Origin of the sequence: Nonomuraea sp. NPDC049269 (assembly GCF_043197155.1) — a bacterium.
Taxonomy (GTDB): domain Bacteria; phylum Actinomycetota; class Actinomycetes; order Streptosporangiales; family Streptosporangiaceae; genus Nonomuraea.
The window spans coordinates 613909-800807 of record NZ_JBICSO010000008.1 but is presented as its reverse complement, the minus strand read 5'-3'; the positions used below and the strand labels follow the sequence as shown (position 1 = coordinate 800807).

149 protein-coding genes and 1 tRNA gene (1 of these 150 running past the window's edge) are annotated in these 186899 nt (G+C 69.0%); 88 read left to right on the top strand and 62 right to left on the bottom strand.

Annotation, left to right across the window (positions count from 1 at the left end):
• Positions 1-251: 251 nt before the first annotated feature.
• Complete coding sequence (locus ACGFNP_RS43170) at positions 252-1166, bottom strand: cyclase family protein (RefSeq protein WP_393328704.1); 915 nt, start codon at positions 1164-1166, stop codon at positions 252-254.
• Entirely contained in the window at positions 1163-2053 is an 891-nt protein-coding gene (locus ACGFNP_RS43165) for an LLM class flavin-dependent oxidoreductase (RefSeq protein WP_393328702.1), read from the bottom strand. Before ACGFNP_RS43165 ends, ACGFNP_RS43170 begins: the two co-directional genes overlap by 4 nt.
• A 183-nt stretch (positions 2054-2236) precedes the next feature.
• Between ACGFNP_RS43165 and ACGFNP_RS43160 the strand changes: the two genes are divergently transcribed.
• The 13 genes from ACGFNP_RS43160 (at position 2237) to ACGFNP_RS43100 (ending at position 14789) form a co-directional block, all read left to right on the top strand.
• Complete coding sequence (locus ACGFNP_RS43160; protein WP_393328700.1) at positions 2237-3865, top strand: ABC transporter substrate-binding protein; 1629 nt, start codon at positions 2237-2239, stop codon at positions 3863-3865.
• A 5-nt stretch (positions 3866-3870) separates the two neighbouring features.
• On the top strand, positions 3871-4824 hold the full coding sequence (locus ACGFNP_RS43155; protein ID WP_393328698.1) for an ABC transporter permease: 954 nt from the start codon (positions 3871-3873) through the stop codon (positions 4822-4824).
• Positions 4821-5690 carry an ABC transporter permease gene (locus ACGFNP_RS43150; protein ID WP_393328697.1) on the top strand — a complete coding sequence of 290 codons (870 nt, stop codon included), beginning with the start codon at positions 4821-4823 and terminating at the stop codon, positions 5688-5690. The genes ACGFNP_RS43155 and ACGFNP_RS43150 overlap by 4 nt, the downstream gene beginning before the upstream one ends.
• A complete protein-coding gene (locus ACGFNP_RS43145) occupies positions 5687-6694 on the top strand; it encodes an ABC transporter ATP-binding protein (RefSeq protein WP_393328695.1) in 1008 nt (335 codons plus the stop codon). The genes ACGFNP_RS43150 and ACGFNP_RS43145 overlap by 4 nt, the downstream gene beginning before the upstream one ends.
• Positions 6687-7559: an ABC transporter ATP-binding protein gene (locus ACGFNP_RS43140; protein ID WP_393328693.1), complete on the top strand. Its 873-nt coding sequence runs from the start codon at positions 6687-6689 to the stop codon at positions 7557-7559. Before ACGFNP_RS43145 ends, ACGFNP_RS43140 begins: the two co-directional genes overlap by 8 nt.
• Before the next feature lie 65 nt (positions 7560-7624).
• A complete protein-coding gene (locus ACGFNP_RS43135; protein ID WP_393328691.1) occupies positions 7625-9724 on the top strand; it encodes a hydantoinase/oxoprolinase family protein in 2100 nt (699 codons plus the stop codon).
• A 23-nt stretch (positions 9725-9747) separates the two neighbouring features.
• Entirely contained in the window at positions 9748-11535 is a 1788-nt protein-coding gene (locus tag ACGFNP_RS43130; RefSeq protein WP_393328689.1) for a hydantoinase B/oxoprolinase family protein, read from the top strand.
• A 14-nt stretch (positions 11536-11549) separates the two neighbouring features.
• A complete protein-coding gene (locus ACGFNP_RS43125; RefSeq protein ID WP_393328687.1) occupies positions 11550-12359 on the top strand; it encodes an IclR family transcriptional regulator in 810 nt (269 codons plus the stop codon).
• 243 nt (positions 12360-12602) lie between these two features.
• Positions 12603-12872: a hypothetical protein gene (locus ACGFNP_RS43120; RefSeq protein WP_393328685.1), complete on the top strand. Its 270-nt coding sequence runs from the start codon at positions 12603-12605 to the stop codon at positions 12870-12872.
• Between the two features lie 193 nt (positions 12873-13065).
• Positions 13066-13542: an integrase core domain-containing protein gene (locus tag ACGFNP_RS43115; protein WP_358322233.1), complete on the top strand. Its 477-nt coding sequence runs from the start codon at positions 13066-13068 to the stop codon at positions 13540-13542.
• A 406-nt stretch (positions 13543-13948) separates the two neighbouring features.
• A complete protein-coding gene (locus ACGFNP_RS43110; RefSeq protein ID WP_393328683.1) occupies positions 13949-14209 on the top strand; it encodes a hypothetical protein in 261 nt (86 codons plus the stop codon).
• Positions 14196-14519 carry an integrase core domain-containing protein gene (locus tag ACGFNP_RS43105; protein ID WP_358322238.1) on the top strand — a complete coding sequence of 108 codons (324 nt, stop codon included), beginning with the start codon at positions 14196-14198 and terminating at the stop codon, positions 14517-14519. The genes ACGFNP_RS43110 and ACGFNP_RS43105 overlap by 14 nt, the downstream gene beginning before the upstream one ends.
• Before the next feature lie 15 nt (positions 14520-14534).
• A complete protein-coding gene (locus ACGFNP_RS43100; RefSeq protein ID WP_358322241.1) occupies positions 14535-14789 on the top strand; it encodes a hypothetical protein in 255 nt (84 codons plus the stop codon).
• Between the two features lie 96 nt (positions 14790-14885).
• Here ACGFNP_RS43100 and ACGFNP_RS43095 read toward each other — a convergent pair whose 3' ends face one another.
• Positions 14886-15878 carry a serine hydrolase domain-containing protein gene (locus ACGFNP_RS43095; RefSeq protein ID WP_358322243.1) on the bottom strand — a complete coding sequence of 331 codons (993 nt, stop codon included), beginning with the start codon at positions 15876-15878 and terminating at the stop codon, positions 14886-14888.
• 768 nt (positions 15879-16646) lie between these two features.
• Between ACGFNP_RS43095 and ACGFNP_RS43090 the strand changes: the two genes are divergently transcribed.
• Genes ACGFNP_RS43090 through ACGFNP_RS43050 form a run of 9 tightly spaced genes read left to right on the top strand, consistent with a single transcriptional unit; the run spans position 16647 to position 42468 of the window.
• Positions 16647-18098 (top strand): thioesterase domain-containing protein, encoded by a 1452-nt coding sequence (locus tag ACGFNP_RS43090; protein WP_393328680.1) that lies wholly within the window; start codon positions 16647-16649, stop codon positions 18096-18098.
• Positions 18095-22723: an amino acid adenylation domain-containing protein gene (locus tag ACGFNP_RS43085; RefSeq protein ID WP_393328678.1), complete on the top strand. Its 4629-nt coding sequence runs from the start codon at positions 18095-18097 to the stop codon at positions 22721-22723. The genes ACGFNP_RS43090 and ACGFNP_RS43085 overlap by 4 nt, the downstream gene beginning before the upstream one ends.
• Positions 22720-28137 carry an SDR family NAD(P)-dependent oxidoreductase gene (locus ACGFNP_RS43080; protein WP_358322251.1) on the top strand — a complete coding sequence of 1806 codons (5418 nt, stop codon included), beginning with the start codon at positions 22720-22722 and terminating at the stop codon, positions 28135-28137. Before ACGFNP_RS43085 ends, ACGFNP_RS43080 begins: the two co-directional genes overlap by 4 nt.
• Entirely contained in the window at positions 28134-28325 is a 192-nt protein-coding gene (locus tag ACGFNP_RS43075; RefSeq protein ID WP_358322254.1) for an MbtH family NRPS accessory protein, read from the top strand. The genes ACGFNP_RS43080 and ACGFNP_RS43075 overlap by 4 nt, the downstream gene beginning before the upstream one ends.
• Positions 28318-31458 carry an amino acid adenylation domain-containing protein gene (locus ACGFNP_RS43070; RefSeq protein ID WP_393328676.1) on the top strand — a complete coding sequence of 1047 codons (3141 nt, stop codon included), beginning with the start codon at positions 28318-28320 and terminating at the stop codon, positions 31456-31458. The genes ACGFNP_RS43075 and ACGFNP_RS43070 overlap by 8 nt, the downstream gene beginning before the upstream one ends.
• The gene (locus ACGFNP_RS43065; protein ID WP_393328674.1) at positions 31455-34577 is read left to right on the top strand and encodes an amino acid adenylation domain-containing protein; all 3123 of its coding nucleotides are present in this window, start codon (positions 31455-31457) and stop codon (positions 34575-34577) included. Before ACGFNP_RS43070 ends, ACGFNP_RS43065 begins: the two co-directional genes overlap by 4 nt.
• On the top strand, positions 34570-37602 hold the full coding sequence (locus ACGFNP_RS43060) for an amino acid adenylation domain-containing protein (RefSeq protein ID WP_393328672.1): 3033 nt from the start codon (positions 34570-34572) through the stop codon (positions 37600-37602). The genes ACGFNP_RS43065 and ACGFNP_RS43060 overlap by 8 nt, the downstream gene beginning before the upstream one ends.
• Complete coding sequence (locus tag ACGFNP_RS43055; RefSeq protein ID WP_393328670.1) at positions 37599-41219, top strand: amino acid adenylation domain-containing protein; 3621 nt, start codon at positions 37599-37601, stop codon at positions 41217-41219. Before ACGFNP_RS43060 ends, ACGFNP_RS43055 begins: the two co-directional genes overlap by 4 nt.
• Positions 41200-42468 (top strand): MFS transporter, encoded by a 1269-nt coding sequence (locus tag ACGFNP_RS43050; protein WP_358322268.1) that lies wholly within the window; start codon positions 41200-41202, stop codon positions 42466-42468. The genes ACGFNP_RS43055 and ACGFNP_RS43050 overlap by 20 nt, the downstream gene beginning before the upstream one ends.
• On the opposite strand, the gene ACGFNP_RS43045 is transcribed toward ACGFNP_RS43050, so the two are convergent.
• The 4 genes from ACGFNP_RS43045 to ACGFNP_RS43030 are packed head-to-tail and all read right to left on the bottom strand — an operon-like array spanning position 42437 to position 48427.
• Positions 42437-43456: an LLM class F420-dependent oxidoreductase gene (locus ACGFNP_RS43045; RefSeq protein WP_358322270.1), complete on the bottom strand. Its 1020-nt coding sequence runs from the start codon at positions 43454-43456 to the stop codon at positions 42437-42439. The two genes, ACGFNP_RS43050 and ACGFNP_RS43045, sit on opposite strands and share 32 nt — an antisense overlap.
• Entirely contained in the window at positions 43435-44169 is a 735-nt protein-coding gene (locus ACGFNP_RS43040; protein WP_358322273.1) for a thioesterase domain-containing protein, read from the bottom strand. Before ACGFNP_RS43040 ends, ACGFNP_RS43045 begins: the two co-directional genes overlap by 22 nt.
• Positions 44166-48125, bottom strand: coding sequence for an amino acid adenylation domain-containing protein (locus tag ACGFNP_RS43035; protein WP_393328667.1), 3960 nt, complete (start codon positions 48123-48125; stop codon positions 44166-44168). Before ACGFNP_RS43035 ends, ACGFNP_RS43040 begins: the two co-directional genes overlap by 4 nt.
• The gene (locus ACGFNP_RS43030) at positions 48122-48427 is read right to left on the bottom strand and encodes an acyl carrier protein (RefSeq protein ID WP_358322279.1); all 306 of its coding nucleotides are present in this window, start codon (positions 48425-48427) and stop codon (positions 48122-48124) included. Before ACGFNP_RS43030 ends, ACGFNP_RS43035 begins: the two co-directional genes overlap by 4 nt.
• A gap of 856 nt (positions 48428-49283) precedes the next feature.
• Between ACGFNP_RS43030 and ACGFNP_RS43025 the strand changes: the two genes are divergently transcribed.
• The gene (locus ACGFNP_RS43025; RefSeq protein WP_393328665.1) at positions 49284-51065 is read left to right on the top strand and encodes a hypothetical protein; all 1782 of its coding nucleotides are present in this window, start codon (positions 49284-49286) and stop codon (positions 51063-51065) included.
• 163 nt (positions 51066-51228) lie between these two features.
• Here the strand turns inward: ACGFNP_RS43025 and ACGFNP_RS43020 are convergent, their stop codons facing one another.
• A complete protein-coding gene (locus ACGFNP_RS43020; protein WP_393328663.1) occupies positions 51229-51675 on the bottom strand; it encodes a GntR family transcriptional regulator in 447 nt (148 codons plus the stop codon).
• Positions 51676-51813: 138 nt separating this feature from the next.
• Here ACGFNP_RS43020 and ACGFNP_RS43015 point away from each other — a divergent pair, with 138 nt between their 5' ends.
• The 3 genes from ACGFNP_RS43015 to ACGFNP_RS43005 all read left to right on the top strand — a co-directional run bounded on the left by ACGFNP_RS43015 (position 51814) and on the right by ACGFNP_RS43005 (position 54216).
• Positions 51814-52083 carry a hypothetical protein gene (locus ACGFNP_RS43015; protein WP_393328661.1) on the top strand — a complete coding sequence of 90 codons (270 nt, stop codon included), beginning with the start codon at positions 51814-51816 and terminating at the stop codon, positions 52081-52083.
• Between the two features lie 535 nt (positions 52084-52618).
• Positions 52619-53308 carry a GntR family transcriptional regulator gene (locus tag ACGFNP_RS43010; RefSeq protein ID WP_393328659.1) on the top strand — a complete coding sequence of 230 codons (690 nt, stop codon included), beginning with the start codon at positions 52619-52621 and terminating at the stop codon, positions 53306-53308.
• Positions 53308-54216 carry a phosphotransferase gene (locus ACGFNP_RS43005; protein WP_393328657.1) on the top strand — a complete coding sequence of 303 codons (909 nt, stop codon included), beginning with the start codon at positions 53308-53310 and terminating at the stop codon, positions 54214-54216. Before ACGFNP_RS43010 ends, ACGFNP_RS43005 begins: the two co-directional genes overlap by 1 nt.
• On the opposite strand, the gene ACGFNP_RS43000 is transcribed toward ACGFNP_RS43005, so the two are convergent.
• Positions 54213-54605: a GNAT family N-acetyltransferase gene (locus ACGFNP_RS43000; protein ID WP_393328723.1), complete on the bottom strand. Its 393-nt coding sequence runs from the start codon at positions 54603-54605 to the stop codon at positions 54213-54215. The genes ACGFNP_RS43005 and ACGFNP_RS43000 overlap by 4 nt on opposite strands.
• Before the next feature lie 263 nt (positions 54606-54868).
• On the opposite strand from ACGFNP_RS43000, the gene ACGFNP_RS42995 reads away from it, so the two are divergent.
• Entirely contained in the window at positions 54869-55798 is a 930-nt protein-coding gene (locus tag ACGFNP_RS42995) for a hypothetical protein (RefSeq protein ID WP_393328655.1), read from the top strand.
• 216 nt (positions 55799-56014) lie between these two features.
• Positions 56015-56470, top strand: a complete 456-nt coding sequence (locus ACGFNP_RS42990) for a hypothetical protein (RefSeq protein ID WP_393328653.1) — start codon at positions 56015-56017, stop codon at positions 56468-56470.
• A 1003-nt stretch (positions 56471-57473) separates the two neighbouring features.
• Here ACGFNP_RS42990 and ACGFNP_RS42985 read toward each other — a convergent pair.
• A complete protein-coding gene (locus tag ACGFNP_RS42985) occupies positions 57474-58721 on the bottom strand; it encodes a hypothetical protein (RefSeq protein WP_393328651.1) in 1248 nt (415 codons plus the stop codon).
• Positions 58722-59170: 449 nt separating this feature from the next.
• Here ACGFNP_RS42985 and ACGFNP_RS42980 point away from each other — a divergent pair, with 449 nt between their 5' ends.
• The 13 genes from ACGFNP_RS42980 (at position 59171) to ACGFNP_RS42920 (ending at position 68782) form a co-directional block, all read left to right on the top strand.
• Complete coding sequence (locus tag ACGFNP_RS42980; RefSeq protein WP_225302636.1) at positions 59171-59338, top strand: hypothetical protein; 168 nt, start codon at positions 59171-59173, stop codon at positions 59336-59338.
• Positions 59339-59360: 22 nt separating this feature from the next.
• Positions 59361-59690, top strand: a complete 330-nt coding sequence (locus ACGFNP_RS42975; RefSeq protein WP_393328649.1) for a WhiB family transcriptional regulator — start codon at positions 59361-59363, stop codon at positions 59688-59690.
• Positions 59690-60073, top strand: a complete 384-nt coding sequence (locus tag ACGFNP_RS42970; protein WP_393328647.1) for an RRQRL motif-containing zinc-binding protein — start codon at positions 59690-59692, stop codon at positions 60071-60073. The genes ACGFNP_RS42975 and ACGFNP_RS42970 overlap by 1 nt, the downstream gene beginning before the upstream one ends.
• Positions 60070-61077, top strand: a complete 1008-nt coding sequence (locus tag ACGFNP_RS42965) for a DUF2637 domain-containing protein (RefSeq protein WP_393328646.1) — start codon at positions 60070-60072, stop codon at positions 61075-61077. Before ACGFNP_RS42970 ends, ACGFNP_RS42965 begins: the two co-directional genes overlap by 4 nt.
• Complete coding sequence (locus ACGFNP_RS42960; RefSeq protein WP_393328644.1) at positions 61077-61481, top strand: hypothetical protein; 405 nt, start codon at positions 61077-61079, stop codon at positions 61479-61481. Before ACGFNP_RS42965 ends, ACGFNP_RS42960 begins: the two co-directional genes overlap by 1 nt.
• On the top strand, positions 61478-63742 hold the full coding sequence (locus ACGFNP_RS42955) for a cell division protein FtsK (protein ID WP_393328642.1): 2265 nt from the start codon (positions 61478-61480) through the stop codon (positions 63740-63742). The genes ACGFNP_RS42960 and ACGFNP_RS42955 overlap by 4 nt, the downstream gene beginning before the upstream one ends.
• 139 nt (positions 63743-63881) lie before the next feature.
• Positions 63882-64100 (top strand): hypothetical protein, encoded by a 219-nt coding sequence (locus ACGFNP_RS42950; protein WP_393328640.1) that lies wholly within the window; start codon positions 63882-63884, stop codon positions 64098-64100.
• Positions 64101-64126: 26 nt separating this feature from the next.
• Positions 64127-64573, top strand: a complete 447-nt coding sequence (locus tag ACGFNP_RS42945; RefSeq protein ID WP_393328639.1) for a single-stranded DNA-binding protein — start codon at positions 64127-64129, stop codon at positions 64571-64573.
• Between the two features lie 98 nt (positions 64574-64671).
• Positions 64672-64878, top strand: coding sequence for a hypothetical protein (locus ACGFNP_RS42940; RefSeq protein ID WP_393328637.1), 207 nt, complete (start codon positions 64672-64674; stop codon positions 64876-64878).
• A complete protein-coding gene (locus ACGFNP_RS42935; protein ID WP_393328635.1) occupies positions 64865-65791 on the top strand; it encodes a bifunctional DNA primase/polymerase in 927 nt (308 codons plus the stop codon). Before ACGFNP_RS42940 ends, ACGFNP_RS42935 begins: the two co-directional genes overlap by 14 nt.
• 23 nt (positions 65792-65814) lie before the next feature.
• A complete protein-coding gene (locus tag ACGFNP_RS42930) occupies positions 65815-66993 on the top strand; it encodes a DUF3631 domain-containing protein (RefSeq protein WP_393328633.1) in 1179 nt (392 codons plus the stop codon).
• A gap of 173 nt (positions 66994-67166) precedes the next feature.
• Complete coding sequence (locus ACGFNP_RS42925; protein ID WP_393328631.1) at positions 67167-67364, top strand: helix-turn-helix transcriptional regulator; 198 nt, start codon at positions 67167-67169, stop codon at positions 67362-67364.
• A complete protein-coding gene (locus ACGFNP_RS42920) occupies positions 67364-68782 on the top strand; it encodes a tyrosine-type recombinase/integrase (RefSeq protein ID WP_393328629.1) in 1419 nt (472 codons plus the stop codon). The genes ACGFNP_RS42925 and ACGFNP_RS42920 overlap by 1 nt, the downstream gene beginning before the upstream one ends.
• 587 nt (positions 68783-69369) lie before the next feature.
• Here ACGFNP_RS42920 and ACGFNP_RS42915 read toward each other — a convergent pair.
• From ACGFNP_RS42915 to ACGFNP_RS42900, 4 genes are all read right to left on the bottom strand, one after another.
• Positions 69370-70512: a hypothetical protein gene (locus ACGFNP_RS42915; protein WP_393328628.1), complete on the bottom strand. Its 1143-nt coding sequence runs from the start codon at positions 70510-70512 to the stop codon at positions 69370-69372.
• 40 nt (positions 70513-70552) lie between these two features.
• Positions 70553-72739, bottom strand: a complete 2187-nt coding sequence (locus tag ACGFNP_RS42910) for a P-loop NTPase fold protein (protein ID WP_393328626.1) — start codon at positions 72737-72739, stop codon at positions 70553-70555.
• A gap of 370 nt (positions 72740-73109) precedes the next feature.
• Positions 73110-73463 (bottom strand): hypothetical protein, encoded by a 354-nt coding sequence (locus tag ACGFNP_RS42905; RefSeq protein ID WP_393328624.1) that lies wholly within the window; start codon positions 73461-73463, stop codon positions 73110-73112.
• 930 nt (positions 73464-74393) lie between these two features.
• Positions 74394-74467, bottom strand: a tRNA-Arg gene (locus ACGFNP_RS42900).
• 93 nt (positions 74468-74560) lie between these two features.
• Between ACGFNP_RS42900 and ACGFNP_RS42895 the strand changes: the two genes are divergently transcribed.
• Positions 74561-75526 carry a tyrosine-type recombinase/integrase gene (locus ACGFNP_RS42895; RefSeq protein WP_393328622.1) on the top strand — a complete coding sequence of 322 codons (966 nt, stop codon included), beginning with the start codon at positions 74561-74563 and terminating at the stop codon, positions 75524-75526.
• Between the two features lie 6 nt (positions 75527-75532).
• On the opposite strand, the gene ACGFNP_RS42890 is transcribed toward ACGFNP_RS42895, so the two are convergent.
• On the bottom strand, positions 75533-76267 hold the full coding sequence (locus ACGFNP_RS42890; protein WP_358322285.1) for a ZIP family metal transporter: 735 nt from the start codon (positions 76265-76267) through the stop codon (positions 75533-75535).
• A 95-nt stretch (positions 76268-76362) separates the two neighbouring features.
• Between ACGFNP_RS42890 and ACGFNP_RS42885 the strand changes: the two genes are divergently transcribed.
• The gene (locus ACGFNP_RS42885) at positions 76363-77148 is read left to right on the top strand and encodes an aminoglycoside phosphotransferase family protein (protein WP_358322288.1); all 786 of its coding nucleotides are present in this window, start codon (positions 76363-76365) and stop codon (positions 77146-77148) included.
• Positions 77129-78073, top strand: a complete 945-nt coding sequence (locus tag ACGFNP_RS42880; protein WP_393328620.1) for a cobalamin biosynthesis protein — start codon at positions 77129-77131, stop codon at positions 78071-78073. Before ACGFNP_RS42885 ends, ACGFNP_RS42880 begins: the two co-directional genes overlap by 20 nt.
• 4 nt (positions 78074-78077) lie before the next feature.
• Here ACGFNP_RS42880 and ACGFNP_RS42875 read toward each other — a convergent pair whose 3' ends face one another.
• From ACGFNP_RS42875 to ACGFNP_RS42860, 4 genes are all read right to left on the bottom strand, one after another.
• Positions 78078-78272, bottom strand: coding sequence for a hypothetical protein (locus tag ACGFNP_RS42875; protein ID WP_393328619.1), 195 nt, complete (start codon positions 78270-78272; stop codon positions 78078-78080).
• 129 nt (positions 78273-78401) lie between these two features.
• Positions 78402-79580 (bottom strand): MFS transporter, encoded by a 1179-nt coding sequence (locus tag ACGFNP_RS42870; RefSeq protein WP_393328617.1) that lies wholly within the window; start codon positions 79578-79580, stop codon positions 78402-78404.
• Positions 79577-81157, bottom strand: coding sequence for a DNA-3-methyladenine glycosylase 2 family protein (locus tag ACGFNP_RS42865; RefSeq protein ID WP_393328721.1), 1581 nt, complete (start codon positions 81155-81157; stop codon positions 79577-79579). Before ACGFNP_RS42865 ends, ACGFNP_RS42870 begins: the two co-directional genes overlap by 4 nt.
• Positions 81158-81225: 68 nt before the next feature.
• Positions 81226-83841, bottom strand: coding sequence for an ATP-binding protein (locus tag ACGFNP_RS42860; RefSeq protein WP_393328616.1), 2616 nt, complete (start codon positions 83839-83841; stop codon positions 81226-81228).
• A 90-nt stretch (positions 83842-83931) separates the two neighbouring features.
• Between ACGFNP_RS42860 and ACGFNP_RS42855 the strand changes: the two genes are divergently transcribed.
• Positions 83932-85074: an MFS transporter gene (locus ACGFNP_RS42855; RefSeq protein ID WP_358322303.1), complete on the top strand. Its 1143-nt coding sequence runs from the start codon at positions 83932-83934 to the stop codon at positions 85072-85074.
• Positions 85075-85081: 7 nt separating this feature from the next.
• Here the strand turns inward: ACGFNP_RS42855 and ACGFNP_RS42850 are convergent, their stop codons facing one another.
• Positions 85082-85708, bottom strand: coding sequence for a hypothetical protein (locus ACGFNP_RS42850; protein WP_358323547.1), 627 nt, complete (start codon positions 85706-85708; stop codon positions 85082-85084).
• A gap of 20 nt (positions 85709-85728) precedes the next feature.
• On the opposite strand from ACGFNP_RS42850, the gene ACGFNP_RS42845 reads away from it, so the two are divergent.
• Positions 85729-85905, top strand: coding sequence for a hypothetical protein (locus ACGFNP_RS42845; RefSeq protein ID WP_358323609.1), 177 nt, complete (start codon positions 85729-85731; stop codon positions 85903-85905).
• Between the two features lie 77 nt (positions 85906-85982).
• On the opposite strand, the gene ACGFNP_RS42840 is transcribed toward ACGFNP_RS42845, so the two are convergent.
• Positions 85983-87548: an ABC transporter substrate-binding protein gene (locus tag ACGFNP_RS42840; protein WP_393328614.1), complete on the bottom strand. Its 1566-nt coding sequence runs from the start codon at positions 87546-87548 to the stop codon at positions 85983-85985.
• 161 nt (positions 87549-87709) lie between these two features.
• On the opposite strand from ACGFNP_RS42840, the gene ACGFNP_RS42835 reads away from it, so the two are divergent.
• Entirely contained in the window at positions 87710-89611 is a 1902-nt protein-coding gene (locus ACGFNP_RS42835; protein WP_358322309.1) for a nitrate- and nitrite sensing domain-containing protein, read from the top strand.
• A complete protein-coding gene (locus tag ACGFNP_RS42830) occupies positions 89604-89960 on the top strand; it encodes a DUF742 domain-containing protein (RefSeq protein ID WP_358322312.1) in 357 nt (118 codons plus the stop codon). The genes ACGFNP_RS42835 and ACGFNP_RS42830 overlap by 8 nt, the downstream gene beginning before the upstream one ends.
• A gap of 39 nt (positions 89961-89999) precedes the next feature.
• Here the strand turns inward: ACGFNP_RS42830 and ACGFNP_RS42825 are convergent, their stop codons facing one another.
• Entirely contained in the window at positions 90000-91391 is a 1392-nt protein-coding gene (locus ACGFNP_RS42825) for an MFS transporter (RefSeq protein WP_393328612.1), read from the bottom strand.
• 73 nt (positions 91392-91464) lie between these two features.
• On the opposite strand from ACGFNP_RS42825, the gene ACGFNP_RS42820 reads away from it, so the two are divergent.
• Positions 91465-91941 carry a MarR family transcriptional regulator gene (locus tag ACGFNP_RS42820; protein ID WP_358322318.1) on the top strand — a complete coding sequence of 159 codons (477 nt, stop codon included), beginning with the start codon at positions 91465-91467 and terminating at the stop codon, positions 91939-91941.
• A gap of 23 nt (positions 91942-91964) precedes the next feature.
• Here the strand turns inward: ACGFNP_RS42820 and ACGFNP_RS42815 are convergent, their stop codons facing one another.
• Genes ACGFNP_RS42815 through ACGFNP_RS42785 form a run of 7 tightly spaced genes read right to left on the bottom strand, consistent with a single transcriptional unit; the run spans position 91965 to position 99728 of the window.
• Positions 91965-92828 carry an oligopeptide/dipeptide ABC transporter ATP-binding protein gene (locus tag ACGFNP_RS42815; protein WP_358323550.1) on the bottom strand — a complete coding sequence of 288 codons (864 nt, stop codon included), beginning with the start codon at positions 92826-92828 and terminating at the stop codon, positions 91965-91967.
• 2 nt (positions 92829-92830) lie between these two features.
• The gene (locus tag ACGFNP_RS42810; protein ID WP_358322321.1) at positions 92831-93565 is read right to left on the bottom strand and encodes an ABC transporter ATP-binding protein; all 735 of its coding nucleotides are present in this window, start codon (positions 93563-93565) and stop codon (positions 92831-92833) included.
• On the bottom strand, positions 93562-94428 hold the full coding sequence (locus ACGFNP_RS42805) for an ABC transporter permease (RefSeq protein ID WP_393328609.1): 867 nt from the start codon (positions 94426-94428) through the stop codon (positions 93562-93564). Before ACGFNP_RS42805 ends, ACGFNP_RS42810 begins: the two co-directional genes overlap by 4 nt.
• Positions 94425-95441, bottom strand: coding sequence for an ABC transporter permease (locus ACGFNP_RS42800; protein WP_393328607.1), 1017 nt, complete (start codon positions 95439-95441; stop codon positions 94425-94427). Before ACGFNP_RS42800 ends, ACGFNP_RS42805 begins: the two co-directional genes overlap by 4 nt.
• A gap of 3 nt (positions 95442-95444) precedes the next feature.
• Positions 95445-97064 carry an ABC transporter substrate-binding protein gene (locus tag ACGFNP_RS42795; RefSeq protein ID WP_358322330.1) on the bottom strand — a complete coding sequence of 540 codons (1620 nt, stop codon included), beginning with the start codon at positions 97062-97064 and terminating at the stop codon, positions 95445-95447.
• Positions 97065-97087: 23 nt separating this feature from the next.
• Complete coding sequence (locus ACGFNP_RS42790) at positions 97088-98656, bottom strand: hydantoinase/oxoprolinase N-terminal domain-containing protein (RefSeq protein WP_393328605.1); 1569 nt, start codon at positions 98654-98656, stop codon at positions 97088-97090.
• The gene (locus ACGFNP_RS42785; protein WP_393328603.1) at positions 98649-99728 is read right to left on the bottom strand and encodes a DUF917 domain-containing protein; all 1080 of its coding nucleotides are present in this window, start codon (positions 99726-99728) and stop codon (positions 98649-98651) included. Before ACGFNP_RS42785 ends, ACGFNP_RS42790 begins: the two co-directional genes overlap by 8 nt.
• Positions 99729-99851: 123 nt before the next feature.
• On the opposite strand from ACGFNP_RS42785, the gene ACGFNP_RS42780 reads away from it, so the two are divergent.
• From ACGFNP_RS42780 to ACGFNP_RS42765, 4 genes are all read left to right on the top strand, one after another.
• Positions 99852-100286, top strand: coding sequence for an RpiB/LacA/LacB family sugar-phosphate isomerase (locus tag ACGFNP_RS42780; RefSeq protein ID WP_393328601.1), 435 nt, complete (start codon positions 99852-99854; stop codon positions 100284-100286).
• A gap of 76 nt (positions 100287-100362) precedes the next feature.
• Positions 100363-101526, top strand: a complete 1164-nt coding sequence (locus ACGFNP_RS42775; protein WP_393328599.1) for an amidohydrolase — start codon at positions 100363-100365, stop codon at positions 101524-101526.
• 27 nt (positions 101527-101553) lie between these two features.
• Positions 101554-104271 carry a Tex family protein gene (locus ACGFNP_RS42770; protein WP_358322343.1) on the top strand — a complete coding sequence of 906 codons (2718 nt, stop codon included), beginning with the start codon at positions 101554-101556 and terminating at the stop codon, positions 104269-104271.
• Between the two features lie 146 nt (positions 104272-104417).
• Positions 104418-105569: a hypothetical protein gene (locus ACGFNP_RS42765; RefSeq protein WP_358322346.1), complete on the top strand. Its 1152-nt coding sequence runs from the start codon at positions 104418-104420 to the stop codon at positions 105567-105569.
• Positions 105570-105940: 371 nt separating this feature from the next.
• Here ACGFNP_RS42765 and ACGFNP_RS42760 read toward each other — a convergent pair whose 3' ends face one another.
• Together ACGFNP_RS42760 and ACGFNP_RS42755 are read right to left on the bottom strand one after the other, a co-directional pair.
• Positions 105941-106552: an SMI1/KNR4 family protein gene (locus tag ACGFNP_RS42760; RefSeq protein ID WP_393328597.1), complete on the bottom strand. Its 612-nt coding sequence runs from the start codon at positions 106550-106552 to the stop codon at positions 105941-105943.
• A gap of 123 nt (positions 106553-106675) precedes the next feature.
• Positions 106676-107491, bottom strand: coding sequence for an aminotransferase class IV family protein (locus tag ACGFNP_RS42755; protein WP_358322352.1), 816 nt, complete (start codon positions 107489-107491; stop codon positions 106676-106678).
• A 186-nt stretch (positions 107492-107677) separates the two neighbouring features.
• Here ACGFNP_RS42755 and ACGFNP_RS42750 point away from each other — a divergent pair, with 186 nt between their 5' ends.
• Complete coding sequence (locus ACGFNP_RS42750) at positions 107678-108583, top strand: helix-turn-helix transcriptional regulator (protein WP_393328595.1); 906 nt, start codon at positions 107678-107680, stop codon at positions 108581-108583.
• Between the two features lie 326 nt (positions 108584-108909).
• Here ACGFNP_RS42750 and ACGFNP_RS42745 read toward each other — a convergent pair whose 3' ends face one another.
• The 7 genes from ACGFNP_RS42745 to ACGFNP_RS42715 all read right to left on the bottom strand — a co-directional run bounded on the left by ACGFNP_RS42745 (position 108910) and on the right by ACGFNP_RS42715 (position 115567).
• Positions 108910-109380 (bottom strand): hypothetical protein, encoded by a 471-nt coding sequence (locus tag ACGFNP_RS42745; RefSeq protein ID WP_358322357.1) that lies wholly within the window; start codon positions 109378-109380, stop codon positions 108910-108912.
• 133 nt (positions 109381-109513) lie between these two features.
• Positions 109514-110407, bottom strand: coding sequence for a sigma-70 family RNA polymerase sigma factor (locus ACGFNP_RS42740; RefSeq protein ID WP_358322360.1), 894 nt, complete (start codon positions 110405-110407; stop codon positions 109514-109516).
• Positions 110408-110417: 10 nt separating this feature from the next.
• Positions 110418-110804 (bottom strand): STAS domain-containing protein, encoded by a 387-nt coding sequence (locus ACGFNP_RS42735; protein WP_219530398.1) that lies wholly within the window; start codon positions 110802-110804, stop codon positions 110418-110420.
• A 41-nt stretch (positions 110805-110845) separates the two neighbouring features.
• On the bottom strand, positions 110846-111823 hold the full coding sequence (locus ACGFNP_RS42730) for a phosphotriesterase-related protein (protein ID WP_358322363.1): 978 nt from the start codon (positions 111821-111823) through the stop codon (positions 110846-110848).
• A 57-nt stretch (positions 111824-111880) separates the two neighbouring features.
• Positions 111881-113311, bottom strand: a complete 1431-nt coding sequence (locus tag ACGFNP_RS42725; protein WP_393328593.1) for a methionine--tRNA ligase — start codon at positions 113309-113311, stop codon at positions 111881-111883.
• Positions 113312-113581: 270 nt separating this feature from the next.
• Entirely contained in the window at positions 113582-114988 is a 1407-nt protein-coding gene (locus ACGFNP_RS42720; protein WP_393328591.1) for an APC family permease, read from the bottom strand.
• 96 nt (positions 114989-115084) lie between these two features.
• Positions 115085-115567 (bottom strand): universal stress protein, encoded by a 483-nt coding sequence (locus tag ACGFNP_RS42715; RefSeq protein WP_358322371.1) that lies wholly within the window; start codon positions 115565-115567, stop codon positions 115085-115087.
• A gap of 58 nt (positions 115568-115625) precedes the next feature.
• Between ACGFNP_RS42715 and ACGFNP_RS42710 the strand changes: the two genes are divergently transcribed.
• A complete protein-coding gene (locus ACGFNP_RS42710; protein ID WP_393328590.1) occupies positions 115626-115991 on the top strand; it encodes a hypothetical protein in 366 nt (121 codons plus the stop codon).
• Here ACGFNP_RS42710 and ACGFNP_RS42705 read toward each other — a convergent pair.
• On the bottom strand, positions 115952-116581 hold the full coding sequence (locus ACGFNP_RS42705; protein ID WP_358322377.1) for a DUF998 domain-containing protein: 630 nt from the start codon (positions 116579-116581) through the stop codon (positions 115952-115954). The genes ACGFNP_RS42710 and ACGFNP_RS42705 overlap by 40 nt on opposite strands.
• Before the next feature lie 245 nt (positions 116582-116826).
• On the opposite strand from ACGFNP_RS42705, the gene ACGFNP_RS42700 reads away from it, so the two are divergent.
• Entirely contained in the window at positions 116827-117801 is a 975-nt protein-coding gene (locus ACGFNP_RS42700; protein ID WP_358322379.1) for an aldo/keto reductase, read from the top strand.
• Positions 117802-117841: 40 nt separating this feature from the next.
• Here ACGFNP_RS42700 and ACGFNP_RS42695 read toward each other — a convergent pair whose 3' ends face one another.
• A complete protein-coding gene (locus ACGFNP_RS42695) occupies positions 117842-118780 on the bottom strand; it encodes an anti-sigma factor RsbA family regulatory protein (protein ID WP_393328589.1) in 939 nt (312 codons plus the stop codon).
• A gap of 180 nt (positions 118781-118960) precedes the next feature.
• Here ACGFNP_RS42695 and ACGFNP_RS42690 point away from each other — a divergent pair, with 180 nt between their 5' ends.
• The 3 genes from ACGFNP_RS42690 to ACGFNP_RS42680 all read left to right on the top strand — a co-directional run bounded on the left by ACGFNP_RS42690 (position 118961) and on the right by ACGFNP_RS42680 (position 121575).
• Entirely contained in the window at positions 118961-119515 is a 555-nt protein-coding gene (locus ACGFNP_RS42690; RefSeq protein WP_393328587.1) for a DUF1707 domain-containing protein, read from the top strand.
• A 131-nt stretch (positions 119516-119646) separates the two neighbouring features.
• A complete protein-coding gene (locus ACGFNP_RS42685) occupies positions 119647-120027 on the top strand; it encodes a hypothetical protein (RefSeq protein WP_393328586.1) in 381 nt (126 codons plus the stop codon).
• A 90-nt stretch (positions 120028-120117) separates the two neighbouring features.
• A complete protein-coding gene (locus ACGFNP_RS42680; RefSeq protein WP_393328584.1) occupies positions 120118-121575 on the top strand; it encodes a DUF2079 domain-containing protein in 1458 nt (485 codons plus the stop codon).
• Here the strand turns inward: ACGFNP_RS42680 and ACGFNP_RS42675 are convergent.
• The gene (locus ACGFNP_RS42675) at positions 121561-122667 is read right to left on the bottom strand and encodes a glycosyltransferase (protein WP_393328582.1); all 1107 of its coding nucleotides are present in this window, start codon (positions 122665-122667) and stop codon (positions 121561-121563) included. The genes ACGFNP_RS42680 and ACGFNP_RS42675 overlap by 15 nt on opposite strands.
• A 39-nt stretch (positions 122668-122706) precedes the next feature.
• On the opposite strand from ACGFNP_RS42675, the gene ACGFNP_RS42670 reads away from it, so the two are divergent.
• The 3 genes from ACGFNP_RS42670 to ACGFNP_RS42660 all read left to right on the top strand — a co-directional run bounded on the left by ACGFNP_RS42670 (position 122707) and on the right by ACGFNP_RS42660 (position 128083).
• Positions 122707-123525 (top strand): PIG-L family deacetylase, encoded by an 819-nt coding sequence (locus tag ACGFNP_RS42670; RefSeq protein ID WP_358322393.1) that lies wholly within the window; start codon positions 122707-122709, stop codon positions 123523-123525.
• Between the two features lie 49 nt (positions 123526-123574).
• The gene (locus tag ACGFNP_RS42665; protein WP_358322396.1) at positions 123575-124636 is read left to right on the top strand and encodes a lysylphosphatidylglycerol synthase domain-containing protein; all 1062 of its coding nucleotides are present in this window, start codon (positions 123575-123577) and stop codon (positions 124634-124636) included.
• A gap of 78 nt (positions 124637-124714) precedes the next feature.
• Positions 124715-128083 (top strand): BTAD domain-containing putative transcriptional regulator, encoded by a 3369-nt coding sequence (locus ACGFNP_RS42660; protein WP_393328580.1) that lies wholly within the window; start codon positions 124715-124717, stop codon positions 128081-128083.
• Here the strand turns inward: ACGFNP_RS42660 and ACGFNP_RS42655 are convergent.
• A complete protein-coding gene (locus ACGFNP_RS42655) occupies positions 128052-128570 on the bottom strand; it encodes a hypothetical protein (protein WP_393328578.1) in 519 nt (172 codons plus the stop codon). The two genes, ACGFNP_RS42660 and ACGFNP_RS42655, sit on opposite strands and share 32 nt — an antisense overlap.
• Before the next feature lie 149 nt (positions 128571-128719).
• Between ACGFNP_RS42655 and ACGFNP_RS42650 the strand changes: the two genes are divergently transcribed.
• The 3 genes from ACGFNP_RS42650 to ACGFNP_RS42640 all read left to right on the top strand — a co-directional run bounded on the left by ACGFNP_RS42650 (position 128720) and on the right by ACGFNP_RS42640 (position 131576).
• A complete protein-coding gene (locus ACGFNP_RS42650; protein WP_393328576.1) occupies positions 128720-129214 on the top strand; it encodes a DedA family protein in 495 nt (164 codons plus the stop codon).
• A 70-nt stretch (positions 129215-129284) separates the two neighbouring features.
• Positions 129285-130130 carry a D-alanyl-D-alanine carboxypeptidase family protein gene (locus ACGFNP_RS42645; protein WP_393328574.1) on the top strand — a complete coding sequence of 282 codons (846 nt, stop codon included), beginning with the start codon at positions 129285-129287 and terminating at the stop codon, positions 130128-130130.
• Positions 130131-130505: 375 nt separating this feature from the next.
• The gene (locus ACGFNP_RS42640) at positions 130506-131576 is read left to right on the top strand and encodes a LacI family DNA-binding transcriptional regulator (RefSeq protein WP_358322413.1); all 1071 of its coding nucleotides are present in this window, start codon (positions 130506-130508) and stop codon (positions 131574-131576) included.
• Between the two features lie 33 nt (positions 131577-131609).
• On the opposite strand, the gene ACGFNP_RS42635 is transcribed toward ACGFNP_RS42640, so the two are convergent.
• From ACGFNP_RS42635 to ACGFNP_RS42625, 3 genes are all read right to left on the bottom strand, one after another.
• Positions 131610-133193 carry a flavin-containing monooxygenase gene (locus ACGFNP_RS42635; RefSeq protein WP_393328571.1) on the bottom strand — a complete coding sequence of 528 codons (1584 nt, stop codon included), beginning with the start codon at positions 133191-133193 and terminating at the stop codon, positions 131610-131612.
• Positions 133194-133634: 441 nt separating this feature from the next.
• Positions 133635-134387 carry a hypothetical protein gene (locus tag ACGFNP_RS42630; protein WP_358322419.1) on the bottom strand — a complete coding sequence of 251 codons (753 nt, stop codon included), beginning with the start codon at positions 134385-134387 and terminating at the stop codon, positions 133635-133637.
• A 153-nt stretch (positions 134388-134540) separates the two neighbouring features.
• Positions 134541-135131 (bottom strand): DUF6461 domain-containing protein, encoded by a 591-nt coding sequence (locus tag ACGFNP_RS42625; RefSeq protein ID WP_393328569.1) that lies wholly within the window; start codon positions 135129-135131, stop codon positions 134541-134543.
• A gap of 101 nt (positions 135132-135232) precedes the next feature.
• Between ACGFNP_RS42625 and ACGFNP_RS42620 the strand changes: the two genes are divergently transcribed.
• On the top strand, positions 135233-135895 hold the full coding sequence (locus ACGFNP_RS42620; protein ID WP_393328566.1) for a rhomboid family intramembrane serine protease: 663 nt from the start codon (positions 135233-135235) through the stop codon (positions 135893-135895).
• A gap of 8 nt (positions 135896-135903) precedes the next feature.
• On the opposite strand, the gene ACGFNP_RS42615 is transcribed toward ACGFNP_RS42620, so the two are convergent.
• Together ACGFNP_RS42615 and ACGFNP_RS42610 are read right to left on the bottom strand one after the other, a co-directional pair.
• On the bottom strand, positions 135904-137493 hold the full coding sequence (locus ACGFNP_RS42615; RefSeq protein ID WP_393328563.1) for an ABC transporter substrate-binding protein: 1590 nt from the start codon (positions 137491-137493) through the stop codon (positions 135904-135906).
• Positions 137494-137542: 49 nt separating this feature from the next.
• A complete protein-coding gene (locus tag ACGFNP_RS42610) occupies positions 137543-139432 on the bottom strand; it encodes a hypothetical protein (protein WP_358322430.1) in 1890 nt (629 codons plus the stop codon).
• 401 nt (positions 139433-139833) lie between these two features.
• Here ACGFNP_RS42610 and ACGFNP_RS42605 point away from each other — a divergent pair, with 401 nt between their 5' ends.
• The gene (locus ACGFNP_RS42605; protein WP_393328560.1) at positions 139834-142716 is read left to right on the top strand and encodes an ATP-binding protein; all 2883 of its coding nucleotides are present in this window, start codon (positions 139834-139836) and stop codon (positions 142714-142716) included.
• Between the two features lie 45 nt (positions 142717-142761).
• Here the strand turns inward: ACGFNP_RS42605 and ACGFNP_RS42600 are convergent, their stop codons facing one another.
• The 3 genes from ACGFNP_RS42600 to ACGFNP_RS42590 all read right to left on the bottom strand — a co-directional run bounded on the left by ACGFNP_RS42600 (position 142762) and on the right by ACGFNP_RS42590 (position 147134).
• Positions 142762-145308 (bottom strand): M4 family metallopeptidase, encoded by a 2547-nt coding sequence (locus tag ACGFNP_RS42600; protein WP_393328557.1) that lies wholly within the window; start codon positions 145306-145308, stop codon positions 142762-142764.
• A 247-nt stretch (positions 145309-145555) separates the two neighbouring features.
• Positions 145556-146368 (bottom strand): TrmH family RNA methyltransferase, encoded by an 813-nt coding sequence (locus ACGFNP_RS42595; RefSeq protein ID WP_393328555.1) that lies wholly within the window; start codon positions 146366-146368, stop codon positions 145556-145558.
• Positions 146361-147134 carry a DUF4184 family protein gene (locus ACGFNP_RS42590; protein WP_358322442.1) on the bottom strand — a complete coding sequence of 258 codons (774 nt, stop codon included), beginning with the start codon at positions 147132-147134 and terminating at the stop codon, positions 146361-146363. Before ACGFNP_RS42590 ends, ACGFNP_RS42595 begins: the two co-directional genes overlap by 8 nt.
• 212 nt (positions 147135-147346) lie before the next feature.
• Here ACGFNP_RS42590 and ACGFNP_RS42585 point away from each other — a divergent pair, with 212 nt between their 5' ends.
• The 11 genes from ACGFNP_RS42585 to ACGFNP_RS42535 all read left to right on the top strand — a co-directional run bounded on the left by ACGFNP_RS42585 (position 147347) and on the right by ACGFNP_RS42535 (position 161831).
• On the top strand, positions 147347-147919 hold the full coding sequence (locus tag ACGFNP_RS42585) for a cation transporter (protein ID WP_358322444.1): 573 nt from the start codon (positions 147347-147349) through the stop codon (positions 147917-147919).
• A gap of 134 nt (positions 147920-148053) precedes the next feature.
• Positions 148054-149829 carry a substrate-binding domain-containing protein gene (locus ACGFNP_RS42580; protein ID WP_358322447.1) on the top strand — a complete coding sequence of 592 codons (1776 nt, stop codon included), beginning with the start codon at positions 148054-148056 and terminating at the stop codon, positions 149827-149829.
• A gap of 349 nt (positions 149830-150178) precedes the next feature.
• Positions 150179-151708 carry a sigma-70 family RNA polymerase sigma factor gene (locus ACGFNP_RS42575; protein ID WP_393328550.1) on the top strand — a complete coding sequence of 510 codons (1530 nt, stop codon included), beginning with the start codon at positions 150179-150181 and terminating at the stop codon, positions 151706-151708.
• Between the two features lie 418 nt (positions 151709-152126).
• Positions 152127-152495, top strand: coding sequence for a hypothetical protein (locus ACGFNP_RS42570; RefSeq protein ID WP_214637201.1), 369 nt, complete (start codon positions 152127-152129; stop codon positions 152493-152495).
• On the top strand, positions 152492-153619 hold the full coding sequence (locus ACGFNP_RS42565) for a GNAT family N-acetyltransferase (RefSeq protein ID WP_358322453.1): 1128 nt from the start codon (positions 152492-152494) through the stop codon (positions 153617-153619). Before ACGFNP_RS42570 ends, ACGFNP_RS42565 begins: the two co-directional genes overlap by 4 nt.
• 147 nt (positions 153620-153766) lie before the next feature.
• The gene (locus ACGFNP_RS42560; protein WP_358322456.1) at positions 153767-154597 is read left to right on the top strand and encodes a glycosyltransferase family 2 protein; all 831 of its coding nucleotides are present in this window, start codon (positions 153767-153769) and stop codon (positions 154595-154597) included.
• An 11-nt stretch (positions 154598-154608) separates the two neighbouring features.
• Positions 154609-155550 (top strand): glycosyltransferase, encoded by a 942-nt coding sequence (locus ACGFNP_RS42555; RefSeq protein ID WP_358322458.1) that lies wholly within the window; start codon positions 154609-154611, stop codon positions 155548-155550.
• Entirely contained in the window at positions 155547-156350 is an 804-nt protein-coding gene (locus ACGFNP_RS42550) for a polysaccharide deacetylase family protein (RefSeq protein ID WP_219530358.1), read from the top strand. Before ACGFNP_RS42555 ends, ACGFNP_RS42550 begins: the two co-directional genes overlap by 4 nt.
• On the top strand, positions 156343-157659 hold the full coding sequence (locus ACGFNP_RS42545) for a hypothetical protein (RefSeq protein ID WP_358322461.1): 1317 nt from the start codon (positions 156343-156345) through the stop codon (positions 157657-157659). The genes ACGFNP_RS42550 and ACGFNP_RS42545 overlap by 8 nt, the downstream gene beginning before the upstream one ends.
• A gap of 104 nt (positions 157660-157763) precedes the next feature.
• Entirely contained in the window at positions 157764-160571 is a 2808-nt protein-coding gene (locus ACGFNP_RS42540; protein ID WP_393328544.1) for a hypothetical protein, read from the top strand.
• Between the two features lie 78 nt (positions 160572-160649).
• Positions 160650-161831 (top strand): DUF418 domain-containing protein, encoded by a 1182-nt coding sequence (locus ACGFNP_RS42535; RefSeq protein ID WP_393328541.1) that lies wholly within the window; start codon positions 160650-160652, stop codon positions 161829-161831.
• Here ACGFNP_RS42535 and ACGFNP_RS42530 read toward each other — a convergent pair.
• Complete coding sequence (locus ACGFNP_RS42530; protein ID WP_358322468.1) at positions 161810-162265, bottom strand: Lrp/AsnC family transcriptional regulator; 456 nt, start codon at positions 162263-162265, stop codon at positions 161810-161812. The two genes, ACGFNP_RS42535 and ACGFNP_RS42530, sit on opposite strands and share 22 nt — an antisense overlap.
• Positions 162266-162358: 93 nt before the next feature.
• On the opposite strand from ACGFNP_RS42530, the gene ACGFNP_RS42525 reads away from it, so the two are divergent.
• From ACGFNP_RS42525 to ACGFNP_RS42515, 3 genes are all read left to right on the top strand, one after another.
• Positions 162359-163213, top strand: a complete 855-nt coding sequence (locus ACGFNP_RS42525) for an LLM class flavin-dependent oxidoreductase (RefSeq protein WP_358322470.1) — start codon at positions 162359-162361, stop codon at positions 163211-163213.
• 12 nt (positions 163214-163225) lie between these two features.
• Entirely contained in the window at positions 163226-163651 is a 426-nt protein-coding gene (locus ACGFNP_RS42520; protein ID WP_393328538.1) for a nucleoside deaminase, read from the top strand.
• A 107-nt stretch (positions 163652-163758) separates the two neighbouring features.
• Positions 163759-165381 carry an alpha/beta hydrolase gene (locus ACGFNP_RS42515; protein WP_393328535.1) on the top strand — a complete coding sequence of 541 codons (1623 nt, stop codon included), beginning with the start codon at positions 163759-163761 and terminating at the stop codon, positions 165379-165381.
• Positions 165382-165438: 57 nt separating this feature from the next.
• Here ACGFNP_RS42515 and ACGFNP_RS42510 read toward each other — a convergent pair whose 3' ends face one another.
• From ACGFNP_RS42510 to ACGFNP_RS42470, 9 genes are all read right to left on the bottom strand, one after another.
• Positions 165439-166659, bottom strand: a complete 1221-nt coding sequence (locus ACGFNP_RS42510) for a cytochrome P450 (RefSeq protein WP_358322478.1) — start codon at positions 166657-166659, stop codon at positions 165439-165441.
• Complete coding sequence (locus tag ACGFNP_RS42505) at positions 166656-167213, bottom strand: ATP/GTP-binding protein (RefSeq protein WP_358322481.1); 558 nt, start codon at positions 167211-167213, stop codon at positions 166656-166658. Before ACGFNP_RS42505 ends, ACGFNP_RS42510 begins: the two co-directional genes overlap by 4 nt.
• Before the next feature lie 31 nt (positions 167214-167244).
• Positions 167245-167604 carry a DUF742 domain-containing protein gene (locus ACGFNP_RS42500; RefSeq protein ID WP_358322484.1) on the bottom strand — a complete coding sequence of 120 codons (360 nt, stop codon included), beginning with the start codon at positions 167602-167604 and terminating at the stop codon, positions 167245-167247.
• A complete protein-coding gene (locus ACGFNP_RS42495) occupies positions 167601-168020 on the bottom strand; it encodes a roadblock/LC7 domain-containing protein (RefSeq protein ID WP_214637186.1) in 420 nt (139 codons plus the stop codon). Before ACGFNP_RS42495 ends, ACGFNP_RS42500 begins: the two co-directional genes overlap by 4 nt.
• Before the next feature lie 68 nt (positions 168021-168088).
• Positions 168089-169501 (bottom strand): sensor histidine kinase, encoded by a 1413-nt coding sequence (locus ACGFNP_RS42490; protein ID WP_393328530.1) that lies wholly within the window; start codon positions 169499-169501, stop codon positions 168089-168091.
• Between the two features lie 124 nt (positions 169502-169625).
• On the bottom strand, positions 169626-171518 hold the full coding sequence (locus ACGFNP_RS42485; RefSeq protein WP_393328527.1) for an ABC transporter ATP-binding protein: 1893 nt from the start codon (positions 171516-171518) through the stop codon (positions 169626-169628).
• Between the two features lie 455 nt (positions 171519-171973).
• Positions 171974-173275 (bottom strand): xylan 1,4-beta-xylosidase, encoded by a 1302-nt coding sequence (locus tag ACGFNP_RS42480; RefSeq protein WP_393328525.1) that lies wholly within the window; start codon positions 173273-173275, stop codon positions 171974-171976.
• 178 nt (positions 173276-173453) lie between these two features.
• A complete protein-coding gene (locus tag ACGFNP_RS42475) occupies positions 173454-174203 on the bottom strand; it encodes an SDR family NAD(P)-dependent oxidoreductase (RefSeq protein ID WP_358322495.1) in 750 nt (249 codons plus the stop codon).
• Between the two features lie 9 nt (positions 174204-174212).
• Positions 174213-175244 carry a phosphotransferase family protein gene (locus tag ACGFNP_RS42470; RefSeq protein WP_358322497.1) on the bottom strand — a complete coding sequence of 344 codons (1032 nt, stop codon included), beginning with the start codon at positions 175242-175244 and terminating at the stop codon, positions 174213-174215.
• A gap of 154 nt (positions 175245-175398) precedes the next feature.
• Between ACGFNP_RS42470 and ACGFNP_RS42465 the strand changes: the two genes are divergently transcribed.
• Complete coding sequence (locus tag ACGFNP_RS42465) at positions 175399-176481, top strand: GNAT family N-acetyltransferase (protein WP_393328522.1); 1083 nt, start codon at positions 175399-175401, stop codon at positions 176479-176481.
• The gene (locus ACGFNP_RS42460; protein ID WP_393328519.1) at positions 176478-177614 is read left to right on the top strand and encodes a DegT/DnrJ/EryC1/StrS family aminotransferase; all 1137 of its coding nucleotides are present in this window, start codon (positions 176478-176480) and stop codon (positions 177612-177614) included. Before ACGFNP_RS42465 ends, ACGFNP_RS42460 begins: the two co-directional genes overlap by 4 nt.
• A 5-nt stretch (positions 177615-177619) precedes the next feature.
• Here the strand turns inward: ACGFNP_RS42460 and ACGFNP_RS42455 are convergent, their stop codons facing one another.
• Positions 177620-178336, bottom strand: a complete 717-nt coding sequence (locus ACGFNP_RS42455; protein WP_393328517.1) for a hypothetical protein — start codon at positions 178334-178336, stop codon at positions 177620-177622.
• A 45-nt stretch (positions 178337-178381) separates the two neighbouring features.
• Entirely contained in the window at positions 178382-179803 is a 1422-nt protein-coding gene (locus ACGFNP_RS42450; protein ID WP_393328514.1) for a PLP-dependent aminotransferase family protein, read from the bottom strand.
• A gap of 35 nt (positions 179804-179838) precedes the next feature.
• Between ACGFNP_RS42450 and ACGFNP_RS42445 the strand changes: the two genes are divergently transcribed.
• From ACGFNP_RS42445 to ACGFNP_RS42425, 5 genes are all read left to right on the top strand, one after another.
• On the top strand, positions 179839-180477 hold the full coding sequence (locus ACGFNP_RS42445) for a pyridoxamine 5'-phosphate oxidase family protein (RefSeq protein WP_393328511.1): 639 nt from the start codon (positions 179839-179841) through the stop codon (positions 180475-180477).
• Between the two features lie 86 nt (positions 180478-180563).
• The gene (locus ACGFNP_RS42440) at positions 180564-182966 is read left to right on the top strand and encodes a serine/threonine-protein kinase (RefSeq protein WP_393328508.1); all 2403 of its coding nucleotides are present in this window, start codon (positions 180564-180566) and stop codon (positions 182964-182966) included.
• Positions 182967-183077: 111 nt separating this feature from the next.
• Positions 183078-184700 carry a serine/threonine-protein kinase gene (locus ACGFNP_RS42435; protein ID WP_393328505.1) on the top strand — a complete coding sequence of 541 codons (1623 nt, stop codon included), beginning with the start codon at positions 183078-183080 and terminating at the stop codon, positions 184698-184700.
• 39 nt (positions 184701-184739) lie between these two features.
• On the top strand, positions 184740-186086 hold the full coding sequence (locus ACGFNP_RS42430; RefSeq protein ID WP_358322521.1) for a hypothetical protein: 1347 nt from the start codon (positions 184740-184742) through the stop codon (positions 186084-186086).
• A 49-nt stretch (positions 186087-186135) separates the two neighbouring features.
• Positions 186136-186899 carry the 5' portion of a DUF2510 domain-containing protein gene (locus tag ACGFNP_RS42425; protein ID WP_358322524.1) on the top strand. It continues 352 nt past the right edge of the window, so only the first 764 of its 1116 coding nucleotides appear in the window; the start codon lies at positions 186136-186138; its stop codon lies beyond the right edge, outside the window.

Below are 186899 nucleotides of genomic sequence, written 5' to 3'. Positions count from 1 at the left end.
GGCGTCCGACTCGACACCCGAAACGGCCGCCGCCTAAGATCAACCCGCGGCACCTACCTCGTTGAGCCTTTTACACCGCTCCGAGGACGCGACCGAGACGACGGCCATGATGACACCGACGGCATCTGCACGCAGGACGAGCATGAGGACATGGATGCCGACGCAACTCAGGGCGACCAATCGGACCACGACGAACCACAATGCAGCGTCGCGTTTGAGGGTGTCGGGACTGCTTGGCATGAGAGGAATCCTCAGAAGACACAGATCGGGTTGACCGCGGCGCCTGTCCCCCGCGGCAGTCGAACCGGGGCGACGGTGAGGAGGAACTCCCAGCGCTCGTGGCGCTCACATGCCGCCTTGAGTCCCTCGACCTCCGGCCAGTCGAGAAGACACAGGCCCATGAACGGCATGCCGATGTGGTGCAGCGGCATGCGGATGATCTCGCTGGGGTACGGCATCAGTTCGACGCAGTCGCCGCCGTAGACCGCGACTTCCCGGCGATGCATCCACTCGACGCAGCGGGCGCCGAGGCCCGCGCGTTCGTCGTAGGGCTGCCCGGCTCGCGCCGCTTCCAGCCTGCGCCTGCCGGTCCGGACGAGAAGGGCGTCACCCGTTCCCACGCGGATGCCGGCGAGATCCTCCGCACGCTCGAGTTCGTCGACTGTGATCAGGTGATCGGGCTCAAGGAAGTCGACGTCGAGCGCCGCCGCGACGTCAAGTAGGACCCCACGCGTGAAGATCCCCTCACGCATCGCGTGAATCGACCCGAAGGCCAGTCCGTCGTGGCGGAGGACGTCTCGAACTTCGCGGCCGTTGTACAAGGCGCCGTTCCAGGTGGAATGGCAGATGGCGTCCAGGTGCGTGACCGAGAATCCGTGCGGAGCGATGCCCAGGAAGTCGTAGGCCGCGTCGTGGCCGGGAACGGAGAACAGTACTTTGTGGTCGATCGCCTCGTTGGTCTGCGGTTCGGGCGACGTGCTGAGATCGCGCGCGATGGAGATGCTCTCGCCGTTCCGCACGAGCGCGGCCGCCTCCCGGCGTTTGGACGGCGTGATGTAGTTCAGCGTGCCCAACTCGTCGGCGTCTCCCCAGCGGCCGACGTTTGACACGCGCTTGGCTAGTGAAAGCAAATCGTCGTCTGACATCTCAGGCCTGAGCACGTTCATGCCTTTCCACCCTCCCCGCCGGCGAGCCGGCTTAATGCACCACTTGCTGCGAGGACTTCCATCTGCCTGCGTTCGTCGATCCCCACGAACTGGAGGATCAGCTCGTCAGCTCCAGCATCCTTGAGTCTCCGCAACTGGACTTCGACAGCATCGGCTGAACCCCGTAAGAGGATGCCGCCGCCTGGTGCTTCGCTGCCGGACGCAGCGTGGAACCACGACTCCACGTCATGCGCGCGTTGCTCGATGGCGACGTAACAGCGCTTGATGTACCGGAACTCGGTCGCATCGCAACCGCTTGCCTGGCGCTCCGCATCGACGACCGCTCGCTGCGCGACGAAGCCGTCGATGTCCGCCCACGCGGAGCAGACCCATCCGTCGCCGACGCGTGCGGCACGTCGCAGCGCCCGCCCTGCTCGTGCGCCGATCACCATCGGAATCGAGCCGCCCACGGCGTGAACGCCGATACGTGGCCTGCCAGGATCAGGGGATCCGTGGCCCCAGGCGTGGCGTAGGTCGCCGACGAGATGCTCGAACCGATCGGCACGCTGCGACAACGGTTCGGAGGCCTCCACTGCCGGTTCTCCGACGCCGATACCGAGCGTCAGCCGCCCTCCAGCGAGCACGTCGATGCTTGCCACCGCTCGTGCGAACAGGACCGGAGGATAGTTCAGCGGCACGAGAACGGCCGTGCCGAGGCGCAGCCGCGTCGACCGAGTCGCCGCCACGGCGAGCGCGGCGAAGGGGTCCAGGGACGGCTGGGTCCACGGCGCCTCAGCAACCCAGACAGAGTCGAAGCCGACCTGTTCTGCGGTACTCACAAAGGTTGTGAGCTCGGCGGCGCGTACGGGCAAATCGTCGCGAATTTGAGGCAGGCCAATACCGATCACGGCGCTACTCAAGCGCGTCCTGTCGAGCCGCCAAAGCGTCATTCCGCAATGCGGAGAGTCAGTGACGAGCTCATTGCCAACGGGGGCCGACGGCAAGAACCATGTGTCCTCCGCCACACGACGGTGCTGGATCGAGTCACGGGGGACGCCGCGCCGGTTCCCGAGTGATCGAGAGGTACGAGAATGATTGCGAAACGCGGACTTGTCGCCGCCTGTGCGGCAGTTTCATTGACGCTGCTCGCCGCGTGCAGCAGCAGCGACGGCAGCACCAAGAACGATCGCGGCCCGACTGACCTGGTCGAGTCGCTCCCAGCCGCGACGAAGCCAGTGGATCTGGTGAAGTGGGCGCTCCCGTTCGGTGAGCCCCTGTCGCTCGACCCTGTACGTGCCTTCGGTGAATCCGAGGAAACCGTCGTCTCGAATCTGTGCGAGAGCCTGCTCCGCATGGGACCGGACTACTCGGTCAACCAGGGATTGGCGACATCGGCCGACTGGACCGACGCCACCACCTTCGTGATCGACCTTCGAAAGGGCGTCTCCTTCTGGGATGGCCGGCCGATGACCGCAGATGACGTCGCCTACTCCCTCAGCCGGAACCTCGACCCCAAGCTCAGCGCGTACGGTTACGTCTACACCTACGTGGACAAGATCAAGAAGACCGGCCCGTTCCAGGTCACGATCACATTCAAGTCCCACGACGCCCAGTTCCGCTACGCGATGGCCTCCTTCGGAGGCACCATCATGCAGAGGGCATTCAGCGTGGCGGCCGGCGACAAGCTCGGCACCCTCAGCGGTGGGCTCATGTGCACTGGCCCGTACAAGCTCGACAAATGGTCGCCGGGCGAAGCCATCACCGTTCTCAAGAACGGGACCTACTGGGGTGGTTCGCCCCTGGTGAGCAAGCTTGACTTCCGATTCATCACCGACAGCGCGACTCTGACGAGCGCGCTGCTCGCGGGCGAGATCGACGGTACCTTCAACGCGCCGGTCGGCAGCGTCGAAGCATTCAGGAATTCCAAGACCGGCAGCCTTTACACGGGGCCGTCGAGCATGTTCATGGGCTTCTTCCCCGTCACGGCCAAGGGCCCCGCCGCTGATCCCAGGATTCGAGAAGCACTCGATCTGAGCATCGACAAGAAGGCGTTCGTCAGGGACGTGCTTCGTGGGTACGGCGAGCCGCTGAAGACCATGACCCCGCCGATCGTCTTTGAAGGCATCCCCGGATCGGAGCATCTGAGGAAGGCCTACAACGCGCTCCCGGACAAAACGCAGGACCTGAAGAAGGCCAAGGAGCTCGTCGAGCAGGTGAAGCCGACGCAGAAGTCTCTCACCTTCGTGTTCAAGGCAGGGGACGCGATGACGCTCCAGGCCGCGAACATCGTGCAGGCGGCCGCGACAAAGCTGGGCTTCGACACCAAGCTCAAGCCTCTCCAGCCCACCGACTTCGACGCCTTTTTCTTCGACGAGGCTCTCCGTGCGGGCGTGGATTTCGTGCTCACGCCGGGCTGGATAGAGGTGCCGGGAACGCTCTACTACGCCCCGACGTACGTGCTGCCCGGAGGGTTCTTCAATTACTCCGGCTACCAGAACGCCGAAGTGACCCGCTTGCTGGAGGAGTCTCGCGCGGCGGTCGAACCCGAGAAGTCGGCACGTCTGTTCGCCGAGGCGCAAGCGATCTTCGCCTCGGATCGCCCGATGGTGATGCTCGCCGGCCAATATGTGCGCACTTTCCTGCGCAACGACTTGACCGGTGTGACGACGTCATCGGCGTTCCTTAGCTCGCCCTGGGCTGCGCGCCTGGGCGGTAAGTAGCAGCAATGACCGTCCTCGTCTTCACGCTCCGGCGACTCGCCGGCGTGGCCATCACTTTGCTTGCCTCCAGCGTGCTGATATTCGCCGCGCTCGCCCTCGCGCCCGGCGATCCGGCGGCGGGACTGGCCGGCGGCGGTCATCCTGACCCCGCTGTGCTCGACGCGATCCGAGCCGAGTACCACTTGAACGACCCGTTCTGGGTGCAGTACTGGCATTGGCTGTCGAACCTCTTGACCGGCGACCTGGGCAGGTCGGTGGTCTACCGCAGCGACGTTGCCGCTCTACTGGCCGGCCGAGCCACCAACACGGTGCTCCTGGTGGCCTACTCCAGCATCATCGTCATCGGTGTCGGGGTCGCCCTCGGCATCGTCGCGGGCCTGCGTCGTGGCAGAACGAGCACCATCATTACCATGGCGACCACGATCGCCATGGGGATCCCGTCGTTCGTCATGTCGATCGTGCTGATCTGGATCTTCGCGACGCGCTTGTCGTGGTTCCCGATCTACGGCTCAGGCGACGGGTTCATCGACAAGCTTCACCACCTGACCCTCCCGGCTCTGGCCATCAGCTTCGGCTTCATCGCGTACATCGCGCGCACGACCGGGTCTGCCGTGGCCAGTGAGATCGATTCGGAACATGTCGACACCGCACGGAGCAGGGGACTGTCCACGGCCTACATCACGCGCCACCACGTGCTACGCAACGCGTCGGGACCGATCCTGGCCATCTCAGGGACGATGGTCGCCACTCTGGTCGCGGGAACCGCTGTCGTCGAATCCGCCTTCGGCGTGAGCGGGCTTGGATCTCTGCTCGTCCAGGCGGCGCAGCGCCAGGACATCGCGGTCGTTCAGATCCTGGCGATGTTCATGGTGACCGTGTTCGTCGTCGCCAACACCGTTGTCGACGTGGTCAACGTCGCCCTGGATCCGGGCCTGGCCAGAAAGGAAGCGCGTTCATGAGCGTGGCGCAACTGATGTTGGACAAACGCCGAGGCTCAGCCCTGCGACGCGTGGCATCGCTCGGACCGGTCACCGTTGTCGCGGCCTCGCTGTGCGTCCTGTTCGTCCTCGTTGCGATCTTCGGACCCTGGATCGCACCACATGATCCTGTCGAGATCGGCACGGCCGGCCCTTACGCCCCGCCGTCGCCGCAGCACTGGCTCGGCACCGACGACTCGGGCCGCGACCTCCTCTCGCGCCTGTTCGTCGGCGCACGCGTCAGCCTGGCGGGGCCTGCGCTGGTCATCCTCCTGGCGGCCGTCCTTGCGACCGCACTCGCGATCGCCGCCGCCTGGCACGGTGGCTGGATCGACAGCCTGATCTCCCGCGTCATCGAGGTCACCTTCTCGTTCCCGGGTCTGGTGCTCGCCGTTGTTGCCGCCGCCATCTTCGGCGCCGGCTTCCTCGCGCCAGTCCTGGCGCTGTCGGTCGCGTACGTTCCTGTGCTGGCCCGAGTACTACGGGCGTCAGCGCTCAAGGAACGCAGCCTTCCGTACATCGAAGCGCTGCAAGTCCAGGGAGCTTCCGCATGGTCGATCTGCATCCGGCACCTGCTGCCCAACCTGATGCCTCTCATCGCGGTTCAGTGCGCCGTCGGCTTCGGCTATGCACTGCTGGACCTCGCCGCGATCTCGTACCTCGGACTGGGAACACAGCCGCCGGCGCCCGACTGGGGCGTCATGGTCGCGAACGGTCAGCCCTCCATTGTCAGTGGCTATCCGCAGCAGTCACTGTTCGCCGTCGTCGTCGTGGTCGTCTCGGTCGTGAGTTTCAACCTCGTGGGTGAGGCGCTCGCCCGTCGTTTCGGACATGAGGACCGCACATGACGACCAGCAAACCGCTTCTCAAGGTCACTGACCTTCGTCTGGACCTCCGGGTCGGAGGGGAGACTCGGACCGCCATTCACGGGGTGGACCTCCAGATCGACGCCGGCGAGTCGGTCGGGCTCGTCGGCGAGTCGGGCTCAGGCAAGTCTCTGACGGCACGTTCGATCATGCGATTGTTGCCGCGAGGCGCTCAACTCTCGGGTGAAATCCGAGTGGGCGGCGTCTCTGTCACCGCGCTTGATGCCGCCGGCCTTCGCAAGTTGCGCGCGAGTGAGCTCGCGCTGATCTTCCAGGACCCCAGGGCGCACATCAATGCGGTGCACACGATCGGCGACTTCCTCACCGAGGGCTTGGTCCGCAACCGCGGCCTTGCCCGCAAGGACGCGGACCGCAAGGTCGTGGACCTGTTGCGCGAGGTGGGGATCACCGATGCCGAGCGTCGCCTGCACCAGCATCCATGGCAGCTCTCGGGCGGCCTCCTGCAACGAGTGATGATCGCGTCCGTGCTCGCGGCAGAGCCCCGCCTGATCCTCGCGGACGAGCCGACAACCGCCCTGGACGTGACGACGCAGGAAGAGGTCATGGCAATCCTCGATGAGCAACGGCGCGAACGCGATCTGGGCATGCTCTTCATCACGCATGACCTGGAGCTCGCCAGTGCCGTCTGCGATCGGATCGTAGTCATGTACGCCGGCCGAGTCGTGGAGGAGCTGCCGGCTGAGCACCTGCGGGACAGATCCACGCATCCCTACACGATCGCGCTTCTCGGCGCGCGGCCCAGAATCGATCAGCACCCAGGTGAGCGCCTCCTCACAGTTCCGGGTCGGCCGATCTCGGCCTTCGAGGCCGGCGACGGGTGCGCGTTCGCCCCCAGGTGCCCACTCGCCGTCGACCGATGTTTCGCCGAGCGACCGCAGCCGCGGCAGGTCGGACCCTCAGTGGTCGCATGCCACTTCGCCGAGCAGGCGCTCGCTGAGGGAGAAGAAGGGAAAGCACATGCCTGAGCCGGTGCTGGAGGTACGTGGCCTCACCAAGACTTTTCGGGTTCGACGCGCCGACGCGGTGGGGCGCGAAGAGTTCGTCGCTGTCGACGACGTGTCGTTCGCGCTTGCTGCGGCAGGCTCATTGGCCGTCGTCGGGGAGTCCGGGTCGGGGAAGTCGACGACCGCCAGAATGATCGTGGGGCTCGAGCGTCCGACATCTGGAGAACTCGTGGTCAACGGTCAGGTATGGCCGACTGCGCGAGTGAGCCAGCGCGAACGGCGCCGCCGCGGCGGCGTCGTACAGATGGTGTTCCAGGATCCGTACCAGTCTCTGGATCGGCGCCAGCGAGGGCGTGATGCCGTCGATGAAACGCTCAGGCTGCACGCGCCCACCCTGGATCGAGCGGCCCGGAAAACTCGGGTCGACGAACTCTTCGACATGGTCGGCCTTGATGCCCGGCAGACCGACGCCCTACCTCGCGCGCTCTCCGGCGGGCAGCGCCAACGCGTCGCGATCGCCCGCGCACTCGCCGCGAATCCGCACGTGTTGATTCTTGACGAGGCGGTGGCGGCCTTGGACGTGTCGATCCAGGCGCAGGTCCTGAATCTGCTTGCCGACATTCGCGAGCGAACCGGTGTCGCCTATCTCTTTATCTCACACGACCTTGCCGTGGTGCGGCAGCTGTGTGATTCCGTGGTCGTTCTTCATCGCGGTCGCGTCGTCGAGCGAGGCGAGGTCGGCCGCGTGCTCAGCGATCCTCAGGACGACTACACGCGCCGGCTGATCTCGTCGATTCCGCGTCCTGGCTGGCGGCCGCGACGTCGGATGTCTTCGACGTCCGATTCGTTGGCGCCCGAGACCTTTCCATCCGCATCGCGGAGCTGAGCCCAGGTCGCGATTGCCGCGACGTTCGGAGCGTTCGAGCATGAACGCAGTCGAAAGGAAGCACGTTGTCGTTCAAGATCACAGTTGACGCCGGAGGCACCTTCACCGACGTCGTCGTCGCCGGAGAAGACGGCCGCCTCGTGCTCGGCAAGAGTCCGACGACCTACCACCGGATCTTCGATGGCTTGAAGGCGGGTTTGGAGATGGCCGCGGAACACATCGGCCTTCCAGTTTCGACGATTCTCGAGCGGTGTGACTTGTTCGTGTACGCCACCACACATGCGACGAACGCGATGCTCACCGGCAATGTTGCAACGACGGCCTTCCTGACCACCAAGGGCTTTCCGGACACCCTCGTCCTTCGTCAGGGCGGAAAGCACAGCGCATACGACTTCGGCGAGGTGTACCCCGAGCCGTACATACCTCGGCGACTGACGTTCGAGATCGACGAGCGCATCGACGCGCAGGGCGATGTCGTGAGACCGCTCAATGAGGAGTCGGTCCGCTCGACGCTCGGCAAGCTCAGGGATCGCCACGTGGAGGCGGTCGCGGTCTCGTTGATCAACGCCGTGGCCAACCCCGCACACGAGCAGGCGATCGGGCGAATGATCGAGGACAGTCTCCCCGACGTTCCGTACACCTTGTCGAGCGACCTCAATCCGATCACCGGCGAGTACCCACGATCATCGTCCGCGGCGATCGATGCGTCCGTAAAGCCGCTCATGCAGCGTCACCTTCGCGATGTCCGCGATGACCTCCTGGCTGCGGGGTTCAAGGGTGAGCTGCTCGGCGCGTCCTCGTTCGGTGGAACCTCCCATATCGAAGACCTCGTTGCGCGTCCGATCTACACACTGAAGTCGGGACCGTCTCTCGCCCCCGTCGCGGCGCGCGAGTACGGCACGAGCGAGACCGATGCGGCGGACTTCATCGTGGCCGACACCGGAGGCACCAGCTTCGACGTCAGCCTCCTGCGCGGCGGTCGGATCAAGTTCACCCGCGACACGTGGCTCGGGCCCAAGTTCACCGGAAACCTGACCGGGCTCGCCTCGGTCGACATCCGCAGTGTCGGCGCGGGCGGAGGATCCATCGCGTGGATCGACGCGGGGGGACTCTTGCGGGTCGGTCCTCAGAGTGCCGGCTCAGAGCCTGGTCCGGCCTGCTACGGACGAGGCGGCACACAACCTACGGTGACCGATGCGGCCGTCGTTCTCGGATACATCGACCCGGCGTACTTCCTCGGCGGCCGGATGCGCATCGACGTCGACGCGGCGCGCAGAGCTCTCCAGCCGCTGGCCGACCAGCTCGGCGAGTCTCTGGAGCGCACGGCGGCCGGGGTCATCACCGTGGCCAGCGAGCGGATGGTCATGGCAGTCCACGACATTACGATCAGCGAGGGCGTCGACCCTCGTGAAAGCGTGATCGTCGCCGGAGGCGGCGCGGCCGGCTTGAACATCGGACCGATCGCGGGCGAGCTCGGCTGCCGCCAGGTCCTCATCCCCCGGACTTCCGGAGCGTTCAGTGCCTGCGGTGGACAGTTCTCGGACATCGTCTCCGAGACGTGGCGAAGCCGCCTGTTCGCCTCAGCCGATGGGCCCAGCGACTATGTCAACGAGGTGCTCGCCGACATCGACGCCGAACTCGACGTTCAGGAAAGGCGCCTGCGTGATCGTGGCTTCGAGAAGTTCGAGCGCCACTACCTCGTGGAGGCTCGCTACCCGGGCCAGGTCTGGGACTTGGAGGTGGAGCTTCCGTTCTCCCGGATCCGCACCGACGAGGATGTCGAGATCCTGCGTCGATCGGTGAGTGAGGCCCACGAGCGTGTCTTCTCCGTGGCCGGAGTCGGCGACGTCGAAGTACTTGTCTGGCGCGGGCGCCTCACTGCCGATGCTCAGCGCCCTCGGCCGGCCACGAGCGTCATCGGGGGAGAAGCGAGCGACGGCCCGGAGCCGCACCACACGCGGCACGCCTACTTCACCGAGGGCGGTTCGTTCGACGTGCCGGTCTATCTGGGCGATGCGCTGCGGCCGGGTCACCACGTCAACGGGCCGGCACTCATCCTCGAACCCACGACGACGATCGTCGTCTACCCGGACGCGGACGTCAACCTGACTCCGTCAGGTCACTACCTCATGACGATCTCCACCGGATCCGGCTCAGGACATTGATCACTTCAAGAAAGGAGAAACCGGTGACCGAGACTGTGGAACAAGACGCTCGCTCGATCGATCCCATTCTGCTCTCCGTGCTCGCCAACCGCTTCGAGGCGGTCGTACGCGAGATGTCGCACACGCTGCAGAAGGCGGCCTTCTCACCGTTGATCAGCGTCTCCCGAGATTTTTCGTGCGCCATCGTGACCGCGGACAACCAGTTGCTCGCCTCCGCTGAGGGCCTCCCCGTGCAGAACTACGGGGCCGACATGCAGACCGCCCAAATGGTCGATAACCACCCCGACCTGGCGCCCGGCGACGCCTTTCTCCACAACGACCCCTACAGTGGCGCGCCGCACGTCCCTGACCTCGGCGTCCTCGTACCGATCTTCGTGGATGGCCGGCACGTCTTCACCGCCATCGCCAAGGGCCATGTTGTCGATTCCGGCGGCCCGTACCCGGGCAGCGAGGCGATCGACGCGGTGGATGTCCACGCCGAGGGATCGTTGGCGTTCCCGGCAACCCGGGTCGAGCGGAACTACCGCGAGATCGAGGACATCACCCGTCTGGTGCGGCGGCATGTTCGCTTCCCCGACCAGTGGTACGGCGACTACCGCGCCATGCTCGGAGCGGGCCGGACCGCAGAGCGTCGCATCGCCGACCTGGTAGCGAAGTACGGCGTCGAACTGGTCGAGCAGGCAGCGACCGAGTGGCTCGACTACTCGGAGCGCATGATGATCACCGAGATCCAGCAGCTGCCCGCCGGCCGCATCATGGCGGAGAACCGACTCGACCCGATGCCAGTCGCCCCGGCCGGCATCCCGCTGAAGGCCGAGGTCACCGTCGACCCCGACAGTGGTTACATCGACGTCGACCTTCGCGACAACATCGACTGCCTCCCCGCCGGCATCAACGCGTCCGTCGCCTGCACCATCAGCGCGGTGATGCAGGGCGTCTTCGGATCGGTCGACCCGGGCGTTCCGCACAACGCAGGCTCATTCCGCCGCGTGCGCATCCATCTGCGGGAGAACTGCATCATCGGCATTCCCCGGTTCCCCGCATCACTGGCGATGTCGACGTCGGTTCCCACGAGTCGCGTGATCAACCTCGTGCAGGCTGCCTTCGCCCAGCTCGGAGAGGGCTGGGGAGTCGCCGAGGGCGGCGTGGACCTAGGTGTCTCGTATCCGGAGATCCACGGCTACGACCCTCGTAAGGGCCAGGACTACTTGGCGTTCTTTCCCGTGGGCAACAACGGCGGGCCCGCTTCGGCCCTGTCGGACGGCTGGCTGACCTACACCGTTCCCTGCGTAGCCGGTCTGCTCTACCGCAACAGCATCGAGGTGGATGAACAGCGATTCCCCGTCCGATTCGAGATGTTGCGCATCGTTCCTTCAAGCGGAGGCCATGGACGCCACCGGGGTGCCCCGACGCTCGAGGTCGGGTTCGGCCCGACTCACGCTCCGATGACCGTCGCCTCGGCCTCGGACGGCTACGAGACGCCTGCCCGAGGCGTCTGCGGCGGCCTCGACGGCAACCTTACGGCCGGCTACCGGGTCGACCACGAGGGAACCTGGCATCCACTCACGCCCACGTTCTCGGTCGACCTCTCGCCAGGGGAGCACGTGGTAGGCTACGGAGCAGGCGGTGGTGGCTATGGGCGCCCTCTTGAACGGGAGGCGGAAGCCGTCCGCCGTGACGCGGAAGAAGGCTGGATCCGGTTCGAAGACGCACAGGGCGTGTATGGCGTCGTACTCGTCCCCATCGGGCTCGACCGCTACGAGGTCGAGGTCGAAGCGACATCCGAGCTGCGCAACAGCCGCAAGAGGTAAATCGCGAGGGCACCATGACGCGCGAGACTTCCCCCAATGAAGAACTCGGTGTCGACGATGGCCGGGATCGGAACTCGGTTGCGTCGGTTGAAAAGGCGATGGCCCTGCTCAGCGCGCTCGCCCGTGCCAGTCGCCCGATGACGCCCGCCCAGCTCGCCAACGCTCTGGCGATGAGCCAGACAGGCGTCTACCGCCTGCTTCGCGCGCTTGCGAAGTCCAAGGCAGTTGAGCGTCTGCCTCGAGGCTCCTATGTTCTGGGAAGCCTTGCTCAGGAGCTGGCCAGTGCTTTCGACGCACGGAGCCGGATGAAGCAGGCAGCGGCGGAGGCCATGATCGGGCTCCGCGAGTTGTGCGGCGGAGAGACGGTCGGTCTGTACACGCAGATCAACTTTGGCCAGTTCGTCTGCATCGAGACGCTCCCCGGATTTGCGCGCAACCGCTACCTGGAACATCTCAATCGTCCCATCCCGATCGCCCGCGGCACTACCAGCCTTGTTCTGCTCGCGGACATGTGGTCCCACTACGGCTCCGGGTTCGTCGAGCGCTATCTCCGTGGCGTGCAACCGCACAACCCGACTCAACCCATCGGGCAGCACCTGGAGCAGGTTGAGAAGGCGCACCTGCAGCGGTACGCCGTGTCCCATGGCACGCGCCTGCCCGGCCTGAGCGCAATTGCGGCGCCCATCGAGAACGAGTTGGGCCACATGGTCGGAATCGTCACCCTGTCGGCGCCCTCTGCCAGGCTCAACGGCCACGCAATCAGTGCTTGGCGGCCTCGTGTGACAGCTGCCGCGCAGACGATATCGTCCGCGCTCGCTTCGTGACTGCTGCGTTGTCCAAGTCGGAGTCACCAGGCGCGTAGGTGGAAGGCGGCAGTCTCGGGACGGCGGTCGCGCGAGTGCGGATCTGGGACGGCAGCACACCCTGGATCATCACCCGTCACGCCCACCAGCGGGCCCTGCTCACCGACCCTCGCGTCAGCATCGACGAGAAGCGGCCTGGGTTCCCCCTGTGCGGTGCCATAACTCGTACACGACGTCTGACCTGGCCTTCTATGCTCAGCGCTCGTGTTTCTACGCCTCCTTTACCTGTTGATGGCCCGGTTGTTCGGCTGGTTGAACCTCCTCGTGCAAAGCGATGCCGCCAAGGATGTTGAGATTTTGGTGCTGCGGCATGAGGTCGCCGTCCTACGTCGTCAGGTCGCCAGGCCGCGACCGGACTGGGCCGACCAGGCGCTGCTGGCGGCGCTGGCACGGCAATTGCCCAAGCGACTTCGGCTCCATCGGACCGTGACGCCGGGCACCTGTCGGCCTGGCACCGCCGGCTGGTCACCATGAGAACCGGACTCTAGCCATCCGAGCCTTCTGTGCGACACCGAATATCGCCTGCGGTTTCTCGCCGGCCTTGGCAGACAACGAGTAACCGAACGCCTTCAGCTACCCAACCGAAACGGAAGGATCACGACGACTCTGTGCCTGCCGATAATGTCATCCGCGCAGGTCATCCAGCTTGCCCAACAGGCGGATCCGCGTGCTCGGTACCACCCCTCACCCGACCGCGGCCTGGGTCAGTCAGGTGTTCAAGAATCTCGTGATGGACCTACAGGACGCCGGCTGCCGGGCGCACTATCTGATCCGAGACCAGGACGGGAAGTTTCCGGCCCTGATGGAGGAGATCCTCGCTGACGCTGGTATCCACACGGTTCTCACCGGCGTCCGCGTGCCGCGCATGAACGCGCTCATGGAGCGATGGGTACAGTCCTGCCACCGCGAACTCCTGGACCGCTGCCTGCTCTGGAACGAACGCTACCTGCGGCATGCCCTACACGAGTACGAACACTTCTACAACGAGCACCGAGCCCATCAGGCCTTGGCTCAGGCAGCACCGCTACGTCCTGTCCCGCTCGAAAACACGATTTCGTACTGTGAGCTGGGCTTTCGCTGCGCGATCAGGGCAGCGGCTGCGACCATCTCAAGGTGGTGTTGTCGCTTGTCTACCGGTTGGTGAAGGGCTTGTTCGGCCTGCTGGCGGTGTTGGTCCGCTCGGACCTGTCCAAGGACATTGAACTGCTAGTGCTCCGTCACGAGAACCAGGTGCTGCGCCGTCAACTCGGTGACCGGCCGCGGTGGGATCACGCCGACAAGGTCTGGCTTGCGGCGTTGTCAGGATTGGTCCACCGCCGCCGGTGGGCGGAGGTATTCACGGTCACCCCGGCGACAATCTTGCGCTGGCATCGCAACCTCGCAGCACGCAAATGGACCAGCACCAACCGGCAGCGTCCGGGACGGCCCGGCACCCGTCGGCCGATCAGAGGACTGATCGTGCGAATGGCGCGGGAGAATCCGACCTGGGGGCATAGGAGAATCCAAGGCGAGTTGGCCCGCCTGGGCTACAACATCGCGGCCTCCACCGTGTGGGAGATCCTGCACACGTCAGGTATCGATCCGGCGCCCCGCCGGCCGGCCCGAGCTGGCGGCAGTTCCTGGCCGCTCAAGCCCACGCGATCATCGCGTGCGACTTCCTGGTGGTCGAGACCGTGCTGCTCAAACGGCTGTATGTGCTGGTCTTCATCGAGCACGGCACTCGGCGACTGCACCTGGCCGGAGTGACCGCGCACCCGACCGGGGCATGGACGGCGCAGCAGGCCCGCAAACCTCGCCATGGACCTGAGTGACCGCATCGCCGAGCTGCGGTTCTTGAACCACGATCGGGATCCGCTCTCCACCTCCGCCTTCAGGGCGGTCTTCGAAACCGAAAGACTACGGATCATCACCACGCTGCCGCGGACGCCGAGGATGAACGCCATCTGCGAGCGCGTCATCGGCACCCTGCGGCGTGAGTGCCTCGACCATCTCCTCATCTACGGAGAGCGGCACCTCCGGCACGTGCCGGCATGCTACGAGCCTCACTACAACCATCACCGACCGCACCGCGCTCGCGAACCAAGGCCGCCACTGCATGACTCTCAGAGGTGGTCGACCTGAGGGCCCGCCGCGCGCATGCTCGCCCACGACGCCGACCTCCTCGTCATCGACGACCTCTCAGCCGCTCTCGACATCACCACAGAAACCCTCCTGTGGCAGCGCATCCTCGACCACGAGCCTGACCGCACCGCCCTTGTCGTCTCCAACCGCCGATCCCTCCTGCGCCGCGCGGACCACGTCATCGTCATGGATGATGGCCGTATCGCCGCACAAGGCCCGTACGAAGAGCTCTTCGCTTCTTCTGACGACGTCACGAACCTGTGGAAATAGCCCGGATGTCGTCGCTGGTGAAAATCCAGAGACATGGGTGGCGACGACCGGTAAGTTCCGGGACCGGTTCGCGCACGAACTCGAACAGGCTCTGTGCTATTCAGTGCACATGAGCCGTTCGGCTGCGGCGATGGCGTCGGCCGGTTGGCCGGAAGCCAGCTGGACGACCACCTCCGTCTCGCCGTCCGCACTGCTCATCGCCATCCCGCTGTAGCCGAAGATCCACCCGGAATGGCTGAACACGCGCCGCCCGCAGCCGAGCGTCTCGGCGAAGATTCCGAACCCGCCGGTCTGCAGTTGCCTGCCCACCCCCTGAGTGAACACCCAGTGGTAGAAGCTCGACACGTCGGCCGCGGTCGAGATCAGCCCGCCCGCGGTCCAGAAGATCGACGAGTCTAGCTCGGCGTTGTCCACTCCGTCGGTGTGGTTTCCGTGCGCGAGATCCTTGGGCAGGTCGTCGGTGGGCAGCTCGGTCGCGGTCAAGCCCTGCGGGCCCGTGATGCGCTCGCTCAGCAGCTCCCTGTACGACTTGCGGGACACCTTCTCCAGAATCATGCCGAGCAGGATGAAGTTGGTGTTGGAATAACCCTGCGCCTCTTTATCCGCATATTTCAGCAGTTCTCGGGGTGGCCAGTGCCGGAGGTGGGCGCCGTTGCCTAAGTCCTTGACGAAACGCTCGTCGCGCAGGTAGTCGGAGATGCCGCTGGTGTGCCTGAGCAGGTCCGCCACGGTCGCCTTCGTCTTGATGACACCGGGCAGCAGTTTGTCCACCCGGTCGGTGAGCGCCAGCCGCCCCTCCTCGACCTGCTGCAGAACGAGCGTCGCGGTGAACGTCTTGGTGATGCTCGCGATCCTGAACCGATGATCCGTCCGCATCGGCACCCCGGTGTCCGCCTGCCCTGCCGCCGCTTGCCACGTCTGATCCCCCTTCCTGACGTGCACCACCGCGCCCGACGATCCGGCCTCGACCAGCCGCGTGGCCTCCGCCTGCACCCCTGGCGCCGGGGAGGGCCGTACGGACGGCGTCCGGGGGACGGGAGAGCTGCACGCGACCGCGCAGAGCAGGGCGAGGATGGCTGTGATCCGCATGACTTCATAATGATGTTCGAGCTCTTCGGGGGAAGGCCGGCACGGTCATCGTCTCCCGGCAAGGGAACGGGGCTTGAGGGTCCCCGCCCCCTCGGCCGTCGGGTACTGCGCTATTACCACCGGGACCCTCGATCAGGCACCGCCACCCCCGCCCCGCACCGGACGCGGAAGGATCCCTGACATGCGCTTCTACGAGGGAGCGTGCCTCACTTGTCCCCAGAATAGGGCAGCGCTTGGCGCAGCAGAGGTGCTCATTCTTGAGCATCTGATCAGGCCACATCTCGACCCCTCGCATGGGCGGACCGGCGGCTGTCAACATCCCGCAAGGCAACTGCCAGCAAGATCACCGATTGTCTGACCGATATGCCGGATAAAACTCGACTCAATCAGTCAATGCGGTCGGACGTCGCATGACGCAAAGACCGAAACACTGATTACGGACATTCCGCAAATGAACAAGATCCTCACGCAGCGTGACAGGCGCCCCTGACGCAGGGGTGGGGTAGAGATCATCCGCCCAGCCTGAGAGGTTCACCTCCCACCGACGCGCCCGCAGGCAGCGAAATTTCCCGATAGCCGAAACCTCCATTCCGTCATAGATTGAAATTTCGCCACTTGACTGGCTTTCGGACAACCCAATAGGAATGGCGTGGCTTTAACCGGTCCTCGCCAGGACGAACCCCTGACGAGCGGTCCATACTTCCTGCTGCCCGCGCGACGACCTCGCACGGCGCGGCGGACCTGTCTGGGGGGTGACTTGGCGTAGCAATGCGAGACGAACACGTGCTGGCCGAGACACCGTTCACCTCGCTGAGGCGATACCCGCCCGGCGTTCCGCTCCTCTTCTGCCTCCCCTACGCCGGTGGAGACGTCTCCGCCTTCTGGCCATGGAGGCAGGCGTTCGACGGAGTCTTCGACGTACGGGTGGTGATGCTCCCCGGTCGTGAAGGCCGGGTTGCTGAACCCGGGGCCCTCTCCCCGGAGCTGATCGCACGGTCCATCGCCGCCCACCACCGCACGCCGTACTCGATCTATGGGCACAGCATGGGCGGCCGGGTCGCCTTCGAGGTGGTGCGCGAGCTGCGGCGGCTGGGCGTGCGAGCGCCCGAATGCCTCTACGTCGGCGCCGCGCACCCGCCGGAGCGCCAGGAGACGCTGGGGCGGTGGACGGGCCTGGGTGACGAGGACCTGATCGAAGAGCTGATCCACCGGCTGGGCGCGCCCGCGGAGTTACGGACGCAGCCCGAGGTCAAGGCTGTGCTCATCCCCGCCCTGCGGACGGACATGGAGTGGCTGCGCCGTTACCGCTTCGCCAGGCAGGAGCCGCTCGACGTCCCCATCGTCGCCTTCGCCGGCGCTCATGACCGAGAGGTCACCCATCCCGCCATGCTCGGCTGGGCCCGCCACACCTCCTCGACCTTCCGCCTGCACACGCTCGACGCCGGGCACCTCTTCCTCGCCACGCACGGCGATCAGGTGGCGCGGACGATCGCAGCGGGCCCTCAGCAGCGCCTAGCCTCGGACGAGGTGCACGTGTGGCTGGCCAACCTCGAGGAACTGCCCGAGATGTGCGCGGCCGTCGACGAGCTGTCGCCCAGGGAGGTGGCACGAGCGGCCAGGTTCCGGCAGGAGGACCACCGGCGCTGGTTCGTCGGCGGGTCGGTGCTGCGGCGGCGGCTGCTCAGGGAGTACGGGGTCGAGCCGGGCGTCGACGAGCTGCCGACCCGGCCCGGCGGCAAGCCGTACACCGGGACCGAGCTCACCTACAGCCTCAGCCAATCGGGCGGGCTCGTGCTGGTCGCGCTGGCGACGGGCCGGGAGGTGGGCGCCGACCTCGAGCGCTTCCGCCCGCCGGCCGACGAGCAGGCCTTCTTCGAGGGCGTGCTGGACGAGCGGGAGCGCGATGAGTTCGCCGCGCTGCCCGAGGAGCTGCGGTTGCACAGCGCGCTGCGCACGTGGACGGCGAAGGAAGCGGTGCTGAAGGGTGACGGGCTGCGGGTGGATCCGGCGCTGTTCGGGTTCGCCGGGCAGCGACCGGGCACGACCTGGGCGCCCGAGGCGGCGCCTGAGGCGGCGCGGCTGGCGGAGTGGCGGGTGACGCACCTGCCGCTGGGCCGGGCGATCGCCGCGATCGCCGTCCGCGCGCCGCGCTTCCTGCTGCGTTTCGAGACGGTACGGCAAGGCCGGCTGGTACGGCAGAGCGTGGAGGCCGGAGGATGACGCTCCTCAGCAGTCTGATCACGGCCCAGGCCGCGAAGACCCCGGATGCCCCGGCGGTCCGGCAATGGGAGAACGTGCTGACCTACGCCCAGCTGGTCGAGCAAGCCGGGGCGCTGGCGGGCCGGCTCCGCGAGCTCGGCGTCGGGCCGGAGACGCGGGTGGGCCTGTGCGCCCGCCGTACCCCGCTGATGCCGGTGGCGGTGCTGGGGATCATGCTCGCCGGCGGTGCCTACGTGCCGCTGGATCCCGGTCATCCGCGCAAGCGCCTGGAGGAGGTGCTGGAGGACGCCGGGATCGCGGTGGCGGTCGTGGACGGGCGCGGCCGTGAGCTCCTGGACGGCTGCGGCCGTACCCTCGTCCCGGCTTCGGCCGGCACCGCGGCACCTCAGGAGAGCGACGCCGTGCCGGGCAATGCCGCCTACGTCATCTACACCTCGGGCTCCACCGGCCGTCCCAAGGGCGTGGTGGTCAGCCATCGCAGCGCGGTCGCCTTCGTCACCTCAACGGCCGCGCACTTCGGCCTGGACGCGAGCTGCCGCTCGGTCGCCTTCTCCGCGCTGGGCTTCGACGTTTCGGTGCTGGACATGCTGGCCCCGCTGACCACCGGTGGCTGCGTGCAACTGGTACCGGACGAGGACCGGGTGGATCCGGCCCGGTTGCAGCGCTTCCTGGAGGAGCACGACGTCACCTGGGGATTCATCCCGCCTGCGTTGCTGCCGCTGGTGGATCCGGCGCGTCTGCCGTACCTGAAGGACGTGGTGACGGCGGGCGAGCCACCCGGGCCCGAGCAGGTGGCGCGGTGGTCAGCGCACGCGCGCTTCCACAACTGGTACGGGCCGACCGAGTCGACCGTCTGCGTGGTGGGCGGCGAGTTCGACGGCGTGTGGGAGCGGCCGCTGCCGATCGGGCGGCCGCTGCTCGGCTGTCGGGCGCACATCCTCGACGAGGAACTGAACGAGTGCCCGCCCGGTGTGCCCGGTGAGCTGTTCATCGGTGGGCCGCAGGTAAGCCGCGGGTACCTGGGCCGGCCCGGGCTGACGGCCGAGCGTTTCGTGCCCGACCCGTTCGCGGCGGAGCCGGGCGCGCGGTTGTACCGGACCGGCGATCACGTGGTGTGGGAGGAGGACGGCCAGATCTCGTTCATGGGCCGCCTCGACCGCCAGGTGAAGGTCCAGGGGCAGCGGGTGGAGATCGGCGAGGTGGAGTCGGCGCTGCGCGCGCATCCCAGGGTGCTGCAGGCGGTGGTGGACTTCGCGGGCGAGCTGGTGGCCTACGTGACGCCCGAGGACGCGCCCGACCTGGCCGAGCTGCGCAAGGAACTGGCCGTGCGGCTGCCGACGTACATGCTGCCGAGCAGGCTGGTACGGCTGGCCATCCTCCCGCTGAACGCCTCGGGCAAGGTCGACCTCGCCACGCTCCGGGCGCAGTCCCAGCCGGAGCGGGGAAGCGGCACAGGACTGGCCGGGATCTGGGCGCGGGTGCTGGAGGCGCCCGCCCCGGACGACGGAGACGACTTCTTCCAGCGCGGCGGGCACTCGCTGCGGGCGATGCGGCTGGTGGCCGCGGTACGCGCGGAGCTGGGCCGGGCGGTGTCGGTCGAGGACGTGTACGCGGCCAGGACCTTCGGCGAGCTGCGTGCGCTGGTGGAGCGCGCGCCGCGGGAGACCGCTGCGGCGCCGCCTACCGGGAGCCCTGCCGCGCTCTCCCCCGCCCAGCGCCGGATGTGGTTCGTCGAGCAGCTGGCGCCGGCGTCCACCGCGCACAACATCGCGATGGCCGAGCGGATCCGCGGCCCACTCGACACCGCCGCACTCCAGCGCGCGCTCACGGCCGTGGTGGTGGTCCACGAGGCGTTGCGCTGGCAGGTGGGCACGCGCGCAGGGGTCCCCGAGGTGACGGTCGCGCCGCCGGGCGAGGTGCCGCTGCCGATCGACGACCGCTCCCCTGAGGAACTGGCCGAGGCGTTGCAGGCGGAGGCGCGGGCGCGTTTCGACCTGGCCGCCGGACCGCTGTTCCGGGCGCGGCTCATCCGGCTCGGCCCGGACGAGCACGTGCTCTGCCTGACCGCGCACCATCTGGTGTTCGACGGCTGGTCGCAGGATGTGCTCTACCGGGACCTGGCCGTCGCCTACCGCGGCGAGCAGGTCGAAGCGCCAGGGCACGGGTTCGCCGACTATGTGCGCTGGCTGCGCGGGCACGGCGACGGCCAGGCGCTGAGCTGGTGGCGAGAGCACCTGCGCGATGCCCCGCTGGTGCTGGATCTGCCGAGGGATGGGGCCAGGCCGCCCGCGCAGACCTTCCACGGCGCCTCCTGCGGGGGTGTGCTGGATGCGACGCTCGCCAAGCGGGTGGCCGAGCTGGCTGCGAGACTGGGGGCCACGCCGTACGCGGTGCTGCTGGCGGCCTTCGGCCGGCAGCTGTCCAGGCTGTCGGGGCGGGACGACCTGGTGATGGGAGCGGCGTACGCGGACCGGCCGAACGTGGCGTTCGAGTCGTTGGTGGGGATGTGCGTGCAGGTCCTGCCGCTGCGGCTACGCCCTCAGGGGGACTTCGCGGAGCAGGTGACGGCGTGCGCGGCCGAGCTGGGTGCGGCGATCAGGCACCGGGACGTGCCGCTCGGGCAACTGTTGGAATCGCTGCGGCAGCCGCGCGACCTGAGCCGCAACCCGATCACGCAGGTCATGTTCAACATGTACAACTTCGCGCAGGCCCGGCTGGAGCTGGCCGGTTGCGCGAGCGAGCCGTTGCGGCCCGGGCTGCCGGGGGCGCTGTTCGACCTGACCATGTACGTGAGCGAGCAGCGCGACGGTTACGCGCTGGAGCTGGTCTACAACCCCGACCTCTATACGGCCGAGCGCATGGCGGCTCTGGTAGACGGCTACGTCGAGCTGCTCGATGAGCTGCTGACGGGGCGGGTGGGACACGACTCCCCCGACGTGGAGCTCCCGGGCTGGGCCGGGCCCGGACTGCTGGAGCTGGTCGGCGACGCGCATGCGGGCGCGCGGCGGCGGACCGAAGCGGCGCTTCGGAAGGCGGGTGTCGAGCCGGGAGCCGTGGTGGCCGTCGTCGCCTCTCGGGTGCCCGAGCTGCCGGGGATCCTGCTCGGCGTGCTGGCGGCGGGGGCGCGGTGGGTGGTGATCGACTCGGCTTATCCTCCTGCCGTACAGGAGAGGCAGATCACCGCCGCGGGAGCCCGGGCGGTCCTCCGGGACCACGAGATCGAGCTGCGCGAGGGCAGCGCTGATCTGCCGGGGCCCGGTTATCTCTCGATGACCTCAGGCACCACAGGGGATCCCAAGCCGGTTGTCACCGCCGAGAGGCCACTGGCTCATTTCATCTCCTGGTATGTCCGCACCTTTGCCATCGAGCCGCACGATCGGTTCGCACTCCTGTCCGGGCTGGCCCACGATCCGGCGCTGCGCGACATGTTCGTCCCGGCCGCGGCGGGCGCCGAGCTGTTCGTGCCCGAGCAGGAGCTGACCCGCGATCCCGCCAAGCTCGTCACCTGGCTGCGCGAGCATGCGATCACCGTCCTCCACCTGACGCCACAGCTCGCGGCGATGCTGGCGGGCACCGGCGCCACGCTGCCCGACGTGCGGCTGGCCGGCGTTGGTGGCGACCGCTTCACCGGTGCCGAGGCGGGCAGGCTGCGCACGCTCGTGCCCCATGCCCGGCTCGTCGCGTTCTACGGCACGACCGAGACGCCACAGGTGCACGCGTGGCACGAGCTCGCGGAGCCGTATCCGGAGATCGTGCCGATCGGGCGGCCCGTCGAGGGCAGCGAGATCATCGTGGTGGCGCCGGACGGCAGGCGGGCCGGTGTGGGCGAGCTCGGCGAGGTGGTCGTCCGCAGCCGCCACCTGGCTACAGGCTACCTGGATCCGGCGCTGACCAGCCGGCGCTTCGCCGGCGACCGCTTCCGCACCGGGGACCTCGGCCGGCGCAACCCCGACGGCACGATCACCCCGGCGGGGCGCGCCGACGACCAGGTGAAGGTGCGCGGGTTCCGGGTCGAATTGGGCGAGGTGGAAGCGGCGCTCGCCGCCTGCCGGGACGTGCGTGCCGCCGCGGCCAGGGTCGAGGGCACCATGCTCATCGGCTACGTGGTGCCCGCCCGACCGGGGCTGGCGGCGCATCGAATCCTGGAGGAACTGCGCCGCGTGCTGCCCGAGCACGCTGTACCCACCGAGGTGGTGGCGCTGCCCGCGCTGCCGCTGACGCCCAACGGCAAGGTGGACCGCGCCGCGCTGCGCGGACGGCCGTTCGAGCAGCCGAAGGCCAACGGCCGCCTCGGCGGTCCCACGCAGAAGGTCGACGGTCCCACGCAGAAGACGGTCGCCCAGGTGTGGCACGCCGTGCTGGGCCTGCCGCGGCTCGGCCCCGACGACAACTTCTTCGAGATCGGCGGCCACTCGCTGGCCATGGCCGCCGTGCAGGCGCGGCTGAAGGCGGCGACCGGCCGCGAGATCCCGATCATGGAGCTGTTCAAGCACCCCACGATCCGGACACTCGCCGCGCATCTCGATGGCGCGGGCGGCAGTCCGGGGCTGGACCGGGCGGCGCGCCGCCTGGCCGTACGACGAGACAGGTTGAGGAACCGCAACGAGAAGGGGACTGCCCCATGACGGACGAGCCCACGGCTGAGCCGATCGCGATCATCGGCTTGTCGTGCCGGGTCCCGGGAGCAGGTGACGCGCAGCAGTTCTGGCGCAACCTCGCCGACGGCGTGGAGTCGCTGACCACCTACACCCTGGAGGAGCAACGGACGCTGGGCGTCGCGGAAGGCATGCTGGCCGACCCGAATTTCGTGCCGGCCGCCATGGTGCTGGAAGACCATGAGGACTTCGACGCGGCGTTCTTCGGCATGTCGATCAGGGAAGCAGAGGTCCGCGATCCACAACATCGGTTGTTCCTCGAGTTGTCGCACACGGCGTTGGAGGATGCGGGCTACGACCCGTTCCGCTATCCGGGCGAGATCGGGGTCTACGCCGGGACCGGGACGGACGCCTACCAGTGGCGGAACATTCGCAGTAACGCCCAGGCCCACAAGAACGCCGGCTGGCTGGCGGTCATGGTGGGCAACCACGTCGACTACTGCGCGACCCTCACCTCCTACAAGCTCGACCTGCGCGGTCCCAGCTACACCGTGCACACCGCGTGCTCGAGCGCGCTGGTGGCGTTCCACATCGCGTGCGAGGCGCTGCGCAACGGCGAATGCGACATGGCGCTGGCCGGCGCGGCCATGCTGGACCTGCCGCAGGGCGAGGGGTACGTCTACGACCAGGACGGCATCGTCTCGCCCGACGGGCACACCCGCTCCTTCGACGCCGACGCCGGCGGCACGATCTGGGGCAGCGGCGGCGGCGTCCTCGTGCTGAAGCGGCTGTCCGAGGCGATCGAGGACCGCGACAACATCCGCGCGGTGGTCCTGGGCAACGCGATCAACAACGACGGCGCGAGCAAGGTGGGCTTCTCCGCGCCGAGCCTGGACGGGCAGGCCGCAGTGATCGCGCAGGCGCTGGGTGTGGGCGGCGTGGATCCTCGTACGGTCACCTACGTCGAGGCGCACGGCACCGGCACGGGGCTCGGCGACCCGATCGAGGTGGCCGCGCTGTCCAGCGTGTTCGCGGAGCATACGACCGACACCCAGTGGTGCGGCATCGGCTCGGTCAAGAGCAACATCGGCCACCTCGGACAGTCGGCTGGCATTCCCAGCGTGATCAAGACAGTGCTGGCGCTGGAGAACAAGCTGATCCCGCCGACGCTGCACTACACGAGTCCCAACCCGAAGATCGACTTCCCGGCGAGCCCGTTCTACGTCGTCTCCTCGCCGACGAAGTGGGAGCGCGACAGCTTCCCGCGCCGCGCCGGGGTCAGCTCGTTCGGTATCGGCGGCACGAACGCGCATGCCGTGCTGGAAGAGGCGCCGCCGCGCCCGCCCCTTCCCCGCGAGCAGCCCGCGCACCTGTTGAAGCTGTCGGCCAGGACGGAGTCGGCGCTGGCCGCCGCGCGGGAACGCCTGGCGGCGCACCTGGCCGCGCACCCCGAGACGGACCTGGCCGACGTGGCCTTCACGCTGCGCGTGGGCCGCCGCGAGCTCAAGCACCGGGCCGCCGTCGTCACCACGTCACCGGCCGACGCGGTGGCCGCGCTGGCCGACCCCAAGCGGATCGTCGCCGGTGCCAAGCCGAAGCGACCTCCGCAGGTGGCCTTCCTCTTCTCCGGTCAGGGCTCTCAGTACGGCGGCATGGCCGCGGAGCTGTACCGGAACGAGCCGGTCTTCCGCGAGGCGATCGACGAGTGCGCGGCCATCCTGGACGTGCGTGAGCAGATCTTCGCCACCGGCGAGGAGGCGGACGAGGCGCTGAGGCAGACCTCACTCACCCAGCCCGCCCTCTTCACGGTCGAGTACGCGCTGGCCAGGCTCTGGCTCTCGCTGGGCGTCGAACCGGCCGCGATGATCGGCCACAGCATCGGCGAGTACGCAGCGGCCACCATCGCCGGCGTCTTCACACTGCCCGACGCATTGCGGCTGGTCGCGGCGCGCGGGCGGCTGATACAGGGCATGCCGCCGGGCTCCATGCTGGCCGTGCAGCTCATGCCCGACGAGATCGCGCCGATGCTGCCCGACGACGTCTCCGTGGCCACCATCAACGGCCCCGGCACGTGCGTCGTGTCCGGTCCGTCCGAGTCGATCAGGGAACTGGCCGAGATGCTGGAGGAGGAGGGCATCGGCTGCACCCCGCTGCGCACCTCGCACGCCTTCCACTCGGCGATGATGGAGCCGATGCTCGGCGAGTTCCGCGAACTGGTCGCGGCCACCGAGCCGGCTGCCCCGAGCCTGCCGTTCCTGTCCAACGTGACCGGCACCTGGATCACCGCCGCGGAGGCCACCGACCCGTCCTACTGGGCCAGGCACGTGCGCGAACCGGTCCGCTTCGGCGACTGCGTCTCGACGCTCCTGGCCGACGGCGAATGGATCATGATCGAGTGCGGGCCGGGACGGCAACTGTCCGGCCTGGCAGGCACCCAACTGCCGGCCAGTGCGATCGCCCCGCTGCCGTCGCTGCCCGGCCCGCGCGATCGGGCCGGTGACGTCGCGGTCTTCTCGCAGGCCGTGGGCACGCTCTGGGTCCACGGCATCGAGCTGGACGACTTCGGCGGCCCCGGCTTCCGCGTGTCGCTGCCGGGTTACCCGTGGGAGCGGCAGCGCGCCTGGATCGAACCCGACCCGCAGGGCGCCTTCGTCGGCGGCGTCGCCCGCCCGCAGCAGGCCGACGGGCCCCTGCCGCCCGAGCAGTGGTACGGCGTGCCCGTCTGGCGCCAGGCACCCGCCCGTCCGGCCCAGGCGACGGCGGGGCCGTCGCCGATCACGCGCTGCCTGGCCTTCGTGGACGAGGACTCGGCCGCGCTGGCTGACGCACTGCGCGCTTCCGGGGCCGAGGTTCTGGAGGTACGGCCGGGCACGGCGTTTGACACCGCGTCCGGCGCTTCCGACGGATATTTCACCGTACGGCCGGCCGTACGGGAGGACTACGACGCGCTGCTCGAAGCGGTCGGCGAGATTCCCGAGCGGATCGTGCACGCCTGGGCCCTCACCGGCGGCGAGCAGACGTGGGCGGCACAGGACCGCGGCTTCTTCGGTGTCCTGGGTCTCGTTCAAGCGCTGTCGGCGGCCCAGCCTCCGGGGGGTGTGCAGCTCGATCTGGTGACCGCGGGCACGATGGACGTCGTCGGCGACGATCTGACCAGGCCGGAGCACGCGACGCTGGCCGCCTTCGCCCGGGTCGTCCCCCTGGAGACGCCGTGGCTGCGGGTCCGCCACATCGACGCGCCGGATCGGGATGCGGTGCGTGGCGTCGCCGCCGAGCTGGGCCGCGAGGCGGAGCCCGGCGAAGCCGGGCTGCTGGCCCCGGTCGCCCTGCGCGGCGGGAAGCGGTGGCTGCTCGGATACGAGCAGGTGGAGGTGGCGAGCGAGCCGGGTGAGCCGCGCGACGGCCAGGTGTATGTGATCACCGGCGGTCTGGGCGGCATCGGCATCTCGCTGGCCGAGGATCTGGCGGCGCGTGCCCGCGTCAACCTCGTCCTGTTGTCCAGGACCGGGCTGCCCGACGGCCCGCCGCGGTCGGCCCGCGAGGCGCGCGCCGTCGAGGCGATCCGCCGGATGGAGGCCGCCGGGGCGCGGGTGCTGACCCTCGCCGCCGACGTGACGGATCCGGCGGACATGCGCCGGGTCAGGGACGAAACGCTCGCCGCCTTCGGCCGGGTGGACATGCTCGTGCACGCGGCCGGCCTGCCCGGCGGCGGCATGGCCCAGATCAAGGAGAGGGAGGCGGCGGAGGCCGTGCTCCGCCCCAAGGTGCTCGGCACGCTGGCGCTCCAGGAGGCCTTCGGCGACCTGGAGCTGGAGGCCGTGGTGCTCTGCTCGTCGATCACCGCGGTGGCCGGCGGGTTCGGGCAGATCGACTACTGCGCGGCCAACAACTTCCTCGATGCGCACGCCCGCGCCGGACGAGGCTGGAACGCGGCCCAGATCGTCAGCGTCAACTGGGGCAGGTGGCTGGAAGTCGGCATGGCGGCGGAGACCGCGGCGCCCGCCGGATTCGTCGCGTTGCAGCGCGGCGACCGGATCAAGGCGATCGACCACCCGGTCCTCAACGCGCGGCACGCCGGGGAGGGAGGCAACGGACTCGACTGGTGCAGCGGCACGCTCTCGCCGAGCACGCACTGGGTTCTGGACGAACACCGCATCGCCGACGTACCGGTGCTGCCGGGCACCGGTCACCTCGAGCTGGCCAGGACGGCGGCTGAGGCGGTGCTGCCCGGCAGCGGGCTCGTCGAGCTGCGGGACGTGGTGTTCGTCGAACCGCTGTCGGTGGCCGACGGGGCGACCGCCGAGGTACGGGTGATCTTCACACCGGAGGCGGACGGCGCGGAGTTCCAGGTGCAGAGCATCATCGGCGGGTCACACCGCACCCATGCCAGAGGCATCGCGGCCAAGGTGAACCCGCCGCCTGCTGACCGCGTGGACCTACGCGCGGTCATGGATCGCTGCGTGCCTTCGGCGGATGGGCAGGGCGGCGTCCCGCTGTCGGGTCTGCTCACGCTGGGCGGGCATTGGAGCAGGACCCTGACCGCCACGCATATCGGCCAGCAGGAGGCGCTCGGGCTGTTCGAGGCCAACGACGTGATGCTGGTCGATCTCGACCGCTGGGGGCTGCACCCGGCCCTCCTCGACGCCGCCACCACCTTCAGCTGGGTCCAGGTCGAGGGTCACTACCTGCCGCTCGGCTACGGCCGCATCACCGTGCGCGGGAGCCTGCCCGAGGCGTTCTGGAGCCACCTGCGTATCACCAGCACCGACACCGACGAAGTGCTGGTCGTCGACGTCACGTTGATCGCGCCCGATGGCACTGTGCTGGTGCAGGTCTCCGACTACGTCCTCCGGAGGATCGACACCGATGCCGTGGTGTCCGGGGTCGTCGCCAGCGCCGACTCTCAGCGCGCCGCCACGGCCCCGTCGGCCGACGACGCGGCCGGCATCAGGCCGGCCGACGGGGCCGTGTCCCTGCGCCGGCTGCTCGCCGCCCCGCTCGGCCCTCAGGTCGTGGTGGCAGCCAGTACGGTGGCCGAGCTCGTCGCCGGCGTCGGCTCGCTGACCCAGGAGACCGTCGAGACCGAACTCGATCCGGCAGCGATCGCCGACCGGCAGGACAAGGCGCCTGCCGAGGGTTACGTCGCTCCGCGCAACGACGCCGAGGCCACGATCGCCCGCCTGTGGGGCGAGGTGCTCGGCGGCGACCACATCGGCATCGACGATGACTTCTTCGAGCTGGGCGGCAACTCGCTCATCGCGGTCCAGCTCATCGCCCTCGTCCGCAAGGAACTGGGGGTGCGGCTGCCGATGCGCAGCCTCTTCGAGGAGCCGACCGTGGCCGGGGTCGCAGCCCTGATCGACGCCGCCGCTCAGCCCACTCCTGGGCCCACCCCTGGGCCCGCCGCCCAGACCATCCCCCGCCTTCCCCGGAGTTCCGCATGAGCGCAGATACCAAGGTCGTTCTCAACGACGAGGAGCAGTACTCCATCTGGCCCGCCGACCGGGACAACCCCTCCGGCTGGTACGACGCCGGCTTCTCCGGCACCAAGGACGAATGTCTGGAACACATCGAGCAGGCGTGGACCGACATGCGGCCGAAGAGCCTGCGAGAGGCGATGAACAGTGAGTGATGCCTTTCCCGCATCCTCCGGCCAGGAGCGGATGTGGTTTCTTTCGCGCTTCGAGCCCGACCTGGCCGTCTACAACATCGGGATGCTCATGCCGATGGCGGCCAGGCAGCCGGTGGACCCGCGCCAGCTGGAGCGGGCGATCGATCTGGTGGTGCGGCGCCATGAGGCGTTGCGCACCACGTTCGAGTTCCGGGACGGGCAGGTGGTGCAGATCGTCAGCCCCGACGCGCCGCCCACGGCGCTGACGGAGACAGACCTGACCCACCTTCCGCGGGCCGGCGCCGAGGCGGAGCTGGCCCGCCTGGCCAGGACGGACGCGGTCCTGCCTTTCGACATGGAGCGGGCGCCGCTGTACCGTGCCAGGCAGGTCAAGCTGGCCGAGGACGATCTGCGGCTGATCATCGTCTTCGATCACACGGTCTTCGACGGCGTCTCCTCCATGATCTTCATGGACGAGGTGGGGGAGTGTTACGACGCGCTCGGCGAGGACCGGGTGCCGAAGCTGCCTGAACTGCCGATCCAGTTCGCCGACTTCTCCGTGTGGCAGCGCGGCAGGTTGTCCGGCGAGTTCCTGGAGACCGAGCTGGCGCACTGGCGCAAACGGCTGGCCGGGGTGCCCGCCGACCTCGCTCTGCCGGGCGATCGGCCGCGGCCGGCTCGCCGTACCTATCGGGGCGAGATGCGGCTCGGCGTCTACTCCCCCGAGCTGTCGGCGGGCGTGGAGCGGCTGGCCAAGGACCTCAACACGACGTTGTTCACGGTGATGCTCACCGCGTACGCGGCCGTGCTGTCGCGCTGGTCCGGAATCGACGACATCGTGGTGGGCACGCCGATCGCGGGACGGCTGCTGCCCGAGACCGAGCCGGTCATCGGCATGTTCGTCAACGCGGTGCCGCTGCGCGTGGATCTGTCGGGCGCGCCCAGCTTCCGCGAGGCCGCCGCCCGCGTGCGGGCGACGGTGGCCGAGGCGCTGGACCATCAGGAGCTGCCGTTCGAGCGGCTCGTGGAGGACCTGCAGCCGACCCGGGATCTGAGCGTGCCGCCTCTCTATCAGGTGATGTTCAACCTGGCCGTACTCACCAACGAGGGGCAGATCGCCAACGGCACCGCGAAGGTGGACATCCAGCTCGACCTCAACATGCGCGACGGGCAGCTGCACACCCGGCTGGAGTACGCCACCGACCTGTTCGATCCGGAGACGATCGAACGCTTCGAGACGAACCTGCGGACGCTGGTCGAGTCGGCCGTCGCCGACCCCGACCGGACGGTTTCCGCGCTTCCGGTGCTCGCGGGGGAAGAGCGTGAGCAGGTGTTGGCCCTCGGGGCCGGTGCGCCCCAGGATGCGCCCGGGACCCTGCACGCGTTGATCGAGGCCCAGGCCGCCGCGACTCCCGACGCTCCCGCGGTGCTCTTCGGCGATGTCACGCTCACCTACGCCGAGCTCAACGGCCGCGCCAACCGGCTCGCCCGGTGGTTGCGGCACATCGGCGTCGAACGTGGCCGACCCGTCGCGGTCTGCGCGGAACGCTCGCCCGAGCTGGTCGTCGCGCTTCTCGCCGTCCTCAAGGCGGGCGCGGCGTACGTGCCGCTGGATCCCGACTACCCGCGGGACCGGCTGGAGTTCATGCTCTCCGACTGCGGCGCACGGGTGCTGCTCACCCAGCGCCACCTGCTGCCCGGCGGGTCGATCAAGGCGGTGCTGCTGGAGGACGACTACGACCTCGACTCCGGTGATCTCGAGCCGGTGACCGGACCGGACGACGCCGCGTATCTGATCTATACCTCGGGCTCGACCGGCCGGCCGAAAGCCGTGGTCAACACGCACCGCGGCATCGTCAACCGCCTCGCCTGGATGCAGGAGACGTTCGGCCTGACGGCCGGCGACGTGGTGATGCAGAAGACCCCGACCAGCTTCGACGTGTCGGTGTGGGAGTTCTTCTGGCCGCTGCTGCAGGGGGCCTGCCTCGTCCCGGTACGGCCGGGCGGCCACCGCGACCCCAGCCACCAGCGCGACCTGATCAAGCGGCACGGGGTCACCACGATGCACTTCGTGCCGTCGATGCTCGCCCTCTTCCTGGAGGAGGCGAACATCGAGTCGTGCACGTCCCTGCGGCGCGTGGTGTGCAGCGGCGAGGAGCTGCCGCCCAGGATGGTGGCCCGCTTCTTCGACCGCCTACCCGGCGTGGAGCTGCACAACCTCTATGGCCCCACCGAGGCGGCCGTCGACGTCTCCTGGCACGCCTGCCGGCCGGGCGAGACGGTGATCCCCATCGGCCGCCCGATGCCCGGCTGCCGCCTGCACGTCCTCGACGAGCACCTGGAGCCGATGCCCGTCGGCGTACCCGGTCACCTGCACATCGGCGGCGTCCAGGTGGCCCGCGGCTACGCAGGACAGCCGGGGCTGACGGCCGAGCGCTTCGTCCCCGACCCGTACGGCCCGCCGGGCGCGCGCCTGTACGCCACCGGCGACCTGGCCAGGCTGCGCGCCGACGGGGAGCTGGAGTTCCTCGGCCGCATCGACGACCAGGTGAAGGTGCACGGCTGGCGAGTCGAGCTAGGCGAGATCGAGGCGGCGATCGCCGAGGACACCCGGGTGCGCAGGGCCGTCGTGGCCCTGCGCGATGACGCACCGGGCGGCCGCGGGCTGGTGGCCTACGTGGACTGGACGGGCGAGGCGAACCAGCTGTCGCACGAGATGCGGACCGGGCTGGCGCGCAAGTTGCCGCCGGCGCTGGTGCCGCAGGCGTTCGTGCAGGTCACCGAGTTCCCCCTGGGCCCGAGCGGGAAGCTCGACCGCGCCGCGCTGCCGCCGCCCACCGGGCCCGGCCGCAGCGATCTGGGCACCACATACGTCGCGCCGGAGACGCCGCTGGAGGAGGAGCTGTGCGCGCTCTGGGGCGAGCTGCTCGGCCGTGACCGGGTGGGCATCGAGGACGACTTCTTCGCGCTCGGCGGGCACTCCCTGCTGGCCGTCCTGCTGATCACCAGGTACCGGGAGGCGTACGGGATCGAGATGGACCTGCGGGTCTGCTTCGAGCTCACCACGGTGGCCGAGCACGCGCTGGCCGTACTGGAACTCCAGCTCGGCGACGTCGAGCTGGACGATCTCCTGGCGGAGGACGCGGACGGATGAGTGAGGTGAGAGGGCGGCTGGCCCGGCTCAGCCCGGAACAGCGTGCGGCGCTGGAGCGCAAGCTCCTGCGGCAGCCGAAGGCGCGGCCCACCGGCATTCCCGCGCGCAGCGATCCGAACGCGCCGGCGCCGCTCTCCTACGGACAGGAGCGGCTCTGGTTCCTGCAACGGCTCGACCCTGCCGATACCTCCTACAACATGTACATGGTGCAGCGGCTGCGCGGTGAGTTGTCCACCCAGGACCTCGCCAGGGCGCTGACCGCCGTGGCGGCGCGACACCCGATGTTGCGGGCCCGCTTCCCCGCCGTAGAAGGCAGTCCGGTCCAGGTCGTCGAGCCGGAGCTGAGGCTCGATCCGGTGCTGGTGGACCTCGCGGACCTGCCTGCGTCCGAACGCGAGGCGCGCGCCACGGCGATCGTGGCCGAGCTGACCAATACGCCGTTCGACCTGGCCACGGGCCCGCTGGTGCGGGTGCACCTGATCACGCTGTCGGCAACCGATCATGTGCTCTGCCTGGTCCTGCATCACCTGGTGGCCGACGGCTGGTCCCTTAAGATCATCTTTTCCGAGCTGGCCGCCTGCTACGCCGGGAACGCGGCCGGGCTGAGCGCTCCCTCGGTCGACTACCGCGACTATGCGGCCTGGCAGCGTGGCCGCGAGCCGTCGCTGGCGTCTCTGGACTACTGGCGCGCCCAGCTCGACGGCGTGGAGCCGCTCGACCTGCCTACGGATCGGCCGCGGCCGGCCGTACGCCGACCCAGTGGCGACTACTGCGCGCGCCGCATCGGCCCCGAGCTGACGGCCCGCCTGGAGCAGCTGGCCAGGGAAGAGCGCGGCACGCTCTTCATGGTCCTGCTGGCCGCCTACCAGCTCCTGCTGGCGGCGCACTGCGGCACGAACGACCTCACGGTCGGCTCGGTCATCGCCGGGCGCGATCGCCCGGAACTCCAGGACGTCGTCGGCTTCTTCCCCGAGACGCTCGTGCTGCGCGGTGATCTGTCCGGCGACCCGTCCTTCCGCACGCTGCTCGCGCGGACCAGGGCAACGGTCCTGGACGCCTTCGCGCACCAGGACATCCCCTTCGAACGCCTGCTCAACGACCTCGGCATCCGCCGCGACCTGAGCACGACGCCGCTGTTCCAGGCGATGCTCGTGATCCAGGACAAGGAGGCCTCCGCCCTTCCGCTGCCCGGCATCGAAGTGGAGATGTTCGACCCGGGGGCGACACAGGTGAAGTTCGACCTGATGCTGGACATCACCCAGTTCGACGGCTCCCTCTGGGCGATGCTGTCCTACGCCGGCGACCTGTTCGAGGAGGAGACCGCGACGCGGTTGCTGCGGCGGTGGGAGCGGGTGCTGGAGACGGTCGCGGGCGACCCGGGCGCGCCGCTGTCCGCGCTGCGCGCGGCGATGATGCTGCCCGAGGACAGGCTGCCGGTCCTCGACACCCCGCAGCCGCCCGCGCGCGACGTGCTCGACCTTTTCCAGGAGCACGTACGACTGACGCCCGGCGCGCCGGCGGTGAGCCACGGCACCCGCCGGGTCACCTACGCCGAGCTGGACGCCATGGCCACCGCGCTGGCGGGGCGCCTGTCCGAGGCCGGAGTCGGCCCGGACACGGTCGTGGGCCTGCGCGCCAAGCGCTCGGTGGAGCTGATCGCCGGGATGCTCGCCGTCGGCAAGGCAGGCGGCGCCTACCTGCCGCTCGACCCGGCCTACCCGCCGGAGCGGCTGCGGTGGATGGCGGCGGACGCGGGCGCGGCCCTGGTGCTGGACGAGGACGATCTACGCGAGTCGGGAAAATCGCTCAATGGCACAGCGCCGGGCTCGCTGGCCTACGTGATCTACACCTCGGGTTCGACCGGGCGCCCCAAGGGCGTGGAGGTGCCGCGCGAAGCACTCGCGTCGCGGGTGAGCTGGATGCGGAAGCACTACGAGCTCGGGCCGGGCGACCGCGTCCTGCAGTTCGCCTCGCCGAGCTTCGACACGCACGCCGAGGAGATCTACCCGGCGCTGGCCGCCGGCGCCGAGCTCGTCCTGTGCCCGGACGACCCGCTGCCCGACTTCCTGAAGACTCCGGAGGGTTCCGCGCTCACCGTGCTGGACCTGCCCACGTCGTACTGGCAGGAACTGGTGGCCATGGGCGTCGCCTGGCCGCCCGGTCTCCGGCTGCTCATCCTGGGCGCCGACCCGCTGCCCGGCCCCGCCCTGGCCACCTGGTACGAGTCCGGGCCCCCGGGCGTTCGCCTGATCAACAGCTATGGCCCCACCGAGACCACGATCATCGCCGCCACCGCCGAGATGGACCCCGCCGAGGCGCTGCGCCGCCCGACCGTGGGCGTCGCCCTGCCTGGCACCACGCTCCAGGTGCTGGCCCCCGACGGGCTGCCGGTTCCGCCCGGTGTCGCAGGCGAGCTCCACATCGGCGGCAGCGGCCTGGCTCGCGGTTACCGGGGCGCACCCGCCCTCACTGCCGAGCGCTTCGTCCCCGGCCCTGACGGCTCGCGCCGCTACCGCAGCGGCGATCGGGCCCGCTTCCGCCTGGACGGCAGGCTGGAGATCCTCGGCCGCCTGGACCGGCAGGTGAAGGTGCGCGGTTACCGCGTGGAGCCGGGCGAGGTGGAATCCGTGTTGCTCGCCCACCCGTCAGTACGGCAGGCCACCGTGGTGGTCCGCGACGACCGCCTGATCGCCTACGCCGTCCACGACGCCGGAGACGCGTTACGCGATCACCTCGCCGCCGAGCTCCCCCCGCACATGGTGCCCAGCGCGATCGTCTCGCTCGATCGCATCCCGCTGACCCCCGGCGGCAAGGTCGACCAGGATGCCCTGCCCGCACCGGGCCAGCCGCAGAGCGCGACGTACGAGCCGCCGGCCAGCGCGGCCGAGGAGCTCGTCTGCATGGTCTGGTCCGAGGTGCTGAGGCTGGAGCGGGTGGGCGTGCTGGACGATTTCTTCCAGCTCGGCGGCCACTCGCTGCTGGCCACCAGGACCACGGCCCGCATCGCCGCGGCCACCGAGCTGGAGGTGCCGCTCAAGCTGGCCTTCACCCACCCGACGCCACGCCTGCTGGCCGCGGCGCTGGAGCACCTGGCCGAGGAGGCCGACGAGCGTGGATGAGCGGCGTGCGCGCATGGAGGCCCGCTTCCGCAAGGCGGTGGCGGGCTTGGGCGCTGCGGAGGAGATCCCGCGACGTACCGAGGGCAGCGATCCACCGCTGTCGTTCGCGCAGGAGCGGCTGTGGTTCATGGAGCAGTTCGCCCCCGGGACGAGCGCCTACGTGCTACCCGTGTCGGCCAGGCTCCGAGGCCCGCTCGACACCGAACGGCTGCAGCAGTCGCTCGACACCGTGGTCGCCCGGCACGAGAGCCTGCGCATGACCTTCCCCGCCGGCCCCGATGGGCGGCCGGAGGTGCAGGTGGCGGATCGGGTGCATGTCCCGCTGCGCGTCGTGGACGTGACGACGGAGGCGGCGGCCAGACAGGTGCTCAGCACCGACGCCGCGCTCCCTTTCGAGCTGGCGACCGGTCCGCTGCTGCGCGCCACCCTGGTACGGCTGGCGCCCGACGACCACGCGCTGCTCGTCGCCGTCCATCACATCGTCGCCGACGGCTGGTCGGCCGACCTCATCCTCCGCGAACTCCTGGCGCCACCGGAGAGCGGACCGCGGCTGGGTTTCGGCGACTACGCGTTGTGGCAGCGTGAGCGGCTGAGCGGTGCGCGTTTGGCCGATGACCTGGCGTTCTGGCGCGGCGAGCTGGACGGGTTGCAGGTGCTTGAGCTGCCCCTGGATCGGCCACGCCCGCCTCGGCAGGGCTTCCGGGGCGGCTGGCACGACCTCGAGCTGGACGTGGCGGCGTTCCGCGAGCTGTGCCGGGCCGAGGGGGCAACGCTCTACATGGGGCTGCTCGCCGCCTTCCAGGTGCTGCTGGCCCGCTGGTCCGGCATGACCGGCTTCGCGGTGGGGTCGCCGGTGGCCGGGCGGACCAGGCCGGAGTTCGAGGAGATGGTGGGGCTGTTCGTCAACCTGCTTCCGCTGCGGGCGCGGCTGGCGGGCGATCCCGGATTCGCCGAGTTGCTTCGCCGGACGCGGGATGGGGCGCTCGAGGTCTACGACCACCAGGAGTTGCCCTTCGAGAAGCTGGTCGCCGAGCTGGACCCCGAACGCGATGTCAGCCGCTCGCCGCTGGTACAGGTGCTGTTCGCGCTGCAGAGCTATCGCGAGGGCGGCGAGGGCTTCGAGCCGGACAGCACGACCACCCGGTTCGACCTGGAGCTCTACGCCGCCGAGCGGGGTGAGCTGCTGGAGGGGCGCTTCGTCTACAACAGCGAGTTGTTCCAGCCGGAGACGATCGAGCGGCTGGCGCGGCGGTTCGCCGCACTCCTGCGTGCGGTGGTGGCGGCGCCCGACGTGCCAATGGGGCGCCTGGACATCCTGCCGGCCGAAGAGCGAGAGCAGATCTCGCGGTGGAACGCCACTGCCCAGGAGCATCCGGGCGTGACCCTGCACGAGCTGGTCTTCGAGCAGGCAGAGCGGACACCGGAAGCGACGGCGCTGGTCTTCGAGGGCGACCGGCTGACCTACCGCGAGCTGGCCGAGCGGGCCCGCGAAGTGGCGGCGAGGCTGGGTCCTCGGGTGGACCAGCCGGTCGGCGTGTGCATGGAACGGTGCCTGGACCTCCCGGTTGTGCTCCTCGGGGTGCTGGCGGCCGGTGGCGCCTACCTGCCGCTCGATCCGGGCCACCCGGCGGAGCGGACGCGCGGCATGCTGGCCGACGTGGGGGCCGACCTGGTGCTCACGGCAGCGGACGTGCATGCGGCCCCGGCACCCGTCGTGCGGGTGCACGAGGACAACCTGGCCTACGTCATCTTCACCTCCGGCTCCACCGGACGGCCCAAAGGAGTGGGCGTCTCCCACCGGGCGATCGTCAACCGGCTGCGCTGGATGCAGGACACCTTCCAGCTCACCCCCGAAGACCGCGTCCTGCACAAGACACCCACCACCTTCGACGTCTCGGTCTGGGAACTCTTCTGGCCACTCATCACCGGCGCCACCATGATCATCGCCCGGCCCGGCGGCCACCGCGACACCGCCTACCTCCGCGACCTCATCAAGACCGAGCAAGTCACCACCGCGCACTTCGTCCCCTCCATGCTCCAAGCCTTCCTAGAGGAAGAAGACATCCAGCCCCCGCCACGGATCATCTGCTCCGGCGAAGCCCTCCCACCCGGCCTCGACCTACCCGGGCTGCACAATCTCTACGGCCCCACAGAGGCGGCCGTCGACGTCTCCTGGCACCCCTGCCAGCCGGAAGAGACCGTGGTCCCCATCGGCAGACCGGTGGACAACACCACCCTCCACGTCCTCGACCGGCACCTCCGCGAAGTCCCCATCGGCACACCCGGTGAGCTCTACATCGGCGGCGTCCAACTCGCCCGCGGCTACCTCAACCGGCCCGGCCTGACCGCTGAGCGATTCCTGCCCGCGCCCGGAGGCGGGCGGCTCTACCGGACCGGTGACCTGGCCCGATGGCTGCCCTCGGGCGAGCTCGAATACCTCGGCCGCACCGACCACCAGGTCAAGATCCGCGGCATGCGCGTGGAGCTCGGCGAGATCGAAGCCGTCCTGCGCGGACAGCCCGGCGTCACGGGAGCGGCGGCCAAGCTCGTGGACGGCCGCCTGGTCGGATACATCGTCGGCGACATCCCCGATTTATCCGATTTGCTGCCAGATTTCATGATCCCGACGGCGTGGGTGCGGCTGGACCGCCTGCCCATCACCCCCAACGGCAAGCTCGACCGCGCCGCCCTCCCCGCCCCCCACCGCCCGGCCGACCTGCCGTGGGAGCCGCCATGCGGCGAAGCGGAACGCGCCGTCGCGCGGGTCTGGCAGGAGGTTCTCGACCTCGACCGGGTCGGCAGGAACGACACCTTCTTCGCCGTGGGCGGCGACTCGATCAGCAGCCTCAAGGTCGTGGCCCGGCTGCGCGCCATGGGCTACGGCGTGGAACTGCAGCACCTGTTCACCCACCAGGCGGTCGCCGAACTGGCCACCGTCCTGCGGCCGCGGCAGGCCGTACCGGAACCCACGGCGGGAGCCTTCGACCTGCTCAGCCCGGCGGACAGAGAGAGGCTCACACGATGATCATCGACGCCTACCCGCTCAGCGCCCTCCAGGCCGGGATGCTGTACCACAGCGAGCTGGACGGCGTGACCTTCCATGACCACACCACGCTCACCCTGCGCGGCACGTTCGATGAAGTGGCGCTGGTCAGGGCGCTGGGCGAGCTGTCGGCTCGGCACGAGGTCCTGCGGACCTCCTTCGACCTGACCGGGTTCAGCGAGCCCGTCCAGCTCGTGCACGACCGCGCGGAAATCCCGCTGACCGTTTCCGACGGCGAGCCGGAGTACGGGCCGTTCGACTGGACGCAGGCTCCCCTGCTTCGCGTCCATGTGCGGTCCGAAGCCGACAGGTTCGCGCTGACCGTCTACTTCCACCACGCGATCCTCGACGGGTGGAGCGTCGCGACGCTGGTCAGCGAACTGCTGGCGCGCTATGCGACACCGGGGCTGCCGGTGGAACCGCCGGGGGCGCGCTTCCGCGACCTGGTGGCGGCCGAGAAGGCCGTGCTCGCCCGGCCGGAGGCGGCGGAGTTCTGGCGGGAGGCGATCGACGAGGCGCCGGAAGGCCGGCTGCCCCGGATGCCCGGCTACCCCACCGGCGGACCGCGCAAGGTCGAGGTCCTCGCCACGGCACTCCCCGACGACCTGGCGAAAGCGCTGGCGGAGGAGGCGGCCGCCGACCGGGTGCCCTTGCGCTCGGTGCTGCTCGCGGCGCACGTGCGCGTCATGGCACTGCTGACCGGCGACCCGGACGTCCTCACAGGGATGCTCACGCACAGCCGCCCGGAGAGCGAGGCGGGCGACGAGGTGCTCGGCCTGTTCCTCAACACCGTCCCGCTGCGCGTGCGCGCCGACGCTCCCGAACTAGTCCAGCGGGTTTTCCAGGCGGAAGTGGCGGCGCTGCCGTACCGGCACTTCCCGCTCTTCGAGATCCAGCGGGCCAGCGGTCGCGCGCGCCTGCTGGACACGCACGTCGACTTCCGCGACTTCCACGTGTACGGCGACGCCGCCACGCCCATCGAGGGCCAGGACTTCTTCGAGCAGACCGACTTCGCGTTCAGCGCGGCCTTCGTCCGGACTCCCGGCCAGGGACTGACGCTGACCATCTCCTACGACACCACGCAGTTCCCCACCGACCAGATCGCGGCGATCCGGGATCACTACCTCCGCGCATTGTCAGGAAATATTGGCATCTCGCCGGAGAACGCGGCTCTGCTCGCGCTCTGGAACTCCACCGCGTGCGACCACCCGGGCGGGATGCTGCACGAGTTGGTCTTCGAGCAGGCAGAGCGGACACCGGAAGCGACGGCGCTGGTCTTCGAGGGCGACCGGCTGACCTACCGGGAACTGGCCGAACGGGCTCGCGACGTGGCGGCCGGGCTGGACGTGCGGGTGGACCAACCGGTCGGCGTCTGCATGGAACGCGGGCTGGACCTCCCGGTCGTGCTCCTCGGGGTGCTGGCGGCCGGTGGCGCCTACCTGCCCCTCGATCCGGCCGACCCCGAGGAACGGCGCCGCGGCATGCTCGCCGACGCCGGAGCCGAGATCGTCCTCACCGCCGCGGGTTCCGGGGGTTGCTTCACTCGGCCGCTGGTGCACGAGGACAACCTGGCCTACGTCATCTTCACCTCCGGCTCCACCGGACGGCCCAAAGGAGTGGGCGTCTCCCACCGGGCGATCGTCAACCGGCTGCGCTGGATGCAGGACACCTTCCAGCTCACCCCCGAAGACCGCGTCCTGCACAAGACACCCACCACCTTCGACGTCTCGGTCTGGGAACTCTTCTGGCCACTCATCACCGGCGCCACCATGATCATCGCCCGGCCCGGCGGCCACCGCGACACCGCCTACCTCCGCGACCTCATCAAGACCGAGCAAGTCACCACCGCGCACTTCGTCCCCTCCATGCTCCAAGCCTTCCTAGAGGAAGAAGACATCCAGCCCCCGCCACGGATCATCTGCTCCGGCGAAGCCCTCCCACCCGGCCTCGACCTACCCGGGCTGCACAATCTCTACGGCCCCACAGAGGCGGCCGTCGACGTCTCCTGGCACCCCTGCCAGCCGGAAGAGACCGTGGTCCCCATCGGCAGACCGGTGGACAACACCACCCTCCACGTCCTCGACCGGCACCTCCGCGAAGTCCCCATCGGCACACCCGGTGAGCTCTACATCGGCGGCGTCCAACTCGCCCGCGGCTACCTGGGCAAACCGGCGCTCACCGCCGAACGATTCCTCCCCGCACCCAACGGTCAACGCCTCTACAAGACCGGCGACCTCGCCCGCTGGCTCCCCACCGGCGAACTCGAATACCTCGGCCGCACCGACCACCAGGTCAAGATCCGCGGCATGCGCGTCGAAACCGGAGAGGTCGAGGCCGCCCTGCGCGCGCAGCCGGGAGTCCGCGACGCGGCCGTCACGGCGTACGAGCACAGCCTGGTCGGCTACATCGTGGGCGATGTACCCGACCTCCGCGACGTCCTGCCCGCCTACATGATCCCGCGCCGGTGGGTGCACCTGGACGCCCTCCCCCTCACCCGCAGCGGCAAGCTCGACCGGGCCGCGTTGCCCCCGCCGGAGACAGCGAGCGGCCGGCCGTACGTGCCGCCTCGTGATGAGGTGGAAGCGCGCCTTGCCACGCTCTACGAAGAGGTGTTGAAGGTGCCCGCGGCCGGGATCCTTGACGACTTCTTCGAACTCGGCGGCCACTCGCTGAGCGCCCTGCGGCTGGCTGCCCGCATCCGCCAGGAGCTGGGGCGGAGCCTGCCTGTCGCCACCGTCCTGACCGCGCCGACGATCAGTGCGCTGGCCAGGGTGCTCCGCCAGCCCGAAGACCTCGCGCCACCGAGCCACGTCGTGCCGCTCAACCCGGACGGTGACCGTACGCCGATCTTCTTCATTCACGCGCTCGGCGGCCAGGTCTTCCGCTACCACCCGCTGGCCCGCCGCCTCGGCCCCGACCAGCCGGTGTACGCCATCGCCGCGCGCGGGCTCGTACCCGGCGAGGAGCCGCACGCCACGCTCGCCGAGATGGCCGACGCCTACGTGGCCGACCTGCTGGAGGTACGGCCGGCGGGGCCGTACGTGCTGGGCGGATTCTGCATCGGCGGGAACATCGCTCTGGAGGTGGCCAGGCGCCTGCGCGAGCGCGGCGAGCAGGTGCCACTCGTGGTGCTCTTCTACGCCAACGCCGAAGAGCCCGTGGCCAGCGCGTCGCTGGAGGACGACACTGTCCTGCTGTTCCATGCGCTGGCCGGCGGACCCGAGGAGACCCTCGGGCTGGACCCGGCCGAACTCGCCGCCCGGCCACCGGAGGAGCGGCTGCTGGCGGTCATGGGCGCCGCCTCGGCCGCAGACCGGCTGGCCCCCGACACCACCGAGGTCGAGCAAGCGCGCCGCTACCTGGCCGTGTTCCGGGCCAACGCGCACGCGGTCGGCGGCTACCGGCACGAGCCCTACGACGGCGACGTCGCGCTCTTCGCGCCCAAGCGCGAGGACGGCAGCTGGTCCTCCGTCGCCAAGGGGCGGTTCGCTCACGTCCCGATCCCCGAGGAACGCGTCCCGATCCTGTACGAACCCCTGGTCGCGGGAGCGGCCACCGAGATCAGAAGATGGATGGATCATGGCATCCCCGACCAGTGAACAAACCAGCCTGTGGCGCAACGCCGACTTCATGCGCCTGTGGTCCGGGCAGAGCCTGTCGCAGTTCGGCTCGGCGATCACCTACTTCGCGATCCCCGTCATCGCGGTCACCGTCCTGCACGCCTCCGAGGAGGAGATGGGCGTCGTCGGCTTCCTGCTCCGGGTTCCGATGGTGCTCTTCCTGCTCTTCGGCGTGCTGGCCGACCGGGTGCGCAAGCGGCCCATCCTGATCTGGACGGACGTGGCGCGCTTCGTGCTGCTGATGTTGATCCCCGTCGCGTGGTTCGCCGACATGCTCACGCTGGCCTGGATCTACGGCGTCATCTTCGGTATCGGGCTGCTCAGCACGCTCTTCCAGACGGCCTACCGCAGCTACTTCCCGTTCCTGGTGCGGCCCGAGAACTTCCTGGAGGGCAACTCCAAGCTGCAGCTGACCGAGTCGGTCGCCCAGACGTTCGGCCCCGGCCTGGCCGCGGCGCTGCTGAAGGTGCTCGCCGCGCCCGCGCTGCTGGTCATCGACGCGATGTCGTACCTGGCCTCCGCGATAGCGGTGGCGCTGATCAAGCGGCCGGAAGCGCAGCCGGAGCCGGATGACACCACCGCCGGGCAGGTGCACAAGGCGATCTGGCAGGGCATGGGCTGGGTGTTGCGGCACGAGCTGATCCGGCCGCTGGCCATCTCGTCGGCCGTGTACTCGCTGTTCATCCTGGGCTCGATGAACTCGATCTACGCCCTGTACGTGATCCGCGACCTGGGCGTGCCCGCAGCGTGGTTCGGCAGCATCCTGGCCGGTGGCGGCGTGGGCTCGATCATCGGGGCGTTGCTGGCCGTAAAGGTGATGCGGCGCTTCGCGATCGGCAAGGTGCTGCTGTGGTCGATCGTGTACGGCAACCTCGCCCTCTTCCTCATCCCGCTGGCCACCGGGCCGGTCTGGGTCTCGGTGACCATGCTGGTCGCCGCGCAGCTGATCAGCGGTATCACCTCGCAGATCTTCTTCGTCACCAACACCACGCTGGTGCAGACGGTCACCCCGCCGCAGTTGCAGGGCCGCGTGGTGGCGTCGATCTACTCGCTGGGCCTGATCCCCGCCCCGCTGGGTGCCCTGGGCGCGGGCCTGCTGGCCGGCGCCCTGGGGACGCGTACGACGCTGTGGGTGGTCGTCACCATCGGCGCGCTCGTGCCGATGGCGGCGATGGCCTGGTCGCCGCTGGCCAAGCTCAAGGAGATGCCGGAGCCAGGCCGGCAATGAGCCGCAGCTGGCGGCTGCGCAGCCGCCGGGTGGGCGTGACCAGGCCAACGATCAGCGTGGTCGCGCCCGCCTCCTGGTAGGCCGCCATCCGCTCGCGCACCTTGCCCGCGGGGCCGCACATGGTCATCGCGTCGACGAGCGCGTCGGGCAGCATCGCCATGGCCTCGCCCTGCCGCCCGTCCAGGAAGGCTTCCTGCATGCGGGCGGCCTCCTGCTCGAAGCCGAGCGTGGTGGCCAGGCGGTTGTAGAAGTTGGTACGGCGCGAGCCCATGCCGCCGAGGTAGAGGGCGAGCATGGGCCGCATCATGTCGTAGGCCAGCTCCTGGTCCTCCTCGACGTGCGTGAGCACCATGGGCGCGATGTCGAGGTCGCCGCGGTTCAGGTGCGTGGCCATCTTGGCCAGGTGATCGGGCGGGAAGTGGATGGCCAGCCAGCCGTCGGCGAGCTCGCCGGCCAGCGCGACGGTCCTGGGTCCCATCGCGGCCAGGTAGACCGGCAGCCGTTCCTGCACCGGCGAGACGGCCAGCGTCAGCTCCTTGCCCTCGCTGCCGGGCAGGGGCAGCGTCATCGTGGCTCCGTCGTGCTGCACCGGCTCGCTCCGCAGCGCCTTGCGCACCACCTGGAGGTAGTCACGAGCGCGGGCCAGCGGCCGGTCGAAGCGCTCGCCGTGCCAGCCCTCGACCACCTGCGGGCCGGACAGGCCCACGCCCAGCCGGGCGCGGCCGCCGGAGAGCTGGTCGATGGTGGCCGCCGTCATCGCGGCGACCACGGGTTTGCGTCCCGACATCTGGAGCACGCCGGTGCCCAGCGCGATGCGCTCGGTCTGGCCCGCGATCCAGGCCAGCAGGCTCGCCGGGTCGGTCCCGTAGGTCTCGGCCGCCCACACGGACGAATAGCCCAGAGCCTCCGCTTCTCGTACCAGCGCCAGGTGGTCGGCCGGGCCGAGGCCCGCGCCGCCCCAGTAGCTCATGCTGTAACCGAGGCGCATCCCATCTCCTCAACGATCGCGGCTGCCAGGGCGTCCGGAGTCTCCTCGGCCAGCCAGTGAGTGGAGTCGAGCCCCTTCAACGCGGGCCTGTGCACACTCTGCCGCCGCCAGCCCAGCAGGCCGCCCCTGGTCAGCGAGGCGTCCCGGATGCCGTACAGGACAGAGACAGGCACCGGCAGCGGTAGCCCGGGCCGGTGGTGATATTCGGCCAGTAGCCCGAAGTCGGCGCGGAGCGCCGGTTCCAGCACCGGCCAGAGCGCCTCCCGATCGGCCAGTTCCGGCGGGACACCGCCGAGAGCGATCAGCTGCTCCCAGAACAGCCACGACGGCAGCGACGGCAGGCGGCGCAGCAGCAAGGTCACATCCGGCGCGGCGAACGAGCCCACGATCAGCCGTTCAGGCCGCCCGCCCAGCTCGACCACGCGACGGCAGACGAGGAAAGCCAGCAACGCCCCGCTGCAGTAGCCGAACAGCGTGTACGGCTCGCGCCACCCGGCAAGGTCGCGCGCCAGGTCCTCGACCAGCCCGTCGAGGTCAGTCCGTGGTTCTTCGGCGAGCCTGGCCTGACGCCCCGGCAGGTTGACCGACCACAAACCCACCTCGGGCGGGAAGTGTCCGGCGAGCTCACCGAGCGAAGCCGGACCGCCACCCGCGTGCGGGAAGGTGACCAGCGCCCGCTCCCCCTCCTTGACCTGAACGAACCACGGCGTCATCGGGCGTCCCCCAGGTGTTGGGCCAGTTCGGCCGGCGTCGGATGGTCGAACACGGCCCGTACCGAGACGGCACGCCCCGCCAGCTCCTCCAGTGGACGGATCAGCCGGACGGCCAGCACGGAGTGGCCGCCGTTGAGGAAGAAGTTGTCGTGCGGCCCCAGCCCAGGCCGCTTCAGCGCGTCGCGCCACAGCGCCACCACCTGCTGGACCAGCCCGTCGCCCACCTCCTGCGCCGGGGCGCCACCCTCGTCAGGCACCACCAGCTCGCGATAGGCGATCTTCCCGTTGGCGGTGGTGGGGAGCCTGTCGGTGACGATGTAGCGGGTGGGGACGGCGTAGTCGGGCAGCCGCGTCCTGGCGAAGCGCCACAGCTCCCCATCAGCGGCTTGGTCGGTGACCTCGAGAAAGGCGACGAGCCGTCCGTCGGTCTGCGGGTCGCCGTCGAGGATCACCGCGGCCGTCCGTACCGCCTCGTGCTCGTGCAGCGCCGCCTCGACCTCGCCGAGCTCGATGCGGTGGCCGCGTAGCTTGATCTGCCTGTCGTCGCGGCCGAGAAGCTCGAGCGTGCCGTCGTGGCGGATCCGCGCGCGGTCGCCGGTCCGGTAGAACCTGCCGTACCGGTCGTGGCGCCCGAAGCGCTCCGCCGTCAGCTCGGGCCGGTTGAGGTAGCCCGCACTCACCCCCGCACCGGCGACGCACAGCTCACCCGGCACGCCCGGCGGCAGCTCGCGGCCCGCGGCGTCGGTGACGAAGATCTGGGTATTGACCAGCGGCTCCCCTGCGGGGACCGGATCGAGCGGTGGCTCGCGCAGCTCGGCGGCGGTGGACCAGATGGTGGTCTCCGTCGGGCCGTAGACGTTGAACACCCGGCAGCCCAGCTCCAGCAGGTCCCGGGCCAAGGCGGCGGGCATCGGCTCGCCGCCGCACAACACCGTGCGTCCGGCCAGCTCCGGCCCGGCTTCCGGCGCGATCAGCCGCCACGCGGTCGGCGTAGCCTGCACGACCTGGATGTCGGCCGCGGCGATCAAGTCCAGGAACTTGCCCGGCTGCAACTGGTCCTCGTCCGAGGCCACGACCACGGTGCCTCCAGAGGCCAGCGGCAACAGCAATTCCAGCCAGGAGATGTCGAAAGAGGTGGTGGTGGACCACAGAACGCTCGTGGGCGCACCGAGCCGGTCGGTGAAGTCGAGCACCAGGTTCGTCAGGTTTCCGTGCGTGACCTGCACACCCTTGGGCCGCCCGGTGGAGCCGGAAGTGTAGATGACATAAGCGATATTTCCGCACTCGGGTGGTACGGGTTCCCCCAGCGTGCTGGGCATCGGCGCGACCGGCGTTTCACCCGCCCACTGCGGCGTGCCCGCCGCGACGACCAGCCGCGCACCCGAGTCGGCCACCTGGTAGGCGAGACGCGACTCCGGTTGCCGCACGTCCAGCGGTAGAAACGCCGCTCCCGCCTGCCACACTCCCAGCACCGCCGCCACCAGGTCCGCCGAACGATCCAGGGCCAGGGCGACGACGTCGCCGTGCCGTACCCCTCGCTCGTGCAGCAGGTCGCGGACCGCGGCCGCGCGCCCCAGCAGTTCGTCATAGCTGACCTCGCGCCCGCCCTCCCGCACGGCCACGGCCGGCCCTGGCACGATGCGCTCGACCAGCGTGCCGGGCCAGGTGCGGCGCGTGTCGTTGACCCGGTCGAGCAACTCCCGGTCCGCCGGCGAGAGCACGTCCAGCACCCTGCCGCGCGCCGCCTGCCGCACCACCGCGCACATCCTGGCCGCGAACGCCGCGATCTCGTCCTCGTCGTGCACCTCGGTGCTGTGCCCCATGCGGATGGTGAGCCGATCCGGCTCCTGGATGACATTGCACTGCATGTCCAGGCGGCTGCGGTCGATGAGGTTCTCGACGTACCCGGGCACCTCACCCTGGATGTGTACCTTCTCGTCGCTCCAGGGCCGGTAGTTGAACATGTGCCGGAACAGCGGGACCCGCCAGTCGTCCGTGCCGTGCCCGCGGCGGGTCAGCACCGCCTCCACCGAGGCGTCGGCGTGCTCGATCCCCTCCGCGAAAGCCTCCTCCACGCGCCTGGCGACCTGCTCGAAGTCGTCGTCCAGCTCGACGTGGACGCGCAGCGGCAGCGTGCTCACGGCGTAGCCGACGTGCTTGCGCTCCTCACCCGTCCTGGTGCTGACCGGCATGCCGATCACCAAGTCCGGGCCGGCACCGTGCCCGCGCAGCGTCAGCAGGAAGGCGGTGGCCAGCACGATGTTGCCGGTGGTGCGCAGACTGGCCCGCAGCTCGTCCAGGGCCGCCACCGTCTCGGCGTCGACCCGCCACGAGCAGGTGTGGCCGGCGAACGTCGGATGGGGCGGCGAGTGCCTGCTCCCCGGCAGCACCATGGCGGCGGGGTCGACGCCGTCGAGCCGGTCCAGCCAGTAGCCGATCGACTCATCTGACGGCTCCCCCGCCTCCAGCACCGGCGCGGGCCCCGCCAACTCGGGCGGCAGCGTGCCGTGCCCGGTCTGGCTGTCGTAGAAGCGGCCCAGTTCCTCCACCAGGAGCTGCAGGGAGGCACCGTCGATGATGATGTGGTGGCCGACCAGGCACACCACGGTCCCGGCGCCGTCGGGCAGGGTGAAGTGTCCCACCCTGATGAGGAGGTCGCGGCCCAGGTCGAAGGGCTCGTCCAGAAAGGACTGCAGGTCTGCGACCAGCGTCTCCTCCGTCGTGGCCCGCGTCTCGACCTTCAACTGGGCTTCCTGGGGCGCGACCAGGTGCCTGACGGGCGCCCTGCCCACCACGGGGAACCGCAGGCGCAAGGCCGGATGCCGCTTGACCAGCCGGCTCACCGCGATCTGCAGCGGCAGCCTGCGCAGCGGTGTCTCGAACCTGAGCGCCACCGCCAGGTTCGACACGCCGCTTTCCGGCGCGAGCTGCTCCAGAACCCAGAAGGAGTACGGCACCGCCGACAGCGGATGCGGCTCCTCCACGGAGGCGGGCAGCTCCGGCTGCGGCCTCGGGATGGGGATGCGTTGCAGCGGGTGATCGGGATCGAGCGCGGCCCAGTCCACCCGGCCGCCGCCCGTCCAGAACCTGGCCACGGCGGCCAGCAGCCCCGCGAGATCGTCACCCACCCGGACCTCGGCTCCGGCCGTTTCTTGCGTGAGGCCGGCGAGCGCCTCCTTCAGCGGAGGGTCACTCGCGAGGAGGGCCGGGTCCGGTGCTTCCGCGCGGATGCCCCAGGCGGCGAGGGTGGCGGCCAGCCCGTAGGCGGTGGCGAAGGCGGGTGGCACCTCGACGCCGCGCGCTTCGAAGGCCTCTTCGCACACGTCCACGGCCTCGGTGAACACGCGCTCCACGCCGTACAGACCGGCCGCCTCATCGGGGAAGGACAGGCGGACCGGCCCCTGCTCGTAGATGTGCTCGCGGCCCAGCGCGAGAGCGGCTTCTGCGGCGCTCCGGCAGACCAACGCACCTCTCACGGGGTGGTGGACGCGTCCCTGCTGCAGGGTGCCCGCCGCGTCGGCATAGCGATCCTCCGACAGTCCGGCGAAGAAACCGGCCAGGCTCCTCCGTGCTGACTCGGCCTCTTCGTGGGTGCGGCCGGACCACACCACCACGCGCGGGCGGCCGTCACCCAGAGCGTGCACTGGCGGATAGCCCTCCTCCACCTCGAGGTCGTCGGGCCAGATCACCCGGTGTACCAGGTCGCCGTCGAGCAACGCCCGGTCGAGGAGCCGCAGGACCAGGGTGCCACGCAGCGTACCCGGTGGCAGCTCGCCAGCGTCGGTCACGGCCAGCTCGCACTCCCCGGCCAGCAGCGCCGCGCAGGCCTTGCCCACTCCGCCGTACAACCGGACGACCTGCGTTCCAGGATCGTGTCCGGCCTCCTCGGCCGCCCCCACCTCCTGCGGGAAGCGCCCTATCGCGATCACAGCGATGGGCTGTTCGTGAGGGGTCACCGACCGTCCTTACGGATCCTGGCACGCACGTCGCGGCGGCTGCCGCCCAGCGGACGGCGACGGGCGCCGTCCTGCCTGGCGGGCGCCTGGGCCTGCGTGATCAGGTGCGAGAGGGCACGCAGGTTCGGGTGGGTGAACATCGCGGTGGCCGGCAAGCTCAGGCCCAGCACGCTGGTGATCTCCTCGTGCAGCTCGACCAGGGCAAGCGAATCGAGACCGGCTTCGAAGAAGTTGAGATCGGGATCGAGAGCGCGGCCTAACCTTCGCTCCACGAGAGATGCAACCGCGTCGGCCTGGGTCATCCGCGTCCTTTGTCTAGCCTGCGATTGGACGGGATCGCCGTCCGCCTCCCAGCATCCTTGCCGAGCGCCGTAATCCACCACAAGCCCGTATTTTTCGGGCTTCCGGAGCCACGCGCATGGCTCCGCAGTCCGGTGGGCTACTGCCTGGTAGCGCCCGAGGGCTTGCGGTAGGAGCATTATGTACTTCGTGGGATGAGGTGGCGCTGGTGCAGCCCAAGTCCAAGGTCGCACTCACCGCCTCCTCGCGGCGAGGCGGGGCCGCTGCTCTTCCTGCAGAACCGCAGGTCAGGCCATGATCAAAGCGCGCCCTGCAGGATTCGAACCTGCGACCGTCGGATTAGAAGACCATCCGGTGTGCCAACCACACGACACCTCTGAGCTGCAGACATGGCTCCAACCTCGACCGTTCAGAACCCAATTGGGCGTCCATTGGGCAAGGTCCGCCGCCAGACGAAAGCTAGAGACAGTTCCCCTACCCTCCTGGCTGGCCCCGCTCACCAGACTCCAGCGTGACCGAACCTCGCAAACTTCAGGGTGAGGGCGCTGCGCTGCTCCCCCTTCGACAAGGCACAGGAGACGAGGCGGCGCTAAGCGTCCAACGAGCTCCGACTGCCTTGCCATCAAACTCGTGGACGCAGCGTGCCACCGCACGAGAAAATCCAGGAGACCGAGAGTCGCTCACAGAGGGTGCAGGATGGGGCGGGCAAGTCGTCGCAAGGGACAGCGGAACAACGACAACAACCTCGACAAGCGCAGCCAACATAGGAGGGCTGCTTTAGCGAATAGGCGTGGGCGCTATGTTCCACCGACGGTCGCGTCTTTTGAGGCTGCAGCGGCCAGAGGCGTGGATGCCATCATGAAGATTCTGATAGCCCGCGCCACGCTGCGCATGGAAAGGCTCGCACGACCGAGCAATGTGGGACATGGGCTAATCCGCTCCACAGTAGCCCCTCTCCCAATAGTCGACATATGGCTACGGAAGCTTGGGGCAGACAAGGATCGCCCTCCTATATCATATGGCGAAACCTGGGCTGATCACCTTGCATGGGGCGTCAGTAGCATCATCTCAATCACGCGCTTCATTTATGCCGGACAATATGTAGGGGCCGCGCTACTGGCCAGAACACAATTGGAGCGCTGGACCGGAAACCTAGCTTTCAATGCCAGCCTAGATCAGTACCCCGGCGAATCCACTGCCGCCTTCATCGGGCGCGTATGGGCAGCAGAGGCTAACCTCAGGGTGTCGGACAGGGAACGCATGGGGTCGGCAATCAAGGATCTTCCTGCTCCGAGCAGTGAGATCCGCACCACTACATGCCTCGATATGGGGACGCGAGAGAACGATCCACGATACTTGCGTACCACGACAACACTTCCCAAGGACATCGCCCAAATGATGCACCATCTTGGACAGGAAAGCGAGGCAGAACAATCGATTGACGCACATGCTATTTATGTGACCCTCAGCGAGCTACTACACGCGCGTGGGAATATGACCGAAGTGGCGCATTGGGAGTCTTGCGAGCTGCTGGATCCTTACGAACGTCCAGAACCAGAACTTATCATATTGCAGCAAACTCTCGCCGATGCATTGACTTTGATCATTAGTCGTCTAAAGGCCGGTGTCGCTTCGCTCCTTGCCGAACGAGGCCAGTACGAATCTGCAGCAAGCGTGGTATCGCTTCCGCCGCGCTTCCCCGCTGGACATAACGCCTCTGCAGAACCTGCGCTCTGGCCCCTTCTACCGAGCACTGGACTTCAAGAAGACCTCGTAGCTGAGCTTATCTCCACCTCCAGGGCATACGAAGCTGTGACGCAAGGAAAGCGTCCCATAGGACGGCTCTTTAGAGACGACGAGCTTCTCGATATAATGTTTATCTCACATCGCGCGCAATCAGCGCAGCTAGCGGTTGCTTTTTTTGAAGAAGAGCGTCAACGCTTTGGTTCAGCATTCTCCTTCGGTCCTATCGATGATCGTTCGGTTTACATGACGACGGTCACGGAGGCGTGCAGCCTTATTTCAGCGTGGTCCAAGGGAACACCGCTGGGGGATGCTGCATCAGTTGCTGCGACAGCGCTACGCAGCGCTTTTTGGCTCTGGCTAGAAGATGATGACAGAGCGATGGCGCTGTTGCGCATCGCACTTGAGCAGATAGCACGAATGCGTGCTTGGCGCACAAAGCCAGACGCTAGCCGGCGCCTAGAAGAATCGCCCAAGACCACCCCCAGAGATTGGCTCGAAGCCGCTAGCTTGCGTAGGCTCAGCGCCCTAAACAGAGCGGTCGGCGAATTTGCTCATGTTCGGACTGGCTCGCGATGGCTTGGCGCGAGGGACCTGATCATCGACTTGCAACCTCGCCCAGAGGGAGAGGAAGCAGAAGTACAAACAGGCAGAGGCATGGCGTTGGCTGGAGTCACGCAACTTCTCGCCCGCGAGGTCGCGTTGGCCGCAGAGACGCATTCCATCGCTATTGCAGCAGCCTTTCGAGTCGCGTTGGGTTACGACAGCGATTCCGAACGCGAAATAGACGAGTGGCTTGAGCACATCTGGAGCCGTCGCAGCTCTTCACTCGGCGAATCTACTTTTGGCGGGCCTGCAGTAGAGCGTGCACGAGCCCGCAAGAGCCAAACATCCTAGTCGCTGCCAACTGTCTAGCAAGGCCCGCCGCAAGCTTCTGAGTGGCTGCAGCGAAGGGGAAACGTTGTAGTTGCAGTCCTACACTCTGTAGACCGCTCGAACTGAAGCGGCAAGAGGCCTTCAGCGAGCACGGGGAAGGTGAGGCCCTTCGTTGCCTCGCGGCTCACGATGGCCCGTCGATGATGAGTTCCACATAATCGCCGCGTAGCACCTTTCGGTGCTTTCGTGCCCCAGGGATGACCTCAAAGACAGGCACCCCCTCAGGCATCCCGCCGAACTCGCGCAGTTCTGCGGAAGTGGCAAGATCGCGCCGCTCATCCGGGGTAGGCATGCGGCTGATCACTCGGGCCCCGGGCGAGACGGGGTACGGCTCTCGGATTGGCTCAGCAGCCACCATTGATCCCCGCTTGCGTACCGTGGTGATCATTCCCTCGGCCCTCAGGTAGGCCAAGGCCTCGCGAACGGTGTCGCGGCCCACTTCGTACATCTGCGCCAGCTGGGCCTCTGAGGGCAACCACGCTCCTGGTCGGTAGCGGCCGGCAGTGATGTCGTCGCGGATCGCGTTGGCGACCTGCCGATACACCGGCACCCCAGAGCTGTAGTCGATCACAACACACAAGTGTCACGTGGCTATGTTGCCATGAGCCTTGTGGCCATGAGGCCCTAGAGTTAACGTGGGCAAACGTCAGTCGGCGAGGATTTTTGACTGACTTCCGTGCCCAACGCAACACGGGGAGATCAATCCCGCATGACTTCCATACTTGGTGTCTCGCCTCACGACCTGCGCGGCGCATTCAGACGCTTCTACGTGTGGCGCGACCAGCTCGGCGTCTGGCGAGCGAGGCCGCTGCCCAAACTGGCCGCCGACGAGATCGCCTATGGCATCAAGCCGCAGCTCGAAGCCGACACGCTCCTAGAGCTCGCCTTCGCATGCGCATGGCAGCGGTGCCGCCGCAATGTCTTTCGCTACCTGCAGGAGTACGCCGCAGAAGGGCCGAGCGGTCGTGTCGGCTCCTAACGTGCCCGTACTGCGCTGGGAACCCTATCTGCGTCCTCGGACGGACCACATTCGGATCACTGAGACATCATGCTGTGGAGTGTTCGAGTGGGCGAGCCAGGGTGGCCAGTTCCTCGTTCTCCGTGCTGCGTATCCGGAGGGCCACGAGGAGGCTGGCAGGGGACGCTACGAGCATGCGCGTGAGGTCTGGATGATGCTCATCGCCGAATTCGAGAGGGAGCACAAATGTAGAGACCCGGACGATGTCGCCATCGAGGCCGGGTGGTGCGGCCACACAAAACTCGCCAGGCACCCGAGGCCTAAACGGTCGCGTACATCTACCGTAGGCGTTGCTCCAGGGGAGCGTAGAGCGTCGCAGACCTCATGCTCCGCGCTCAGAGACCTCGACTGAGACTTGTTGACCAACCTGGCGCCACATCGCGTCCATGGCTCCAACGAGGGGAAGACTCTAGAGGAGGCGTGGAGCCGCGATACTCCGCAGGTCCTGGCCTGTCCGCCCTACCCTAGAGACCATGTGCCTCGGCGAGGGAGCGCGATGAGCAAGGCGAAGAATAGCCCCACCTACGTTCGGATAGCCGAGGATATCCATCGTCGCATTCGCGAGGGAGATCCACCTGCCGGCGGCATGCTGCCCTCCGAGGCGATCCTTGCCCGCACCTACGGCGTGGCACGAGGAACCGTACGCCAAGCTGTCGCCGAGTTGGAGCGTACGGGACTGGTAGCCAGCGAGGCAGGCCGCGGACGTCGCGTGGTGGGAGAAGTGCCGTCAGGCGGCCGCCGTGCGGCCTCGACCCAGTACGAAGCAATCGCCGAGGCGATGCGCAAGCGCATCGAGAGCGGCGAACTCGCGGCCGGCCAACAGCTACCGGGTGAGGCAGCGACCGCGAACGAGTATGGCGTCTCGAAGGGGACTGTCCGGCAGGCGTTCCAGTTGCTTGCCTCTGAGCAGCTGATCGCCTCCGTCCATGGGAAGGGGTGGTTCGTCGGAGGACCTGATCATGCGCATACGCGAGCTGACGACGTCGCTACTTCCCTACGACAGGACATAGCTAGCGGCCAGTTCGCCATAGGTGCCGTGCTCCCCGGAGAGAATGCACTGGCCCAGGAGCGAGGCGTTGGTCGTATCACTGTCAGACGAGCATTCGCGCTGCTAGAAGCAGAGGGGATAGTCGAGAAGCGCGCCGGAAGAGGTCGCGTGGTCAAGACGCAACCAAAGGGCTCCTAGTGACCGTGTTCCAGTCAGCCGCAGTCCCCTTCACATCTCAGGAAGCACATACGACCCTTCGTGATGCCTGTCGGGCCGCCGGCCTTGCGAGCGACGACGCGCGGTTGATCCGCCTTGGGGAGAACGCTCTGTTCGTTCTGGCCGCCGAACGCGTCGTTGTGCGGATCGCCCGGAGCGTGGACGTTCTTGATGATGCCCGCAAGGAGGTAGCCGTGTCGGCCTGGCTCCATGAGGCGGGGCTGCCAGCGGCACGGACGACTCACCACGCCCAGCCACTCATCATCAGAGACAGACCCGTAACTTTCTGGGACTTCATCGAGAACGGTGGGGGTCCCGCGGCTTTGATCGACCTAGCCGAGGTCTTGCGCGCTCTCCATCAGATGTCCGTTCCTGCAAATCTGGCGCTCCCGCAGCTCGACATCCTTGGGCGCGTGGCAGAGCGTATCTCCTCAACAGATGTCCTCTCGGATAAGGAACGCCAGTTCCTGTCGAGGAAGGAGCAGGAGTTGCGGGCAGCGTACGAAGCCCTGAGCTTTCCCCTCGCTGCCTGTGCTGTCCACGGTGACGCTCACTCCGACAACCTCATCAAGGCCACCGACGGCACCATGGTGCTGATCGACCTTGAGCGTTTCGCGTTCGGCCCTCCCGAGACCGATCTTGCCGTCACAGCCATCGAACACAGCCTGGGATGGGGCACCCGTGCTGAATACGATCAGTTCGCTGAGCGGTACGGATTCGATGTCCTGACGTGGGAGGGCTATCCCGTGCTCAGGGACATCAACGAGTTGAAGATGACGACCTGGCTGATGCAGAACGTCAGCGAAGACGAGGCCATCGCTCGCGAGTTCCGCAACCGTCTCTTCTGCCTGCAAAACCCGGATGCGCCGCGGCGGTGGCGAGCCTTCTAAACGCCTCGGATGCAGGCGTGCAGGTGCATGTCGTGTCGGCCGTCGTCATGCACGGCGGCGCTCCGCTTGGTGCCTTCCAGGGGGTAGCCGCACTTCGTGGCAACTCTGCAGGAGGCCGTGTTGCGCGTCGAGTGGTCCAACTCCAGGCGGTGGAAGCCAATCTCGTCCAGGGCCCAGGTGGTGAGCGCCGTGAGGGCGCGGGAGGCCACGCCGGTGCCGCGAGCTGCTGGAAGCACCCAGTATGCGACTCCTGCTATGCCGTCGTCGAAGTCCAGGCCGCAGAGTGCGATCCGGCCAAGCACCTCGCTGCCGTCGCGGGTGATCGCCCAGTGGCCACCCTTCTCTCGTTCTCTGTCCTGGTGATAGGTGTCGAACCAGGATCTTGCGATGTTGATCAGTTCATGCTGGTTCGCGCGCGAGGCAGGACCGGTCGAAAGGGTTCAGTTTCGTTCGTGTTTGTTCATTGCCTGTGGCTCCCGGGGTGGATCCCCTTGAAGCTCCTAGCCAATCACGCCGAAATTCGACCGTATTCCCGAACGTCAGTTCGCTGGAGACGGGCATCGTGGGCGATCCGGTCAACGCGGTTGGACGCCGTCGCTGCTGCCGGCAGTTACGCCTTCAGGGTGTCGGTAGCGTCGTGCACAATCGAGGCATGTCTCTGAATCCCCCCGCCTCCGGTGATCGAGGGTATGCCGTCATCTGGGCAACCGAGTTTGGTTACGACATCGGCGATGAGGCCGCTCCCGACATTGCCGACAGCGTGCACCGAGTCATCGGCCTAGCAGTTCGCCTGTGCTGGAGGGGGGATCACGACATCGAGGACTACAGGGGGCATGAGGACGATGTGCGGCAGGTTGCAGTGGCGTTGAGCCAGGTAGCCAAGGTGGCACTAAGTCGCGACAAGGACGCTTGGGGTGGCGGCGAGCGCATCACGTGGGAGTTGTGGTTTCGCCAGTCAGAGCACGTCCTGGTGAGCGAGCATGACTACTTGGTTAGTCAAGTGCTTACCAACGCAGCGGGCAGGCTGTGGCCCAATCGGCATCATCACGCGGATTACTTCGCCTTCAACAACGCCATGATTAGGAAGCTCAACGAGCCGGAGGATGTGTCGCTTGACTGGCATCTGCGCTTCGCCGAGTTCCTCCAGGCTCAAGGGGGGAACCAGGCCAGGATTCCTCGGGTCAAGCAGCAGGCTCTTGGATCTGGCGCACCCTCCTTGCCGTCTGAGGATAACTTGATCTTCACCAACATCGGGGAGTTGAAGCTGTACAGGGCTCTGAAGCAGCGTCAGCAGAAGTACGATCAACTGGAGACGATCGGGATCTTCCCCCTGCCCGGCATGCACATTCCTGGGCACACCTTCGAGCCTGATGTCCTAGTCACTCTCAAGGGTCGGGCCGGAGTCATTGAGATCGACGGCCCCCACCACATCAAGCGGTGGGCCTTCGACAAGTCCAAGGACTACCTGCTGGAGAACGCGGGAGTTGCTCTCATCAGTCGCATCGGGCCCGAAGACATCGACAACCCCAAGGAGTTGGAAGCCTTCCTGGACCGGTTCCTGCGCAAACTTGGTGGTGAATGAACGGCTGAGGGACTTATGCGGCGAATGAGAGCGTCGACTGTTTCGATGTGAAGCAACGGCGACAAGGGCCTGCCGTGGTGTTTGCTCTGATCAGAGACCTGCTGGGCGTGCATGGAGGTGTGGGGTGGGCACCTATCGCTGGAGACCAGCCTTCCTTAACATCACGATCTGGCGTCTGTTATCTTCTCGGGTCGATCGAGGCACGAAGATGAGTAGATGACGGAGTGGACAAAACTGATTGAAGCGATTGCAAGCCTTGCGGGTGCGCTGGCGTGGCCCATAGCGGTTGTTGTGGCGGTGCGGCTTATTATGAAACATCATCGTATGGCGTTTGGACGTTTGATTGATCGCGTGAAGTCGTTTAGCTTTCCGGGCGGACAGGTCGACTTGGGCGAAATTGAAGCCGCACAAGAAGAGCAAGTAGAAAAGCTCGTTGAACATGCCGCAGATCCGAACGTCAGCGAAGAAGCGCGCCGTGATATTATTAGCACTCTCACTAAAGAAGCAGAGCAGCTTGGCAGGATTCGCACAGCTAGCGGATACGTTAGGATAATTTGCTCGAATTGTGGTTTAATCTTTGCGACAAGAATAAGGTCGAAAGTTAAATGCCCCTCGTGTTTGTGCGTGATTTCTGGGGATTATTTGAGTCAGCAAGCGCATACCGGCGAGTGAAAGTTTTCCTGCCTTCCCGTCTGCCCGTCGTCCCACCCGCAGGGGAAGCGGGCCAGGGGCCGGCGGGGTCGAGGTGGAGCGACGGGTAGACGGGAAGGCAGGCTTCCAGCCCAGCCACTCACGTACGGGAACGCGCGTCCGTGCCATCCCGGAGTCCTGAGCGCCCCCGCCGGAGGCATGCAGTAAGGGTCGCCCTCGTGCCGCGCACGCGTGCGCTGGCAGCTCGCTCCCGTGACCCGAGAAGTGCGCCCCCCTGTGATCAGGTCTGTAATGTCGGGCCTGGCGGCCCGTCGACTCGTCCGCGCCAGCCGTCCGGCGGTGCTCTTAGCCGTCCGCCGGGAGCGCCAGTGGGAGGCGGCGGCGTGCCGTGACGCGGCGCGTGCGGCCTGCTTGCGGGCCGCCTTGAGTATGAGAAGAAAGTTCTCACAGGGAATGGATCGCCGGATGCGACAGCCGGAGCGGCGAGCTCAGCGGAGGGATCGCAGCAGTTCGCGAAACTCTTCGGTCTCAGGTTCGTCCGGGAAGCGCTGCTCAAGTACAGCGTCTAGTTCCCCGGCGACCATGAGAAGAGAAGGAATGGATTTCCTGCCGGACTCCGTTGCTTCCCGCCCCAGCGAGATTGCTTCTTCGAGGTTCCCGTCTCGCGCAGCCGCTACACCTAGAGTGAGTTTGGCTTCAGCCATACGCATTGGAGCGCGGATGGTTCCGTCTGGTGCTACTGAGCTTGCCAGTACTTCATTCGCATGCATGACGCAAGAGAGTCTTCGCCTGCGAGCCGATAAGCATACATGGCGTGGAAGTCCCACTTGGCGGGATCTACAATGAAATGATTGTACGGAGCCGGCGAAGGAGCCGGAGGGAATGACGGGCGGCGTCGACAGAGCGCGAGTCATGCACCATGATCGCCCGACGGCGACCACGAGCGTCAAGGTCGCAGACGCAACTCGTCACGAGTGACCGGTCCGTCGAACCGACAGAAGTGATCGGTCGGACACAGCCTCAATTAAGCGCCGAGTGACGGGTACTTCTCGGCAACCAGGGTGTTGAACGCCTGAACCGAAGCTTCGCACTCGTAGCCCACGAGATCGGTTCTGAGGTCTCGGATGTATCGCAGGTAGCGCTCGGACTTGAGTGGCCCGGCCAGATTGATGGCTTCAAGCGCGACCATGGCGGCCCTCGTCGGCTGTCCCATGTGGCCGTAGCTCGCCGCCTGCACCAGGCGGTCGAAAGCGAGCGTCCGCACGTACATCGGGTCGCAGAGATCGACGGCCTGGCCTACGAACTCCATGGCCTGTGACGGGATCCTGAGGTCGCGGTAACAGTGCGCTCCCTCGCTGGCCAGTTCCGCCGCGTCGAAGTATCGAGACCACGGCGGGTCGTCGTCCACGCTGCGCTTGCTGAAGAACTTCTCTGCCTGGAGCAGGGCGCGGGCGCACTGAGCCTCGTCGCCATTGCCTGCGTGCGCTCGCGCTTCCATCGCGTAGAACAACGCCATGGGTGTGGCGGTGGCTACGTCCTTGCAGCCTTCCTGAGCGGCGCGGGCGAGCTGGATGGCCTGGTTGTACCGGCCGAGGTAGTTCGCTTGATGGCTCATGTCGGCGAGCAGCAGGCCGCCCATCATGCGGTCGCCCGAAGCCTGTGCGAGGCGCAACCCCTGGAGGAAGTACCGCTGCGCAAGGCCATGCCGTCCGAGGTCATATGCCGTCCAGGCAACCAGTTCGGTGATCTCCGCAGCCGCCTCGTACAGCGAGCGTCCTACGGACTCGCTGAACTTGCCATCGAGCATTGGTACGACTTCGCGGTTGTAATACTGGATAAGAGCAGTTCGGGCGTGCCCTCCGCCGAACTGGAAACCCATGTTGGCGAAAATATCGGTGGTCGCACGGATTGCGTGCACGTCCCACTCGCCGACAGATAGCCGAGCATTCTCTCTTCCCTGGAGAGGCTCAGGACGCGACAACAACCACGCGATAAGGGACTCTCCCCAAGCGTCCGGTACGACGACGGATTGCAGGGCAACAGGATCGTCAGCTAGGTCTCGTCGAGTAAGGCCGAGCAGCAGACTTCCGACCTCAGAGATGCCACCACCATGGGCGAGTGTGGCCTCAAGCGTCTCCGGGGTGACGACGCCGGCCAAGCCGACATCGTCCAACGAGAACGTCACGCCAGCCTTCCGGCTGAGGGCCTCGGCGATGAACCGTGCAGTGGCCGGCCGTGGCTGCACACCATCAAGCCAGCGCTTGACGTCCACATGTGTACAACTCACGCTTATGCCGTCTTCGTCGGCAATTTGTCGTACTCGTGAGGCAAGTCCCGAATTTGAGCAATCTGCGCGCCGCATAGCCTGTGCCAGCGCCACATTGGGCATTCGGGACACTTTCACCTCCGCATATCCGAGCCTTCGCAATCATGGCGTGGACGGGGCTTCCGCGGCGCGAATTCCATAAATCTGCGTTGCGCGTTTCTCCAGGTCGGGGGCCAGATCACCCCCGTAAAGCACCCCCTGTGCATTCAGTCCCGGGGGCGATCACGGTGTTGCCGAAGCGCGCCGCGAGGAAGGCTTGAGTCAGCAGGAACGAGCGAGGCGAGACCCGCAGGAACCCAAGACAGTCGGTGCCTAGGACTTGACTCTCCGTGACTGTACATGTTCTATGTCTCTTAGAACCTGCTCGCATGGTTCTTGAACCGAGAGGGCTCAACATGCTTGTCCGTCCGCGAAAGGTGCTCCCCACCGTCCTCACGATCTGCGCCGCCCTCTACGCCCTGAAGGACCCCGAGGGCGCGGCGACCATCGTCAAGGCGGCGGCACACCTGGTCATGAGCGCTTCCGAGTCGTTCGCACGGTTCGTCCAGACCGTCAGCAACTAACCGCAGGAAGAGAGACCCACCAGTGGCACACAACACCAACCGCCCGATCCACCCGGCGCGCATGTCGCTCGCCGAAGTCGAAGCAACCTGGCGCGTGGACGGCGAAACGCCGCTTCCCGAATGCACCTACGACCCCGAACTGCACACCGGCCCTCGACTCACGATCGAGACCACCGAGGAACGCGCCGCCCGCGAGGCCGTCGCTCGCGAGGTCTGCGCCATCTGCCCGGCCCTGCTGTTCTGCGAGCTCTACGCGCTGGAGACGCGCCCGACCTCGGGCATCTGGGCGGGTCGGACGCCTGCAGAGGTAGCCGAGCACGCCGCCGAGCTGGAAGACCTGGAGGTGGCCTGATGACAAGCCGCATCCGCGCCCGCTTCTGGGACCCGACCGGCGACCGGTACAGCATCCCCACCTACCCGTGGAAGATGGCCCCGCCTCACCTGCTCACCCTTCGCCAGCTCACCGCCGAGGGGCTGCGCCCTGGCGGCCAGGGAGTCCAGGCCCAAGTGCTTTGGTGCTCCCGCCGCTACGGTGCGCCCGGCGTCCGCGCCGCCTACCTGTACGACGTCCGGTTCGCCCTGCCCAAGCGCACCGCAACCCTACGCCAGCGCATCGCCCTGTCGAAGGCGAACGCCGCCCGCCGTACCTGCCCGGAGTGCCTGACGGATGTCGGGTACGTGCTGCCGCGCCACCTCGGCACCTGCCTCGACTGCGCGGAGGAGGTAGCCGCATGAACGTCTGCCACACCGCACCCCGCCCCCTCACCGAGGGCGAGCGGACAGCCGTAGCCGTCACCGCCGTCGTCACCGGCGCGCTCGGCCTACTCGGGTTCATCAACAGCTTCGAACGCGTCGCACACGTCGCCGGCCCTTCGTTCGGCTGGTTCGCCTGGACGGTCCCGCTCGGCATTGACCTGGGCATCGCCGTGTTCTCGGCACTCGATATCGTGCTGGCCCGCCTCGGCATGCGGGTGAGCTGGCTCCGGTTCATCCCATGGGCACTGACCGGCGCGACGGTCTACCTCAACGTGGCCGCATACCTCAACGTCCCCGGTCGTACCGACTGGTTCGCGGTCGTCGCCCACGCACTACTCCCCCTGTTGTGGGTCATCGCCATTGAGGTCGGTGCCCACGTCATCCGTAAGCGCGCCGACCTGGCCAAGCCCGATCACATGGACGGGATCCGCCGCTCACGCTGGCTGCTCGCGCCGATGGCGACCATCGCACTCTGGCGCCGCATGGTGCTCTGGGAGATCTGCAGCTACCCCGAGGCCCTCGGACGCGAGCGCGAACGCATCCTCGCCAAGACAGAGCTACAGGACCGGTACGGCCTGCTCTGGCGCTGGAAGGCCACCCGCCGCGAGCGAGCCCTGTACTACCTCGGCGAACTCACACCCAAGAACATCCCGATGAAAGCGGAAGCCGTACGTATCGATCAGAAGAACGTCCCCCCGGCCTTGCCACCCGCGCCGCGAAAGCGCCCCGTCCCCAACCGCACCCGTGCCAAGAAGACCCCGCCGCCGACACCGAACGTGGGCGATCTTGTCCCTCTCGGACGCCGCGTAGCCGCTGACCTCAAGGCACAAGGCGAACCCCTGACCCGTGACCGCCTCCGAGACGCCATCCGCCGCCAAGGACAAAGCATCTCGACCGACCGTGCCGGAGCGCTCCTCTCGCGCCTGAAGACGGAGGGCCCCGCGGACCAGACGCCGCCTGTACGCGAAGACGAGGCCGCCTGATGACCCTGAGCATCACCGACACACACATGACCTCGGACGGCTGCCCGAACGTGGCCGAACTTAGCGGCCGCCGCTGGAGCGTCACCGGCTACCCCGGACGAACCTTCGACCGCAACCAAGCCATCACCGCCATGCTGCTGGCCGAACTACTGACCCAGCGCCAGTTCCCGGAGGACCGTACCGAGCTGCTCGCCGCCAGTTGGCGCGCCGAACTCGGCATCACCGAAGCAGACGGACCGCACACCCCGACCGCCACCAACAAGCCCGCAGACCGACCGGACGAGCAGCGGTCCGACCGCCCATCGTCCCTGACCGCCACATGGGGCGCGGCCTCATCCGCCAAGACAACGACCGCGCCCCAGGACCCCGCGACCAGCAAGTCAAACGAGGTGCACACATCATGACCCACCAGCAGGACAACCCCAACCACGAGGACAACAAGGACCCGGACCGGTCCGCCGCCCCGGACCACGAGAACGGCAAGGACGCCGACATCGTCCACCTGGACGCCGCCCGCGCCGAACGCCAGCCGCAGAAGCCCGCCGACCGGTCCGAGCCGAACGCCGAGGGCAGCCCCGCGAAGGCGGACGGACCGGTCCTGGAAGGCGCGGTCGTCCGCGTCGACCAGTCCGGTCCGACCGCAGCGGACTGGCGGACCGCGCTGGAGGCCAAGGCCCGCAGCCGACAGCCGATCGTCCCGCTGTGGTTGCGCTCCCGGACGGAGGCCGTCGAGACCGTCAAGTGGATCGGCCTCCACTACCTGCACGTGGCCGGCTACCAGGTCTGCCGCGTACCGCTCTACGGCGGACGCTTGACCGCACGTGCCCCGCGAGGGTTCCTGCGACTGGTGGGCGGCGTCATCAAATGGACCTTCGACCTGGAGGGCGAGCCGGTACGACTGGCCGCCGTCCAGAAGGCCGACCCCGAGGCGTACCTGAAGCTCAGCAGGCAACGTGACTCCCGCGTACGCCTACGCACCCTGATCTCCATCGCCGCCCTCGTCACGCTGCTGATCGCAGGCCTCATCGTGACCGATCAGACGAACCCCGTGCAGTGGATGGCGCTCGCAGCCGCCATCGCCACACTCGGCATCCTCGGCAAACCCGCTGACCGCCCGCTGATCAACCGCGCAGTCGTGTCATCCACGGTGGAGAAGCTCACCAGCGACATTGTCATCCGCTCTCTGACCGTGCTCGGTATAGCCGGCATTAACCAGGCCATCGCCAAGAACCCCAAGGACGCCATCCGGTTCGTCGCCCCGATCACCCGCGACGGCCCCGGCTGGCGAGCGGACATTGACCTGCCGTACGGCGTGACCGTGGCCGACGTAATGGACAAGCGCGACCGCATGGCCTCGGCGCTACGCCGCCCGCTGGGCTGCATCTGGCCCGAGGGCGACTCGACCATCCACGAGGGACGGCTGATCCTTTGGGTGGGAGACAAGGACCTGTCCAAGACCGTCGTCAAGTCTCCGCTGCTCAAGGCCAGCTCTCACGACGTCTTCAAGGGCATCCCGTTCGGCTGCGACCCGCGAGGCCGCGCCATCGTCATACCAGTCGTTGAGCAGAACATCCTGATCGGCTCACAGCCCGGCCAGGGCAAGACCGCCTCAGTTCGAGTGCTGGCCTCCGGCGCGGCCCTCGACCCGAGCGCCGAACTGTGGATCCACGAACTCAAAGGCACCGGTGACCTCGACCCGCACGAACAGAACTGCCACCGTTACGTCTCCGGCATCGAGGACGAGGCCATCGGCTACGCCGCCGACTCTCTGACGCTGCTCCGCAAGGAGGTGATGCGCCGCGCCGCCGCTCTCAAGGCCCTGCCTGCGGACCTGTGCCCGGACAAGAAGGTCACCCGGCAGATCGCCGACAAACGCTCACTGGGACTGCATCCGCTGGTCGCCATCTTCGACGAATGCCAGAACCTGTTCGCCCACGCCGAGTACGGCGACAAGGCGGGCGAGGACGCCGAGTTCATCATCAAGCTAGGCCGCGCTCTCGGCGTGATCCTGGTGCTGGCCACCCAGCGCCCGGACAAGGACAGCCTGCCCACCGGCATCAGCGCGAACGTCACCATCCGGTTCTGCCTGCGAGTCGCCGGCCAGCTCGAAAACGACATGATCCTCGGCACCTCCGCGTACAAGAACGGCATCCGCGCCACCGTCTTCCAACCCAAGATGGACGCCGGTATCGGCTACCTACTCGGCGCAACCCCGATGCCCAAGGTCGTGCGCACCGCCTACCTGGACACGCCCGCCACGCAACGCATCGCCGACCGCGCCCGCGCGCTACGGGCCAGCACGGGAGCACTGAGCGGGCATGCCCTCGGCGAGACGCCCGAACAGCACGCGCCCACCTTCGACCTGCTCGCCGACATCCTGGCCGTGGTCCCGCCGTCCGAGGCCAAGGTGTGGAACGAGGCGATCGTGGATCGCCTCGCCGAGCTGCGGCCCGACATCTACGGCCCGTGGGCGCGCCTGGAGGGCGGTGCCAAGACGGCCCAGCTCACGACCGCGCTCAAGCCCCACGCCATCAAGACCATGCAGGTGTGGGGCACGTCCGAGAGCGGCGGCAAGGGCGCGAACCGCATCGGCGTAGCCCGAGACGACATCACCACCGCCATCACACACCGTGATCGCGGTAGAAGGTCCAGCGCCGCTTCCTAAGGCCTCGATCGCCTCTAGACCTAGAGGCAGACCCCTCTAGGTCTAGAGGCCCGCCTAGAGCCCAAAACGGCACTCGAACTGTGCTCTAGCACCTAGACCCTGACCTGCGAGAACCCTGAAAACGGCCCTGGAGGCCCACATGGCCACTGCCATCACACTTCTAGCAGTCTGCCTACCGTCGATCACTCTCAGTTACATCATCATCTGCCTGGCGTGGCCCTGGGGCCGCTGCATCCGATGCCGCCCCGGCGGCAAGAACCGCAACTGCCGCGCCTGCAACGGCACCGGCATGCGACCCCGCCTCGGCTGGCAGCTCTACGTCTACCTCCGCCGCCTGTACCGCGACGGCACTCACTGACCCGGTCCCAAGGAAGGAAAGCCGCCATGTCCGGCGAGACCACCATCACGATCATCGGCAACCTAACCAACGACCCCGAACTGCGCTTCACCCAGACCGGTACGGCCATCGCCACCTTCACCATCGCCTCAAGTCCGCGTACCTACAACAAGCAGCTTGAGCAGTGGGAAGACGGCGAGGCCCTGTTCATGCGCTGCTCGGCCTGGCGCGACCTCGGCGAGCATGTCTGCGAGTCGCTCACCCGAGGCACCCGCGTCATCGCCTCTGGCCAGCTCCGGATGCGCACCTACGAGGCCCACGAGGGCGAACACCGCACCGCCTTCGAAATGACCGTGGACGAGATCGGCCCGTCCCTGCGCTTCGCCACCGCCAAGCCCGCCAGAGCGGCCCGCAAGGCCCCTACCAGCCACAACAGCAACGCACCCGATACGTGGGCCAACACCGCCCTGACAGGAGACAAGCCACCGTTCTAGCCACGCTCACGCATCACCGGGATACAGCCTCGGCGACCAGCCGCCAAGCACAACCGCCGAGGCCACCCACCCCGATCACGAGGAAAGGCACTGCCAGCATGGCATCGACCAGCACCCGTTCCCACCGCTACACCCGGACGATCGCACCGCGCCCACACCTGGAGGACCTCAACCACTTCGGCCGGGGTCGGCTCACGCTCGACGAGCACGCCGCCACCCCATTGGACGCACTCATGCACGTCCCTGCCGAGGGCTACCGCCTCCGGCTTCTTGGGGTCGAGGAGGCGTCCAATGGGGTGGCCTGACCTGACCCGTGCCGCCCTGCAGGCCGCCGCCCGTGGCTGGTGCGTCTTCCCGCTCACCCCGCGCGGCAAGAAGCCGTTGCGCGGCTTCACCGGCTGGGAGCGCCACGCCACCACCGACACCGACCGGATCGCCGCCTTCTGGCCGCACCAGCCGTACAACATTGGCATCGCCTGCGGCCCGTCCCGGCTGGTCGTGATCGACCTCGACCAGCCCAAGCCCGGCGACCGCCCGCCCGCCGGCCTCGCCCAGCATCACCCGCAGAACGGAGAGCACGTCTTCCGCCTGCTGTGCGCTGAGCACGACCAGCCATACCCCGACGACACCTTTGCCGTCCGCACTCGGCGCGGTGGCACGCATCTCTACTTCACCCCGCCTGAGGGTCTACGGCTGAGCAACAGCGCAGGTCACAAGGGCGGGCTCGGCTGGCTGATCGACACTCGGGCCTGCGGTGGCTACGTCGTCGGCCCTGGGAGCCACGTCACTCAGCCGGACGGCACCGGCCCTTACGAGATCATTCACGACCTACCGCCCGCGCCGCTCCCGGCTTGGCTCGCCAAGGCGCTCGCACCCGCCGCGCCGCCCTCGCTCAGCGCTGCTGATCTGCTGGCCAGCCTGCCCAGCCACCGCCTGAATCGGTACGGCGACGCCGCGCTACGCAGCGAGATCGAACGCGTGGCCACGGCCCAACGCGGCACCCGCAACCGCACGCTCAACACTGCCGCCTTCAACCTTGGCCAACTCGTCACGCGCGGTGTGCTGCCCGCCGAAGTGGTCATCACCGCCCTCCAGGCAGCCGCCGAGACCGCGAACGCCGAAGGCGACCCGAACCCGCCCCGCGAAATTGCCGCCGTCATCGCCTCGGGCTTGTCCGCAGGCATGAAAGCCCAGCCACGCCGTTGCAGGGCCGCATGAACACCACGCAAGGAGCACTGCCCATGAACGACCGCACACCTAACGGCGCCGCTCTGCTCGACCGACTACGCGCCGCACTCACCCGCTACGTCATCCTGCCGAGTCCCGAGGCCTCCGACGCCGTCACCCTCTGGATCGCCGCCACCCACGCCCAGCCCGCATGGGCGCACGCACCACGTCTGGTCATCCGAGGCCCGGAGAAGCGCTGCGGCAAGTCCCGGCTCCTGGACGTGGTGGAGGCCACCTGCCACGAGCCGTTCATCACCGTCAACTCCTCCAGCGCCGCCGTCTACCGCTCCATTACCGAGGACCCGCCGACCATGCTGGTGGATGAGGCCGACACCATTTTCGGCCCCAAGGCAGATGGCAATGAAGACCTCCGCGGCCTGCTGAATGCCGGACATCAGCGCAACCGTCCTGCCAAGCGCTACGACGCCGCCACCAACCGCGTCGAGAGCATTCCGACCTTCGCCATGGCCGCACTCGCCGGCATCGGAGCGATGCCGGACACCATCGAAGACCGCGCCGTCGTCATCCGCATGCGCCGCCGCGCCCCCGGCGAGAACGCCGCTCCCTACCGGCACCGCCGTGACCGGCCAGCACTGCGTGATCTGGCCGCCGCTTTGAACCTGTGGCTCCGCGCTGACCTATCCGCCTTGGAAGCGGCAGAACCCAGCATGCCTGTAGAAGACCGCGCCGCCGACACCTGGGAACCCCTCGTCATCGTCGCGGACCACGCGGGGGAGAACTGGCCGGATCGCGCCCGCGCCGCCACGTTGACGCTCACCACCGAGGCCGATGACAACGGGCAGACCTCGGCCCGGGTGCGACTACTGGCCGCCTGCCGTACCGCATTCGGCCCCGACACCGCCCTACCTACCGCCCTCTTGCTGGAGCGCCTCAAGAGCGATTCTGAAAGCGAATGGGCTGATCACGGCCCTGCCGGACTGACCGCGATGAAGCTCGGCACGATGCTGCGCGAGTACGACATCCGCTCGGGCAACATCCGCTTCCCCAACGGCCAGCAGGCCAAGGGCTACCAGCGGGCCGACTTCGCCGACTCCTGGTCGCGCTACTGCCCGGCCCTCGCCCCTATCCCAGAGGCCGATGTCGTGCCGATCGAGAGGGAGGGCCGTCCCAGCCGTCCCAGCCTCGTCACCGCAGGTCAGAGCGGGACGGCTCCAATCGCTGGGACGGCATGACCCGTCCCATCAAAACAAGCCGTCCCAGGCTTGACCTGCAGAAATGACCCTGGGACGGCTGGGACGGCTCACCCCTGCACAACCACCCGCGAGCACCCTCGGCGACCAACCGCCAAGCACAACCGCCGTGGCATCGACCCGCACCGATCACATGCCCGGAAGGAACGCGCTCCATGGCCACCATCACCCGCCTCCGCGCGATGCTCACCGTCCCGGAGGTCTGCGCCGAACTCCAGATTTCCCGGTCCACCTTCTATGACTGGCGGCAGAAGGGCCGTGCCCCGCGCTGCGTCACCCTCCCCAACGGCTCACTCCGCATCCGCCTCGCCGACCTTGACAACTGGCTCAACGCCCGAGAGGACGCCGCCTGATGAAGAACACCACCTACGAAGTGCGCTTCTATAAGACCGAGGTCCGCAAGAACACGTCGGGCAAGGTCACGTCCTACCGCGTCCGCTGGTCCACCGCCGGAAAGGAATGGAAGAAGACCTTCCAGAAGAGCGCCCAGGCAGACGCCTACCGCAGCAGCCTCGTCACCGCCGCCCGCGAGGGAGAAGCGTTCGACCTGGTCACAGGCGAACCCGCGAAGTGGGGGCGTACTCAGCAACCGGAAATGACCTGGTACGAGTTCGCCTGTAAGTTCGCCGATTTCAAGTGGAAGGCGGCCTCGGCGAAGTACCGACAAGACATAGCCCGCGCGCTTACCGCCGCCTCACCCGCGATGCTCGCCGGCAACAAGGGCAAGCCCAGTGACCTCGCGCTCCGCACCGCCATGCGCCGATGGGCGTTCAACACCAAACAGCGCGCCGAGGCTTCCGAGGAGACAGCTCAGGTACTTGCCTGGCTTGCCAAGAACACCCTGCCCGTTTCCGCGCTCACAGAGCCCGCCACAGTGCGCGCCGTTCTCGATGTGGCGAATACCCGCTTGGATGGCAAGCCTGCCGCCACGAGTACGATCCGCAGGAACAAGACCATCCTGCAGAACGCCCTGGACTACGCCATAGAGCTGGAGCTGCTCACCACCAACCCGATCAAGTCGCTGAAATGGAAGCCGCCCAAGGTCACGTACGAGGTGGACAAGCGCAGCGTGATCAACCACGCACAGGCGCGCCACCTGCTCGCCGAGGTCGGAAAGCAGCAGCCGAGCGGGCAGCGACTGGTGGCGTTCTTCGCGGTGATGTACTACACCGCTCTACGCCCCGAGGAAGCCGTCAACCTCAGAGGGGACAACGTGCTCATCCCCGATCTCATCAGAAACGAGGAGACCGGCGAGATGGAAGAACCCGCCGACGATTGGGGAGAACTACATCTTGCCAACGCCGCACCGTTCGTCGGCCGGGAATGGACCGACGACGGCAGTCTGCGCGAGGAACGCGCGCTCAAGCACCGCGCCAAAGGCCAGACTCGGACGATCCCGTGTCCGCCCGCCCTTACCAAGCTCCTCCGCGCCCATCTCGCCGAGTTCGACACCGGCCCCGAAGGACGGCTCTTCACCGGCGTACGAGGAGGAGAACTGCCGAGCATCACCTACTGCCGAGCCTGGCGTAGAACCCGCGAGAACGCCCTGACGCCGCGAGAGGCACGCTCACCGCTGGCCAAGCGCGTCTACGATCTCCGCCACGCCTGCGTCTCCACCTGGCTCAACGCAGGTGTCCCTGCCACCCAAGTAGCCGAGTGGGCAGGCCACAGCGTCGAAGTCCTGCTCAGGATCTACGCCAAGTGCATCGTCGGCCAGGAAGAGGCCGCCAAGCGGCGCATCGCCGAGGCCCTCAAAGACGACGAGCCATGACCGGCCCACACGCGGAAGTGTGGGCAAGCGTTGAAGGTGGACGCCCGCGATCGATCAGCGAGAGCCGTAGACAACCGGACATGTGAAGAGAGCCTCTGGCCTGTGTCTGCGCATTTCAGAGGCTCCTACAGGGGATCGTTCCATATATGTTCGAGATCACGGAACGTGCAGCCCGTGTGCGCACACCTCGACGCGAATGCCCGAACCGCATTAGCAGCTAGGGGTGTGGTCGTTTCGCTCGGTTCCATGTGGACCAACGCGGCAGAGCAACTGTCCTGGAACGAGCTGGAACGCGGGTGAACTGCAACCCAAACTGCAATTCACGCGACTTGTGTTCCACGCCAGCGAGTGCTTCGTACGCTTGATCATCCGTTCTCTTTCCACCCCGAAGGGGAAGCGGGCCAGGGTCGCGAGGACAAGGCGGGCGCCCCAGAGGATGAGTGACTTCCCGTAGCCTTGGCCTGCTCGGTTTGGCCAGGCCAGCAATAGCGGGCGAGGTGATCAGGGCTTCCGCCTTAGCCATCTACGAATCCGTAGGCACGTCAGTGCTACGGAGTGCCTTTGCCAGAGGCCGGGTCGCCCCTGGGCTATAGCCCTATCTTAGACGCCGACTTTCTTTTGCGACAATCCACGGCAACGGCAGAAATTGAGTACGAAGGGTCTCCCTGTTCCCTTACGAGAATATTCAACTGCTGCTCTGTTAGATCGGGGTCTCGCTCATGGCACATCACCAGGTATGTACCGAACTCAGCATTCGCGGACCGCATATATTGCGGTAGTTGGACCAGGATGCCATGACGAAGCTTTCGCAGCTCTCGATCCTTTTTAAACTCGATCACGCATGTTGTTCCATTTAAGGCAAGGGTAAGATCAGTGGGCCCGCTTCCGTGATCGGCGTTGGGATGAACTTCTATGCCAAGTGCATCGAAAGCTAGGCTTGCAAATAGTCGGTATAGTGCTTGGTGCCGCGATTCGTGCTCCGGATTTCCTGCAGAATCGTAGAGATGTTTCCATGCACCGCGATCTCGGACGGCAACCTTAAATTGATCTGCGGTGTCATTAACGGCGGCCATCAGGGCATCTTTATTGGAGAAGTCTTCGTACTCAAGCCTGGGGAGGTAATGTTGGCGCCCACCATTGCTGACCAACGTATCGCGCCTGTTCGTCAGGTCAATCACTCGACCCTCGCGTCCCGTTAGCTTATGCATAATCTCGCGAACGCCTGCTATAACAAGATCGAATTTGCTGGAGGAAATCATTCGCCCAACAACAAGAGAAATGTCGTCTACGTCGTACATATTTACGCTGGCCGTAGTGGTAATCTCACAGTCGCGTCGAGTCGTTCCTCTAATAAGGGAGCCGTCCCTTAGTCGAATCTCGGCAGTCTTTGTCTCATTGTTCAATGGGACGTACGTGGTCTCCCCGCAGTGGATAAACCAGTCGCCCACCTTGGGGTCAAAGTGTGCAACATCCTCAATGGCGCACGCGCGTATGAGATCGCTAGCTAATCCGCCAATTAGATGACTTCGATAGAGTTCCTTCATTTCGCGGGATTCTCCAACGCGCCAAAGATTTGCAAGGATGTCGCGGCTGAATGGTCCCATGAGGCTGCCTAGGATGTTCAGGCGCGCGTAATATGCCTGGATCAGGAGGTCGGGGTCGTCTTTTGCTGGTATCTCGTTCCATGCCATTTTTGTTCCAAACGCTTCGCTTGTGAGGATGTCTCGCATTACGCAGACCCGCTTGGCCACAGAGTCTTCCGTTGATTGCCTAGTCTGGCAACGGCGCGGCATGGTCGCTGCCGTCCTCAGGAGAGGGTCCTTCAACTGAAGCTGCGCCAGCGCGTTCACGGTGATCCCGAAGCGCATCCAGGATTCGTTGTCTGCGCCTCTCTGGGTTGTCGGGCACGTGGAACGGAGACGGAACATGCGGACCCGCGCCGTCAATCTGATCGGCGAGTTTGCTCAGGATGAACTCCAGGCCCACGAGGACGTCGAAGCTCTCCAGGCTAATCTCGCCCACTATGCGTGACTCGCCCGTCCCCCCGATGACTCGAGCAGCCGGGGTGAGTTGCATGAGCAAGTCGAGAAGATCCCATCCCGATCGGAGCCGCTCGTGGATCCATGTCATTGGGCGCTCCGAACCCAGGAACCTCCATGTCAGAAGGAGATCGATCTGAATGTCCGAGAGGTCGGCAGGGGCTGAGCCAGCATCCTGCAGATGCTGTTCGATGCCAGTTTCGACAGATTCTCGGCAGCGCTGAACCCACTCCGGCTCTGGACCCGACAAGTCACCGCTCTGAGTTCGGTCCTCGAGCCTCAGGAGGGACACGGTTGCCAGGTGCGCCCCGGCCGGTGTCCGACTCATTCGGGTCAAGACCACTGCTCGGGAGTCGTCGGGGGTATTGGCCAACAGGTCAGTAGCCAGAGAGCGGAGGGCAGAATCCGGCGTGAGCAGCCCGAGCGTTTCTGCGGGAGCATCAAGATCTCCTGCAGCATCAGCAAGGACGCCCAAGAGGGAAAAGTTAGGCGACGAAACGGCAGTTGGATGCCGGCGGATGCGCCGTGTGATGCGATGAGTGTCCGTGCGCAGCCGCTTCAGCAACTCCTCTCTTTCGTGCCCCGGAGCGTCCGCGAGGATCTGGTTGATCGCTGTCGCAAAGTCGGCCTCCGGCAAGTCATCGCCCGGAACCGCGAAAGTAACATACCGGTCAAAATAGTCGGCACTGCAGACGCTGCAGGGTCGATTAGCGTCGTTCACAGCGAGGCGTGTCAATTCCGCGATGGCAGGAAACAGCAAGCTTAGGATAGTAAGGATGCCCTCGCGATTTCCGGGCGATACACCAGCATCTGTGAGACGGTCCTGCCATATCGGCAACTGCTTGTCACGCTCGGCTCTTGGAAGGTAATCAGTACCGGTGAGCTGAGCTCGGTGCCGCCTGAGCAAGTTGTAAGCGCCAGGCTCCATTGTGCGCAGGAATGTTACGAGCAAGAAGTCGACCAGGTCGATATTGCCAGCCATGGACGCCAGGCCAGCATTTACCTGCCCAAAGTAGCGCTTGATTGACCTGGGAGTGGTAAGTCGATCCTTAAGGTGCACGTCGTATGCGTGACCCAGCCGTTCCATGGACTTTGGGTCGAGCGTCATGCCGTGCGCAGCGAGGAGGTCACGAATCCCTTGGTCAACTATGGCAACCGCATCACGTTCGCGGAATGCGGGCAGATCGAGTCGCACCTGAACAATTTTCTCCAGAAATTCCTGAGCACGAGTCTCATCATTCCCAACGAGATCGGTCCGTCTCAAGACGTCCAGCAGAGTGCGCTCGTCGTAGCAAAGCAAGTAGTAAATGTTGGGCAGTCGCCCTACGAGTCGGACGAGCTTAAATACAACAAGCAACTCGCTGGGGGTAACCCTATCAAGATCATCTATAAGTATCAGTATGGGTCTGTTGGCAGCACGTAGGGCGTCTTCGACTTGCTTCTTGACTGCGCTAGGGCTCTCATCGCCCGCAATAGCGTCAGATACGCTTTCCAAAGCTCCGGAGGCATCGATTCCGGCCAGCGAAGCGATTTTGCTAAATGAGGCGACAGTGCGACCAAATCCAGCGATTTTACTTCGAGTGTCCGACCACTGCTCGCCCTTCGGGAGCGCTGCACGGATCTCGCTAAACAGCGCGAGGGTGAGGGAGTCGACATCAGAGTACATCCATGGGTTGAGCTCACGGACCGCCCAACGGCTGTCGGTCTGTCTCGTAAGCTGCCGGGTGATCATCCCCAGGAGCGACGACTTCCCTGAACCCCACGGCCCGATGAGGGCGAGTACGCCCGAAGGGCTCTGCGCGCGGACGTGTTCTAACAACGTGACCGCGTTACGGGCGTAAGTATCCCGCCCCAGCAAATCCGGTGCAGATTCGCTGCCATCGATGGGGTCATCGTTGAAGTAGCCCAGTGTGCCCATAGTGACCATTGTGCCGGGATAATTGAGGACGGCATGCCTCTCCCGGAGGGGGTGCGCAATCCCACAGTCCTGACGTCGCTCTATGCCGCAGGCCGAATCGCTCTGTGGACCTGTAGCCCTCATACATGGCGCCTTCGACCTGGCGCTTCTCGCGCAACGCGCGCACCCCGGCCGCCTGATCAGCCCGTCTGCCGTCGACCCGCCCGAAGGGGAAGCGGGCCAGGGCCACGGGTACCAAATGGAGCGCCCCACCGGACAAGCGATCTGGTATCCGTGGCCCTGGTCTGCTCGGCTTGTCCCGGGTCGATGGCGGGCGAGATGATCAGGCTTCCACCTTAGCCATCAACGGCCCCGGCAGACGGCACGGCGATCATCCCGGAGCCGGGGCGCCCCCGCCGGAGGCATTTCTCCCAGATGCAGAGCCGTACTTTCGCTGAGCGGCTTGGGCGCTAACTCCAAGCGCCTCTCCGATTTCCTTCCAGGTGTGGAGCCTTCCGGGCGGTTCACTTTCCAACACTTCGTGTAGCAGCGCAGCTTCACGACTGTCGACACCATGAAGGATGAGCAAGCGGAGCTGAGTCTCCAACACTCCAATCAGGTGCTTGGACACCCGAATCTTCGCGAGGACATCGTCCTCGTCTTGTCCCTGGAGCGCCACGAGCTTGGCGACCAACTTCCTGGTGATCCGCGAGGCGAAGGCGTCGAAGTCTTCAGTGATCTCCACATCAACATATGTTGATGCATTCACTCATGAGCTTTCGCCGTTCTCGTAAATACCCAGCTCAGGCGCTTCTACTGAATCGAGACGCAAGCCTTGGAAACCAGTACCTTCCTACGCGTGGTTGGACCGGGTCGTTCTCAGATGGACGGCCCACCGGTAGCGCGGAGGGCCGCCCACACCGTCAACTCTGTTGCGAGAGAAGGTGCACTGATGACGGTGTCACGTCGTACCCGTCGATGGCGAGCCGTGACTGTCGCGGGCGTCCTGCTTTTAGTGGTTGCCTCGTTCGCTTGGCCCGCACTGGCCCAGGGGACGAGCACCGCTGCCGCGGTTCTTTCGCTCGCGCTCGCCTGGCAAGAGAGGAACGCGAAGCGCACCGACAAGCGCGGTAACTAGCTTCGCGTCGATCGCCCGCATCGGGCCGTGCCTGGATAAGGCGCGGCCCGAGCACGGTCGTGGCGAGAACGGCCTCCAGGCCGCACGCGCAGCGTGCGGCCTGGAGGCCGCGAGCGGCGCGTAGCGCCGCCTTGATCCTCACAAGAACGATTCAGCGGGTATCGCATACGCCTGCCATTGAGCAGGGAACTGGTTTGGGGTAGACGTTGGCCAGGGCCGATCGAGCTCCCGTCCATCAGTTCTAAGCCCCCACAGACTGCTTCGTGAGCACGAGGACCGAACGGCACACCGGCGCGACACTGATGCACCCCAAGGCGGGAGGTGAGGACTTCGTCGGTCATGAGAGGAGGCCGAGCGACGCGTCGCCGAGGTTCTCAAGGACGGCCCTGGCCGAAACCGTGCATGGGGTCGTGGGCAAGCATTGGGCGTGGACACCCGCAAACGATCAGTGGGAGCCGTGGACAGCCGGACATGCGAATAGAGCCTTCGCCTCGTTTTACCGGAGGTCAGAGGCCCTTCTGTACTGGTGGAGAGTTGCGCGCCCTGCAGGATTCGAACCTGCGACCGTCGGATTAGAAGTCCGATGCTCTATCCAGCTGAGCTAAGGGCGCTCGAATTCGGCGTCTGACCAGCACGTCAGCCGACCAGGTGAGACGGTAGCATAATCATACACCGATCGAACAGTATCGGATTTGGAGAGGCCCATGGCGCGATCCCGAAGACAGCTGCCCCCTTCGCCTCCCCTGCTCGACATGGTCCCCTCCTGGGAATTGTCCCTTCAGGCGGCTGACAAGTCACCCGGAACGATCCGCAGTTACCTCGACAGCGTACGCGTCCTGGCCCGGTTTCTCTCCGAGCGCGGGCTGCCCGTGGAGGTGGAGGCGGTCGAGGCCGCGAACGTGCGGGCGTTTCTCGATGCCAGTTCGGCCACGACCAGTCCGGGGAACGCGCACAAGCATTTCCGGAACCTGCGGGTGTTCTTCAACTGGCTGATCGCGGAGGAGGAGCGGACCGCGGGGACGCCGATGGCCGGGATCGATCCGCCCAAGGTGGCCAGTCGTACGGTCGAACTGCTGGCTGATCGGGAGCTTGAGGCGTTGCTGGAGGTGTGTTCCGGGGGGTCTTGGGTGGATCGTCGGGATACCGCGATCGTGCGGGTGCTCATGGACAACGGAATGCGACTGTCTTGGCTGGCCGGGCTTCGGCACAGTGCCGACGTCAGCGACGAGGGCGGGGACGTGTGGTTGGATCGGCGGCTGCTGCGGATCGTCCGTAAGGGGGAAGACGCGCATCTGGTGCCGATCGGTCCGAAGACCGCCGCGGCGATCGATCGGTATCTGCGCGCCCGCGCGCGGCATCCGCACGCGGCCTCGCCCTGGCTCTGGCTTCCGGTACGCGGCATCACGGCCGAAGGTGGGGAGCGGCGGCTGACCGCCACGGGGATCCAGCAGATGCTGGAACGGCGGGGACGGCAGGCGGGGATCTCGGGGCGGCTGCATCCGCACCGGTTCCGGCAGACGATGGCCGACGACTATCTGGGCAAGGGCGGCGATCCGCTCGATCTGATGCGGATCACCGGGTGGAAGAGTGTGGAGATAGTGCGCCGGTACCTCGAAGCTGGGGCAGGCGTGCGGGCACAAACTGACGTCGCCCTCGGCGACCGCCTCTGACCGAAGTCAGTCCGTCAGCGCGATCACCACCCACATGAACGCCGTCCCCGCCAGCGTGGCCAGCAGCGTCGGAGCGGCGGCACGGCTCGTGGTGTGGGCCTCGGGCAGGATGTCGGACGTCGCCAGATACAACAGGAACCCGGCGAACATCCCCAGGTACGCCCCCAGTATCCCGGCCGGAATCGCGATCAGGGACGTCAAAGTCGCCCCGGTCACCGGTGCGAGCGCATCCAGACCCAGCAGAAGCACCGCCCGGCGGCGCGCGTTCCCGTACAGGGAAGTGATCGTGTACGTGTTGAACCCGTCCGTGAAGTCGTGCGCGATGACGCCGATCGCGACGGCGACGGCGAGCGTGGTGTCGGTCTGGAAGGCGGCGCCGATCGCGGCACCGTCGAGGAAGCTGTGGACGACGAGCCCGGTGCCGGCGACGAGGCCGACGCCCGCGTGCGAGTGGCGGTGTGAGGCGTAGTCGCCTTCGTGGGCGTCGTGCATGCCCATCGAGCGTTCGACGGCGTGGATGCCGAGGAACGCCAGCGCGAACATGAGCATCGGCACCGGCACCCCGCCGAGCTTGGCCGGTTCGCGCGAGAGCGCCTCAGGCAGCAGGTCGAACGCCACCACGCCGAGCATGACGCCGGCGGCGGCGCCGAGGACGAGGTGACGGCGTTCCTTGACCCGATGCGCGACCAGCCCGCCGAGCAGCGTCATCAAGAATGCCGCGAACGACAGCAGGATCGGCATGACGCTCCAGGCTAGGGGGCGCGTGTGCGCCGCAGTGTCTCGACACGCTAAAACGCCAGGCGGGAGGGTTATAAAAGGGTCTAAGCTCTCTTGGCATGGTCGCGACGCTCCTGCACGAGATCCCCTTGCAGGGCGGGGATGTGACAGACGGGGTGGTCCGGGTCGGTGACACCGTGCGCAGGCCGGTGCGCCCGTCGACGCCCGCCGTGCACGCCCTGCTCCGGCACCTGGAAGCCGCCGGGTTCGACGGCGCGCCGCGCGTGGTGGGCGTGGACGGGCTCGGGCGGGAGATCCTCACCTATGTTCCGGGTACGACCGGGCTCGGCCTGGTGACGGTCACCGACGAGGCTCTGGTACGCCTGGCCGAGCTGCTGCGCGACTTCCACGACGCGACGGAGGGCTTCCCGCTGACCCGCGGCGGCTGGGAGGGCGGTTCGAACGACGACGCCGCCCCCGAGGTCATCGGTCACTGCGATATAACCCCCCAAAACGTGATATTTCGTGATGGAAGACCGCGGGCGTTGATCGACTTCGATCTGGCCCGGCCGACGACCCGGCTGTTCGACGTCGTCACGACGCTCAGGCACTGGGCTCCCATCGCCGACCCCGTCGACCTGGCTCCGCTCCAGCGCGGGCTGGACGTGGGGGCGCGGCTCCGCTTGTTCTGCGACGCGTACGGAGTGCCGCCCCGTGATCGCCGACGGCTGCTGGAGCTGGCCAGGCTCCGGTTCCAGCGCTCGTACACGGTCATGCGTGGCCGGGCGGCGGCGGGCGGGAGCTGGGCCAGGATGTGGGCGGGCGGCGCGGGCGAGCGCATCCGCCGGGCGGCCGCCTGGCTGGACAAGCACGAAGATAAGCTCCATGCGCATTTGGTCAGCTAAGTCCCACCCAACCAGGCCGCTGGGCATCGCGTTGGGGGTCGTGCTCGACGCCGTTGTCGGCGATCCGCGCACGGGCCACCCCGTCGCGCTGTTCGGCCGCGCCGCCACCAGGCTGGAACAGGCCCTGTACGGCGATGCCAGGCCGAACGGTGTCGCCCACGTCGTCGTCTGCGCGGGCACGGCCGCGGGCCTCGGCGTGCTGGCCGAGCGGGTGGCGAACCCGGTCGTCCGTACGGCGTTGACGGCCGTCGCCACCTGGGCGGTGCTCGGCGGCACCACGCTGGCCCGCGAGGGCGCCTACCTGGCCGAGGCGCTGGAGGACGACGACCTGACCAGGGCACGCGCCCGGCTGCCGCACCTGTGCGGGCGCGACCCGGCCCGGCTGGAGGCGCCCGAGATCGCCAGGGCCACCGTCGAGTCGCTGGCCGAGAACGCCTCCGACGCCGTCGTGGCCCCTCTCTTCTGGGGCGCTGTGGCGGGCGTCCCCGGGCTGCTGGCCTACCGGGCGATCAACACGCTCGACGCGATGATCGGCCACCACTCGCCGCGTTATGAGCGTTTCGGGTGGGCGGCGGCCAGGCTCGACGACGTGGCCAACTACCTGCCGGCTCGGCTGACGGGTCTGATCACCGTACTGGTGGCCCCGAACCGGGCGCGGGCGCTGACCGTACTGCGCAGGGACGGCCACCGCCATCCCAGCCCGAACGCGGGCAGGTGCGAGGCCGCGTTCGCCGGGGCGCTCGACCTCACGCTGGGCGGCACGAACGTCTACGGCGGCCGGACCGAGCACCGCCCGACCATGGGCGACGGCCCCAAGCCCGAGGCCGGGGACATCCGGCGCGCGGTACGCCTCACCCGAGCGGTGAGCCTGACCGCCGCCGGCATCGCGGTGCTGGCCGCCTGGGGCCTGCGCCGCCGAGGATGAGGTGCTACGTCAGGCTCTGCCGGTTCGTCACGAACCAGAACGCGATCACCACGACCACGCCCAGCCCGAGCATCACCTTGACCGAGCTGCCCGTGGACTGCCGCCTGATCGGTACGGCCCGCATGGAGTGCCGCCAGGCCTGCCGGGCCGAGACCATCGACTGGAAGCGGCGTCCCGCGACGAACAGGGCTAATGCCACGATAATGAATAAGACGACAACGCGGCTGTCGGACGTGTCCATAGAGCCGCTCCTCCGTAAGTCAAGGAGATGTGCCCCCGCACAAGCTGAAAGCCCCAGAATACTCAGCTGTGCCGCTTTGTGAAGTTGTCAATTCCGAGGGTGCAAGAGCAGGAGAAGGGCGGGCAACCCGGCCAGTGCGGCCATGAGGACGGCGGTCAGCGTCAGGTTCCCGGCCGCCAGGAGCGGGGCGACGGCCGCGGCGCCGAGGGGCGGCGTGGCCTGCATGAGCGTACGGAGCACACTGAACGCGCGGCCGCGCAGGGCGGGCGGGATGAGCTCCATGCGCAGCGACTGGGCCCAGACGGTCATCACCACCCCCGCCGCCCCGATCAGCAGGAAGCCCGCCGCCAGCACCCACCGGTCGGGTACGGCCAGCACCGCCAGGAATCCGGCCGCGGCGACGAGCTGCGCCAGCCCGATGGCCCGCATCCGGCCGGTGTTCGGCTTCCATGATCCAGCCAGGAACCCGCCCGCCAGCTCGCCCACCGACAGGGCGCTCAGCAGCAGCGCCAGCGTGGCCGGTCCGCCGGGCAGCCGGTCCTTGGCCAGCCACGGCCCGGCGACCAGCACCAGGGCGCCCTCAGCGATGTTGAACGCCATGAACGCCAGCGTCGTGCGTACCAGCGCCCGGTCCCGCAGCAGGTGGGCCAGTCGCGGCCGACCCGTCTCCGCCGTCACGTGCGGCCGCAGCGGGGTGCGGACCAGCAGCGCGGCCACGGCGAAGCACAGGTAGCTGACCGCGTCGAGCGCGAGCACGTTCACCGCGCCGATGGCGTCGATCAACGTTCCGGCCAGGGCGTAGCCCACGATGCCGGACACGGCGTACGCCAGGGACTCCAGCGCGTTGGCCTTGTCGAGCTCGTCCGGCTCGACGAGGTCCGGGATGGCCGCGGGTACACCGGCCATGGGCACCATCTTGAGCAGGCCGTGCAGGGCGGCCACCACGAACGGCAGCCAGCCCGGCATCCCGCCACCCAGCACCGCCGTCAGCGGCACGGTGGCCACCGCGACCCCTCTGACCAGGCTGTCGGCGGCCAGCACGTGCCGCTTGTCGAAGCGGTCGAGCAGCGGGCCCACGGCCAGCCCGCCGGCCAACACCGGGGCGGTGTAGCAGGCGGCCAGCAGGCTCAGCGCGGCGACGCCGCCGGGGCCGTTGAGCACCAGCCAGGACAGGGCCACCAGCGTCATGCCGTCGCCGACCAGCGAGATGGACGAGCCGATCCACAGCCGGCGGAAGTCCCGCGTGGCCAGAACGGTGAGCGTCATGCCGCGGCCCACAGGTGGTGCAGGGCGTAAGAGCGCCAGGGGCGCCAGCTCGCGGGCGCCTGCCGTACCTGCCGGGTGGGCAGGAAGACGTCGGGGTCGGCGAGCGCGCGCATGCGGATGTAGGCGGCGGTCCGCTCGTCCACACCGGGCACGGTACGCAACTGCCGCTCGGCCGCGTCCCGGTCGGCGCCCGGATCGAGCGTGAGCCGCCCGGTGATCAGCGCCTCGGCGATCGGGGCGACCTTGGCCAGCGCCGCCGCGAGCGGAGCGACCTCGGTCAGCGCCGCCACCGGCGGGGCGGCCTCGGCCAGCGCCTTCGCGAGCGGGGCGGCCTTGGCCAGCGCCGTCACCGGCGGGAACAGCCGGGTGACGCCACCCGCTGGGCTGCCGAGCGGCTCGCCGAAGCGTTCGACCAGCTCCGCCAGTTCGTCGCCCGGCCCGCACACCGCGCGCACGGCCAGCTCGGCGGGGTCCACGTGGCCGGGCGCGCGCAGCCCCGGACGGGCCGCGACCAGCGGGGCGAGCATCGGGTCCGCGCCGAGCACCTCCGCGATCTCGCGCGGGTCGGCGTCCAGGTCGAGCAGCACCCGGCACCGCCGTACGGCGACCGCCAGGTCCCTGACGTCCGCCAGCAGCAGCTCGCACCGCATGTGATCGCCGCCGTCCGTCACGTCCACCACGCCGGTCCCGTACGGCAGGCGCAGCGACCTGCGGTAGAACCCGGCCCCACCCTCCTCAACGCCAGGCACGGCCCGCGCGGCCAGATAGCCCAACAGCGCGTCCGCGTCCAGCGGCGGCCGATAGGCCAGCCGCACCTGGACCCGCACCGCCCGCGAACTCGGCACTCCCGCCGAGCCCAGCACTCTCGGTGAGCCTGACGCGGCCTCCGGGCCCAGCGCGGTCGCTGAGCCCAGCTCAGTCTCCGAGCCCAACGCGGTCGCTAAGCCCAGCGCGGTCGCTGAACCCGGCACAGTCGCTAAGCCCGGCACGGTCGCAGAGCCCGGCCGGTTCCCGCCCTTTCCTGGGACGCGGGACCGCAGCTCGGTCGGGGTCAGACCGTACAGCTGCCTGATCGTCTGGTTGAACTGCCTGATGCTCGCGAACCCGGCCGCGAACGCCACCTCCCCCGCCCCCAGCCCCGTCGACTCCAGCAGGATCCGCGCGGTCTGCGCCCGCTGCGCCCGAGCCAGCGCCTGCGGCCCGGCGCCGAGCTCGGCCAGCAGGAGCCGGTGCAGCTGCCGCTCGCTGTAGCCGAGCCGGGCGGCCAGCCCCGAGACGCCCTCCCTGTCCACCAGCCCGTCGGCGATCAACCGCATCGCCCGCCCGGCCACGTCGGCCCGCAGGTTCCACTCGGGCGAGCCGGGCGCCGCGTCGGGACGGCAGCGCTTGCAGGCCCGATGTCCCGCCTGCTGGGCGGCCGCCGCCGAGGGGTAGAGGCGTAGGTTCTCCGGTTTGGGCATGGCCGCCGGGCAGCTCGGCCGGCAGTAGACGCCCGTGGTGGCCACCCCGACGAAGAACCGCCCGTCGAAGCGCCGGTCGCGGCTCCTGAGCACCGCGTACAGGTTGTCAGCATCCATCACCCGACCCACTGTGACGTGCGCCGGGGCGCGGCGGCTAGCCACGATCGGACGCCAACGGCAACGCCCTACAGGAGCCCGGTACGGCGGGCCAGGGCCGCCGCCTCGACCCGCGAGCCCACGCCGAGCTTGGCCATGATGTTGGACACATGGACCCCCGAGGTCCTGGCCGAGATGAACAGCCGCTCGGCGATCTGCTTGTTGCTCAGCCCCTCGGCCACCAGCTCCAGCACCTCCAGTTCCCGCGCCGACAGCCCGGGATCGGCCGTCAGGCTCACCCTGCCGCTGGCCGCCGCGGCCTCGACCTCGCGCCGCAGCGGCTCCGAACCCAGCCGCCCGGCGATGGCCGCGGCCTCACGCAGCAGTTCGCGCGCCGCCTCGGTGTCCTGTTCGGCCGCTCTGACCAGGGCCTGCCCCAGCGCGTACGGCTGACCGACCGACCGCCACGCGGCCACGGCGGCCGGCCACGAGCCCCCGCACTCGGCCTCGAAGGTCGCCCGGTACGCCTCCTGGACCCGGCCCGTCGTCTCCATGCCAGGAGGCGCCTGCCGTACCCGGCCCGTACGCGCGGCGATCACCAGCAGCGGCCAGGCATAGCGGCGGCTGAGCGTCACGTCGTGCGCGGACAGCACGTGGTCGGCCAGCCGCCCGGCCCGCTCCACATCACCGGCGGCGACGGCGAGCCTGCCTTCGAGCAGGTCAGGCTCCAGGCACGAGTCATAACCGCGCGAACGCCCGCGCATCAGCGGCCTGGCCCGATCCAGCACGCCGGCCGCCTCCTCCAGCGAACCCTCCCAGACCGCCACCGTGCCGAGCACCATCAGCAGCCAGGCTCGGTGGATCGGCGGCGGCTCCAGCGCCAAGGCCGCGTCGATGACCTCGCGCGCCTCCTTCCAGCGACCGAGGGAGGCCAGGGGCTCGGCCAGGTTCGCGGCGATGTGGGCGCCGCGCGAACGGGCCATGCCCATGCGCCTGGCCTGCGCCATGCCCCGGCGCGCGATCGCCTCCGCCCTGATGTGCTCCCCCGCCGCCTCCAGTACATCGGCCTCGCCGGCGTACGCGACCAGCACCGTGTCGTCGTCGGGAGCGGCGGCCCGCGCCTCGGCGTGCAACCTCGACGCGGTCGCCAGGTCGCCTTCGAGCGCGGTGAGCGCGGCCAGGGTGACGAGGGACCTGGCGTCGCCGAGCGCCAGCGCGTCCTCGGCGCGGGCACGGGCCTCGGCGTCCTGGCCGTTCCAGGCGAGCGTGTTGGCGAGGGCGCCGATCAGCCGGGCCTCACGCGGCGCCAGCCGTACCGCTTCGCGCAGATCCGCCAGGCCGTCCTCGCCGAGCAGGTCACGGATCGCCACCCGCAGCTCCAGCAGATGCGCGGCCCGCAGCGGATCGCCGCCCACCTCGTCGAGCGCCAGACTCGCCAGCTCCTCGGCCCGCTCGGCGTCACCCACGTGCAGCGCGTCCTTGGCCGCCAACTCCAGCACCGCGGCGTGATCCATGCCCTCGCCGCCGTGGTGCCCTTCGGGGTCGGCGTGGTCCCACAGTTCCAGTACGCGGTCCCAGCGGTGTGCCCGCCAGGCCGCCTGGAAGGCGCGGCGTCTGTCGCCCGCCGCGTACCAGTGGTCGGCGGCCAGTTCGGGCCGCGCCTCGGCGCAGCGGATGTGCAGGCGGATGCGCTCGCCCGGCAGCAGGTCGTCATAGACGGCGTCCCGGATCAGCGTGTGCCTGAACACGTAGCCGTCACCATCCACCAGCAGCAGCCGAGCCCGGACGACCGGCCGCAACGCCTCGTCGAGTGCCAGGTCGTCCAGCCCGGCCACGGACCGCAGCACCTCGTGCGGCGTCCTGCTCCCCTCGTACAGCGCCGAACGCGACACCGAAGACGACACGGCGGCGATCCGCAGCACGTCCAGGCTGGCCCGGCCGAGCCGCTCCGCACCGGCGAGCAACAACTCGCGCAGCGAGGCGGGCGTGGTCGGCGTGGCGGTGCCCGCGTCGGCCAGCGCCTCAGCGAACAGCGGATTGCCCTCACTACGCGCCACGATCCGCTCGATGTCGGTACGGGCAAGCCCAGGCACTTGATCGCCGTCGGTGCCGCCCAGCATGCGCGCCACCTCATCGCGACCCAGTGGCGGGACCTTGAGGACCTCGGCCACAGGCAGACGCAGCGGCTCACGCGAGGTCGCGATCACCAGCACGCCGGGCCGCGTCAAGTTACGCAACAGGAACACCAGCAGGTCGCGAGTGGCCTGATCGGCCCAGTGCAGATCCTCCAGCACGAGCACGACGGGCCGCCGCTCCGCCACCCGCTCGACCAGCAGCAGCACCTCTTCGAACAGCCTGGCCCGCCCCAGCTCCGGGTGTTCCTCCAGTTCGCCGAGCTCGGGCAGCAGCCGCGCCAGCCCCATCCGGCCACCGCTGGGGATGAGCTCGGCACCGTACTCCCGGACCAGGCGGCGCAACACCGGCACGAACGGCGCATACGGCATCACACTCGGACCAGCCATCGGCTGAACAGCCGTTCCCGGGTCGGCGCCGCCCTCGGCCACCAGCGCGTCGACGCCGCGCGTGAACTCGCGTACCAGCGACGATTTGCCGATCCCCGCCTCGCCGACGACGAGCACCGCACCTGGCGTCCGCTCCAGGGCGGCCGCCAGCGCGGCAAGCTGCTTCTCACGTCCGACGAACACATTCCCACACTATGAAGAGGTGGCTACGCATCATGCCCGATGTGCCTGAGGCGAGCCTCCGGCACTGTCGGAATTATGCTGACTCACCCAATGTCGTCACCTTCTGGTTCGCTGCTCACCCGCCCGCTGCTCCTGGCCATGGCCGCCGCGGCCAGTGGGCTGCTGGGGTTCTATCTGCTGTTCGCGACCATGCCGCTGTACGCCGCGTGGGGTGGCGCGGGCGAGACCGGCGTGGGCCTGACGACCGGCGCCATGATGCTGTCCACGGTCCTGCTGGAGCTGGCCGTCCCGTGGCTGCTGTCGAGATACGGCTACCGTGCCGTGCTGGCGCTCGGGCTGGTGCTGCTCGGTCTGCCCGCCTTGCTGCTGCCCCTGTCCGCGGGGTTGCCGCTGGTCTTGGGGGTGGCGCTGCTGCGTGGCGGCGGGCTCGGCATCCTGGTCGTCGCGGGCACCGCGCTGGCCGCCGAGCTGGTGCCGGCCGAACGGCGTGGCGAGGGAATGGGCCTGTACGGCGTGGCGGTGGGGGTTCCGTCCGTCATCGGGCTGCCGCTGGGCCTGTGGGCGGCCGGAGCGCTCGGCTTCACCCCGGTGCTCGTCGTGGGCGGCCTGATCCCGCTGGCCGGACTGGTCACGGTGCTCGCGCTGCCTGCCATAGCACCCAACACCGGAAGGACCGGAAACACGGAAAATGCTGGGACGTTCGAGCTGCGTGTCCAGGTGCGGCCCACGCTGATCTTCGCCGCCGTCACGCTGGCCGTCGGCGTGCTGGTGACGTTCCTGCCGTTGGCCGGGTCGCCGGGGCTGGCCTCGGCGGCGCTGCTCGCCCAGTCGCTCGGCACGCCGCTGGCCCGCTGGTGGGCGGGGCGGATCGGGGACGGGCACGGCTCGGAGCGGCTGCTGGTGCCCGGCGTTCTCGTCACCGCCGCCGGGGTCGCGCTCCAGGTCTGGGCCGGCGAGCCGGTCGCGGTGGTGGCGGGGATGGCGTTGTTCGGGGTCGGGTTCGGGGTGCTGCAGAACGCCACGCTGGCGCTGATGCTCGAACGCGGTCCTTCTGGCCCGGTCAGCGCCCTGTGGAACCTCGCCTATGACGCGGGGATGGGCGTGGGCGCGATGGGGTTCGGGCTGTTCATCGGCCACACCGGCTACCCCGTGGGCTTCGCCGTGACCGCCGCGCTGGTCGCCGCCACCCTGCCGCTGGCCCTGAAGCGCACCCGGCCCATGGCGCACCGCTGAACGCGGGTCAGCCGGCCCGCTCGACGCCCACCGTGATCTCGTTGCCCAGCTTGTGCCGGCCCACGAGGTCGAGATCGTCGCCGCTCCAGAACCTGCCCGGGTCGTACCAGTTGGGCCGGCGCCCGCCGGGCAGCAGCCCCATCTCCTCGTACGTGACCGCGACGATCTCGGCGCAGTAGGCGCTCTCCAGCGTGCGCTCCCCCATCCGGCGCCGCAGTTGCGGGACCCGTCCCCTGGCCCAGCGGGCCGCCAGCCGCGCTGTGGAGGGGAACGGTGTGCCGTCGAGCCGGGCCACCGCGCGCAGGGCGGCGTCCTCCATCTCGGGCGTCGCCTCGGGTTCGAGCTGGCGGAGCCAGGCCCGCTGACCGTACCTGTTGGCCCAGACAGTGACCGCGTCGCGCAGGTCGTGGAGTTGCACCCCGCGCTGGTGGGTGCCCGACCAGAGATCGGGCAGCGACCTGCCGAGCTCGGCGTGCCACATCATGGGCGGCAGGTCCTCGACCACGATCGCCATGCCGACATGGTTGATCGGGCTGTTGGTCATCGTCTGGATGGCGCGGTCCGGCACCGAGCGCCCGCGGAAGACCCACACATCGCCGGTCCTGGTCAGGCTCACGGCCTCGTCGAGAGTCAGCACACCGCTAGCCTAGGCACATGCGCTGGTGGAAGATAATCGGACTGGCCGGGGTCGCGGGAGTCGCGGCCACCGGGGTGGCGATCGCGCGGGCCGAACGCCGCCGCCGCGCCTACACCCCGGAGGAAATCAAGGAACGGCTGCGCGACCGCGTCGAGGGAGCGCCGACGTCTGGAGGAGGAGCGACGGGAGCGTAGCGACCAGAGCGACGGGGGAAGACGGCGGCATCAGGCGACCGAGACCGCCTCACGAAGTGAGGCCGTGAACACGAAGGTCAGCCAGCGGGTCGCAAGTCGTAGACGAAGACCACGTCGGGATAGGCCGGGTTGTCGTCGTAGCCCTGGATGCCGCCGAGGTAGGCGCGCTGGTAGTTGACCACCCAGGGCAGCGCGCCGGCCACCCGCTGGTCCAGCACCCGGCTCGTGGCCTGGGCGAAGGCGCGCTGGGCGGCGGCCTTGTCGGTCACCGTGAGCTCGGGCAGCGTGTCGAGCAGCGCGTCCGTCCGCTTGTCCTTCAGGTAGGCCAGGTTGAAGACCGGCGGCTCGGCGCTGTGGAAGACGTTGCCGAACCACGAGTAGCCGTCGGCGTAGTCGGGCCACCAGTACATGACGAAGATGTCCTGGCCGCGCTTCTTGCCGAGCTCCCATTGGGCGTTCCACGGCATCGCCCGCGCCTCCAGCGTGACGTTGAGCGCCTTGAGCGTGGCCTGCAGCCTGGTGACGAGCAGCCGCTCGTCGTTGTCGCCCTCGGCGTAGGTGAGCCGCAGCCGCAGGGGCTTGAGGCCAGGACCGTAGCCCGCGAGCTGGAGCTGCCGCGCGGCCTCCACGAGGTCCTGCTTCGGTACGCGCCCAGGGGTGTGGCCGGGCAGCCCCTCCGGCACGATGCCGCTGGCCGGTGAGGCCGCGCCCTTGAGCGCCCGGATGATGCCCTCGTAGTCGACGGCCTTCTGCACCGCGCGCCGTACCCGCACGTCGGCCATCGGGCCCGCGGCCGTGTTGAACAGCAGCATCGCCGTCTGGAACGACGCCCGGGCGGACGTACGCAGGCCCGGTGTGACCGACGCCCTGGCGAACAGCCGCGGGTTGAGCCGGTCCACGAAGCTCACGTCACCGCGGAGCAGCAGCTTCCAGGCCCGGTCGGCGTCGGGCACGACGCGGTACTCGACCGTGCGGTAGTGAGGCTGGCTCCAGCCGCCCCAGTAGCCGTCGTACGACTTGAGCGTGAGCTCCTTCTCCTTGCCCTTGCGCCAGCTCGCGACCGTGTACGGGCCCGAGCCCGCGTCCCTGCCCGCCTGGAACCACTTGCCGAGGTCGGGAGCGGCCTGGGTGTCGTAGATGTAGGCCGCGTAGCCGGAGGAGGCGACCAGGTCCAGCGGGACCGGGTACTTGAGGGTGAACGTCACGGTCTCCATGTCGTCGGCCCGGATGGCGGACACCGCGTCCCAGATGTACGACGCCCCGGCCTTGGTCTTGATCGTCCGCTCGATCGACGCCTTCACCGCCGCGGCGTCCAGGGCCCTGCCGGTGTGGAAGGTGACGCCGGACCTGAGGGTGAACGTCCACGTCTTGCCGTCGGCCGACGAGCGCCAGGAGGTGGCCAGCCGGGGGCTGGACTTCTTGGTCACCGGGTTCCAGACGGTCAGCGTCTCGTAGATGTTCTGCAGGGCGATGATCTCGTTGGAGTACGAGTGGCTGGGATCCCAGTCGGAGATCACGTCCAGATTCTGAACGTAGACGAACGGCGACTCGCCGGCCGGTGCCTGCCGTACCACCTCTGAAGGGGTCGAACACGCAGCGATGGAGAGCACCAGCGCGGCGACCGCGGCGATACGACGGCGCAACGCATCTCCCTCTGTGACGGATGTACGCCGAAACTTACTGCACGATGCCTGTCAAAAGTCCAAAAGTCCCGAAAAATTAGCCATTCCAGAGATCGAATTGCTATCCTCTGGGCTTGTCCCGTCCGGGGTTGCCAGCAGGGGACCGACCGGAATGAGGTGCCATGGGTCGTAGCCGAACGATCCGCATGAAGATCATCGGTCTACTGCTGGTTCCGCTTGCCTCGATGGTGGTGCTCTGGGGAGTCATCACCGCCGTCACCGCGAGCGAGAGCCTGGAGCTGCGCCAGTACAAGACGCTCTGGACCAACCTGCGACTGCCCGCGTACAAGCTCATCAACCAGATCCAGCTCGAACGCCTCGCCTCGGTGAAGCTGCTGCGTACGAAGAGCCCGGCCGACCGGTCGGCCACCGCCGCGCAGCGCACCAAGACGGACGCGGCCGACGCGGACTTCAAGAAGCTCTCCAGCACGTCCATGAACGCGTCGGAGACGATCCGGACGCAGGTGGACGCGGTGCTCACGCAGATGGACCGGCTGGACGCGGTCAGGGCCGAGATCGACGCGGGCCTGTCCGACCGGCTGCGCGCGGTCGAGTCCTACAACGCGATGACCGACGCGCTGTTCGGCCTGCACCGGCGGGTGGCGTTCATCGACGACATCCCGATCTATGAGCAGTCGCGCATCGTCATCGACATGGGCTATGCCAAGGAGCTGCTCACCAGGGAGCAGGCCATCGCGGTCGGGCCGACCACGGACGCCGAGCGCAGGCTGTTCACCCAGTGGGTCGGCAACCGGCGCTTCATCATCGACCAGGCGCTCGGCGAGCTCGACCCGCGCCTGCGCGACACGCAGGTGTCGCTGATCACCTCGCCCGCCTACCAGCGGATGCGGCTCATGGAAGACCAGATCATCGCGGGCGCCGCCCCGAAGTCCTGGCTGACCACGGCCGACACGCTGGCCAAGTCGTTCCAGGAAGCCCAGATGCAGGCGAGCACGATGCTCTCCGTGCGGGCGGAACCGGTGGCCGACTCGGTGCTCAACCGGGCGTTCCTGCTGGCCGGGACCTGTTTCATCCTGGTGATCGTGTCGATCGCGTTCTCGCTGCGGATGGGCACGCGGCTGTCCAAGGAGCTGGGCGCGCTCCGGCTGGCCGCGCTCGAAGTGGCCCGGGAGCGGCTGCCGCAGGTCGTGGCCAAGCTGCGCAAGGGCGAGACGGTCGAGGTGCCGGAGCTGTCGGTGGCGAGCACGACCGCCGAGATCGCCGACGTCGGCCAGGCGTTCTCCATCGTCCAGCAGACGGCCGTGGAGGCCGCGGTCGGGCAGTCGCAGCTCCGCGACGGTGTCGGCTACGTCTTCCGCAACCTGGCCAGGCGCAGCCAGACGCTGCTGCACCGCCAGCGGATCCAGCTTGAGGGCATGCAGCACCGTACGACCGACACCGACGCCCTCGACGACCTGTTCCGCCTCGACCACCTGACCACGCGCATGCGCCGCCACGCCGAGGGCCTGATCATCCTGTCGGGCGCCACCCCGGGCCGCGGCTGGAGCAAGCCCGTGCCGCTGCTCGACGTGGCGCGCGGCGCGGCGGCCGAGGTCGAGGACTACCAGCGGGTCACCGTCGAGCCGATGCCCGGGCAGCGCCTGGCCGGGCCGGTCGTCGGCGACGTGATCCACCTGATCGCCGAGCTCATCGAGAACGCCACCGTCAACTCCCCACCGCACACCACGGTCATCGTGCGCGGCGAGGCGGCGGCCCGCGGCTTCGTCTTCGAGGTGGAGGACCGCGGTCTCGGGATGAGCGAAGAGGAGCTGGCCGACTTCAACGAGCGGCTGGCCAGCCCCCCGGAGTTCGACCTGGCCGACAGTGACCGGCTCGGCCTTTTCGTCGTCTCCCGCCTGGCCGCCAGGCATGACATCCGCGTGACATTACGCGGTTCACCATATGGAGGGACCACCGCGATCGTGTTGATCCCGGCAGAACACGTGAGCGACCCGCCGGCCGAGCCGGAGGACCGCGCCCAGGAGCCCGCCCCTCGCACCATGCGGGTGGTGCCAAGTGAATGACGAGCGGTGGCTGGATGAGGACGCGGGTCCCATCGTCCCCGCCTACCTGCTGACCCGGGGCCGTACCGTCCCCGCGAGCGAGGCCATCGACCTCATCGCGGTGATCATCACGGCCGGTGGCCTGGCGCCGCCCGCCGGGCTCGGCCCCGAGCACCTGATCATCATGCAGAAGTGCACGAAGCCGACCCGGCTGGTCGACGTGGCCGCCGAGCTGAACCTGCCCATCGGTGTGGTCAGGGTCCTCTGCGGCGACCTGCACGCGCAGCAGCTCATCCAGGTCGAGCCGCCGCGCGCCGCGCCGGACGCCACGGTGCTGCTGGAGGTGATCAGCGGCCTGAAGGCGCTCTGAGGCGCCTTCAGGCCGCTGATCACGCTCCTGAGCGCCGCCTTACGGCGTCGCGATGGCGACGCGCCGGTTGAGCAGGCCGAACACGGCCGCGAACACCGCGGCCACCGCGCCCGCGACGGCCGCGACACCGAAGACCCACTGGTACCCGAGCACGCCCGGCTGGGCGGCCAGGAGCGCGGCGATGACGGCGCCCGCGGTGCTGCCGCCCACGATGCGCACCAGTGCGTTGACCCCGGCGGCCAGCGCCGTCTTGTCCGGGCTGACGTGCTCGACCGCCATGGTGCCGAGCGCCGCGTAGCCCACGCCGAGCCCGATGCCCAGCAGGGACGTCGCCACGTAGATGTCGCCGCCGGTCCGATGGGCGAAGACCAGCCAGAGCGCCGCGAGCCCGACGACGACGCCACCGGCCGCCACCATCGACGAGGCCGAGAACCGGCGCATGAACCGCCCGGCGAACAGCGAGATCACCAGCATGAACAGCGTGCTGGGCAGCAGGTAGAACCCCACCTGCAAGGTCGAGGCCCTCAGACCCGAGGCCGGCGCCTGGGTGAACCCGGACACGCCGGTCATGACCGTGAAGAAGGCGAACCCGAGCAGCATCGAGGCCACCGTCGCGCCGATCGTGCCCCGCTGGACCAGCATCGACATCTGCACCAGCGGCTCGGTCACCCGCCGCTCGACGGCCACCCAGGCCACCGCGCCCACCACCGTGACCGCGAACAGCCCGAGCACCCCCGGCGAGCCCCAGCCCCACGAGCCGCCCTCGCTGATGGCCAGCAGCAACGCGACGAGCCACACGGTCAGCAGGAACGCCCCGGCCAGGTCGGGACGCCCGCCGCCGCCCGGAACCAGGTCGCGCACCAGGAAGGCGACGATCACCGCGGCGACCACCGTGATCGCGGCGGTGATCCAGAACACCGCGTGGTAGTCACCCGAGGCGAGCCCCGCGAGGATCATCCCGCCACCGCTGCCGAAGCCCATCGTGGCGCTGACCACCCCGATCCCGGTGGCCAGCTGCTCCCTGGGCAGCAGGTCACGGACCACACCGATCGACAGTGGCACCAACGCCGCCACGAACCCCTGCAAAACCCGGGCCACCAGCAACATCGGCAGCGAGGTGGCGAGCCCGGCCATGACGGAGCCGATCACCAGGAGCGCCAGCGCGCCGAGGATGATCGCCCGTCTGCCGTACATGTCGCCGAACCTCGACAACAGCGGCGTGGACACCGCGCCGACCAGCAGGCTGAGTGTGAGCGTCCAGCTCACGGCCGAGAGCGAGGTATGCAGCTCGCGCTGGAGCACGGGAAGCAAGGGAACCACCGCGGTGTTCTGCAAAGCGGCGATGGAGGCCGCGATCGCGAGCGCGACCACCGCGGGCCACGGGCTCTTGTTCGAGGTCTCGTGCCTTGGAGAAGCGACTACTGTCGCCATGACCGCTCCTTTAGATAACTTGGGTAAGTAACCGAGAGACGATAATACATACGTAAGTTAGGTAAGCAAAGCGATGGGCGAAGACCTCAACAAGACCGTGGCGGCCTTCAGACGGTTGGTGACCACTCTCAACCGCGCCAAGACGCACGAGCGGCTGACCGAGGCGGCCGGTGTCCGGCTCGACCGGCCCGACGTGCAGATCCTCGTCTATCTGCTCGACTCGGGCGAGCCGCGCAGGGTGGGCGCGATCGCCGAAGGCCTGCAGGTGGAGAGCCCGCACGTGACCCGGCACGTCTCGTCACTGGAGCAGCGCGGGCTGCTTTCCCGGGTCAAGGACCCCGACGACGGCCGGGCCTGGCGGATCGCGCTCACCGATGAGGGCGCCGCGGCGGCCGCCAGCTGCCGCCGCATCACCACGGAGTGGTTCGACGCCGCGATCTCCGACTGGCCCGATGCCGAGCGGGCCGAGCTGGGGCGGCTGCTGTCCAAACTCTCCGACGACCTGTGCACGCACCTCAATGACCGCTTCGCCGACACCGCCGCCAAGTGACCGTCAGCTGAGCGACATGACGGTCAGCCCAGCACGTCCTCGGCGCGGTGGCAGGCCACCTGACGACCGCCCACGTCCCTGAGCGCGGGCGCCTCCGCGCACTCCGGCGCCGCCAGCGGGCAGCGCAGCCGGAACGGGCAGCCCGTTTCGGCGGGCCGCGCCTCGGTCCTGCCCGTGGTCACGGGCGGCTCGCCCCCGAGCTTCGGTACGGCGTCACGCAGCGCCAGCGTGTACGGGTGCGCGGGCCTGTCCAGGAGGTCGGCCGTCGGGCCCGACTCCACGACGCGGCCCGCGAACAGGACGTGCGAGGTGCGGCAGAGCCGGCCGACCACGGCCAGGTTGTGGGTGATGAGCAGGCGTTCGGTGTCGAGGCCGGCCAACAGGTCGAGGATCCTGGCCTGGACGGTCACGTCGAGCGCGCTGGTGGGCTCGTCGAGGATGAGCAGCCGGGGACCGACCGCGAGCGCCCTGGCGATGACCACGCGCTGCCGCTGGCCTCCCGAGAGCTGGTGCGGGCGCCTGGTGGCCAGTTCCGGGGAGAGGCCGACCTGTTCCAGGAGTTCGGGGACGCGGTGCCTGGCGTTCCTCGGCAGGGCTTCGGCTATGGAGCCGCCGACGCGCATCCGGGGGTCGAGGGCTTCGGCTTGGAAGACCGGTTGAACGTCCCTGCGAAACGCCCTCATATCCGCATTTTTCAGGGTTTGCTTGCCGTACCAGATATTTCCGGATGTGGGGGTGAGCAGGCCGAGGAAGGCCCGCGCCAGCGTGGTCTTGCCCGAGCCGCTCTCGCCGATCAGGCCGACGCCGCCCTCGACGAGGTCGAGCGTGACGTCGTGCACGACGGGTGTCCGGCCGTACCCGAGCGTCACCCCCTCCGCCCTGAGCATCGTCACGGCAGCGCCTCCAGCAGCTCACGGGTGTACGGATGGGACGGCGCGGCGAGCACCTCGGCGGCCGGGCCGCTCTCCACGACGGCGCCGTCCTTCATGACCAGCACCCGGTCGGCGATCGTGGAGACCAGGGCCAGGTCGTGGGAGACCAGCAGCAGGGCCAGGCCGCGTTCCGCGCGCAGCCGCCGCAGCACGCCGACGACCTCGGCCTGCACGGTCACGTCGAGCGCGCTGGTTGGCTCGTCGGCCAGGATCACCTCGGCGCCGAGCGCGATGGCCAGCGCGATCGCGAACCGCTGCGCCTGGCCGCCCGAGATCTCGTGCGGATAGCGGCGCAGGATGCCCGGGTCGAGCATGACCGCCTCGACGGCCTCCACCATGACCCGGTCGGCGCTCAGGCCGTGCAGCTTCAGCGCGCGGCGCATCAGGGTGCCCAGACGGGTCGTGGGGCTCAGCGCGGCCTGGGGTGACTGCATCACGAGCGCCACCCGGGCGCCCCGGATCTCGCGGAGCCGCCGTTCCGGCGCTTGGAGCACCTCGACTCCACAGACCCGGATATTTCCGGATACGTGGGCGCCTTCGGTGAGGCCCAGCAGCGAGAGCAGCGTGGTCGACTTGCCCGACCCGCTCTCCCCCACGATCGCCACGCACTCCCCTTCACGCACGTCCAGCTCGGGCACGTCGGCGACCAGCCGCTCGCCGTACCGCACCTGAAGATCCCTGACCTCGATCACTTCACGACCCTTCGTGGGTCGAGGGCGTTGCGCAGCCCCTCCCCCAGTACGTTGAAGGCGAAGGCCGTGACCAGGATCGCCAGCCCGGGGAAGGTCACGACCCACCAGTTCGTGGTGAACAGCGTCTGCCCCTGCTCCACCATCAGCCCCCACTCCGCCGTCGGCTCCTGCGCGCCGAGGCCCAGGTACGACAGCGCGGCGGCGGTGAGGATCACCCCGCCCGCGTCGAGGGAGATCTGGACCAGGACGGGGGTGAGCGAGTTCGGCAGGACGTGCCTCAGGATGATCATGGGCGCGGGCACGCCCAGGCAGCGGGCGGCGTCCACGTAGCTCCGGGTGGAGATGGAGGCCGCCACGGAGGCGGCCAGCCGGGCGTACCAGGGCCACCAGGTCACCGCGATGGCCACGATCGCGGTCGTCACGCTGGGCTCCAGCACCACGGCCAGGGCCAGCGACAGCAGCAGGGCGGGGAAGGCCAGAAAGACGTCGGTGACACGCATGATGACGTCCCGCAGCCAGCCGCCCGCGTAGCCCGCCACCACACCCAGCGTGACGCCCACGGCCGCCGACATCGCCAGCACGGCCACGGCGATGGTCAGCGAGGTCCGCCCGCCGTACAGGACCTGGGTGAGCACGTCGCGCCCGACCTTGTCGGTCCCGAACCAGTGCGCGCCGCTCGGCGGGAGCAGGCTGTGGACGGGATCGAGCCGGTCCACGGGGTACGGCGCGAGCCACGGCGCCAGGACCGCGGCCAGCAGGATGAGCACGATGAGCACCGCCCCGGCGGCGGCGAACCGGTCGGTGACCTTCGGCAGCGTACGGCGCAGCCGCACCGGCTCCTCGGCCACCCGCGTCTCGGTCATCGGGCCCTCGCTCTCGGGTCGACCACGCCCTGGAGGAGGTCCACGACCAGGTTGGCCAGCACGTAGACCATGGCGACCAGCAGCGTGACGCCCGCGATGGCCGGGGTGTCACGGCTGGAGATCGACTGGACGGCGTAGCGGCCCAGCCCCGGCCAGTTGAACACCGCCTCGACCAGGAACCCGTTCACGATCGCGTACGCGAAGACCAGGGCGATCAGGGACAGCACCGGGTTCAGCGCGGGCCGCAGGGCGAACCTGGTCAGGATCGACGTCTCCCCGAAGCCGAGCGCCCGCTCCAGCCGGGCGTGGTCCTGACCGGACTCCTCGATGAGCGCAGCCCTGGTCATCTGCGCGATCACGCCCGTCGGGTAGGCCGCCACGACCAGGGCGGGCAGCACCAGGTGTTCGAGCGTGCTGGTGAGGATCGGCCAGTTGCCGGTGATGAGCGCGTCGACGAGGGTGATGTTGGTCCAGAGCGTCAGGGGGCTGGTGGTGTCTAGCGTGGAGTCGTACTCGCCGGCGATCGGGAACCAGCCGAGGTTGCTGGCGAACACCGTCTGCATGGCCAGGCCCAGCCAGAACACCGGCACCGAGACCGCCAGCATGCTGGTGATCCGCACCCCAAAGTCCGGAAATTTCGTCTTATAGCGGGCGGCGAGCACGCCGACCGGAATGCCCACTGCGATCGCGATGAGCAGCGCCGTGCCGACCAGCTCCAGCGAGGCGGGGAAGGCGAGCAGCAGATCGTCGCGGACCGGCTGCCGGGTACGCAGGCTGGTGCCCCAGTCGCCCGTCACCAGGTCCCTGACGTAGTTCCAGAGCTGCACCGGGATCGCGTCGTCCAGCCCGAACCGCAGCCGGGCCGCCGCGAGCTCCTCGGGAGTCGCCTTCGGCCCGGCGAACGCGACCGCCGGATCGCCGGGCACCAGCCGCATGACGGCGAACGTGAGCACGATCACGCCGGCCACGACCAGGACGGCCTGGCCGAGGCGGCGGACCAGATAGCGCGGCATGGGTCAGCTTGCGGGCTTGAGATCGTAGAAGAAGACCACGTTGGGATAGGCCGGGTTGTCGACGTACCCCTGCACGTCCGCCGTCAGCGCGCGCTGGTAGGTCTGCACGTACGGCACCGCCACCGCGGCCTGATCCTGGATGATCTGCTTCTGCAGGGTCGCGTACGACTGCTCGGCGGCGAACCTGTCGGTGGCCGTGAGCTGCGGCAGCGCGTCGATCTCCTTGTCGATCTCGGCGTTCTTCAGATAGGAGAGGTTGAACTGCGGCTTGTCCGCGCTCCTGAACACGTTGAGGAACCACGAGTACGCGTCGGCGTAGTCGGGATACCAGTACATGACGAAGATGTCCTGACCCTGCTTCTTGCCCTGGTCCCACTGCGCGTTCCAGGCCATCGGCTTGGCCTCCAGACGCACGTTGAGCTCCTTCAGCGCCGAGCTGAGCAGCGTGACCAGCAGCTTCTGGTCCTCGTCACCCTGGGCGTAGGTCATCTTCAGCTTCAGCTCGGGCAGGTCGCGGCCGTAGCCCGCCTCGGCGAGCAGTTCCTGCGCCTTGGGCAGGTCCTGCTTGGGCTCCAGGTTGGCGGTGTAGCCGATGAGGCCCTGCGGCACCAGGCCGGTGCTCTTCCTGCCCGCGCCCTTCAGCGCCGCGATGAGGCCGTCGTAGTCGAGCGCGAGCTGGAGCGCCTGCCGGATCCTGACGTCCTTCATCGGACCCGTGGCGGTGTTGAACAGCAGCAGGAGGTTCTGGAAGGACGGTGTCTGCGAGGTCCGCACGCTCTGGGTCGTGCCCGCCTGCTCGAAGAGCTGCGGGTTGAGGCGCTCGACGAAGTTCACCTCGCCCTTCTGCAGCAACTGCCAGGCGGTGGTGATCTCGGGGGTGACCCGGAAGGCGATCTTCTTGTACTGCTCGGGCTTCCAGCCGCCCCAGTAGTCCTCGTACGCCTTCAGCGTGAGCTCGGTCTCCTTGCCCTTCTGCCAGCTGTCGATGGTGTACGGGCCGGTGCCGGCGTCGGTCTTGCCGTCCTTGAGCTTGTCGGCGGCGGCCGTGTCATAGATGTAGGCGGCGTAGCCGGAGGAGGCGATCAGGTCGAGCGGCGCCGCGTACTTGAGGGTGAACTTCAGCGTCGCCGGGTCGGGCGTCTCGATCGTCTTGACCGAGCCCCAGATGTAGGCGGCGCCCGCGTTCATCTTGATCGTGCGCTCGATGGCCTTCTTGGCCGCCTCGGCGTCCACGCTGGCGCCGGTGTGGAACTTCACGCCCTGGCGCAGCTTGAACGTCCACTGCTTGCCGCCCTCGGCCGACGTCCACTCGGTGGCCAGACGCGGCTCGGGCTTCTGCGACTGGGTGTTGTACCTGGTCAAGCCCTCGTAGATGTTGGACATGGCGATGATCTCGTTGGAGTACGAGGTCGCCGGGTCCCAGTCCGTCACCACGTCGAGGTTGGGCGCGTAGACGAAGGTGGCGTCGTTGGCCTTGGCGGCGGGGACGGCGGAGTCGCTCGTCGTGGCGCTCGGCTTCGGGCTTCGATCCGCACCGCGCACCTGGCCGCCCGCGCACGCGGATGCGGTCATGGCCACGGCACCGGCGACCCCGGCGACGAGCAGACGCTTGTGCCAGCGCATGGGTGGGGAGTCCTTTCGATCTGTCACCGGGAGAGAGGTCCGGCGGCTTTGACGTGTACCCGCACCGCGGGCTCGGAGAGGTAGCTCAGCGGCACCTCGAGCAGGTCGACGATCTCCACTCCGGCCGGATCCGCGCCTGCGGCCACGGCACGAGCCGCCGCTTCCTCCTTGGCTCTTTCGATCGCCTTTGACCGGCTTTCGCCCGCCGGCAAGATCGTATCCACTCTGCCGCTCGCGAGGGCGATCGCTGCGCCGACGGCGTTGGCCACCTCGGCGTGTTCCGGGCGGACGACGCGGCTCACGCCGGGGATCTCGGCGGGCAGCAGGAACGCGCCGCCACCCACCGCCACCAGCGGACGGTCGGCCCGGCCGAGCGCCATCCGGTCCACGGCGTCGATCACCGTCGCGTCGGCGACGGCCAGTGCCCTTTGCAGAGTGTCGCCGAAAGTTTCCGACATGTTCGCCGCGGCCGCTTCCAGCCGTTCGCGCCAGCCGGCCGCGTCCGCCGGGACACGGCCGCCCGCCACGGCGGCGTCGGTGAGCGTCGTCGTGGAGCCGCCGAACACCAGCGCCTCCTCCGCGATCCGGTAGCCCACCGAGTCCGGCCCCACCGTCCCACCGGCGGCCCGGATCACGGTGCCGCCGCCCAGTGCGATGGCCAGGATGTCCGGCATCCGGAAGTTCGTCAGCACCCCGCCGATCTCCACCGCCGCCGCCGACTCCCTCGGGAACCCACCGGCCAGCACGCCCAGGTCCGTGGAGGTGCCGCCCACGTCGGCCACGATCGCGTCGCGCACCCCTGACAGGAAGGCGGCCCCGCGCAGCGAGTTCGCCGGTCCTGAGCCGATCGTGGACACCGGCAGCCGCGCGGCGTGCGCCACCGTCATCAGCGTGCCGTCGTTCTGGGCGAGGTACGGCCGCGCGCCCAGCCCCCGTTCGGCCAGCGCCGCCACCAGGGCGTCGGTCACGTGCGCCGCCACGCCGTACAGGGCGGCGTTGAGCACGGTCGCGTTCTCCCGCTCCAGCAGCCCGAGGGAGCCGATCTCGTGGCTCACCGAGACGGGCAGCCCGTACTCGTTCCCGACCAGCTCCTCGACGACCCGCTCCTGGTCGGCGCTGGCCGGGCTGAACACGCCGGTCACCGCCACGGCGTCGGCCCGCACGCCGTCCAGGAACCGGCGGATCGCGCCGAGGTCGAGCGGGCTGATCTCGCGGCCGTCGACGTAGTGGCCGCCGGGCACGATGGCCTCGCCCGCGGACACGGCCTTGCGCAGGTCGTCCGGCCAGTCGGAGAGCGGGGGCACCGAGGTGGTCGCGGGCGCGCCGAGCCGCAGCACCGCCACCCGGCCGAGGTTCCTGCGCTCCAGGATCGCGTTGGTCGCGTGCGTGGTGCCCAGCATGACCCGGGTGATCCGGTCCCACGCGGCCACCTCGGCGAGCACCGCGTCCAGCGCCGCCCGCAGCCCCGCGGTCACGTCCGGCGTCGTCGGCCGCTTGGCCTTGGCGACCACCCGGTCGGCGGCGTCCAGGACGACGGCGTCCGTGTTCGTGCCGCCGACGTCGATCCCGATCCGCAACGCGCCCTCAGCCACGCGGCTCCCCCTTCACCAGTTCCTCGATGGGCACGTACTCCAGGTCGTAGCCGAACGCGCGCGGCCCCGCCGTCTCCAGCCCCTTGGGCGTCCGCCAGAGCGGGTCGCACGGCCAGGCGAGCACCGTGACGCGCTGGCCGTACCGCAGGCCCTCGGTCTGGACGGCGGCGGCCGTCTCGGTGTCGACCACGGTGATCAGGTCCGGCACCATGGCTCTGGGCCGGCCGTTCTCGACGGCGACGAGGTTCTCGTTCTGGAGCTCCAGCGTGAGCATGCGGCCCCGGTCGTCGCCGGTGCCCTCGATCGTGGCCGTGCCCCTGACGAACCCGCCGGTCGTACGTCGTTCGACGTCCGCCAGCTTGCCGGTGATCAGGCGGGCCGCGCCGAGCCGTTCCGCCAGTGCGCGCAGCGGCTCCGCCGCGCCCTCGGTGGCGCGGCCGATGGCCAGCGCGCGGGTGACCGTACCCTCGATGACCGCGCCGCGCGCCTGCGCGGCGGTGAGCACGTAGTCGGCCATCAGGGCGGTCGAGCCCGCCGCCACGCAGACGGCGCGGGCCAGCCGCTCCGACCAGAGGCCGTCGACGGGGCGGATCGTCACGACGTTCCCCACGACGTCGGACATGACGACGAGGTCGGCGGGCAGCCCCGCCACGTACATCGACACCATCTGCACTTCGGGGAACGCCCGGCCCATGGCGTCGGCGTCCAGCAGCGGCAGGCCGAGCTGGGCGGCCCAGGCGACGGGCGCGACACCGTTCGACCCGCCGATCTCCGACGACATGACCGCGGCCGGCGGGCGGCCGAAGATCCGCTCGATCTCCTCCGCGATCCGCTTGGCCTCGTCCTCACTGTGGATCATCTCGTGGCTGACGGTCGGCGCGCCGATGCCGGACAGCGGCACGACCAGCGCGTCACCGGGCAGCTCCGCCAGCTCCACGAGCGGCACCGGCCCGTACGTCTGGATCGCCCGGATCGCCGCCAGCGACCCGGTCCGCACGTCTCCTCCGCCTCCGGTGCCCAGCACGGCACATCCCCGGGCGAGGGCGGGAATGTCGCTGATGTCGATACTCATATGGCGACACAACCAAGCACATAGCCACCCGTTGCGCCAGTCAGGCCTGTCAGGTCCGCGCGGCGAGGCTCGTGTGGGGGCATGCTTCGGTGTACCGGCGGATACGGAAAGGTGAGCGTGAGCATGCGGATTTCGGTGGCGGCCGACAGCCTGGACGGCGTGGCCGAGCGCGTCGTGCAACTCCTGCGCACGCGCGGCCACGAGGTGGTCACGCACGGCGCGCTCAACGCCGAGGAGCGCGCCGACTGGGCGTGGGCGTCCGAACTCGCCGCGCGCGACGTGAGCGAGGGACGCGCCGACCAGGCCGTCGTGTGCTGCTGGACCGGCACGGGCGCCTCGATCGCGGCGAACAAGGTGCCGGGCGTACGGGCGGCGCTCTGCGTCGACGCCTACACGGCCGGCGGGGCGCGTAAATGGAACGACGCCAACATCCTGGCGCTGAGCCTGCGACTGACGTCCGAGGTGGTGCTGGAGGAGATCCTCGACGCCTGGCTGGCCGGCGCGCCGAGCACGGACGCCGTCGACCAGGCGAACGTCTCCCACCTCGACGCCATCTGACGACGAGACCGCCGTCCGGGAAATGACCTTGGACGGAAGCTCGGAAACGTCGGTGCCGCCGTTTAGGGTGCTGGGCATGACCGACGTGCTTCTCCACGGCGGGCAGCTGTGGGGTCTCAGGATGCCTACCGACATCCTCGTACGGGACGGCCGGATCGAGCGGGTCGCGGCCACGATCGACGCGCCCGCGGCGCGCTCGTTCGACATCACCGGCCAGCTCGTGCTGCCCGGCCTCGTCGAGGCGCACTGCCACCTCGACAAGACCCTCTACGGCGGGCCCTGGGTCCCTCACTCCGCCGACGACACGCTGGCCGGCCGCATCGGCAACGACCTGGGCCGCCGCGCCGAGCTCGGCGTGCCGAGCGTCGAACGCGTCGCCGCGCTGCTGGCCCGGATGAGCGCGTACGGCACCACTCACGTCCGCACCCACACCGACATCGACCCGCTGGTCGGCCTGCGCGGCGTGGAGGCCGTCCGGGAGGCGGCGGCGGGCTCCCCCATCGACGTGCGCCAGGTCGCCTTCCCCCAGCACGGCGTGCTCACCAACCCCGGCACGGCCGACCTGCTCGAAGCGGCGCTCAAGAGCGGTGTCGAGGCGATCGGCGGACTCGACCCGGCGGGCATCGACCGCGACCCGGTGCGCCACCTCGACGTCATCTTCGGGCTGGCGGCGCGCTATGGCACGCATCTCGACATCCACCTCCACGACGGCGGCTCACTCGGCGCCTGGGAGCTGGAGCTCATCACCGAGCGCACCAAGGTGCTCGGCCTGGCGGGCAGGGTGGCGGTCAGTCACGCCTACGCGCTCGGCCAGCTCGACGACGCCTACCAGGACCGCCTGATCCAGGGCTTCGCCGAGGCCGGCGTGGCGCTGGTGACGGCCGCCGTCTACAGCTTCCCCGTGCCCCCGATCAAGAAGCTGCGGGCGGCGGGCGTCACGGTCGCGTGCGGCCACGACGGCATCCGCGACCTGTGGGGCCCCTACGGCAGCGGCGACATGCTCGAACGCGCCATGCACGTCGCTTACCGCAGCACGTTCCGCGGAGACGAGGACATCGAGCTCGCGCTGGAGGCGGCGACCGTCGGCGGTGCCCGCATGCTCGGCCTCGACGACTACGGCCTGGCTCCCGGCGACCGGGCCGACCTCGTCGTCGTCCCCGCGAGCGGCCCGGCCGAGGCCGTGGTCGTTCACCCAGCGCGCACTCTGGTCATGAAAGACGGCGCAGTCCTGCACAATTGACCGGCGGGACCATCGAAAGGCAGGCAAGTGCTCTCTATTCACCAGCGGATCGCGGAAGAGCTCGGCGTACGCGACGGGCAGGTGCTGTCGGCTGTCGAGCTGCTCGACGGCGGCGCGACGGTGCCGTTCATCGCCCGCTACCGCAAGGAGGTCACCGGCGCCCTCGACGACGCCCAGCTGCGCACGCTCGAAGAGCGGCTGCGCTACCTGCGCGAGCTGGAGGAGCGCAGGGCGGCGATCCTGGAGTCGATCGAGTCCCAGGGCAAGCTCGACGACGACCTGCGCGCCCAGATCATGGCGGCCGACACCAAGGCCCGCCTGGAGGACATCTACCTCCCCTACAAGCCCAAGCGGCGCACCAAGGCGCAGATCGCCCGCGAGCTGGGCCTGGAGCCGCTGGCCGACCAGCTGCTCGCCGATCCCTCGCACGACCCGGCCGCTCTGGCCGAGACGTTCCTCACCGAGGGCGTCGCCGACGCGGCGGCCGCCCTGGAGGGCGCGCGGGCGATCCTCATCGAGCGCTTCGCCGAGGACGCCGACCTCATCGGCGGGCTGCGCGAGCAGCTCTGGGGCCGTGGCCGGCTGCTCTCCACGGTCCGTGAGGGCAAGGAGGAGGCGGGGGCGAAGTTCTCCGACTACTTCGAGTTCGGGGAGCCGTTCACCAAGCTGCCCTCGCACCGGATCCTGGCCATGTTCAGGGGCGAGAAGGAGGAGATCCTCTCCGTCACGCTGGAGCCCGACGACAGCCCCGAGTACGAGATGCGCATCGCCTCCCGCTTCGGCGTCTCCGACCAGGGACGCCCGGCCGACCGCTGGCTCAACGAGACCGTGCGCTGGGCCTGGCGCACCCGCATCCTCGTGCACCTGGGCATCGACATCCGCATGCGGCTCTGGCAGGCGGCCGAGGACGAGGCCGTGCGGGTGTTCGCCACCAACCTGCGCGACCTGCTGCTGGCCGCGCCCGCCGGCACCCGCACGACCATGGGCCTCGACCCCGGGCTGCGCACCGGCGTGAAGGTGGCCGTGGTCGACGCCACCGGCAAGGTCGTCGACACCGCCACCATCTACCCGCACGAGCCCAAGCGGCAGTGGGACCAGTCGCTGGCCGTCCTGGGCGCGCTCGCGCAGAAGCACGGCGTCGAGCTGATCGCGATCGGCAACGGCACCGCCTCCCGCGAGACCGACAAGCTGGCCGGCGAGCTGGTCCAGCACATGCCGTCGGTGACCAAGATCGTGGTGTCGGAGGCGGGCGCGTCCGTCTACTCCGCCTCGGCCTACGCCTCAGCGGAGCTGCCCGACCTCGATGTGTCGATCCGTGGCGCGGTCTCCATCGCGCGCCGCCTCCAGGACCCGCTGGCCGAGCTGGTCAAGATCGACCCCAAGTCGATCGGCGTCGGCCAATACCAGCACGACCTCGCCGAGACCAAGCTGTCCCGCTCCCTCGACGCGGTGGTCGAAGACTGCGTCAACGCCGTGGGCGTCGACGTCAACACCGCCTCCCCGCCGCTGCTCACGCGCGTGTCGGGCATCGGCGCCACGCTGGCCGAGAGCATCGTGCGCCACCGCGACACCAACGGCCCCTTCAAGACCCGCTCGGCCCTGAAGGACGTGGCCCGCCTCGGGCCCAAGGCGTTCGAACAGTGCGCGGGCTTCCTGCGCATCGCGGGCGGCGACGACCCACTCGACGCCTCCAGCGTGCACCCCGAGGCCTACCCGGTGGTCCGGCGCATCCTCGGCTCGGTCCAGACCGACCTCAAGACGCTGATCGGCAACACGGCGACGCTGCGGGCGATCAAGCCGCAGGAGTTCACGGACGACAAGTTCGGCCTGCCGACAGTCACCGACATCCTGCGCGAGCTGGAGAAGCCCGGCCGTGACCCACGGCCCGCGTTCAAGACCGCGACCTTCAAGGAGGGCGTGGAGAAGATCTCCGATCTGCTGCCCGGCATGATCCTTGAGGGCGTGGTGACGAACGTGGCGGCGTTCGGCGCGTTCGTGGATGTCGGCGTACACCAGGACGGCCTGGTCCACGTCTCCGCCATGTCCCGAAATTACGTGACAAATCCCCGCGACGTCGCCAAGCCCGGTGACATCGTCCGCGTCAAGGTCCTCGAGATCGACATCCCCCGCAAGCGCATCTCCCTGACCATGCGCCTGGACGACGAGACCACCCCCGAAGGCCGCCCCTCCCGCGGCTCCGGCGGCGCCGGCCGCGGCCCGGCCGACGGCAACCGCGGCCCGGGCGGCGGTCGTGGTCCGGGTGGCGGCGGCCGTGGCCCGACCGGAGACGGCAACCGCGGCGCGGGTGGCGGCGGTCGCAGCACGGCCGGAGACGGCAACCGCAGCACGGCCGGAGCTGGAGACGGTAGCCGCGGCGCAGCGGGCCGTGGAGCGACTGGTGCTGGAGACGGCGGTCGCGGATCCGGCGGTCGCGCCGACGCGACCCGCGGAGGCGGCGCCCCCGGAGCCGGCACCTCTGGCGGCGGCGCACGCGGTGACGGTCGCGGAGACAGCGGTCGCGGCGCCAGTGGACGTGGAGACGGCGGCCGTGGGGACGGCGCACGAGGCGGTTCCGGCGGTCGCGGCGACGGCGCACGAGGTGGCGGCGGCGCTCAGCGCGGCGACGGTGGTCAGCGGGGTCGCGGAGACGGCGGCCAGCGCGGCGGCGGTGCCCGCCGCCCGGCCCCCTCGGGCGCCATGGCCGAAGCCCTCCGCAAGGCCGGCCTGACCGGAGACGACCAGTAACTCCCGGCTGTCGGCCGGCGCGCTGGGCAACCAACGCGCTGGCCGACGGTCGGCTTCACCCGGCGAACTCGCCCACCGCCGGGTGGTCCGCTGCGGGCGGAATCTCGGCGAGTCAGCCGTGCCCGCCGGAGCGATACGGTCGGAGGGTGAGCACTACTGCGTTTACCACGGCGATCACCCAGGCCCGCGACCTGCTCAGGTGGCGCTCACCACTGCGCACAGAGCTCTGGGCGGCCCGGCTCACGGCGACACTGCGCCCAACAGAGGTCCGCCCGCTCGTACGAGAGCTGACCGAAGCCGGCACTCCAGAGGCACGCCTCACCCTCGCCGCCCTGGCCGTCGTGGAAACCGCAGCTCTGAACGACGACGAGGCGCACTACGACGACACCAACGCCGAAGCAGCGGCCACACCCCCAACCGAGGCGGCAGCCGACGACGACACTCAGGCACCGGGCGACACCGTAGCCAGCGGCACCAGCCCGTACGCGGGCACGGATCCGCAGACCGGACACCCGACCACGCAGGAGCCAGGAGGCAAGAGCCTTCAAGAGGTTCTGCGCGAAGCCGGGCAGGAGGCCGTGCGAGGGCTGCCCGAGTGGGCCGGGCGGATGGGGCAGGTGGTGTGTGAGCAGGCGTGGTACGGCAAGGCCGACCGCTACGGCGAGCAGGCCCTGGCCGCTCTGCGGTTCCGCTACCCCGACGGCAAGGAGCCGCACGTCCTGATCGTGGGCATCGACCAGGTCAACGGCGGCCTGGCGGTCGATGCGACGGTCGAGGAGCCGAAGTTCCTCGACGACCTGGACCTGCGTTCGGCGGATCCGGCTGTGGTAGCGGGGCGGGTGCTGGACGCGTTCGAGATGACGGACCTCGTCATGGGGGCGCCGATCGCCGAGAGCCTGCCCGCCGTCCGCCCGCTGGCCCTCGCCCGCGCGCGGACCGTCCCCGATCCGGTACGGCAGGCGCCCGACGACACCATGTCCCGGTTCCTGGATCTGCCGGATCTGCCCGGAGCGCAGGAGGCGTTCGGGAAACTTGTCGAGTTCGTGGGCGATCGGCCCCTGTGGTGGAGTCCGGCCCGGGTCTCGCGGTTCCTCACCTCATGGTTGCCGCGCGAGGCGATCCTGACCGAGGCGGCCATCTCGGCCATGCCCGACGTGGTCCGCGCCTGGAGCCGCTTCCACGGCGGCGACCCTGAGGTGCTCCGGCAGATCGAGGCCGATGCGCCGCGCCTGCCCGCGCTGATGGCGGACGAGTCGCTCGCGGGCCTCCGCAAGCGCATGACCCAGAACGGCCACTGACGCCAGGCCTATGACTCGCACGCCTGCCGTCCCACCACCTGCCGTCCCGCCGCCTGGCGGGCACGCCGACGCGCCGCACGGCACTGTTCGGACCTACCTTGCGGAATCGACGGCCAGAGGTGTCAGTGCGAGATCACGAGACGCAGGCCGCGGGCATCGTGTGAAGGTTGCGCTCTGAAGGTGAGACCGGATCTCCGCAGTCGATGAAGGTGCCGGCCGAAGCCACCTCAAGGTGATGTCCGACCGCGGCTACTTGGCTACGGCCGATGAGCCCGAACTGCTCACTCGCGACTTGATCGTCTTTCTTCGGCGCCTGGCCTGACCGCGCACCAGCATTCCGGCGCCTCTACCGGATAGCGACGTGCGCCATGTCAGGGAGTTGGGACAAAACGCCTGGCACCTGCGAGCACAACCTCCGGATTTTCGGTGTTCCACCACAGCTCGCCGTCGACCGTCAGGTACGGCAACCAGTAGCGCACCGGAGCACCTGCGGCGAGCGCGTCGGCCACCTCGGTGAGATAGGTGCCGAGCGTGGGCCAGGCAGCATCGAAGTCGCCGAGGCCGTCGTGCGCGGTAAGGCCGACCCGCCCGTACCCGGGCCCGGGCCGCAGGTCGATCACCTGCGCATCACCGTCCAGGGCGGCGAACGGCACCCATCGCTCGTGCCACCACGGCTCGGCGCCCGGCCGGTGCGGGGTGAGCCCGTCGAAGCTCGGGGCGACGTCCATGCACGCGCGCCAGTGGTCGACGATGCCGACGGCCGACAGCGGCGGCCCTTCGGGCAGGATGTTCGCCCAGATGCGCTGGCCGTCGTGGCGGCGCAGCGACTCGACAAGCTCAGGCGGGAAGGCGAGCCCCAGCACGGCCTCGGCGGCGGCGATGTCGGCCGGGTCGGCGGGTGGGGCCAGGGCGGCCGCGCTGGCCGGGGTATGCCGCGCCAGCCACTCCTCGATCCGCGCCCACGCTTGCGTCACCACGCCCACGCACACACCCTAGCCCCGCTTGGGTGGCAAGGCTTGCCACCGAAGTCCCGACCAGCAGCGACAGGATCGGCAACTTCGCTGATCATGGAGCAGCGCCGACTGCCCCAGCCCTATGAGCGGCCTTCAGGGCGAAGTGAGCGGTTCGGCCTGGTAGGCCCGGTGAAGCAGCTCCAAGAAGGACGGCGCCTCAGGCAAAGGCACAGAGCCGATCCGGCGTACCGCCACACCCGGCGTCCATGAGTTCATGACCACGCCCCCGGCCAACGCAGGCAGGTCGGCGAGCGTGATCTCCTGGACGCGCTGGGGGACGCCGAGGCGGCTCAGTTGGCGGCGGACAATGCTCATCGTGGTTCCGCCCAGCATCTCGGCCGCGGGCCACACCACCGCGGCGCCGTCCCAAAAGGCCAGATTCCAGATCGACCCCTCGCTGAGCCGACCCCGACGGTCGATGAAGGCGGCGTCGTCGAAGCCTTGCCCAACGGCCTGACGGAGGAAATACGTCTTGGCCACCTCGCCGACATGCTTCACGCCCGGCAGGACCCGCTCGTACTCGACCGTCGCCAGCGTCAGCGGGCCCTCCGGACCAGACGCGGCCGGCCCGGTACGGACCAGTACCTCGGGCTCCACATCAGTCCCGGCCACGGTGAACTCGCCCGCCGGCGAATACACCGTGGCCATCAGCGAGAGGTCAGCCGGACCGGCCTCCAGACCCGCCCGCAGACAGGACCGCACCCGATTCTCGGGCAACGCTCGGCCGAACAACTCCACCGAGGCAGACCGCAGCCGTTCCAGATGGAGGTCGAGGCCCCGGACCTGGCCCCCACGCACCTGCATGGCAGTGAAGTGGGCATAGCCGGCGAAGGCGAGCGGCGCCAGTTCCTCGCCGGTCGCCGCCCGGCCATTACGTTGAACAACAAAAGAGGCAGCAGCGGTACTCATCGCAGGTCTCTCCCCAGATCATGGTGATGCGCCCCGCCGACATCTCTATCGCGGGGCTGAGGATCAGCCTGCCCTGGTGAACCGCGGTCTCCCAGAGCCCTGTTCTGCTGACGACCAGTGGTCCTACTACTGCCAGGGTCAGTCTCGTCCGCGGTCGCGTGCGTACAGCCAGCGATAATGGGCGATATGGGAGATCAGCTTGGTACGGAGGAGGCGGCGGATCCCGGCGGCGAGCGGCCGTTCGATCCGCGCGCTGAGCTCGGCAAGTTCCTGCGCAGCCGCCGGGCCCGGCTGAGGCCGGAGGATGTCGGGTTGCCGGCCTTTGGACGGTACCGGCGGGTGCCGGGACTGCGCCGCGAGGAGCTGGCCCAACTCGCCGGCGTGTCGGTCGCCTACCTCACCCGGCTTGAGCAGGGCAGAGGCTCCAACGTGTCAGCCGAGGTGCTCGACGCGATCGCGCGTGCCCTGCGACTGACGGACGCCGAGCACGAACACCTCACGCATCTGGTCAAGTGCCAGCACCGGAAGAAGCACTCGCCGCCGCGCCAGGAGCAGGTACGCGCCACGCTCCGGGAGATGCTGGCCTCCTTGGAGGGGGTGCCCGCGTACGTGACGGGACCGCGCTCGGACATCCAGGCCTGGAATCCGATGGCGGCGGCCCTGTTCGGCGACTGGGATCGATTGCCCTCCCGGGAGCGCAACTGGGCTCGGCTGGTGTTCCTTCAGCCCGACTATCGCCGGCTGTTCGTGGACTGGGAGTCGAAGGCAGCCAACATCGTCGGAGCCATGCGCCTGTACGCGGGCTGCTATCCGGACGACCCTCAGCTGTCGGCGCTCGTGGGCGAGCTGTCGGTGAAGAGCGAGGCGTTCCGCCGCCTGTGGGCCAGGCACGACGTCAAGGAGAAGAACCACGGCGCCCAGCGCCTGCATCATCCGCTGGTGGGCGACCTCACCCTTTCCTTCGAGTCGTTCCGGCTGCCCGACGATCCCGAGCAGTCCCTGACCGTCTACAACGCCCCGCCCGGCTCCACCGCGGCGGAGAGCCTGCGGCTGCTGGCCAGCTGGGGCGCGGATGCGATCGCCACGGGGTAGGCCGCCGAAGGCCAAACGAAGACGGCCCGCGGCGCCGCCGAAAGTGGCTGAACGCAGGCAGTGCGGCGACCGAAGACGGGCGAAGGCGGCCAACCGAGCAGCCAGGAAATGGGCCGGAGTCGTGGGTGGGGGCGGCTATGCTGCGCAATGAACGTTTTACCGCCGCCCCCGCACGGGCGTCTCAAGGGAGATCTACGCAATGTACAAGGAGTTCGCCGCCGAGGCCGTGGTCTGGCTAGTCCCGGTTGTGGTCCTCATCGGCCTCGCCCTGATGGTCACCTCCTGACGGCCGGGGGCCGGACCGGGCGCGGCCCCTGGCGGCCTAGTCAGCGGTAATACTCGTAGTGGACGACCGTGTTGACGTCACGGTCGAAGCGGATCTCGCCGTCGAGCCACCGGTTCCACATGTTCGAGAGCGTACGAGTCCTGACGGTGCATCCTCCCCAACGGGAGTGCTTGGCCCGGATGGTGCCGACGTAGTCGTAGCACGACCCGACCTTCTTGCCGTTGACCTTGAGCCGGGCGTTCAGGCTGACGGCGTAGAGGGTCGTGCGGGAGATGTTGGTGATCCGCACCTTGACGCGGCAGGTGTCCTTGCAGCGGCCCCAGTGGATCTTGTACTTGATCAGATGCGCATTGGCGGTGCTGGAGAGGGTGGTTGGCGCGTTCGCGGCCACCACCGCGAGAGCGGGAGACGGAGCCGCGGCGTTCGCGGCGGACGGCGCCGCGACCACGGCCCCTACCACCGCCACTGCCGAGGTGACGGATAAGAGCGTGCCGACGAGACCCTTGACCATGTTGCCCCCATAAGCAACGACGTGCTGCCGCTTCCCCCTGTTGAAAGCGACGTCAGGCTCCCGATTAACCGTCAGGGAAACGGCCGAGTCAATTGGTTGTCCGACCACATCCCTATTACCCGGTTATGCGGCTTTAGGAAGCCCAGGAGAGCAAGCGACTCCCCTGCCGCAGGCGTTTCAACGCCTGTTTCTCCAGTTGCCTGATGCGCTCTCTGGTGAGCCCGAGGCGTTCCGCGATTTCGGTGTAGGTCCACGTTTCCTGGCCGGCCAGGCCGTACCTGAGCCTGAGAATGAAAGCCTCTCGCGGTGGGAGCGAGGTGAGCACCTGATGCAGGTCGGCGTTGAGCGCGCGGCGCTCCATGACCTCCTGCGCCTGGAGACCGTCCTCATCGGCGATCATGTCGCCGATGTTGCCCTCGCCGTTCTCCCCGACGGGCACGTCCAGGCTGACCGTCTCCTGGGCGAGTCGCCGCAGCACGGCGACGTGGCCGAGTGAGCGTTCCGCGGCCTTGGCGAGCTCGCCGTCGCGTGGTTCGCGTCCCAGGTCGACGGTGAGTTGCCGGGCGATCCTGGTCAGCCGCGACAGCTCTTCGGCGACGTGCGTGGGCAGCCGTACGGTGCGGCTCTTGTCGTGGATGCCGCGTTCGATGGCCTGGCGGATCCACCACATCCCGTAGGTGGAGAACTTGTAACCCCGTTTGTAGTCGAACTTCTCCACAGCCCTGATCAACCCGAGATTGCCCTCCTGGATGACGTCGAGAAGCGGAAGCCCACGGAAGGCGTAGCGTCTGGCGGCGGCCACCACCAGCCGGAGATTGGACCTGATGAGCAGGTCCTTGGCGCGCTGCCCCTCGCGGCGGACGCATTCGAGCTCCGGAGTGCCCTGGCCACGGCTGATCAGGTAGCCCGAGTAGAGCCCCGCCTCGATCCGCCGTGCCAGGTCCACCTCGTCCGCGGCGGAGAGCAAAGGTGTCTTTCCGATCTGCTCCAGGTACATGCCGAGCAGGTCGGGCTCTTCGGCCGACATACCACGGCGACTACCCGGTAAACGGCGGCGAACTCCCCGGTTCGTTGAGTTCTGCTATGGCGAGTTCGGCGGTGGTGCGGATATCGAAGAACTTGTCGAGGGCGGTGATGGCGAACAGATGCTTACACCTGCCGTTAAGCCCGGAAAGGAGCAACCGGCCGCCGGACGCGGTCACCGCCTTGTGCAGATAAACGAGCACGGAAAGGCCCGAAGAATCGCAGACGCTGACCGCCTGCATGTCGATGACGAGTAGTGGTGGCTGGGTCAGATCCAACGCCTTGGTGACGCGATCACGCACCTCGGCCGCGGAGCCGAAGTCGAAATCCCCCGTAAGCCTGGCGATGACACACGGTCCCTGGAGCCCGAGGCTGATCGACAAGGCTTGCTCCGAAGTCACCCAGTTCCACCTACCCGCATTGCTTATCCGATGTCACCACTTTACGAGAAGTAGCGTCTCGGGTTGGACACCAGCATCTGCTCGATCTGATCGCCGGTCACACCCGAGTCAAGGAGTGCGGCCAAGACCTCGTCGTGGATGTGATCGTAGCGCCAGTTGGGCGCCATCGTGCTCAGCGCGTCATCCCAAGCTGCCCCAAAGTAGTCATAAAAGCACCCAGCATCGTGGCTGAGGACCATGCGATCAGCGTATCCCCGCTGGCAGAGGGCGGCGATGGTGGCCACTCGCTCGGAGGTCGGATTGTAGACATCCAGCCCGAATCTATCCATACCCAGCGTGGCGCCCGTGTCGGCCAGACGCATCAGGTAGTCGAGATCGTTGGTGTCGCCCGCGTGCCCGACGACGACCTTCGTCAGGTCCACGCCCTCCTTGGCGAAGAAGTCGAGCGCTGTCAGCCCGCTCTGCGTGAAGGAGTTCGTGTGGACGGTGATCGGCGCGCCGGTGCGTACGTGGGCCTGCGCGACGGCCCGGCAGATCCGCTCGACCCCGGGCGTCAGGCCCTTCTGCTCGACCACGCACTTGAGGAACGCCGCCTTGACCCCGGTGTCGGCGATGCCCTCGGTGATGTCCCGCACGAAATCGTCGATCATCGGATCGGGTATGTCCAGGAGCAGGCCGGGACCGCGGAACTCGTACTGGTGCGGCAGCTCGTCGAAGCTGTACATGCCGGTCGCGGCGATGATGTGCAGGTCCGGCACTTCGGCGGCGATGCGCTGGATGCGGGGGATGTACCGGCCGATCCCCCACACCGTCGGGTCCACGATCGTCCGCACGCCCTTCGCCGCCGCCGCGTTGAGCTTCGTGATCGCGTCCGCGACCCGGAACTCCTCGTCCCACCAGGCACCTTTGCCGTAGTTGTCCACATACTCGGTGGAGAGGACGAAGACGTGTTCGTGCATCAGGGTCTGACCGAGCTCATCGACGTCGACGGGGCCGCGAACGGTGTTGACGGTGGGCATGCACGCCTCCATACCGGCTGGTCGGTGCCGCCAACCTAGGCCGCCGCATACCCACCGTCAATGGGCCAGCCGCGGGAACAACGGCTCGGGCTCGGGCAGCCGTTCCCCGCGCACCGCCGCCGCCACGCGAGCCGCCCCTGTGGGCAGGAACGGCGCCAGTTGTACGGCCAGCACCTGGCACGCGTACACGAGCGTCGACAGCGAGGTCTCCCGGTCCCCGGGCTCCTGCCGCCACGGCTTGACCCGTTCGACGTACTTGTTCGCTTCCTCGACGATCGTCCAGACCGCGGCGGCGGCGCGGCGGAAGTCGAACTCCTCCAGCGCCTCGTGCACCCGCCCCGGCGCGCTCTCACAGGCCTCGACGAGGGTACGTCCGGCGACCGCGTCAACGGCGACCGCGGGGACCTCGCCGTCCCGGAACCGGTGCACCATGGTGACGACCCGGTTGACCAGGTTGCCGACACCGTTGGCCAGATCCTCGTCGGCCCTGGCGACCAGCCGTTCCACGGTGAAGTCGGCGTCGCCGACCCGCGGCACCTCGCGCAGCAACCACCACCGCACCGCGTCGGCGCCATAGGCCCGCGCGATCACCTCGGCGTCCGCGGACGTTCCCGATGATTTGCTGATCTTGCGCCCGCCGACGGTCAGGTAGTCGTGGACGAAGATCTCGGCAGGCAGCGGCAGGCCCGCCGCGAGTAGCATCGCCGGCCAGTAGACCGCGTGGAAGCGGATCACGCCCTTGCCCATCAGGTGAACCTTGCGCGGCTCCGCCACCCACCAGCGGTCGTAATCGCCGCCGTCCAGCGCGGTGACGTAGTTGGCCAGAGCGTCCCACCACACGTACACCACCTGGGAAGGGTCCCCCGGCACCGGTATGCCCCAGCCGCGGGCCCGGTCCGCGGAGCGCGAGACGCTGATGTCGGCCAGCCCGGCCTCGATGAACGCCAGCACCTCGTTCCGCCGCGCGGCCGGCTCGATCCTGAGCCGCCCGCCGCGGATGAGATCCAGCAACGCGTCCTGGTAACGCGAGAGGCGGAAGAACCAGTTCCGCTCCGAGACCCGCTGCAACGGCGCCTCGTGCTCGGGGCAGGGCCCCTCGCTGTAGAACTGCTCGCAGCCGACACAGTAGAGCCCCTCGTAGTGCCGCTGGTAGAGGTCGCCGTCGATCGCCCGCCAGATCCGCTCGACTCCCGGGCGATGCCCCGGATGATGGCTCGTCCGGATGAACGAGTCGAAGGTCAGGTCGTACGACTCGCGCAGGGCCTCGAAGGCGGCCGCGTTCCGATCGACGAGCTCACGCACCGGGACGCCCTCCGCTTCGGCGGCCAGCACGTTCTTCAGCGAGTTGTCGTCGGTGCCGGTCTGGAAGCGTACGGGCTCGCCCCGCCGCCGGTAGTGCCGAGCCAGTACATCACCCTGCACGATCTCCAGGGCGTGCCCCAGATGCGGGCGGGCGTTGACATAAGGGATGGTGGTCGTGATGTACATCGTGTGTCTCCCGAGGGCCCCGGACACGACGAGAGGCCCCGGTCGCAGGGCCTCGAACAAGACGTCGTCGGTGGAAGCCCCTACGGGGCCATCATCACCAGTCGCGTCGTCATGCGCTCATCGTAGCGTTCCGGCTGAAACCGGCGCACTCGTAAATCACCCGCCCCCGGGACGGAGCCCGCGAGCTCGCGGAGCACCCGGCGTCACGGAACCCCAGCGTCACGAAGGCCCCAGCGTCACGGAGGCTCCGGCGTCACGGAGGCTCCGGCGTCACGGAGGCTCCGGCGTCACGGAGGCTCCGCGATGGCGGACCTTCCAGATGATCAGGCCGACCGCGAAGACGGCGAGGCCCGCGAGCACGGACGTCAGCGGCAGGGTCGCCGCCAGCAGCAGGCAGAGGGCCAGCCCGAGCGCCGGTACGGCCTTGGGCGGGGCGCCCTCGTCCGGCCCGAGGGTGAGCGCGCAGGCGTTGGCGATGGCGTAATAGACCAGGACGCCGAACGACGAGAAGCCGATCGCCCCACGCAGGTCCGCCACCAGCAGCAGCCCGACCACCACCACGCCCACGGCCAGCTCGGCCCGGCGGGGGACCTCGGTCGCGGAATGGACCTCGGCCAGGAGCCCGGGGAGATCGCGCCGCCGGGCCATGGCGAGGACGGTGCGAGAGACACCGAGAAGGAGGGCCAGCAGCGCCCCCAGCGCCGCCACCGCCGCGCCCGCGCTGACCACCGGCCCCAACCAGGCCGCGCCGGACGCGGTGGCCACGTCGGCGAGCGGGGCGTCGGACGCGCCGAGCGACATCGGGCCCAGCACGGACAGCGCGGTGACGGCGACCAGGGCGTAGACCACCAGCGTGACGGCCAGGGCGGCGGTGATGGCGCGGGGGATGGTGCGTGCCGGGTCGCGGACCTCCTCGCCGAGCGTGGCGATCCTGGCATACCCGGCGAAGGCGAAGAACAGCAGGCCCGCGCCCTGGAGAACATCCCACACGGTGGGGTGGTACGCCTCCTCGACCTGCACCGCGATCGCGTAGAACCGGGCGTACACGTCGTTCTTGGGGATGGGTGTGGCGGTCTCCTCGGGAGAGAGGTCGATCCTCTGGTCCTTGTCGACGATGCGCGCGTTCGACGGCAGACCGTCCGCCGAGAGGGCACCGTCCCCGGAGCCGGTGGCAGAGGAGGCGTCAGGGCCGTTCAGCAGCCCGATGGCGACCACCGCGACCAGGACCGCCAGCACGAACGCCACCATCACCCGCGCCGCCATGGCCGAGCGCTGGACGCCGAACAGGTTGAGCGCGGTCAGCGCCACCACGGCGGCGATGGCGAGGGGCCGGGCCAGGCCGGGCGCCACGTACGAGCCGAAGGTCAGCGCCATCGCCGCGCAGGAGGCGGTCTTGCCGACGGTGAAGCCCCAGCCCGCGAGGTAGCCCCAGACCGGGCCGAGCCGCCGCCTGCCGTAGACGTAGGTGCCGCCCGACTCGGGATAGAGGGCGGCGAGGCGAGCGGAGGAGGTCGCGTTGCAGTAGGCGACGACGGCGGCGAGGGCTAGGGCGAGGAGCAGCCACGCACCCGCGGCCGCCGCGGCGGGCGCGAAGGCGGCGAACACCCCGGCACCGATCATCGCGCTCAGCCCCACGACCACCGCGTCGGCGGTGCCGAGACGCCGTGACAGCTCCACCCCGCCCTCCTCGTTCAACCGGCTGGCAGCCACTATGCACCACACCGCCGACAAAAGAACCACGGGCGAAAGGCCGCCCGGCGAACGGCACCCCGGCTAATCCGGCGCGTCCGGCTTGTCCGGTGCGGGCACCACCAGCACCGGCCGGTGCGCGTGGTGCAGCACCCGGTCGGAGGTGCTCCCGAGCAGCAGCGACTTCACCCCGCCCAGCCCCCGAGTCCCGGTGACGATCAACGTGGCCCCGACCTCGTCCGCCACCTCCACAATGGCCGACCACACGGCGAGCGCGTCCGGCTCACAACGCGGCGTAGCGTCGAACCCCGCCTTCCTGGCCAGCTCCGTGCCCTGTTCGGCGAGCTGCCTCATGGCCTGTCCGACGGCCTCGTCCTCGACGGGCGAATCATCGATGGGCATCATCAACCCGGCCGACGCCCGCACCGAGGCCATCCCCAGGCGTTCCCACACGGTCAGCACAACAGCGCGCCGACCGGCCAGCAGCGTGCCCGCGAAGGCGATCGCCGCCTTGGCGTCGTCCGAGCCGTCGTACGCGATCAGAATGGTCGTTTCAGCTGCTTCCATAGCCGAGCTCTTTCCCGAGCGGGCCGTTTCACGCCCACGAGCTGGGTAGCCAGCGGATATGACAGTCACTCGATTCAAGGATCTGCCTCTGGCCGACCGTGACCGCGAGTGGGACGCGGCGGCGGCCGACAAACGCGTGCGCAAGTGGGCGGGCGCCGAGGACGGTCCGGACGAGAAGTACCGCCAGGCCTTTCTCTGGTACGACGGCGACAACGCCGACGAGTTCGGCGGCTACAAGCTGCCGATCGCCGACGTCGTGGGCGGTGAGCTGAAGGTCGTCCCGCGGGCCGTGATCTCCGCCGCCGGGGTCGTCGACGGTGCCAGGGGCGGAGTCGACGTGCCGAAGGGCGACCTCGATCGGATCAAGTCGCACCTGGCCAAGTACTACGCCAAGATGGGCGACACGCCGCCCTGGGAGCGCTGAATCGACGGCTTGAGCAGCGACAACCCGGCCAGGGCGAGCACCCCGATCTCGGTGACGACCACGAGGCGCTGGGTGAGCCCGGCGGGGATCTCGTCGTTGGACAGCGGGATGCCGAACATCCGCACGACGTAGGGGACCACGACGAGCAGCAGCGCGCCCAGCGCCACCGCGCTCAGGACCCGTACGGCCCTGGCGTACCGGACCCGCGCGTTGGCCAGCAGCATCCCCGCGACCGGCATCACCAGGAAAGCGGCGAAGGCGGCATACCTATGGATGCCTCCCGACAGCGAAAGCGGCACGCCCGGGCGGTCCGTGGGAAAGGCACCGATCAGGAACATGCTCCCGCCCCACGCCAGCAGCAGCAGGACGACCCACACGCTCGCTCCGGCCCGGCGCAGCGACTCGGCGATCAGTGCCGAGCCGAACGCGAAGAGCGTCAGCGAGGTCGGCAGCAGCCACCCGAGGGGCTGAAAGGCGTACTCGCTGATCACGCTGTGCAGCGGGTCGAGACCCGACTCGGCGTGCAAGGTGAGCATGGCGCCGGCCCCGGTGCCGATGGCCGCGAATCCGCTGAGAAGCAATGCCTTCATGCTTCAAAGCTCGTGGAATACGGGCTTCCGGAGTATCGGAGATCGACCCGAACGAGCCCTGAACGACCCCTTAATACCTTGGTCGTAGCAGTTCGGGCGGATGCCCGCTGACCTGCGGGAAACCACCCCTGGGTGGGGTAGGCCCCCTCAGGGTAGGTACCGTCGGCGGTAGCCGATTTGACTTAGAGCGCGCTCTAAGGGCCAGTCTGTAGCTCTACCCGGAAAGAAGCCTACAGAGGATGACTATGAACCAGCGCACTCTCGGCACCGGTGGCCCGCAGGTCTCCGCTCTCGGACTCGGCTGCATGGGCATGTCTGAGTTTTACGGCCAAGGCAATGAAAATGAGTCGATAGCCGTCATTCACCGCGCTCTTGAGCTTGGCGTGAATTTTCTGGACACCGCTGATATGTACGGCAGTGGGCATAACGAGGAGCTCGTCGGCCGGGCCATCAAGGACCGCCGCGACCAGGTGGTGCTGGCCACCAAGTTCGGCATCAGGCGCGAGGGCGAGAGCCGCTCCATCGACAACACCCCGGAGTACATCAGGGCCGCCTGCGACGCCTCGCTGCGGCGCCTCGGCGTCGATCACATCGACCTTTACTACATGCACCGCCGCAACCCCCAGGTGCCGATCGAGGAGTCGGTCGGCGCGATGGCCGAGCTCGTACGGGAAGGAAAGGTCAGGCACCTGGGCCTGTCGGAGGTAGGCGCGGAGACGCTGCGCAAGGCCGCGGCCACGCACCCGATCGCCGCCCTGCAGAGCGAGTATTCGCTGTTCACCAGGGACATCGAGGACAAGATCCTGCCCGCGGCCCGCGAGCTGGGCATCGCGCTGGTGGCGTACTCGCCGATCAGCCGCGGCTTCCTCACCGGCACGCTCGCGCCCGCCGACCAGCTGCCCGACGACGACTTCCGCAAGTGGCTGCCCCGCAACTCGGGTGAGAACGCCGAGCACAACGCCCGGCTCACCGCCGAGGTCCTGCGGATCGCCGCGGCGGCCGGGATCACCGGCGCGCAGCTCTCCCTGGCCTGGCTGCTGGCCCAGGGCGAGGACATCGTGCCCATCCCGGGCACCAAGCGGCTGAAGTATCTGGAGGAGAACACCGCGGCCGCCTCGATCACGCTGACCGCCGAGCAGCTGGCCGAGCTGGCGCGGGCCGTACCGGCTGACGCCGTGCGCGGCGCACGTTATCCGGACATGTCAGCGATCGAGTCGTAAGCCCCGGACATGTCAGCGATCGAGTCGTGAGCCGGGCGGGTCAGTGATCGGCTCGTGAGCCGGGCAGGTCGAAGTAGGCCCTGATCACAGTGGCGCCGGCCCGCGTGTGGACGCGGACCAGGTCGCTGAGCAGGTTGACGATCAGCAGGCCGCGCGAGCCGGGCGTGCGCGGATCGACCGGCATCCGCCCGGCCAGCGGGTCGCTGATGTGGCCTGTGTCGCTGATCTCGCACACCAGCCGGTCGGCTTCGGTCCAGATCCTGATCAGCCCGGAGCCGCCGCCGTGATCGAGGCTGTTGGCGCCGAGCTCGGCGACCGTCAGACGGATGTCGTCGAGCTTGGCGCGGCCGAACCCGAGGTCGGCGGCCCGCCTGGCGGCCAGCCCACGCGCGGCGGCCAGGTTGGTGTGGTCGAAGCGGAGCGAGAGGAAGTCGGCGGGCTCGCCGAGCGGCTGGTTGTGCCCGTCGACGACCGTCTGGGGCGCGTAGTCGCCGCTGTGCCACTCGCCGGAGCCGTCACGGAGCACGGGATGGGTCCGCTCGGCCTCGCGGATGACCTCGGGATCGAGCCCGTTGAGGTCGTAGGGGCACAGGATCGTGACGTGGCGGCCGGTGAAGGCGTAGTTGATCAGTGCCTCGTGCTGGGCGCAGGCCGGATATTCGGTCACGGTGCGGCCCGGCCAGATGGGCTCGCCGATGATCCGTACGTGACCGCCGGGGTGGCGGTCGGCGAACTCGCGGAGCACGGCGGGGATGATGCGTCCCGGATTGCGCCCCGCGCTGGTCATGTCGAGCAGGAGCACCTCGTCGGCCTCGGACCCCAGATCGGCCCGGATCAAGGCGAGATTTTTGGGCGGCACGGCGACCGCGACAGGCTCTCCCAAACTCAGCCCTTCACGGACAAAAGCCGTGGTGGCAGCCACATACTCCCGATCTCCTCGGTAGAAGAGTGCCGGGTGCACAAAGGGGTCGGCCGCCATCACAGTTCAAGCTACCTCGCGATGAGGTCTTTACGGCAATCCGTTGGGTATCCAGGTGTTATGAAGAAACTCCAGATCGTGCGGCCCACGAAGCCCTCCCCCCGGCCGCTCCCCCTCGATCTGCGTACGCCCTCCGGCCGACGCCTCCCGTTCTGAATCAGCCGAACCTATGCTCGGGACATGTCGGATTTGCAGATGCGCGTCTCTGATGAGGATCGCGAGCGTGGTGCGCGAAAGCTGCAGGAAGCATTCATGGAAGGCCGCCTCACCCAGCTGGAGCTGGAGGATCGGCTCGAACTGGCCCTCACCGCGCGAACCTACGGCGACCTGCTCGGCCTGATCGCCGACCTGCCGGCCGACGGGCCGCCGGTCGACGAGGTGGTGGAGCTGGAGTCCAAGAACGGCCACATCAAGCGCTCAGGAGACTGGGCGGTCCCCCGCAGGCTCAGGGTCGCCTCCAAGTACGGCAGCGTCGAGCTCGACCTGTCGGAGGCGGTCATCCCCCATCCGGTCGTCGAGATCGACCTCGACCTCAAGTACGGCTCGGCCAAGATCGTGCTGCCCGACGGCGCCGCCGCCGACATCGACAGGTTCCGCACGGATTGGGGCAGCACCGTGACGACGAACGTACCTGGCCGTGCCCAGCCGGGCGCCCTCTATGTGGTGGTGAGCGGCGAGACGAAGTACGGGAGCCTGGCGGTCCGCTATCCGCGTAAGCGGTGGTTCACCCACTGATGGGTGATTAGCCGCTGGTTAGCCCAGCTTTACAACGACTTGATACAGATGGTGCTAGTGAGGTGCAACCAAGGATCAAGGGTTGCTCCATAATGTCGCTTCGTCACTGAACGCAACGAAGGGCATTACCAATGACTCCCCCTCGTCGTCGGATCGCCATCGCGGTCGCGACGCTCTCCCTTGCCGGCCTCACCACCGCTTGCGGTGCCATCGGCAACGCGGTCAACTGCAACGAGGCGGCCACGGAAGTGAACAAGATCACCCAGGAGTTCACCACCTCCATGGGCACCGCGGCCGCCGACCCCAAGGCCCTCAACAAGGCCACCCAGGAGACGGCCGACAAGCTCAAGACCCTCGCCGGGAAGTACGACGGCGACCTGGCCGGGGCTCTCAATGACCTGGGTGCGGTGTTCGAGGGCATCAAGATCGACGCGAAGAACCCGACCTCCGCGACCGACGCCATGGCGAAGATCCCGGCCGCCACGGCCAAGATCCAGAGCGCCTGCGGCTGATGAACCGCAGCCGCCGCACCGCCCGCGGGGGGCGGCGCGGTGCGGCGGCCCTACCGCGCTTCAGGTGAAACCGGTCTACTCTTGCTGCCCGTGACGGGGGAATTTCTGGCAGCCGGCGTCGCCCGTTGGACGGCCCGGATCACGCCGAACCGCCTGCGCGTCGGGCTGATCGCCGTGGTCTCGGCCGCCGTCTACGCCGTGCTCGGCCTGGTCAAGCTGGCCACCTATCGCGCCAGCACGTTCGATCTGGTGATCGTTGACCAGGCCGTGCGCAACTACGCGCACTTTCGGCCGCCGTACATCCCGATGGTCGGCGCCTTCCACGACCGGGGGCTCGACTACCTCCAGCTCGCCGACCACTTCTCGCCCATCTACGCGTTGCTCGCGCCGTTCTACTGGATCCATGACGGCCCGGCCTCGCTGATCGTGGCGCAGGCGCTGCTGTTCGCCGCAGCGATCCCGTTCATCTGGCTGTTCACCAGGCGGATGCTGGGGACCGCCCCGGCCTACCTCGTCGCCGTGGCCTACGCGCTGTCGTGGCCCGTCGCGCAGGCGATCGCGTTCGACGCGCACGAGGTGATGTTCGTCCCGCTGCTCACCGCGATCATGATCGAGCGCTACCACGCGGACCGTTTCCTGCCCGCCTTCGCGGCCATGGGCGGGCTCCTCCTGGTCAAGGAGGACATGGGGCTCACCGTGATCGGCTTCGGCCTCTACCTCTTCGTCACCGGCGACAGGTTCCGCGGGCTGTGCTGCGCCGCGATCGGCCTCGGCGGGGTCATGCTGACCCGGGGCGCGCTCATTTCGCTGGCCGGCGGCGAGAGCGCGGACTTCTGGGCCTACGGCCACCTGGGGCCCGACGCGCCCAGCGCGATCCTGACGCTGCTCCGCGACCCGCTGGCCGCCTTACTCCTGCCGTTCAGCGAGGAGACCAAGGTCGACACGCTCTTCCTGCTGGCCTGGCCGACGCTGCTGCTCTGCCTGCTGTCGCCGCTGTCGCTGGTCGCGCTGCCGCACCTGCTCGAACGCATGCTGTCGGACCGCGAGCTGTGGTGGCGGGCCGATTTCCAGTACAACGCCTTCACGGTGGTGATCCTGTTCTGCGCCGGGGTCGACGGGCTGTGCAGGCTGCTGCGCCGGCTCAAGCGCTCGGACGACCGCTCGCTCAAGCTGGCCTGGTCGGCCGGCGCGTGCGTGGTCGCGCTCACTCTGGTGCCGAGATTCTCCCTGGACCAGCTCTACCATCCGAGCTTCTACAAGGCCGAGGAGATCGCGACCGCGTCGGCCGCCGAGGCGGTGGCCAAGGTCCCGCGGGGCGTCACCGTCGAGGCGGCGAACTCCCTCGGGCCCGCCCTGACGTCCCGCACCACGGTCCTGCTCTGGACGGGCCAGTCGCACGGCGCCGACTGGGTGGTGGCCGACACGGCGCGCTGGCAGTACCCCTTCGGCTCCCCCGACGATCAGCGCGCCCAGGTGAACCGGCTGGTGACCGAGGGCTACACGAAGGTGTACGACCACGATGGCTATGTGGTGTTACGTCGCAGGTGATGATCCAATAGCTTCCGCGTACGCCTGGTCGAAGCCCGCCAGCACGGTCGGCCAGGAGCCCGCCGACGGGGGCACGGCGCGGTTGTGGGCGATCATGCCCTGCCGCAGCTCGGGGTCCGTGGCCAGGCGGGCCACGGCGTCGGCAAGGTCGCCGAGGGTGCGGCCGAGCAGCCCCTCCGTGCCGTGCCGGACGAAGTCGGCCACCCCGCTCTGGGCCCGCGCCACCACGGGTAGCCCAGCGGCACGAGCCTCCAGGGCGGCGATCCCGAACGACTCGCGTGGCGCCGGCGCCACGAACACGTCGGCCGACTCCAGCACCTTGGCGATCTTCTCGCGGGTGTAGCGTCCCGGCAGCGAGACCCAGCCCGTCATGCCGTGCCTGGCCAGATACCGCTCCATCTGGGCACGCGCCGGCCCGTCGCCGATCACCGTGGCACGCAGCGGGACGTCCGCCGGGACCCGGGAGCGCGCCATGTCGAGCAGCTTGAGCAGCCGCACCGGCTGCTTGCGCGGCGCGAGCCGCCCCACCGCCACGATGTGCACCTCATCTCGCACCTCCGACGCCGTTCCCGAGCCGGCCGCGAAGCGGCGCCAGCCCGACAGGTCGAGGCCGTTGGAGACCACGTGCACGGGCACCCCCTCCCCCGCGACCGACCGGATCGGCGCCGCCGCCGCGTTGCTGACCGTGGTGCCCACCAACCCCCAGCTCTGCCAGCCGTACGCCAGCCGTAGCAACTGGTAGACGCCACGCGTTACGGGATCCCACATGCTGTGCACGGTCACCACGCACGGAATTCCGGCCCGCCGCGCGGCCCGCACCCCCATCCAGGCGAACGGCGAGACCGCCCCCATGTGCACATGCACCACGTCGGGCCGCGACGAGGTCAGCCGCCGCGTGAGATGCCCCACTCCGAACGGGTGGACCGGCAGGTCGAAGGGCATCCTGGCGACGATCCGGTGGACTCCGGGCAGCGGCTCACCCTTGGTCGCGGTCGCCACATCGACGGCGTGGCCGGCCTCGCGCTGCGTACGCACGAGGTCGGCGACCTGAACCTCGATCCCCCCGAGTCGCGGCAGGTAACAGTCACTCACGTGAAAGATCCGCACCCCTCCCAGACTAATCTGGGCCTTGTGCCTCCACGTACCGCTGTGTTCTTCCACGCCCATCCCGACGACGAGGCCCTGCTGACGGCCGGCACGATGGCGATGCTCGCGGCCGAAGGTCACCGCGTGGTCCTCGTGGTGGCGACCGCCGGCGAGCGCGGCCTGGCCGAGATGGGGCCGGGCGAGGAGCTGCGCGCCACCCGGCTGAAGGAGTTGTACGAATCGGCCGCGCTGCTCGGCTGCGCCCGCGTCGAGTGCCTCGGCTACGGCGACTCGGGCCTGAGCCCGCAGGGCGGAAGCGCCGAGGAACGTCCCGATGACGCCTTCATCGACGCCGACTCCGAGAAGGCGGCCGGAAAGCTGGCCGCCATCCTGGAGGAGGAGCGGGCCGACCTGCTGTCGATCTACGACCCGGCGGGCGGCTACGGCCATCCCGACCACGTCCAGGTGCACCGGGTGGGCCGGCGGGCGGCCGAGATCGCGGGCACGCCGGTCGTGCTGGAGGCGACGGTCAACCGCGATCCGCTGGTCAGGCTGCTGAAGCTGGCGGGCAAGTTCTACCGGTTCCCGCCCGAGTTCGACGTACGGACCTTCGAGAGCGCCTACTCGGCGAGTGAGACGATCACCCACCGGGTCAATGTCCGGAAATATGCGAAACAGAAGCGAGCGTCGATGTCCGCGCACGCCTCCCAGGCCACCGGCGGCGACAGCGACCGCACCCTGGCCGTCATGCTCAAGGTGCCCGGCCCCCTCTACCGGCTCGTCTTCGGCACCGAATGGTACGTACGGCGCGATCTTCCGCCCGGCACCCGCCTGCGTCATCCCCTGGACCAGTGGCCGAAATGAGTCCCCAGCATGATCCGGGCCGCCCCCGCGACCGGCAGACTGTACCCCGATGAAGAACAGATGGCTCCAGATCACGCTGTCCGCGCTGTCCCTCGCGCTGGCCGTGGTCCTCGTCGTTTACCTGCCGCAGATCGTCCATTCGCTGACCGGCAAACCCGTGTCCTGGCACGAGATCGGCAAGCTCTTCGGCACCCTCAGCGTGGGCACGATCGCGCTGATGAGCGCGCTCTGGCTGCTGAGCCTGCTGGCCTACACCTTCGTGCTCACCAACTCGCTGCCGGGCCTCAACAACCTGCAGGCGCTCGCGCTCAACGCGGCGGGCAGCGCGGTGAGCAACCTGCTGCCGTTCGGCGGCGCGGCCGGGGTGGCGCTGACGTTCGGGATGACCAGGGGCTGGGGGTTCGCCAACCGGCCGATCGTGGTGATGACCCTGGTCAGCGGCATCTGGAACACCTTGTTCAGATTCATCCTGCCCGCCGTCGGCATCATCGCGCTGCTGGCGGCCGGCAAGGCGCCCAACCCGACGGTGGCCAAGGCCGGCTGGGTGGGCGCGGTGTCGATCCTGGCGCTCTGCGCGGTGGTGGCCGCCGCCCTCTACTGGGACCGCGCCGCCGCCCTCCTGGGCAAGGGCCTCGACTTCCTCGTACGGCTGCTCAGACTGAAGTTCCACGCCTCCGACGCGCTCAACCGGCTGCGCAAGGACACCGCCGAGATCGTGAAGTCACGGTCGATCGCGCTGTCGCTGGCCATGATCTTCTTCCTGGGCTTCCAGTGGGCGATCATGGTCGTCTGCATGCACGCCACCGGCGCCTATCCGGGGCTGGCCCAGTCGATCGCCGTCTTCGCCCTGTCCCGCGTGCTGACCAGCGCCCTGGTGACACCGAGCGGCGCCGGCATCATGGAGAGCGGCGTGGTGGTGCTGATGACCGGCGCCTTCGGCGTGGCAGCCGCTCCGGCGACCGCGACCGCACTGCTCTTCGGCTTCTGGACTTACACTATCGAGATCCCGTTCGGCGGCCTCGCACTTGGCGCGTGGGCGCTTCTGCGCAGGCGCAACGCCAGGAACGCCGAAGCGGAGCCCCCGTCCGCGATCTCGAAGGCCCCTCAGTGACAATCCCAAACCCAACCGGCGTTAATCAATCACGGCTCTTGTGCGTGATTCGGAAGCCCGCATAGCGTGGCGGCTGACATGGTGGCGTTCCGAGTTCTGGGGCCAGTCGAGGCGTACGAACACGACGACGAACTCGACCTCGGCGGGTTGCGGCAGCGGGCCGTCCTCGCCCGACTTCTCGTGGCCAGAGGTCAGGTCGTGCCGGTTGACACACTCCTTTACGACTTGTGGGATGACGACACGGCCAAGGGAGCCCAGTCGGGGCTCCAGGTTTACATCTCCCGGCTGCGCCGGGTGCTGGAGCCGGGCCGTCCGCGTGGCGGGCCCAACCGCCTGCTGGTGACCGTCGCCTCCGGCTACGCGCTGCGGGTGGCGCCCGACCAGGTCGACGCGCTCAAGTTCGAGCAGTTGGTCAGGGCCGCGGGCGAGCACCTCGAAGAGGGCGATCCGCAGTCGGCCCGCGCTCGCCTGGAGAAGGCGCTCGGCCTGTGGCGGGGCACCCCCTACTCCGACTTCGCCGACCAGCAGTGGGCGGAGGCCGAGGTCAACCGGCTGACCGAGCTGCGGCTGGTGGCGCGCGAGCGGCACGCCGACACCGGGCTGCGCCTCGGCATGCCCGCCGAGACCGTGCCCGACCTGGAGGCGCTCACCACCGAGCACCCGCTGCGCGAGGAGGGCTGGCGGCTGCTCGGCCTCGGCTTCTACCGCTGCGGCCGGCAGGGCGACGCGCTGGCGGCGCTGCGCCGGGCCAGGAGCATCCTGGCCGACGAGCTCGGCATCGACCCCGGGCCAGCGCTGCGCAAGCTGGAGTCCGACATCCTGGCCCAGTCACCCGAGCTGGAGCTGAGCCTCGCGCCGCGCCCGTCCAGGCCCGTGCAGCAGCCCACCGACACCTGGCCGCCCAGGCCCGCCGCCCCGATCGAGCCGCCGCCGCTGGAGCCCGAGCCGTTCGTCGGCCGCGACGCCGAGCTGGCCAGGCTCACCACGGCCGCCGCCCGCACCGGCAGGTTCCAGGTGGCGATCGTCGCGGGCGTCGCGGGCGCGGGCAAGACCACACTGCTGCGCCAGCTCGACGGCAAGCTCACCGGCGACGGCTGGATCACCGCGTCCGGCGCCTGCCCGGACTCCAGCGCGACACCGCCGGGCTGGGCGTGGGTGGAGATCCTGCGCACCCTGGTGGGAGTGACCGGCGCGGGCGAATACGCCCAGTTGCTGGCGCCGCTGCTGGACGACGCCGACCCCGACCCCGACGACGACGAGGTGTCCGGCGGCTTCCGGCTGCACCGGGCGGTCGGCGGCTACCTCGCCGGGGTGGCGCGGCGCGCGCCGGTGCTGCTCACGCTGGAGGACCTCCACTGGGCCGACGACCAGACGCTGGCGCTGCTGCGCGCGCTGCCCAGCCTGCTGGCCACCAGCCGGGTGCTGCTCGTGGTCACGTGCAGGGAGAGCGAGCTCGACGACCGCCAGTCCGACGTGCTGGCCGCGCTCGCCCGGCTCGGCCCGGTCCGGGTGGGGCTGTCCGGCCTCGATCCGAAGGCCGTGGGCGAGCTGGTCAGGGCCACCTGCGTGCGCGAGATCGACGAGGACGCGGTCGAATCCATCGTCGAGCGCACCGGCGGCAACCCGTTCTTCGTGCGCGAGACCGTGCGCCTGCTCGACTCCGAGGCGGCGGCCGACCGGGCCAGCGCGGCCGAAGTGCTGTCGCGGGTGCCCACCGGGGTACGTGACGTGCTGCGGCGGCGCATCTCCCGGCTGCCCGCCGGGGCCCAGCAGATCCTGCTGCAGGCGGCGGTGATCGGCCGTGACGTCGACGTCGACGTGCTGGTCGACGTGGCGGGCGACGAGGACGCCGTGGTGGAGGCGGTCGAGGCGGCGCTGCTGGCCGGGCTGGTGACCGAGCCGGGGCCGGGGCTGCTCAGGTTCGATCACGACCTGGTGCGCGACACGATCTACTCCGACGCGTCGCGGCTGCGCCGCACCCGGCTGCACGCGGCGGTCGCGGCGGTCATCGAGCGGCGCACGCCGTCCGACGTGGCGGCGCTGGCGCACCACTACTTCCTCGCCGACACCGCCGAGAAGGCCGTCCACTACGCCGGGCTGGCCGCCGAGCAGGCCGAGCGCAGGTTCGCGCACCGCGAGGCCGCCACGCTGTGGGAGCAGGCCATCGCGGCCTTCGACCGCGCCGGCGGCGACACCAAGGAGCGGCTGCAGCTCATGCTCCGCCAGATCAGGGCCCTGGCCCTGTGCGGCGACATGACGGCGGCCAGGCTGCTACGCCGCCAGGCCATGGACGCCGCGCTGCCGCTGGGCGACCTGGAGATCACCGCGCGGGTGGCGGCCTCGCTCGCCGTGCCGCACAAGGGGATGGCCCGCGACTTCACCCGCACCGCGTGGGAGATCGTCGACGTCACCGAGAAGGCGCTGATGGAGCTCCCCGAAGGGGAGCAGACGCTGCGCGCGAGCCTGCTCACCACGCTGGCGCTGGAGCTGGAGGGCTCCTCGTCGCCCGAGCGGGGCCGACAGGCGTCGCTGGAGGCGCTGGAGCTGGCCAGGCAGAGCGGCGACCCGACGCTGCTCGCGGCGGCCCTCAGCGGGCGGCTGCGCCAGTCCTACGACATCCCGGCGGTCGACACCCGCGAGAGCATCGGCCGCGAGCTGCTGGAGGTCGCCCAGCGGTCCGGGCAGATGGCCACGCAGGCGCTGGCCCACCTGGTGCTGCTCGAATGCGCGGCGGCGCGCGGCGAGTTCGCCGTCGCCGACGAGCACGCCGCCGCGGCCGACCGGCTGGCCAGACAGTACGACCTGTCGGCCCCGGCGGCCGTCTGCGCCTGGTACGCGGGCCAGCGGTTGATGATCGCCGGCGACTACAGCGGTGCCGAGCGGGCATACGGCGACGCGGCCAGGATGACCCAGCGGGCGGGCATGCTGGAGGGCCGCCAGGACCTGCCGCTGATCACCACGTTCTGCCTGCATCTGGTCGACGGCCGGGCCGCCGAGACGGTCGGGCTGCTCTCCGAGGCCCACCGGCGCGGCGCCAAGTGGACCCTCGACGCCTACGCGCTGGCACTCGCCTCGGCGGGTCACGTGTCCGACGCCAAGGCCGTGGCCGCCGTACGCCCGCCCGTGCGGCCCGACTTCCTGTACGAGCTGGCGATGACCTGGCGGGCACTGGCCGGGATGCTGCTCGACGACCGCGAACGGATGATCGACTGCTACGACAAGCTCAAGCCGTTCGCGGACCGCATCGCCGGCGCGGGCACCGGCGTCGTGGCCCTCTGGCCGGTGGCGCTGACACTCGGCGACCTGGCGGTGCGGCTGGGCCAGCCGGACGCGTCGCGGGCCCACTACGAGAAGGCGCTGGAGGTGGCCCAGCGGATGGGCGTGCCGCGCTGGGTGGAGGCGGCGCAGCGGTCGGTCAGCAACTCACCTGGAAGCGGTCGCTCTTGACGGTCCTGGCGCCTTCGACGGTGAGCTCGACGCGATACCAGCCGGGGTTGGCCGAGACGCTGGTCCGCCAGTCCACGGCCTGCTCGTCGCCGGCGAAGCCGTCGTAGTCGACGAAGTAGACGTTCCAGGTGTGGGTGTCGGCGCTCCAGCGAGCCAGCCGCCAGCCGTACATGACGGTCCGGTCGGGGTCGGGGTTGACGACCACGCTGCGGGCCACGAACGTCTTGACGCATCCGGCGTCGCCCGGCAGCGCGCTGACGCTGACCTTGCCCGCCTTGGCGGGCTGCGACGTCCGGGTGCTGAGCGAGGAGGTGATGGGCAGTTCGCGGGCCGACAAAGTGACGGTCTGCGCGGGCCGCGGCGCGGAGCTGGCGGTGTCGTAGGCCGAGAAACCGACATAGGCTCCGGTGAAGGCGAGAGCCGCCACGAAGAGCTTGGCCGTGTTGGCCATGCCGGAGACCAGAACCGCACTGCTTCTCGTTGCCATGATCGACACTCCTTCTTACTCACCTACAGGTGTATGCGAAGGTGGTTGAACCCTGGTTGTCGGCGAGTTGCACCCTGCTGTGGCGGCGGCTTGCCCCTTGAACTAAGGTAAGCCTGACCTAAAACGCGCGACGGGGTGTGGGGGTCCTGATGCGACATCTGGCGATCACCATCGATCCCGTGGGGCCGATCTGGCTCGGAGTCGTGCTGATCATCGCTCTGTTCGGCGCGTTCCAGGCGTACTACTGGATCGGCCGCAAACTGGGCGAGCGACTGTACGACTCACGCATCGGTGTGAAGCTCGGCCGGGATCGGATCGCGAAGGTCGAGGGCGTCGTCGAGAAGTGGGGGGCGTTCGCGGTCTACGGCTGCTTCTGGGTGCCCATGCTCCGGCACACGCTGCCGTGGGTCGCCGGGGCGCTACGCGTCTCATACCCCTGGTACGTCGTGGCCAGCGCGCTGGGCTGCCTGACCTGGGCGCCCATCTGGTGGTTCGGGCTGACCGCGCTGATCTGGGCCTGGTTCCAGGTCGCCGCCCGGTCACCGATCACGGCGGCGGTCCTGGCCGTGCTGTTCGCCGGCGGGGCGGTCGGGTTCATCGTGTGGCGCAGGAGGAAGCGGGCCGACAAGGCACTGGCCGCCTGACACCGGGGATTTCGCGGCTTGAGTGGGAGTTCGGCATACTTAGCGGTGATCACCTGCGACCATGTCAGGCATGCATATTGGGGGTTTCATCGGCTCCACCGTACTCGCCGTGGTCGTCGGGGTCTCGTTGCCCGCGACTGCCGCGCAGGCGGCGGACGCACCCGTAGTGGCGGCCAAGTCCGCATATGTGATCGATTCGGCGGGAACGATCCACTTCAGCAAGCGCGAGACGCGCCGGGTGCCGGTCGCCAGCCTCGTCAAGGTGATGACGGCCTACGTGGTGCTCCACGAGGCCAAACTGGGTGACACCATTACGATCACCGCGGCCGACGTCAAGCACGCGACCACGAACGACGGCACGACCGCCTCCCTGAAGAAGGGCGAGCGGCTGACGGTCAGGGATCTGCTGTACGGGCTCATGCTCCCGTCGGGGGCCGACGCCGCCAGCGCGCTGGCCAGGACGTACGGACCGGGCAACGCGGCGTTCGTGGCCAAGATGAACGCCGCGGCCCAGCGGCTGCACCTGGCCGACACCCGCTACACCAACGCCGACGGCCTGCCCACTCCCGCCAAGGGCGGTTACTCCACGGCCGTCGACCAGGTCAAGCTGGCGCAGGTGGCGCTCGGCGACTCGACGTTCAGGACGGTCGTCGGGCAGACCGTGCACAAGGTGGCCAAGACGGCCGCGCACCGCGCGCACACCTGGCGCAACACCAACAAGCTGCTCAAGCAGGCCGACGGCGTGCTGGGCGTCAAGACCGGCTACACGAGCGCGGCGGGATTCTGCCTGCTGTTCGCGGGAGAGCGCGGCGGCCGGCAGGTGGTGGGCGTACTCCTCGGGGACCAGGACGCGCGCCGCTTCAGCACGGCCGAGAAGCTCCTCGACTACGCGGGCGAGCAGATCGCCGGGAGCTGACCCGGCGAGGGGGGGGGGGGGGGGGGCCGGGCGGGCGGGGGCGCGCCCCCCCCCCCCCGGCCCCCCCGGGGCGCCCCCCCCCCCCCCCCCCCCCCCCCCCCCCCCCCCCCGGCCCGTAGCCACTTCCGGCCAGGCGACGGGGTCGAGACGGTCGGCGGTTCTGCGCAGTGTGTGCGCCAGCCGTACCCGGACCCCGGCCTTGTCGGGTGACCGTTTGATCGGCGCCCCCGGGAGCGCCTCCGCCAACCTGTGCCCGTGACCCATCGCGGTCTGGTGCGCGAGGACCTGCATGGCATCCATGTCTTTCCTCCTTAATCAATTAAGACCTTAATCGATTAAGAGGAGTCCGGCAAGGCCGGGCGATACGGTTGGCGCATGGCCAGAGTCACGCTGCAGACGATCGCCGACAGGTTGGGCGTGTCCCGGGCCACGGTCTCCTACGCCTTCTCCCGGCCCGACCAGCTCAGCGACGGGCTACGGCGGCGGATCATGGAGGTGGCCGACGAACTCGGCTACGCCGGGCCCAACCCGACCGCGCGGTCGCTGCGCCTGGGGAGGGCCGGGGCGCTGGGTCTGCTGTTCAGCGAGACCCTCGCGTACGCCTTCGCCGACCCCTACTCCATCGGCTTCTTCCAGGGGCTGGCCACCGCGGCGGAGGACGCGGGCGTGGGGCTGCTGATCCTGCCGTTGCCGCACGGCGACAGGCGGACCGAGACCGTACGCGACGCCGTGGTCGACGCGTTCTGCGTGGTCTCGCTGCCCGACGGGCATCCCGCGCTGGCCGAGGTGCTGGGCAGGAAGCTGCCCGTCGTGGTGGTCGACGAACCGTACGTGCGCGGCCACCCGTTCGTGGGGATCGACGAGCCCGCCGCCGGGGCGGAGGCCGCGCGCCACGTGCTCGGCCTGGGGCACCGGCGCATCGGCGTGGCCATGGTCGGGCTGCACGACGACGGCTACACCGGCTGGGCCGACGTCACCAGGCAGCGGAGTGCGGTGTTCGAGGCCATGCGCGCGCGGCGGAGCGGCTACCAGGCGGCATGCGAGGACGCGGGCATCGCCTGGGCCGACGTGCCGTTCTACGAACTGACCCGCAACTCCCGGGAGGCCGGCAGGAAGGCGGGCCACGCGCTGCTCGGCAGGGACCCGCGGCCCACCGCCATCCTGACGAACACCGACGTGCTGGCGCTCGGCATCCTCGACGCGGCGGCCGACCTGGGGCTCGACGTGCCGCGCGACCTGTCGGTGGTCGGGTTCTCCGACAGCGCCGCCGAGCAGGCCGGCCTCACCACGATCCGGCAGCCCCAGCAGGAGATGGGCGCGGCGGTCGGCCACCTGCTGCTGGCCGGCGCCGGACACGGGCAACCGCCGCCACTCGCCGAGGACGGGCGGCTGCTGTTCGCGCACGAGCTGGTCGTCCGCGGCTCGACCGCCGCACCCGCTCCCTGACCTGACCTGACCTCGCGTACGGTCGAGCGCCCCTCAGTCCCGAAGGAATCCCTGGTAGCCATTGGCCGCCACTTCAGCGCATATATCCCGATATACGCCGACTCCGCCGACAAACGGCATGAAAACCCGAGGCTTCCCGGGGATGTTCGCCCCCATGTACCAGGAGTTCGCCCGAGGGAACAGCGTCAGCCCCGCGATCTCGTTCACCTGCTCCACCCACGCGTCCTCAGCCAGCGGATCCGCGTCGAGAGCCCGCCCGCCCAGCCGATCCAGGCACTCCGCGATCCAGTCCACATGCTGCTCGATCGAGACGATCATGTTGCTCAACACCGACGGGCTGCCCGGCCCGGTGATCGTGAACAGGTTGGGGAAGCCGGCGCTCATCAGCCCGAGATAGCTCCTGGGCCCCGCCCGCCATTTCTCCCTCAGCGACAGCCCGCCCTTGCCGCGGATGTCGATGGCCAGCAGCGGCCCGGTCATCGCGTCGAATCCGGTGGCGTACACGATCACGTCCACCGGATGCTCGCGGTCGGCCGTACGCACGCCGCCGGGGGTCAGCTCCCTGATGGGTGCGGTCCTGAGGTCGGCGAGGGTGACGTCCGGGCGGTTGTAGGCGGCGTAGTAGCCCGTGTCGACGCAGACGCGCTTGCTGCCCAAGGGATGGTCGCCGGGGAGAAGCAGATCGGCCACCGCCGGGTCCCGTACAGTGGCGCGGATCTTGCCGCGGACGAAGTCGGCGGCCGTTCTGTTCGCCTCCTCGCTGATCATCAGGTCGGAGAACGCGCCGAGGAAGGCCAGGCCGCCGCGCTCCCACCGCGCCTCGAACTCGCGTCCCCGCTCCTCCTCCGTCACCGCCAGGGCGGAGTCGGGGTTGGGGCTGGTGAAGAGCCCGCTGTGTGAGGTACGGAGCTGGTGACGGAGCTCGTGGTGGTTGGCCTTGAACCACTGGTCGTCCTCCGGCCGCAGCGGCCCGTTGCGCGCGGGGACACTGAAGTTGGGCGTCCGCTGGAACACCGTCACGTGCTCGGCGCTCTCCGCGATGACCGGAATGGACTGGATACCCGACGAACCGGTGCCGATGACCGCCACCCGCCGCCCGGCGAGGTCCACGCCCTCGGCCGGCCACCGTCCCGTGTGGTAGCTCGGCCCCCGGAAGGAACCGGGCAGCCTGGGCAGGTTGGCCGCGGACAGGCAGCCGACGGCGGTGACGAGGTAGCGGGCCGACAATCGTTCGCCACTGTCGGTCTCGACCACCCACGCCCCGGGGGCGTCCCAGGAGGCGGCCGTGACGCGGGTGTTCAGCTCGATGTCGCGGCGCAGGTCGAAGCGGTCGGCGACGTGATCGAGGTAGCGGAGGATCTCGGGCTGCGTGGCGTACCGCTCGGTCCAGGTCCATTCGCGCTGGAGGTCCTCGGCGAAGGAGTAGGAGTACTGGAGGCTCTCGACGTCGCAGCGGGCTCCGGGGTACCGGTTCCAGTACCAGGTGCCGCCGACACCACCGCCCGCCTCCAGGACGCGAGCCGACAGGCCCTGGCCGCGCAGGCGGTGGAGCATGTACAGGCCCGCGAAGCCCGCACCGATGATGATCACGTCGTGGTCGGTCGATCCTGGGGGCATCGCTCCTCCATCGGCGATCGAGGTGGTCCTCCCCTATAGGAGAACACGACCGTCAGGCGGACTGCGGAGATCGCGGCGGACCGTCCTAGGGGTATGCCTTGGCCGAGCCCTGAGGCGCCCGGTCCGTCCCTCGATCTACGCTGGGTCCCACCTGCGGCCCGAGGCGCGCATGGCTACTTCCTCCATCGAAGGCGGGGGGCTCGATGGCTCAAGCACCATTCGCCCGAGGAACCCATCGGCAGGTGGGCGATCACTGGCGCGGCAGGCGGCCCGGCTCCGGCGGACAGGGGGCCGTCTGCGAGGTCTGCGACGGGGGCGGCAGCCGAGTGGCAACAAGCCGCTCAGGCTCAGCCGGATGGAAAGGGAGCAGGCCAGGGCCCGTTTCGCCAAAGAGGTAGCCGCCACCCGCCGGGTGGCGGCATTCCGCGTGGGCAGGGTTTCTCACATTCGGAGTGACTGCGGGGTCGTGCCGGTCGGTGGGCGCAGCTTCAGGCGTCCCGGTGGTCCGATCGGTGGCTGGGGTGGCTCGGCCGGAGGACGTCCCGTGGGGGCCGGTGGCTTGTCCGCCGCCGCCAGGCAGCCCCGGCACGGCACCCAGATGAAGCCCGACCACGCCGAGGAGCCGTTCCACGCCGATCCGGTCCACTGCCAGGACCAGGCGGTCGTCGCGTAGTACCGGCTCTCGCCGCAGGCGCCGCCCCAGCCCCATGTCGGCGCGAACGTGAACGAGGACGAACCCGACACCTGCCCGGTGCCGCCGCACTGCACCCAGGTGCCGCCGTCCCAGTAGTAGAGGAGGTTCTCGCTGATGTGGGTGGTGCGCCACCGGCTGCCGTTGCGGTAGGAGAAGTCGTCGCCCCCGGTGTGGACGCCGTCCGGCAGGAATTCCATCCGTGACCGGGTGCCGTGCTCGTAGTTGCCCGTGCTGGAGGTGGCCCAGCCGTAGCTGAAGATCCAGTAGTTGGGCGGTCCCAGTTCCTCGAACTCGGGCTTCCAGATGTAGTCGTCGATGTCCCCGTCATAGCCGCAGATCCAGGTCTCGCCGCTGACGGTGACGATGTCGTCCTGCGCCGTGTCGTCACACTGGTCGCCGGGGTAGTCCGCGTACGCGGCGCCCTGGCCTATGACCAGGGTCGCCGCCACGAGTAAGAACGTCGTGAGCACGTGCCGCCAGCCGCGAAACGGCGCTTTCATAACGTACGCTTCCGCGATTTCTTCATGATCATGCGCACAAAGTAACTTCGGTCCAGGACCCCGTCAAGACGCACCTTACTCATCGTTACCATTAAGCGGAAAATTCACCGCGCATTCCAGACGATATAAATCCGCGAGTAATCCGGCCGTCGGTCAGGAAGCAGGCGAACCACCCGGCAGACGCACGCCGATCCATTCGCCGACGGCCCAGGAGTCGTCGAGCTCCGTTCCGGTGATGGCTTCGGCCAGGTAGAAGGCGGCTCCTCTCGGATGCTCGCTCCACTCGTGGACGTCCACGCCGAGGCCGTTCGCCCAGTCGCGGATCTCCCGCGCCTCCGGGTCGTCAGCCAGGTCGTCCTCGCCGATGTCGTCGGCGTCGAAGTCATGGGTGATGCGGCCCTGGACGGCGTACGTGAGGTAGGTGCCGCGCTCTCCGGCGACGATGTTGAGCGCCTGCCCGCCCTGTGACAGTGCGGCGAGCACCGCGCCGTCGGCGCCGTGCCTGCTTCGCACCTCCAGCACCGCCACCCACCCCGCGACCTCGCGGATGAGCAGGCGCACGCCGACGGGGTCCGACGCGAAGCCGTCTTCGGCCTCATCCTGGACGGTCACCGCGCGGGGATGGGTCAAGTCCTCGCTCCGGGCGTCGAAGGCCTGGACGACCTCCGCCACTGTGGCGCCGGAAATCCAGGTGGCGCACATGAACTCGTCGAGCTGCGCCCAGGAATCACGGGCAGCGTGCATATGTGCTCCTCGATTGATGGTTCTCCGCCATGCTGAATTCGTGATCTTTTACCCCGATACTGGTTCCGCTCGCAAGACGCGGACAGCCGAGGAGGAACCAGGTGGAGGCCAAAGGTCGTACGGCCGAGATCATGATCGCGGAAGCCCGCAAGGCTTTCTGGGTGATGGTCGGGTTTCTCGCCGTCATCTGGCTGCTGCAGATCGTCAACTGGGCCTCGGGCTACGCGCTGAGCTACGACTACGGCATGCGGGCGTGGGATCCGGCGACCCTGCCGAACATGGTGTCGTCACCATTCCTGCACTGGAGCTGGGAACATATCGAAGCCAACTCGGGGCCACTGTTCATTTTCGGCTTCCTGTCCGCCTATCGGGGCGTCGCCAAGTTCCTCAGCGTGACGGGACTCATCATCGTGGTCAGCGAACTCGGCGCCTGGTTCACCTCCGATCCACGGGGGGTCGGCGTAGGCGCGAGCGGCGTCGTCTTCGGCTATTTCGGCTACACCCTGGTACGCGGCATATTCGACCGGCATCTGATCGACATCGTCGTGGGCGTGGTCATGGCCCTGTGCTTCGCCTATCAGTTCGCCGGGCTGCTGCCCCAGGAGGGCATCGGGTGGCAGGCCCACCTGTTCGGCTTCCTGGCCGGCGTGGTGGGCGGTTGGCTGTTCCGCGACCGCGACAGCCGGGCCCGGCCGGCTCCGGCCGCACCGGAACAGAACCCCCGATCCGCGCTGCTGAAGGAACTGGACGACCTCGGACTCTGACCAGGTGTTCAAAGGCAGCCCGTGCGAGCCGGGTAGACCCGTACCGTCTTGGGCTCGCCGCCGCCCTTGGCCGGACAGAGGCGCACGACGCTCGGCGCCGAGTCGTCGCGGTTTCCGTAGTTGTCGAAGGTGATGTTCCCGCTGGCGCCGCCGACCGCCGTGCCGCCGTGGACGAATCCGCCGAGCGCGGCGTTGATCCGGGAGGAGACGACCGGCTCCTTCGCGGTGAGTGTGTTGACGGCGCCGGCGACGACGGCCATGCCGTCGAAGCCCGCGATCGCCCACCCGCTGTCCAGATGCGCGGGATCGAAGCCGAGCGCGGCGAACGACTGCCGCAGGACCCTCATTCCTCCTTCTTTCGGCAGCAGGTCGGGGTCAGCCAACGGCGTGTAGATCAGGCGAACGGTCCCATCCACGAACATCGGGGTGCTCAGGGCCGCCACACGCTGCTGCTCGAGATTCGGATCGACCTCCGCGGCCCGCATCCGCCCAGCGTCCGAGGTGCTGAGCACCGTGATGCTGGTGAACCGGCACTGACCGAGCTCGGACTGGTCCGCGATGCTCTTGAGGAACTGCGGCAAATGGGTGGCCCGCGCGGCGTAGAAGACGCTCACCGGCCCCGCGCCGGCGCAGACGCGCTGCGCCGACTGCTTGACGGTCGCCGGGTCCCCCGGGTCGAACTTCACCTCCTGCAGCGGACGCGACTTCGGGTCGAACCTCGTATGTACGAGCGGCAGCGTCGTGCACGTGTACGGGTCGTCCATGGCGATCGGCGTCATGATGAAGGTGAGCGTTCTCCTACCCGGCCCCAGGTATTTGGCGAGCTGCTCGATCTGAACCGCGTTGCGGTAGGAGACCCGGTAGAAATAGCCCAGGCCGATGCCGTTCTTGTAGGTGTGTGATGGGTCGCAGCGCCCATAGTCGGGCCTGTCCTGCTGCGAGCCGTTCGCATCGAAGCCTTCGGCCGTGATCACGTTGCCGACCATGGGGATCTTGCGCTGCGCCAGCACCTGGGCGGCGTCGGCCGTCTCCTGCCGGCTCAGCCCCATGCCGGTCACGGCGACGACGCCCTCGTCGGCGAGCAGCTCGGCCACCCTGGTCGCCGCCTGTTCGCCGGCGCCCATCTGGGCCACCCGCAGCTTTATCGGATGCACGCACTCGGCCTTGTTCCCGTTGGCGTTCGCCTGCTCCGCGACAATGCCTTCGAGCTGGTGCAACGCCCGGCCGCCGCTCTCGGCCGACGTCAGGGTCAGCAACGCGCCGACCCACACCGCCTCGGCACCCGAAGCGCACGAGCCGTCCTTGGCCGCCTCGTTCTGCCGCGCGACCTTGCTCATCACATCCGTCAGCTCGCGGCGGTCGAAAGCGTACGGCCCCGCGGTGAGGCCAACGCATTCACCCTCCTGCTTCCATACGCCGTACAGCGGCTGCCACCCGCAGGAGAACCGGTCCGACAGCCACGGAACGCCCTTCACCACGCCTGGGATGAGGACACCGAAGGCCATGACGGCGCCGAGCGGGCGCCACCAGTGCCACCACTCCCTCGGGAACCGCTCCCGATTCGGCCAGATCCGCCATAGGTAAGTGCGGGTGCTCATGGTTGTCGGCTCCAGTCGGCGGATCCCGGGCGAGGACGGAGTGCCGCGGTCAGGCGAGGGCATCGGCGAGCTTCTGGTAACTCTGGGCGCGTTTGAGAAAGGAAAGCGGATCCACGTCGGAGAGCCGCCTGCACTCCTCGGCGGCGATGATGTAGCGGCCGCGGCACAGCCCCCGGTCACTGAGCAGGGGGTCGGCGAGCTGCCGCAGAGCGGTGACGAGCTGGGAGACCGCCGCGCAGCGCGGCTCCGTCGTCACATGCGCGGAAGCGGGTCGCGGTCGGAGATCGGGCGTGGCGACAATCCGATCGAGGCAGTCGAGCCACTCGATGCCCGAGACCTTGTCCAGCAGACTCAGCAGCTCGGCGACGACGGTCTCGCGGTTGCCCAGGGCCAGCTCGTGATGGAGTCTGCCGCGGATGTCCTGATCCGGCGTGTGGTCACGGAGCCGTTCGAAGACTCTGGTCCAGCAGGCCTGGTGGCTGTCCGGGCGCGCGGCCAGTTCGCGCAGCAGCAGAAAGCGGACGAACGGCGCCATCGCCCATGGACCCTCCTCAGCTGAGGAGATGGGCCACAGCGACGGTGAGACGAGCAGGATGGGCTCGCCCTGGACCGTGTTGTGCAGGAGCGGTGTCAGGCACTGCGCCTCATCGTTGTCCCGCGCCCCGGCCAGCGTGATCAGAGCCCCTCTGAGATGCTCGTCGAGGCGCCGCCGCGGGCTCAGATCCACCGTGATCTTGTTGATCAGGTAGGCGTCCATCGTCTGTTCCAGGTCCGGCAGGCGCTCCGAGAGCACCCGTCCCAGGTCGTCGATGAGTTCCGGATCGTCCCGGAGCCGGGCGAGCACGAGGTCCGTGGCCTCGGCATGCCCGCCGGTGAGCCGCCGGACGGCGCTGGTGATGGTGCCGGTGCCGAGAGAAGAGGGCCACCAGGTGAGATCCGCCTCCACGATGTGCTCGATGGCGTCGGTGGTGATGCCCTCGAGGAGCACGCGCAGCCACGGCCCGGACTTGTCGAGGTCGTCGGCGGACAGGCGGGTCAGCGCGGACTCGGGCCACTGCGCCGCCCGGCCGGACAGGCCGACCGCGTCCGCCAGTGTGTACCCTCCGCTGGCGGTGATCACGGTCAGGGGATCTCGGGGCACCTGGTGACGTGCCAGCTTGTTGCGTACTTTGACCAGGGTCTTCACGAACTGGGTGGCCGAGGGGACGTCGCCGTTGTCGAGCAGCACGACCGCGCGAGAGGGATGGTTGACCGCGCGGTCGAAGCTGTCGCGCAGGTCGGCCAGCAGCGCGGCCATCAACAGGCTGTCGACGTTTTCCCGCACACCGACGTTCCGCACCGCGGCCTGCAGACTGAGCCGGACCAACGCGTGTTCGGGGTCGTGGCAGAAGCCCTGGTCCTGGTGCTCGAACCAGGCCAACGCCTCCCGCCAGAGCAGCCTCGACCGCAGGCCCGACCTGCTCAGCCGCCCGGTCATCTCCTCGATGGTCCTGTCCAGGCCGGCGGCGTCGAGGCCGAGAGACCCTCCGGCCAGCGACAGCAGCCGGCGCAGCAGCGTGGTCACCAGGCTCGGGTCCTGGTAGTCGTTGATCCGCTGCCGCATGACGCTGGTGCTCTTCTTCGGATCGGCGTCTTCGATCGGTCCCGACATCGCGATGTGGGCCAGCACGCCCCGGGGGAAGGAGACCTGATAGCCGGGGGCCTCGGCGGTGAGGCCGAGCATGACGGCGGTCAGCACGGATCGCATGGAGTCGGAGTCGTCGCCCCTGACCAGCGGGTCCACCTTCACGATCGGGGTCTTCTTCGCCCATCGCCGCCACGTGTCGTCCAGCACGCGAGTGCGACCGGAGCCACCGACGCCTTCCAGAATCACAGTCGGGCGAGCGGCGTCCCGTCTGACCTGTGAGCCGCCCGCCACCTGGATGAACTGATCGATCAACGAAACCAGGCTCGACCGTACGGGGACATCCATGCGCGTCTCCTGTCCGAACCCACGACGGTGATGGACCTTTAATTCTGCGACAAACTCCAGAATGGATCTCGCAAATACAGCAACAAAGAAAAGCCGCCCGCTTTGCAGCGGCCCGTAGTGATTTATCGGGATATATAGAAAAGGTAGCTCACGCCGCTTTTAGTCCCCTTGTTAGCATTCTGGCGGGACACGTCCGCCAGGCGGACAAGATCATCACTGAGTGTCCCGCTGGAGGGGAGAGACCGCCCTGGCGTCCGCTTTGGAACGTTACATAGTGATATGAAAAGTAAAGCGAGGGTTGACCGTAGATGACTGGTAGTAGATAACGGTAACGGCACGGGCACGAAATCCGACCCTCGGAGACGCCGATGACGAGTGTCGACAGCCCCGCGATGGTCGGACGTGAAGCAGCGTTGCGAGCGCTCCTCGACGCGATCACCCGACCGCCCGCTGTGGCCCTGGTGGAGGGCGAGGCGGGGATCGGCAAGACCCGGCTGGTGCGCGCGGCCATCGACGTTCTGCGCGACGGCGGGCGCACCGTGCTGCTCGGCCACTGCCACCAGCTCAGGGAGCCCTTCCCGTACGGCCCGGTGCTCGACGCGCTGCGCCACGTCGCCGCCGCCCTGCCCGCGGCCGAGGCGCTCAACCCGGTGACCGGGGCGCTGCGCGGCTACCTCCCCGAGCTGGCCGGGCACCTGCCGCCGTCGCCACCACCTCCGCCGGTCGACGACCCGCGAGCCGAGCGGCACCGCCTGTTCCGCGCGGTCCACGCGCTGCTGGACGCCGCGGCGCCCGCCGTACTGGTGGTCGAGGACCTGCACTGGGCCGATGACGGCACCCGGGACCTGCTGCGGTTCCTCACCCACCAACCGCCCGAGGGCCTGGCGCTGGTGATGACCTTCCGGCGGGAGGACCTGCCCGTGCCCGGGCTGCCGCTGGGCCACGCCTACCGGCATCCGCCGGGCGCCAACAGCCTGGTGATCTCTCTCAAGCCGCTGGACGTCGAGGCCGTCAGAACCCTGACCAGCACGCTGCTCGGCCGCTCCCAAGTGACGGAGGACTTCGCCGCCAGGCTGCGCGAACGGACCGCCGGCGTCCCGTTCCTCATCGAGGAGGTCGTCCGCTCGCTGCTCGACGGCGACGGGCAGTTCCCCGGCGGCGTGGAGGAGCCGGAGTCGCTCGACCACATCGCGGTGCCGCTGCTGCTCCGCGAGGCGATGGCGGAGCAACTCGCCGGCCTGTCGCCGCCCGCGCTGCACGCGGTGCACGCCGCCGCCGTGCTCAAGGTGCCCGCCGACGAACGGCTGATCGCCGCCGTCTCCGGCGCCGCCGCCCCCACCGGGGCGGGCCTGCTCGAGGTGCTCAAGGCGGGCGTCCTGCTGGAGCACCCCGACGGCCAGTACGGGTTCCGCCACGCACTCGCCCAGCAGGCCGTCTACGACGCGATCCCCGGCCCCGACCGGCAGCTCACCCACAGGCGGGCCATGGCGGCGCTCACCGCGCTCGACCCGCCGCCACTCGTACAGCTCGCCTACCATGCCAGATGCGCGGGCGAGTACGAGGCGTGGCGGCAGCACGGCGGCGCCGCCGCGGACCAGGCGGCGGCCCTGGGCGACGTCCCGCTCGCGGTCGAGCTGCTGGAAGGCATGCTGGCCGATCCCAAGCTGCCACGCGAGGCCCGCGGTCCGCTGGCCCTCCAGCTCAGCCGGCTCGCGGCGATCGGGCTCTCCCATCGGCGCGCGGTGCGGATGCTACGACACCTGCTGTCGGACGACTTCCTGTCCAGGGAGGTCCGCGGCGAGGCCAGGCTGAATCTGGGCGTACTGCTGGCCAACCAGGCGGGCGCCATCGCGGAGGGACGCCAGGAGGTCCTCGCCGCGCTCCCCGACCTGGAGGACAGGCCCGGCATCGCCGCCAGGGGGCTGGCCCTGCTGGCGATGCCTGCCTACGGCGCCGAGCCGATCGCCACGCACAAGAAGTGGATGGACCAGGCCGAGAGCCTCCTCGTCAGCGTCGCCGACGAGAACCCCGAACTGACCGCCACGGTGCACGCCAACAAGGTCACCTTCGCCATGCTCGTGGGCTCGCCCGACGCCTTCGCACTGGCCGGCACGCTGCCCGTGAACGACCCGTCGGCAGCGGTACGCAGGCAGGTCGCGCGCGCCTACTCCAACCTGTGCGACGCGGCGACCGCGCTCGGCCACTACGGCCCGGCCGACCGGTTCGCGGGCGAGGGCAGGCGGATCGCCGAGGAGACCGGCGCGCTGTACCCCGCGTACCTGGTGGAGGTGTCGTCGATCAAGCTCGACTGGCTGACCGGGCGCTGGGACGGCCTTCGGGAGCGGGCGGCCGCGGTGGTCGAGGTGACCCCCGAGGCGCCGCTGCTCGCTGTGGACGCCCAGCTGGTTCTCGGCATGCTGGCGCTGGCCAGGGGCGAATGGGAGGAGGCGGAGGAACGCCTGGCGGCGGCCGGCCCGCGCGAGCTGGACTCGGCCTTCCTCCCGGTGGCCGCCGCCGCCTCCGGCGGGCTGGTCGAGCTGCACCTGATCCGCGGCTCCGTGGACGCCGCACTGGCGGAAGCGGACAGCGCGGTCACCAGGCTCCGGCGCAAAGGCGTGTGGGTGTGGGGCGAGCAGGTAGTGCCGGCGGCCGTCACCGCGCTGCTCAAGGCGGGGCGCTCCGACCAGGCCGCCGAGCTGGTGGCCGAGTTCGCCGCGGGCATCGAGGGCACGGACGCGCCGGCGGCCGAGGCGGCGCTGGAGTCGGCGCACGGAGCGCTGGCCGGGGCGGAGGGCCGGTTCGAGGAGGCCGCCCGCCGCCATGGCCAGGCCCACGCCGCTTACGAGGCGATGCGGAGGCCGTACGGGGCGGCACGGGAGGCCGAAGCCGAGGCGGGCGCGCGGCTCGAACTCGACGACGGGGAGGCCGCCGCGGAGATCATCGCCCGCGCGGGCGAGCGGTACACCGGGCTCGGCGCCACCCACGACGCCGCTCGCTGCCGCCATCTGCTGCGGGAGATCGGCGCGGGCAGCCCGATGCACGAAGGCAGGAAGGCCCGCGGGGGCAGGAAGGCTCGCGGGGTGCTGTCGCCGAGGGAGAGCGAGGTGGCCAGGCTGGTCGCGCTCGGCCAGACCAACAGGGAGATCGCCGTGGTGCTGTTCCTGTCGCGCCGCACGGTGGACACGCACGTGGCGCGGGTGCTGCAGAAACTCGGCGTCCGCACCCGCTACGAGGTGTGTCCGCCGCCATGAGCGAAGCCCCGGCCGGAGGACCGGCCGGGGCTGTGCCGCTGTGTGTCAGAGGGTGATGCTCCAGGTGTTCAGGTAGCCGGTGTCACCCGCGTAGACGTCGCTGACTTCGAGCACCCAGGTGCCCGCCGCCTGCTGGCTCACCGGGACCGAGTACGTCCTGGTGCCGTACGAGGTGCAGCTGGTGCCGCCGTACCTGTCGACCGCGTACCACGTGCCGTTCGGCCCGCGGAGCCAGATGTCGAGATCCTCCGCGCAGGTGTGGACGATGGTGACCGACAGCTGGACCGGCGAGACCGCCGAGCCCGTCGCCGTGGAGGTGATGGAGCTCCGTATCGTGCTGTAGTCGCTGATGGTGTAGTCGGTGCCGTTGGTGAACGTCCTGCCGCCCGAGGTGCCCGTCACCGTGAGCGCGTAGGTCGTGGTGTGCGTCGCCGTCACACCGGTGCCGGTCACGGTCACGTTGTACGAGCCGGCGGGCGTGGTCGCCGCGGTCGAGATCGTCAGGGTGGACGAACCGCCCGAGGTCACCGAGGCCGGGTTGAAGGTGGCCGAAGCGCCCGTGGGGAGGCCGCTCGCGGCCAGGTTCACGGCCTGCGCGGTGCCTGCCGTCGTGGTGGTGCCGATCGTGGTGGTGGCCGCGGACCCGGCCGTCACCGTGCCGGACGCCGGGCTGGCCGAGATCGAGAAGTCACGGGTCGCGGTGCCGACCTGGAGGGTGAAGGTCGCGGTGTGCGTGAGCGACCCCGTGCCGGTGACGGTGATCTGGTAGCTGCCCTGCGCCGTCGAGGAGCCGACGGACAAGGTCAGGGTGGAGGAGTTGCCGGAGGTGACCGACGAGGGGCTGAAGCCGGCGGTGACGCCGCTGGGCAGCCCGGACGCGGTCAGGTTGACCGTCTGGGCGCTGCCGGACGTGGTCTGGGTGCTGACCGTGGACGTCACCGACCCCCCAGGCTGGGCGCTGCCGGTCGACGGGGAGAGTGAGAGCGAGAAATCGTTGGTGGCCGTGCCACAGGCGGGCTCGCCCGTCGCCGCCGCCACGCTCACCGCGCTCCACGCCGCCTTGGTGGTGTTGCACTCGGCGCTGTTGGCGCCGAACAGCTCGATCGCGGCCGCGACCGATGCCGCGCGGGCGTTGGTGTAGCGCCAGGTCGAGGTCTTGCGGTTCAGGGCTCCCATGTAGATCTGGCCGGCCTTCTGCACGCCGACACCGGTCACCGACGACGGACCGCCGGAGCAGATCGGGCTGGTCGGCTTGCCGCCGCCGGGGTTGTTGCCCTCGGCCAGCAGGTAGAACCAGTGGTTCAGCGGACCGGCCGCCGCGTGCACCTCGGTGCTGGGGATCGAGGAGGAGTAGCAGTTCGGGTCGCCGAGCGCGCTCGGGTTGTACATGTTGCGGATCGGCCCGTCGCCGACGAGGTCCACCTCTTCGCCGACCAGGTAGTCCGGCGGGTCGTTCGGGTTGTTGGCGTAGGCCTCGGTGAGGGCGCCGAAGATGTCACCGGTGCCCTCGTTGATGCCGCCGTTCTCGTTGCCGGAACCTGCGCCACCGGGCGTGGTCTGGAAGATGGCGTGCCCGAACTCGTGCGCCACCACGTCGATGTTGCTGGCCTGCCGGGCGTTGTCCTGGCTGTGGCCGAAGTTGGTGTAGCTGCCGTTCCAGTAGGCGTTGACGTCGGCCAGGCCGACGCGCGCGGGGAAGCCCCGGCCGCTGCCGTTGATGCCGTTGCGGCCGAGCCAGGCACCCAGCATGTCCCACTCGCGCTGGACGGAGTAGAGCGCGTCGACGCAGGCCGTCTCCAGGTTGGTGCCCGAGGCGTTGCCCCACGCGTCGTCGGTGCCGGTGTAGGCGGTGCCGCCCTGCCCGCCGCACTGGATGCCGGGCCTGGTCGTGTCGGTCATCGAGTACGAGCTGCCGGAGCCGCTCGTGTTGATGGTGACCTGCCCGTAGTAGTAGCCGTTGCCGCTGCCCTCGCGCACCTGGTCGTAGGAGTCGGCGATCTTGCCGGTGCGGGCGTCCACGAACACGTGCTGAATGCTCGGCCGGCCCTTGACCAGGCCGCTGACGACGGCCTCCCAGGTCAGCGCGGGCTTGTCGCCCCAGGTGAGCACCACCAGGCGCGGGGCGGCGGAGTCGTCGACGCGCGAGAGCCGGGTCTTCGCCACCTCGGTGGCCTTCTCCGCGCTGATCCTGGCCTGGGTCTGCACGTCCGGGCTGCTCGGTCCGGCCGCCGCGACGGTGTCGCGCACGTGGCCCGCCGAGTCGGTGACGACGACCGCGTCCCCGCCGATCACCGGCAGGCCCTTGTAGGTGCGCTCGTAGCCGACGAAGAACATGTCGCTGGTGCCGCGGGTGACTGACACGCGGCTGTACGCCTCGTCAGGTCCCTTGGCCAGTTTGTCGAGCCCGCTGGAGACGGCCTTGTCGGCGACCGCCGCCGCGAGCGAGGCCGGGTCGGCCGCCGCTCGTACCTGCGCGCTGGAGTTGTCCTTGCTGGCTCCGGGTGGGGCAGCGTTCGCGGGAGGAACGAAGACAGACATCGACGCGGCCGTGGCGAGTCCCACGGCCGCGGCGGCTAAGGCGGTGCGTTTCACGCGTCGTGCTCCTTTCGGCATTTCCCGGGCGCCACGACGTGCGCGCACGCCGACCACCACGCCGCAGGGATCGCCTGGGCCACGGAGCCGACCGGGAAAAGGGGGGTGGGTGAGCATGCCGTTTCACCTTGCTGCCGCCAGACGCTAGGCGCTGCGCTCGGGCCTGCAAATCCGTATGTGCATCGGTAGGCATACCGATGTTTTCGGAACGCGCTGGTCACGGACCCCCGGGGAGGAGCGGCGGCCGTCAGGCTCCGTCGGCGCGCGTCAAGCTGTGGCAGGCGATCGCGGCGGCGGCCACCACGTTGAGGGAGTCCACCCCGGCGGCCATGGCCGCCGGGCTCATCGGGATGCACACCGACTCGTCCGCTTCGCGCATCCAGCGGGACGACAGACCATCACCTTCGGAGCCGAGGAGCAAGGCCACCCGCTCCCCCATCTTCACCTTGTCTATGGGGGTCACGCGCTGATCGGGCGTCAGCGCCAGCAGGGTGTAACCCGCCGTACGGATCCGCTCCAGGCCGCCGTACCAGTCGTCCATCCGCCCGTACGGGATGGAGAAGACCGCCCCCATCGAGACCTTCACCGACCGCCGGTACAGCGGATCGGCGCACCGGGGCGACAACACGATCCCCTCCACCCCCAGGGCGGCCGCGCACCTGAAGATCGCGCCCACGTTCGAGTGGTCCACGAGGTCCTCCAGGACCACGACGCGTGACGTGCCCGCCAGCACCTCCTCCACCGGCGGCAGTGGCAGGCGCTCCATCGACGCCAGCGCCCCCCGATGCACCTGGAACCCGGCGACGCCCAGCATGGTCTCGTCGCTCACCACGTACACCGTCGCGTCCCCGAGTACGTCCGCCAGTGGCTCCAGCCAGCGGGGAGTCGTCAGCACCGATCTGATCGGGTAGCCGGCGGCGATCGCGCGTCTGATCACCTTCTCGCCCTCGGCCACGAACAGGCCGCGCTCCGCCTCCAGGCTCTTGCGCAGGTCCACGTCCCTGAGCCGGGTGTAGTCGGTCAGGCGTGGGTCGGCGGCGTCGGTTACGTAGTCAGGCACCTTCAGATACTGCCACGACGCGCATGACCTGCCAGACCACCGCATAGCAGGTGAGCACCAGGCAGAGGCCGACCAAGGTGCCCGCGCCCACCTTGGTGACGACGCTCGCCAGGCCGAGACGGGGGTTGGGCTCGTCGACCAGGGGCCAGAGGAAGGCGCCCGCGACGGTGCCGACCGTACACAGCACGAGGACCGCCCGCCGTAGCGCCGAGTGGATCCGCAGCCGGGCGGGAACGGTCGCGGCGGACATCCGGGTGAGGCCGCGCCAGGCCCACCACACGACGATGGCCAGGCCGATCACCGAGGAGGTGTACTGGAGCAGGCGGAACAGCCGCACCACCCCGAACACCGACACCGAGAGCCAGGAACCCCACTCCTCCGGACCGGTGGAGTGGGTGAAGGAGTCCCACAGGACGTGGGAGGCGGCGCCGATCACGGCGCCGGACACGACGGACGGAAGGTCACGGAGGCGCGGCGGGCGCAGGGTCGCGGCCCGGCCCGCGAGGGCGGGCGGGAGCAGGGAGATCAGCGGTTCGCGGAAGAGCAGGTGGAACAGGCCCAGCAGGATGAGGACGGCGGCCAGGTCGATGGTGATGACGCCGTGGTAGGAGTGCCAGTCGCTGTAGTCGGGCAGGAACGGCAGGAAGATCGGGAGGTCGGGAACCATCGCCCCGATCGCCAGTGCCCACGGGTTCGCCAGGCGGCGGAGCAGGGGCGACGACATCAGCGGGAGCACCGCTGCCATGTGACTGGGCGTGAACGGCACCGGCTCCGACCCCTCCCCCGTGGCTGATCTTCGTAGATTACCTCGCGAACCTTGAACAAGCTTTGCCCGCAACCCTTAAAGTCACGATTAGTAATGGGTAGCTTACGTATCGCTGTCGACGGCCGGGAGCCGGGATTCGGGGGTTCGAGGTGCCTGAACAGCGAATTCACGCTCATCCGGCCGCGTCAGCCGACTGGCTGCGTGCTGCGCGCGTGGCTCGCTCGCTCTCGGTGGGCACTCTCGTCTGGCTGGCGGTGGAGAGCTCGCTCGGCCTGGCCGCGGGGCTGTCGGCGCATTCGGTGGCGCTGATCGGCTGGGGACTGTCGGCTCTCGTGGAGGCGGCGGCGAGCCTGATCGTCGTCTGGCGCTTCACCGGCTCGCGCACGCTGTCGCCGAGCGCGGAGCGCAGGGCGGGACGGGCGGTGGCGGTGAGTTTCTGGCTACTGGCGCCCTATCTGGTGATCCACGTCGCTCATGATCTCGATGCCGGCCACCGGGCCGTGCCGACCGTGCTGGGCATCGTGGTGACGGCGTTCAGCTTGGTCAGCATGCCTGTGCTGGGGCTGGCCAAGCGGCGGCTCGGTCGGCGGCTCGGGTCCGCCGCGACCTCCGGAGAGGGCACCCAGAACCTCATCTGCGCCGCGATGGCGGCGGGAGTTCTGACCGGGTTGTGGCTGAACACGCTCGGCTGGTGGTGGGTCGATCCGGTGGTGGCGGTGGCGCTGGCGGGAGTCGCAGCAAGGGAGGGAACTCGGGCCTGGCGTGGTCACTCATGCTGCCATTGACCGTCACACCAGGTAATCGCCGCACCAAACGGGCTGTTTTGCCACAGTAAGCGCACCGAGTATCGTTCCGGAAGTATTGCGGAGCATCTCCCGCTAGGGTCTCCGAAAGGTCCCGACACACCGAAGAGGACATCGTGGGGCGACACCGCACAGACGAGCTCGATGGCGGCTACCAAGCCCAGGAACCGACTCCCCGAAAGCGTGGGAACGGTGGTGGCCGCGGCAAGGTGTTCGTCCCGCTCGCCGGAGCGGTCGCACTCGCTGTGCTCCTGGGCGTCGCGGCATTCGTGATCTTCAACCGCGACCATGACTGTTCGAACGGCAAGCTGGCGCTCCGCGTCGTCGCGACCCCGGACATCCAGCCCGCGCTCAACAAGATCGCCGGCAACTACAACAAGGCCATGCACTCGATCGACAGCCGCTGCGTCGAGGTGACGGTGGCCAAGGAGGCCGCGGCACGGACCGCGAACGCGCTGGCCGCCGGCAAGATCAACGCTGATCTGTGGGTGGCCGACTCCAGCCTCGTCGTGTCCAGGCTCCGTGGCCAGGCCGCGGGTGCCACGCTGCCGGAGTCCACCGGCTCGGTCGCCACCTCGCCGGTCGTGCTGGTGACCGCCAAGGCCTCGGCGGCCAAGCTGGCCAGCAGCCTCCAGCCGAGCTGGGCGGGCGTCATCGCGGCGGCGAACGTCGCCAATCCGGACGGACCCGGCAAGAAGATCCGCGTGCTGGCCCTCGACCCGCAGAAGAACTCGGCCGGGATGGCCGCGCTGCTGGCCGCCGCGGGCCAGGCTCAGCAGGCCGGTCAGGGCAAGGCGCTGGTGGGCGCGCTCAAGGAGCTGTCGGGCCAGCTCGTCGCCGACCCGACCGCGCTGCTGGCGAGCCTGACCGTGAAGTCCGGGAGCAAGGTCCCGATCGGCGTCACGTCCGAACAGACCATCTACCTCTACAACACGAAAAAGCCAGACAACCAGGTGGTGCCGCTCTACCCGGCCGAAGGCACGCTCAGCCTCGACTACCCGATCGTGATCGTCACCAAGGACGCGGCGATACAGAAGGCCGCCACGGCGTTCCAGCAGGAGCTCGGCACCGAGTCGGCCCACCGGACGCTGCGCGACCAGGGCTTCCGCACGCCTGACGGCAAGGCCGGTGACGCCCTGTCCAAGGACAAGGGCTTCAATCCGGCCAAGCCCGAGGCGCTGCCCGCCCCCGACGACAAGACGGTGGTGAGCATGGCGCAGACCTGGTCCCGGCTGAATCTCGGCACCCGCCTGCTCACCCTGGTCGACGTCTCGGGCACGATGGCGCTGCCGGTCCCCGGCACGAAGATCACCCGCATGCAGGCGATCAGCAAGATCGCCGTCGAGGGGCTCGGGCTGTTCCCCGCCGACGCGGAGATCGGGGTGTGGACGTTCTCCACCCACCTCGACGGGCAGGGCAAGGACTGGCGCGAGCTGGTCTCGGTCGGACCGCTCAGCGAGAGCGTCAACAGCGTGCTCCGCAAGGACGCCATAGCCAGGCAGTTCTCGACGGTCCAGGCCAAGCCCACGGGCGACACGGGGTTGAACGACACGCTCAAGGCCGCTTATGCGGAGATGTCGAAGTCGTACCAGGAAGACAAGATCAACACGATTGTGGTCCTCACCGACGGCGCCGGCAACGACGATCCGGACGGCGGACTGACGAATAAGCAAATCCTGAATTATCTCAAGAAAACGTATAACCCCAAGCGCCCGGTCAGCATCCTGCTCATCGCTTTCGGCCCCGACGCCCCGAAGGGCAAGCAGCAAATGGACGCCGTCGCGCAGGCGACCGGCGGCGAGGCGTATATCGCCAAGAATGTGCTGCAGGTGCGCGACTTCTTCCTCCAGGGCATGCAGCGCCGCCTCTGCGCCCCCCGCTGCGACGGCTGACTTCCGACAAAACCGCAGCCTTTCTGTTACGGCCAGCATGGGCCAGCCCCACCCACCGACCGGGGCTGGCCCCTGTCCAGGGACACGCTCCTGCGGTTTACGTGACCGGGCGCCGTGACGTGCGCCTCTTGACCCTTGCCTCTCCTTTCTCACCCCGAGTCACATCTGACCCTGTTTCCCCAGCTCATGCCTGTTAGGCATGGACCCGCACGCGGTGGTAACCCCGCTTGACCGGGGAGGCGTCCAACCCGCCGTGGAGGCTTTCGCCTCCGACCTGCGGGGAGGAAACGTGTCTGGATGGCCGGCTGTTGACCGCGGTGACGATCAACAGGTGGTTGACGAGCTTCGGATGGGTGCTGTCGAAGGCGCTGCCAAGCTCTATGACGCTTATGCGGAGCGATTGCACGATTACGCGTGCTCTCTTACCGGAGAACGCGACGCCGCGGCCGATTCCGTGCATGACGCGCTGGTCACCGCGCATGGGTGCGTATCCCGGTTGAAGGAGCCCGGCCGGCTCAGAGCCTGGCTGTATGCGTTGACCAGGTTCCAGGCCGCCGCCCGGCTGGCCCACAGGAGCGGCTCGGCGAGATCCGACAGCGTGCCGTTACCGGTTTTCGACGAGCCGGAGGACCCCGAACTCGCCGAACTCGTGCACGACGCGCTAGGCGAGCTGAGGATGAGCGAGCGCGAGGTTCTGGAACTGTCGCTGCGGCACGGGCTCACTCCGGCCGAGGTTGGGGCGGTGCTCGGTCTGACCTCTCGTCAGGCCGCCACCCGGCTCGGCCGGGCTCGTGACCATCTGGAGAACGGCGCCGCCGCCGTGATCCTGGCCAGGACCGGGCGGGCGCACTGTCCCGACCTGTCGGCGCTGCTGGACTCCTGGGAAGGGCCGCTCACCCCGTTGCTGCGACGGCGGCTGTCGGGGCACATCTCCGGGTGCGAGGTGTGCACGGAGGGACGGCATCGGCAGGTGGCGGCCGCACGGCTGCTCGACCTGGTGCCGGTGGCGTTTCCCCCCATTTCGCTGCGCCGGCGGGTGGTCGACACCTGCGTGAACCCGGAGCGGGACCAGACCCGGACACTGATCACCGATCGGGGCGACAGCTTCGACCGCACGGGGTTCCCGGTGGCGGCCGAGCGGCGGTCGCGGCGCCGCAGGCCGCGCCGCCTCGCGCCGGTGTTGCTGGCCGGCGCGGCGGTTCTCGCGGCGACCGGGGCGATGGTCGTGATGAACACCGCAGACCCCGCCAAGACCGCGCTGCGCGTGACCCCCGCCCCTTCGGCCTCCCCCTCGACCTCTCCTGACGAGCTGACCGGCACCACGCCCGACCCCGCGCTGGAGGACGACAGCACGCCCGCCCCCGATCCGTCGCCCACGTCCTCCCACACCGGCTCTCCCACCGGCGTACCGAGCACGAGGCCCGCCGCCACCGCCGCGACCACCAGGCCGGCGACCGCTCCGACGGCCACCCGCCGGCGGACCGTGCGCGGCGCCCGGTTCGCCGCCTCCTGCCCGGAGAGCGTCGACGCCGCCGCGAAGATCGGGTTGAGTGCGCGCAACGCCACCGTCACGTGGAGCGCGACCGCGTCGGCGGGGCTGGAGGTGCTGCCCGCGAGCGGGTCGATCAAGGCGGGCGGCTCGGTGGCGATCTGGGTCACGGTCGACGACCCGGCCACCGGCGGCAGCGGCACGGTCTCGTTCAGCTCCAACGGCGGCGCCGCGAAGTGCTCCTTGTCGTGGGGCGGTGGCCCGGAGCAGACCCCGGAACCGCCTACCGACCAGCCGACGGTCGGCCCCGACTCAACCGAGACGCCCAGCGGCCCGACGCAGAGCACGTCCGTGGACAACGTCCAGGTGGGCCCGGCACACGACTCCTGACGGTCCGACAAGCCGCCATTCCCCCCTGCGCGACAGAGCACCGCTATCGGGACGATGCAGCCATACGGCGTTACATTCCTCCTGATAGGGCGCAGAAATCCTGACTGCCGGCCGTCGAATCCCCTCCCCCGGATCAGCGTGACCGGTGGGCCATGAGTACACTTACGTTACAAAAGGGGAGAAAACGGACCTTAGCTCGAAGATCTTGCGGCATATAGGGCATCCTTGGGGTTTGGGGACCGCAACGGAGGCCGGATTCAGCTGGGCATGTGTCGAACACCACATGCGAAATATTTGCCTGCCGGTAAACCGGAGCGTGTCGCCAAGCGTCGGCATTGACGTGTCCACGGGTGGATTGGTCCCATGAAATGCGATCAATCGCGCCTTTACCCAGCTAGATCCAGGAGAGAGACGGTAGATGCTCAAGCACCGCAGAGCGTTGACGTGGCTCCTCGCGCTCGCCTGCATCGCGGGAGCGGTGATCGCGCTGTTCGACATCCAGACACCGCTGCGCCCGTTCCTCATCTCTCTTTTCCTTCTGGTGGTGCCAGGAGCGGCAGTCGTAGGACTGTTGCGTGATCGTGACCCACTTGCCGCACTATCAGTAGGCGCTGCGGCAAGTCTCGTGCTTAACGTGCTTCTTGCTCAAGCCATGCTGCAGTTCAACGCATGGTCGCCCCGGGCGGGGGTGGCGACGGTCGCCGTGCTCGGTGGCTTCATGTACGTGCTTCGCGTGTTGTACCGGGGGAAGAACATGCAGACCGAACAGGGGGCCAGGGCAAGGTGAAGATCACAGTAGTCCGCCCCGGAGACCTCGGAGAGTCCGAGCGGGCCCGGTGGCGCGCGCTCCAGAAGGCAGACACGAGCCTGGACAATCCCTTCCTCTCCGTCGAGTTCGCCCTGGCGATGGATCGCCTGCGGGATCGGGTGCGGGTCGCGGTCATCCAGGACGAGACCGGCATCGCCGGCTTCTTCCCCTACGAACGGCACAGCTTCGGCATCGGCAAGCCGCTCGGCGGCTTCCTCACCACCTGCCACGGCCTCATCTCCGTCCCCGACCTGAGGTTAGAGGCCAAAGCCCTGCTGAGGGCCTGCAAGCTGAGTGTCTTCGACTTCGACCACCTGGTCGCGGGGCAGCCGACGTTCGCGCCTTATGAGAGCGACGTACGCCCGGCGCCGGTCATGGACTTCACCCAGGGCTTCGACGCCTGGCTCCAGCAGGTGAAGACCAATTCCCCCAAGAACCTGAAGACCGTGCGCTACAAGGAGCGCAAGTTCGGCAGGGAGCAAGGTGGGCTGCGCTTCGAATGGGCTTCGGCCGATCCGGAGGTGCTGCGTACCCTGCTCGCGTGGAAGTCCGATCAGTACAGGCGGACGGGCCGGGTCGACCGGTTCGCCCAGCCCTGGATCGTCGAGCTGATCGATCTGATGTTCGCCGAGAAGTCGGCCGACTTCTCGGGCGTCCTGACCATGCTGTACGCGGGAGACGTGCCGGTCGCCGGCCATTTCGGGCTGCGCACGGCCACCACGCTCGTCGGGTGGTTCCCCGCCTACGACACGGAGTTCGCCCGGTATTCACCGGGCATCGTGCACCATCTGCAGATGGCAGAGGCCGCCGCGGCGGCCGGTCTGCACATGGTGGACATGGGCAAGGGCGGCAAGGAATACAAGGACTGGCTCAAGAGCGGGGTGCTGTACGTCGCCGAGGGCCGCGTCTCCCGACCCTCCGCTTCGGCGGCGGTGCACTGGATGGGCAGAACTCCTTTCAACAAAGCCCGAACAATTGTCATGGACCGGCCGTCTCTTTATAGGGCAGCCGATCGCGTCCTGAAGGGCTTCGGTCGGGTGCGCAGCTCTTTGCACCAGGAATCATCGAACGCAGTCGTCAAGGAACCAACGGGAGCGCGCTGAGCGCTCCCACCCTCACAGCAAACCCCGCGCAACCCTCGCTCTCAGAGGACCCTTCATGCACCGTCCGCAGCACCGCCATTCCTCCCGCGCCCGGGAGTGGCTGCGTCCGGCCCGCGTGGTGGGGTCTCGGAAGGAAATTCCCTCACCATGAGTCCCGACATCAAGCACAACGGCAAAGTGCAGGTCGCGCCCCTGCGATCGATGCCGCCGATTGAGCGTTTCACACCCGTCACCCCTCACCTGGCCATCTCTCCGACGGTGAGTGTGGTGGTCCCGGCCATGAACGAAGCGGACAACCTGCCGCACGTCTTCGCCACACTGCCACAGTGGATCGACGAGATCATCCTCGTCGACGGCAACTCCGTTGACGAGACGGTGGCGGTGGCCAGACGCCTGCGGCCCAATGTGAAGGTGATCACCCAGACCGGCAAGGGCAAGGGTGACGCCTTGGCGGCCGGCTTCGCGGCGGCCAGCGGCGACATCATCGTGATGATCGACGCCGACGGCTCCACCGACGGCCACGAGATCATCACGTTCGTCGGCGCGCTGGTGACCGGCGCCGACTTCGTCAAGGGTTCGCGCTACGCCGCCGGTGGCGGCAGCGACGACCTGACGTTCGGCCGCCGGTTGGGCAACAGGGTCCTCACCGGCATAGTCAACGTGATGTACGGCACCCAGTACACCGACTTGTGCTATGGCTACAACGCCTTCTGGGCGCGCCACCTGGAGGCGCTCGACCTCGACTGCGACGGCTTCGAGGTGGAGACCCTGCTGAACGTCCGCGCCGCCAAGGCCGGATTGAAGGTGCACGAGGTGCCGAGCCACGAGCGCAACCGGATCCACGGCGAGAGCAACCTGCGCGTCGTGCGTGACGGCATGCGTGTGCTGACGACCATCCTGCGAGAGTGGCGCCGCCAGCCCGCCCCGCCGCAGCCCAAGCCCGCCACTGCTCCGGCCGCGGACCGGGGTGTCGCGTAAGAAGGTCCGTTGTGAAGACGTCTGTTGTCATCTGCGTATACACCGACGAGCGGTGGGAGGACATCAGGCAAGCCGTCGAGTCGGTCGAGCAGCAGCGATGCCGGCCACGCGAGCTGATCCTGGTCGTCGACTACAACCCGGACCTGCACCTGAAACTCAAGCGTGCCTACCCACAGGCCATTGTGGTGGAGAACACGCACGAGCAGGGGCTGTCCGGCGGCAAGAACACCGGCGTGGCCACGGCCACCGGTGAGATCGTCGCGTTCCTCGACGACGACGCGGTCGCCGATCCCGGGTGGCTGGAGGCTTTGGAGGAGGGTTTCCAGGATCCGGGCGTCGTCGGCGTCGGCGGTCGTACCGATCCGCTGTGGGCGTCCCAGCGCAGACCGCGCTGGTTCCCGTACGAGTTCGACTGGACGGTCGGCTGCTCCTACCGCGGCATGCCCGCGGTAAAGGCGCCGATCCGCAATGTGATGGGCGGCAACGCCGCCTTTCTGCGCGAGGTCGTCTCCGAGGTGGGTGGCTTCCACAGCGGCATCGGGCGCAGCGTACAGGGCCGCAAGAGCCGGCCGCTGGGCTGCGAGGAGACCGAGTTCTGCATCAGGCTGAGCCAGCGCAAGCCCGGCTCGGTCATGCTGTTCGAGCCGCGCGCGCTGATCGGGCACAAGGTGTCGCGGCAGCGCGAACGGTTCGCCTACTTCAGGTCCAGGTGCTACGCGGAGGGACTGTCCAAGGCCCTGGTCACCAAGGAAGTGGGCACCCAGGACGGGCTGGCCAGCGAGCGGGCGCACGCGCTGAAGACGCTGCCGCTCGGCGCGCTGCGGGGCGTCGGCGAGGCGTTCCGCGGCGACGTCGGCGGGCTCGGCCGGGCCGCCGCGATCGTGGTCGGTCTGGCCTGGACCACCTGGGGTTACGTGGTCGGTTCGGCACGGCTGAAGGCGGTGCGCGCATGATCCGCGTACCGATCCTGATGTACCACTCCGTCGCCGACAACCCGAACGACGAGACGCGCCCCCACTCGGTACGGCCGTCGGACCTGGACGAGCAGCTGGCCTACCTGTCGGAGAGCGGGTTCACCCCGCTCACGCTGGGTGATCTGGTGGCCTCGTTGAACAACAACAACGGCAGGAGTATGCCGGCCAAGCCGATCGTGCTGACGTTCGACGACGGCTACGCCGACTTCCACAGCCACGCGCTGCCGATGTTGGACCGCTACAAGTTCCCGGCCACGGTCTTCCTGACCAGTGGCTGGGTGTCGGACGCCGGGGACGACGCCGCGGGCCGGCCGCTGGACGACATGCTCACCTGGGGCCAGGCCCGCGAGGCCGCCCAGACCGGCATCGAGATCGGCGGCCACAGCCACAGCCACCCGCAGCTCGACCAGCTCCGCACCGACGAGCTGCGCCAGGAACTACGCCGGAACAAGGGCCTGCTGGAGGACATGATCGGCACCCCCGTCGCCACCATGGCCTATCCCTACGGCTACTCCAGCGCCCGCGTGCGCCGCGAGGTGCGCAAGGCCGGCTATTTCGCCGCCTGCGCCGTGAACAACACCATCGCCGCCGACCGACACGACATGCTGGCCATCCCCCGGCTGACCGTGGCCCGGCACACGTCCATCAGCATGTTCAAGCGCGCCGTCGAGGGCAGCGCCGTCCCCCTGATCTACCTGAAGGAGCGGGTCCTCACCAAGGGCTACGCGATCGTCAGGCGCACGAGGTACGGCCTGCAGCGGGTGCGTGGCCATGTCTAACCTCTGGGGGAGAGTGCTGCGCGACCTGCGTAGCCCGCTGTTCCGAAACGGTTACGCGCTGATGGCCAACACGGCGATCACCGCGACGCTCGGCATGGGCTACTGGCTGCTGGCCGCCCATTTCTACACGCCCGAGGAGTTCGGCCGCGGCCAGGCGATGATCACCGCGATGCGGCTGTTCGCGTCGCTGACCGCTCTGGGCCTGGTGGGCGCGCTCTCGCGCTTCCTGCCACTGGCGGGCCGCCGCATCCCCGAGCTCATCCTGCGGGGGTACGGCCTGGCGGCGGCGACCGGCGGCGTTGCGGCACTCGGCTTCCTGCTGACCCTGCCGCTGTGGGGGCAGACCTACTCGGTGCTCGGCGGGTTCGGGCCGGGGCTGTTCTTCCTGGCCTCGGTGCTGGTCTGGTCGGTGTTCACGTTGCAGGACGTGGTGCTGACCGGCCTGCGCGAGGCCACCTGGGTGCCGCTCAACAACCTGGTCTTCGGCCTGGCCAAGATGGGGTTGCTGGTCGCGATGGCCGGCGCGCTGCCCGACGGCGGCATCTTCACCTCCTGGATGGTGCCGACGGCGCTCGCGCTGATCCCGGTCAACTGGCTGATCTTCGGCGTCATCGTCCCCCGGCACATGAAGCGGACCGAGACCGTCCAGGAGCCGCCGCGCCTGCGCGAGATCGGCCGGTTCCTGGCCGGCGACTTCCCCGGCACGCTGTCGATCCTGGCGATCGTCTACCTCGTTCCCACCGTCGTCGCGACCCGGGTGGACGAGGCCACGTTCGGCCGCTTCTCCATGGCCCACACGCTGGCCAGCATGATCGAACTGCTGGCCATGAACATGGCCGTGTCACTGACCGTCGAGGGCTCCTTCGACCGATCGCAGCTGGCCGAGAACTGCCGCCGGGCGCTGCAGCGGGCCTTTATGATCATCGTACCGATCATCGTGGTGGTGCTCGCCGGCGCGCCGCTCATCCTGAGCATCTTCGGGGACGGCTTCGCGGCGGTTGGTACGACGCTGCTGCGGCTCATGGCGCTGGCCGTGCTGCCGCGGGTGCTGATCGAGGTCTATCTGAGCGTGTTGCGGGCGCAGAGCGACGCGCGGAGATTGGCCGCCGTGCAGATCGGGCTCGCGGTGTTCGTGGTGGTCTCGATCTTGGGGCTGTTCCCGTTCGCCGGAGTCAATGCGGTGGGGTACGGCTTGCTGCTCAGCGAGACCCTGATGGCACTTTTGATCTTCAAATCTCTACGCAAAATACTCATTCTTGGTGATATGCGACAGGCTAGCGTCACTCAGGGGTCGTCCGGGGCCGCATGATGGTCAACGTGAGGCAACGTGACGGCGATGGCATGACAACGGGGATCACGGGCTCTTCCGAGCCCATGGGCGACTCCACAGACGGCGCAGAGGAGGAAACGGGCGTGGCCTTCGATCCGGATGCCACGGGCGTCATCCCGCGCCTGCCGCGCCTGGACGGCTCGGACAGCCCCGCGTCCGGCTCTTCCGCCGAGGTCACCGATGGTGACGACGAGGAGGAGCCGGGCACCCTGCCCGCGCTACGCCTGCCTGCCACCCTCCACATCGGCTCACCGCCGAAGCCGGAGGGCACAAAAGACACAGCCACAAAAGCCTCGAAGGACTCAAAGGGCTCGAAGGACGCCGCGCCCGAGCCCGCCGCGGATGGCGCCGCCGCGGGGACCGTGCCGACGAAAGTGGCCGCTCCTAAGGTGACCGCCCCGAAGCCGGCCATACCGGAGGCGACCGCCCCGAAGGCGCCCGTTCCGGAGGCCGCCGCCTCGGAGGTGGCCCCTGAGGTGGCTGCCCCGAAGCCAGACGTCCCGGAAGCGGCCGCCCCAAAGGCGCCCGGCCCGAAGGTAACCGCCTCGGAGGTGGCCGCCCCCAAGGGGACCGCTTCAAAGGCGCCGGTCGCGCGACTGTCCGTGGAAGCTCCCCCGGAGTCCCCGGCTCCCGCGAAGGCACCCGTCCAGCCCGCCACCGACCCCCCGGCCAAGACCGCGGTCAACGCCCCGGCCAAGACCCCCGCCAAGACTCCTGCCGAGGCGCCCGCCAAGGCGACGGGGTTGGGTGGACGGGTGGGGCAGTTGGTGCGGAGCGCGCCCACCTGGCTCCCCGCGCTGCTCACGGTCGAGGGCCTGGTCATGTACATCCTGGCCCTGCGCGTCGCCCCAGGTCCGCTGCGCGGCGTCAACCCGGCCGACATCAACGGCCTCGGCCTGATCGCCGCCCTCCCGGCCAGCGCGTTCGCCGCGATCCTGATCATGCTGGTGTCGTTCTTCGTGACCGTCGCCCAGAGCACGGACCGCAAGTTCCTGCTGCTGTTCCAGATCGCCGTCATCACGTTCGCCCTGCACGGCGCCGGTTCGCTGGTGGCGAGTGAGCCCAGGTTCCCCACGGCGTACATCCACGCGGGCTTCGTCGACTTCATCGGCCGGACCGGCGAGACGGCGATCAACATCGACGCCCGCATGGGCTGGCCGGGCTACTTCGCGCTGTTCGCCTTCGTGACGAAGGCCGCCGGCATCACCGACATGACCACGATCCTCCAGTGGACGCCGCTGCTGACGAACCTGCTCTACCTGTTGCCCTTCGTGCTGATCCTGCGTCAGGTGGTGGCCACCACGCGGGCGCGCTGGTTCGCGGCGCTGCTGTTCGTGCTGGTGCAGTGGATCGGGCAGGACTACTTCTCGCCACAGGGCTTTACCTTCGCCCTCTATCTGGCCTTCGTCGCGATCCTGTTGCGCTGGTTCGGGCGGGTGGAGCCGCGGACCAAGCCGATCGCGCCGAAGGGGCTGCGTAAGCTGCTCGGCCGCCTCGACGCGATGACGCCCGGCGAGATCGCCAACACCGGCACGTTCCGGGCCGACCGGCTGCTGATGCTGATGATGCTGCTCGCGCTGTTCTTCGCGGCGACGGCATCGCACCAGATCACGCCGTTCATGATGCTCGGCGTGCTGACGGCGTTCCTCATCTTCAAGCGGACCAAGCTGACGTGGGCGCTGCCGTTCTTCCTCGGCCTGGCCGTGCTGGCCTGGATCAGCTACGAGACCGTGGGGTTCTGGGCGGGGCAGATCAACGCGATCTTCGGCGGCCTGGGCAGGATTCTGACGAACCTGCAGACCAACACCGGCGACCGCATCGCGGGCAGCGACCCGGCGCACGCGCTGGTGTTGCAGGCGCGGCTGGGCATCCTGGCCGTGATCCTCCTGCTGGCGGCGGTGGGCCTGCTCAGGCGGCTGCGGCGCGGGGTGTTCGACCGGGCGGCGCTGATCCTGCTCTGCGTGCCGGTGCTGGCGCTGGGGCTGCAGAGCTACGGCGGCGAGATCGGGCTGCGCATCTACATGTTCGCGCTGCCCGGCGCCTGTCTGCTGGCCGCGTACGCGTTCTTCCCGAACCTGCCCGCCGACAGCGCGGACGTGCGCGAGGAGACCGTGCCCATCCGCAAGCGGAACGTGCGCTTCAACCCCGAGCTGACCAGGAAGCTGTCGGTCGTGCTCGCGGCCTGTTTCGCGGTGCTGTTCGCGGGGGCGTTCCTGGTGGCCCGCTATGGCAACGAGAAGTTCGAGCGGGTGACGACCGGCGAGGTCGCCGCGATGCACTACATCTACGCGCACGACAAGCCGAGCGCCAAGGTCCTCTACCTGACGGCCAAGGAGGGCCCCGAGGTCACCCCGACGCTGCCATGGGGCGAGAAGGACATCGAGCTGGTCAACTTCAACGGCCAGGCACTCGTGTACAAAGATCCGACGCAGATCGCCAAGGCGGTGGCGACGCTCAAGGCCAGCCCGCGCAACACCTATCTTGCCGTCAGCACCGGTCAGATCAGCTACCTGCAGCTCAACGAAGGCTTCCCGGAAGACTGGGGCGCCAGGTTCCGGGCCGCACTGGACGCCTCGCCGGATGTCAAGAAGGTCTTCTCCAACAGCGACGCCGCCTTGTACACGTGGAAGAAGTTCGTCAAGGGCACCGAGATCCCGGATCCCCAGCCGTACAAGGGGCGCGGCGACCCCACTTCGCCATGGACGCCGGTCGGTCTCGCGGCACTGGCCCTGACCTGGGCGAGCATGTTCGGTTACGAGGTGATCCGGCTCAACGGGCCGAACCGGGCGGTCAGGGCGCGCAGGGTGTTGCTGTGGGTGTCCATACCGGCGTTCGCCGTGGCCGTGGCCGTGATCATCGAGCGATTTATCTATATCGCATCAAAAAACTAGATTCACAGGAAACCCTCAGGTTTTGCGGAATGATGTTCGCTGATGAGGACACATCCCGCTATTTCAACCGGGCGATCCGTGGCCACCGCGCGCATCACCTCCGTCGATGCCCTGCGGGGCTTCTCGCTGCTCGGCATCCTCGTGGTGAACATCGCCTTCCTGGCCTCCGGCTACCGGATGGCCGGGATGGCCGAGCCCGCGTTCGTCTCTCCGCTGGACTGGGCGGTCCGGTGGACCGTGACGCTGCTCATGGAGAACAAGTTCTACTTATTGTTCTCCTTCCTGTTCGGCTACAGCTTCACGCTGCAGGTCGACTCGGCCGTGCGGCGGGGCAAGGCGTTCGTGCCGATGTTCCTGCGCCGCCTGGCCGGGTTGTTCCTGCTCGGGCTGGCGCACGCCGTGCTGCTGTTCCCGGGTGACATCCTCACCACCTACGCCGCGGTCGGGCTGGCCCTGCTGCTGTTCCGCAAGATCTCGCCCAGGACCGCGGTCATGCTCGCGGTCGCCTTGACGTCCCTGCTGGCCCTGGGCTTCGTGCTGCTGGCCGTCCTGGCGATGGTGGGCCTGGACACGGCGGGGACGGTCTCGCACGGGGTGGCGGAGGCGGTGAACTCGGACGCGGCGCTGCGCGGTTCCGGCTTTCAGATCATCGGTGAGCACCTACGCAAGCTCTCCCTCATCGTCGTGCTGCGCGTGCTCTTCCAGGGGCCGGCCGTACTGGCCGCCTGCCTGATCGGGCTCGCGGTCGGCAAGCTCGGCGTGCTGCGCGACCTTACGGCGCACACGCCCACGCTCCGCAGGCTGCAGTGGGTCGGGTTCACCGTCGGGCTGGGCGGCGCGTTCGTCTACACGCTGTCGGCCTGGCACGGCAGCGTGAACAAGTTCCTCGGCGAGGCCGTGGACCTGGTCACGGCTCCCCTGCTCGCCGCCGCCTACGCGGCGACGTTCCTGCGACTGCTGCCGTATCTGCCCCGCATCGGGCGGGCGCTGGCGGCGCCGGGCCGGATGGCGCTGTCCAACTATCTCGGGCAGTCGCTCATCTGCTCACTGATCTTCACCGGGTACGGCCTGGCGCTCGTGGACCGCGTCAGCCCGCCGCTGGAGGTGCTGATCGCGATGGCCGTCTTCGTCGCCCAGGTCCTCCTCAGCCACTGGTGGCTGCGATCGCACCGGTACGGGCCGGTGGAATGGCTGCTCCGCGCCCTGACGTACTGGAGCCGGCCGGGGCGGGGCGCCCATCAGAGGTCAGGGCGCGCCTGAGGTCCCCGATAGGGCAGCGTGCGGCTGTAGACCAGGTTGGTGGTGGTGCTGCCGAACTGGGCGAGGTCGTCGACGACCTGTTCGAGGTGGGACATGGAGGTCGCGGCCACCTTCAGCAGGTAGCAGTCGTCGCCCGTCGTACGCAGGCATTCGAGGATCTCGGAACGCTCGCCGAGCAGCCGGTGCAGCGGCTCGTGCCGGTTGCCGGGGTATTTGAGCCGCACCACGGCGAGCACGGCGAACCCTACCTTCTCCAGATCCACCTCGGCTCGATAGCCGGTGATGACCCCGGCCGCCTCCAGCCGCTTCACCCGCTCGGTCGTCGCGGACGGGCTGAGATTGACCCGTCGCCCCAACTCGGTGAGCGCGATGCGCCCGTCTGTCTGGAGCTCGGCGATGATCGACCAGTCCGTCATGTCAAGGCTCTCGGCCATCCACCCAAAATACCGGCAATTCCCCGGCCAATCGTGACGTACACCGGGAAGACCCCCTTCCTGGAGCAACGACCGATTGGCTAGCCTTCACGGGTGCGGATAGGCGTGAATGTCCCGAACTTCGGACCAGGCACCAACCCCGACGTGCTGCGCGACTGGGCGCGGACGGTGGAGGGCCTCGGCTTCGACCTATTGATGATCTCCGACCATGTGGTGGTGACACCCGACGTCGCCAAGCAGTATCCGGCGCCGTTCTACGAGCCCTTCACCACGCTGGCCTGGCTGGCGGGCATCACCGACCGGATCAGGCTCGGGACCACGGTGCTCATCATGCCGTACCGGCAGCCGCAGCTCGTCGCCCGGATGGCCGCCAACCTCAACGACCTCAGCGGGGGGCGGCTGGTCCTCGGGGTGGGCGTGGGGTGGGCGCGGCAGGAGTTCGAGGCACTCGGCGTGCCGTTCCACCGGCGCGGGGCGCTGACCGACGAGTACCTCCACGCGCTGCGCGCCGCCTGGGCGGACGGCGAGGACTACCGAGGCGGGCCGGTGCCGATCTGGATCGGCGGCAACAGCGACGCCGGTCTGCGCCGGGCGGTGCGCCTCGGCGAGCCGTGGCACCCCCTCCGCAACACCCTGCCCTGGCTGCGCGAAGCCGTGGGCCGTCTCGAAGCCCTGGCCGGCGAGCACGGACGCCCGGTGCCCGCGCTGATGCCACGTATCGTCCTCCGGCTCACCACGACCCCGATCACCGATCCCGACCGGCTGGCCGGCGCGGGCACGATCGAGCAGATCGTGGACGACCTCGAACAGCTACGCCTCCTCGGCGCGGACACCGTCGTGCTCGACCCTTTCGGCGGCGACCCGCAGGAGACCTGTCACCCGGAGGTGGCCTGGCACGCCCTCGCGGCCGTAGCCGCCTCCTGGGACCTGCACGCGAACCACTCATAGAACGGAGCGATCATGACGCACGACGACGAGCAGTTCCTGCGCAGTGCCATCGGGCTGGCCGCCAAGGCGCGGGCGGGGGGCAACCCGCCGTTCGGGTCGCTCCTGGTGGGGGCGGACGGCGAGGTGCTCGCCGAGGACACGAACACCTCCATCAGCGACTCCGACATCACCGCGCACCCCGAGCTGAAGCTGGCCCGCTGGGCGGCCCGCGAGCTCACCCCCGAGGCCGCGGCCACCACCGTCATGTACACCAGCTGCCAGCCCTGCGGCATGTGCTCGGGCGCCATCGAGCGGTCGGGGCTCGGGCGGGTGGTGTTCGCGCTGTCCGGCGAGCAGCTCAGCGGGCTCAAGCCGCCCGCCGGGAACGCCGGGGCACAGCTCGACGGACCGGCACTGTACGACGAGGCACGGGTGCCGGTCGAGGGCTATTACGTCTAGTCCGACACCGGCTTTTCCCCAACAACCTCAGTAAAACCACGCAAACCGCGCTGTCGGCCGCCAGGATGATCGATGGAAACCTGTCGACGCATCAGGAAGGACCGACAGTGAGGTTACGGTTGTTCACCGCGGCACTGGCCGGTGCCGCACTCGTGTCCCAGCTCGCCGGGGTGGCGTCAGCCCAGTCGGCCGCTTCGGCCGAGCGGCTGGAGGCGGCGCCCAAGGCGATCGGCTGGGCGGAATGCGGCACCACGTACAAGGGTGAGTGCGCGACCATCAAGGTGCCGCTGGACTACGCGAAGCCCGGCGGCCCGACGATCGACCTGGCCATCGGCCGGTTGAAGGCGCTGGACCCGGCCAAGCGCCAGGGCGTGCTGTTCGTGCACCCGGGTGGTCCCGGTGGTTCCGGCCTCAACTCCTACATCATGGGCCGTGGCATCCCGGACGACAGCCCGCTGCGCCAGTACTTCGACATCGTCAGCGTGGACCCCCGCGGCGTCGGCAGCAGCACGCCCATCCTGTGCGGCGAGGACGTGGTCAACGAGACGCCGCCGACCTACCCGGCCAACGAGGCCGAGTACCAGAACTGGCTGGCCTTCAACGCCAAGCTGTCGAAGGACTGCCGCGAGCGCACCGGCCCGCTGTTCGACCACGTCGACACCACCAGCGTGGCGCGCGACGTGGACTCGATCCGGGCGGCGCTCGGCGAGCGCCAGATCAGCTTCTTCGCGATCTCGTACGGCACCCAGGTCGGCCAGCAGTACGCCGAGCTGTTCCCGAAGAACCTGCGCGCGATGGCCATCGACTCCAACATGGACCACAGCATCACCTCGGCCTACCAGTACATGAAGACCGCCACCGACGACCTCGAGGGCTCGTTCCTGGCGTTCGCGAAGTGGTGCGGCGAGACCGCCGCCTGCGCGCTGCACGGCCAGGACGTCCCCGCGCTCCTGGACGACCTGCTGGCCAAGGCCAGGGCGGGCACTCTGAAGGACCCGGAGACCGGCGACGTGCTGTCGGACGAGGCGGTCCGGATCGAGGTGTTCGAGCCGATGTACAAGCCGTCGGCGGGCTTCTTCCCGCTGGCTGAGCGGCTGAAGGCGCTGGCGGCCGGTCAGGTGGCCAAGAAGGCCGCCGACCAGCCGACGACCTCACCGTCCGCGTCCGCATCGGCCGAGTCGAAGACGACGGCCAGGGCCGCCGCCGCCGCAGCTTCGGCGTCGGCCGCCGAGGGCGTCAACTACGCCTACCCGGCCATCTGGTGCTCCGACTGGAAGTGGAACGTCAGGAGCTTCGCCGAGCTCGACGCCTACAAGCGTCGCCTCAAGGCCGTCGCCCCGCACACCGAGCTGTCCCCGTTCTGGAGCGACGTCCTGACCTGCCTCAACTGGCAGGGCAAGACGTCCAACCCGCAGCACCGCCTCAAGATCAGCGGCACTCCGCCGACCCTGGTCATCAAGGCGAAGGACGACGTGGCCACCCCCGCGGCCTGGAACTACGCCGCCGCCCGGCAGATCCCGCGCTCGGTCGTCCTGGAGTACGACGGCGTCGGCCACGGCCAGTTCCGCAACAGCACCTGTGCGCGCGACTACATCGAGAAGTACCTGATCAACCGCACGATGCCCGCGGCGGGAACGCACTGTCCCACCCAGTTCCCGACGGAACCGCCCGCGACGACCCTGTCCACGCAGGACTCCCCGCTGTCCATCACGGGCCGTCCGGTCCACTGACGTCGAGCCGACCGGTTGTGTGCCCCCTGACACATCGGGGACACACAACCGGCGGTTCTAGCCGATTCCCCTGGCGTAGCCGGGCGAGAACTCGACCGGCAGGGCCGACAGGGCGCGCAGCCGGAAGGACGGCCGCCAGACGAGATCGTCGGCGGGCACCGACAGCCTCAGGTCCGGGAGCCGGTCCAGGAGCACCTCGACGGCCGTGTAGGAGATGACCTCGGCGAGTTCCGGCGCCGGGTGCGGGCAGCCGTGCTCGCCGTGGCCGAAGGACATGTGCGCGTGGTTGCCGGCGGAGCCGCTGTAGGAGTCCGGCCGTACCTGCGGATCGGCGTTCGCGGCGGCGAGGCCGATGACCAGCGCGTCGCCGGCCCGGATGCGCTGCCCGCCGAGCTGGGTGTCATGAACCGCCCAGCGGCCCAGGCTGTTCTGGGCGGGCGACTCCTCCCACATGACCTCGTTCAGCGCCTGACTGGCACTACGGCGGCCGCCCGACAGGGTCACGGCGAACCGTTCGTCGGTCAGCATCAACCGCAGGGTGTTGGCGATCCAGTTGGCGGTCGGCTCCTGACCGCCGCTCATCAACACGACCAGGTCCTGGATGAGCTCTTCGTCGGTGAGTCCCGCGGGATGGGCCACCAGGCGTGAGGGCAGGTCCGGACCGGGGCGCTCGCGCTTGGCGTCGAGCAGCCGCTGCATCGTGGCCTGGACGCGCTGATGCGCCTCCACGACGCCCGGTCCGGTGTTCAGCAACTCGGTCACGTCCGCCACCAGGCGGGGCGTCTCGGCGTCCGGCAGGCCGAACAGCGTGGAGATGGACAGCAGCGGCATCGGCTGGGCGTACTGGGCTATCAGGTCGGCCCGGCCGTGGCCGGTGAACGCGTCGATCAGGCCGTCGGCGGCCCTCTCCGTGCGGGATCTCAGCTCGAACTGGTCGACGGAGGCGAGGGCGTCGCTGATGGCTCCGGCCCGCCGCTGATGCTCGGCGCCTTCGGTGAACAGAATGGACGGCTGGTAGCCGACGAACGCCATCAGCGGCCAGTCCGGCGGAATGCGATCCCAGGCGTTCCACCGGCGGGAGTCGCGGGCGAAGAGCTGCGGATTGCCGAGGACGTAGCGGAGCTCGCGGTAGCCGATCACCAGCCAGGCGAAGATGTCGCCTTCGAGCAGGACCGGGACGACCGGCCCGTACTCCTTCCTCATGTCCCGGTACAGCTGCGCCGGATCCTCCTGGAACCGGGGGCCGTACATCCTCACGGGCTCGGGGACATAGCTCATCGGGTAACCCCCTGGGCGGAGGACATCGCGTGGAGGTGGTTCACGAGGGCGATCAGCACGGCCTTGCTGGAGTCACGCTGGCGGGCGTCGCAGTCGATCAGCGGAACGTCGTCGGAGAGGTCCAGTGCCTCCCGGATCTTTTCCAGGGGATGCGTCGGCTCGTCGAAGTTGTTGCGCGCGACGATGAACGGCATTCCGTGGTGTTCGAGCCGGTCGATGGCGTACCAGGAGTCGGCCAGGCGGCGGACGTCCACCAGGACCACCGCCCCCAGCGTCCCCGAGAACAGCCGGTCCCACAGGAACCAGAACCGTTCCTGCCCCGGGGCCCCGAACAGGTACAGCACCATCTGCTCGTTCAGGCTGATGCGGCCGAAGTCGAAGGCCACCGTGGTCGTGGACTTGGTCTGTACGCCGCTCGCGTCGTCGATCCCCATGCCTGCCTGGGTCATCGTCTCTTCGGTGCTCAGCGGCCGGATCTCGCTGACCGAGCGGACCATGGTCGTCTTGCCCACGCCGAACCCGCCGACGACCACGATCTTGAGTCCGGTGGTCATCGTGTTCCGCAGCGGTGTGCGGACGGGTGGGTCAGAGGTTCTGAAGTCCAACTAGCACCTGCTCCAGGATGTGGGGATCGGGCAGTTGCGCCTTGGCGGGAGCCTTGGGCGGATGGCGGGCGGTGATGCGTCCGGTGTCGAGCAGGTCGCACAGCAGGATCCGTACGACGCTGATCGGCAGTTTCAGCTCCGAGGCGACCTCCACGACCGCCATCGGCTGGCGGCACATCTGGAGGATCTTGACGTGCTCGGACTGCATGCCCGGGGTCGGATCGCATTCGCTCACGATCAGGGTGACCATGTCCATGGCACTCTCGTCCGCGTGACTGCGCCCTCCGGTGACCGTGTACAGCCGGTCCGGGTCCTCGCTCGCCACTCGCCGATAGATCATAGGGCCCGGCTGCTCTGCTGAGGTTCGCGCGGCGGGGCGGTCAGGTATTCCCCGATCTGCTCGACCAGTTCGTTCATGTTGTGACCGATGATGCCGGGGTCGGCGTCATCGGTCGCCACGACGGCGAGGTGGGCGCCCTCTCCCGCTTCCACGATGAACAGCAGCCCGCCGTGGAACTCCGTCATGGACTGCCGCAGCCCGCCGGAACCGTCACCGAACTCCATGGACGCGCCGTGGGCGAGGCTCTGGATACCCGAGGCGATGGCGGCCAGTTGATCGGCCCGGTCCACCGAAAGCGCGTGGGTGTGGGAGAGCTTGAGGCCGTCCTTCGACAGCACCAGGGCGTGCCGGGTCTGCGGCGTCCTCTCCAAGAGGTTCTCCAGCAGCCAGGCGAGGTCGCGATCTGAGGTTCTCATCGAGATTCTGGGACGGTCATCCGGCATCGGTGCCGGAAGGACAGCCCTCCCTCCAATCTGTCGGTCGGTCACAGGGTGTCGTCCTCTGCGCTGACAGCAGGTGTGTCGGCAGGTGTTGCGCCGCCACCGGTCCCCCGGCTGGCCTGGCGGAAAGCGCTGAATCTCGCTCCGGCGTCGGAGACGGACGGCCTGGGCCTCGTCCTCGCCGGAGGCGAGGGTTCGGCCGCGGGCGTCGTGGACGTCGCCGCCGCGAGCGTCTGGCCGCGCCGGCGCCTGGGCAGATCGCCATCAGCGACGGACCCGGCGGACGCCGGGGCGACCGCGACCGCGGAGGCGGAGGTGGAAGTGGAGGCGGAGGTGGGACGGCGGGCGGCCGGAACGCTCGGCGGACGCGGCGGGTCCGGCGCGGGGGGCGGCGGCGGCTGTGTGACCAGTTTCTGCGGGATCATGACCACCACTCCGGTGCCCCCACGTGAGGACGGCCTGAAGGAGACGGTCAGGTCGTGCTTGCGGGCCAGGCAGCCCACCACGGCCAGGCCCAGGCGCGTACCGGACAGCGTCGTCAGGTCCAGCGGCTCGGACGAGACGGCCTGCCGGGCGCGGCTCAGCGCGGCGGCGCTCATGACGAGACCGCAGTCCTCGATGGTGATCACGACGCCGGTGCTCAGCTCTTCCACGTACACGTGCACCTCCTCGGAAGGAGGCGAGAAGCTGGTGGCGTTGTCCATCAGCTCCGCGAGGGCGTGCATGACGCCTTCGGCGGCGTGCCCGGCGATCGCGACGGTGCTGGCCGAGTGCACCCGGACCCGCTGGTAGGCGCTGATCCGGCCCACCGCGCCGCGCATGATGCTCTCCATCACGATCGGCTTGGTCCAGCGCCGGCCGGAGCGCGCGCCGGTCAGCACGGCGATGCTGTCGGCCAACCGGCCCGCCTGCGCGGTGCTGTGGTCCAGCCTCAGCAGATCGCCGAGGACCTTCTCCTCATGCCGGTCCTCCATCTCCCGCAGATCGGCCAGCATGCTGGTCGCCAGCGCCTGAACCCGGCCCGCGGCGTTCGCACAGGCCGACATGGCGGCCGCGCGCATGCGGTCGCCTCTGCCGACCTCCTGCGCCAGGGTCCACAGGATGCGCTGCTGGGCCAGGTCGGCGGGCCTGTGCACCTCGGCGAGCGCGGTGTCGACCGACGCCCCGTCACGCAGTCTCCGCACCAGCGCGGGCAGCGTCTGGTCGGCGAGCTGGGCGATGTCGGCGTCCATCATCTGGAGACGGTCGCGGAGCTGCTGTGTCTGCTGCCGGCCGTACAGGCCGAACGTGATCGCGGCGCACACCACGACGGCGGCTGTGCCCAGGCACCAGGCCATGAGGGTGCGCCCCTCGACCGGCGCCGCGGCCACCGCCCACACGCACGCGGAGCCGGCGACGATCGCGACGGCCAGCGGCACGAGCAGAGCCCGACGGTGAACAGGTATGTGAGCTGGCATCAAGCGGTTCCTCGTCGGAGGTCGGAAACGTTGAACCTGAAAGATCTTCGTCGGAGTGTAGTGGAATCTTCGCTTTGTGTGGGCGGTTGGTCACCAATTGCTGCCGTTCTTGCAGGTAGGTCCACTAGCAATTGCCGGCGGCGTGCACCCCGAGGTGATGACGCCGGATCCGGATCCGGTCCGAGCGTCGCACCGGTTCCAGCTCGATCCGGCGCACCCCCTCCGGCACATGCCGCAGGTCGTGCGTGATGAGCAGCGTGGTCCGCCCCTCCATCAGGCGGCGCAGCGGCTCCATCACCCGCTCGGCGGTCTCCACGTCCAAGCCGGTCATCGGCTCGTCCAGCACCAGCACGGGCGCGTCGCGCAGGATCGCGCGGGCGATGGCGAGGCGCTGGCGCTGGCCGCCTGACATGAGGCGGCCTCGCTGGCCGATCGGTGTGTCGTACTTCTGCGGCCATGACTGGATGAAGTCGTGCACGTCGGCCAGTTTGGCGGCCCGCACCACGGCGGCGTCGTCGGCGTCCGGCGAGCCGTAGGTGATGTTGTCGCGGACGGTGCCGGAGAACAGGAGGTTCTCCTGGTGCAGGAGCGTGATGCTGTCACGCAGGGATGAACGGGTCAGGTCGCGCAGGTCCACGCCGTCCAGCATGATGCTGCCGGTGTTCGGGTCGTAGAAGCGCAGGAGCAGCTTGGCCAGCGTGGACTTGCCGGCGCCGCTGGGTCCGGTGCAGACGACGAGCTCCCCCGGTTCGATCACGAACGACAGCTCCCGCAGGGTCGCCCTGATCCGCTTGGGATAGGTGAAGCCGACTCGCGAGAACTCGATCCGGCCCCGGCTGCGTCCCCGCACCGGTCCGGCGGTGGGGCGGTCGACGACGGCCGGGCGTACGGACAGGACCTCCAGGACGCGGTCCGAACCGGCGGCGGCCTGCGAGACGGTGAGGGCGAGTTCGCCCAGGCTCTGTACGGCGGGGTACAGATACGCGAGGTAGGCGGCGAAGGCGAGCAGGCCACCCAGAGTGAGGCGGCCTTCGGTGATCTCCCAGGCGCCGAAGCCCAGGATGACGATCAGGCAGATGGTCTCCAGGACCTGTACGGACGGGCCGTAGAGGCCGGAGAGCCAGGCTTGGGACAGGTTCGCGCGGAGCCAGGTGCGGCCTTCGCGGTGCAGGTGCCTGGCCTCGGTCTGCTGCTGGTTGTAGGCCTGGACGAGCGACTGGTTGGACAGACTCTCCTCGATGACGCTGTTCATGACGCCGTTGCTGGTGCGCTCACGGGCGGCCGCGTTCCTGAACCGGGACGCGAAGAGCTTGGAGACCACCAGGAACGCGGGAACGAGCGCGAACGTGACCAGCGCCAGGTCCCATCTGATGAAGAACGCCGCGCCGGCGAAGAAGATCACGCTCGCCACCGTGGTGAACACCTTGACCAGGCCCGAGCCGACCATTTCCTCTATGGACTCGATGTCGTCGGTGAGTCTGGCCATCAGGTCGCCGAGGCGACGGTTCTCGAAGAAATCGGGTGTGAGGGTCTGCACGTGGCCGAAGACGCGGTCGCGGAGCTTGAGGAGAAAGCGCTCCGCGCCCGCGGCGGTGACGTACGCGCCGGCGAAGGAGACGAGACCGGCCAGCATGGCCAGGCCGAGCCAGGCGGCCGCGGGAGCCCAGAAGGCGCCCAGATCCCGTTCGCTGAGGACCCGGTCGGTGATGTAACCGAACAGGCCGATGGCGGCGACCTCACAAAGAGCGGCCAGGATCGAGAACACGATCCCGGCCACGAACAGCCGCCTGACGCCGCGTGTGTCCGGCCAGAAGGCCCGGAAGGTGTTCCGGATGGACACCGTCGGCGCCAGGGGCTGAGCGGTGAGTGAGAGCCGCTGGGAGACCCGGCGGCTCTCAGGTGGCACCTCTGCTACCACCACCACCGCCTGCGCCAGCCGCCGCCCCAGCCGCCGCAGCCGCCGCCACATCCACCCCAGCGACGACGACGGCAACCGCCGCCGCGACCCCAGCCCCACCAGTCAGTGCGGTGAGCCGGGAAGAGCTTACCGAGAACCATGATTCCCCCCTGTGCACTAGCACCATTTCTGCTTTCAAAATAGGACGCTAGCACTCAAAAGGTGAGAAAACAGGGGTTGGAGGGATATTTGGGGGCAATTTGACGATCATCGCGGGAAAGGAATGTGGGCAGGCCAGAGGTAAATTGACGATAAAGCGCATACATCGAGCGGCATACCCGACCTCCGCCGGGGCCTGGGCAAACCCAAGCAGGCGCATCGATGATCACAGAAGTGACAATTCACCTCGACGTCTTTCCGAACGGCGCAAGTCGCCTTCGGCAATGGAATTACGGGCGATGGTAAATATTGTTTCGAAGAATGGCGAGGCGAGCGGCTCCGGCAGGCGTCCGGACACGCGAACAGGCCCCCGACCGGTATCCGATCGGGGGCCTGAGGCAGTCCTGGAGACCCCGTCAGGCCCCGCGGCCCGCCCACTGGATCTCGTACGGCTTCAAGGTCACCCGCTTGCCGTCCACGGTGGCGGTGACGCTCGTGTCGGCCGTGTTCACCATGACGATCTGCCGTTCCTGCCCCAGCGCCTTGACCCGCTGATCGGAGGTGGTCACTTGCTCCAGTTTCACCCCGGCGGGGAACCACTTGGCGAACCCGCTCAGCAGCCCCGCCATAGGCATTTCCTGCCCCGACTCGGACGACCAGAGGCAGCCGGGGCACTGCGCCCCGCCCTTCTGCTCCGGGTTCCAGTAGAGGGCCGACGTCACGCCGCTCCTGGCGAACTCCATCAGCGTCGTGGCCTGCACGGCCACGCGCTTGTCCTCGCTCCAGCCGGAGTTGACCGGCTCGACGTACCACTCCGCCCACCACACCGGCATGTCGTTGCTCTTCTTCTTGAGCCAGGTGGTGACCGCGCCGAACTTGGCCTGGGCGGCGAAGTCGTCAGGGACGTTGGCCTTGTCGTTGGTCATCGAGGCACCGTCGACGACGATGAAGTCCGCGCCCTTCTTGTGCTCGATCCAGTACTCGATCGCGTCCAGCGCGCGCTGGTCGACCGTGCCCCACGGGCCGCTGAGCTCCGAGGGAGCCTGGCCGGAGTTGGTCTCGACCGGGATGTACGGGCCACCGACCTGGATGTCGCCGTTGACCTTCTTCAGCGCCGTATAGACCTTGTTGTAAAGCTCCGTGTAGCCCTCGGCGTCCCAGCGGTTCGTGGAGGCGTTCCAGAAGCCCTTGAACTCGTTCCACACCATGAAGTACTTGACCGTCGGATACTGCTTGGCGATCCTGACCGCGAGCTTGGCGTAGTCGTCGAAGTGCTCGGGTTTGGGGGCGACCGTGTGGTTCTTGGACCAGTCCGTACGGCCGGCCTGCCCGCCCTTCATCCAGTCGGGCGCGCAGCACAGCGTGATGACCGGGACGGCCCGCGAGGAGGCCATGAGCTTCAGCCGCCGGTCGAGATCTCGCAGGTTGAACTGTCCGGGGCTCGGCTCCGGATTGCCCACGCCCCAGCCCATGATGTGCTGGTTCTGCAGCATGGGGACCCGGCCGAGGATGCCTTTGGCCTGCTCGGTGATCTCGCGGGGCACGTTGTCGGCGCTGTACTGGGTGTGGGTGACGCCCCAGCGCGGCCAGTCCTCCAGGGTGGGCGGCTGCTGCAGCGTCGGCGGCGGCTCGCTCGGCTGGACCTGGGCGACCTCGCCGCCTTTGTACTCGTCGCGAGGGCCGCTCCGCGTGCCCGCGTACACCATGATCCCCGCCACGAGTGCGACCGCGAGGATTCCTACGCCTAACGCGATCGGCCATGGCGGCCTTCGACGTGCGTGTTTGCCATCGGTGGGAATCACGGAGCCTCCACCCTCGCGCGTGGACAAGGGCCGGGACACCTCTCCCAGCCCTTCTCACGGTATATATCAGTACTTGCAAGGGACTTGCGGTCGATCAAGACGCTGGCGGGCGCTGACCTCCAGCCGGGCCGGGAACGCCCGCATAACGGTACGCTACCGGCTGCCTGCCCGGTTGCACGATGAGCAGCGTGCCGGGCTCGTCGGCGTAGAAGGCGCTTTCGACGGCCGCGGCGACGTCGGCGGCGCTCAGCAACGGGAACCCGGCGTTGACGAACATCTCCCGTGCCCCCGCCACCAGCGGCGTGTCCGTGAACCCCGGGCAGACGGCGCCGATCCTGATCCCCTCCTTGGCCAGCGGCCCGGCCAGCGCCCTGACGAGCCCGACCACGGCGTGCTTGGTCATCGTGTAGATCGGGTCGCCGCCGAAGCCGACGAGCCCGGCCAGCGACGAGGTGACCACGATCGCGCCGCCACCCGAGCGCCTGAGCAGCGGCAGGCAGGCGGCGACGCCGAAGACCACGCCGTCCACGTTCACCCCGACGACCCGGCGGTATCGCTCGACGTCGAACGCCGCCACGTCCACCCCGCCCGAGATCCCCGCGTTGAGGTGCACCAGGTCGAGCCGGCCGTAGGTGTCCTCGGCGAGCGCGACGGCCGCCCGCGAGGCCTCCTCGGTGCTGACGTCGCCCGCCAGCCACACGCCGCCGACCTCCTTGGCCAGGCGCTCGGCGCCTTCGCCGTCGAGGTCGAGGATGACGCACTTGGCCCCGCCCGCCGACAGCCGCCGCGCCACCGCGGCCCCGATGCCGCTCGCCGCTCCGGTGATCAGTGCCACAGTGCTCATTTACGACTCCTATGGCTGGTCCAGCAGGCGGTGCGCGCGGGCGATGAGGGTGGGTACGGCGGAACCGATGTTCTCGAAGCCGTCACCCACGGTCTTACCCTGCCGGAAACGGGCGTGGATACCTTCCACTATGACCGCGAGCTTGAAGTTCCCGAACGCCACGTAGAACGGAAGGTCGGAGATGTCACGGCCGGAGACCTTCGTGTAGTGGGTGGCGAACTCGGCGGCGTTCAGGAACCCGGGGGCGAGCGTCACGTCGCCGGCCACCGGGATCCCGGCCCGCTCCTCGTCGCCGGGGTCCTGCCAGTAGGTGAGCGTGAGCCCCAGGTCGGCCAGCGGGTCGCCGAGGGTGGACATCTCCCAGTCGACCACGGCCAGGATCTCGGACGGACCGGGCGCCAGCCGTACGAGCGTGTTGTCGAGCCGGTAGTCACCGTGCACGAGCGTGCTGGCGGAACTGGCCGGCATGCGCTCGCCCAGCCGCGTGACCAGGCGGTCGTACTCCGGCAGGTCGGCGGTCTTCGACCGGTCCCACTGCTGGCACCACCGGGCGAGCTGCCTGGCCAGGTAGCCGTCCGGGCGGCCGAAGTCGCCGAGCCCGACCTCCCGGTAGTCGACGGCGTGGATGGCGGCCAGCACCTCGGCGAGCCGTTCGGCCAGCCGGCGCGTCTCGGCCGGCGAGGGGTCGCCGAGTTGCTCGCGGTTCCTGACGGCCAGGCCGTCCACGTGGCCCATCAGGTAGAACGGCGCTCCGATGACCTCCTCGTCGGCGCAGAACGCGACCGGCTCCGGCACCGGAACCGGCGTCCGGGCGAGCGCGGAGATGACCCGCCACTCGCGCCGCATGTCGTGCGCGGTGGGCAGCACGTGGCCGAGCGGCGGACGACGCAGCACCACGCGGCGCTCACGGGCCTCGATGAGGTACGTCAGGTTCGACTTGCCGCCGGATATCAGCGAGACGGACAGGGGCTCGCCCGCGTCGGGCACGTTGTCGCCCATCCAGCCGGTCAGCCGAGGCCAGTCAATCCCAGGTACGGTCATGGACACACATTAGAACGCCACTCGGTCCTGAAGGCTAGCTGAGAGTTATGTAACGTTCCGGAGCTGCGCAGACGACCATCATGTAAGACCGCTTACCCTGGCTGTACAACAGCTACCTCCAAACTAACTGAAGGTATGCCGACAGTAGGAGCCCATGCGCGTCACACTTGCTCACCCTCGCGAGCTGGGAGCACCTGAGCTGAGCCGATGGCGGGCTCTCCAGGAGGGACACGCGGCCTTCGACAACCCGTTCCTGTCTCCAGAGTTCACGATCACGGTCGGTGAGCTACGAGACATGGTCCGCGTCGCCGTGCTCTACGACGGGCCCGACATCGTGGGCTTCTTCCCCTTCGAACGCCACCCGATGGGCATCGGCAAGCCGGTGGCCGCCGGGCTCACCGACGCGCAGGGCTTAGTCCACGCCAAGGACCTCGAGATCGACCCGCGCCGGTTGATCAAGCAGTGCGGGCTGTCGGTCTACGAGTTCGACCACCTGGTCGCGGGCCAGCCGATGATCTCCGGGCGGCATGAGCGCCACCCGTCGCCGATCATCGACCTGCGCGAGGGACACGGCCCCTACACCGAGTATCTACGGCTGCACTCCAGCAAGACGTACAAGACGACCCTGGCCAAGTCGCGCAAGCTCCAGCGTGACATCGGGCCGATCCGGCACGAGTACGCGACCACCGACCCGGCGCCGCTGCACACGCTGCTCGGCTGGAAGACCGATCAATACCGGCGTACGGGGCGCACCGACCGGTTCGCGCACCAGTGGATCGTCGAGCTGGTCGAGCGGCTGCTGGCCACGCAGACCGAGGGCTTCGCCGGGGTGCTCGACATGATCTACGTGAACGACCTGCCGATGGCCGGCCACTTCGGCCTGCGCACGCGCACCACGCTTGCCGGCTGGTTCCCGGCCTACGACACGCAGTACGCCAAATACTCCCCCGGCCTCATCCACCATCTCGCGATGGCCGAGCAGGCCGCCGGGTCCGGCATTCAGGTGATCGACATGGGCCGGGGCGAGAAGGAGTACAAAGAGAAGTTGAAGAACGGCGAGTTCCAGGTGGCCGAGGGCCGGGTCGCCACGATCGGCGCCGCTTCGGCCGTGCACTGGCTGGTGCGGGTGCCCGTGCGCAAGACCCGGGCCACTGTGCTGGCCAACCCGCTGCTGCACAAGACGGCCGACCGGGCGCTGAAGACGTTCGGGCGACTCCGCACGGCACTCCAGTCGTGACGGAGCCGGCCGCGACCGAACCGGTCGTGAAGAGGATCGCCGAGCGCACCGGCCGTCACTGCCTGCTGCTCCCGTCGAACCGCCTCGGCCTCTACCTCGCGCTGCGTCACTGGTGCACGCCGGGGCAGCGGCTGCTGATGTCACCGATCTCCGCCGACGAGATCCTCTTCCTGGTGCTGGCGGCGGGCCTGCGCCCGGTGATCGCGCCGCTGTCGCGCCGCGACGGCAACATCGACGCCTCCCGCGTGAACCTCGGCCAGGTGGACGCCGTCCTGACCACCAACCTGTACGGCCTGCCGGACGCCGTATCCGCCTTCACCGGAAAAATCCTGATCGAAGATGTCGCCCACGCGATGGAGACCACCGTCGACGGCCGGCCGTTGGGCACGTTCGGCCAGGCCGGGGTGTTCAGCCTCTCCAAGCATCCCGGCGCCGGGTCGGGTGGCGTCCTGGCGGTGGAGCGCGTGGAGGACCTGCGCGCCCTCGTACAGGCCCGCGACGCGCTGCTGGAGCCGGGTGCCTTCCGCGCCGAGCTGCTGGCCGTGGCCAGTTCGATGGCCCGTCAGGCCGCGCTCCGGCTCGACCTGGTCCGGCCCGCGCTCCGGCTCTCGCGGCTGCTGGGCATGGAGGAGTCGCGCGAGGGCTACCGGATCCCGCTGCGGCCCGACGAGCTCGAAGCGGCCATGAAGCAGGTGCCGTCGCTGCCGCCGTTCGATCCGTGGGTCCGGGCCGACCTGCACGACTACCGGGCCCGGCGTGGGGCGCTGGCCCGCTGGTACCAGTCGAGGCGGCTGGCCAAGGTGCCCGGGGAGCGGGCGCGCCGCCTGGCGGGCGTACGCATGCTGGCGGAGCTGCCCTCGGTGGCGGCGGGCGTACGGGATCATCTCGACCAGCCGCTGTTCCGGGTGCCGCTGCTGGTGCGCGACCGTGACGCGGCGATCGCCGCGCTGGAGCGGCGCGGGGTGGTGACGGGCTACCTCTACGACCCGCCGTACGACGACTACGCGGCCGCCTTCACCGACCCCTCCCCCGATCCGGCCCCGGCCCGCTGGTGGGCCCGCCACGCCCTGCCCGTCGATCCGGTGTACGCCGCCCGTTCCCTGCCGATCCTGCGCGAGCTGCGGCCCGCCTGAGGCGGCTACGCCTCGGCGCGGACCAGGCGGAGGAAGGCCTTGAGGCCGGAGATCACCTCCTGGTTGTCGCCGAGCCCGTCCACCGTCTCGTCGAAGCGGCGGGTCATGCCGGTCATGCGCCGGTTGAGGTCGTGGTCGGCCGTCTCCAGGGCGTACCGCGTGGCGGCCATCTCGTCGCGCAGGCGTTCGAGGTCCCTGCCCAGCTCGTCGGTCCTGATGTGCAGCGCGTCGGCCGACTCGGCCAGCGAGACCACGTCCCTGCGCGGGTAGCGGACCTCCTCGGCCAGCGTCGTGACCCGCCGGCGAAGGTGCGACAGGTACGCGCCGACCGGGCGGAAACAGGTGGCGAGCAGGTAGAAGGCCGCGAAGTAGTAGCCCACCTGCGCGCCGGAGAAGACCGTGATGCCCGCCAGCACGGCCGCCGACACGACGTGCCCGGCGATCGCGAGCCTGAGCATCCGCCGGCCGATGTCGCGCGCCTCGTCCTCGCGGCCCTGCGGCACCTCGATGCCGCGCTCGCGCGACTCGGGGATGTCCCGCGCGACCCGGCGGGCGGCGAAGTAAAGGTTCCACGGGACGGTGAGGAGGACGACCAGCCAGATGAGGCTGATGGCGCCCAGGCCGAGGGAGAGCAGCGTCGACAGCTGCACCCCCGCGTAGAGGATCAGCCAGGCGGTGATCAGGATGCCGATGACCGAGGCCAGAAGTAACCACCATTTCATGCCGTCCACTCTGGCCCAGGAGGGCGGCTCGGCATCACCGCTTACCTACTCATTCGGGGCTGAGCACATCAGACCGGCCACGATCCGGCAGCCGCGCCTGACGTCGGCCAGCGTGGCCGAGCCGTACCCGATCACCAGGCCGTGCAGGTGTTCGGAGCCGTAGTGGTGGCGGCCCGTGGAGTCGAGCAGCACGCCCTTCTCCCGCGCGGCGGCGACCAGCCCGGGGACGGTGCCGCGGGGCAGCTCCGCGAGCACGTGCAGGCCGGCCGTGTCACCGCGCAGGCGGCAGAGCGGGCCGAGGATCTCGACGATCGCGCCGCGCCTGCGGGCGTACTCCAGGCGCATCCGGCGCAGGTGACGGTCCAGGTCACCGCGTTCCAGGAGGGTCGCGACGGCCTGCTGGACCGGGCCGCTGGTGCGGTCCGACAGCGTGAGACAGATGGCGGCGATCCGGTCGAGCAGTTCGGGTGAGCCGACCAGCCAGCCGACGCCGACGTCGGGGGCGAGGGTCTTCGAGAGCGTGCCGAGCAGGACGACGCGCGACGGGTCGAGGCCGTAGAGGGCGGGCAGGGGCGCGACGTCGTAGCGGAACTCGGCGTCGTAGTCGTCCTCCACGATGATCGCGCCGGTGCTCCTGGCCCAGGCGAGCAGCCGCTCCCTGCGCGGGATCGGCAGGCGGCCGCCGAGCGGGTACTGGTGGGCGGGCGTGGTGTAGAGGACACGGAGGTCCTCGGGGAGCCCCTCGACGATCACGCCGTCCTCGTCGACCGGGCACGGCACGACCTTCGCGCCCCTGGCCGCGAACACCGTGCGCGCCACGTGATACCCGGGATCCTCGACGCCCGCCCGGCCGCCCTCGCCGAGCAGGGCCAGCGCGCACAGGTCGAGGCCGTTGCCGGTGCCCCTGGTGACCAGGACGTTCTCGGGGCCGACGGTCACGGCCCTGGCCCGCCGCAGGTGGTCGGCGAGCAGTTCGCGCAGGTACGGCAGGCCGTAGGGGTCCGGGGAGTCACCCGGAGGCAGGTCGGCGGCCTTGCGCCAGGCCCGCTTCCAGGCCGCGCGGTCGTAATCGCGCACCCAGGGCGTGCCGGGGGTCAGGTCGATCGTCCGCTCGGCCGGTGGGCGAGGCGGTGGCTCGGGGGCGGGCGGCGCCTCGACGGCGAGATGCGCCGCCTCCAGCGAGGCCACGAACGTGCCGGAGCCGTGCCGCCCTTCCAGCCACCCTTCGGCGTACAGCTGCTGGTAGGCCTCCGTGACCACGGTCCTGCTCACCCGCAGCTGGCCGGCGAGCCCGCGTGAGGACGGCAGCCGCTCCCCCGGCGCGAGTGTGCCCGCGAGCATGGCCCGGCGCAGCCAGCCGGTGAGCTGTGCCGAGAGCGGGACGGCCGACTCCCTGGACAGGGATATGGGCAGGTCGATGAGGGTGCGCACGAAAGTGGTCTCCGAGAAGCGGGCATTAGTGGCCATACAGGCTATGTCCACTTTCTCATTACCGTGGTCGCATGCTCTCCACCACACCCCGCACAACGCTCGGCCGCGAGAAGCAACGTGGCAGCAGTGACAGGAACGACCTGTACGAGGTGCTCGACACCGGGCTGTTCTGCCATCTGGGTGTGGTGGTCGACGGCCACCCCATGGTGGTGCCCACCGGATACGGGCGCCTGGGCGAGACCCTCTACCTGCACGGCTCCACTGGGGCGCGGTCACTGCGCGCGGGCAGCGGCGCGGAGGTGTGCGTCACCGTCACCCACGTCGACGGCATCGTGCTGGCCCGGTCGATCTTCCACCACTCCGTCAACTACCGCTCCGCGATCATCTACGGCCACGCCAGGCTGCTGACGGACCCGGAGGAGCGGCTGACCGGGCTCCGCATCCTGTCCGAGCAGCTCGCGCCCGGCCAGTGGGACTACGTCAGGAAGCCGTCGCCCAAGGAGCTGGCCGCGACCGCCGTGCTGGCCTTGTCACTCGAAGAGGCGTCGGTGAAGATGCGGCGCGGCGGGCCCATGGACGAGGAGGACGACTACGCGCTGCCCGTCTGGGCTGGGGTGCTGCCGCTGGTGACGTCCTGGGGCGAGCCCGTGCCGGATCCGGCACTCCCAGACGGTATGGACGTACCTGTTCACATCCGCGGCCGGGAGTAGTTCCATAAATCAGGAACCACCTGGCAAACTTCTCTCCTTGATCAGACGTCTCATCAGGTGGGCCCTACTCCTGATGGGGGATGGCGATGGAGTGGAACGCTCCTGGTTACACGGAGATCAAGCAGCTCGGGGCGGGCGGCAGCGGCCGGGTCGCGCTGGCGGTGCACGATGAGACGGGCGTCAAGGTCGCGATCAAGTACCTCTCGGAGAGGTTAAGAAGCGACCCGGTGGCCCTGGCCCGGTTCCAGTCGGAGGCGCGGGTGCTGACCACGCTGCGCGACCAGCACATCGCCACGCTGTGGGAGTACATCCAGGACGGCTACGGCGCGGCCATCGTGATGGAGCTGGTCAACGGCGTGTCCCTGCGGGCACTGCTGCGCGAGCACGGGACGACGGGGCCGGAGGCGGCCCTGGTCGTCCTCAAGGGCTCGCTGCTCGGCCTGGCCAGGGCGCACTCGCACGGCCTGGTGCACAAGGACTACAAGCCCGAGAACGTGATCGTCCGCGACGACGGGGCCAGCAAGCTGGTCGACTTCGGCATCGCCGTCCACCAGGGGACCGCCTCGCGTCCCGAGGGCACGCCCCCGTACATGGCGCCCGAGCTGTGGGAGAACCTGCCCGCCTCGCCCGCCACCGACGTGTACGCGGCGACGGCGGTGTTCTTCGAGTGCCTGACCGGGCACCGGCCGTACCGGTCGACCGAGCCGAGCGTGCTCGGCTACCAGCACATGCACGCCCCGATCCCGGTCCACGACGCCCCCGAGCCGGTACGCGAGCTGATCACGCGCGGGCTGGCCAAGGACCCGGCCGCCCGGCCCGTCAGCGCCGACGCCTTCGTCATCGAGCTGGAGGCGGCGGCGCGGGCCGCGTACGGCGAGGACTGGGAGGAGCGCGGCAGGCGGCGGCTGGCCGCGCTGGTGGCCCTGCTCGCCCTGCTCCTGCCCGTGCCGCAGACGCCTCCGGCCCAGGTCACAACCTCGCTGGCGCAGACCGTCTTCCGTTCGACGCTCCGTACGGCCAAGCGGAACTCGGTGCGGCTGGGCATGGGGGTGGGGCTGGTCGCGGTCGCGACCGTCGCCGTGATCGTCGCGCTGTCGAGCCGCGACCGGGGGACGACGCCCATAGACGTGGCCCTGGTGGGGCCCTCGCAATCGCAGGGACCGGCCGAGCAGGCCCCGCCGGCCACGCCGGTCGCGGTGAGCCAGGAGCCCCCTGCCGAGCTGCCCAGCGATGATCCATCCCCGCTGGCCGTGCCGTCCCACAGCCCCGAGCGGGAGACCGCCGAGCCCGTGGCGGCCACCACGCCACCGACCACCGAGCCGGCGCCCACCCCGACACCCAAGGTCACCAAGAGCGCCAAGCCCACGCCCAAGGTCACCAAGCCGACTCCTACCCAAACCCCCAAGCCGCCCAAGACCATCACGCCGACGCCCGTGGTCACCGTGACCACGCCTACGGTGACGCCGGCGCCGGTGACCTCGGTCGCGGGGCTCACGCTCGGCGGGCTGACGGTCAATGACGACAACGTGGCCGGCTCCTCGCTCTCCGTCCTCACCACCGGCACGGGACCCATCACCGCGACCGCCGCCTGGTCCGTGGCCGGCGCCCCCGTCCACAGCCAGACCCTGCGGCTGAACGGCGGCCGGTCCTATGACCGCTCGCTCAGCTACACCATGGACGAGCGCCCGTGCGGCAAGAGCGTCACGCTGACCGTCACCACCTTCCCCGCCGCTCCCGGCGGGGCGCGGACCGCCACGGTGAACGTGCCGCCCTGTCCCACCCGGGTGACGGGCCTGCGGGTGTCGCTCGACCTGGCCGCCTCGCCGGGCCGTACGGCTCAGGCCCGGGTCAGGGTGACCACCAGCGGCACCGCCGAGGTCCCCGTGGAGGCCGCGTTCGCGCTGAACGGCGACCAGGTCGCCACCCGCTCGGCCACCCTGTCCGGCCAGACGGCCTACTCGCGGACGTTCACCCACGCCTTCAGGTCCCGCCCGTGCGACGCCACCGTCTCCGTGGTGGTCCGCGCGGGCGACCGGACGGCCACCGCCCGGACGAAGGTGACCTGCCCGCCGAGCGTACGAAAGGTGTCGATCGTGCGGGCCTCGCTCAGCCCGCGCGGCGCGGCCACCGCCGTCGTCTCGGTGACCACCGGCAACGACCAGCCGGTACGGCTCGCCGTCTCCTTCTCCCTCGGCGGCCGGATCGCGCACACCGAGGCCCTGACCCTGTCCGGCCAGACCTCCTACACCAGGACCGTGAGCTTCACCTTCGACAAGGTGCCCTGCGAGACGTCCTGGCTCGTGACGGCCGCGACCCGGCCCAGCGCGGCCGGCGGCGGCGACAGCTCGGGCGGCACGACCGCGGCCTGCCAGGAGGACCCGCCGAAGGACGACGACGACACCGACACCGACGAGCCGAAGAACCCGGACACTCCGGACACCCCCGCCCCTGACACCCCGTCGTCCGACGATTCCGGAACCATCGGCTGACCTCCAGATTCAGTCCTGTCTGGAGATAAGCCGTGAGAAAGCGGTTACGTCTGGTTAAGCTACGGTCCGTCTGATGAGCGTGGGGGCCCAGAGGACTTCGGAGGAGACCGCATGTACGACGATGGCCAGTGGGGGGTCCCGGGTTATACCGAGATTCGTGAGCTTGGCGCCGGATCCGCCGGGCGGGTCGTGCTGGCCCGGCGGGACCACGACGGCGTGGAGGTGGCCGTCAAGTACCTCTCCGAGGAGCTGCGGTCCGACGTCGGCTTCGTGGCCCGGTTCAGGCACGAGGCCAGGCTGCTCGGCACCATGCGCAGCCCGCACAACGCCCGCCTGATCGAATACGTCGAGGCCGGCGCGGGCGCGGCCATCGTCATGGAGCTCGTCAACGGGGTCTCGCTGCGCGAACTGCTCAGGTCGGAGGGCCCCACGGGCCCGGAGGCCGCGCTGCTGGTGCTCAAGGGCTCGCTACAAGGTCTGGCGGCGGCCCACGCGATCGGCGTCGTGCACCGCGACTTCAAGCCCGAGAACGTCATGGTCCAGGGCGACGGCTCCAGCAAGCTCGTCGACTTCGGCATCGCGGTCAGGAACGGCGAGGCCGCCGGCGCCGCAGGCACCCCGCCCTACATGGCGCCCGAGCAGTGGTCGGGCGCCTCCGCCGCGCCCACCACCGACGTCTACGCCGCCACCGTCGTGTTCTTCGAGTGCCTGACGGGCGCCCGCCCCTTTCGCTCGCCCAACCTCGCGGCGCTGGCCCGCCAGCACCAGAGCTCGCCGCCACCCATCGAGGAGGTGCCCGGGCCGCTGCGGAACCTGGTCGAGCGTGGCCTGGCCAAGAACCCCGTCGATCGCCCATCCTCCGCCGAGGCGTTCCTGACGGAACTCGAAGCGGTCGCGGCCAGGGCGTACGGGTCCGACTGGGAGGAGCGCGGCAAGCACCGCCTGGCCCGGCTGTCCGGCCTGCTGCTGATGCTGTTCCCCAGCCCGCCTGAGGGTCCGGCGGAGGGGCAGACCTCGCTCGCCGAGAACCAGTTCGCCGAGCCGGGGAAGGTGCTGAGCAAGCGCTCGACCAAGATCCTCGTCGGCGCCGCCTGCACCGGCCTGCTGATCGGCATCGCGCTCGTCCTGGTGAAGACCACGTCCGACGAGCCCGCCCTGCAGGCGCGGACCACGCAGGTGACCCCCTCCACGACGGAGCCGGCGCCGTCCGCCGCGTCCGAGGACGAGGAGCCTTCCGAGGAGCCCACTCCCACGGTCGAGGAGACCACGCCGGAGCCGACACTCTCGACGAGTACCGCGCCGCCGCCCGTCATCACCCGCAGGCCGACGCCCACACCGACTCGGACGATCACCAGGACTCCGAAGCCCAGACCTTCCAAGACGGCCACCAAGACCGCCGTCAAGACCGCGCCACCGACCGAGCCGACCGAGCCCGAGATCACCAGCAAGGTCGACGACCAGCCGGCGGCCACGTCCGCCACCACGAAGCAGCCCACGAAGCCGCCCACGACCGCGCCTCCGACCGTCCGGCCGACGCGTACCCTCAGCAGCCCGGAGCCCAGCTCCCAGTCGCCGAGGCCCTCCTCCGACGGTGGGGAGAACAGCGGGTCGGCGTACACACCGCCGCCGGAGGGCGGCGCGCTCCTGGCACTCGCACTGGTGACGTCCGGCGCGCTTCCCGTCACACTTGCAGTGAAGCGCCGTATGGCGGGACGACACCGGAGGAAGCGCTAGAAAGGCGTCGGGGGACACACGGTGATGGAGCAAGCGGCGATGGACAATCCGAGACACGGTATCGCCGGCTTCCGGCTCACCGAGAACACCTGGATCACGGAGCTGGGCAACTGGATCGACGCGATCTCACCCGACGGGCGCAGGGCCGGAGCCCTGCTGTTCGACCCGAAGATCATCGGGCTGCCCGGCGTGCGTGAGCGCGTCGTGGCGACGGTGCTGACCGACCAGCGGCTCGTCCTGGGCGGGCTGACCGGGCTGATCCCCGTCGCCGACGTCGTGGCGGCGGGCGATCAGGTCTGGCTGCTCACCGCGCAGGCCGTCAGCCCGACGCTGTCGGACCTGCTGGCCGCCGGGCCGATCGACGCGGGCGGCGCGGCGGCCGTACTGGCGGAGACGGCGCAGACCCTCCTCGCGCTGCACGCGGCCGGGGTCACCCACGGTTCCGTGCATCCCGGCACCGTGGTCATCACCGCCGAAGGCACGCCGCTGCTGTCGGAACGCGGCTTGTCCGACGCCATCCGCGGGCAGGTCTCCCCGCCGGAGCGGGACGCGGCGGCGTGGGCGTCGCTGGCGCGGGGGCTGGCCGCCTCGGTCATGCGGAGCGCCCCGCGGGCGGCGGCCCTCTTCGAGCGGGCCGCGGTCATCGCGACCACCCACGGCCTGGGCGCCGCCAAGTCCGTCGTACTCTCCGAGCCCGCGGCGCTGCCGGGCGGGGCGATCAGGCACGACCGGCTGGCGCAGGCAGCCCGGGGCAGGTCGGCGTTCGCGCATCCGCCCGTGGAGACGCAGCCGCCGCTCGACGAGGGTGACATCGTCACGTTACTCGCCGTCCCCAGCCCTCATCAGGCGCCGGTGCACTTCGGACCGGGGGTGAGCACGCAGGCGCAGCAGGCCGGCAGCACGGCGGAACGGATCTGGCGGGAGGGCCGGGACCAGATCGGAACGGTCCAGCGCGGCGACGGCCGGCCGTCCAGGGCGGCACGGGCAAGGCGGTGGCGGACCATCCTGGCGGCGGCAGTGTTCGCGATCATCATGGGCGGGGCGATCATCGCCTGGCTCAAGCTGAGCTCCGCCCCTGACCTGGCGATCACGTCGATCGACGTCGTCGCGCCGAAGAAGACGCAGGGCTGCAACAGCGCCGTCGTCGTCACAGGCAAGATCGTCACGAACGGTGAGGCCGGCGAGATCACCTACGAGTGGCGCAAGAACCTGGACAAGGAGGTCGTCAAACAGACACTCCACACGACCTCCGACCAGACCGCCTACAGCGTGCCGCTCCGATGGACACTCAAGGGCAAGAGCACCGTCAAGGCCACGGCCACTCTCCGGGTGCTGTCTCCCGGCCCGCTAAAAACCGACAAGGCGAGCTTCACGTACAAGTGCTGAAGCCGAGCCAGCAATGCATATCAAAGCTGTTGTTACTACGCTGACGAATATGACCACGCAGACCCCCGCGGGCTGGTACCCCGACCCGTACGGATCGCCCCAACTCCGTTGGTGGGACGGCGGCCAGTGGACGGACGCCACCCACCCGCTGGAGCAGGGGACGCCAGCGCAACAGCAACCGCCCTCCGGACCGCAGCAGCAGTCGAGTCCCGACTGGTCCGCCACGCCGGCGAACCCGACGCAGCAGTTCGGCCAGCCGACATACGGGCAGTCCGCGTACGGGCAACCCGCCCAGAGCCAGCCGGCGTACGCGCAGCCCACCCAGGAGCAGCCGGCGTTCGGCCAGCCCTCGTACAGCGCGCCCGGCCAGAATCGATGGGGTGACACCCCGCTGCCCGGACCCGGTTACGGTCCGCCGCCGAAGGAGAGCAACCCGTTGCCGTGGGTGTTCGGCGGGCTGGCGGCGCTCGTGGTGGTCGGCCTGATCGTGGTGGCCGGGATCTTCTTCGTGAACCGCAACACCGACGGCACCCTCGCCGAGTCCCCGACGCCCACTGAGACGGAGCAGTCGCCGGAGCAGGGCCAGACCACCGAGCCGCCGTCGCAGGCCCCGGCAGAGCTGCCACAGCCGCAGGACGGCCGCGTCTCCGACCCGCAGGCGGGCCTGTCGTACCAGGTGCCCGAAGGCTGGAAGGTGCCCGAGTCCAGCTCCATCAACGGCACCGACCCGCGCCAGCAGGCCTGGTCGAGCGGCGTGGAGGCGATCTCCCAGGAGAAGTACAACGGCAAGGACAACTGGAACGGCAACGTCTT

Bases quoted from the DNA above. Each gene is read 5' to 3' on its own strand.
- ACGFNP_RS42435 (WP_393328505.1), top strand. From the start codon at position 183,078: ATGTACGACGATGGCCAGTGGGGGGTCCCGGGTTATACCGAGATTCGT.
- ACGFNP_RS42570 (WP_214637201.1), top strand. From the start codon at position 152,127: ATGCTCAAGCACCGCAGAGCGTTGACGTGGCTCCTCGCGCTCGCCTGC.
- ACGFNP_RS42650 (WP_393328576.1), top strand. From the start codon at position 128,720: ATGCGACATCTGGCGATCACCATCGATCCCGTGGGGCCGATCTGGCTC.
- ACGFNP_RS42915 (WP_393328628.1), bottom strand. From the start codon at position 70,512: ATGCGAGACATCCTCACAAGCGAAGCGTTTGGAACAAAAATGGCATGG.
- ACGFNP_RS42445 (WP_393328511.1), top strand. From the start codon at position 179,839: ATGCTCTCCACCACACCCCGCACAACGCTCGGCCGCGAGAAGCAACGT.
- ACGFNP_RS42455 (WP_393328517.1), bottom strand. From the start codon at position 178,336: ATGAAATGGTGGTTACTTCTGGCCTCGGTCATCGGCATCCTGATCACC.
- ACGFNP_RS42910 (WP_393328626.1), bottom strand. From the start codon at position 72,739: ATGGGCACACTGGGCTACTTCAACGATGACCCCATCGATGGCAGCGAA.
- ACGFNP_RS42470 (WP_358322497.1), bottom strand. From the start codon at position 175,244: ATGACCGTACCTGGGATTGACTGGCCTCGGCTGACCGGCTGGATGGGC.
- ACGFNP_RS43100 (WP_358322241.1), top strand. From the start codon at position 14,535: ATGCTCGCCCACGACGCCGACCTCCTCGTCATCGACGACCTCTCAGCC.
- ACGFNP_RS42890 (WP_358322285.1), bottom strand. From the start codon at position 76,267: ATGCCGATCCTGCTGTCGTTCGCGGCATTCTTGATGACGCTGCTCGGC.
- ACGFNP_RS43125 (WP_393328687.1), top strand. From the start codon at position 11,550: ATGACGCGCGAGACTTCCCCCAATGAAGAACTCGGTGTCGACGATGGC.
- ACGFNP_RS42940 (WP_393328637.1), top strand. From the start codon at position 64,672: ATGGCATCGACCAGCACCCGTTCCCACCGCTACACCCGGACGATCGCA.
- ACGFNP_RS42970 (WP_393328647.1), top strand. From the start codon at position 59,690: ATGACAAGCCGCATCCGCGCCCGCTTCTGGGACCCGACCGGCGACCGG.
- ACGFNP_RS43030 (WP_358322279.1), bottom strand. From the start codon at position 48,427: ATGACCCAGGCCGACGCGGTTGCATCTCTCGTGGAGCGAAGGTTAGGC.
- ACGFNP_RS43085 (WP_393328678.1), top strand. From the start codon at position 18,095: ATGACGCTCCTCAGCAGTCTGATCACGGCCCAGGCCGCGAAGACCCCG.
- ACGFNP_RS42475 (WP_358322495.1), bottom strand. From the start codon at position 174,203: ATGAGCACTGTGGCACTGATCACCGGAGCGGCGAGCGGCATCGGGGCC.
- ACGFNP_RS42935 (WP_393328635.1), top strand. From the start codon at position 64,865: ATGGGGTGGCCTGACCTGACCCGTGCCGCCCTGCAGGCCGCCGCCCGT.
- ACGFNP_RS42805 (WP_393328609.1), bottom strand. From the start codon at position 94,428: ATGACCGAGACGCGGGTGGCCGAGGAGCCGGTGCGGCTGCGCCGTACG.
- ACGFNP_RS43025 (WP_393328665.1), top strand. From the start codon at position 49,284: ATGAAGATTCTGATAGCCCGCGCCACGCTGCGCATGGAAAGGCTCGCA.
- ACGFNP_RS43105 (WP_358322238.1), top strand. From the start codon at position 14,196: ATGGACCTGAGTGACCGCATCGCCGAGCTGCGGTTCTTGAACCACGAT.
- ACGFNP_RS42955 (WP_393328642.1), top strand. From the start codon at position 61,478: ATGACCCACCAGCAGGACAACCCCAACCACGAGGACAACAAGGACCCG.
- ACGFNP_RS42820 (WP_358322318.1), top strand. From the start codon at position 91,465: ATGGGCGAAGACCTCAACAAGACCGTGGCGGCCTTCAGACGGTTGGTG.
- ACGFNP_RS42925 (WP_393328631.1), top strand. From the start codon at position 67,167: ATGGCCACCATCACCCGCCTCCGCGCGATGCTCACCGTCCCGGAGGTC.
- ACGFNP_RS43090 (WP_393328680.1), top strand. From the start codon at position 16,647: ATGCGAGACGAACACGTGCTGGCCGAGACACCGTTCACCTCGCTGAGG.
- ACGFNP_RS43150 (WP_393328697.1), top strand. From the start codon at position 4,821: ATGAGCGTGGCGCAACTGATGTTGGACAAACGCCGAGGCTCAGCCCTG.
- ACGFNP_RS42665 (WP_358322396.1), top strand. From the start codon at position 123,575: ATGAAGAACAGATGGCTCCAGATCACGCTGTCCGCGCTGTCCCTCGCG.
- ACGFNP_RS42560 (WP_358322456.1), top strand. From the start codon at position 153,767: ATGAGTCCCGACATCAAGCACAACGGCAAAGTGCAGGTCGCGCCCCTG.
- ACGFNP_RS43075 (WP_358322254.1), top strand. From the start codon at position 28,134: ATGAGCGCAGATACCAAGGTCGTTCTCAACGACGAGGAGCAGTACTCC.
- ACGFNP_RS42430 (WP_358322521.1), top strand. From the start codon at position 184,740: ATGGACAATCCGAGACACGGTATCGCCGGCTTCCGGCTCACCGAGAAC.
- ACGFNP_RS42725 (WP_393328593.1), bottom strand. From the start codon at position 113,311: ATGTACATCACGACCACCATCCCTTATGTCAACGCCCGCCCGCATCTG.
- ACGFNP_RS42780 (WP_393328601.1), top strand. From the start codon at position 99,852: ATGCGGATTTCGGTGGCGGCCGACAGCCTGGACGGCGTGGCCGAGCGC.
- ACGFNP_RS42635 (WP_393328571.1), bottom strand. From the start codon at position 133,193: ATGCCCCCAGGATCGACCGACCACGACGTGATCATCATCGGTGCGGGC.
- ACGFNP_RS42450 (WP_393328514.1), bottom strand. From the start codon at position 179,803: ATGGCCACTAATGCCCGCTTCTCGGAGACCACTTTCGTGCGCACCCTC.
- ACGFNP_RS43160 (WP_393328700.1), top strand. From the start codon at position 2,237: ATGATTGCGAAACGCGGACTTGTCGCCGCCTGTGCGGCAGTTTCATTG.
- ACGFNP_RS43015 (WP_393328661.1), top strand. From the start codon at position 51,814: ATGACTTCCATACTTGGTGTCTCGCCTCACGACCTGCGCGGCGCATTC.
- ACGFNP_RS43055 (WP_393328670.1), top strand. From the start codon at position 37,599: ATGATCATCGACGCCTACCCGCTCAGCGCCCTCCAGGCCGGGATGCTG.
- ACGFNP_RS43145 (WP_393328695.1), top strand. From the start codon at position 5,687: ATGACGACCAGCAAACCGCTTCTCAAGGTCACTGACCTTCGTCTGGAC.
- ACGFNP_RS42835 (WP_358322309.1), top strand. From the start codon at position 87,710: ATGGGTCGTAGCCGAACGATCCGCATGAAGATCATCGGTCTACTGCTG.
- ACGFNP_RS42745 (WP_358322357.1), bottom strand. From the start codon at position 109,380: ATGGTCAAGGGTCTCGTCGGCACGCTCTTATCCGTCACCTCGGCAGTG.
- ACGFNP_RS42500 (WP_358322484.1), bottom strand. From the start codon at position 167,604: ATGATCTATCGGCGAGTGGCGAGCGAGGACCCGGACCGGCTGTACACG.
- ACGFNP_RS43095 (WP_358322243.1), bottom strand. From the start codon at position 15,878: ATGCGGATCACAGCCATCCTCGCCCTGCTCTGCGCGGTCGCGTGCAGC.
- ACGFNP_RS42895 (WP_393328622.1), top strand. From the start codon at position 74,561: ATGGCGCGATCCCGAAGACAGCTGCCCCCTTCGCCTCCCCTGCTCGAC.
- ACGFNP_RS42625 (WP_393328569.1), bottom strand. From the start codon at position 135,131: ATGCACGCTGCCCGTGATTCCTGGGCGCAGCTCGACGAGTTCATGTGC.
- ACGFNP_RS43140 (WP_393328693.1), top strand. From the start codon at position 6,687: ATGCCTGAGCCGGTGCTGGAGGTACGTGGCCTCACCAAGACTTTTCGG.
- ACGFNP_RS42575 (WP_393328550.1), top strand. From the start codon at position 150,179: ATGGGTGCTGTCGAAGGCGCTGCCAAGCTCTATGACGCTTATGCGGAG.
- ACGFNP_RS42530 (WP_358322468.1), bottom strand. From the start codon at position 162,265: ATGGCCGAGAGCCTTGACATGACGGACTGGTCGATCATCGCCGAGCTC.
- ACGFNP_RS42795 (WP_358322330.1), bottom strand. From the start codon at position 97,064: ATGCGCTGGCACAAGCGTCTGCTCGTCGCCGGGGTCGCCGGTGCCGTG.
- ACGFNP_RS42550 (WP_219530358.1), top strand. From the start codon at position 155,547: ATGATCCGCGTACCGATCCTGATGTACCACTCCGTCGCCGACAACCCG.
- ACGFNP_RS42495 (WP_214637186.1), bottom strand. From the start codon at position 168,020: ATGAGAACCTCAGATCGCGACCTCGCCTGGCTGCTGGAGAACCTCTTG.
- ACGFNP_RS42490 (WP_393328530.1), bottom strand. From the start codon at position 169,501: ATGCCAGCTCACATACCTGTTCACCGTCGGGCTCTGCTCGTGCCGCTG.
- ACGFNP_RS42660 (WP_393328580.1), top strand. From the start codon at position 124,715: ATGGTGGCGTTCCGAGTTCTGGGGCCAGTCGAGGCGTACGAACACGAC.
- ACGFNP_RS42695 (WP_393328589.1), bottom strand. From the start codon at position 118,780: ATGGCGGCCGACCCCTTTGTGCACCCGGCACTCTTCTACCGAGGAGAT.
- ACGFNP_RS43155 (WP_393328698.1), top strand. From the start codon at position 3,871: ATGACCGTCCTCGTCTTCACGCTCCGGCGACTCGCCGGCGTGGCCATC.
- ACGFNP_RS42800 (WP_393328607.1), bottom strand. From the start codon at position 95,441: ATGCCGCGCTATCTGGTCCGCCGCCTCGGCCAGGCCGTCCTGGTCGTG.
- ACGFNP_RS42685 (WP_393328586.1), top strand. From the start codon at position 119,647: ATGACTCCCCCTCGTCGTCGGATCGCCATCGCGGTCGCGACGCTCTCC.
- ACGFNP_RS42715 (WP_358322371.1), bottom strand. From the start codon at position 115,567: ATGGAAGCAGCTGAAACGACCATTCTGATCGCGTACGACGGCTCGGAC.
- ACGFNP_RS42945 (WP_393328639.1), top strand. From the start codon at position 64,127: ATGTCCGGCGAGACCACCATCACGATCATCGGCAACCTAACCAACGAC.
- ACGFNP_RS42545 (WP_358322461.1), top strand. From the start codon at position 156,343: ATGTCTAACCTCTGGGGGAGAGTGCTGCGCGACCTGCGTAGCCCGCTG.
- ACGFNP_RS42855 (WP_358322303.1), top strand. From the start codon at position 83,932: ATGTCGTCACCTTCTGGTTCGCTGCTCACCCGCCCGCTGCTCCTGGCC.
- ACGFNP_RS42520 (WP_393328538.1), top strand. From the start codon at position 163,226: ATGACGCACGACGACGAGCAGTTCCTGCGCAGTGCCATCGGGCTGGCC.
- ACGFNP_RS42980 (WP_225302636.1), top strand. From the start codon at position 59,171: ATGCTTGTCCGTCCGCGAAAGGTGCTCCCCACCGTCCTCACGATCTGC.
- ACGFNP_RS43010 (WP_393328659.1), top strand. From the start codon at position 52,619: ATGAGCAAGGCGAAGAATAGCCCCACCTACGTTCGGATAGCCGAGGAT.
- ACGFNP_RS42730 (WP_358322363.1), bottom strand. From the start codon at position 111,823: ATGCCCACCGTCAACACCGTTCGCGGCCCCGTCGACGTCGATGAGCTC.
- ACGFNP_RS42645 (WP_393328574.1), top strand. From the start codon at position 129,285: ATGCATATTGGGGGTTTCATCGGCTCCACCGTACTCGCCGTGGTCGTC.
- ACGFNP_RS42995 (WP_393328655.1), top strand. From the start codon at position 54,869: ATGTCTCTGAATCCCCCCGCCTCCGGTGATCGAGGGTATGCCGTCATC.
- ACGFNP_RS42690 (WP_393328587.1), top strand. From the start codon at position 118,961: ATGTCGGATTTGCAGATGCGCGTCTCTGATGAGGATCGCGAGCGTGGT.
- ACGFNP_RS43080 (WP_358322251.1), top strand. From the start codon at position 22,720: ATGACGGACGAGCCCACGGCTGAGCCGATCGCGATCATCGGCTTGTCG.
- ACGFNP_RS42825 (WP_393328612.1), bottom strand. From the start codon at position 91,391: ATGGCGACAGTAGTCGCTTCTCCAAGGCACGAGACCTCGAACAAGAGC.
- ACGFNP_RS42640 (WP_358322413.1), top strand. From the start codon at position 130,506: ATGGCCAGAGTCACGCTGCAGACGATCGCCGACAGGTTGGGCGTGTCC.
- ACGFNP_RS42870 (WP_393328617.1), bottom strand. From the start codon at position 79,580: ATGACGCTCACCGTTCTGGCCACGCGGGACTTCCGCCGGCTGTGGATC.
- ACGFNP_RS42885 (WP_358322288.1), top strand. From the start codon at position 76,363: ATGGTCGCGACGCTCCTGCACGAGATCCCCTTGCAGGGCGGGGATGTG.
- ACGFNP_RS43045 (WP_358322270.1), bottom strand. From the start codon at position 43,456: ATGCGCCTCGGTTACAGCATGAGCTACTGGGGCGGCGCGGGCCTCGGC.
- ACGFNP_RS42750 (WP_393328595.1), top strand. From the start codon at position 107,678: ATGGGAGATCAGCTTGGTACGGAGGAGGCGGCGGATCCCGGCGGCGAG.
- ACGFNP_RS42705 (WP_358322377.1), bottom strand. From the start codon at position 116,581: ATGAAGGCATTGCTTCTCAGCGGATTCGCGGCCATCGGCACCGGGGCC.
- ACGFNP_RS42965 (WP_393328646.1), top strand. From the start codon at position 60,070: ATGAACGTCTGCCACACCGCACCCCGCCCCCTCACCGAGGGCGAGCGG.
- ACGFNP_RS42655 (WP_393328578.1), bottom strand. From the start codon at position 128,570: ATGGCAACGAGAAGCAGTGCGGTTCTGGTCTCCGGCATGGCCAACACG.
- ACGFNP_RS42990 (WP_393328653.1), top strand. From the start codon at position 56,015: ATGACGGAGTGGACAAAACTGATTGAAGCGATTGCAAGCCTTGCGGGT.
- ACGFNP_RS43040 (WP_358322273.1), bottom strand. From the start codon at position 44,169: ATGACGCCGTGGTTCGTTCAGGTCAAGGAGGGGGAGCGGGCGCTGGTC.
- ACGFNP_RS42880 (WP_393328620.1), top strand. From the start codon at position 77,129: ATGCGCATTTGGTCAGCTAAGTCCCACCCAACCAGGCCGCTGGGCATC.
- ACGFNP_RS43065 (WP_393328674.1), top strand. From the start codon at position 31,455: ATGAGTGAGGTGAGAGGGCGGCTGGCCCGGCTCAGCCCGGAACAGCGT.
- ACGFNP_RS42700 (WP_358322379.1), top strand. From the start codon at position 116,827: ATGAACCAGCGCACTCTCGGCACCGGTGGCCCGCAGGTCTCCGCTCTC.
- ACGFNP_RS42510 (WP_358322478.1), bottom strand. From the start codon at position 166,659: ATGAGCTATGTCCCCGAGCCCGTGAGGATGTACGGCCCCCGGTTCCAG.
- ACGFNP_RS42505 (WP_358322481.1), bottom strand. From the start codon at position 167,213: ATGACCACCGGACTCAAGATCGTGGTCGTCGGCGGGTTCGGCGTGGGC.
- ACGFNP_RS42630 (WP_358322419.1), bottom strand. From the start codon at position 134,387: ATGAAAGCGCCGTTTCGCGGCTGGCGGCACGTGCTCACGACGTTCTTA.
- ACGFNP_RS42930 (WP_393328633.1), top strand. From the start codon at position 65,815: ATGAACGACCGCACACCTAACGGCGCCGCTCTGCTCGACCGACTACGC.
- ACGFNP_RS42785 (WP_393328603.1), bottom strand. From the start codon at position 99,728: ATGAGTATCGACATCAGCGACATTCCCGCCCTCGCCCGGGGATGTGCC.
- ACGFNP_RS42815 (WP_358323550.1), bottom strand. From the start codon at position 92,828: ATGCTCAGGGCGGAGGGGGTGACGCTCGGGTACGGCCGGACACCCGTC.
- ACGFNP_RS43050 (WP_358322268.1), top strand. From the start codon at position 41,200: ATGGCATCCCCGACCAGTGAACAAACCAGCCTGTGGCGCAACGCCGAC.
- ACGFNP_RS42845 (WP_358323609.1), top strand. From the start codon at position 85,729: ATGCGCTGGTGGAAGATAATCGGACTGGCCGGGGTCGCGGGAGTCGCG.
- ACGFNP_RS42465 (WP_393328522.1), top strand. From the start codon at position 175,399: ATGCGCGTCACACTTGCTCACCCTCGCGAGCTGGGAGCACCTGAGCTG.
- ACGFNP_RS42740 (WP_358322360.1), bottom strand. From the start codon at position 110,407: ATGTCGGCCGAAGAGCCCGACCTGCTCGGCATGTACCTGGAGCAGATC.
- ACGFNP_RS42920 (WP_393328629.1), top strand. From the start codon at position 67,364: ATGAAGAACACCACCTACGAAGTGCGCTTCTATAAGACCGAGGTCCGC.
- ACGFNP_RS42755 (WP_358322352.1), bottom strand. From the start codon at position 107,491: ATGAGTACCGCTGCTGCCTCTTTTGTTGTTCAACGTAATGGCCGGGCG.
- ACGFNP_RS42615 (WP_393328563.1), bottom strand. From the start codon at position 137,493: ATGAGCACCCGCACTTACCTATGGCGGATCTGGCCGAATCGGGAGCGG.
- ACGFNP_RS42865 (WP_393328721.1), bottom strand. From the start codon at position 81,157: ATGGATGCTGACAACCTGTACGCGGTGCTCAGGAGCCGCGACCGGCGC.
- ACGFNP_RS42710 (WP_393328590.1), top strand. From the start codon at position 115,626: ATGACAGTCACTCGATTCAAGGATCTGCCTCTGGCCGACCGTGACCGC.
- ACGFNP_RS42440 (WP_393328508.1), top strand. From the start codon at position 180,564: ATGGAGTGGAACGCTCCTGGTTACACGGAGATCAAGCAGCTCGGGGCG.
- ACGFNP_RS43170 (WP_393328704.1), bottom strand. From the start codon at position 1,166: ATGAACGTGCTCAGGCCTGAGATGTCAGACGACGATTTGCTTTCACTA.
- ACGFNP_RS42960 (WP_393328644.1), top strand. From the start codon at position 61,077: ATGACCCTGAGCATCACCGACACACACATGACCTCGGACGGCTGCCCG.
- ACGFNP_RS42605 (WP_393328560.1), top strand. From the start codon at position 139,834: ATGACGAGTGTCGACAGCCCCGCGATGGTCGGACGTGAAGCAGCGTTG.
- ACGFNP_RS42950 (WP_393328640.1), top strand. From the start codon at position 63,882: ATGGCCACTGCCATCACACTTCTAGCAGTCTGCCTACCGTCGATCACT.
- ACGFNP_RS42775 (WP_393328599.1), top strand. From the start codon at position 100,363: ATGACCGACGTGCTTCTCCACGGCGGGCAGCTGTGGGGTCTCAGGATG.